Consider the following 230686-nt stretch of genomic DNA (forward strand, 5'->3'; position numbering starts at 1 on the left):
AGTTTCATTCCCCGACCAGACGCGATTAATCGCGTCTCTACTGGTAAGGTTCCCTATTCTTCCGACCCAAATTTCTTATCTTTGTTTTTGTGAATACACCGAAATCTGATACCCCAACGCCCGCGTTTCTGCTTCGGCAGAAGTTCCCTTTTCAGCCCACCAAAGGTCAGCTGGAGCTTTTTAATTTGATGGAAAAATTTCTATCCAATGACGATGCTCAGACCTTTCTGTTGAAAGGATATGCGGGTACGGGGAAAACCACGCTCATCAGCACGTTGGTGAAAAGTCTGCCTAAACTGGGTTTTCGAACGGTATTGCTAGCTCCTACTGGACGAGCAGCCAAGGTCATGGCGACGTACTCCCGAAAAAAAGCCACGACGATCCACAAAAAAATCTATCGTCAGGTTACGAATAAATACAGCGGCGGCCTGGAATTTCGTCGTCAGAATAACTACCATACCAATACGGTTTTCATCGTTGATGAGGCCTCCATGATTGCTGACGAAGCTGATTTTGGCGGCATGCAGGGTTTGTTAACTGACCTGGTGGAATACACGTTTGGTAATGAAGAAGGAGACCCTAACAAACTGGTTTTTGTGGGTGACCTGGCTCAGTTACCTCCCGTGGGTAAAGATGATAGTCCAGCTCTGGATGCTTCCTATTTACGAGACAACTTTCACATGTCCGTGATGGAAGTGGAAATGACGGAGGTTATGCGGCAGGATAACGATTCAGGAATTCTGGCCAATGCGACCCGATTACGGGAAATTCTCTGGGATAAAATTCCTGAAATTCGTCTCATCACTAAAGGTTTCCGGGACTGCTACCGCATGACGGGCGAGAAACTGGAAGACGGTTTGAATTATGCTTATCGGAAATACGGCGAGGAAAATACCATTGTCATTACCCGCTCCAACAAAACGGCGGTAGCTTATAACCGATACATTCGAGCCCGGATCAAGTATCAGGAAGATGAAATTTCAACGGGCGACCGGCTGATGGTGGTTCGGAATAATTATACCGTGCTGGACGAAGATTCTCCAGCGGGTTTTCTGGCCAATGGCGATTTTGTGGAAGTTCTGAAAATCAGAGGCTACGAAGAACAATACGGTCTACGTTTTGCCAATTGTCTGCTGCAACTTTCGGATTATCCCGATCAACCGCCGTTTGATGCCAAAATTACCCTTAATACCCTCGACAGTCCCTTACCTTCGTTGAGTAAAGAAGAAAATAAAATGCTTTACGATGGGGTATCTGCCGATTACGAACACATTGCTTCCAAACGCGAGCGGATGCAGGAGATTCGGAAAGATCCTTATCTGAATGCTTTGCAGGTGAAATTTGCCTATGCTCTTACCTGCCATAAATCGCAGGGCGGCCAGTGGAGTGCCGTTTTTGTTGATCAGGGTTACCTGACGCTGGAACAGGTAAATGCTGACTTTGTCCGATGGTTATATACCGCCATGACGCGGGCCAGCCTGGAAGTGTTTCTAGTGAATTTTCACAGTGATTTTTTTGAGTAACTTCTTACGAAAGCCGATTTTTATTAATCGGCTTTTTCTATTTTGCGATCGTCTTTATCTTTCAGCCACCTATCCTTTAACTAACTATCACTCAAACTATTGCCTTCTTTCAAGCCCTCACTGATTCTCTCTACCTGAACGACTTTTAATTTTCAGAAAGCCCGTTTGTAAGATTAGCTATTGCCTTTTATAACCTACACTAACAACCAATTCTTTACTTTATGAATACCGCCATACTTACGGTTGAGTAAGTGAAGTATATACAAAAGCGGCGTTTCCGTGCTGAAACGCCGCTTTCATAAGTTAATCTTCAAGATTTATTTTTTCTTGTCTCCCTTCGGCACCGATTGCAGGGGGTAGTTTACAGTTTTTTGCTGCAATATTTCCAGCCACTGCGTCCGGCGACCTTCAGAGGCTTCGGTTAGTTCTTCCTTGAGTTTGTTTTCGTGATAATCAGCCAAATCCACCAGAATATCCTTTAGTATCTCCAATCGTTCCGCTCCCAAAATTTCCTCGAACTTTCGATCAACCACCTTCGTGCATGACTGCCATTCCAGTGTAAAACGAGCTCCTTTATTGGTAATTTTTACTAATACTGAACGAGCATCGTCGGGGTGCTTTTCCGTTTCTACGTATCCCTGCTCCTGCAACTCCTTCACAATCTTGCTAACAGCCTGTTTGGTAATACCCAGGACGGCGGCTAGCTCATTAATAGTCGAACCGTCCAAATCAATATGTACCATTAATACCAAATGTCCCAGTCGATACGACTCATGGCCCGATTCCGCCAATTTCTGGCTTGAAACATCCACCACTATTCTGAAAGCCCTACTTAGTAACCGTCCCATGATCCGGTTCCGGTGAGCTTTAAATGCTTCGAGCCTTTCTTTTAATTCCTTGTCCATCACTTTATATGCTCAGAAAAGATTTCAAAATATTCGAAAATCTTTTCTTTTTCAGTTTAATGTAAATTTAATATTAATTAAAAAAGTACAAAATACAAATCATAGGTTTCAATTTATGTTTCCAGGAACATTTTCTATAAAATCAATCACCAAAACACAAATAATTGATTTACAATCATTTAATAATAATAATCGCCATTATATGCCGTAGTCTTTGAGGAACTTTGGTATTTAAGGCACAAATCCTATGCAAAAATAGTTATAAAAAAATAATAGTCAACCTACTTGACTTTTTTAGTCAACTAAGTTTACATTTGCATTGTCAATTTAGTTGACTATCTCATTAAAGTATACGGGTCTGCATCCCATTTTAAAACCACTTATAAATAGATGTAATTATGGCTACGCCAGAACAATCTTCACTTCGCAAAATGTTACCCCGCGTTATTCTGGTCGTTGTACTGGGTGTGGGTGCGTGGTTCGGATTTTCCGCTTACCAGCATGCTCAAACACACGAAGAAACCGACAACGCTCAGATTGAAAGTTACCTCGTTCCCGTGCTTCCCCGTATCTCTGGATACGTAAAGTCAGTAAACGTCAATGATTACGACAAAGTAGAAAAAGGACAGTTGTTATTAGAGATTGACTCTGATGAATATCAACTGCAACTGGCGGAAATGGAGGCTACGTATCGTCAGATGGAAACGGACGTAGAAAACGCTAAAGCCAGCCTACGCAACGCCGAGCTGACAATCAAGGCTCAGGAATCGAACCTGAAAGCAACGGCTTTACGTCGGGATAAATCAAAATCAGACGCCGAACGCGACGCTCGTCTATTAGCGGATAAAGCCATCACCCGTAAGCAGTCGGACGACAGCCGTAACGCTGCGGACGTTCTTGAACAACAGTATGTAGCCGGTCAGGCTGATATTCTGGCTTCCCGTTCGCGGCTGGACGTACTACGTTCAGCGTTACACAAAGCCGAAGCTGCTTTGGACGTTCAGAAAGCCCGGATTGACCAGCAAAAACTGAAACTGACGTATTCTAAAGTATATGCTACTTCGTCGGGCCGGATTGGCCGCAAGAGCGTAGAACCCGGCCAGTATATTCAGAATGGACAAACGGTAATGACCGTTGTGCAGGACAGTACGCTTTGGGTGGTTGCCAACTTCAAGGAAACGCAGGTAGAACATTTACGCATGGGTGCTGAGGCAATCATCACAGCAGATGCATTCCCTAACCAGCCGATGAAAGGCAAAATCGTTTCTTTCAGTGAAGCCACCGGTGCCAAATTCTCCCTGTTACCTCCCGATAACGCTTCGGGTAACTTCGTAAAAGTAACCCAGAAGATTCCCGTGAAAATTGAAATTGAAGACTTACCCAAATACCGTCAGCAACTCCGTGCCGGTATGAACGTGGAAGTTAGCGTGAAAACCAAATAGGTTTTGAGTTTAGTGTTTTGGGTTTAGCGTTCCAAATGACTAAAACCCAAAAACGCTAAACCCAAAATGCTAAACAGAACTAAACATGGCAATAACCTATCCAACCGGATTTAAGCGGGCTATTATTGTTGCTACGGCAATTTCCGCTGCCATCATGGAGTTGATTGACACGACGATTGTGAACGTGGCATTGAACCAGATGGCCGGATCGCTGGGAGCAACCATCGAGGACATCGCCTGGGTAGTGACCTCGTACGCCATCGCCAACGTAATTATCATTCCGATGACGGGCTTCTTGGCCGAGTACTTTGGCCGGAAAAACTATTACCTCACCTCCATTGTCATCTTTACCATTGCTTCCTATTTCTGCGGTCAGTCTACGGATTTATGGGAGTTAGTATTCTGGCGTTTCATTCAGGGTGTGGGAGGTGGAGCCTTGCTTTCTACCTCGCAGGCCATCATTTTTGATGCCTTCCCTCCCGAAAAACGCGGTATTGCTTCTGGTATCTTTGCCATGGGTATTATCATGGGCCCTACCTTTGGTCCTGTATTAGGGGGTATTATTGTGGAAGATTACCACTGGGCCAACATCTTCCTGGTGAACATTCCCGTCGGTATTCTGGCGGCAGTGTTAACCATGCTCTACATCGATAAGAAAGAAGGCGAAGGCCAAAAGAAAGATCAAATTAAAATTGATTACATCGGTATTCTTCTGTTGATGGTCGGTATTGGTTCCCTTCAGTTTATGCTGGAAAAAGGTGAATCAGAAGACTGGTTTGAGTCCCGACTTATTGTGATGATAGCGATTACCGCCACCATTGGCATGGTGGGATTCATCTGGCGGGAATTAACCACCGATCACCCCGTCGTTGACTTACGGGTAATGGCTAAAGGAACACTGGGGGTAACCACAATCTTCAGCTTCGTGGCGGGTATTGGTCTATTTACGGCCATGTTTGTGTACCCCGTAATGGTTCAACGGATTAACGGATATACCCCAACGATGACGGGTTTGTCATTACTCTGGCCGACGCTGATCGGGGTCTTCATGATGCCGATTGTAGGAAGACGGTTATCAGCGGGAGCTTCTCCCCTGCCCTTCATTATCACGGGTATTTTGTTCATGATTGCCTTCGGTTTTTACGCCGGAACTTTCGATGATAACACGAGTCAATGGCAGTTTTTCCCCGCTCACATGATGCGGGTAATCGGGATTTCTCTGCTTCAGTTGCCCCTGACTAACCAAGCAGTAGCCGGACTTACCCCAAAAGAATACCCCAATGCCATCGCGATTAATAACATGATTCGGCAGTTAGGGGGAGCCTTTGGTGTAGCCTTGGCCAACAACTTCGTAGCCATCCGTTATGCTCAGCACCGCTCGGATTTAGTAGCCAATTTATACGAGGGAAATCCTTTACTGACGCAACGTTTGCAGGCCATGGGTGGAGCTACCATGCGAGCTTACCGAATGCTTGAACTAGCCGTTGACAAGCAGGCCTATCTGCTTTCTTATCTGGACACGTTCCGGGTAGTTGGTCTGTTCTTCATCCTTATTCTGCCCTTAACGATAGTCTTACGTCAGAAAAAGAAAAAATCAGCCGAAGAAATCGCCGCAGCCGCAGCCGCCATGGCCGAAGCCCATTAATAGGTTTAGAGTTTCGAGTTGAAGGTTTTGAGTTATGTACTCCGAACCCTAAACTCAAAACTCAAAACCCCAAACTCTCAACTAATCATGAAATTCTTCCCAGTACTGGCCCTCGTAGCTTTGACGAGTACGGCGGCCTTTGCTCAACAAAATAATGACGAGGTTCTGAATGGACTCATTCGTCAGTCGATTGCCTATTACCCCCAACTGAAACAACAACGCCAGGCCGTTTCTCTGAGCCAGAGCCGCACGCAATTAGCTGAATCGGGTAATAAGCCCACTGTTAGCGGAGACGCGAGCTACACGTACATCTGGCCTTTGCAGAAAGTAGCTTTCGAAATTCCCGGCTTAGGTTCCAATGCCATTCAGTTTGCTCCCCGGAATAACTATAACGTAGGCGTTTCCGTGAGTCAAACCGTGTATGACTGGGGAAAAACGAATGCAGCCATTGATAAAGCTCGTATCGAAAGCATTTTATCCGAGCAGAACGTAGAACAGGCTACTCATCAGCTAGCCTATCAGGTTGCTCAGATTTACTTCAGTATTGTCTATCTGCAAAAAGCCATTACCGTTCAGCTAGCCCAGGAGTCACTGGTGAGCGAAACGGCAAAGGTTATTGAAAACCGGATCAAAAGCGGGGATGAAATTGACTATAACCTGGTGGCTACGAACGTTCGTTACAAAAACGTAAGAACCCGTATTGTTGATTTACGTAACCAACTGGACCGTCAATTCATTCTGCTGAGTTCTTTGGTGGGGAAAGATGTTCACGCTGACATTCCTACCACGGGCAGCTTTGATTTGGCTACTCTGACTTCACAAGATTCCGTTTCGCTAGCCAATAACTGGGACATTCGGGTTTCGAAAACGAAGGAAATGGTCGCTGAGAAGGACATCGAGGCCGCGAAGGCTGCCAAGTTACCCTCGCTCTCATTCGTAGGCAATACGGGCTTTAAAAACGGTTTCCAGCCTGAAATTGATAAGTTCCGTTTCAATGGTGGCCTGGGTTTCCATTTATCCGCTCCGATTTATTCCGGCAAGCGTCATATCATTCAGGAAGACATCGCCCGCAAAAATCTTCAAATGAGTCAGTACGGCACGGAAGCGGCTTCCGTGGCGGTTCAGTCCCAACTGGATCAGGCTCGATCAGAATTACGTTCAACCTCTGAGAAACTGCGACTTTCAGAAACCCAGCTAGAAGAAGCCAAATATGGTCTGAAACTGGCGGACGTTCGCTTCCAGAACGGAGTCATTACCCAACTGGAAATTCAGTCCGCACAAACGGCTCTGGAAGAAGCAGAATTTCAACGTATCCAGTACCAATATCAGCAGGCCCTGGCACGTTTAGAAGTAAACCGACTGCTAGGCACAAAAATCTGGTAGTAGAGTTTGGGGTTGCGGGTTTAGCGTTGGGAGTTATTTGATCATTTCTATTCATCGAAGCACACTATTTTTATAGTGAACTCTAAACACAAAACTCACAACCCAAAACTTAACAGTTATTAACGCTGGTATGAAATTTTGATGTAACGTATACAAACTATTTTCTTAGGAGATACGTTATATAACTGAGTCGCCCATAGAGCCATGAAAACCACAAATGCAATCGCTCAGGCGATCCGAAAAGTAGTTACGGAGCATTTTTTTATAAACCCTGAATATTTTCAGTTGAATCGAACTTTTAAAAATGATTTTGGGTTTAATAGTTTAGAAATGACCGAGTTAGTTGTAATGATTGAACAACAATTCGACATTAATATTCCCGATCATTCCTTGTCGACAGTACGAAACGTACATGATTTGATTACTGTCACTGAACAAAGTTTTAATCGGAAAAAAGCTTAAAAAAAAGAAAAGACAGATAGGTTGAAGGTTGAACGATGATTACCGGCCTGCTTTGCGGGCCGGTAATTTTGTTTATATACGTTTCGTCCGTCTGAGGCATAAAAAAACCGCTCAAAACGTTGAGCGGTTTCCAGTTTTCAGTTGTTGATATTTGTTATTATTCTTACCCAGAAGTGAGACTAAGCGACGATAACTTTCCCCAGTACATCTTCTACAGGAGTTAATGGTAAACTCCAGGCTTCCGCTACGCCAGCGTATACCGTCTTGCCATTCACTACGTTAAGACCTTTTTTCAGCTCTTCGTTTTCACGACAGGCTTTTTTCCAGCCTTTATTTGCCAGTTGAATTGCATAAGGTAAAGTCGCATTCGTTAAGGCTAAGGTAGAGGTATAAGGCACCGCACCGGGCATGTTTGCTACACAGTAATGTACGATTCCTTCTACAACAAACGTAGGATCCTGGTGAGTAGTCGCGTGAGACGTTTCAAAACATCCACCCTGGTCGATAGCTACGTCAACCATTACGGTTCCGGGACGCATCAGATTTAACATATCACGGGTGATCAGCGAAGGAGCTTTAGCTCCAGGAATCAACACACCACCAATGATCAAATCAGTGGTCTGGATTAACTGACGAATGTTATATTCATTGGAAATAACGGTATCTACGTTGGCGGGCATGATGTCTTCCAGGTAACGCAGACGAGGCAGGCTAATGTCTACAATCGTTACGTTTGCTCCTAAACCAGCGGCCATTTTCGCCGACTGCGTTCCTACGATACCTCCTCCTAAAACTAATACGTTGGCAGGTTTTACGCCCGCAACGCCACCCAGCAGAATACCACGACCACCCATTGGTTTTTCGAGGTATTTTGCACCTTCCTGAATCGCCATACGACCCGCTACTTCACTCATCGGAACGAGCAGGGGCAGACTACGATCGTTTTTCTCTACCGTTTCGTAAGCTAAACAAACCGCTCCGCTTTTCAGCATGGCGTAGGTTAACTCTTCCGAAGAAGCAAAGTGGAAATAGGTGAACAGTAATTGATTTGCTTTGATCAGCGGATATTCGGCAGCAATGGGTTCTTTCACCTTCACAATCATCTCGGCGATGTCATACACATCTTCGATAGTAGGAAGAATGGTTGCTCCAGCCTGAACGTATTCCTCGTCGCTGATACCACTACCAACACCAGCCGTAGCCTGCACGTAGACTTCGTGACCGTGTTTTTTGAATTCGGCTACTCCCGCAGGCGTTAGTGCGACGCGGTTTTCGTTGTTCTTGATTTCCTTTGGAACACCAATAATCATGATCGTAACAAGTTTAATTTGGAGGAAGTCTGCTAATGAAATGAATGCTGCAACGAGTACCCGTTGTGACTACAAAATTCATGCATTCAGAATAGATTTCGCTATTCATCAAATAAATAAGAAATTTGTTTTGATTTGTTATTATATTTTCGTTTATTTTACTGTTATCAAAGCTATTCCTTTTTAAAAACCGAAAAAATTTCTGTGCTTCAGTACCCCTTTTTTAAAAGCATCGATCAGCTATCCCTAAAGCGGCACGTTCATTTTTACCCTATTTGCTTCCTATTAATCATTTATTTCTCACTTTAAGATTGTAGATGCAGGTCATTTTTGTTATTTCATAACTTTTCAGTAGAGATTTACTTTAAAAATACAGTCATTTATTTCAACCTTCAAAATCTATAAAAGCCATGGAACTGGATGCAATTGACCGGCAGTTACTTAATCTTCTTCAGGACAATGCTCTTCTCACGGTTCGTGAATTAGCTGAACGTGTTCACTTAAGTATTACTCCCGTTCACGACCGGATTAAGAAGTTGGAAAACCAGAAGATCATTGAAAAATACGTGGCTCTGGTCGATCGGAAACGGATTGGTCGCGGGATGATGGTGTATTGCTTCGTTACCCTGGATAAACAGCGTCAGGAAAGTTTCCAGGAATTCAATGAAGCGATTCGAAAACTACCCGAGGTGCTGGAATGTAGCGTCGTGTCCGGTAATTTCGATTATTTACTGAAAGTAATCGTCGCTGATATGGAAGCGTATAACACCTTTTATCAAAGTAAACTGAGCGTCCTGAGCAGCGTCTCGCACATGAGTAGTTCGTTCGTGATGGAAGAGGTAAAAAGCACTACCCTGATTGGACTGTGAATGGCCCGGTAAGGGAAAGTTAAGTTCTTGTGCCATCAGCCTTTAGCTTCGTTTCTTCGTCGCGGCTTTTGCATGATTTATCTCAGATTATCTAAAGTGCCCTCATTGCCCGGTTACCTTCGTAAGAAGTAGTCGTATTTTATACGAGAATGTAAGACCAAAAACGGGAATAATTTACCTATTTTCCGTTCTGGAAACCCCCGAATCTATTAAAATTCCATGCGTCGAAGAATAGCCTATTTCCTCTGCTGTTTTGCTATTAATTTCTCTCTCTTTGCTCAGACCGTATCCGAAAATCTTACGCTGGAAGATGCTATTACCATCGCTTTAGATAAAAACTACGCGATTAAAGTAGCTAAAAACCAGGTTCGTCTGGCTGAAAATGACAATACCAGAGGTAATGCGGGTATGCTTCCGCTGGTCACAGCCGTGGTACAACCCAATGGTTTGATTAACTACACGAATCAGCGATTTTTCGATGCGGTACGCCCTCCACTTGTCCAACGGGGCGTCTTCAACCGTAACGTTCAGGGCAATCTTACGGCCACCTGGACCATCTTTGATGGCTTAAGTATGTACATTACGAAAGATCGGTTGGAGGAACTCGTTCGGGCGGGAGAATCTCAGGCTCAGGTAACCATCGAAAGTACGATTGCTCAGGTTACGAATGCGTATTATGCCGCCGTACAACAAGGACAGCAGACCCGTTTTTTAGAAGACGCACTGGTCATCTCTCGGGAGCGTCGTCGTCTGGCTAAAGACCGCTACGATATTGGTCAGGGGTCAAAAGTGGAATACCTGACCGCACAGGTTGACTTCAACGCCGACACAGCCACCCTGATTGCCCAGCAATTGTCCTTTACCAATACCAAAACCCAGCTTAATCAGCTACTGGCCCGATCGCTGGACATCAATTTTAACCCACAGGATACCTTACTGGTAAACCGGGACCTCATTTACGAAACTCTTAAAGAGCAAACCTTATCACAAAATCCTCAGTTGATGCTGGCTCGTCATAACAGCACCATTGCCAATCTGGACGTGAAGAACCAGAAGGCTCTGCTGTGGCCCAATGTGAATTTGCTGGGAGGATATACTTATAACCGACTTCGAAACGGCGGTTCTGGTTTCGGGGTAAGAAGTGGTACAGTCGGTAACATTACGGGAGGTGTACAAGTAACAGCCGTTATTTTTGATGGGCTGAATCAGCATCGACGCATTCAGGGAGCCCGAATCAACGAGGAGATTATTAAGCTTCAGGAAGAGGATCTGCGAGTACAGGTCGAGTCGGGTTTACGGCAGGCTTACGAAAACTACCGGAATAATCTTAATCTACTCGACCTCGAATCTATTAACACCAAAACGGCTCAGCAGAACGTAAACATTGCTCTGGAACGGTATAAAATTGGCGTAGCTGCCCCACTGGAATTACGGGAAGCTCAGCGAAATTTCGTAGCCGCCGAAATTCGACTTTTACAGGCTCAGTATAACGCCAAAGTGTCTGAAATTGAATTATACCGACTAAGCAGCCAGATTGTGAAATAGTGTTGTTAGCTGTTTATCAACTTCCCGAAAGTTTTGAAACTTTCGGGAAGTTCTGTATCGTAGAGACAAGAGCTTGTTATTTTCCGCTACCCCTGTGGCCAGCCTTTCTGCTAATAACACTCTGCTAGCAGCGGCCAAAACAGCAAGGACTTGGTAAAGAAATTTCTGTTTTTTAAAACGCTAACCCCTGCCGCTGCCATCGTGGCCCGGCCATGATGGTAGGGACTTAATTAGAGAAATTTCTGTTTTAAAAAGCTGAATCCCACTACTGCCAGCTTTTCCGCTGGCAGCATTTTGCCTTGGTCTTACCTAATATTTAGTGAATCAATAGGTTACAATTTCCCAAAGGACGTAACATAGTGCTGCCAGCGGAAAAGCTGGCAGCGACCATGCTGGCAGTCGCAGTAAGACTTCTCGAAAAGCATTAGTCTGATTACAATCCATCTTCTCTTCTAAGGCTTCAAACAAAACATCCCGGAAACCAGACAGTCTTCGGGATGCTCTGCTAATCATTAACTCCTAACTATCTACTAAAATCCAGGTACGTTCGACTTACGAATGGCTTCGTAAATCATTTCACCAAACTGCGTTCGGGTATTAAGTTTGCTGATTTTGGAGTTGTTACGAGTGGGATATACCCGGTTTGCCAGGAAAATGTATAACATCTTTTCTTTCGGCTCTACCCACACAAAGGTTCCGGTGAAACCTGAGTGACCAAAACTTTCAGCACTTGCGGAAGGAGGTCCAGAGAGGCCGGGTTTGTTACGATCAGGTTTATCAAAACCAATGCCGCGACGACTATTAATTTCAACCGGGAATGGATACGATGACCATTGTTTGATGGTCTTTTCGCTGATAAAACGCTGGTTACCGTATATACCTCCGTTCAGATACATCTGGTATAACTTCGCCAGATCATTGGCGTCTCCAAATAAGCCCGCGTGACCAGAAATACCTCCCATTAAGGTTGCTCCTTCATCATGTACGCGACCATGAATCAGTTCTTTCCGAAATAAAGAATCATATTCCGTTGGTACGATTCGATCCAATGCATATAGTTCACGGGGATTATAGGTTAAGGTCGTAGCCCCCATCGGACGATAGAAAGTATTCTTCAGATAATCCTCCCATTTTTCTCCGGTAATCTTCTCAACAATCTGCGGATAGAGGTAATACGAAAGATCGCTGTAGACGTACCCCTGTTTTGGATTTACGGGAGACTCTTCAATCTGACGCATTAACTCCCGACGATACCGACGGTGCAGAAACAAATGGTCGGCGATGGCGATGGGATAACGACGACTCTGCTCATTACTAAACGTCCGGGGTTTCCAGCCACTTTCACGCGTTGAGTCTCTAGCCGTCATCCAGAACGGAATCCAGGCTTTCAGTCCCGACTGGTGGGTCAGGATGTCAATCATTTTTAGCTTACCCTTATTTGAATTCTTCCATTTCGGAAAAAACTCGCCGAGCGTCATATCCAGCCGGAATTTACCCTCATCCTGCAAACGCATCAGAGCCAGAATAGACGTGCTGACTTTCGTTACCGAAGCCAGATCGTATAAATCCGTTTCCCGCACGGGTTGTTTGCTTTCATACGTCTGCGTTCCGTAGGCTTTTTTGAAAATCACCATTCCGTTTTTCGCTACCACCACCGAAGCTCCGGGATAGGCTTTCTCCTGTAACCCCTGATTGACAATGGAATCCAGTTTGGTATTCAGTATTTTTGAATCTATTCCAGCTAATTCCGGCACTCCATATTTGAAACGACCCAGTGGTTCAACCCGTAAGCCATTTCCAAACTTAAACTCCTGATTCACGGTAACTGGAAGTTGCCCATTGGCTCCAATACCCCCTCCTACTAACTGAGCAGCCAACTCTTGCATGACTGTCGTTTCCTGATAGGTAACTACCAAAGCTTTTGACTTTTCAATGCCGGGTAACTTATTCAACACGTAAGGATTTCCGAAGAACAGATAAGCGGCATTGGGTAAGCCTACAAACGACTGAGCCAGCTTCAGATTTGCCTCTGGCCAGGCATTGGCTGAGCGTAAAAACGGACTGTGCAGAGCTACCACTACCAGATCATATTCAGCCAGCTTGTCCTTAATGGCTTGCAATTGCTGAGCCGACGATTTTATATCTACCTGGAAGGTATCTACCGGCAGGTAATTCATCAACATGCTCTGAAAAGCCGTTGGTTTGACAGGTCCCTGGGCGGGCGTTCCTACACTAATGGCGGCAACTTTTGCCGTAGCCAGATTTTTGATGGGTAATGTCCCATTTTCGTTTTTCAATACCGTCAAACTAGCTTCCGACATTCGGCGTGATAAAGCTTCGGCGGTGGGCTTGTTGAGGTCTTGCAGTAAGTTAGTTAAAGGAGCCGCCTGATATTTATCCAGCCCTAACCAAGCCTTAGCCCGCAAGATGCGATGTACTTTATCGTCCAAATCGGCCTGGGAAATTTCTCCTGAAACCAGAGCTTTTTTAATAGCCTGAAACATGACGGGCACATCCGTGAAGGTTTCCAGCACGTCATTTCCGGCTAATAAGGCCTTTACGCCCGCTACGCCCGGAGGATAATGTTTGGCTACGCCCTGCATCTCCATCGCATCCGTAAAAATGAGTCCTTCAAAACCCATTTGCTTGCGTAATAAATCGGTTACGATGGGTCTGGAAAGCGTCGAAGCCTGATTAGGCGTAGGGTCAAGAGCAGGAATGCTCAAGTGAGCAATCATCACGCCATTCAGACCGTGCTTAATTAACTCCCGGAAGGGATATAATTCGAGCGAATCGAGTCGGGTCCGGGAATGGTTAATCACGGGTAAATCTGCGTGAGAATCTACATCCGTATCGCCGTGACCAGGAAAGTGCTTAGCCGAGGTGATTAATCCGGCATCCTGCATGCCCCGCATGTATGCTTTGGCTTTGCGAAGCACTTCTTCCCGATTTTCCCCGAACGAACGAAAACCGATGACGGGGTTATTCGGATTATTATTTACATCCGCCACGGGAGCGTAGTTAATGTGTATGCCTGCCCGGCGGCACTGCTCGCCAATCTGTTTCCCCATGCGGTAAAACCAGTCGTCATTTTGCCGGATGGCTCCGAGCGTCAGAGCGTACGGATACCGAACCGCACTGTCCAGTCGCATGGTAAGGCCCCATTCCAGATCCTCTCCCATCATCATCGGTACGGCTGAAATTGCCTGTAACTCGTTGATCATGGCCGTCTGTCGCGTGGGCTGATTGGCAAACCATACCAATCCACCGACCTTATAGTCACGAACCCAGCCTTTCAGCTTTTCCTGGTCGTAAGCCTGATTAGTAAAATTAGCACGGGGCATCATCAACTGCCCGATTTTCTCGTCGAGCGTCAGGCGGGCAAAAACCGAATCGGCCCAGTGTTGATTACCCGTCTGAAAAGGTTTTTGAGCGTAAGAGGTAAGTGAAGCCAGTACAGCCGCACACAGGGGAATGAAGCGTTTCATACATCAAAAATAAGGGTTCCCCTTGATTTTGGTGAAGAATACGCGGGTTTTAAGAATGGGTATTTTGGAATTCTTCAAGCCTCAAGCCGTGGCTGGTGTCCTCACCAGCCACTTGATGGCGGCTGGTGAGGACACCAGCCACGGCCTAGATTTTAGTAGTTCATACCATAAATAGCTTTGGCTAAAAATGGAACTTCCCGAAAGTTTGAAACTTTCGGGAAGTTATTTGACAGACGTAATGAATTGTACATCTACGGTTCGATAGCTCGTATTTTTTCGGCGTTTAATTCCGAGAAATGATTAATCACCTGGTCGGCCAGACTTAAATCCTGCATTTCGGAATGCTCACTGTTATAACCCACGCAGTAAATCCCCGCTGCTTTGGCGGCTTTTACACCGTTGGTCGAATCTTCAATGATGATGCATTGCGATTTAGGGGCTACCGAAAGCGAAGCCGCATACTCGAAGATGGCCGGATCGGGCTTTGATTTTGGGAAGTCTTCTCCACTGACGATATGCGTAAAGTAAGGAGACAAGCCAAAGCGTTTGAAGACACGGGCAATGGTTACTTTCGAAGCTGACGAAGCCAGAATTAACTGAAAATCATGCTGATGTAAATCTTCAATCAACGTACGTACGCCTTCGAGCAGGTCTAGGTCCTCTTTTTCGTCAAAAGCATCATTAAAAATAGACCGCTTCCGCTGAATCATCGCCTCTACCTCATCGGCCAGATTATATTTTGCTTTTAAACCCTGATATACATTCCGGGTGGATAAACCCGTAAACGTCGAATATTCTTCGTCAGTAATTTGAATGCCTAACTCGTTAAAATGTTTGAAAAAGGCGTAACGGTGCACGGGTTCGGTGTCAACGATCACCCCGTCCATATCAAAAATCACGGTTTTTATCATGGGAAAGGAAATAAGCTCGTTCAGTAAAGGTAGAGATTTTCCCAGCGTACACCATAGAAATGAGTTGAAGTTTGAGAGGTTTGAGTAGTGTTTAGAAAGGTTAGATTTTGTTAGAGTGTTTGAGCCAGATGCTTTAAAGAGGCGGCTTAGTTGCGTTTAGGTTATGGGATGGTGATTCAGTTACCGTAGATGATCGCAATTGTTCCTATTGTCTAAGGTGTAACACATCACCTGTTTACTTCTTATAATTGTTATCTTTCAGGCCGTTTCCTGATTAAATTCACCGTATGTCTTTTCATAAATTACTAGTATTCTTCCTGCTGCTTATAAGTTTGTTCGGATGTGATACGCCACCGAAACATCCTGAACGGGCCGGCGTTGCCTTATCTTTCGACGATCATTTTCTGAAGGAATGGGCCGCGTTAATACCGCTTTTCAGGAAGTACAATGCCCAGGTTACTTTCTTCATTAACTGCCCGGATTCGCTTTCTGCAGAAGACATCACTTTACTAAGGCAACTTCAGAACGAAGGGCATGAAATTGGTTACCACGGTACCATTCACGGCGTTTCTACGCAAATGATTCAGGACTTAGGCGTAGAAGGTTATCTTAATACTGAAATCCGTCCCGGACTTTCTTACCTGAATAAAGCCGGTTTTTACCCTACCTCTTATGCTCACCCCGGCGGCAATCATAACACCCGCGTCGATTCCGTCTTACTCACTTCAGGTTTTCAGATTTTACGTGATGTAGCCCTGGCGGAACGTCATTACAAAGGCTTTAAACTCTACCATATTCCGCCCCGATACTTACCTCAGATTTACTATGACTTCGATCAGGAACGCGTAGTGGATGCTCTGCTGATTGATTACAGTGCGAATCTTTCTCAGGAAGAAATGAAAGATGCTTTAGTGAAGGCAAAGGAGAAAGGGAAAGCCGTTTTGTTGTTCGGGCATGAGCCCTTATCAGCACCCCCAACGGCGAAGCAATATGGATTTGATATTAGTTTTCTGGAGAAAATTCTGGCGACGGCCCAGGAATTAAACCTGAAATTTTACCGTATGTCTGACTTACCTAACGTGAAAGATTAACGTCCGTACCGTTCATCCTTAAAACGGAGTAAGGGCTTCTCAAAATACTCGTAAGACAGGCCCGAGACCAGTACCGAAAATCCAATGACGCAGGGATATAAAATCAGGTTGTAAACCGTCATGGATAATTCGGGAGCATACATTCGTAACAGATTAATGAATACGATGGAAACCACGACGTGATAAAGGTATAAGCCGTAAGAAATTTTGCCCAGGTAACTAACAATAGGGTTTTCCAGAGAAATAATACTGTTGGGATTGGTGGCTACATTTAAGATAAAGAAGCAGAAAAACAGCGAATACACTTCCATAAAAGCCGGAATGTGAATGCCGGAAAAGAAACAGATCAGGAAGAGTATGTAGATGCCAATCTGTAAATCTTTTCGATACAATACATTGAGTATTCTGGTATTATTTTTATAAACTACATACGCCCCTGCTCCCCCTAAAGCCATGATTAACAGGCGAAACTGCCCAATGAAGGTCAGAACTCCATCTATCTTTCTAACTTCAGGGGCATCCAGAAAATAAATGCCTAACGCTAATAATCCAACGGTAGCCGTTAGAAAAATGGCAACGATACCTATCGTTTTTTTAGGGTATTTGATGATCCAGGGCCAGAGGTAATAAAACTGTTCTTCGACGCCAATAGACCAGGCCTGAGCAGCCCAGTATGGAATGCCATAAAGTACAAAGGCATAATTAGGTAAGACCAGCATCAACAGCGAAAGCCGTTCCGTGAAATTACGTTGTAATAACTCGGTTACACCCGGATAATAGAAGATTGAGAAGTTAGGAAATACGAAGACCGCCAGCAAGACCATGACGTAATAAATCGGCCAGATTCGGAAGACTCTTCGCAGGTAAAATTTTGGAGCGGAAATGTCCCCGAAATTGCCTTTTTCCTGCAATAGTAGATACGTAATCAGAAATCCGCTTAACACAAAAAACAAACCAACCCCCAGACGACCGGCGTGCTTCACTACCGTTATTTCGTAGATGTTAACTACTCCATACGTATGTTTAGCCTGCTCCAGATGGTGAATCAATACCGACATAGCTGCGATGCAGCGTACTCCATTCAGGTTAGGGAAATTCCGTTTCTGAATTGCTTTTCTCGCAGAGGACTGCTCCTCCGCAGGCCATTTGTTTGCGGTAGATTCCAACTACTGTTTTTTCTAGTTTCGGGATGTATAAATATAGCTTAGGCCACTACTAATTCCGGTTCGTTCTGAGCTACTTTTTTTTTTCGGGGAAACGATCCCCAAACAAAATAAAGTGTCACACAAACGATTCCTAATTGAATGAAATAATCTATCGTACGATCAGGAATGGCAAAAATATCGGTTGGACTCAGGTAAATCGGCATACCCTGCCGCCACCACATTGAAGGGTGAATAACGGCCAGCACATTAAATACAAAAAGCAAGAAGATTTGTTTTCGATTGTTCCAGTCGATGATTTCGAAAACCATGGGTAATAGGAATAGAAACAGATAATTACTGTAGGCACTTTGCTGGGCAATCATCATCAGTCCGTACATGGTTACCCATAAATGAGCCAGCATAACGGGGTATTCATGCTTGCGTAATCGCCAGGCTGTCAGACAGCCCGCACTAATAGTAATGACCAGCCCGATCCAGTTCCAGGCTTTGGCACCCAATCCTACCAAATTGAAAGCCCAAGGGTTAATAACCGACAGAATGTTGGGTGCTCGCAATACGTTAGCTTCATCGAGAGGCTGCATGAACTCCATCCCAACCGTCAGGTACAGAACCACAACCGAAATGGCCCCAACGATAGAAATAGGAATCAGGAAACGAATTTTTTCTTTTTCAATCAGAAACAAAGGAAACAGAGCCAGACCGAAAATGGCCTTTGTCATCAACACTCCCAGAGCCATGACCAGGCTAAAACCAACTACGCCATAGCGTTTGCGGGTTAAGTAAGCCCCTACGACAAAAAGCCACATCCAGATATCTTCCTGAGCACCCACAATGCAAAGCACCAGCGATCCTGGTAATAAAAGGTACACTAAAGATTTAAAGAGCAGATCCTCTTTTGTGGTCTTGTAGCGAAAAAGCTGATAGGTTAATGCCAGAGCCAGGCCGTCCATAGCGGCCATGGTGAGGATAATCATTTTCGGGCTATACCAGATTTTCAGCCAAAGGCCTAAGTAATAGGCATATAAAGGCGAATACGGGGACCAGAAATCCTTGTATACCAGCATGCCCTGCGAGGCCTTGCTACCCTCGTCCCAGAAGCCGTTCACATCGGAAGTAGGCTGATAGTCAGCCCACAGATAAATCAAGAGAAAAGGCAACACGCGGAGCAATACCCAGCTGGTGCCTAAGACGCCAACGACGCTTTTATTTTTTAATCCAAGGGTGATCTGGGGTCTGAAATAGAGCACAACGCTTACCAGCAAAATGCAAAGCAGACTAATGATCAACTTGGCTAGAACAACACTCATGCCGATCTTAAATAATTAGGAGTCACAATCTTAATAGCGGCTTTCGTAACAATCCAAAAGAAACAGGCCACGTTCATCACTTGTAACGCTAACTCACCCAAATACGCAGGATTTGCTAACATTGAGAAGCTAATGTAATCGGGCTGTTTAATCCATACATTGACAAAAGGCTGCACGACGGTCAACCAACTTAGTACTAACAAGATTAACAGATGTTTGTTATTTCTCAGGTCAACGATTTCAAACACTACTGCCAGTACATACGCAATCAGGTACGCTCCGGGTGCACTCGCCTGAAAAATCATCATACAGGCAAACGTAGCGATAAAAAGGGAAGGTAAGGTGTGACTCAGCGGGTTCACTCGCCCACGATACGCCAGATACGATACCAGCAGCATCGTAATGATTAACCCAATCCAGTTTACGGCAGTAGAATTCGTTTGATCGATGTGTACGAATAATTCTATAAATGGCCGGGTAATGGAGAACAGGTTCGGCGTCATTAACTGCTCGGTATGCTGAATGGGCATCAGGAACCTGTCACCAATTTGCCAGTACAAAAAGGCCAGAGCAGGCAGGCCAATAGCGGCCATAACCAGCAGCATTTTTATGGGTTTGCGAACGCTTACCAGGAGCGGTGGCAGAAAGAAAACGAAGGTAGCTTTCGTGGTTAATAAGGCAATAGCAAAGATTACGCCCAGACCTACTTCATAATCAACGGGATTTTTCTTTACGTGCCGCCACATTAATAAAGCCAGTCCCCAGAACCAGACTTCTTCCTGACCATCAATCAGAATGTACATGAACGAAGCTGGTATTAGCCAGTAAATGAACGTTGCCTGAAGAGCGTTGGATTTTTCCTTTTTATAGGTTCGATACGTTAGCCAGAGAATCAGCGTCTCCATCAGTACCATGAATAGCACAATGGAACGGGAATTATGCCAGATCCATAATGGCAAACTGATGATATAAGCGAATAAGGGAGCGTGGTAGGACCAGAAGTCGCGGTATACGAAACCGCCCGCTTTTGCGGCCTGAGCTTTATAATAGAAAAAGGGAACGTCTCCCCGAGGGTCATGATTGAAGAGAATGAAAATAACAATCCAGGGAATCAGACGCAGCAACAGGAAACCCAGACTAAAGGCCAACGTATCATTTTTCTGTTGCCACCCGGCGATTACAGTCGGTTTCCAGATGGTCAAAATCACACCTAAGGTCAGGAAAATACTCAGGATTACTTTAATGTAAAAGACGGTAAGAATTGGCATTGCACTAGTTAATCTATCAAGGGGTTGAAGATAATTTTTTCAGAGATGGGAAGTTTGCTTCGTTAGAACATTACCAATGGTTCCTTTGCCGGACGTCATTGTGTTTCTGGGCTGCAAAAGTATTTACTATTCCCGAGTCAACCAACGTAAAGTGATGAACTTCGATTGTCTCCGTTTTCTTTGTATGCCCAAAAGGGGTAAAAGTTATCCGAAATGGCTTTAAATCGCCCCTTCGGATTTATGATCCTAAAGTCGTCTACAACGGATTTATTATTCCAAACGGCGACGAATGACCACCTTAACAAATTATTAGGGTTAATCTTCCCAGCCAGACGCCATAAAGTCGCCTCTGGCTGGGAAATGGAAACCAGTACCCAATAGTAAAAACGCCTCTACCCCAGACGCGATGAAGTCGCGTCTCTACGTGTATGATCGCCTGTTCTTTGGGGTTATAAATCAGAAGTCCGTGGTTGGTGAGATACCAACCACGGCGTAGCAAAAGAAGACACGTGAAAACGTGTCTTCTTTTGCCTTTTAATCTTTTACTGACCCCCTAACGCTTTCCAGAGGGCTACGGCGTAAATCAGGCGTTGACCTTGTAACTGGGCTAGCTGTCGTTCTGCTTCGAGCGAAGTTCGCTGAGCATCCAGCACGTCCAGATACGTAGTTAACCCTTTTTTATAAACGTCTCTTACCAGTAACTCGGTTTTACCCGCCGTTTCTATCACATTTTGCTGATTGGCAATCTGCGTTTCCAGATCGCGAATGTTGTCCAGAGCTACTTCCGCTTCCCGCTGGGCATTTACTAATCGCTGATCTATCACCGTTCGGGCCGTTTGCACCTGTTGACGGGCGAGGTTAATATTCTCGCGGTTTCGGCGACCCTCATAAATCGGGAAGCTGGCCGTTGCTCCTACCGTATAGGTATAACTTGAAGGTAAAAACACATCTCCTACCCGACCGCTGATTAATCCACCGGAGCCCGCAGCAATAACCCGGGGTTTCAATGCCTTGCTAGCAATATCTGCGTTCACATCCGCGGCAGAAATCTGTAAATCCGTCTGTTGAATATCAGGACGATTTTTCAAAAGCTCGGGCGTAATTGTAGCGTAAACAGGCGTTGGATACATCGGTAAAACGGATCTAGCCAACGTAAAGCTTTCCGGACTTTGCCCAGTTAAAATCGCCAGACCATTTTCCAGCTCGTGGCGACTGCGTTGCAGGGCCGACTGCTGGGTTTTGAGATTACCAATCTCCGTTTCTGCCCGGCGTACGTCAATTTCGCTGGTTAATCCAATCCGAAAGCGTTCGCGGACGACGGCCAGTACCGAATCACGGGCGGTCAGGGTTCGATCAAAAACTGTTTGTTCGGCATCATTCGCACGCACCAGGGCATACAGCCGTGCAATTTCAGAAGCCACGGCCAGCCGAGTAATTTGCACATCGGCTTCGGTAATTTGCGTTTGTATTTCGCTTAACCGTACGCCCTGCCTGAGTCGGCGGAATAAATCCAGCTCAAAACTGGCATCAACCGGAATCTGAAACGTGGTCAGTTGCACCCGCTGGGCCCGCACGTTCACGAACTGCACCGGGCGATTGGGCGAAAGACTTTGCGTCTGAATACCGGGATTCCCCCGAACGGTAGGATGCAGATACGATTCGGCCACCCGAATTCGGATGCGAGCTTCTTCTACCCGGCTCAGGGCATTTTTTACATCGGGATTGAAGCTCAGTCCTGCCTCTATTAATTTATCTAATTCTGGATCAACGAAAGGTCGGCTCGCTGGTGTCTGTGCCCGCAACGTACTAACCGCCAGCAACACCAATCCACTGATTTTAACAATACAATTCATAACGTTCGGTAAAACATGCGTTAGCGTTGGGAGTTTGGGGTTCTGAGTTTAGAGTTCTTTTTCTGTCAACTCAAAACACTAAACTCTAAACTCACTTACTTCACTCGCACTATCTGGCCGTCTTTTAGGCCGTCGGAGGGGTTAGTTACCAGACGTTCGTCGCCCTGTAAGCCTTCCAGAATTTCCAGACTAGTACCAAAATCGCGACCGATGGTAATGGGCTGGTATTTTACCTGATGGTTAGCCGAAACCACGATAACCCTTGGCCCTTCCGGCGTAACTAATAACGTATTGGCCGGAATACGAACGGGAGGATTTTCGGCCCGAACGTCCAGCGTTACCTGGCCGTATAGACCCGCTACCAATTCACCCGAATGATTGGGGATGGCTACTTCGGTTAATAACGTCCGCGAAGAGGAACGCAGCGTTCCCGAGGTCCGAACGACTTTTCCTGTGAAGGTTTTACCTAACTCTGGAATCTTTACCGTTGCGGGTAAACCAATGGCAACCATGCGGTAATACGTTTGTGGGACGTCGATATACACCCGAAGCGTGTCGAGTTGCGAAACGGTAAACAGAGAGATATTACCGGTATTAATCAGGGCTCCTACATCGGCGTTACGAGCCGTTACGATGCCATTGAACGGTGCCCGAACCTGTTGTAAGCCTTTCAACGCCTGTAAACGCTGAAGCGTAGCCCGACCTACTTCGAAACCCGCCTGACGGTTATCAATATCCTGTTGTGAAACAGCTCCGGGAATACCCGCACTTTTCACGCGATCCAGATTAGACTGAGCCAGTTTCAGGTCGGCCTGAGCTTTCAGAATATCCTGATCCAATTCGGGAGCATCAATCGTGGCTAATAGGCTTCCGCGACGAACTTTACTGCCAATATCTACAAAGCGTTGACGCAGAAAACCCTGGGTCCGAGCGTATACCTGCGTTTCGCGATACGGCATAATCTGCCCAGGAAGGGTAAGGCCCGTCGTGTCAGCCGCTCGTTTCACTACTACGGTATTTACCAAGGTCGTGCGGTTTTTTTGGGAATCACTTTCCGCGTGTAACTCCTGCTGATTTTTAATTCGGGGTAATATGCCCACGAAGAAGAATAAAGCCAACAATCCTACTGGAATCAGCCATATCCAAAGTCTTTTCATGTTCTTACTAGTTTACAGTTATCAGTTTGCCGTTTTCAGTCTTTTTTGGTTTTCAGTTTTCGATTTACTGTTTTCAATGAATGTTCTTTTACAAAAACTGAAAACGGTAAACCGAAAACTAACAACTCAATTATACTTCCATTTCAGCTAGTTCTTTTTCTTCGGCTAATTCTGCTTCGGTTCGGTTTTTGGCTAGGTAACTGAATACGACGGGGACGAATAATAAGGTCGTAAACGTCGCCAGTAATAAACCGCCAATCACGGCCCGGCCCAGCGGAGCATTTTGCTCGCCTCCTTCACCCAAACCTAAAGACATGGGTAACATACCGATGATCATCGCCAAGGCCGTCATCAGGATCGGACGAAGACGGGTTCTTCCCGCTTCTACCGCCGCTTCGTAAGGCGTAAAGTGTAGATCGAATACCTGTTCCTGAGCAAAACTTACCAGCAGAATGGAGTTGGCCGTAGCTACCCCAACGCTCATAATCGCTCCCATCAGCGAAGGAATACTGAACGTGGTTTGCGTCAGGAATAATAACCAGACCACCCCGCACATCGCTCCGGGTAAGGCAGTAATGATAATGAAGGGATACAGGAAAGACTGGAAGTTCACGACCATCAGCATATACACCAGTACCGCCGCGAAAATCAGACCAATGCCCAGACGCACGAAGGCCGAATTCATACTTTCTACCTGACCGCGAACTTCAATTTTATTACCCGGCTTCAACTGGCTCTGGTATTCTTTTACAATCGATTCCAGCTTACTCGACACGCTTCCCAGATCCGTCCGTTCCACGGAGGCATAGACGTCGTACATCGGCTGCGTATTGAGACGGTTCACGACCATAGGCGTAACCCGACGTTCAATTTTAGCCACGTTTGCCAGCGACTGCGGAGTTAACTCGCCCGTTTGAGTTACCAGCGGCGTCTGCATGAGTTTATCAATCGAATTGAGTTTATACGGAGGCGTCTGAACGGCAATCAGGTAGGGGAAACCCGTAACCGGATCAGGCCAGAAGTTCGGGTTTACCTGCGTCGTTCCACTCATCGAAATCATCATGTTGCTGGCCACCTTACTTTCGTTCAAGCCCAACTGATTAGCCCGCTCGCGGTCGATATTCACGTATAATTCAGGGGAGTTCATGACCTGATGTAAATGCACATCAACCGTTCCCGGAATCTCGGCTACTTTCGCCTGAATTTCTTTGGCAATACGAAGGTTATTCTTGCGGTCAAAACCCATCACCTGAATATCGATGGGCGATGTCAGCCCGAAGTTCAGAATCTGGGTAACAATATCAGCGGGCTGAAAGAAGAAGGTAACTTCCGGCATGGCCTCCGCCAATTTGGCCCGAATGGCCCGGGTGTAATAATCCGTTGGATGTGACTTTTCTTTTTTCAAAGCCACCAGAATTTCACTATCCGCCGAGCCTAAGGACGAGTTATCCTGAAAAACCATGTTATAACTCTCGCTCGTCAGACCGATGTTACTAATGACGGTTTCGATTTCTTCCTTGGGAATAATACTGCGAATGACTTTCTCCACTTCGGATGCCGTACGTTCGGTAGCCTCCAGACGCGACCCCGCCGGAGCTCGCATGTGTAACTTAAATTGTCCGGCATCTACCGACGGGAAGAAGTCACGACCCACGAATGGAATCATCGCAGCGGTAACTCCGACCACCAATAAAAATACCACCAGCACGGACTTCCGGTGTTTCAGATTCCATTGCAGGACGTTGAGGTAACGGCCTTGGAAACGATCAAATCCCCGGTTGAAGCTCTGATACATCCGGGCAAAAAGATTCGGACGACGAGCCTGCCCGTTCTGCTGATAATCGGCAGCGTGATGGGGTTCGTGTTTGAGTAATAAATCAGCCAGGGTGGGCACCAGCGTACGGGAAAGAATGTACGAGGCAATCATGGCAAATACAACCGACAACGCCAACGGGCCAAACAGGAATCGAGCCGGGCCTTCGAGGAATAACACGGAAACGAATACGATACAAATCGTCAGCGTAGCGACCAGCGTGGGCGTAGCAATTTGCTGGGCTCCGACCATAATTGCCTTTCGCAACGGCAAGCCCAGTTCTTCATTTCGGTGAATGTTCTCGATGGTTACGGTTGCATCATCCACCAGAATCCCAATTGCCAGAGCTAATCCGCCAAGGGTATTAATGTTAAGCGTCTCTCCCATCAGGTATAACACCGAGAGCGAGCAGAGAATGGAAAGCGGAATTGAAATGGCTACAATCAGCGTACTCCGCCAGCTTCCGAGGAAGAGCAGAATCATCGCCGCCGTTAATAAAGCCGCAATCAGACCTTCCACCACTACCCCATGAATCGAGGCCCGTACGAATACCGATTGATCGAAAAGCTCCGTAATGCGTAAAGAAGCTGGAGCCGCTCCACGAACGGCAGGTAATACTTCATTTCTGATTTTATCGACTACTTCCGTGGTCGAGGCATTACCCGTTTTCACGATGTTTAATAATACCCCCCGAAGACCATCCTGCTTGACAATGTTCGTCTGCACAATCGAACCATCATGTACATTCGCCACATCCCGCAGGTGAATCACTACGCCACCGGGCAGCGTCTTCACGGGAATATCATTCAGGGCAATAATGGCATCGGGTTTGGTATTCAGACGAACGTTATACTCCCGATCTTCCAGACGTAATTGTCCAGAAGGCAAGGTAAGGTTTTGGCCAGAAACGGCATTTACCACATCTTCGGGAGATACGCCGCGAGCGGTTAATAGCTCAGGATCAAGATCTACCATTACCTGACGGGCCTTTCCCCCGAAGGGTTGCGAAAGGCGACTACCCGGCACGGTCGAAATCATCGGACGAATCCGGGTGGTAATGTAGTCGGTAATCTGTGATTCCGTTAAACTATCCGAAGAAATACTTAACTGAATAATGGGAACGTCGGTAGCATTATACCGAACGATAATCGGCGGCTGGGTTCCGGGTGGCATCCGCACCCGGATGGTCTGCGAAATCCCGGTAATAGCCGCCAGGGCTTCTTCAATTTTTACGGTCGGCTGGAAAAAAATTTTCAGCACCGCTACGCCGTTATAGGTCTGTGATTCTACCCGCTGAATATCCGAAGCGTTGTTAATAACTGACGTTTCAGAGAAGTTGGTAATCATCTTTTCCATCTCGTCGGTTGAAAGGCCGCGATAGGTCCAGATCACAGAAATAACGGGAATATTAATACGGGGGAAAATGTCGGTGGGCATCTGGCGAATCGACACCACCCCTAAAATCAGAATCAGCAGAGCTAGCACCGCAATGGTGTATTTCCGCTGTAAGGCTAATCGGACAATCCACATAACAAGAGAAAGTAGTGTCTAACACGGAATCAATAAATACCTGCGAAACAAGGGAATGTGGCCTGGAATAAGAAAACAAGAGAAAAGATCGGCGTAAAAGTTCAGTGACTTTCTCATTTCCAGTGGTTTTCGGGAAAAATTTAAATTAAAACCCAATTTATCTCAAAAACGGAAATCCCAGCCGTTTAAAAACTAATCACTCCTGTTGGAGCTTTTGGCTTGTAATCGATCATTCGGCGAGTAACATACATAATAGAGGCAAGTCATAACGCGATGTGTTAAGAAGAAAATGGAGAAAAACCTTTTTGAAGTACTATTAGAATCTGACACCCCCAAACGGATTGGGTTTAAATCAAAGCACTGAATCTAGACCCGATATATGTAAAATAGTCTGAGTAATCGACTAGGCATGAATTTTTAAAGACATAAGGTACTTTAGGGCTTTCGCTCGATTGAATGGGCCTAACCCTGATTCGTAGAATTATTCTATTTAAAAAGTAATCTTTATTTAAGAAATCCTTGCGACCTTGCACAGCGGGGATATTTTTGCCCCCTCAACTGCATGCTTCGCAGCATCTTTACCTTAGAAACCATTTATCAACCATGAACTTCAAAACTCTCCTTGTTGCCGGACTAATGGCCTCAGCCTTTCAGGTTTCAGCCCAGTTTACTCAGGCTCCCCTACCTTACGCTACGGATGCTCTGGAACCGAGTATTGATAAGCAAACGATGGAAATTCACTACGGCAAGCACCATAAGGCTTATGTAGATAACCTGAATAAAGCCGTTGAAGGCAAGCCTGAAGCTTCGATGACGATTTTTCAGGTGGTAAAGAAAATTGATAAAAACACGGCTCCTGCCATTCGTAACAATGGTGGAGGACACTGGAACCACACGTTTTTCTGGAATACCATTGGTCCCAAGCGTGGCGGTAAGCCCTCAGGAGCTTTAGCCGAAGCAATTAACAAGTCATTCGGTAGCTACGATAAGTTCGTGGAAGAATTCAACAAAGCCGCTTCAACCCGCTTTGGTTCAGGCTGGGCCTGGCTGATTGTTACCCCTGATAAAAAACTGGCGGTTGTATCTACGCCTAACCAGGATAACCCCTTAATGGCACTGGCTGAAACGCCCGGTACGCCCGTGATTGGTCTGGACGTATGGGAACACGCTTATTACCTGAAGTATCAAAACAAACGTCCTGATTACATCAAAGCTTACTGGGACGTAGTAAACTGGGAGGCCGCTGCGAAAAACTACGCCGAAGCTCTTAAGTAATCCAATATTATACCCTGCTTTAAAAGGATGATTTCGTTCAGGCGAAGTCATCCTTTTCTTTTATCATCCGGTTTTTCATGCGTCCTTCAGACCCTGAATCCGATGGTGGATTGTGGCTTTCAGTATTACTCAAAATGCTTTCTCTTTGGGTAAGTCATTCTCGTAAAAGCCCTTAAAACTATGCTTAATCTCCTCTCCATCTTCATCGGCATTGTAGCGTTCGTCATTGCTCTGGCCGGTTTGATTCCCTTCGTTGGAATCGTCAACTGGGTTGCTCTTCCCATTGCTTTCATCGGTATGGGGATCGGCCTTCTTTCGGAAAATAAGACGGGCCGAAATCTGAACATTCTGGTGTTGATCGTAGCCTTCGTGCGACTGATGCTGGGCGGAGGAATTTTGTAGTAGTGGTTAGTTGATGGATCTTCGTTAGTAGCAGAATAGGAAACATGAGTCATCCCGAAATTTGAGTCCATAGCAATTCGGATGTAATAAAGCGGTGCCGAGGCTTGTCGGCACCGCTTTCCGATTCGTGGGCAATCCAGTCGCCTGAGTAGTTATTGCCAGTGGTTAAGCTCAGAACGGAGTAGAGAAGGTAAAAGGCGTATAACAAAGCGACCATTACCTTCGAAAGGAATCAATCAGGCGTCCCAGTTTTTTCAGACTTTTATCAATTTCTGGTGTATACGGAGCCCCGAACGTAATTCGCAGGTAATTCGTAAAGCGGGCATCCGTACTGAAGATATGACCCGGAGCGATGCTGATCTTTTCGAGCCAGGCTTTTTCGTATACCTCGAAAGCATCGATTCCTGCTTCCAGTTCAATCCATAAAACGTACCCACCCTGCGGACGGCTGACTTTTGTACTTCTGGGAAAATAGTCGGCGATGGCCTGCAAGTACCGCAGACATTGCGTGTGCAGGGCTTTTCGCAGGTTTCGCATGTGTAAATCATACCGGCCCGTTTCAAAAAAGATAGCAATGGCCGCCTGCGTGGGCGTAGCGGATGAAACGGTATGCATGAGTTTGACATTCAGCACCTGTTCCAGAAAACGGCCCGGAATGCACCAGCCCACCCGATACCCCGGGGCCAGCGTTTTAGAAACCGACGAGCAGAGCATGACCAGCCCCTGCGTATCAAAACTCTTGCAGGTACGGGGCCGGGTTTTACCGAAGTACATTTCCCCGTAAATGTCGTCTTCAATCAACGGAATTTCCCGGGAAGCCAGCAGTTTAACCAGTTGTTTCTTGCGGTGATCGGGCATCAAAGCTCCCACCGGATTACAGAAATTAGGAACGAACAGGCAGGCAGCAATGGGCGTTTTCTCCAGAGCCTGTTCCAGTAAATCGATTCGAATACCCTCGGTAGGATCCGTAGGAATTTCGAGTACCCGTAGTCCCAGACTCTTCATGACGTTGAAAATGCCAAAGTACGTCGGGCTTTCGATGGCTACCGTATCGCCGGGTTTGGTAACGGCCTTCAGGCAAAAGACCAGAGCCTCCATACAACCCTGCGTAGTGACAACCTCGTGTTCGGTAAGGTTGCCATTCCAGTTAAAGGCATGTTTGGCAATCTGCTTGCGTAAGGTTAGGTTGCCTCGCAGTTCTTCGTAGGCGGTACAACTGCTGGGGTTTTGCCGGAGGGCTTCCAGCATGGCCTTGTTGAGTTTGGCTTCCGGTAAGAGTTCCAGAGCCGGGGTCGCTACGGATAATTTGACTACGTCCGTCTGCGAAAGATTTTCGTACACCCGGCGAATCATGGCGTCAACGCTGACCTTTTCCAGGGAACGATCAATAGGCGGCGAAGGCAGGAGCTGCGGTACCCGCGTGGATGTATAACGGACGAAATACCCGGATTTGGGTCGGGCTTCGATCAGGCCTTTGTTTTCCAGTTCGACGTACGCTTTATAAGCGGTACTCAAACTGATGCCCTGTTCCAGACTCAGGGCTCGCAGGGATAAAAGTTTATCGCCAGTCTTGAGTATCTGGCTTTCCATTTGCTTTTCCAGTCGCTCAGCTACCTGAACATATAGAAATTCTTCGGTCAGTGATGTGTTCGCCATGAAAAATGAATGACAGCGATGGTAATCGGTTAGGAGGGCAAAGGTAAAAGCTAGCCAATAAAAGTATACGCTTCATACTGAGAATAATACAACAGTCTTTCGAAGAAAATTATTAAATCTGTTATGCTTGTAATTTAAAAATCTGCATCTGTTTTTGTTAGCGAATAAAACCGAGTTTTACGGCGTACTTTCCTGACTACGACGATGCGAAACACTCAAAAAGCGTATGTAGCTCTGGCTACTGTCTGTTTCCTCTGGGGCACTACCTATCTGGCTGCCCGTATAGGGGTGGCAGGTTTTCCAGCTCTACTGTTCATGGCTCTTCGAAATACGACAGCCGGACTGTTGTTACTCGCCTTTGCCATGATTCGACACCGGGCCGTACCCGGCTGGCCCGCTATCAAACTGCAAATCATTCCCGGCTTGTGCATGATTACGTTCGGAACTGGTATTGTGGGCTGGGCCGTACGCTTTATTCCGAGTGGACTGGCCGCTCTCATTTGCTCGCTGATTCCTTTGTTTACAATCGTTATTCAACTCGTCATCCGACCTCAGGATAAGCTCAATGGCCGGATTGTTTTGGGAATGCTGATGGGTTTTCTGGGTGTAGTTCTGGTCTTCCGCGATCATATGAACTTCATGGCCGATCGAAACTCGCTGATGGGCATTGGCGTAACGCTTTTCTCGTGCCTGTCTTTCGCGAGTGGAGGCTTGTATACGCAAACGCATCGGGCTCAATCCCATGCCTTTTTCAACGCGGCTATTCAGATGTTGGTTGGCGGGACGGGCCTTTTGGTACTTAGTGCCCTGGCGGAAGACTGGCAACACTTGCCGTCACTGAGTCTAACTTCGGGTCTGGCTCTATTATACCTAATTGTCTTTGGATCAATTGTTGCGTTTGTGTCGTACCTGTATGCAATGTCCCAGTTACCCGCTGGCTTGGTTTCGGTGTATGCCTATATTAATCCTCTGGTAGCCATTATTTTAGGGTATTTGATTCTGCACGAACACGTCACCTGGATTACGGGACTGGCTTTTACGATTACCATGCTGGGCGTGTACCTGGTGAATCAGGGTTATCGGCTACAGCAAGCGAAAAAGAGAGCTTTGGTAGTAAAAGCAGCAGAGGCCTAATATCAGGCCGAATAGTATTCAATAAAATAGGCTTCCCAGAAAAGCGGTACTCTAAACCTTGGTACGAAAAACCATACGATTTGCCAAGGGCAAAAAAACAGGTTTTCACACCTACTGTTATTTTTTTATCTATGACTAAAGCTGACTATATCCGATTTTATGATCGCGAACTCGCCAAACTTGCCAGCGAACTTCAGACCTATCCGAATGAAGAAACGCTTTGGACGGTAGTACCCGGAACCATCAATTCTGCCGGACATCTGGGGCAACACCTGATCGGTAATCTGAAAACATACATTGGACTGACGCTGGGTAAGGTGCCGTACCAACGCAACCGCGAAGCCGAGTTTACGCAGCAAGTGTTTTCGCATCAAGCCTTATTGACAGAAATAGAGGCCTTACCCGCTCTTATCCGGCAATCCGTCGAGCAGGTGGAAGACCTCGAAGCCCCGTATCCAACGGAAATCCTGGAGATTTTTGCCGAGCAAAGCATTGCCGTGGTGCTGACGCATCTGCTGATGCATTTGGCCTATCATACTGGACAAATGAATTACCATCGCCGCTTTAGCCTTCAATCCTTCGTTTAGTAAAAGCCATGAATCCATCCTTACAAACGGACGTAGAGCAGTGGGATGACCTGCTCAGGGAAATCCAGCAGCAGGCCACTGCCTATCTTCAAAATATCGAATCCGTACCAACTAGTCCGCAGGTACAAGATTTCGTTTCAGCAGAATTGCCCGAAGCAGGTTGGGGAACCTTGCAAACGCTGGCCTTTTTCCGCCAACATTACCAGCCCTGGATGGTGGCCAGTGCCGGACCCCGCTACTGGGGTTTTGTCGTGGGAGGTACCACGCCAGCGGCCATGGCGGGCGACTGGCTCACGTCTGTATTTGATGCAAATCCACAGAATCTCCAGGGCACGGGTGATCGCTCGGCCCATCTGGAAGTCGAAACGATTCGAGGCATGCGGCAGTTGCTGGGCTTACCGGATACCTTCATGGGTGGTTTTGTAGCAGGAGCTACAATGTCGATTTTCACTGGTCTGGCCGTGGCTCGGCAGTGGGCGGGCGTGCAAATGGGTCAGGACATTGCTAGGGAAGGCTTGTCTACGCAACCTATCGTTCTGACAGCTACCCCGCATTCGGCTGTACGCAAAGCGATGGCCATGTTGGGCATAGGCAGTAATCGTCTGGTTAAACTGCGGACCCTGCCGGATCGCGAAGCGGTTGATTTGAAGCATCTGGAAGAAAAACTCCGCGAATATCAGGGGCAACCCATCATCATAAGTACAAGTGGTGGAACCGTAAATACCGTCGATTTTGATGATTTTCGCGGCATACAGCGACTCCGGCAGCAGTATACGTTCTGGTGGCATGTAGACGCGGCTTTTGGTGGTTTTGCGGCCTGCTCACCCCACTACGCCGACCGATTGCAGGGCTGGGAAGAGGCCGACAGTATTACCGTCGATTGCCATAAGTGGATGAATGTCCCTTACGACAGTGCCGTCATTTTTACGCAGCGGAAACACCAGCACCTACAGGTACAAACCTTCCAGAATTCCAATGCTCCATACCTGGGGGACCCGGATGACAATTTTTCATACCTGAACTTTCTGCCTGATAATTCACGGCGACTGCGGGCATTACCCGCCTGGTTTAGCCTCATGGCTTACGGAAAAGCGGGTTTTGCGGCGATGGTTGAGCAAAGTGTAACCTGTGCCCGACGGTTGGGTGAGGCTCTTGAAGCCAGTACGGATTTCCGGCTGGTGGCTCCGGTACGGCTCAACGTCGTTTGCTTTACACTTCGCCAAATGCCCGAGCGAGCCACCGAATTCCTGGACTTACTCAATCAGCGGGGAAAGGTGTTTATGACACCGACGTTACTAGGAGATACGCTTTGCCTGCGGGCGGCTTTCGTCAACTTCCGGACGAGCGAATCGCACGTCGACGAAGCATTGGAAGAATTAACCTTTGTTTTGCATTTGTTGAATGACTGAAATAACCCGGCAATAAGAAGGATCGCCTGCCTGAGAACAGTCAGGCGTCTTTGTTACGTTGGTAGTCAGAGGAATAGATAGTTCTGCTCTCGAGTCGCGATGATTTAGAAAAGTAGCCTGTACATAGTTTTTGAACTTAACTTGTGCACGTAAATGAATCTGAAACAGCTTAAGCTTGATCAGCAACTTTGTTTGCCTTTAGTGCGAGATTCCATCTTCTCTCTACCATAAGTGGCAGATTCCTTCCTGCCATGATACCCCGAGCCTGTCATTGATTTATAGTATGGGCCAACGATTATAAATTTTAGTCGATCCATAAGTTATTAGTTTAAATATAGCAAGGCATCAAAAAGGCCTCCCTGATTGGGGAGGCCTTCCGTTTTCATGGCTTATTATATTCTTCCGTTATTGATAATTAGGCACTGTTACCTAGTTAACGGCTTTTGCTTTAGTATTGGTGTCAGAATTACTCATTTCTTTATGAGTGGTTCGTAGACAGGATTACCGCTTTGTTTTTGGCTTTGGCCGGATCGTAGTTAACGAAAAGATTCAGCCAGGTACGGCGAGCCAGACGGAAAAACCAGGGCATTAATAAAACCAGCGTTGGAATAAGAAAGGGCAGGAAATAATCCAGATCCAGTTTCAGAACGTAATTGTAAACAACGAATGCCAACAAGCACCAGATCACGTATAAGGCGTAACTTACGTATAGTGCTCCCCAGTAAAAACCAGTTTCGGGCATAAGCGTTTCGTTACAATGTTCACAACGTTGGTGAATCTGATCAAACTTAGGTTGAAACGCCGTTTTAGTAATAAAGAAATCGCCCTGATGGCATTTAGGGCATTTGTTGAAGGCAACGCTATATACTTTTGAACCAAGTCCCATGATCGTTAAGGTTTTCAGAACGATGTTACTTTCTGAATTCCTGATACAAAGGTAGAAAGCGTTTACTGTTCAGATAAGGGATAAATACGGCTGGTCATGGTACAAATCAATGATTCTGTGATTCCCTGAATTCCAGCGGCGTATGCCCGGTATGCGTCCGAAAAAAGCGAACAAAATACGAAGGGTCTTCAAAGTGCAGCAGATACCCAATCTCCTTAACCGATAAATCGGTATGGGTTAGTAACCGCTGAGCTTCAATGCAAATCCGTTCATAGAGCAATTGGCTAGCTGTTTTTCCGAGTAAGCTTTTGCAAATGCTATTGAGGTGGTTAGGACTGATGTTTAATTGCTCGGCGTAGTTTTTCACCTCCCGCACGTCCAGAAATTGCTCTTCCAGTAACTCTTCATACTGCCGAATCCGGTTGTAATACTGCGTCGATTCACCGGGCCATTCCTGCTGATACGTTCGGTTTGCTTTTTCCAGAATGATGTGCAGATAGGATAAAAACACTTCCGAACGATTCACCGATTGAGCCGTATATTCTGCATACATCAGGTTATACAACGTCACAAAAGCAGTATCTTTCATCTCCAGCAAGGGTCGGTGCTGGTGCGAGTGAAAAAAGGGATATTGATACAGACGATTGGAAAAGCGAGCCCGGAAATACGTAGGTTCGAAGAACAGATTATAGCCTTTAATATCTGTCGATAACTCCCAGCTATGCACCTGCCCCGGCGTCAGGAAATACAGTTGCATGGGCTGTACGTCGTAAGTTCGGAAATCAATGGTGTGCTTGCCACTTCCCTGGGTAATCCACATCAGCAGGTAAAAGGTATGCGAATGGGACTTATCAATGCCCTTGAACTCCTTGACCAGCTTTTCCAGCGGAGTCATATAAAAAGGCGTATCCGGTTCGTGCCGCTGGAATGCTTTTATATCGTAGGTAGGAAACTCGGTGGACATTTACGTTTGGTGTTTTAGGTTCAGAGTTGTGAATTACTTTCCGTTAATCTGGTCCCAACTCATTTACCTGGTTGGTTAATTAGCCTACAAACCTAAAAACGGTATTCACTAAATACTAAACTATTGTATTTTTGCGGTACACTATTTAATACTTCACAACATGGAAGGTCTTCAGAACGACGCCCTTTTGGATGAAATTCCTTCGCTGGATCTGGCTGATTTTACCTCAAGCGATACCGAGCGTAAAGCTGCATTCGTAGCTAATCTGGGAAGAGCGTTTAATAATATCGGTTTCGTGGCCATCAAAAACCACGGACTCACGCCTGAATTACAGGAAAAACTGTATGCTTCGGTGAAAGCGTTTTTCTTCACCCCCGATGACTTCAAACGCAAATACGAAGTTCCCGGTATTGCGGGGCAGCGGGGATATGTAGGCAAGGGTAAAGAAACGGCGAAAGGCTTTAAGGTAGCCGATTTAAAAGAGTTTTATCACGTAGGCCAGCCCCACCCCACGACCGATGACGGTGATAGCGTTTGGGCGGATTACCCGCGTAACGTATTCCCTGCGGAACAACCTGATTTCGAAAAATATACAGTTCAGACGTATCAGACTTTTGAACAAACAGGTAAGACTTTATTACGGGCCATTGCCTTGTATCTGGAGTTACCAGAGGATTATTTTGAGGATAAAGTCAAACACGGCAACAGCATTCTGCGGGCTCTGCATTACTTCCCGCTTGATCCGAATGTGGTGGAAGAAGGAGCCGTGCGGGCAGCCGCTCACGGGGATATTAACCTGATTACGTTGCTAATGGGAGCCAGTGCCGAAGGGCTCGAAGTATTACGTCGCGACGGCAAATGGATTGGCATTACCGCCCTCCCCGATCAGATTATCGTGAACGTGGGTGATATGCTGGATCGATTAACGAACCACAAACTCAAATCGACCATTCACCGGGTGGTTAATCCTTCGCGGGAAAAAATGAACACATCACGGTTCTCGATTCCCTTCTTCATGCACCCCCGTGCCGAGATGAACCTGACCTCGCTCGAAAGCTGCGTAGATACCCAACACCCTAAACTTTACACAGATATGACCGCTGGAGAATTCCTGGACGAACGTCTGATGGAGTTGGGGTTGAAAAAGTAATGTTTTGTTTCAAGCTTCCCCGGATTTCATCCGGGGCTATTCGCGTTTAACCCCTCCGGGGTTATTTGCTGTAAAGCTATTGTAAAACAACCCCAGCGGGGTTCACCCCGGATAAAATCCGGGGACACAGTCTGTACTTCAGAGCCAATCCAAAAAAACTCCCCGCAGTCGCTCGGCTCTAGCCGAGTGACTACCTAACTCTAGGCCTCTGGCCGATAGACTGCGAACCCCTAGCGGGTCATAAAACAATTTTTCCCAAACAAAACAGGCTTGCGAACATCGGCCAGAGGCCTAACAGACTACCTTGTCACTCGGCTAGAGCCGAGCGACTGCCTAAGAAATCCGCCTGCTACCCACGGGTACGATATTCCCTCTCGTTCCTACCCTAAGGCACGATCCACCTGCCGTTCGCCCAAGCCTGTCAGCCCTAGCAAAGCAAAGGATCGAATTAGGTATTTGATTCTAAATTTTAGACAGCTTTTTGATTGAAACAAAATCAGTGATAGTAACTCCCCACCTATTCATCTCGACCGCAGGAAGACCTTACTGGTGAAGCAAGTGCTATACAAGTTTCTTCGCTCTAAATGACAGAAGGAGACCGTTGGTCGTTTAAAATCTTTTCAATAGGTTTCGGTCCATTCGTAATTAATTGCGTGCACGTCTGGATTAGCTGGAAATTTCAAGACCGGAGTCAATTCCTTTTACCCTATTCAAAACAGTCTTTTAAACACTTCATTCCCGTATGAAAAAAGTAGGTATTGTTGGAGGAATCAGTTGGACATCCACCCTGGATTACTACCGATTGATCAATGAAGGGGTCAATCAGAAACTTGGCGGTCTGAATTCGGCTGAACTGGTGCTTTACTCACTCAACTTTGCAGAAGTCCAGCAAAGATCCTGGGAAGGCGTATACGAACTTCTTTTAAATGCCTGTCAGGTTCTGAAAAATGCCAAGGTTGATGCCTTGGTATTGGGGGCTAATACCGCACATATGTACGCGGACCTACTTGAGCAGGAAGTCCAGCTTCCGCTTATTAATATCATCACCGAAACGGCCCAAGATATCCTCGCTACAGGGGTTAGAAAAGTGGGATTGCTCGGTACAAAATTTACCATGGAAATGGATTTTTACCGCGACAAGCTGGAATCGTACGGCCTTCAGGTACTCATACCCGATTCTGCGGATACGAGAGCGTACATTCAACACGTGGTGAAGGAAGAATTAGGACGTGGAGATATCCGGCCAGAATCGAAAGAAAAATTTATAGCCATTGCTCAGGAGCTGATTCTTCAGGGAGCCGAAGGCCTGATTCTGGGGTGCACTGAGATTCCATTACTAATTAGCCAATCAGACTTTTCTTTCCCAGTTTTTGATACGACCCAAATACACGCTGCGGCCATTGTCGACTATCTGCTTTCGTAAGCGAACTCAATTTGGTAAACCATTAACTCGCCTGAAGTAAAAGGCCTGCTACACCAGCAAGGTCTCTTCCCTTTGGCCGAGATGACAGGCGGGGCGGTTGTGCTTCCGCCGTTGTTCATGTTTAACGAAGCGTCACTGGTAATGGCTTAGTGAATATATTTTGTGCTGCCAGCGAAAAAGCTGGCAGCAGCATCTTATACCAACAAGGGAAGGGTTTCTTTTCCTCCCTATTTCAAGTCTTTAAGCTAACAAGGTGTTAAATCAAGCCAAATTCAGCCGCTTTCTCCTTCATAAAGGTCAGGCTTCCTTTCGCCAGCGTTTCGGCATCGTATTTGGAAGGCCGCCACAGGGAGACGGCTTCGGCCATGCCCGGAATGGAAGAAGAGAAATTCTCCAGAACTAATGCTCCCGCATAATTAACCTCTGCTAAGCCCTGAAACAGATCATGCCAATGTACATTCCCTTCACCGAGCATCCCCCGGTCGCTTTCCGTCATGTGGACGTGTTTGAGATGAGAAGCCGCCGTTACTACAGGATCATAAAAATTGGCTTCCTCAATGTTCATGTGGAAAGTATCCAGATGTAATCCCAGATTCGGAGATTTTACCCGATCAATTATTCGCAAGACATCCGAAGCAGATGTGCAGACGTAACTTTCGTAGCGATTAATCGGCTCAATGGCTACGGTAATACCCAGTTTTTGAGCGTAGTCCGTTCCTTCGGCCCACACTTCACAAAGCGTATCCTCTTCTGCTGCCGTTAGGGGCTTTCCTGAAAAAACACCAATGCCGCCATGTAATACGCCGGCCAGTAAAGTTGCCTCCAAAGCTGCCGTTTGATCCAGGGCTTTTTTGATTAAGCTTAGAGCTTCTTTCGGATGAAAAGGAATATGAGCAAAAGCGGGCAAATTCAGCGAACAAATCACGTCCAGGTTTGCCGCCTGTAACTGCCGCTTCACCGTCGGTGCATCGAAGTCCATCGAAGGAGGTAATAATATTTCAAGTACATCAAAACCATACACCGCTGATTGCTGAATGGCATAGGCACCCGTTTCAGCCGTCCAGGCGGGTAAGGTCCAGGTAAGTAAGGAAGCTCCGAATTTCATTTTTTTAGTTGTTCGTTATTGGTTGATGGTTGTTCGTCTATGTATTGCGGCCAGCGTGGCCCAACCAACGTGGTCGGGCCACGCTACCGCTGCCAGCTTTATCGCTGGCATCAACCAATTAAAGGTCGCCAAACGGGCAGGCAGCGAGTTAGCAGATTTATCTGGTTCTACTATCTTCATTAAAAGATCCACCATTCCGATCTTACCCCAAAATACGTTCCCCAGCGATGATTAACGGCCTGTTGCAGGTACGCTGAATAGGCATGGTCTGAGGCATACTGATTATAATGAGCAAAAGAACAAATTAACCGTATGTGCGGCCTCGCCCAGGGACTCCGCTCCGCCGTGGGAACCAACGTCGGGGCAATAATAAACTTCGTCATCCGAGCATACGGGTTATTTCCATCCTGCCGTTGGGCGTAGTGTAACTCCGTGATCAGATGAAACCAATTGGTAACATACGTAATCGCCCGCATTCCCACTACTAAATCCTTTTTTGAATTGTAAATACTGCGTTTGTAATAGTCCTGAGCAAAACCCCTTGCCTTGCCTCCCCCCTGACTCTGAATATAAACGCCGTAGCCATTCAGGCTACATTTCTTGAAATTCAGCAGAAAATGCTCCACCAACGTTGCTGAATAAGCTCCGTCATACCGCTGAGATTCAATGTTGGGAGCTCCGTAAGTTCGCCAGGTTTGGGTATTCCCGTTATCACCCCCGTTGGCAACGCCGTTTCCATAACGTACCGCCAGTTGATTAAACGACCCCTTTTCTTTGGTCTTAATATCTGCCGACCATTTCACGCCCCAAACCCAACCATTATCACTCGGAAAACGAATGGACGCCTGCTGGGAAGAACCCGCTACGTGATGAAACTCTCCCAGTAACTTAACCACATGCCCAGGCCAGCTTCGCAGGGTATGATCCAACACAAAAATCTCCCGCTGCCGATAGGTTAAATCATTTTTTCCCGAAATAATATTTACGTAAGAATACGGTAATACGCCCGTTGAAGAGGTATCGATGGCCGCCGGGAAATACATGGAAAAAGCCGTGTTTTTATGCTTTATCCCAAAGCCCTGCGTCGAATGATCGTCAAAATAGAAGTAATCGCAAATGTGAATGTCGTCGTAACGCATGTAACGAGCTCCAGCCCAGGCACTCCACTTGCTGCCTACAATATTCCGAACTTCTACAAAAGCTTCAGGTAAGCTCACCACCGTCCCCCCAATTGAACCCGTATTTACATTACCCAGAAAAGTCCCTTTACTCGAATAAAAAGCCAGTCGAGCCTGAAAATCAATGTGCGTACTATCGTTATTGGCATTTACGGCCTTGAAATGAAAAGCGGGTAAAAAATCCACATAATCGCCCTGTTCCAAACGACTTCCTAACGATCCCTGCCCGATCAGATTCAATTGCCGGCCCGTGTGTTCGGGTAAAGAAGGCGAAATGCCCGCTCCAATCCGGCCCGTAGTGCCCATCGAAAAATTTTTGTTGGTAATAACGATCTGAGCTTTCGCCATGGACCCTGCCATTAAAAAGCAGAAGATCCATAAACCATATTTTTTCATAAGATTAATAAGCTTTGGGGGAAAGTAAAGACAAAGCAAGGGCTACAGGATCGAATTAATCTCCTGTTAATGAACGATTTAATTATAAATAGAACGTTAGAGCTTATACCCTTTTAACCCATACCAGCCCACTACCACAAAGCCTGCCAGCGGAATCAGTAAGGCATTGGTAATACCGACCTCATCGGAAAGTTTACCCATGGCTGCCGTCAATATAGCTCCACCGATAATTGCCATTACCAGAATGGAAGAACCCAATTTGGCCCGCTCGCCCAAACCGCTAATACCTAATGAGAAAATGGTAGGATACATAATGGACATGAAGAAGCTGGTGATTACCAGAGCCCATAAGCCCATCGTTCCGGGAAAGAGGATCGCCACCGCAACCAGCAGAATTGTTGCTATCGCATAACTCACCAGTAATACGTGATCAGAAATTCTTTTCATTAGAGCAGTGCCCAGAAAACGGCCCGCCGTGAATAGTACCAGTGAGATAATCAGATAGTTAGCTGCTGTTTTTTCAGGGGTTCCGGGCAGGTTATACTGAATGTAACGAATCAGAAAACTCCAGATGCAGACCTGAGCACCTACGTAAAAGAATTGGGCAATCACGGCTCCCGAAAAGTGCTTTTTCTTCAGAATACTGCCAGATATGGACGGAGCTACTTCGCGGGATTCCTCATCCTTCACGATTGGGAAACGGGTAATTAGAAAAATAACCGCAAAAACGGCTACAACGATTCCAATCACCAGGTAAGGCATTTTTACCGCCGCCGATTCCGAGACATAATACGCCTTTAACGCCTCAGGACTTAGTTTGCTCAAGGTCTCGGCGGTGTGTTCCACACCCGAAAAGATAAACTGCTGCCCTACAATAATCCCCGTTACACAACCAATAGGATTAAACGCCTGCACCAGATTCAGACGAAAACTGGCCGTTTCGGGCGTGCCTAACACCGCTACATAAGGATTAGCAGCCGTTTCCAGAAAAGCCAGTCCACTCGCGATCACAAAAAGAGCAAACAGAAAAAACTGATAGGAATTTTGATCTGCCGCCGGAACGAACAAGAAAGCTCCCAAAGCATAGAGGACTAATCCAATCACAATACCGGTTTTGTAATTATACTTTCTCATGATGAGAGAGGCCGGTAAAGCCAGCACAAAATACCCCAGATAAAAGGCCGATTGTACCAATCCTGACTGAAAGTCAGACAGTTCGAATGCTTTTTTGAATTGCTGAATGAGAATATCATTCAGGTTATTTGCCATGCCCCAGAGAAAGAAAAGGCAGGTAATGAGAATAAGTGGAAAAAGATAACTTGCTTTAGGGTTATTGCCGGGGTGTATAATCCGGGTTGTTCCTGTAGGCATCTGGGCGGTTCCGGTGGCCATAATCTATAAGTAATGAATGAGCGTTTTGGTATATTTAGGCGGATAATCTGATTACTTAAATTGCAGGAGCCAGTAAGGCTTTTTGTTTGAAAGTTTCAAACTCCTCCAGGGTATATTCTGGGCAGGCTCCTTTTTTAGTGGTAATAAAAGCTCCCATGGCGGCAGCATTACCCATAGCGGCTTCCATCTTCCCACCCCGCACACGTTCGGCCAGGTAACCCGCCAGAAATGAATCCCCACTGCCAACGGTATCCTGAACAGTAACGGGCACGGCTGGACAGAAGTAATAATTCTGATGACCGTAATAAACCGCTCCTCGGCTGCCTTTGGTTAACAGCACTTCACTGACTTTGAATCGTTTTTCCAGAAATGCAATCGCTCCTTCTTCCGTGATGTATTCCTCTCCAAACATTTCCAGAATGGCCCGTAATTCGGCTTTATTGGTTTTTACCATGTCAGCCTTTCCCAGCAGGTATTCCAGTACTTCAGGCGTATAAAAGGGAGGCCGCAGGTTAATATCGAACACTTTGAAAGGAGCCACTTCCAGTAATCGATACAGGGTTTCCCGGGATGCTTCTTCCCGAATAGACAAACTGCCATAAACAAAAGCCGCCGAGTTCCGAATCAATTCTTCGTTGGCGGGCGTACAACCAATATGATCCCAGGCTACGTTCTGGATAATATCGTAATGAGCTTCGTTATCCTCGTCAATTCGGGCTAAAACAGTACCTGTAGGATGGATCTCATCCCGCTGAATATCTTCCGTTGGAACACCCCAGCTTTGAATCAGGTCGAGTAACTCATCGCCCAGAGCGTCTGTTCCTACCCGGCTTACCATTCTACTGGTAATTCCCTGTTTATGAAGATTATAACTTACATTAAAAGGAGCTCCCCCAGCTTTTTGTCCTTCAGGAAAGATGTCCCAGAGAATTTCTCCAAAGCACACAACGGTCGGTTTATTTGGCATTGCCTGATATGTTTAAACGTTTAAACAAAAGGTTAATAAAAAATAATTGGAGGTTATTGAGTAAAACTTGAATGAGAATGCACGAATGAGGTTTCAAGGATAATCGATTCTGGGGGAAGAGCCGAGTCGTTCATTTGCTGGAATAATAACTCTACTGCTTTTTTACCCATATCGGCCAGGGGTTGTCGAATAAAGGGCAAAGGGCTGGGATAAAAATCAAACACTTCTGTTTCATCAAAAAACAGAGTTGACACTTGGGTTGGCACCGCAATCTGATGGTTCATTAGGTAACGCATACCGGCAATGCCTAGCTTGTTACTGGTAAAATAGATGGCATCAACGCCCGTTTGTAACATGGAAGTGATCGCCGCGGAAACTTCCTGCTCAATGTGATTTTCGTGAATTACATGAGTGACGTAGCTTGCGGAATGGCTTTGCGTAATGCCATCCTGAGCTCCCAGCATCCGTTCTTTCAAGTGTTGTAAAGTAGTATCGTATACCAGAATGCCAATCTTTTTTCGACCCTGCGTAATAAACTCACTCATTGCATCGAACGAAGCCTGATAGTTATTAACACTAACACTACTTACCGACAAATCAGGGAAATAACGGTCAATCAACACCAGCGGTGTTTTTCGATCCTGTAAGGCTTTGATCAGCTCATCTGATCCTTCGGGAGCGGCCAGAATCAGGCCATCTACCTGACGATTCAGTAACTGATTAATCAACCGTTCGAACCGGGGCTTACTCTCATCCGAACTGCCAATAATGAGGGCATAACCCGCCTGGTCGGCTTCGTCACTAATGATACGGGCGAGTTGGGAAGAAAAGGTATTGGCAATATCCGCCGCAACGAAACCCAGACTAAAGGTTTTTTTCAGCTTTAAACTCTGAGCCAGAAAATTGGGGCGATAGTTAAGCTCTTCAACGACCTTGCGAATCCGTTGTGCGGTATCTTTATTGATCCGATCCGTTTTCTGGCCATTCAGGACATAGGAAACCATGGCGATTGAAACGCCTGCTTTTTCAGCCACATCGCGTAACAAGACTTTTTTCATGGAAACCCAGTTCTGTACTTTTTTGCGTAAAAGTAAGATTGTTTAAATGTTTAAACAAATCCTTTTCTAAAGAAAATCATATTTTTTTTAGAAAAGTAAAGAATAATGGTCATTCTGCCAATTGACCGTTCTGGCGAAGATGTACTCTGTCCACCTACGAAAAATGTTGAGTTTTTCTGGCAAGCCTCATTACCAGCATTCTCCTACTCAATCCCTAATGGCAGGGCTTCTCTAGGGATTGGAACTAAGTTCCCGGTTCTTGATACCTTGAATTTTGAAAAGGAAGAATTAAAAGATTACCTTTCCACATGACGTGTTCTTGCGGTGTATGACACGCCTTGACGAGAGGTCGTTGCTATTTTTTGTGAGTTGAAACTTCGAGTAAATGAAGTAAGATTCGTAAATGAGAGATTGAATGGCAGGATACTTTCTTCGTCTAAGGGTGCCGAAGAAAGAGAAGAGGTTATCTCTGAATTCCACGCCCAATATCGTCGACCTCCTACAATCGTTCTTTGGCATACTGTTATTTTCAGACTAATTGAATCATAATAGCTATAACCATCTGATTATGAACCGTCGTCGATCGATGGGGTTTTTCGTACCATTGGCGGTCGACGACTATGAAGTTGGATATACAGAACTAAAAAGGGCCCTAGAACCTAAAAAGGGCTATTTTTTCTCGCTAAATTCACGGGGTCTTAATCGTACCTTATTGGAATTGAAATATTTCCAACTTGCCGGGTTTTACAAGCTCTATTCGAGTCTTAATCGTACCTTATTGGAATTGAAATACAACCAGACCCGGCAAACCCCGCCCCGGCTAATACGTCTTAATCGTACCTTATTGGAATTGAAATATCATAGTCTTCCAAGCTCAAGTCCTTCCAGCTATTGTCTTAATCGTACCTTATTGGAATTGAAATGCGGGTAAATGGATGCTCAAACGCAATGCAGTCGGAGTCTTAATCGTACCTTATTGGAATTGAAATATGTTCCTGCTCCTAAAAGCTTCCCGGATTTTCGAGGTCTTAATCGTACCTTATTGGAATTGAAATCGGGTTAATGCAATAGGTTCAACATGAAAGTAAGTAGTCTTAATCGTACCTTATTGGAATTGAAATCGGTACTGAAGGCTCAATTCCTTATTGCCCTCACGAGTCTTAATCGTACCTTATTGGAATTGAAATAAATCTAAATCTTTGAATTCATCAATAGATCTGGAGTCTTAATCGTACCTTATTGGAATTGAAATATGTGCCTTCAGGGACGAAGATTTACACGACCCCTTGTCTTAATCGTACCTTATTGGAATTGAAATAATAGTAGGTATGCTGGCAAAGTCGATCAGCCTGAGTCTTAATCGTACCTTATTGGAATTGAAATTGGGTGAGGTTAGTAATTTAAGCGGCTAATGCAAAGGTCTTAATCGTACCTTATTGGAATTGAAATTAGGGTCAAGAATATAATTGAACTGTATCATTTCAGTCTTAATCGTACCTTATTGGAATTGAAATACAACTAAACCCGTAAGGCCATGCAGGTAGTAAGGTCTTAATCGTACCTTATTGGAATTGAAATATGAAGGTCAACAGAGCCAGGATCAGCACTCCGTACGTCTTAATCGTACCTTATTGGAATTGAAATTTCTAAAAGCGTCGCCGCCTTGGTTTTAAGTTGGGTCTTAATCGTACCTTATTGGAATTGAAATAAGGTTAATCGCTTGAAATCAATCGGTCTTTTAAGCCTTTCACCGGAACCAAAACTCCTCAGACCTATTCGTAGCAACCCAGCGTATATACGGAAAAGTCCTCTTTAGAGAGAGGACTAATACTGCTTTTAAGTGATTCAAGAAGCGGGCTTTAAAGGCTAGGGTTACGCCTCTTTACGCATCTGATTTTTTTGTTGGGAAAGTATGCCTTCCTCGATAGCCGTGAACATAGAATCCACATCCTCTTTTGCGAACACCTCAAGGACGCCACTTGATAACATCTGAGTGATTTTAGAGGGCTCTTGACAAGTTGTCCAGCCAAATAGCAGAAGCTTAGGAAATCGATGCGTGAGTCGCTGGGCTGTTTCAATCCCATTCAATTCAGGCATTTGTAGATCCAGAATACAAACGTCGGGAATTTCATTAGCCTTTTCCAGCTTTTCAATCAGTTCAAGCCCGTCGAAAGCAAAAATATCTAATCGAAACCGCGGATCTTTTCTTATTTTTATTTTCAGCAAAGCATGCTGAAAAATACTATCATCTGCGAAAGCAAGTGTGATCATTGTGTTGGCGGACATTATACTTGTTTATTTAAACTAAACCTGCTTATTAGACTACGCCTTCTTCCATTTTCTCTTTACCCTAAAGCGTTCTTTTAGATGCTCCATTAAAAGAGCTTATTGTAGTCCTACACAGACTAGATTCCCTTTTTTAGCTGATGAGTATCAGGTCATTACTACCCAAATGTTTCGTTTTACTAGCAAGAAAATGACTAGTTGTACCCCAATCTCCTCATTCCTCTATTGAGCTTATAATGAAGCATTCCCGAGATTCTTTTCTTTGATAAATAGCCTATTTTAGATACCTTTACCGAGCTACTAGTAGTCTGTGTAGGACTAAACAGAATAACTAATTTCGCTGGAAATAAACTGTTTGTCCTCCGATGAAATTAATTTCATTCTTACTAAACCCCCTTCATTCTCACTCGATTATTGTTGCTCAAGTCGAAGATTCGGCAGGTAAAAGGTATCTCGTCCGAACACCCCTGCGAATCGAAGCTGACGCATGGGATGCTGAGCGGCAACGCCCTCGGAATATTTATCTCAAAAAGTACAAAACGATCAATGCGAAGCTCAATCGTTTAAAGATTGCTCTCCACCAGCTTTTTCAGGTTAAAAAAACGACCAGATCCCTTTCTTTGAAGACTCTAGAGCGAAAAATCAATACACTTTGCCAATTAGAGCCCTCCTATGGAGAAGACAGTTTGCTTGCCGCCATGAGTCACTACATTCATTCCCGGTCGCATCTGCTTTGTACGTCTACCTATAAACGCTATTTGGTCTTCCTGCGACTGATCGAACGTTTTGAAGGCCATCGCCGACAAACGCTTGTCATTGAGCAGGTTAATGCAGATTTTGTTCGAGATTTTCTAGCTTTCGGAACCCTCGAAGCCTACAGCACCTCCACCGTTCACCGCACCATTCACTTCGTCCGGACCATTCTGAATTTTTTAGAGAAACGAGGCGTTCGCACGTTTGCCTATGAGCTGGAATTACCCAGAGAAAAACAAGAGACACCCTGCATTACCCTGTCAGAGGATGAAGTAATTCAGATTAACGATACCTCCGTGCCGACGGCTTTGCAGGCAGCCAAAGACTGGCTGATTATCAGTTGTTATACGGGTCAGCGTGTTTCTGACTTTATGCAATTTAATCAGCAAATGCTTCGTAGTCTGGGCGAAAAAATGTGTGTCTCTTTTGTACAGCAGAAGACTCAGAAACAAATTCTATTACCCTTACATCAAACCGTGTTAAAAGTCATGCGGCTGAATGGAGGTTCTTTTCCCGCAAAGCTTTCCGGCCAATTGTATAATCAGCAGATCAAAGCAGTGGCTCAGTTGGCAGGGATCAATTCGCTAACGACCGTACGCAAACGTCAAGGATTTCGGTCCATGACTCAGGTCTTACCGAAATGGAAGGCGATTACCAGCCACATTGGTCGCCGAAGCTTTGCCTCCAATTTTTACGGCAAAATCCCCACGCCTTTACTAATGGAAGCCACCGGGCATAGTTCGGAGCGAATGTTCCAACGCTATGTTAATCACGCAGATACCGAACGCACACTCTCGTTGAGCTTTTACTTGGATAAAGTCTACGAGCAAAAATATCAGGTAGGAATGTCTTAAAGGTATTCGGCTAACCTTTACCGTAATATTTACTAAAGAAGATAACCCATTATTCGAGATTTATTCTCGGTACTCATGAGGTTAGAGTCTTTGGCAGATACTCTATGTACCCATGGGTAAGCCCCGCCCTTTCAAGCAGACCTCATGTGAATTGAAATATAATAAGGATTTACTCTTTATTCAAATAAGAATGACTGTAAAAGGCAGGCCATCACCAAGCCTTACATGAGCGGTAAAATTAGGCAGAAAAGACGACTTTAGTAGTTTATTTTATCAAAATTAAGGATAAATATTTTTATAATACCATTTCACGATTTAAGTATTACAAAATCGGAAAATGTCTACGACATCTTACACAGAAAAGCCATTTAATAGGAAGAAAAAAAAGTAACGTTCGAATGAGCATTGGACGACGATGGCGTTCAATATCTGTAGACCGACAATAAGGGCATCGTCTTGCCACAATCTTTCGAGTCGCTGTTGCCATAATATAAAATTGTTACTTTTAAATCAAGAGAAGAATCTTGTAATTAGTAAAGAAAGATGTGGGTTAATTAAGGGCATTAAAAGTCAACCATTCAATAAACTCTATCTTTAGCAGAAAGGAATAACCACTACAGACGTTTCTTGCTTTCTTAACTGCCCATGCAATAGGGTCTTGTTTCATTAGTCAAGAACGTAAGTATTTGTAAGCCACAGGCCTTACGATAGATTTTCTCAACGTGCAGAAATACATTACAAAGGTTTATATAAAATAAAGGACATTACGTTAAATGTATGTGAAGTTAGATTATAACAGGGTAAACGGCTTAAATTAAGTAGTGTAAAACTCATGGCAACCCAAGTAAAGCAAACTCACAAAAACTAGTCACATTATTTATTAAATAAGTTATATTACTATCTTCATAACATGAGGTTGAAAACTCGCTATTTAGGAATAAATAGGCTACATGTATATACGTAGCATATATTCGCTAATTACATAAGGCATGCTTTTAAAGTAAAGGCGATCTATTAAGTAATCTACAGCGTTTGAATAGTCTTTAATGAAGTCAATTGAAAACTATTTTGTATTAGCTTAAGGTAAATACAATAATTCCTATCAGGCTGTAAGCGTTTTTAGCGTAAAACTTTGAATCTATTTTACTGCACTTATAAAACATATCCTACTTGTTTATTGCTTTCTAATTCTATTTTTATAATCCTGCTGATTTATGGATGCTCTTCATGAGGAGTGTTACCATTTCTCTTGCGAACATATCCGCAAGGAAATACTAACCATTGTAAAGATTGATTTTGGAAAGGCTTCTTATGAGGTTGTGTTGATTTCAAATACGCTTGGAATTGATGAAGGGTACTGCACTCATAGGTCAAGCCCACCGGAGTGGCCTTTTTATGCTCATCAGATGCGTTGGTGATATCTCCCCAAAGGATTTTCGATCTACTGTTATTAGAAGAACCAAGTGAATGTTCTGTCCTAATTGGCTTTCTTCCATAAGACAACTTTCAGCGAGGAGGCCATAAAAGTATTAACTTTGCAAGTGAATTATTTTTTATAAAGTGTGGTTACTCCGTACTCATTGAGTGTGTTGCTCTTAGATAGCTATCCTCATTGGGTACAATAATTCGTGATTTTCTCTGATTTTGAGTGATTTAATAATTTTATTAATCACTTGATAATCAAAAAAATCACTACACATCACACCATATTAAACCACTAATCGCAGGACTTTGAAATCTGCGATTATTACCCAAAAATAGTTCATAAACTACTGAATATCAAATAGTAATCAATATATATATTGTATTTGGTACAACATTTTTACCTCTTCGAATAATTCAATTTTTTGATTTGCTTCTCTAAGGCTTCATCGGGTTTTATAACTTTTCATTCCGGCCATTCAGTACCACTCCACTAATAATACATCCTTTGATTCAATCGAAAAAATCAAGCAATGAGTACAAGTACATTCATGAATAACTCGATGGCCTGCTTTAATATCGAAAAGCTAGGTATCGAGCCTTTTAATTGACGCTTACTTAGGCTTGCAATGTATTGATTATTAGAATCTTATGCATTATTAGCAAAAACAGGTATTACAATTTATCTTACATGTTTTAATTGCTTTTTGTGGATTAGCCAAAAACATCCTAATTTTTTAAATTGCAATAAAAAGGCAATGGAAGTTATCTGTCTACAGGATGAAGCATTTTATCGGCTAATCGAAAAAGTTGTTGAACGCCTACAGCCTAAGGTTGCCGCCAAAGAGGATAAATGGATTTCAGGCAGTGAAGCCATGCAACGGTTACGGATTCAGAGCAAAACGACATTACAAAAACTTCGCGACGAGGGAAGTATTCGTTTCTCTCAGCCAGAACGTAAAATCATCTTGTACGATGTTGATTCCATCAACGATTATTTAAACCGTCACGCTAAAGATACATTTTGATAATGGAGGACGAGCAACAACCATCACCGCACTATCTGAAGGGTTTCAATAATGGCTATCTATTGGCTCAGTATGAACCTGAGTTGCTGAATAATCTGCTGGCTTCTCCTAACCCTGAAAATGAATACATGCAAGCGATGGCTCATGGGAAAAATCAATTTGAACAGGAAAAGCTTGTAGCTGAAATGAAGCAAATCAGGGAGAAACAAAAACACAACCTACGTAGAAAACGATAGCTCGTTTTTACCTCTTTTGCCGTCTGTGCCAATAGGGTTGCTTTTGTTGCCTATTCTGTTTTTGCTCAGCGACCAGTTTATCAATCTCATCTTGTGTCGGGGAGGAAGACGTACTTTCAACGGGCTTTGCTTCTTGTTGCGTCTTATAATCTTTTATGAGTTTCAACGCTTTGTCCTGATGAAGCGAAATATCGGAGGCCGTTGATTTTTCTTTAAGTGAAGAGGGAGTAATGGGCTCATTGAGAAATTTCCGTTGTTCCTCTTTGAAGCGTTTCTCCATCTCCTTGACGGTTCGTTCATGAGCCTGTTGAAGTCTCGCAAGCTCGCCTTGATACCTGTTTTTATCGTAATGCTGGTCTTGTAGGGATACAAGATTCTGATGATCAACAAAATAACGTTGATTCAATTGCTCCAACTCTTTGTCTTGGCGAGAAAGTAAATCGCTGTAAAGCATTTTTATGCTGTATTGTAGTATTACAAAACAACTATATATTTAAAAGTAATTATATTATTTAGTTGCTTGGAATATAGATGAATGATTTAATACAAATTACAGGAAACGATATAGCATTGCTCTCAGATTCTGATTTGAGAAGTTTAGTCGGGCTGCTGTGTGAAGCTGAATGCAGATTAAATAATGTTTCACCTATCGGAGTAACTTGGGGTGGGCACCAAGATGCCAAAGATGGAGGGCTGGATGTAGTTGTTTTAAATACAGCTCTAATAACGAATGGTTTTATTCCTAGATCAAATACAGGGTTTCAAGTCAAGAAACCTAACATGACAGCCTCTAAGATACTTGAGGAGATGAAACCCAATGGTATTTTGAGAGAATCAATTAAGCAGCTTATAGTTAACTCGGGTAGTTATATAATTATCAATTCGTCAGGATCTACGGCAGCAACAGCTTTAGAAGATCGACGTAAAGCGATGAGAGATGCTGTTAAAGATGAACTCGAATCTGAAAACCTGCACGTTGATTTTTATGATCGAGATAGAATAGCAACTTGGGTAAGATGTCATCCCTCAATTGTACTATGGGTATTTGGTAAATTGGGTCGCAGTCTACGAGGCTGGCAGCCTTTTGACAATTGGACTAGACCTGGAGAAGTAAAAGAAGAATACTTAATAGATTCATCTACGCGACTTTATGACAGTACGGAGAATGAAGAAGAAAATATACTGACTATTGAAAAGGGTATATCGAAATTAAGGAATCTTTTATCGACACCTCGATCTTGTGTTCGATTAGTTGGACTCTCTGGAGTAGGTAAAACGAGATTTGTACAAACGCTTTTTGATGAAAGGATTGGTGAGAATGCTTTAAACCCTAGGCAAGTCTTTTATACGGATATATCTGATGACCCCAATCCAGACCCAAAAAGTTTTGCCGAGCAACTCATGGCTCAAAATACCCGAGCCATATTAGTAATAGATAATTGTACCCCTGAACTACATGGAAGACTAGCAAGACTATGTTCAAGTACTAAAAGTACTATTAGCTTAGTTACAATTGAATATGATGTTAAAGATCAGTTGATCGATGAGACAGAAACAAGTTTTTTCCGTTTAGAGCCTGCTAGTGATGATTTGATATGCGATTTAATTAAAAAAAGATTTAAGCATATTAATTCATTGGATGCTAGAACAATTACTGAAGCATCTGGTGGAAATGCACGTATTGCTATAATATTAGCAAGTACGATCAATAAAGGAGAAAAGATATCAAGTCTTCGGAATGGAGAGCTATTTGAAAGGATTTTTCAACAAAGAAATTCTCCCAACAACGATTTAATAAAGTCAGCTAAAGCTTTTTCTTTAGTTTATTCTTTTAATGGACTTGACACAGAAAGAGATTCTGAATTGTCCTTTCTTGCTTCTATTATTGGCAAGACCCCAGAATTACTTTATGAAGATATTTCGGAATTAAAAAAACGAGATTTGATACAATCACGAGGAGAGTGGAGGGCACTACTACCTCATGCGGTTGCTAATTATCTTGCAATAGAAGCATTGGATTTAATGCCTCCGAAAAAGATGATAGATATTTTTTTTACTAAAGGGTCAGAAAGACTAATTAAATCATTCTCCAAAAGATTATCTTTTCTTCATGATTCTTATAATGCAAACCAAATTGCTGTTGAGTTATTGAAAGCAGATGGATTGTTAGGTGATGTTAGTAATTTGAATGGCTTTGGTTTCGAAGTATTCAAGAACATTGCACCAGTTTATCCAGAAGTAACTCTTGAAGCGATTGAAAGGGCTGTAAGTAAAACAGATTTTATTATAAAATATAATTCCTATAACGATCATTATGTTCGTATCTTAAAAAGTATAGCTTTTGAAGACAAATACTTTATTAGAAGTGTAACGATAATCTGTCAATTTGTATTAAGTGAAAATAAAAAGAATTCATCTTATGTAAGACGCGTCTTACATTCTCTATTTGCTCTTTACCTTTCTGGAACTCATGCAAAACCAAAAACACGTCTTCTTATTATTCATGATTTGGTTACTTCACTCTCTGCCCGGAAAGTAGAGTTAGGTTTAGAACTTTTAGAGGCTTCACTCGAGTCATGGCATTTTAATGCGGTTGATAGTTTTCAATTTGGATCAAGATCTCGAGACTATGGATATAGACCAAAAACATATGAAGAAGTACAAGACTGGTTTAAGATTTTTATTAAAGAGATAGGTGATTTAATTATAGGTAATCAAGATCTATCAGAAAGATTAAAACAAATACTCGCAAAGAAATTCAGAGGCCTATGGACACGATCAGGGGCTATTAATGAGTTAGAAGAATTGATTTATAAAATTAAAAGCAGAAATGAATGGGTTGAGGGCTGGATAGAAGTGAAGAAAACTATATATCATGATTCTGAAGAGTTAGACACCAAGAGAAGAAATAAACTTTTTAATTTGGAAAATGCACTTCGTCCTAGTACGTTACAAGAAGAAATAAAAGCATATGTTTATTCTGTAAATTATTATGCTTTGCTTCATATAGATAGAAAAACAAGAAGCATTGAAGATCGTTTAAAAGATATGGATGACATGGTTATACAATTGGGTATTAGACTATCTAAAGATGAAAGTTTATTAGAGTTATTATTACCAACCTTACTAACAAAGAATTATAATAACTCTTTTTATCTAGGAAAAGGAATAGCTAAGGGAGCTGAAGACTTAATCAATAAGTGGCAAAAAATCACTTTTCCTCTAGGGTATTTAAACAAAGATATTGTATATGTGAATTTATTGGGAGGATACTTAAATGAAATAGCTATAAGTGATATGCAATTAGCTAATGATATATTAGACCAAATTATTGACGACTCTACATTAATGACTTGGTTTCCTTACTTTCAAACTCTTGTTCCTTTAGGGCCAATAGGCTTAGAACGTTTATATAAAGCTATAGATAATAATATTTCTCCTATAAACCTATATTCTAACATCGGCTATGGCAGATATCACGAAACAATTACAGATGAAGATTTCTCAAAATTAGTATTAAAAATATCTTCTAAAGACAATGGTGTTGAAGTAGCAATTGGTTTGTTGAATATGAGGTTTAGGGAAGACAAACAAAATCATCAAAACATATTAATTGAGGCAGCAAGGGAAATTTTGTTAAAATATAATTTTAAAAATCAAAACAATTATGGTGCTATAATGCACGACATTATAAAAATATTGAAAGTATGTATAGATGTAGACATAGAAGAAGGCGATGATTTTGCCAGTACGCTATGTACAAATCTAAATAATGCTTTTCAATTATATGATCTATATACACATGACTTTCTTGAATTGTTGAGTATAATTGCTAAGCGATATCCTTTTATTTTTCTAGAATTTTTTTTGGAAAATAGTAATGTAAACGAATACCGAAATCTGGATTTTTATGATATCAATACAGGTAATAATGTTCTAGATGTAGTTACTGATGATACTATTATTTCATGGTGTGAAGTTAATCCAGAAATAAGATACACTTGTTTATTTAATATCTTTAATCCTTTTGAATTAAATAAAGAAAGTAATGAGCTACAATGGAGACGATCTGTAACTCATGTTTTTAAAAAAACAACAGATATAGGTAATACATTAGATGCTCTTGAGGAGAATATTCTTTTTTCAGGTTCATTTGGATTGTATTCTGATAAATTAGAGAGCCTACTTGATTTCTTTGCCAAGCTTTTTAACCATAATAATATTCAAGTATCTTTATGGTCAAAAAAAGTATATCAGTCTATTCAAAATAGGATTTTTCAAAATAAACAATGGCAAGATAAAAGTTTAAAACAAAGTTCTCAAAGCTTTGAGTAGGGTCTTTGATTTTTACTATGCTTTAGGTAAGAATAAATTTGGGTATAAAAATAATATTTATAAAGTTCTATACTGTTTAGTATACTTTATGGGTCTAACTAAAAGCAGAATGTTAGTTATTCTTTTATCACTGATTGTATAAATGTATTAATTTGATTATTTTTGAAGTGGGAAGCATGTTTAGCAACATATTGGCCTGAAGAAATTTAAGACAAGTACAAGTAGAAATAAGAATAAAATATTTCCTCGAATGGAAATTATGTTATAATTATTTTACAAAAATTTATATTATCACGATTGATACTGTATTAACTGTTTAAACAAGGCTAATAAAAATTAAAATCTGTCTAGTTCATAAATGGCCGTCTTTGAAAATAGACGTACAATGTACGACTATCGGCGATGACCACCTCGGCGATGTTGCTTATCCTGGCGACGTTTTTTGACATTCTTCATCAATTTCTGGATCGCATCTTCATCAGTAGGAGTATCTGCTAATAGCAATTTATCCAAATCTTCTAATGATGCATGCAGCCCTGCATTTTCGATTTGTTGATAAATCCGTTTCCAATTTTCGGATGGTAGATCATCCGCTTCATTCAGTGCAGGGCCATTGGGGAACAAGCTATTCATTTCAGCGGGATCGATAGCGTCTGCTTTAAGGCTAGGTTTCTCTCTCCTACCTGCGTATCGGCCATCTTTTTGCGGATAAGAATCCATGGCCAAAAGAAGCACTTTGACGAATCCATTGGGCCACATTCGGGTCAAGGTTAGCGATCTCTTGTTCGATTTTGCCCAGGGTATTAAGTCGATAATCCCTTTTCTTTTCTTCTAGAAAAGTGACTAACCGGTCTTGCCGTTCTGAATGGGTCAAGCCCACTCTCCATAAATTGTATGCAGAGAAAGGCCCATTTTTCTCATCCAATACATGGTTCAGATATTCATCAATGTTTTTAATTTGCTCTTTAGCCTCTTGGACAATATCCCGCAAATGCTCGAACTCAGTGGGATAATCGCGATCAAATTTAAAGTCCATAGGTCTGCATATTATACAGGTGAAACGAGCTTTTTTAAGAGTTTTTTAGCTCCAAATTTGTTTATAAGTAAACGATCGTTTACTTATAAACAAAAGACATGTCTTTTTAGCGTTTCTCTTTCTCTGTAAGCAGCTGTAAATCAAGGCTTATCCCTTACCTCAATAACGCCTTTTTAATCAAATTCTGTTCAAATATAAACCATCGTTTATTCCTGAACAAAAGGGCAGCTAATCCGCTATGAAAGAGACTATTGCCTATTATCGCGTATCCACCCAGCGGCAGGGACGCAGTGGATTGGGACTGGAAGCCCAGCAAGCAGCCATTGCTCAGTATTGTCAGTTCCATGACTATGAGCTAGTTGACGAAGTCATGGAGGTCCAATCCACACGTAAACTGCAAAGTCGTCTGCTGGAGGCTCTCGAGCAGTGTAAGCTACTGAACGCTTCGCTAATGGTTGCTAGGCTGGACCGCCTCGGTCGCGACGTAGAAAAGATAGCCCAGCTTATTAAGTCAGATGTTGAGATCATTGTCACGGATAACCCGCATGCCACTCGGTTCACCATTCATATTCTGGCCGCTGTCGCTGAAGAGCAACGCCAACGCATCAGTGAGACGACAAAAGAAGCCTTGGAAGCGGCACGCAAGCGAGGTGTGATGCTGGGCCAGAATGGAAAGCGATTAGCCAAACAAAACAAACGGGCCGCTCAGGCCTTTGCACGGCAGATGTTTCCGCTGATTCAAAAACTCAGAAGTCAAGGCATTCGCACCCTTCGGGGGATCGCTGATGAACTCAATATTCAGGGCGTTCCTACTTTTCGTGGCAATGCTCACTGGCACGCCAGTACCGTTTTTGTTCTGTTACATCGATTACATAAATAATCTCAACTTTTGATCCCATCGCTTATGAATGCGAACATTGAAACCTCTGCTCTTTTTGATGATGTAGCCTGTCTGGAAAAGGCCATGGGCCCTAGTAAGGGGCCTGCGACGCTCGTGTACGCCAATTGTGATTGTTCGGGTTATTATCCATCGTATCCCCTAGAGGAGAATGAAGCATCTGATTCCCTTTCGCTGCCCCAACCTGCTGTTTAGACCGCTTGAAAAGGGCTATTTCTACGCCGTGAACTGCTCCTTTCCGCGTTCACTGCGTATTCTCTCTCCCATTCAAGCCGAGGTCTTATCTGCCATTGATGGTAAGACCTCGGTGGCTGGCATCGCCGAAAAAACGGGTCTTTCTTTAAAGACTTTGGAAGAACTACTTTTTCTGTTGGCCCAAACGGAAATCGTTCGAACGGATCAGGCTTTTTCGGAGCCTGTTAAACCACCCACGCCCGAGTCGCTGAATTTCTGGATTCATACCACCAACCGCTGTAATCTCGGTTGTAGTTATTGCTACATTCCAACCCTGCACAATCCAGACGGGATGGATGAAGCGACCCGAAAGCAGTTGCTTGAAAAAGTGGTAGAAACGGTCAAAGCTCGAAAACTTAGACAGGTGAGGTTTCGCCTGGCGGGCGGAGAACCCTTGACCCAGTTCAAAGCTTGGAAAGGCCTTATTGTTGACCTACGAGAACGGCTCACCCCGTATGGCTGCCAATTTGAGGTTTCTTTTTTGACCAACCTCACCATTTTAACTGACGAGGTCATCGATTTTGCCAAAGTTCACCGCGTCAGCTTTGGCGTGTCGCTTGATGGCGTAAAGGCGTATCAGGATGTCAGCCGCCCGTTCAAGCAAGGGGCAGGTTCTTTTGATCTAGTCAATCAAAATTTAAAACGAATGTTGGCTGAGCAGATTCCGGTATCGGTCAACACGGTGGTGAATAATCAGAATCTGGATGGCCTACCGGAATTGACGCAGTACCTGATTGATCTGGACATTTCCTTTCGTTACTCGGTTGTCAAAGGAGAAGCCATTGACGCGGATAAGCTGGAAGAGAAGCTACTGGCCTGCTATGCCATGATGAAGCAGTCCATCGGGCAGGGCTGGTCGTTTACTCGCCGTCACCAGTTTTGTGATCTAAAGACCACAGAGCTAGGATTTCAAACCTGTGCCTCCGGCTTTTCGGGTGGAGCCATCAACGTAGATGGGACGATGCATTACTGCCATGTGCACGTAGGCGACGCGTCTAAATCCTTATACTCCATTTTTAATCCAGAGCTGGATTTAGTCGAGATGATTGAGGCGGGCAGTCATGAAGAAGAAAAACGTTCGGCGGATTGCAAGGCCTGCCGCTATCGATCCGTGTGTACAAGTGGGTGCCCGGTGTACCGCATAAAAGATAAAGATCCGCAGTGCAGTCTCTATCACAAAGTCATTCCTATGATTTATGATCTCCAAGCCCAGGAGCGATTTAAACAGCTAAAAGACTTTAAGTTGCTTTAATAGCTGCACTCTACTATTCTCTTATACTTCTTAATGAGAAGAGGATAAAGAGAATATGTCATTTGATATAGCTGTCGTTATTTCGGTGTTGGCCCTGGCTGCGACGGTTTATCAACTTTACCTTCAACGCGTCCATAATGAAAAGTCAGTTAAACCACTTGGTCAGATTGATCTTATAGATTTTGACAGAAAAATTAGTATCTATATTGTCAATAATGGCTTAGGCCCATTGATTTTGGAAAGGATGATCTTTTCAAAGGATGGCCAAACTTATACTAGAATTGATGATTGTTTGGCTCTTGACTCTAAGTCCTATTCTCGAATTCATGTAAGTGAAAAGGTGAAGCGGGTCGTACTTCCTAATAAATATCTAACAGCCTTTGAAACGATTTTTTCAACAGACGAAAATGAAATGGAAGTCGAGAAAGTGCGTGCTCAGCTTAGTTCTATTAGCCTAAAAGTAGAAGGCCGTGATATTTACGATAATCTCATCACAATCGAACGTGATCTTGAATGGTTTTCAAGGCATATGCTCGATAAAAGCCAGCCTTCGTAACGCATCTTTCAAATACATTTATTTTGATTAGGTTAGCTTAGCTTAGAAGCATGACTATCTCAACCAAAATCGTTGTAAAGCCTTAGGATGTTTGCAACGAAAAGGGGTGATTAAAGAACTTTCCAAAGGTCGATTCTATAAATCTAAGCAAACCCATTTTGGCGAAAAAAAGCTGAATGAAGAACAACTGTTGAAACCTTATATCGAATGAACAGAGAACCGCTTATATCAGGCAGTTATCTTTATACTGAGCTAACTAACCCAACTTTCTTGCATCATCAAAATTGCCATTAGGGATCACAAAGTCCTTATCAATACGAGAGCCATTAGGGCTGTCAAAATATATGTGGACGTTGCCGAGTAAAATTACCAGCTCTTTGGTTTCTAAACACTCTAAAAGATCTCAGATATACTCCAGAACTTAATCTACCAGTGACCTTAAAGTGCTCATCTTATTTAAAATCTATGTAGAGAGATATACTGGGTCACATTGGCCCAGAGTAGTTCCATCGGCTGCGAAAACGTAGTTTACAATCCAACTTCGTTTGGATAGCACTTTGAAAGGAAGACAACGCCGGGCCCCATTCTTCCCGTCGATACGTTTCAATCCAACTTCGTTTGGATAGCACTTTGAAAGAAGTAGCCGCGACCATTGGAGGCCTTCAGAAACTCTTGTTTCAATCCAACTTCGTTTGGATAGCACTTTGAAAGTTTAATGTCCGCCACGTACAATCCAATTTCGTCCAGGGTTTCAATCCAACTTCGTTTGGATAGCACTTTGAAAGAGGAAGTGAGGTTTATTTTTCATCTGATTTTATTAAGGTTTCAATCCAACTTCGTTTGGATAGCACTTTGAAAGGCATATTAAACTTATTACTAAACGTATGTACGTAATGTTTCAATCCAACTTCGTTTGGATAGTACTTTGAAAGTGAATTCGGTGAGTTCAGCGAAGATCGTTATTATCTGTTTCAATCCAACTTCGTTTGGATAGCACTTTGAAAGCTTTTACGATAGGAGCCGGGTAAGATTTCGACGGAAGTTTCAATCCAACTTCGTTTGGATAGCACTTTGAAAGCGTTTGACTTTAATACGACACTTTGATATTGATTACTGTTTCAATCCAACTTCGTTTGGATAGCACTTTGAAAGGACGGTACGGGCTGGTACGCTCCCGGTGATCAATATGTTTCAATCCAACTTCGTTTGGATAGCACTTTGAAAGTTGCCAGGGGACGCCTAGAACGATTAGACCGAAATAGGTTTCAATCCAACTTCGTTTGGATAGCACTTTGAAAGTATTGCAACACGCAATTAATTAGCCTGAATAACGAAAGTTTCAATCCAACTTCGTTTGGATAGCACTTTGAAAGATACTAGATTACTTCGATCGTTAGGGGTTAACTCTAGTTTCAATCCAACTTCGTTTGGATAGCACTTTGAAAGGTTAATGGGCCAGCAAACCAATGAGAACCCCGACGGGTTTCAATCCAACTTCGTTTGGATAGCACTTTGAAAGTAGTCAGCAATCGGTTATAGAGAGTTGGTTTCAGGCGTTTCAATCCAACTTCGTTTGGATAGCACTTTGAAAGTAGAGTCTGTCCGTGCGAATTTGCGGCTAAGGCTATCGTTTCAATCCAACTTCGTTTGGATAGCACTTTGAAAGGCTAAGACCATACGTAGAGTAGGGCACCTGATTTAGTTTCAATCCAACTTCGTTTGGATAGCACTTTGAAAGTTTGATTGGGTGGGTTTTTACCCTCAGGCGTTGTGAAGTTTCAATCCAACTTCGTTTGGATAGCACTTTGAAAGGAAGCCAACGATGTGCCTATGTCATTTGAAACGGTAGTTTCAATCCAACTTCGTTTGGATAGCACTTTGAAAGGCTACGATTACGGCGGGTCGCTGAGTTATCTCAAGGTTTCAATCCAACTTCGTTTGGATAGCACTTTGAAAGGGTACAGAACATTAACGACACCCAGGCCCGAGTCTTGTTTCAATCCAACTTCGTTTGGATAGCACTTTGAAAGAGACCGAGGTACGGTCTTCAACGGCTTCTACCTTTGTGTTTCAATCCAACTTCGTTTGGATAGCACTTTGAAAGTTTCGCCTTGAAGGTGAAAGGGGTGCTTGAAAATCAAGTTTCAATCCAACTTCGTTTGGATAGCACTTTGAAAGTGAAGATAAGAAACTTAACCTCTTAGTAACTGAAATGTTTCAATCCAACTTCGTTTGGATAGCACTTTGAAAGCAGGGAATCGTAAGTAATTACTTCCGCTTCCAGGTGGTTTCAATCCAACTTCGTTTGGATAGCACTTTGAAAGACCCGCCGCGTCGATGGTTTTATACCGATCTAAGTAGTTTCAATCCAACTTCGTTTGGATAGCACTTTGAAAGACCCCTCCGTTCCAATAAGGAAGTAAATTGCATGCTGTTTCAATCCAACTTCGTTTGGATAGCACTTTGAAAGTGAAGACGGAGTTGGCGGCGGCGTGGTCGATATGATGTTTCAATCCAACTTCGTTTGGATAGCACTTTGAAAGTCGAATACATCGAAGCTCATGCCAGTGAAGCTAAGTACGAGTTTCAATCCAACTTCGTTTGGATAGCACTTTGAAAGAACTCGGGAAGCTGGAACACGAAATGGCAGATCTAACGTTTCAATCCAACTTCGTTTGGATAGCACTTTGAAAGACGCTCCGAGGCAATACTTCGGGAAGTGCTGCTCTTTGTTTCAATCCAACTTCGTTTGGATAGCACTTTGAAAGGTCATCACAAGGACGCGACCGCTGCTGGATTACTTGCGTTTCAATCCAACTTCGTTTGGATAGCACTTTGAAAGCCGGATCCGCGAGCCTGGACTTAAGTTTCCCAGCAGGTTTCAATCCAACTTCGTTTGGATAGCACTTTGAAAGAATTACTTAGGTCGAGATTCTGAGTAAGCGTACCTGGTTTCAATCCAACTTCGTTTGGATAGCACTTTGAAAGACGTAGATTTAATAATAATAACAATAATAGTAGTCAGTTTCAATCCAACTTCGTTTGGATAGCACTTTGAAAGTGTCTTGTGCTACTGGTGGAAAGACTGGTAAGGGTTAGTTTCAATCCAACTTCGTTTGGATAGCACTTTGAAAGTATCGGTCCAGACGTGAATCGTTGACCGAATGACTGGTTTCAATCCAACTTCGTTTGGATAGCACTTTGAAAGTAATGTAGTATTTATTTCATCTATAGCTGATGATTGTTTCAATCCAACTTCGTTTGGATAGCACTTTGAAAGTTCATGGCTTTTACGATTGCGAGTCGTTTGTGGATTGTTTCAATCCAACTTCGTTTGGATAGCACTTTGAAAGCCGTAGTCAGGCCCGTGTATACTGGCAGTGTCTTGAGTTTCAATCCAACTTCGTTTGGATAGCACTTTGAAAGGAAAAATGACTCGTCTGAAAGTATTCTATTTTACAAGTTTCAATCCAACTTCGTTTGGATAGCACTTTGAAAGTCGCTCAGGCATTCGGGGAGGGCTACAAAAACAAAAGTTTCAATCCAACTTCGTTTGGATAGCACTTTGAAAGTTTCGGCAATCTGGAAGTAATCCCGCAGGCTCAGGTAGTTTCAATCCAACTTCGTTTGGATAGCACTTTGAAAGTTTTGCGAAGCATTTGGGAATGACTGAAAAGGCTTTGTTTCAATCCAACTTCGTTTGGATAGCACTTTGAAAGTCTTTACGCTTGTGATCCTTGTATGAGTCGAGCACTTGTTTCAATCCAACTTCGTTTGGATAGCACTTTGAAAGCGAGTTTAGCTTTCAGCCAATCGCGTTTCGTGTCTAGTTTCAATCCAACTTCGTTTGGATAGCACTTTGAAAGTCAGAACGGGATTGAGTGGATATTTTGGAATCGAAAGTTTCAATCCAACTTCGTTTGGATAGCACTTTGAAAGTTCCTTTTCGGCTCGCATTTCAGCAAATCGGGCCAAGTTTCAATCCAACTTCGTTTGGATAGCACTTTGAAAGTATTCCTAGACGACCCTTATTTATTTATTAAGTAGTGTTTCAATCCAACTTCGTTTGGATAGCACTTTGAAAGTCGTCTCACTCCATAATTTACTATTAGACAGCATCTTGCCTGCCAAATACTCACGCTCTATTTTTGTTTCACAATACATCAAACAACGTTTTTTGGCCTGAATTTTTCTCTTTTCCCGGAAACACAATTCTCTCGCTTACAGCTACTTATGCTCCCTTTTTGCTATCTTTTAAATAAATTACCACCCGGAAAAGCCCTTAACGAATGCAAACATTACGGTAGGTACAAGTTACACACCTAGCCTTATACTTGGTTCCTTTGGGATAAAAGTTTTGATCAATGATGCGGTAAATGGCCTCGGCGGCAACTTGAATCTCACTTATCTCCGCTTCACCAATGGGCACCTCTACTACTTTGTTGCGACTACGGGTGTAAACCAGATAACCTCTAGTCACTGACCGGCTAAAATTCTCTTTAATCAGCCAGGCATAACAATATAATTGTGTGCGGTAGGTCTCATATACCCGGTCCTTATACTCGGCAAACTTATAGTCCAGGGGAGCCATTGTGCCATCGGCTAGCTCCAATACCTCATCAATGCGGCCCCGAATATGGTCATTGGTCAAGTATTGATCTAAGTATTTGTTCACTACACCTAGCCGTCGGCGTAAATAATCCTTATTTTGTTCTAATCGCTCATCGTGCAGATGCCGACCCCTCATGACTTTATAGTCTTTTTCCTCGTTTTGAGGAATCTGCAACACATACTCGAAATACGTGAAACGTGGACAAAATAGATATTCAATCAGGTGAGAAGGGGTTAAGGTCATGGCTAAAAGAATAAGGCTCGGATTTCATCAGTTACTAATTTCTTGTCAAAAGCCTGTCCGAGCAGGTCGGTCTGCTGCAACTCGTCCCTACTCATGGGAAAGATATACACTCGGTCTTTTTCTTCGTTGATGATCTCTTCCAGTTGAAGTCGTAAGGTGTCTTTAGCATTCGGAGTCAGCGTCCCCAGAAAACAGGAAAATTGAACCCGATACAACCCTGCTTGCAAGCAAAGTTTAGCCGCCTTGGTACGGGCTTTGTCTTTTTCAATATCGTAAAGTACCCAAATAATCATAATAGAATGAATCGATAAGAAGTGAACGTGGTAACTAACGAAGGGGGTAAAGCGTAAACAAAAATCAGGCTTTATTCTTTCGCCCGCTCATTCTTTTGAATCAGTTCATTCGCAAACTGATGGGCATCCGATTGAAGGATTTGACTTCGTTTCAAATTACGCCCCCGGTGCCGAACAGGATCACCGTCCATGAACTCGTTGAATGCTCCGACCAATAGGGCTTTCCCTTCCGCGTTCAAGGTAGCACCGGCTTCTCCATTACGATTTACCAGAGGACTGGTATGGGCCTTATTCACTTTCTTGGCCGAAAATAGTCGGAACACCACCTCATCAGCGTAAATGCGATAAGGCTCAATGAAATCATAAACCATACTCAACTGGTTATAATCGTCGCGGTGCAGAAAACCCACGTATGGATCAATACCCGCAATGATGAGGCTCTTCTCAGTTTTACTGTAGAGAATTCCGTACGCATAATTGAGAAAGGCGTTAAAGGCATCCCGAGCGGGGCGATTACTACGGCCACTGAACTGATACTCTTTGGGTAATACATAACTTAGCGTTTCGAAGTACAATCGTCCCGCCGTTCCTTCTAACCCACGTAACGTATCAGCAATTTCGGTGACCCGACTGGCTTCTAGGGTGTGGACCGACACGCACAGGGCTTCCATACGCGTTAGCTTATCGTTTAGAAAATCCGCATGTTGCGGGCGGTGTTTCTTGAGATCTTTTATAAACTGAAGCTGATTATCCATTTTGGTTAATAGCCAGCTTTTGACCCACCGAACCCCGACGGCTGATAAACTGGCCTCCAACTGTGCTTTCCGAATTTTGGTAGTGCTACCTAGCTTAGAATGCCATACCCGTCCGAGGGGTTCGCCATCCTGCTCTACGAAGACAATATCAACGTTGTTTTGCATGGCCAGTTTAATGGCGTCGGTACTAAGCATGGTACCTGTGGCCATGATAATATGCGTCACTTTTTGGGGTGAATACGGTTTTTTATCAATCTCACCACTTTCCAGCTTGCGACGGACCTCAAACATCTGATCCCGAACGTGGACATAAGTGCCATAGGTATTAATATGAAGTTGCATGGTTGTTCAAGGTTGAATGAATGATACGATAACTTTGGGCGATAGTAGATCATACATCCACTCGCTCATTCGTAATTCTTCTTACAGCTCCAAATCCTCTGGCTACCTGCTTGCCCAGCCCCAGCCCATCCGGCAAAAGAGCGTTGGTAGTAAAATGACCGGTAAACGCCAACATGGTCTGATTCTTGAACTGGGTGGTTCTTTCAGTAACGTCCAGATGCAATAGGATGCGGTCATTAGGTTCCAACCACAGACCAACATCCTTGAAAACCATCAGAATCTGGCTGGTTAGCACGCGTTTAAGCTGAGCTTGCTGTTCGCTGAGGTTGCGGGTACGATAGTCACGGTGGTTATCCTGATTGAGGGCCATCCAGAGTGTTTCGAATCGGTAGCGGTGCAGCTCGTCACTCAAACCAACCAAAACCTGTTGGTGATGAATATGTTTGCTTAGGACAGGAATCCGTTCGCCGTCGAGGTTCAGCTCCCGGATTTGGAGAAAGAGTTGAGCGAGCAGAGTAGCTCCTTCTTTGAGACCCAACAGTGTAGGTAATTTCCCAAGTACCTTATACTGCACCAGCGGATAGGCATACCGCAAAGTACCGTCTTCGTAGTGATTGTGGAGCAGGGTAGAATGTTCCCGGAACAACTCCCCGAAATAGCCCCTAAGTTTGTGCCCATCTCGCGTACGCAGGGCAATCTCGGGAAAAGTGATGGTAGTGAGGGAGAGGTGGGTTTGGATAGACATGTGAATATTTAATGGGATACAGTTAAAGGTTGATAGATTGCAGTGTAGCCTGTATTACTCCTGTAATCCTCACCTGCATATTGATAACATCGGGATGGATTTGTCAGATGCGAGATATAGAAGAAATGATCCTTCTCGCTATCGAAGACGATACTTTTCAGACCAAATGGGACCGGAACATTGACTACATAGTCGTAAAAGCGAGCTTTAATTAGGGAAAACTCCCGCTTACGTTCGTATGGTTTCAGGTCTTTGCGTTCACTTATAGCGACATATTGCTCCCAAAGTTGCTTAGCTTCCTCATTTAGCTGCACATATACGGATTCCGTATTACGCTCTTCTACAAATTCAAACGCTCCTACTTGTTCGAAGTCTAATGCCTGTAAGGCAGTTAACTCTGGGGAAATGAGTACATCGGCTTGCTTTCTAACTTCGTTGAAATAGGCTTCGATTAAAAATAAATAGCCATGTTCGTCAATTTCGGAAACGCCTTTCAACACATTACCTGTTTTAACAAGCAGATCACCACCGTAAACCATACCGCTAGCTCTACGATGCTCAGTAATAGCATATAAAAAGACTTCGCTGATTACTCCTTTTTCATTATACCGATTGGCTCGCCCGGCAGCCTGAATAATTGAGTCCAAAGGTGCCAACACCCGAAAGACAGTATGCACAGATACATCAACCCCTGCTTCGATCAATGCCGTAGAAATAATTACTTGTTGCTTTGAGCCTTTGTACGTTTTGATACGATCAATAATACGTTTCCGTTCGTAAGGAGTGATGAGTGTTGTAAGGTAATATACGTCTGCTGTCTCCTCGTCTAACGAGTTCGCTATAGCTTTGAAGCAATCTAAAGTGGCTTGTTTTGTATTTAGAATAACCAATACATTCTTGTTAGAATGATTTCTACAATACGTAATAACATCTTGCTGGAACTCGGCGAAGCTGACTTCTTTTTCAGTACGATTAATGAGTTTCGTACGATTAAAATGCGGACTCTTGAAGTATGCTCGGTAATTGGGTACTAATTCCTTAATTTCTTCTTCTGGCTTGAATATCAACGGTTGAGTTGCCGACATCAAAATAAAATAACAATTATACCGCTTACCTAGCGTCATAAAAGCTTGACGGATTAACGGCCATAATTCATACTTTACCTGTTGTACTTCGTCCAGAATAATAACTGAATTAGCCAGATTAGGCAGTTTAAGCAACTTGGTTTTATCGTTGGAAAATAGTGATTCTAATAACTGAACGAACGTAGTAACCACAATGCTCGATTGCCAAGTTTCAATCAGAAACTGACTTTTATCCTGATCAAACGTATCATTCTCAACCTTATATGCTGGTTCGGCTAAGTGGTGATGCTTCAGCAAGACATTGGACGGAGGGTTATCAAATACCTCCTGAAAGACAGCATAGTTCTGATCAATAATCGACGTAAAAGGAATCGTAATAATCAGCCGCCCCGCCAATAAGCCAAGCTTTTGCTGAATGGCGATACCCGTGGCTAATGACGTTAACGTTTTACCTAACCCTGTTGGCAAAGTAATCGAATAAAGATGCTGGTCCGTACGAAAAACAGTATCCAATTCTCTCAGTGTATCATGATATGCCTGATTCTTCAATTCATCAAGACTGGTTTTCGGCCTGTCAAAGCCGTGCTTCTGTCGAAAAGATGCTAGAGACTTAAGAGCTGGCTGAGTTGCCAGTGGAGCTTCAAGTCCTTTCAAAATAACGTCTGACTTATCTGACAGAAGCAGTGTTCCATAAAACAACTGATGCCAGTAGAAATAACGATTTTTCGTTTCTGTTGGCAAATCTTTATAATCACCGAGATCAAAAAAGTCAAAAGAAAAATTGGCGTATTCGTCCAGATACGTCTTCTCCTGCACGTACGTCTTGAACCTTGACCAGTCAAATTGAAAATCCACTACCTCCAACAACTTATTCAAAATGTCCTGAATTGCTGGCTCATCAAATACCTCAATTTGTTCGGACAGAATATCAGCTTTCTCTTCCAAGAAAAGTTCTTTTGTGAAATCCTTGAGGTTACCGTGATGCCGTTTAATGGCTGTGAAAACGAGGTACGGTAGTAACTGCCGATCAGTATCATCAAGGTCAAACCTAGTCAGATATTGCTCTACAACCATTTTTGTTAATAAAGAAGACAAAAGAGCGTGTTCTTTCGGACCAATAACCTCGTGATTTGGCGATAACAGGTAGTGCTGAAAGTAACGAGTGCCTTTTGCCACATCGTGAGTAACACCAGCTAGATAACCCAAGTCCGAAAGCAGCCCATCGGGAAGTCCAAAGCCGGTGATACGGTCCTTCAATAACTGACGACATGATACGGCTACTTTCCGCAGGTGGTCAATCAACGGAACACCAGGATGTGAATAGAGCATTACAAAAACAGGATATTGCCGAAGTCGGATGTTTCAAACCAGTGATTTGCATAAACTGGTGCTATATCACCATCTGCGTTTATAAGTATCTCGCCATACCGCGTCACTACCCGATCACGAGAGAGTTCAAGAGGCATTGTTTCCACGTAATAGTGTGCGTTCTGATCGAATTCAATGGGCGGATAAGCATTGATTTCTGATAGATTGACTGCGGACTTAATAGGGATAGTTGACCCACTACCCGAACGTTCTACCATGGTACACTGGGTTGCATTCGTCAGCGTTGCCGTAAACTGACTAAGACCTAAGTAAGGCGTAAAATGATGACTTGTGTTCGATAGTTTTTTCCATAAACTATCGAACACAGATGCCTCCTGATGATGTACAAACACACGAAATCTCGGGTCTTTAAGTAACTCAAACTCAATTTGAGTACGTCCGCTTTTCTTTATTTCAAAAAATGAATTACCCGTATCTAACAAGTTGAAACCAATGTTTACTTTTCTTACGGGAGCCAGCAACTGTACTGCCAGCCCACAGATTGAGCTGGCAAAGAGTTCGTTAACAGGTATTATACCATCTAGAAAGCGACCTGGAGCTATTTCGCGTTCAACACCCAATACAGCCCCTAACAACCCAGTCAACGCAGTTCGGGTTGGAATAGGATACGTCAAAGGAGACGTGGTGGTGTTAAACTTACGAAAGTGGCCGTATTCTCCTGATAACTCAAAGACGATTAGCCGATTGCTCATAAGATTAACGGTCCATTGTTCAGGGAAGTTGTCGTTTTTAAACGAGGGTCAATCCGCACATGTACAGCAGCGATTTTGCTCTTGTTACGGATCAACTCAGCTATTAGTTCACTCACGTCTAATATGTAGTCGTCTGTACTCCGAAGTTGCATCTCATTTTTGGATGAGGTGAGTTTTAGCCGCTGCCGCAGTCCACCAATGTAGAAAGGCTCGTTATAGTCCACCGTTAGCAACAGTAGAGGTGTTTGTCCAAACTTCGAGCGAGAAATTAGGTTTTTCGTACCCTCCCAAATTCCCTGGAGTAGCAATTCTTTGTCTGCAACGGTCATCTGGGAATAGGCAGCCGCTTTTTCGTTGATAATACCATTAAACCCGATAAGTGCATAAGGAATCTTGTACTCTGTGCGGAAAGTAGCCTGTCCTTTTTTATCACCCGAGGCAAAGGCACCCGTGCCTTGCTCCGTCACAATTTCAGTTTTGTTGAGCGACTTGCCCATTTGAAACTGGGTAGGACCGACCAGCGTAATCGAATCCTTATCTAGCGGCAAAACGCCACCAAACGTACGTACATCAATACATTGTTCAAGAACAGTTTCACGTTTCTCCTGGAAAGCTTTGGCCCGGCGTTTGCCATCTACAATGTATGTTTTATCGCCATCCTGATAAGTCGTTTCCCGAACAAAAATGTCTTTGCCATTAGTACCATTGTATCCTTTATATTCGTACCAATAATCACGAACGGTTCGTTTTAAACGTACATCTGATACGAGCACTCGATTTTCTTCTGAATCATAGCGAGGACGATTCTCATTGAGCGGATCTCCATTAGGGTTGGCATTTTCAATTTCATAGAGAAAAAGAATTTCCGTGCGATTGGTAAGTGGGTTTGCCATCGTTATTAGTTGTTAACTTTTGTTTCATTAGTCTGAGAATTTTCAATGCGGAAGCGGTAAGCCATTTCTAAACCTGCTACGAAATAAAAGGACAGTTCATTATTAGAAATAGTGTGTAATTGATGACTGTTTAATATGAAATACTCGCTAATAATACGACTTAATGATTCATAGCGTCGACCATAATCCCTATACTGTGCTAGCTTAGCTACGGTTTCCAGATAAACCGTTTTCAGTGTTGCGGGATCGAGCTTATACCCTTTTAGCTTTTTTTCAAAAGGTGTACCTCCTAGATCTCTTTGCTGAATATTAAGCAATAGGCGTACGAGTACACCGACGGCAAAAATGCCGACCTTATAATTGTCATCCAGAAAATTTGTATTGTTGGCTACGAATTGCTGAAATAGTACTTCGTCAAATGCCCGCCCGTACTTTTGCTCAACTTTGGCTTCCTCATCAATTAAATTTTCATTTTGAATCATAGTAATTGGGTTTACAGTAATTAGCGATAAATCAGCAAGGTAGTTAAGTAATAAGTGTGCTTTCAAAATCGTGAGCCCAGCAGGCTCAACGTAACTATCCGAGATTTGTGCTTTGTTATAGTTGGCCCGAATCTGAGCCATGAAGCGGCTATAAAGCGTCTGTTTGTTAATTGGTCTACCGACAAACACGTCGTTAACAATGCTATAAAAATCGTCCTCGTAAAATTGTTTAAACAGACCAAACGAAAACTTAAGATCATACGGTTCTTTTTTAATTCGATAAGCCGCTTTATATAAACTGTTCGGGTTGACTTTTGCGGGCGTATCCGAGAAAAGTTTCCGAAAACGTGAAGGTAAAATCTCTTCTAGCAGAAGTTTAATCTTAATTGCTTTGGTCGTCGGATTTTCATCAAAGAAAAGTAGATTTAGTGTAAAATAATTAGTTTCCTTACCAATTTCCTGCATTATCCTATCTTCAACACGTCTCTCCTTTTCAGCTTCATCTAATTGAAACTCTAATCCAGTAAGCAGATTTAATGCTTGATCGAGTCCTTTTTTATCGTTTCCAAGAACTGTTTTGGGGATGGCAAAATAGCTGCTACCGTAAAAATATTTTCTTAGCTTCTGAGATACATATTTTTGACCGTATTCGAACTCCAGCGAACAGTCAGAACAGATTGGATAATTCTTCCAGTTACCACGCTGATCAAAAAAACCGCTGACCATGCCAGGTTTATCGACGGTCGCATATTTAAAAGGTGAAGCAAAACCGTGGAGTAACGGTTTTTTCTGAAGGCATACCGAACAAAATTGATCTTTTCCCTGCGACGTAACGCCATACTTCTCTGATTTACCTGACGTACCGCTGAGCAAAACCTGATGTTGAAAAATTGAGAAGTCTGCCAAATACAACCGCTTTCCCTCATACTCGAAACAGATACTAAATCCCGACGATTGCTGGCGTTTCTTGTCTAATTGACCGTAAACATCTTGTAATTCAGACAGAACCTGAGTATAATCTTCCGTCAACCGTTGTTGCAAAGCCAATAATAATGCTAAATCGCTGGCTGATCCGGTAGATCGACAGAGAGTAATAACGTTTTTTAGCTGAACCGTCAGCAGCGTATTCAACTTTTTGGCTAAATCCCCGGATTTTGTTGTAAACGTGACATCTCCACCACGTGGAGAGCCGCCGCGGTAGAGATATTTAGAATAAGTCGTTTCACTTACCTTTTCTACGTCAACACCAGCGAACTCGCAGCTTAATTGATCTTCCCCCTTAAAAAGAGAAAACTTTGACAGAATCATGTCGTAGTTGACACTTGGAAACATATTCTGTACGTACAGCAAATACGGCTCAGACTGGCTTCCTTTTTGAAGAGCTAACCGCCCAATAGCAGCTATCGCTTTATCTTGCATATCACCGTCGTCATTTTAGTATCAGCAAAGTAAATTTTCGTCTGTGACAACTTCTGTCGCAGGAACTCTATGTCATTATAATTTATTTTGACTATGATGTGGTTATCTCTCTTTAAATGAGGGCTCAGTAATTCGAAGTTTCTTCTGTAAAAGCCTTTGCCGCTAGCTTGGATGGTTGGCTGACTTTATAGCTACTTTTTAGGTTCTGCTGATGAGTCAGCAACCATCTTAAGATTGATAAAAACGGATTTTATAGATCTTCTGCTGTTACTTGCATGCAACATAGGTCACACCATCCATCCTCAAGAGCTGTAGGAAAAATACACCAGCGGCATCTGTGAGATAATGGCTGGAAAAACAATAAATCCGGTTCTTTGCCGGAGCATCTAGGAGTTTGTATCTTTGTCATAAGATTGCTTGATTGTTTAACTCACAGTCAACTATTTAGAAGCCGTTGCTAACTTACCTGTGCCTAGGAAACTCAGTAAGTAGCACGGCTTCTTATGTTTTACACCAGCAAACATAAGAACTATAATTAGAAAAAATAACTAAAATACAAAAAATAATACCCCTCTTTAATTCACCCCACACTTCATTAAAATAATTTACTAATAATGAAACAGCATATTCAATCCATCTTCTTTTGGAGACATTATGCCATATTCACCCCACATTTCATGTTTCAATCCATCTTTGAATGGATCATGTATAGGGTTGGCAAAGATTGTACATAAGGCAGTATACTTCATAATAAATCGCTATTTAATTTACAAGTAACTAATTATCAACACACTATAGAACAAATTCCCGAATCCTCCCCCTCAAATATCCCCTCAATTCCTCCGGAGCTTCCACCCGTATTTCGCCAGGTAGGCCCAAAATGTACCGGCCCACCCCGCGAAAGTCACGAACTTCGGCTTTAAAGAAATAGGGAAAGTCAGCCTGATTATTCTTCCCCACATAGGCCTTTGCGGAGGGGTAATCTTCAAGCAACAGATGATAGGCTCGTTGAGTGAGTGCTAATTCGACCGCAATTTTTTCTGGCCCCGTCCAGTCGAACAAATCCACCGGCTCGCCATGGCTACGATAATGGCAGGGTTTATCCAACATTATTACATCTTCGATCCGTCGTGTTTTAAAGGTCTTCTCTTGCCCAGTCACTAATTCGTAGGCGTACAATACGCTGAAATCTTCGGTAAACGACAGCGGCTCGACGATTCGATTCGAGATGGTATTGGAGTTAGCCGATTGGTATTGAATCAATTGTACCTGCTGCCGTTCGCGAATGGCTTCTCCCAGTTTTTGGACAATCTTTCCCTGGTGCAGATCTACTACGCCATCCGTTAGGGGTTGTAATGTCGAAGCAAGAAAAAGCTTTTGCTGGATGCCCGCTAACAGTGGATGGGTTGGAATAATCCCGGCCATAGCCTGTCGAATTAACTGAGCTTCTTCCTCAGTGAAATGTGGTTGGCGGAGGCTTTCATCTTCAAAAATGAAATAGCGGGGTGGTTTTCCATCGTGATCTACTGCATAGCCGATAGACTCTAATAAGTTTAAATATCGATAGACCGATCTAGCAGTAGTTTCCAGAGCTTGAGCCAGTTGTCCAATGGTTCTACCTGGACGCTCTTTCAACAGCCTGATCAATTTAAAAACACGAAGAATTTTCTGCTGTTCAGTCATCTTAGGCGTGGGTAGTGAATAAAAATTAATGTAATAGACTATTTGGGTTTTTAACAGATCTGCCTAAAAACAGAGTATGTTTTAATAATTTATGCAAGGTATTTTAGTAAGCAGTGACTAACGAAAATGCAGTAACGCGATTAATTGTTGGAAAAATTTAGATCAATAAGAACCATTTCAATTAAGTATTATTCATCTCTCTTTAATACTATTAACGGAATGAATGTCTATGGAATAAAAATATTAATTTTTGATAATATTTTAAGGATTGATCATTAAGTGACTTTTTTTATTTTAAAAATAAATTATTAAAATAGGCAATTATAGGAATATTCTGTTTATAAAAAAGCTTTTAGTTTATTAAAATAAATATTTATATAAATGAGCATAAATATCAATTAATCCAAGAAATAAAACAGCCATTATTTGAAATACTTATTGCCACCTATAGTTCAATAGATGAATCATCAAATACAAAAGCAGATAGATATGTCTATAAAATACATTAGATATACAGTATACTGGGTTTCTTTAGCATATTTTAAATTATAATCCTAATTAAGTGAGAGTAGTAATAAAAATTACTACATGAATTACTTGATGCTATTTTGCTTGGGTAGTTTTGGGGATAAACTCAATGACTGTTAATATATATATCAATTCATATACTTAGGTTATCAATTCGGATTACTTACTCCTTTAAATTTTTAAAGATTTGATAAATAATCTACCTAGTAAGATCATGAAAAAGAAAGTCAACTCATTGCGAAACAGTCTAAATCTCTCATGGGTTTATCTTCCAGCAGAGTACCTCTTTTACAACGATGATCATTCGTAAAGCTCAAACTGAAATCGCTCAACTTCTGGAAGAGTTTCCAGCCGTTGCCGTTCTTGGCCCTCGTCAAGTGGGTAAAACGACATTAGCTGAAACCATTGCCACAGCTATTAGACCTAATCCCATCTATTTAGATCTAGAGACTCCTATGGATCTAGCCAAATTATAGGAACCCGAGACTTATTTCAAATGGCACAAAGGACAGCTCATTATTTTGGATGAAATCCAGGGTGTACCGGAGTTGTTTGCAACTTTCGGGGTGTCATCGAACGCCGTTGCAGAGAAGGAGTATAAAAGGGGTAATTAGAGATTACCTAGAACTAGACGCTTATTCTTATACCAGCATCAGCGTCGGTGGCTCCATTCAGAAAATCATCTTACCCAATGCTCAGCTTATTGTTTTTGAAACACGGGTAAAGGACGGACAAATTGCTGACGTAAGGAATCAGTTAGCATCCATTACGGTAGAAGCACACTTCAAAGACATTTTTGACAATCAATCTATAATTAGCCGGTCTTTGGAATGGTTTAATAGGACTACCCTTTCTTATATTTAATTCAATTCATGAAAGCTCCATGTCTTACTTCATTGGATATACTTACCCATAAACAGGTATTGAATGACTTTCGACTATTAATGTAATTGCTAACTAATCAAACCGTTGAAGACCAGGGAGCGGATTGGGGCATGGAATATAGATAATGGCTATTTATTCCGGGTTTGGCCTCTCACGTTCAAAAGGATAAAAATAGTCTGACAAGACTGATCTCAGAACACTAAGATTTTATCATTTATAAAAACGACTGGTCTGGTAATGATCGATACTTAGACTGTTGAACAAGTGTACTTAAACACCTCAAATGAAAAATTCGGTCTCATTCACCCTATCATTATCGCTCCTTTTCATTGTTGTTTTTGCCAAGGCACAAGTTGGTATAGGAACGACAACGCCTCATCCTAGTGCACAGCTTGATGTCACGTCTTCAAACAAGGGATTTCTCCCTCCCAGGATGATATCTAGCCAGAGGATAGCTATTCAAAATCCCAACGATGGTCTATTGGTTTATCAAACCGATAATCCAACGGGCCTTTATTTGCGACAAAATAACACTTGGGTTAGATTGTCTAGCATTGGTGAAATTCCGGCTAAATCGATGTCTATTGTGGCATTTACGTCAGGAGTCCCGATTAGAATGATTCCTGAGCGGTCTGGCGTGGAGCACTTTGGTAGTATAATAGGCTTTAGCAATTCTGTTGGCGAGATCGACGTTAGAAATCCGACGATTGATATTGTAAGTAGACAAGGTACCAATATCAATCATGCGGTGATTATGCCGATTAACGGTGTATTGAGAAATATTGCAACCTTCTTCAGCTTTACTGGAGCAATTCCTTCCGGCAATCTAAATATCTACGTTAGGGTATATTATTCAATTGACGGTATCTCCTTTGCAAGGCTACCAGGTGCAGAAATTGTTATGCAAAAACCTGCTAATACATATCCATCCTTCATGAAAGTGCTACGAAACGACTTCAATATACCGGTTTTAGGTGCCCACCGATTGATGATTGTCTTCTCGGCTTCGTCTGATAATGGACGCATCGACGTTGATGGATTCGCAAGTGCAAGTTTGGGTATCGAATGAAATCTGGTTCAGAAATCAATTTACAAAAGTTTACGCACGCCGACATTGAAAGAAATTACCATGGCCAGCTTTGGCATAAGTATGTATCCATATATCTGCTAAATATCCGCTAACAGGTCGAGAGGTTTCTTAGGGTATATACACTGCGATGAAAAGAGAACACTAGAGAACAAACATACTGATGGGATCTACGGATGGCAAAGCTGGTAAAAAAAGCAAAATGCAGTTTTGTCCAAAATTTTGAAAAGAGGTAGCTGAACTATAGAACAACTAAATCTTTTATCGTTGTGGATCATTGCCAATGGAATGGTCTTCATTTTACGTATAATCAACTATTGTTTGTCTAATGTGGTATGTTACATTTTAGGGTATAAATCAGGGTATAGGTTATCCGATAACTAAATAATTTATTATTAAACAATTGCTTATTTAATCCCTTCGAATCCCTCACCGCCCACCAATTTATCGTCTGACTAAGTCAGATGAAGTCTAAAAATCCTTGAAAAACCTCACTTTTTTCGATAAAGTTATCTCATCAGCTCTGATGAAGTCTAACCACATCTACTTCATTTCGGGGTATTTTCCGGGGTAAGAAGAAGGCCAAAAGTATTTTACCCCTGCTTGCAAGGGGGGAACATGGCTCTGTGTGATTTAGATTGCCGTCAGGCACGTCCGAAAGAAAAGGCTTACCGTTTATTTGATTCGGGTGGTTTATATCTGAACGTAATGCCTACGGGCAAACGGGTTTGGCGTCTGAGGTACTATTTTCTGGGAAAAGAGAAGCTACTAACCATTGGCCCTTACCCAGTCATTACTTTGTCAAAAGCCCGTGAGAAACGTGATTTAGCCAAGCAATCGGTCATTGAGGGCATAGACCCATCTCTGCAAAAACAGGAGCTCAAGAAACTGGCTCGCTTTAAACAGGAACAGACGTTTGAACTTGTCGCGACGGAATGGCATATGCGTCATTTGCACCTCTGGTCTCCTAATCATGCCAAACATCTGATTAGCCGCCTGAAGCATAATGCTTTCCCATTCATTGGTAAGTATCCAATCTCGTCTCTTTCCGTCCAGCATATCTTAGCGTGCATCCAAAAAGTGGAAGAGCGAGAAAGGTATGATCTGGCCCATCGCATGCTTCAAATTATCGGTCAGGTCATGCGTTATGCCGTAATCACTGGACGAGCCGAACGTGACAATACAGTTGACTTGAAGGGAGCATTAAAGAAGTATCGAAAAGGCCATTTTGCAGCCATTAGCTCCGATGAACTGCCGGATCTTCTCAGAGCCATTGACCGCAATGAGCCGCGTTTATTTGGGCAAACGATTTTGGCTATCAAGCTAATGCTTCTAACCTTTGTTCGAACCAGTGAACTAATTAATGCTACTTGGAACGAATTTGACCTTGAAAAAGAGGTTTGGAACATTCCTGCCGAACGTATGAAGATGCGTCTACCGCATCGAGTTCCATTATCTAAACAAGTGCTGTCAATTCTGAGAGAGCTACAAAGGCGTTACGGAGATCAGGGCTATATTCTTCCGAGTATCATTTCTAGCCGAAAGCCGATTAGCAATAATACGGTTTTAAAAGGTTTGGGGCGTCTAGGTTATGAAAAGACGATGACGGGCCATGGGTTTAGAGCGTTGGCCATGAGTACCATTAAAGAAAACCTTAATTACCGTCATGAAGTCATTGACCGACAGCTTGCCCATCAGCCCCGTAACAAAGTAGACAAGGCCTATGATCGGGCTCAGTTTTTACCAGAGCGGGCAAAGATGATGCAAGATTGGGCTGACTATATTGATTCGTTATCTATCCAATCATCGAGTAATGATTTGTAAATCGGAAGTCGGCTGGCATGTCTTCATATAAGTTTGAATATCGCTTGCTTTCCAAGCAGTAATCCGTGGAGCTAGTTTGTAAGGTTTAGGAAAACGACCTGTTTTACATCCATTCCACCACGTTGCTTTGCTGACAGGTATAAGCTTGAGTACCTGATCTAACCGCATAAATCCCATAATCTCATTACTCTGTTGCATAAGCTTTCCTTTCAATAAAAGCAAAATCCAACTGAAGCATAGAAAAGGTCGCATTCTGTTTATTTGGATCATTCATTAATCAAAACGACTCAGAAATAAAGAGGCTTCCTCATGATTTTAAGAAGCCTTCCATTTCGAATCGTTTTAATATGAGAAGACACATATTGCTACTAATCAGGACATAAAGTTTAAATATCACACGAGATTGAACTTTCATGTTTAACCGTCATTAATCAATCTTGCATTGAATTGACATTCTGTGATGAAATCCTGTACCTGCTTATTCTGTAACGGAACTGATTATTTCCAGTTACATTTTTCCCTTTGAGGAGGATACTTGATAAATGCCTACGACAAAAAAAGTGCCTGTTCCTGAGCCCTTGCTGGATCGAAGAGCGGCAGCAAAATATTTAAGGGTTTCACCTGGGACATTAGCGGTTTGGGATTGTACGAAACGCTATGATTTAAAGCCGATCCGAATTGGTCGAACCATTCGCTATCGACTTTCCGATCTTGATCAATTTGTACAAGATCGACTCTGTTCATAAAAAACGGGAAAGACAAGTTCTCAGAAAACCTGTGCTTTCCCTAATCCTCTATCCACCCTACGTCTTGCGGAGATCGTCATGGACAAAGAACATGCGAATACAATACCTATGTCTGTTATTTTAGACAAGCTAAACCTTTTTCCTAAAAGCACTACCCTACACGAAGCTATTTATCCATCGCCTTTTCACTCCAAGAGAGTACCAACTTTGAAAGTGGATTTAGAGCGGAATGAATGGTACGACCACACTATCGAAAAGGGAGGTCAGCTAATTGACTTCGTTTGCTTGTATCTAAAAATGCAAAACGAATCTTTTACTTTATCAGATGCATTGCGTTGGGTTGAAAATATGGCACAGACCCCGAAGCATAAAATCATATCCTTTCCCTTGGATTCAACGGTCGAACAAAAGGAGGATAATCAACTCATCTTAAAATCAAAGCGAAGCATCGAACACTTAGGACTCATCCACTATCTTGAAAAGCAAGGTATACCTTTAACAGTTGCCCAAACCTATTTAACACAACTCTACATACTTAATAAGAATAACCGTAAAAATTTCTTTGCCGTAGGATTTGTCAATGAAGACGGTGGGTATGAAGTTAGGAATCCGTTTTTTAAAGGGTGCTTACGTCCTAAATCACTTTCTTTCATACGCGGTAAGACTCCGAAACCTGTAAACATCCATGTGTTTAAAAGCTTTTGGGATTATCTCTCAGCAGTAACCCGAAATGGACAACCTTTTCAAGCTGACTGCATTGTAATAAATGCATACTCCTGTTTGAAACAGATATCTTCTTATTTAAATCACTACGAATATCAAACTTTATATTCATGGATGGATAATACGCCTGCTGGAAGAAACGCAACATCGTATCTTTCATCAACCATTCGTTCCATTACAAATCTTACGCATAAAACTATGAATGGTATCTATGTTCCGCACTTGGATGTACATCGGTGGCATCTTTCTAAATTAAGCCAGCAAGTCTGATTGCTCAAAGCGGCATATCAGCAGATAACGATCCTTTCATAAAACAGATGACATGGAGCTTTCCTGATGACTCATACGTCACCTTCCGTTTCTTCGCATCAAGCCAATGATTCATCCCCTCCAACCAATGATCTTTACGCCCGCATTACCAGTAAAATCATGACGGATTTAGAGCAAGGGCAGCTTACCTGGCGTAAGCCTTGGAATGCTGAGCACTTGAGCTGTCACATCAGGCGGCCTTTGCGTTGGAACCAAGAGCCCTACACGGGTATCAACACGTTGTTACTTTGGAGCACTGCCGCTGAAAAAGGATATGTATCTCCCTACTGGATGACGTTCAAACAAGCTTTGGAATTAAAAGCCAATGTTCGAAAAGGTGAGAAAGGATCACTCGTAGTGTATGCTAACACCATGACGCGGGAGGAAGAAGATGCCTCGGGAGACATCACGACCCGTTCCATTCCGTTTTTAAAATCATATACAGTTTTCAATGCCCAGCAAATAGAAGGGTTGGCAGAACACTTCTATGCCACACCACCGCTGAAAGAAACGTCTACAGTGGCTCGCAATAAAACCTTGGATCGCTTCTTCGCTGAAACCAAAGCGGATATTTATACGGGTACGCAGGCTTCGTACTCGATTACGACGGATCGGGTGCAAATGCCGCCCCTTGAAAGCTTTGAAAGCATCGAAAGCTACTACGCTGTACTGGCCCATGAAATCACTCACTGGACTCGTCACCCCAATCGCCTGAATCGGGATATGGGCCGTAAAAGCTATGGCGATGCGGGCTACGCCAAAGAAGAATTGGTTGCTGAACTTGGGGCCTGTTTTCTGGCGGCGGATTTAGGCTTTGAACCCATGCCGGAGAGCCAGCATGCGGCTTACATTCAATCTTGGTTAGAGGTACTAAAGCAGGATAAACGCTTTATAGTTCAAGCAGCCTCGCACGCACAGAAAGCTGCTGAATATCTTCACCATCTGCAACTGCTTACCTTAAGCTAGTGGAGGCAAGGAAAGTTGATCAATGAGGTATCCGCAGTCGTTGGATCTTTTATAATGTTACCTTAAATATTGATGACACTATAAGCTCCATTGTTGGACTACTGTTAATATCTCTCTTGTGACGACTTTATTGCAAGAGGCTCTTAGCATGCTAAAAAAATAGACAGAGCGTATTAATTTTTTCTCATCTATAAGTGGTGCTTTGGTTGCGTTCATCAACATTACACTATGAAAGGTGATAGATGATGATTACTGAAATGACAACCAAAGATAAGATTATCTAAAAATGCAATTAGAGTTACTTTAACTCATAACCACCAAGCTATAATAGCCACTAAGATGTACGTTATTTAGTAATAACTTGGAAATTAGATCTATCTGGAAAACTTATTTATATACCTAATCTTGTATTTTATTATTTTGAGATATGAATAATATTTTTCAGATAAAAACCTTTCTCTGCTTAAAATAAGAACTTATTATTCTTTTATAAGTTAAAGTATTAAATAGTTTGTTTATGAATACGGATAAATATATTACTTGATTAATGGATGAATTATTTTTTTATAAGTTGATTTGTATAAATAGCATAACTTAAAGAAAATTTACTTCCCGAATTAGTTCGATGAGGAGTATCTCCACCATATGCTATACCAAGCCATCCTTTTAGTACAGGTAAATGGTATTCAACTAAAATTGCTGTATGTCTCCAATTTTCATTTAGATGAGAACCTTGATAGTCTGACCAGATATTAGCAAATTCAATGGAAGCTGCTAAACGATTATTAGCTATACCAGGGAAAAATCTTGCCCTAGCTCCTACGACATATCGGCTTTGCTCTAATTCTGAATTGACTTGATTGAAGCTACGAGTGATTTTTCCACTAATAGTTATTTGTCCAAGTGAATGAAAAAGAGGACGACCATATGCGGCCCATAAGCCGTATTTATCACTTTTAATACTATCTGATGTAAGGATGCTGCTTTTTGCTCGTAACATATATGCAAGACCTACATCAAACTTCTCTGCATTCCACATTCTTTTAAAATAACTATTTCGTATAGAGTCTAGCCCTTTACTTAATGCTTTCACTATAAGTTCATTGTAATTTTTTCCGTCAATAGATCCAGGGATGCCTTCTAAAGGTATATTAATATTATTATAAAGATTTATTAGTTCTGAAAGGAAGCTACTATTTGCTCTCGGGTCGCTTTTATCTAAAATAGGAATTCGAATTCCACAGCTGAGCAATGCGTCATTTTTTATATCCTGGTCAGAAGCCGTGCCTAATGAAAATACACTCCTCCATAAAGCTCTTTTACCTTTATTTTCTTGATAATCTGTAAGAGAAAATGATTTTTTAGTAGGTATTAATGTAAATATACGAAGGTCAAAAGCTGTTCCGGTTTTTAATTTCTTTCCATCGTAAATACTCGGAATTTGAGTAGCAAAATCTTGCGGTGTGCTAAGGTTAACTACTTCAGATGTTTTTCCTGGTAAGAGCTCAAATGCAGGGGATGTAGGCACTCCATAGGATACAGTATTTACTATTTTTGAAACATCCTCTTTGGACGCTTGAGCTAAAAGTAATGTATTTGACAATGTAGTAGCCAATAATGATAACCAGATTGCGTATATATTTTTCATGATATAATCAATTGAAATTCAAACGTGTAAAAGATGTCGGTATCTTTGATCATTCCAGATCCTCCATCTTGAGGAGAAATTTGATAAATACTTTTTTGACCTTGAAAAATTTCAATAATTACTTGGAAACTAGATGGTGTACTATCTTGAAAATGAAATACTATCCCGTTTATAAAAAAGTAAGTCTTGTTAAGTTTATCAGGCATCCCCAAGAGAAGTTTCATATTGGAATTATTCGGGTGGTTATTAAATAACCCTATACTAAACCACCGTGAGTTATCTGGATTGAACTGAAATACTTTTCCAGCAGTTAATTGTGGGGTATTAGGAATATGAATTTTAATGCTAATTGGATCTTGGCTGAGCTTTATATTTATTGGATTAGAAGACATATTTTTAAAATTTTACAGGTTCAACTAACTAGGAATATGTGTAGGTGAATTGATTGCTATAATTTTTGAAAGTACTTCGTCAGATTTTATATCATTTTCTAGTGATATAATATTATTTTTTTCAATTGTACTAATTCTATTTTCAACGATATGTTGATTTTTAATTTCTTTATTTGCTTTTATAATACCTAAAATGCTGCTCCAAAAAGTTGAACCTCCGGTTGCAAGAATTCCAATAATAAAAGAAGGAATTTTTATGTTTTCAGATAAAAAATAAACATCACCAAAAAAATTTAGTTTATTTTCTTTATTTATAAAGCTAGCTAAAAACCATGCACCTATAAAAGCTATTAATTGTACGGAAATCCTTCGACGCTTATCTGCTACTTTATCCAGTTGACCACTAGGAGTTGTCTTTTCATTATCTAAAAATTCAGGCCAAATCGTTTTTGCTACTGTAACAATGCGTTCAGTAGATATACTAATAGATAGAATAATGGTAATGATTTCTATAAGAGTATTTGTTTTCATAGATATTTTTATTTTGGTTAAATTATCATTTAGTAGTCCTTAAAATGAAGTAAGGATAAAATATTTATGTATAATGAATGACATTTTTAATGAGGGAAATTTAAAATATATTATTTATGTTATTAATACTTATGTGTAAATATTTTGTATACCTATTAATGGGTATTTTAAAGGTATAATATTTTTTATAATTTGCTATTTATATCTTCTATAGAGCAACTATAAATTCCTATTATGTAAATTATTTCACAACTATATCAGTAACATGAGGTTGATTGTTAAATTCATACCGGGGAGATATTATATGGATATTCTTAGGTAAATGATCCATAAACAAATCAAAGAGTGCATTAAGTGGGTATCCTTTTAATTCAACTTGATACGAACTAAAATGTAACGTCATCATTTGATGATCATTGTGAGGGATAAGATCAACTCTAGCTAAATAAGCATAGTTGAAAAATGCTTTTCGGCCAGAGTTTAAACAAAAGCATACATTGCGAACCCGCTCATCGGGATGATGGAGTTCAATGGAAGGCCATGCATTCGTTTCCTCTTCAGTAACATCACTATCAAGGCATGATACCAAATTGGTTTTAAAGTCTGAGTTTGGCGACATGCACCAATCCTTTCAAAGACGATTGCTCTGACGGGTTTACTGGGCTTTGTTTTTGCAGTTTGCCTTGGTTCAATTGTTGTTGACGAACCACTTGCTCAACCTGTTCGTGGATAGGTCTAGCTAATAATTCTAATGCGGAGGTTCGGTCACCCGCTTGAGCGGATTGATTTATCAATCCGTCTATGTCATCCGTGTAGATATGAACACGATGACGTGCTCGTGACACTGATACGTAAAACTGATTGAGGTTCGTCGCTACGAAGCTGGCGGCTGGCTGAGCGATGAAGATCTCATCTACAGTTTTTCCCTGTGAAGCATGCGAGGTCAAACAATAGGCATGGCTGATATGGCCGAAATCACGAGGCAGGGTGTAAACAAGTTTACTAGTCCTGTTCTTGACCTGAATATCGCCTGTTTCAGAAATACCGATCACTTCTAGCATTTGGCCGTTGTAAAGTCGATGCGTTTTACTGTTACGTGTAATGCGGATTTGATCGCCAACACTCAGGGAAAGAGTAGCATTTTGATAAACCTCAAATTGCGAACTACTTTCCAGAGGGAGCAGGCTGATGTCACCGTTTTCCTGTGCAATCTCTACATTTAAATTACTGATCGTTTTTACGACGCAACGAGCACCCCGGCGAATATTGCCTACCGTTTGATTAAATTGAATAGTCTGGCCTCTTTGATAAGAGCGGCAATCTTTTTTTTCTGCTTCAGTCGAGGATTGGTTGATGAGTTGTGGTATTAAATATTCTTTCTCACTTATTCGTCCCACGTCCCGCAATCGTTGCCGGATCGCATCTGTTACGAAAACCCCTTGCTGATGGGTGGGACAAATAGCCAAGGCCGTCTTACCTGTTTGTATGACCTCCACATAGGCTTTCGCTAAAGGCTCAAAGCCTGTCAGTGGATCAATGACATTAAGAGCCTTGAGCTCCCCCAGCCGCTCGAACGCTTGTTTAATATGGCCTTCTGACAATTGCTGGACGGCTTCTCGATACAGAGGCTGTTTCTGCCGGAAAATCTGGCTGACTTGAGCTGACGGAATACCTGCAACTGTATTTAATATACGCAATGCATCTCCTCTAAGGACGGGGGCATGTTGACGAGTATCACCACTTAAAATCAACCGGGCATTCTGTTTGATGGTTAGTTCCAGCAAGGCGCTCATATCCTTTGTACCCAATAGACCTGCTTCATCCACCCATAGAACGTTATCCTTCAATTGAGCTTGCAGTTGAGAGTTGGATAGAAGTTTTGCAACGGTTTCGGCTTCAAAGCCTTCGCTTTGCAATACACCCCGTGAAGCCTGAGCTGTCGGGGCTGTGAGAATGACCTTTTTGCCTGATTGTTCAATGAAGCGAACAGCCTCTTTCATGAGTGTGGTCTTACCAGTTCCGGCTCGCCCCTGAATAATCGAAACGCGGTTACAGGTCGTCAACACATGCTTAACGGCCTGAGCCTGTTCACCCTTCAGCTCAAGGGCAGGCGGCTTTCGATAGAGCGGTATAAGTGCTCCTTGGCCTTGGCGGGCAAAATTGACCATCTGTTGCTCTTCAGATAACACCTGTCGAGTGGTACAAAGAGGCTTGCCGTGTTCCATAACCGTTATAATCCGGTCATCGCGTTTGAATACGTCTGTTATGATTTCAAGGGTGAGGTCAGGATGACCGAGACTATGTTGATAGGCCGTCGCCAAAATGCGGCGATCCTGTACGACTGAGGCCCGTTCCAGACGTAAGGCCAACGCATGATCCAGACACTGACTGGCCAATAATACAGGTTTGGGTTGAGGTGGGGCATAACGTAATGGGGCATTCCCTTCACTCGCATCACTCATGCCCAAAGCAAAGATCTGGTCTCGCCAGTCCTGCTTTAATTGAGAAAGGGATAAACTTTTCTGTTTTTTATTACGGATCTGTGCTCCCAGTTGATCAAGCTCCAAAGCGTTAGTGATGCCATGCTCTTTCGCGTATCGCTCAATTAAACTCGTCCGTTTGGAGAAAAGACGGATGACGTTTTGAGGAACGCCGACCACTTCAAAGGATTGCTTGGTGGGTCGAACCTGATAACCAAGTTGGATAAGCTGATCCGAAAGCCGTTTATAAAATCGGGCTTGGTAATAGGGCATATCCCGTTTGATGTCGCGGAACTGAGCCGCTTTCAATCGCTGTTCAACTAAATCCCACGTCACATTGAATGTAAAGCAGTGGGCATGCAAATGCATATCCGGCACAAAGCCTGATACGGGTCTGGCGGTTTGATGAATGAATTCTGTCCAAAGCAGTTCTTCGGTTTTCCGGTCTTCATCCTGCCCGTTACACCGAACGCGGGTTTGCATGTCCTTTTCAACGTCCAACATAGTTTCCTGAACGCTGGTCTGAAAAGCTTTTAGAATATGATCATCATGGGCTAAAACGTGCAAAACAGAAACGGACTTCGGAGGATGAAAGCTGATATCATAGCCAACAGTCCGATTTTCAGTGGTGCGTGGGGTGAGGGGTTTAGCCGTAAGAGGATGAAGATTATCGCATAGGGCTGCAAAAACCTGCCGGGTAGCCAAACTTGATATTCCCAAACGAGCGGCTAATCGTCCATAAAAATAGCCGGGAGATTCTTGATCATTAAGAAAATAATCAGTTTGACCAAAATAAGCTTTGGCTTGGAGTGGCGAGCAGCTTTGAATCATGCGGATCATGCATGATGGAGTAGCTCAAATAAGCAGAAGAATGGGAAAAAGAATTAATTGGTTAGTGAGCAACTAACAGCAATAACAATAAGAGGATTGTCAGTAATCGCATTAAGAATTACCTACAGACATCTTCCCTAACTTTAAATTATGATTAATTAGATTGTATGTATTACTATATTAACAACAGGGTTTGCTTATAGGCAAATATCTATTTATGTACTTATTTCTTTAAAAAGCGTGCAAACTTAGAAAATAGAATCCTTTTTTTAGATGTTTTATTTAGCTTGGCTTTGCACTGAGCATCTTCTATAAATTTAACAAATTTTTTTTCATGCCAATATTTTACTTCATTCCAAGTTTGGCTAGCAAGAGGATAATTTAAAAAGTTACCCATGTCCTTTATTTCTTCTTGGCTTAACCTTTTGACTTTTAGTATATGGGCTTGATAAGAAGTTTTTATATGTAGAATTACATATAAAATATATCTTTTTTCAGTCTTGGTAAGAGTTTTTGGATCCGCAGAAATATCTGTAATTCTTTCATTTAATTCTTTTTCAACTATACGGCTCCAAATTTCTCTATGATTCTGAGTAAGTTGGCTTATGAAATTTAGTTTTGATAGATTATTGGAAAATCTGAAGGTCTTAATTACATAATACAATCCTACAATAGCTACTATTTTATCCAGAGCTATAGAAGGAACTACAATATCTTTAATAATAGAAATATTATGCTGATGCAGATAATTTACTAAATGTTTAACTACATCATAAATTTGACCAAAGGCATCATTCAATGGAATATTTTTTTAGAAAAATAGAGAACTCAATTGAATAAGATCTAATTATAGAAAATAGTTGAACTAAATTCAGTATATGAGCTGTATCATTAACAATCCATCCACCTTTGAACTCTCCCATATTGTTGTAATCTAGAATGATAGCTTTGTCATGATCAAAAACAGCAAAATCATGTAAGGCAATATTGTTAAATATATCAAGCAGAATATTTTCCTCTAAAAAAAATATCCTTTCACAATGTTCAGAGTTGAATTTGTAATTCTCTATTTCCCATTTTAAGTAACTTGTAAGAGGTAAATGTACAGGGCGGCATCTTATAAAATCAACTTTTCTATTTTTTAAATCTTTGTACAAGTTATAATCGCTTTCTCGAACTGATGGTATAAGATCGATAGATTTTTTAAACTCTCCTTTAGCCATTAATTCATAGCTTAAATTACCTGTTTCAATATAAGTCTGTCTTGTCTCGAGTTTAAGAACTTGAGACAAGACAGACTTCCAGGCCGGACGGTAAAAATCTTTTACAACTGTCGTGTACTCAGATAAACTTATTATTTCACTCGTAGAAATTAGATTATTCATTTGGTATATCCTTTTTTGCTGCTAATAAAGTTACTCTAGGAATTACAACAATTTCTTCATCTGCTCCACAACTAGCTGATTTAGGAAGGTGTGATTTTAAATCAATCGTTCTTTTTTTTCCTATTATGGCAAAGGAGCCATCTTCTAGTTCCCATATATCTGGGCAATTTTCAGATGTTGCACTGCCCCCTCCCTCAGCATGAGGATCAATGCCAATTCTTCTTTTAAACATAGGTGTTATGAAGTTTATATTGTTGTTTTCAAATATAAATAATCTTAAAATATTTTCAAATATGTAATTTCATTTACTCTGTTTTTATTTACGTTAAGATTTATAATATTTTGAAATACGGATTTTCGCTTGCTCTATTTTGTAAGTCTATTATTTGATAATAAGGCCGTTTTGCAAACACTGTTGGCGGATTTCCGCCAAGAAACGCAAACATATAATCAGCCGATCCACGCCTGACTTCATCGGGCGTGACTAAGGGCCTTGGATTCGCATTGGCATCACTCACGCCAAACCAACTTTTCGATGTAATGACATGAGAGGTTTGCCCAATGGCGGCACTCACATAATCTGCTGTAAAATTGTCGTTCACTGAAAAAAACTGCCGGACCGCTGTGTTAGCCGTAAAGGTCTCCCAATTATCTCCGTATTGTCCTTTGAGCTGAATAAGCGATTGCAAGATCGGCCAGACCGTTACTTCAAACCCGGCATAGGTACTCAGAGCTGTCTCAATTTCTGGCAGGTAACCAAGGGCTGCAAACTCATCCAGAAGGAACGTTACCCTTTTGTTCGGTTTTCGAACGACCGACCGCAGAGTGGTGGTTACGATTAGCCTCAGCCACCGTGCATGGCTTTGCAGCTTATCAGCGGGGATAATGATATAAAGAGCCGTGTTGCCATCGGATAGACTGGAAGGGTCAAAACCGGATTGCAGGGCTTTTTGCAAAGCTGGACTTTTCAAAAAATCCGTGGCTTGCAAAACGGAAGAGAGAATACTGCCAAAGGTTTCTTCGCCAGCCTCCATGAGCTTGACAATCTCGTTACCTGCATTGCGGACAATCTCCCCATTGACCGGATCATTGTTAAGCCGCATGCGGGCAATCAGCTCATCCCACTGATCCCCTGCCAGCCGTGCCCATCGCCACAGCGTAGCCAGCGACCGATTTTCGCCTTCCTGCGTTGTCGCAATCTGCATAATTAGGCCCGTTACAATCGAGCGGGCTGTATCGGTAAAGAACTTGTTCTTGTCTGATTTCTCAATGGGGACAAGCATTTCAGCGATCATCTGGGCATCGTCGACGAGATGAATACTGCTAGTATCAGCCAGAATATCGAGCGGGTTATAGGATTCAGATTCCCCAATATGATCGGCCAATAAACCCCAGGGATTGAGAATGATCACTCTGCGGCCGGTACTGCGTTGATAACGAGCCGTGATGGCTGCGTTTTCCCCTTTGGGATCAATAACGGCCCATGAACCTTGATAGCTGGTCAGACCCAATAGATTGGGGATAATGAGGTTCGTTCCTTTGCCGCCGCGTGTACCCGCAACTGTTAAAATGTGCCCTTTGTCTTTAAATACAAAACCCCCGCCAATATAAATGCCGGGATCTTGCCGATAGGCATCCAGTTCACTGGCTTTTGCAAAACGGGCAGAGCCAAATCTATTGCCTTCTACAATCGCGTTATTGATACCGATTTGCCAGCGGCGAAAGACGGTAAACACCATCAGGGATAGAAGCAGATTGAAACTGGTATAGATTAAAAGGACGTAGCCGGTTGCCCGCGATAGGCCGAAGATTCGGAACAGTAGAATTGAGAAAAAAATCAAGGCTGCCCAAATCAGTAAAGCTCCCATGAGCATTGCAAATCGAACAATTGGCTTTAGCGGATAAAGTTCGGGATATTCATCAAGGGGTTTGACAAAACGATTATAGGATCGAACGTAGCCGAGCAGGGCTCCGGTCAGGGTAATGGGCGTTAAGAAAATGCCGATCAGATACAGGATCGCTTTATTGCGGGCGGCTGGGTTGGGGTGAAACCGGAAAAGCTCAGCAACTTCATCCGAGGTGACACCAAACCATACATTGAGCTTTGTTTGAGGGGGCTCAAACGCTGCGTCAGAATAGGTCTGATCCATAGAGGCAATGAAGTGTTTAAGGTGCGGTGATTGAACGAACTAAAAATAAGAAGAAAATCATTCAATCCAAACGTACACCCCTAAAAATCAAAAGATTATCGTAAAAAATATTGCTCAGAATTAGCTATTCAAACGGCTAAATTCTTATCTTGGTAAGTGCTGTTGCAAGACGTGGTTTGTAGCTACAAAAACATCGTTTTCGAGCTTTCCAAACCGTTCTTGTAAGGGCGAAAAAATCCTCCCTTAACCCTCCTTTGACTAACGCATGATGGCTCGCCCGCAAAAAATGGGTGACCAGAAACGTGACCTAACCATTCGGGTTCGTGTCACGTCCGCTGAAAAACAGCGGATCTGGAAACTAGCCGCAGAAGCGGCTGTAACCCCCAGTGATTTTTTACGGCTCAAGGCTATGGGTAGCGAGCCCTTGCGTCAGGTTCCGACCCCCGAACGGGAATCCCTTCTAAAGGGATTGGCGGAACTGGGAAAAGTGGGAAGCAATGTCAATCAGATTGCCCACACGCTCAACCGCTATCATAGCAATGGCTACCTGATGGGCATTCACGAAGAGGCCATGCAGACCACGCTTGAGGCGTTGGATGAGTTGACAGCCCAGCTTCTAACCCTCTTAAGTCATGGTCATTCGCGGTAATATTCGTGGCAACGGTCAGCAACTTGCTCACTATCTTACGTCCAAACAGGGCAATGAGCGTGTCCAGATTTTGGACGTGGCAGGGCGACAAAACGCCAATGAGACGTATCTGCATCAAACACTGCTGGGCATGTCGCTGTTAAGCGAGCTAACGCGATCCACCAAAGGCTTATACCATGCTCAGATCAATCCGGCTTATCAAGAAGATAAACGGATGACACCGGAAACCTGGCGACGGGCAACCGATATTCTGGCCAGGCATTTAGGACTGGAAAACCAGCGACGCATCATTGTTTTACATACGAAGAAAGATCGAACCCATGCTCACGTGGTCTTTGAACGTTACGATCATCAAACAGGCAAGATTATTCCGCATCGCTTTAGTCGTCTGGCTCAGGATCGGGCTCGAAAAGAAATGGAGCAGGTGTTTGATCAAAAGCCAACGCCGCATCGTAATCCACATCGCCCTGAACTAAGAGAAGCCCTGACTTTGCTTTGGCAGCAAAGCGAGACAGGAGCTGATTTTATTAAAGCTGTGCATGAAAAGGGTTATCTTATTGCCGAAGGTGTACCACGTCATCCCTTTATGGTGGTAGATGAGCAGGGACGTTCATTTGATCTGGTACGGCAGCTAAAGGGAGTTCGTATAAAAGAAGTCAGGCAACAATTACGACATGCTAAGCTCATATCTGAAAAAGACGCTATCGAACACATGCGGCAAAAGGCAGAGAGTGGATCAAAGGCCAGCCCGATGGATTATCAACAAACAGATGGAGCCTCTCTATCTGCCGCTGAAAAGAAACAGAGACAAGTTAAGACGGCTACTGCTTTTATGGAAGCCAGTCAGGATATATTTGATAAGGCTGATGAAAAGACGAAGGGAATAATAAATGAAAACACGCAAACTACGTTTGAAACTTTTGAGCAGACAAAAAATGAGATGACAGCTACTAAAAACGCTGAGCATAGCACTGAACGGCAACGCATGCTTGCTCTGCAATTCTTTGAAAATGATATTACTGCGAATTCAAATGCTGAGGATGAACTCAAAAAACTTATACAAGAGCAAAAAGATATTCGGCAAAAAAGCCTACAAAAGAAGCGACGCAGATCGCGATAAGGATAAAGTCAGAGAACTTATACAACATATACTTAAGCCGGATAGCTAAAATGACTATCCGGCTTTTTTATTATAAATCTAAAACAGCATCTAAAGCATCATCGGCATCTTTATTAATAAAATTCCCTTGATAGCCGATAGTCGTCGTTATAGAAGTATGCCGATATAGTTTTTGTAGCAGCTGAATTGGGATTTTTTCTCCTGAGAGATTTCCAAAAGTGTGACGGGCAATGTGCATTGTCAAATCTTTTTGAATGCCCGCCGTCTTGGCAAGAAGTTGCAAGTTTCGATCTAACCGCTTGACAGCCGTTGCTATTGCTCTTTGTACCAGATAAGGATCTTCCAAGCTTTCTAGTTTCTGTAATTCTGGAAACACCAAGTCATGATTACTTTCTTTAGGATACGTTTCAAGAATCCGCAACGCTTTTTCGGGCACTTTTAGTGAGCCTGCTTTTAGATTTTTTCCCATTGTGTAATACAGTCGAGCATTGTGAAAATCCATGTGCTTGAGACGCAGTACATCCGAAACACGCATGCCAGCGAAATAAAACGAAACCAACCAGACATTGCGAGCATGAGTCCAATATCGAGGAGCAGAGGAAAGGTCTAAATTTTCAAGCAATTTTAGCTCTTCCAGAGTAAGACCAACTTTTAAAGAGTCGGGTAATCGGATCGTTACTTTGTTTTTGCCAAAAGGATAATGCTTTGGCTCGACTAGGCCTGCGGCAATGGCTTGGTTGTAGATGGTACGGATGAGGATCAAGTGATTGACAATAGTTCGTTCTGTAATCCGCCGCGTTGATTTTAAATACGCTTTAAATCGATTTAGCAAAGGGATTGTAATATCGGTAAAGACAATGTCTTGGCTTTTAAGGAATTCCCGAAAATGTTTGATGCGAGGTTTTTCGGCACTAACTCGGTTGTATTTCCCATGTTTACGAAGGTTTTCAAGATGTTGTTCTGCTTGCTCAAAAAATGAAGTGCCGCTCGTGGATTTGACATGAGAACGTACTGAAACAGAAGAAACAGATTTATGCTGGGTTTCCATTTCCAACATCTTGCCATTAACCTCGGCTTTCTTTTGAAGAATCAAATTATTGAGACGAGTAGAGTTAGGATGTGACTTCTTGACTTTCTGTGCCTTTTCATCCCAGTCAGATTCTTTGACATGTTGTCCTAGATAGATAAACGAGGATTTTCGATTTACTGTAATGCGAAGTGCCAAGGGAAATGTTCCATCCTGATTGGCTTTCTTCCGTAAAACAACTTTCAGCGAGGAGGCCATAAAAATATTAACTTTGCAGGTGAATTAATTTTTATAAAATGTGGTTACTCCGTACCTACTGAGTTTGTGCCTCTGAGATATACATCGTCATTTGGTACAACATAGGTACAACAAATCGTGATTTTCCTTGATTTCATGTGATGTAATGCTTTTGCTAATCTACTGAAAATCAGGACATGACACTACACATCACACCATATTAAACCACTAATCGCAGGACTTTGAACCCTGGCCGATTCGCATGAGCAAACACGGACGTATTTTGGTCGCCATGAGTGGCGGCATTGATTCTTCACTGGCAGCAGTTCTGCTGCATGAACAAGGCTACGAAGTCATCGGAATGACGATGAAAACCTGGGATTATGCCAGTTCCGGGGGAACGAAGAAAGAGACCGGCTGCTGTAGCCTCGATAGTATTAATGATGCCCGCAATGTGGCCGTACAGCTAGGTTTTCCGCACTATATTCTGGATATCCGCAATGAGTTCGGAGATTACGTAATTGATCACTTTACGGGAGAATACCTGGAAGGCCGCACGCCAAACCCCTGTGTGCTCTGCAATACGCATATTAAATGGGACGCTCTGCTTCGCCGGGCCGATAAGCTGGATTGCGAATTCATCGCCACGGGCCATTATGCAAACCTGAGGCAAGAAAATGGCGGTCTGTCGCACGGTCGTCACGTCGTTTCGAAAGGTTTGGATACCTGGAAAGATCAGAGTTATGTTCTCTGGGGTGTATCGCAGGAGAGCCTTTCGCGGACGAAACTCCCACTGGGAAATTTCCGCAAGAGTGAAATCCGGGAAATGGCAAAAGAACGTGGCTTTTTTGAATTAGCAACCAAGGCCGAGAGTTACGAAATCTGCTTTGTCCCTGACAATGATTACCGTGGTTTCCTCAAACGCCGCATTCCTACGCTCGAAGCGGAAGTAGCCGGTGGTAACTTCGTCGATCAGGAGGGAAAAGTATTAGGTAAGCACGAAGGTTACCCCTTTTATACCATTGGACAGCGAAAAGGACTGGGCATTGCATTAGGCTACCCTGCTTTCGTTACGGAAATCAAAAAGGATACCAATGAAGTAGTATTGGGTTGCGATCGTGATCTGGAGCGTACAGGAATGATCGTAAGTCAGTTGAATCTTCAAAAGTATGCGGAGATTCCCCAACCGATGGAAACGATCACGAAAATCCGTTACAAGCACGAAGGAACGCCCGCCCTCATTACCCAAACGGGAAATCAGATGGAAGTAAGCTTCCATGAACCCGTAACGGGCCTGGCCCCCGGCCAAGCCGCCGTTTTCTACGAAGGCGACGACGTTATTGGCGGAGGCTGGATCATGAAAGCCCTCAAATAAGTTTTGAGTTGGGAGTTTTGAGTTAAATACCTAGCATTTTTGAAAAGAAGAAGGCCGTTAGATCATCTAACGGCCTATTTTTATGGAATACCCTAAACTCAAAACTTATAAACACTAAACTCAAAACGCTAATACCTTTCCACTTCCCATTCGGCGATTCCGCCGTTGAATTTGATGTTTATTTTTTTGGCAGCAGAGTTATAGTTTGAGGTTTCGTATTCATTTCCATCCCTAACAAAACCGTTGAATTTTTTATCGGTTAAGGCTCCGTTTGTGGTAATGCGGCACCCCACACCTTCGGGAACCATAATCTTTATACTTGCTAAGCCCGCGTTTACGTCTACATCGGCCAGGTCTGCTCTATCGCCCAGCTTCAGTTCCATTTCGGCGGCTCCAGTTTTGAGTCGTACTTTCTGAACGTTGAAAGGCGTCAGGTCAAAATCTACCTTCCCCGCCCCTACCTGCATATCCAGATCCCAAACGGGTTTAGGATTCAGGCGAATGGCTACGTCGTTGTGAGTATGCTCTTTCAATTTCCAGTTGCCTTTCCCTTTCATAGCAAGCACTACTTCGTTCGACCCACTACCGCTCATGCTCTTCAGCGAAAGATTTCCGAAATCAAGATTACCGTCCGCTTCCACGAGTTCTTTATCGGTGGTTCCCATTGTAAACTCTGCCGCCCCTCCTTCGAGTCTAAACGTCGCCGATTCAATGCTATCCGTCATCGGTTCCGCCAGGTATTGTTTACCCCCTCCGTACGATTCTACCGATTCTTCAATGTCCTCCTCTTCCTCGTGGTCATCGTCGCTCCAGGAGCTTTCAATAGTAACCTCATCTCTTACCTTATCCCGTACTTTTGTCGCAATAAAAATGGGAATACAAATACCCAGCAGCACTAATACGATGACCGTAACGGCTCTGTTTGATTTTCCCAGGATCATGTTCAGTCCAAGTACTACAAACAGTAAGGGCCAGAAACGAAATATTTCGCTAAAGTGAAAATCAAACCAGTCCATGTTTCTGCCCAGAAACAGAAAACCGACTAATATAAAGATGGCTCCGATTATTATACTTTGGGGTTTCATATCGTAGAAGCACAAGCCGTGCAGTTAAGGTATGTTTGATTGACTTAGAGAGGAGTATGAGGTGTTTGCGGCGTTTCAGGAGTCTGCGGGGGCTGTGGAGCCTGCGGATCTTCCGGGAAATGCGTATAGGAAGTAGGCGGATCCAGAGGGGGATCATAGGGCGGTTGCGTCTTATCCCGAACCAGTATCCAGACACCCCAGCTAATCAGCAAAATGGGCCAGTAACGCCAGATGGCAGACCAGTCAAAATCAAAAAACCCCAATTCTTCGCCCAATTTTATTAGGCCAAAAGCAATAAAGCAGGCACCTACAATGACACGCGAGGATTTCATATCCGTAGAGTTTTGGTTAATGAAAAATGAATAGGCTGAGGAGTCAAAATGGAAACAGGGTAACACTTCAATAGAGAGGAAGTTACCCTGTTTTCTAAAGATTAAAATGAGACTTACTCCGCTATTTTTTCACGAATCTGATCCTTGAAAAGGATGCACAATCCGATTACGATGAAGAGCACAGGCCAGAATTTGTGCCAGCTAAACCACCAGGTAAATTCATCAAGTAGGAAAATGCTACCCAATAGGATCGCTACAATCCCCCAGGCCCGGCTGTTATTGCTTCGCTGAGGTGGTGTGGAAGTAGTATACTCCGTAGCATAGGTGCCGTCCAGACGTTTGGGTAAAGCAATCCAGAGAATGATATAGGCAATGATAAAAGGAGCATGAGTAAAGATGGCTCCCAGAACAAACAGTACCCGAACCAGGGCTACATCAATGTTCAGGTAAGCAGCCAATCCGGCAGCTACTCCACCAATCATTTTTTGCGAGGGAATACGTTCTAAGCGGTTCATGGCTATAGGGTTTAAACAGTGGTTGTCGAATGATGAAGCACTTTTGCTTCGTTGTTGTTGATTCAAAATTCAGCAGAATTTCTCTTTCAGTGAAGCCAATTGGGGCAGGTGGTTAAAGCAAACGGATCAACGGACTATTTTATGGATAGAACTAGGCAATACATAGTACCTCCCCTTTTCATTTACTAACTTTTAGTGATTTATAGAAAGAAAAAATGCCAAATCAGGTATTTCTACGTAATCAAATCCAGAAAAATCGACCCAGCTTTGTATCATCAACCTTCATCCCTTCCCAAAAAATTGCTTGTGTAGCAAAGCCATGGAAACAAAAAGTGAATAAGTTTTGTCAAGATTGAAACACCAGTATCCGCATTTGTAATTATACTACTCCAACTCACGGTATCGAACCCACCTCCTACGGTGGGTTTATTATTTTAGGGCCATGGCTAATTTTTTTTACTAACCTTAACGTATCATTTTAGAGGTTATGTCAACTATTGCTCTTATTACCGGGGCGAACTCCGGTTTAGGCCTGGCGACGGCTCAGGCACTTGCTCACAAAGGATTTGATCTTATTTTTCTGGTGCGTTCACGCGAGAAAGGTGAACAGGCCCGAAAACAGATTCTGGAAAAAACGCCTCAGGCCCGCATTGATCTTTTTTTCGCCGATTTAACCAACATGGATTCCATCCGGCAGGTTTGCCAGCAAATCCATCAGAAATACGATCGGCTGGATTGCCTCATTAATAATGCAGGGTACGCTCCAGCTCAGCTAGAATTCACCCGCGATGGCTACGAAAAAAGCTTTGTTGCCAATCATCTAGGCCATTTCCTCCTTACGCTCGAACTTATTGATTTACTAAAAGCCAGCGGAAAAGGACGAATCATTAACTTGTCTTCCGCCGCTCATGCCATGGGAAAAAGCCGTCGTTTTTTCCTAAAGCATAATTCGAAAATGAACATCTGGTCAGCCTATGGTGACGGAAAACTGGCTAATCTGTTATTTACCGTAGCATTAGCGAATCGCTTAAAGGGACAAAATGTATCGGCCTACGCGGTGCATCCCGGCGTAGTGAACACTCAATTTGGTCGAAATTTTACGGATTGGTGGAAGTACGGTTTTGGCTTTTTACGTCCTTTCATGATTACCACCGAAGAAGGGGCTCAAACTTCTATTTACCTCGCCACAGCAGACTTGCCCGAATCGTATAATGGCGGTTATTTCTCCAAGTCAAAACCTGCCCGAATTTTAAATAAGGATGTAAATGATTACAATGCTCAATTGCTGTGGAAGCGAAGTGAAGAAGCTCTCGGCGAACGATGGATGCTATAAGTACAAGCTTATTTTTAAAAAGATAAGATTTTAGAACTAATGCATCCTCCTAAATTTTCTTTGGATAATAATTGAGTTTTATTCCGAACATCACCAGGATATACCTACGAATCAGGAAGCGATCAAGCCATTAGTATTCCATCAAAATAGAAATGTTTATACATTCTTTAATCAATCATTAATTAGAATTAATTATATAACAAATGAATATTTTATATGAGTTATACCCATATCAAATTATATATGTATTTTAAATTTTATTCTATTATTATAGTCATAAGTTACTATAAAATCAGTAAATGGTGTTTTAATCTCTGTTCAATAGTTTCTATAAGGGTAACGTAAATTATCGATGCGTATGCTCTGTAGTTACTTAAGATAAATTACCCTGCAAATGACGAAGAGCAATGGTGCGATAATGGTCCAGGTTAACGCAAACGGCCTGCATATTCAAGGTGCTCACATCCCATTCGTTTACTTTTAGGCTTAGGAAAAAATAAGGATTTTTCTCATATGCTTTAGCCTCCTTTTCGGACATTACCTCAGGGTAGGTGGGAGAACTAAAAGGAGATTCAAACTTTCTTTCGGGGAACTTCCAGGCCAGGTATCGCTGAGCTTCAGTCTGCATGATCACTACCTGAACTACTTTCTCGGAAAAACCATTGGCCCGCAAATAATCCGAGCCGATTTGTCCGTATGAGCGTCTGGAATTGGAAGAATGGTTGGGTAATAAGTAACCGATGTCATGGAAGAAAGCCGCCAGTATAACTTCATCATCATAGCCTTCTTCTTCGGCTAACTGAGCTACTTGAATGGAGTGTTCAAGGATATTGTGGGGCTCACCGGTGCTCTCTCCAAAGGATTCGTATAACCCCAGAATGGCATCAACGGTAGCCTGCATTTCAAAATTTTTCATCAGTGGAAGTAATTTAATAAACCATTGTTAATTAACACTTTCCGACTTCAGACTATATATAAAAAGCGGCAGGACAAGGTTCTGCCGCTTTTAGTATCGTTTCATTCACTTAACCATATTTAATGAGAAGCCGGGTCGGATAATGTAGCTTAATCACAGCAACAAAAGTAACCGGCATAGATTACCTCAATTTTAAGCGGTTGTGAACAAATTGATAGAAACCAGATTATAATCACGCCTATACCAAGAGATTTTTACTTTCCCAGCTTATGCTTTTTCTCCGAAGAAATACACTACGATTACCTGTGCTGCTTCGTTCCGAAGATTTCTGGATCGGTGCGGCACTCGCCCATCAAAGAATAAAGAATCCCCTTCTTTTAGCTGATGGGTTTCCTCCCCAACGATGTATTCTACTTCGCCCTTAATGATATATTTAAACTCGAAAGCTTCTGTTGTAGTCATGTTTTCCCGCTTGGCGTTGGGCAATAGATCTAACAGGACTAAATCGAGCGTTAGGCCGGAAATATTTTTTGTTAAAATTCTATTATAGACAAAAGAATTATTATCTTCTTTATAGAAGGATTGATACTCTTCTTTTCGACGAACGACTAATTTACCATTAGCTGAATTTTTCGCAATTTCATCAAAAAAAATATTCAGATCTAATCCTAATGAACGAATCAGATTAATCAATACGAGTAAGGAAGGAATCGTACGATTATTCTCGATCTGGGAAATTAAAGCTTTACTCACTTCGGCTCTATTAGCCAATTCCTGTAAAGTTATTCCCTGACCTTTTCTTTTATCTTTTAATTGGCTGCTAATCTGTATTAAGACGTCTTCATTCATAGATTTAAAAAAATAAATTGATTGGCGATTGTGGATGAAAAAGAAAAAGGATTAATGAATTTTACGAAAAAAATACACTGATAAAGTGCTTAACAAAAACATACAAACGAGAGGAATAAAGTAAGTAAATCCCACATAAAATTTTAACCATGACCAATCAGGATGACCAAAATTTTTAAATAAAAGAATACTTACACTTCCTATATAGCCAATAAAGTCAGCGGTATAAAACAGAAATCCAACGTTGGCTTTTTCTTCTCGCAGAGCAATTAAACGCTCAAACAAAATTCCATTAAATGGGACATAAATCAGGTATATTCCTAAACCGATCAGCAACATCCAGAGTACAGGAGAAAGCTGTCCGCTCTGAAAAAGCCAGGAGGCAATGGGGATCAGGAGGCTACCTATTGCAATTATGAAAAGATTCATTCCAAAGGCAGCCTTATTACTCTTAATTAGAAAAACCGATCCGATTAAAACCGTTACTACCAGGCCAATCCAAGTTTCGGTTGTAGCCAGAATTTGGGGGGTTAGTACCCCTAATTCCTGCCATATTTCAACCGCGAAATTGTCTCTTATATCCCGCAGCATGGAGATAAGTACGTAGATCAGAATGAGCAGGATTAATCCGGGGGCCAGAGAAATAAAAAAATTACGGCGATCCTGGGCAGTCATGGGCGTTCTCGGCTTCCGATCCCGTTCGTCTTCCTGGGTAGGCGGCGGAGACACGTGTAGCATCCAGACAAAAAGGATTAGCAAAGGAGTGAAGAATAAGCCTACCACCGCAGGCATCCAGGCGGAGGTAATCCCTAAGTCTAAGAACCAGAGACCAATGGATTTAACTACCCCGGAAGCAATAATGAAACTTAAGCAAATACCCGCTCCGAGTAAATCCGTAATTCGACGGCCTTCCAGAAATCCGAAGACCAGACCATAGACCAGGCCAAGAGCCAGACCGTTTATAAAAAGGAGAAAGCAGTTGTAAGGATATGGGACAATGCCAAACAAAAGAAGAGCCACTTCGGCTATTCCAATTACGATTAAAATGTATTTAGACCTATCCTTTGGCTGAGCTTCTGATATAAACTTAATACCGATTCCTTTTGCAGTGGCATAGCCTAAGATCTGCATTACAACCAGTACTATTTTATAATCAATACCCCATAATTGCAGACCGTTAAAAGTAGCTGCCGCAAATGGTTTTCTAAAAGCAAACATGCAGAAATAAGTACCGAATGCTGCCAGCGTTAACCAAAGAGTTAAAAAGATAGAATTATCAAATTGACGAGTTCTTAATATCGCCTTAACGCTCATACGTAGGTTCCGGAAACCACTGTACCGAAATTCATCAGGGAGGTGATTTTATAGTTTATGTTAACAAAGACTTGACTAAATAAATCAGGGCTGGATAATGAATTAAAAAACTAGACGCACTTTTCAAAAATAACATATATGACTAAAATTCATATATAAACCTCCGAAATTATCTCATTATTTATACCAAGATTACTAAAATCGTATTTTTGCGTTAACTTTTACTATGATTTTTAACCAAAATTCCTAATTGCTATTTTGAAAAGCGAATGGCGTTAACTGGTCGCATTCGGGCAATAATAAACGTAGGTAAGATAAGTACTAAAGTTACTAGTAATAGAATAACCATATTAAGTATTAAAACGATAGCCCAATTAACCTCAATAGGCACATAACTCATGTAATAATTTTCGGGATCGAGCGGAAACAAACGATATTTTTGTTGGATTAAACAGAGACCTATTCCAATCACATTACCGATTAATAAACCTTTCAAAATCATAGCAATACCCTGCCATAGAAAGATCTTTCTAATCTGCCAATTCGAGCTTCCCAGGGCCTTCAGTAAACCAATCATGGGAATACGCTCCATGATAAGCACCAACAGTACGGAAACCATATTGAAACTGGCTACAAAGAGAATGAGGGTCAGAAACACACTGAGATTACGATCAAGCAGGCTCAGCCAGTCGAATAAGGGTAAATACTCATCAATGACCGTGCGTAAGTCCTGTTCAGGCTCAAGCACCTTAACAATTTGAGCTTCTGCTTCCTTGATTCGATTGAAGTCTTTTACAAAAATCTCATAACTTCCTACGGTGTCTGGCCCCCAGCCGTTGAGTTTTTGAACCAGTCTTAAATCGCCCAGAATCAATTGCTTATCCAGTTCTTCCAGGCCAGTTTCGTAAATGCCCGTTACTTTCAATTTCCGGGGCCGGGGCGGGTTCTGGATGAAATAGATTACTACTCCGTCGCCGATGTTAAGCTGTAATTGATTGGCAATATTCCGGCTAATGATCACTTCCTTAGAATCAGTGGTATCGCTCTTAAAGTCTGGCAACTTCCCTTCGACCATGTTCTGCCGAAAAACATTCCAGTCAAAATCATTCCCTACCCCTTTAAAGACAACGCCCTGCAAATTTTCGGGGGTCTTGAGTATACCCGCCTTATGAGCCACCATTTGTAAATGACGCACCAGGGGAAGGGTCTGGTAACTTTCGCTTAGTTTGGATTTTTTCGGCAGGGCCGTTTCTTCGTAGGATTGATTGAGGGTATAACGCGTTACTTTCAGGTGAGCGGACAGACTGAAAAGTTTTTCCTGAATGGTGCCTTTAAACCCTAGCAAAACTGCAAAAGCCAGAATCATAACCGCCAGGCCAATCGCAATACTGGCTACTCCGATGCGGGTAACGGTGGAGGAAAACAGGCGTTGCTCCGTGCGACGACGTAAACGGGCCGCGATAAAACGAGGAAAATTCAAGGGGACTTTTTAGTTTTCAGTGATCAGTTTGCTGTTTTCAGTCGTTTGCTCGTTGTCATGTTTTCGTTTCCTATAGCAGAAAACGAGAAACAGTCCCCTGAAAACGCTTACCTGAGCCTCTTTTTAGTACATACTGAAACCGCAAAAGTAGCAGTTTCAGTGCTTTTACAAATTTAGCGTTGGTTTTTCGGTTCTTTCACCCGAAATTTGCACATGGTTTCGCTTCGCACGTCTTGCCTGCTGGCTGTTTTTTCGCTCTTTACCATCGTTGTGCCTTCTCTCGCACAACATTCTTCCAGGCCTACGCTCGGTATTGAGCGTACTGCCGAATACCTGCCCCTGCTTCAGGGAAAAAACGTTGGACTTGTGGTTAATCACACCTCCACGTTTCCCAATCAAACGCATTTAGCGGATTCTTTGTTGGCACTGGGCATCAAGATCAAAACGATTTTTGGCCCCGAACATGGTTTTAGAGGCAAAGCCGACGCGGGCGAGAAAGTCTCCAGCTCGGTAGATGCGAAAACCGGCATTCCCGTGGTTTCCCTCTATGGGGCTAATCATAAACCATCCGCTGAGCAGGTTAAGGATTTAGACATTTTACTTTTTGATATTCAGGACGTTGGAGCCCGTTTTTATACCTACACTTCCACGATGCATTACATCATGGAAGCAGCGGCTGAGCAAGGAAAAACGGTATTAATTCTGGATCGACCCAACCCAACGGGCCATGTCGTAGATGGGCCGATACTGGATCGGAAGTTTGCTTCCTTTGTGGGGTTAAATCCCGTTCCCATTGTACATGGCTGCACCGTTGCAGAACTCGCCCGCATGATTAATGAAGAAGGCTGGCTGAAAAATGGCGTTAAGTGTTCGCTCATAACCGTTCAGTGCCTGAACTATACGCATCGAACGCCTTATACCTTACCAATTCCACCGTCGCCGAATCTCCCTAATCAGCAAAGCATTCTTTTATACCCTTCCATTTGTTTATTTGAAGGTACAGAAATTAGCGTCGGTCGTGGAACGGATACCCAATTTCAGGTCATTGGGGGGACTTCTCCTTCGTACGGAACGTATGAATTTACGCCCGTCGATAAGCCCGGGGCCATGAATCCACCCAACGAAGGCAAGGTTTGTTACGGTCTTGATTTACGGAAGGTAAATGCCTATAAAGAAGGTTTTACACTAAAATATGTTCTGGATTTTTATTCGAAGGCTCCTGATAAAAGTAAGTTCATCAATCGCACGAAAGCTTTTGATCAGCTAGCGGGAACGGATCAGCTTCGGAAGCAGATTCAGGAAGGAAAAACGGAAGCCCAAATCCGGAAAAGTTGGGAACCAGCTTTACGGAATTACAAAGCTTTGCGGAAGAAGTACTTACTCTACCCTTTATAAATGTTTGATTACGTTAGATAAGTTTGATCCATTTCAACTTCCAGGCATATCTAACCTTTCAAACTTGAAACTTTTTTATCCAGATTACTTACTGACCCCTTGTCGGTACTCACATGACTGAAAAAATTCTCATTCTTGATTTTGGTTCGCAGTATACGCAGCTCATTGCCCGTCGCGTTCGCGAACTTAACGTGTATTGCGAGATCCATCCGTATAATCATTTTCCTGAGCTGGATTCTACGGTGAAGGGTGTGATTCTTTCCGGTAGCCCCTGCTCGGTTCGGGATGAAGATTCTCCCAAACCCGATCTGACGCAATTCCGTGGACAGTTACCATTATTAGGCGTTTGCTACGGTGCTCAGTTACTAGCTCAGAGTTTGGGTGGTGAGGTAGCTCCTTCCAAAATCCGGGAATACGGTCGGGCCATGTTGCATTCGGACGATCAGAACCGTTCGATTCTGTTGCAAAACCTGACACCCGAATCGCAGGTTTGGATGTCCCACGGCGATACCATCGTTACCATTCCTGACAACTTCAAAATCATTGGCTCTACCGAATCAGTTCGGGTAGCTGCGTTCCAGATTGATGGCGAAGAAACCTATGGCATTCAGTTCCACCCCGAAGTAACGCACTCCCTGGAGGGTAAAGAAGTTCTGAAAAACTTCCTCGTGGATATTTGCGGCTGTAAGCAGGAATGGACGCCCGCCAACTTCGTGGAAGAAGCAGTGGAGCAATTGAAGGAAAAATTAGGTAACGATAAAGTAGTTATGGCTTTATCAGGTGGTGTGGACTCTACGGTAGCGGCCATGCTGGTGCACCGGGCCATCGGACCTAACCTGTACTGTATTTTCGTAGATAACGGTCTTCTCCGTAAAAACGAATTTGAACAGGTTCTTCACTCGTACGAAGACATGGGACTGAACATCAAAGGCGTACAGGCTAAAGATCAGTTCTATAACGCTCTTGAAGGATTAAGCGATCCTGAAGCGAAACGCAAAGCCATTGGTCGGACGTTCATTGAAGTATTCGATCAGGAAGCTCATTTACTGACGGACGTAAGCTGGCTGGGCCAGGGCACCATTTATCCCGACGTTATTGAATCCGTTTCGGTGAAAGGTCCATCGGCTACGATCAAGTCTCACCACAACGTGGGCGGTCTGCCGGACTTTATGAAGTTACAAATCGTGGAACCACTGCGTACCTTATTTAAAGATGAAGTACGCCGCGTGGGCCGCGAGTTAGGTATTACGGAATCAATCCTGGGCCGTCACCCCTTCCCCGGTCCTGGTTTAGCCATTCGGATTCTGGGCGACATCACTGAAGAAAAAGTATCGATTATTCAGGAAGTAGATGCCATTTTCATTAATAAACTGAGAGAAAAAGGCTTATACGATCAGGTTTGGCAGGCAGGAGCTATTCTCCTTCCCGTTCAGTCGGTTGGCGTCATGGGCGATGAACGTACTTACGAGCGTGTGGTAGCGTTACGGGCGGTAGCGTCGGTAGACGGGATGACGGCTGACTGGGTACACTTACCTTACGAATTCCTGGCGGAAGTTTCCAACGATATTATTAACCGTGTCAAAGGAGTAAACCGCGTGGTTTACGATATTTCGTCGAAGCCCCCCGCTACGATTGAGTGGGAATAATTCGATTCATTACTGAACGGTAATTATTTATCGAAATCATTCTCCTATATTTATTCATGAAAAGTTTGAAAGAGGTAGTGTTTCTACTTCTTTCAAACTTTTTAGCGTTACATCCCTTAGTAACCGCTTTATCTAACCCATCAACCCCTATAAACAGACTCATCATCTGTTGAGAAGTACCTTTCTTTTGGTATGAAAAAATTACTTGCGTTTCTGTTCGTAGGCTTGAGTTTCTGGGCCTGCAATCCTTCCAAAAATGATCCGCAGTCTGCGGGGTATGAGTATTTCCCGCTGGAAAAAGGCAACTACATTGTTTATGACGTGACGGCTACTCAATACGCCATTGCTCAGGATTCAACCACCAGCCGTTATCAAATCAAGGAAGTAGTAGCCGATTCATTCCCATCCCTCGATGGCCTGGCTTCGTTTCGCATTGAACGCTTTCGTAGGAATACCTCGGATCAGGCCTGGAGTATCGATTCAGTCTGGACGGCCCGTCGCACCATCGATAAAGCCATTCGCACCGAAAACAATATTCCTTATGTGAAGCTTACTTTCCCAACCTACCTCGATCAGCGTTGGAATGGGAATCAGCTCAACGGTCTGGATGAGAAAGAATATAAAGTGAGCAGAATCCATGAATCGATGGGCATTGGAGAGAACAATTTTCCAGAGACGCTAACCGTTTTGCAGGAGTCGAAATCCACGGAAATTGATTTGGTGAACCGTCAGGAAACCTACGCCAAAGGAATTGGCCTCATTCGTCGGGAACGAACAGAGCTTTATTATTGTCAAAGTGCCAGTTGCTTTGGTCAGAAAAAAATAGAATTTGGTACTCGCTACATTCAGCAAATTTCAAGTTATGGTAAAGAATAGTTTTCGTCGGTTTCGGGCTTCACTCACCGCTTTTGTACTTCTGGCGGGTGCCTGTCTTTCTGCAGAAGCCCAGACTACGGCTAAATACCTTATTCTTTTCAAGGATAAAACCAATTCTCCTTATGACGTGAATCGTCCGCAGGAGTTTTTATCGAAGCGTTCCATCGAGCGACGCTTCAGACAAAACATTGTTGTTTCCCAGCAGGATTTACCTCCCAACCCGGCGTACATTCAGGCTGTTCGTGAAAAAGGGGCTAAAGTCTGGTATAAAAGTCGCTGGGCCAATGGCGTGCTGGTTGAATGCACCCCCCAACAACTCGACGACATTAAAACGCTGACTTTTGTAACTGGTAACGATGGTAACGTTCCTTTGAGTGCGGTACCCGTCGGAACTTCGAGTAAAAGTGGTAGCAAAGCCTTTCATGAAATCAAACCGCTGGATCTTCCTCCCTTATCACCCAAAGCTGAGCCTCTAAACTACGGGTATTCGCAAACCCAGATCGGGCAAATGCGGGTAGACTCCATGCACGCTAGTGGCTTTCACGGCGAAGGTATGCAGGTCGCCGTCATTGATAACGGCTTTCTGAGCGTGAATACACAAGCGGCTTTTAAGCACTTATTCGACGAAAACCGCATCATCGGTACTTACGATTTCGTAGCGAATAACACCAATGTCTACGATCAGGGAACGCATGGCAATAACGTGCTTTCGCTAATGGCAGCCTATTTGCCCGGGCAGTTGATTGGTACCGCTTACAAAGCATCCTATTTATTATTGCACACCGAAGATAACTCCGGCGAAAAACGTCAGGAAGAAGCATTCTGGCTGGCCGCCGCCGAATACGCTGACAGCGTAGGCGTGGATGTGATTAACTCTTCACTGGGTTACTCCACCTTCGATAACGCCGCCACGAACTATACCTATGAAGATTTAAACGGCAAAAAAGCCCTCTCCAGCCGAGCTGCCAAATGGGCTGCCCAGCGGGGAATTCTGGTAGTAGTGGCGGCGGGTAACGAGGGTAACGACTCTTGGCGTTACATTACCGTACCGGCCGATGCCGACTCCATCATCTCCGTAGGTGCGGTAGATTCTCATATGGCTCGAGCCAGTTTCAGTTCCGTTGGGCCTACTTCTGATGGTCGGATTAAACCAGATTTATCAGCTTTAGGAGCAGGCAATGTGATTAACAACGCTCTAAACGGCCAACTTGCGTCGGGCAGTGGTACTTCGTTTGCTTCTCCGCTGCTGGCGGGTATGGCTACCAGTTTCTGGCAGGCTTATCCTTACCTGACTAATATGGAAGTGATTAGCATGCTGAAGCGTTCAGCCAGTCAGAATGAAAACCCGGATAGTTTCCTGGGTTTTGGAGTTCCTAACTACTTGAAAGCCGCTCAAGCTGTTCAGACCTATCGACAGGGACCGGGTGTACGGATTCTTCCTAATCCAAGCACAGGTTCTAATAATCCGATTGTCGAGTTACCTTTCAACGAACAGAACAATACCTACGTTGTCACCTTACTCGACGCCGCCGGCCGTATCTTCTGGGAAGGTCAGGCTTCGGGCCGCCGGGCCGAACTGGCCATTGGTTCCCTCCCCGTTCCGTCTGGCCTGTATCTGCTCCGCTTTACCAGAGAATCTGAAAATTACACCGCACGTTGGATGAAGTGGTAATACCAAATACTTTAGAAGCAAAGCACTCCGAGGAATTAAACCCGGAGTGCTTTTTTGTTAATAGCCAAATCTAATTCGGATTATCCTTGCTTTTTCAAGGATTAAGTTGAATTCATTCAAGTAGCCCGCTCTTTGGTCGTAACATTTTCGGAGCCAGTCGAGTACTTCAGCGTACTTGCTTCGCTTCCACCTATATTCAATGCTTCGAAATCGCTTCATTCATCACTATGAGAAATCTTTTACTCTTGCCACTGCTGGTTTTGACCACGCTGGCGTACGGTCAAAAGAAAGGTAAGAAAATACCTGCCCCCCCTACTCCCCAAAAAGCCCTAACCCATAATGTCTATGATGGCTGGAAATCCATTACCTATCGGAACCTGACTAACAATAGCGAATGGGCCGTGTATACCGCTAACCCGCAGGAAGGCGATGGAGCCGCTGTTTTTTACGGTCTCAAAAAGAGTAAAATTGATTCCGTTCATCGGGCTGCGGACATTCAGTTAGGTTTTGATTCGGACATTGCCGTTTTCAAAATCAAACCTCAACTGGCTGCCGTTCGCGACGCGAAGAAGAAAAAGAAGAAACGCGAAGATATGCCCAAGGATTCGCTGGGTATTTACACCTTTGCCACGGGTCAGGTAACTAAAATTCCGAAGGTAAATTCCTTCCAGTTACCCGAAAAAGCGGGTGGTTTTTTAGCCTATCAACTCGAAAGCCCCGCCGCCAAGCGTGATACCACCGCTCGTAAGGGTCGTAAGCCAGCGAAAAAGGAATCCGAAGAAAATGGGTATCAGGTTGTTCTGAAAAACCTGAAAACGGGTTCACAAACGTCTTATGGTTTTGTAACGGCTTACGAATTCAGTAAAAATGGCAAACGTTTTGCGTACATCACTACGGGTAACGACAGCACGGTAAAGACTCCGGCGGTTTACGTCGTTGATCTGGCCAATGGTTCATCGCAGAAAGTATACGAAGGCAAGGGTAAAACCAAGAAGTTAACCTTTGACGAAACAGGTGACCAGTTGGCTTTTGTGACTGATCCTGATACCAATGCCAAATCGCTGGTTCATTACTATAAACTCTATTACTGGAAATCCGGCGAATCACTGGCTCGCAAAGTAGCCGACGAAAGCAACCAACCCGGTAAAAAGGGCTGGCTGGTCAGCGGTGATGCTCCTTTGGCTTTCGCTAAAAATGGTTCGAAGTTATTCTTCGGAACAGCTCCCAAACCCGCTATTGCCGACACCACTTTGTTACCCGATGAAGTCGTAAGCGTAGAAGTCTGGGGACCCAAAGATCCTGCCCTTCAGCCGCAGCAAAAAGTAACGGCTGAACGTGACAAGCGACGTTCGTATACAGCCGTTTTCACGCCTGCTGACGGAAAACTGGTTCAGTTAGCTACGCTGGAGATGGATCAAATCATGCCCGTTGCGGATGGTAACCCAGATTATACCGTTGGTCTTTCCGACAATAAATTCTCACATGAACACTGGGACTGGAACAGCCGGAACGATGCTTATGTCGTATCTCTAAAAGACGGTTCTAAAAAACTGATTGGTGAAGGTATTCGTGGGAACATCCGCATCTCACCCGAAGGTAAATACGCGTACTGGTTCTCGCTGTCAGATACCGCCTGGTATGCGTATTCATTTGCCAACGCAAAAACGGTTCAGTTAACCAAAGACCGCAAGTTTGCCGACGAAGACGATGACCATCCTGATTTTCCTCGTGGGTACGGATCAACGGGCTGGACGAAGGGTGACGAAGTATTCTACCTCTACGATAAGTACGACGTCTGGACGGTTAATCCAACTAATTCTTCCAGCCTGACTCGCATTACGAAAGGTCGTGAAGAAAAGAAAACCTATCGTTTCATTAATCTGGATCGTGAAGATCGTGGCGTTGTTGACTTAAGCAAACCCCAACTGGTTCATCTGTTTAACCACACCACTAAAGGTAGCGGGTATGCTCAGTGGAGTAACAACACGATGACGGTGCTACATCAAGGTGATTTTGCGGCTTCTCCGATGGTAACGAAAGCCAAAAATACCGACGAGATTCTGTTTACGAAAACGACATTCCGGGATTATCCTGATCTACTGGCGACGGATCTGACGTTCAAAACCATTCGCAAAATCTCGAATCTGGGTGAACAAACGAAGCCTTACCGCTGGGGAACGGTTGAAATGGTTTCCTGGGTTAATGGCGATGGTGTTCCTTTACAGGGTCTGCTTTACAAACCTGATGATTTCGACACAACGAAGAAGTATCCGATGATTACCTATTTCTACGAAAAAGAATCGGATAAACATTCACAACTTCGTTACCCCTGCTCCAACGGCCAGTGCCCGTAATAATTACGCCTACTCGGTATCCAACGGTTATATCGTTTTTGTTCCAGATATTATCTATCAAGACGGTTATCCCGGGAAGAGTGCCTATCGCTGTATTATTCCCGGCGTGCTGAAATTGCTGGAAAACACCTGGATTGATCGCAGCCGTTTAGGCATTGTGGGTCACAGTTGGGGTGGTTACCAGACGGCTTACCTCATTACGCAGACGGATCTTTTCAAAACGGCTGTTCCGGGTGCTCCCGTGGCTAACATGACCAGTGCTTACGGTGGTATTCGCTGGGGCACGGGTCTGAGTCGTCAGGCTCAGTACGAGCATACGCAAAGCCGCATTGGAGCTACTATTTGGGAAAAACCCATTCAGTATATTGAGAACTCTCCGCTGTTCTATTTACCGAATGTGAAAACGCCCGCTCTGATCATGCACAACGACGAAGATGATGCTGTCCCCTGGTATCAGGGCATTGAGTTATACCTGGGTCTCAAGCGTTTAGGTAAACCCGCCTGGATGGTGAACTACAATACGGAGAAACACGGTCTTCGCGTTCGTAAAAACCAAAAGGACTGGACGATTCGTATGTGGCAATACATTGACCATTACCTCAAGGATGCCCCAGCTCCCCAATGGATGGAAGAAGGATTACCCATGATTGAAAAGGGTATCAACCAACGATTACTGCCCGCAATGCCAGCGGATAACTAAACAGAAAAGGCCGAATTGCTCGTAGCAGTTCGGCCTTTTCTTTCAGATCGCCAAGTTACTTATGCTTCTTCGCGAATAATTTTAATTGACTGGATAACGTCACCCTGACGGATATCATCCACAATATCCAGCCCTTCAATAACCTGACCAAATGCCGTGTGCACGCCATCCAGGTGAGCGGTGTTCGAACGGTTGTGGCAGATAAAGAACTGGCTACCACCCGTGTTAGGTCCGCGGTGAGCCATAGACAGGACACCACGATCGTGACGCTGACGCTCGGCTTTCGTTTCGCAGGGAATTGAGTAGCCAGGGCCACCTGCACCCGTTCCGGTTGGATCACCACCCTGAATCATGAAATTAGGAATCACCCGGTGGAACTTCACTCCATTATAAAATCCCTTTTCTGATAAATCAATAAAGTTTTTAACCGTAATAGGCGTCTCTTTTTCGAAGAGCTCAATCACCATTGTGCCCTTGTCGGTTAGCATTTCAGCTTTTACCATTGCGTGTATACTTAGTTAGTTAAGAATGCGAAGTTAATTATTTCAGCCGACAGGACTGAAAATAGTCCGGGCTTCCTGGAAATTAACCTAAAGTAAGCTCATAAAATTCCCTCTGAGCATATTTAGAAACAGCCTTGTGGAAGACATTGCAAACCTGAAACTTAAAAACGAGGTTAAAATTTTTCAAAAAATAAAAATGACCATTTTTAAACTTGTTTTTATTAAAAAAATAACATTTCAGACAAAAAAGGTCCAAAATTAAACGTGTACTATAGCATTAAAACAAAATTTTATAGAAGTTTCTTCATTTCAAAACCTTATTATTCTACGTATAATACAATGTTTTATCAGAATTAATCTAATTATTCCAAATTATTTATATATATTTGTATAAAGACTTTCAGTCAGTCAGGGAATAGTCTTTTTTTAGTTCAGTATACATTACTAGATATATAAAGTCATGAAACGCTATATGATTACCGCGATTCTGGCCGCGTTGGTTGGAGTTGCCGGAGCACAGGACAAACCTAAATTAGATCACGGATATTCCACAGGTAACTATAAACACGCGAATAAAGCAGCAGTAGCTCGCCAACAGGAACAGACTTCTGCCACTCTGCAAAGAGATGGCTCCGTTAGAGAAACCCTTGGCTTACAGTCTACTGGTAATTACAAAGCTCAACGGCCTTATTCAACGTTAGGAAAGCTGAATACTCCAGCACCACCTGTTACCGGATATGCCACGACGGATCGCAGCCAATCGCCCCGAAATTACAAGACGGGCGTACCGATGACTTCTTCCGCAGAGGCTCAACAAGCCAAGCGAACGAAAGACAGTCTCCGTACTACTAATGCGGATGAATAACCACGAAAGCCGGGTCAATTACCCGGCTTTTTGTTTTGTCTGTATATTATTACCTCTCTCCTACAGTTCTATGTAAGGTATTGAATTGAGTAAGCTTTCTTTCCTTTATGATCTTCTCCCTAAGACGGCCAGAGGCCTACAGCTATGTGGTCACTCGGCAGAGCCGAGCGACTGCATGCGAGTAATCGTGAGTGAAATTCTTTCCGATCGTCACTAGGTAACTAATCCAGCTTTTTCTTTTGTCTATATCTAGGTAGTATTACCTCACTAGAGGTCAATTCTCTACATTATTCCCAACTTGCCAGAATCTCGGCATCTCTATATAAGTAACTGTTTATCAATAGTTTAATTCATATACTTATAAAATGGCACGCTGATTTTACCTACTATAAGCATAACTAAATAGAACTAGATATTATGGATAAGTTAGCAAAGTTTGAGTTAATGGAAAAAATAGTTCGTGAATTAGGCGATCTGCAAAACAGCCAAACTGCTGTCCTCAAAAAAATTGGTCAGATCGAAGTGGAGAACATTGAGTTGAACGATAAACAACTGGAAAACGGTGTATCGGATTTGTTCACCAAGTTGTCAGACTGCCTGGACTCAGTAACGGCCATTCATACGGAATTTGAGCAACGAACTGCTCAGTTCCAGAAAGATAATAATCTGGTGCCGGAAGAATCTGCTAGTTAGATATTTCCTTTCCCCGATTAACCGGAAGAGGAGCTCAATAGAGCTTCTCTTTTTTTATGTCTGAATGATTGGTTTCTTATCCATTTGCTGCCGAATGTGAGTTTTCATCCCAAACAGTAAACGAGTCAGTGGAAAACGCCGGATGATTAATTCATACAATAGCCAGCATCCTCCAAAAGTGATTCCGACCAGTAGTAGAAATTTCAAAGGCCAGGCCATAAGTAAAGGAGCCAGATAGTATCCTGCGGAAACCGTAATCGTTTGGTGAAGGATATAAAATGGATAAACCGCCTCATTAGTGTAAGCTAAAAATCGATTATTGAAACGAAGGTAACGATATCCGTTACCGAAGATGGCCAACAAACAAGCCTAGGCGTTGAAAGTTCTAAAGAATTCATAACCCGCCCAGGCAGCTCCTTCCTTAGGTATCGAATCAATCCAGAAAAATGTATAAAGAATAGTGGTGCAAACGCATACTAAGCCGAGCGTTAAAAAGCGGTAACGAGCCAACGTATCCCAGAATTGCTGTTGGGTACAAAAGACATAACCCGTTAGAAAAAGGCTGAAGTAATGCCAGTGTTGTCGCCAGTCGCGAACCAGGTTATTGGTGGTTGGAAAGCGTTCATCCCACCAAAAATCAGCAAGCCAGTGCCAAACAGTGGGTATTAGCAACAACCACAAAGGATTCGAGAAAACCTGAGCTAATCGAGCCGTGAGTTGTTGCCCTCCAGGCTTTCGCAATAGTAATAAAATGGGTAATCCGATTACCGAATAACAGAACAGATAGGCCAGATACCAGAGGTGATGCCAACTGAAATTACCCTAAGGGTACGGCAGGAATTCGAAGGTTGACGGATAAAATTCCAGAAAGGAATACGTGGCCCCATTACTGATTCTTTCGAAGAAAATTTGAGGCGGAATAATGAAGAACATACCAAAAACCAGTGGAATGAAAATGCGTTTGGTACGTTCGCCCAGAAAAGATCCCGCCGAGCGTTGCCCTAATGCCCAGTATACGCCCATTCCAGAAATCATGAAGAGCAAAGCCATTCGCCAGGCACTGGTAAACATCATCGGGTACTCAACCCAATGGGTTTGAACATTGTTTTTTACGTGCCATCCCCAATAGTTGAAGAACATGCCCGTATGGAAAAAGATGAGTAAAAGAAAGGCAAGGACGCGGAGCCAGTCGAGATCGTAACGACGAATAGATTTCATGGGTATTTTGATTTGAATACCCAAAAGTCTTGTGAATCAGGGCCGTCAGGCGAATGTACAGATCAGGAAGACGTACCCGCCGATAGGGACGAACTCCGAAAAACGGCGGGAGTCTGCCCCGTTTCCCGCTTAAATGCTCCGTTAAATGCTGACTTTGAGTTATACCCTACGCTCTCGGCAATTTCTTCAATTTTCAGATGGTTATATTGCGACGAACGTAACAACTCCTTAGCTTCCTGAATTCGATGCTTTGCTAACCATTCGAAGAAACTCAATCCCATGGCGTCGTTGAGTACTTGAGAAAGGTGATGCGTAGAAACGCCGAGCTGCTGAGCCAGTTTGGGTAAAGAACAGGCTGAGTCCAGATAAGGCTTTTCAGTACTAATCAACGTTTGTAACTTTTCAAGCGTTCGTCGCTGCAACTCGGGCGTTAAAGAAGACCGTTCGTATTTAGGAGGTTCAGGTCTTTCTACTTTGAAAAATCCCGACTGTCGGATAATGGTAAAACTGGTGGCATAAATTACGAAGGCCATGTGAGCCACTACCAAATGATCGCCCAAGTCACTTTCAAAGGTGGCCCGGGTTACCAAGTAAATGATTACAATCAGCGTCAGGTGAACCATCAGATTTCTATACCAGAGTAGTTCCGACTGCTGACTAGACCAGAGCGAAAGCTGACTTCGTTTAAAAGCCTGACTTATTTCTTTCCAACCCAGAAAAAGATAAATCACCATGCTGATTCCGGTAAAATCATTGATATGCCACTTGGGCCAGAACATCCAGCGTTCGCCGTAGCATTCGAAGGGTGGTTGTGGTACTTCCGGGTGAAAAGCGTCTAGAAAAGCTTCATATTTGAGACTCAAAGGCTGTGGATACCACATCGCTACCATGTAAACCAGGTATAAAGCGGCGGGTAAAAAATGCCAAGCTTCTTTCCAGTGCCAGGTTTTACGTAAGCTCGTCCGAAAGTACAAATACAAACAGGGAAAAATGACCAGATTAACAGGTTCGGTGGAATCCACCAGACCTAATACCTGAACCATGTAATTGGTATACCCTAGCCATACATCACTCATTAATACAATCATGGAAAGCAACGCAATGCCCAGAAAACGATTCGGAAACTGCTTGCCTTTGCTATGAGTGAGGAAAAAATACACTAGAAAACCACCCTGTATAATGCCAAGCAGAATCAGGATCGCGAAAAGATCAATATGTGGCTTTAAATCGGGCATGTACAAAACAAAAAAGCCTACCTCGCGGTAGGCTACGAAGCTACAAAAGGTTTGCTTACTTAAGCAAGTTGAGCAAATACTTGCCATAGCCACTTTTAACCAGGGGCTTGGCAATTTCTTCCAGCTTGGCTTTGTCAATGAAGCCCATGCGGTAAGCCACCTCTTCGATACACCCGATCTTGAGGCCCTGCCGCTCTTCAATCACCTCCACAAACTGCCCCGCCTGCATCAGCGAAGCAAACGTACCCGTATCCAGCCAGGCCGTGCCCCGGTCCAGTACGCCTACTTTCAGCTTGCCTTTCTCCAGATACACCCGGTTGATGTCAGTAATCTCCAGCTCGCCCCGAGGACTTGGCTTTATGGCTTTGGCAATCTCCACGACTTCATTGTCGTAGAAGTATAAGCCCGGAACGGCATAATTGGACTTAGGCTGTTCGGGTTTCTCTTCGATGCTGAGCACATTGAAAGCTTCATCAAACTCCACCACCCCGTACCGCTCAGGATCGTGCACCTGATAGGCATACACCACCCCTCCCTCGGGATCGTTATTGGCCTGCAAGAGTTTCGACAGGCCCGAGCCGTAGAAAATGTTATCGCCCAAGATCAGAGCTACTTTATCCTGACCGATAAACTCCTCCCCAATGATGAAGGCCTGAGCCAGTCCATCCGGGCTAGGCTGTACGGCGTAGGTGAACTGGCAACCCAGACGGCTTCCATCGCCCAGCAGCTTCTCAAAGTGCGGCAGATCGTGAGGCGTCGAGATAATCAAAATCTCTTTAATGCCCGCCAGCATCAAAATCGACAGCGGATAATAAATCATCGGCTTGTCGTAGACGGGCATCAATTGCTTGGATACGGCCAGCGTCAAGGGATGCAAGCGGGTACCGGACCCCCCGGCTAGTATAATTCCTTTCATGTGTTCAGTTTTGAATGTCTGCATGAGAGAAGGAGTGAATGGTTGAAGCAAGAGGCCCTTCTTTCCTGGGAAACGAAGTAATCAACTCAGCGAACGTACTATTAAGTTCACCGCATAGATTCACTCATTCATTCCTTCTCTTCTTCAAAATTAACGTTGTGCGTACATGCTTTCGTAGTAGTTCTGATAGCTACCCGAAGTCACTTCTTCCAGCCACTGGGTGTTCTCCAGATACCATTCTACGGTCTGAGTCAGTCCCTGTTCGAAGGTAACCGAGGGCTCCCAACCCAGTTCGTTCATGATCTTGTGAGCATCAATAGCATAACGCAGATCGTGCCCCGCCCGGTCGGTAACGTAAGTAATGAGGCCTTTGGAAGTACCCGCCTGACGGCCCAGTTTATCATCCATGATTTCGCACAGCAGGTGCACTAGATCAATGTTTTTCCACTCGTTAAAGCCGCCAATGTTGTAGGTTTCCCCTTGCTTGCCCTGGTGGAAAACCACATCAATGGCTCGAGCGTGATCTTTCACAAACAGCCAGTCCCGCACGTTTTCCCCTTTGCCGTAGACGGGCAGGGGCTTGTGGTTAAGGATATTATGAATCATTAGCGGAATCAGCTTCTCGGGGAAGTGATTGGGTCCGTAGTTATTCGAGCAATTGGTCAGCACAAAAGGAATGCCGTAGGTATTGCCATAGGCCCGAACGAAGTGATCCGAAGAAGCTTTCGAAGCTGAATAAGGGGAACGGGGATCGTAAGGGGTGGTTTCTAAAAAGAACTCATCGGGATTGTGCAGTTCACCGTAGACTTCATCCGTCGAGACGTGGTAGAAGAGGTGACGGGAGTAGTCGTCTTTCCAGGCCTTTTTAGCCGCGTTCAACAGATTAACTGTGCCCACCACGTTGGTAAGCACGAAAGCCATAGGATCCGAAATCGAGCGGTCGACGTGACTTTCAGCGGCCAGGTGAATCACGCCGTAGAAGTCATGCTCAGCAAACAGAGCCTCCAACACATCCGCCTCGCGAAGGTCAGCCTTGACGAAATGATAGTTGGGCTCGTTTTCGATGTCTTTTAAGTTAGCCAGGTTACCGGCGTAGGTTAAGGCATCCAGGTTATACACCTGATACACGTCTTTGTACTCGGTCACAAACCGGCGGACCACATGCGAACCAATGAAGCCCGCTCCGCCCGTGATTAATAGCTTTTTCATAAATTAATAAGGAAATATTTTAGAACAGGCTGACCCTTGAACGACTCTATTTTGCTAACTGTTCCTGCCAACGCCAGGCATCCGCCAGAGCTTCCGCCAGCGTTTTCTCGGCCTGCCATCCTAATACGTCTCTTGACTTGCTTACTTCAGCATAAATCTCCATAATGTCACCTGCCCGACGAGGAGCAAATTCATAATTTACTTTCACGCCCGTTACCTCTTCAAACGTATCAATCAACTCCTTCACGCTGGTTCCTTTACCCGTTCCGATGTTGAAGTATTCGTAATAGTTCGCGTCTTCTTGTTTCACTAGCAATTCCAGGGCCTTCACGTGAGCTTTCGCTAAATCAACTACGTGGATGAAATCGCGGATGCAGGTTCCGTCGGGCGTGCCATAATCATTACCGAAGACCATCAGTTTTGAACGGATACCAATCGCCGTCTGAGTTACGAAAGGAACCAGGTTTGCAGGAACTCCAATGGGTAATTCTCCGATCAGGGCTGACTCGTGAGCTCCAACAGGATTAAAGTAACGCAGGGCTAATGCTTTTAAACCGGGCTTGGCAGCTACCGTATCCCGAATGATCTCCTCACCCACCTGTTTGGTATTGCCATAGGGCGAAGCTGCGGGTAGTACGGGCGTTTCTTCAGTTACGGGAATGGAGTCGGGCTGGCCGTATACGGTGCAGGAAGAAGAGAAAACGAGATTAGACACGCCATTGGCGGTCATCGCTTCCAATAAAGTTACCAGAGCTGAAATGTTGTTTCGGTAATAGAGCAACGGTTTTTCAACGGATTCACCTACAGCCTTGCTGGCCGCAAAATGAATCACCCCCTGAATGTTTTCTTCTTTGAAAATCTTAGTTAACAGAGCCGAATCATTGCAGTTGGCTGAGTAACTCTTTACTTTTCGACCTAAGATGGTTTCTAATCGATCCAGAACTTTGGGTTCTGAGTTGGAGAAATCATCCAAAATGATGGGTTCAAAACCAGCTGCTATTAATTCTACGACAGTGTGTGAACCAATAAATCCGGCTCCGCCGGTAACTAGAATGTTCATAAGAAAAGGCTTGAACGCTTTTTATATTGACTCCAAAAATAGGCAAAATACCTATGACCAAACTAATGATTTAGATGATGATTTCGTAAAAGATGACCTATTAAACACTATTTTTTTTCTTCTTTTCTTATCGACATACTTTTCTTGTCTTAAGCTAAGCCTAGAATGCCGGGAATGCTTTTGCGAAAAACTATGTTAAAGCCTTTGGCATTTGGCCTAATAAATTGTAAGTTGAATATGTAATCATCAATTTCGCTATGGATAATCGCGAACTAAAAGCTTTGGTTTCTTTACTAGAGGACGATGATCGGGAAGTTTCTTCATTAGTCGAACAGAAAATTCGGTCCCTGGGGGATTCAATCATTCCTTTTCTGGAAGACCATTGGGAAAACTCCGGTTTTAACCCTAATGTTCAGAAACGTATCGAGGATTTAATTCACGATCTGCAATTTCGCACCCTTACAGAACGGCTGCGAGTCTGGAGAAATAATGGTGGCACCGACTTACTCGAAGGCCTCTGGCTCATTGCTACCTATCAATACCCGGACTTATCGCTGACGAAATTACAGCAGGAGGTAGATCAGATTTATTACGACGCCTGGCTGGAATTTCGGCAGGGCATGCACTCCGCAGCCCAGATTGATACGCTGAATTATGTCTTCTTCAAAAAGCTGAAGTTTGGAGCTAATACCAAGAATTTTCATTCGGCGGCCAATTCCATGCTGAATATCGTGCTGGAAACGCACAAAGGTAACCCCATCAGTCTCTGCGTTTTGTATATGCTGGTAGGTCGCCGACTCGGAATGCCTTTACACGGGGTTAACCTTCCGAATTTGTTCGTACTCACCTATAAGGTTGACGACGATACTCAGTTTTACATCAATGTTTTTAACAAAGGACTGATTTTTCGGCGAAAAGATATTGACAATTACCTGGCCCAGCTTAACCTGGCTCCTAACCCCATTTTTTACGATCCCTGCACCAATACAGACATCGTAAAACGGGTATTACGGAACCTGACGCTGGCTTTTGAAAAAACCGGCGATGACGAACGAGCCCAGGAAATGAATCAGCTCATTAAAATGCTTTCTGAAAACGATGATACGTATGATCTGAATTAGTGGTTCGTTACGCATCCAAAGCAAAGGCCAGACTTAGACAGTCTGGCCTTTGCTTTGAATCTTGCTTATACTATTTATTGTTTGTCTGAACGACAACTATTCTGCCACAACGGTCAGAATGCAGTCTTCAACAGCTATTACTTCCAGTTGATAGGACTTAGAATCTGTTTCCGTGCGAATCCAGCCTGTAATATGCTGACCCTCTTCGCTAAATGGCTCGATGAGTATATTTCCTTTAAAACTCAGTTTTTTCTCTCCGTATAACTTATACAAAGCTTCCTTGGCCGTCCAGTAAATGCCCAATTTACGAAGATTTTTCTGGGCATGTTCCTGTTCCATTTCACTCAGGTATTTATGGGAAACGACTGCTAACTTTTCACTAATAGGCTCAATATCAATTCCTACTCTCTCGACAGGATGCCAAATCACTGCCGCAAATCGCAGTGAGTGAGATAATGAAAAATGGCTGTTGGTATTATGCAGGAAAGGCTTATCATAAATGTCCTTCCGAATCCCATGATACGTTTCGCCAACGGATTCGACCAGGGTTTGAATAAGAATCCGGCTGGCCAGAAATTCACGTTGCTTCTGAGGGTGATTAATTTCCTGAAACGCAGCTATATCTGCCGGGCTTCCCCGAAATAAGCGTTGTAGTTCCTCTAATTCTTCCGTAATTTCCCAAAGAGCAACCTGCCCTTGCCCATCAAAAGGCCGCATCCAAACCAATGGCATCCGATTCTGCTTAAATTTGGACAAAAATATGGATTCATCGAACGCTGTAGGACATTTCAGGTTAGAAGTTTTAGGAAAAGAGCCGCTCAGGTTTCTAATTTTCAGTAAAAAATCTTCCCTTTCAGGCCTAAGTTTTCCTCCGTTCAGGAGTGACCAGACCCTTGGTAACTCCTTCATCCAGATGAATCATACAACGAGTTATGGCTTTACAAATTGAAAAGATAGATACATTCGCCGGGCACCGGGACGCTATTTATGCCCTTAGTCCGGCCAAAGAACCGCAGCAGTTCTATTCCTCCGGTAGTGATGGCTTAGTCATTCGCTGGGATCTGACTAAACCCGACCTTGGCGAACTCATCGCCCGCATTCCGGCTTCGGTTTATGCCCTTGCTTATGACGAATCGACGGATTTACTTTGGGTAGGTCAGAATTTTGATGGCATTCATCGCATTAACCCTATAACACTACAGCAGCAAGATTCCATTCAACTGACGTCTTCTCAAATTTTTGATATAAAGCTTTTTGAAGACCTCGCTCTTGTAGCTCAGGGCGACGGAACCGTTACCGTTCTTGATCGGGCTAGTTTCCAGATTCGCAAGCACTTAAAAGCCAGTGAGGCCTCGGCCCGAAGCCTGGACGTAAACCCACACAGCCGGGAATTCGCCGTCGGTTACAGCGATTGTACCATCAAAATTTTTGATCTCGATACCCTAACTTTAAAATTTATTATCGCGGCTCATACACATTCTGTATTTTCCGTTCGTTATTCACCCAATGGCCGCTTTTTAGTTTCCGGTGGCCGTGATGCCCACCTGAAAAGCTGGAAGGTGGGTGATCCTTACCAAATACAACAGGACGTAGTGGCCCACATGTTCGCAATTAACCACATTACATTTAGTCCTGACTATCAGAAAATTATAACCGCCAGCATGGACAAAACGCTCAAGATCTGGGATGCTCAGACGCTGCGTTTACTAAAAGTGCTGGACTGGGCCCGTTTTGCGGGTCATCGCACATCTATTAACAAGGTGCTATGGTTACCGCTGGAATCGGGATTGATTTCCGTTTCTGACGACCGACTGATTTCGATCTGGAAGGTTACCGAGCAGGTTTAAATTTCGGTTTTTTGGAAATAAGCTGGTCTTTCCCGTTGAAATGTAATTCTATTGGATAATTTTGAATACTAGAAACCTTCACAAACGAGATCGAGACCGAGGAGCTAATTTTTGGTTTGAATCAAGTTTCAGCCCAATACGACAATGAAAATTACACCACTTGATATTCGTAAGCAGTCTTTTGAACGCGTTTTCCGGGGTTATGATAAGGATGCCGTCGATGCTTTTTTATCCACCATTTCGCAGGAATGGGAGCGATTATTAGATGAAAACCGTCTGCTTCATGAACGTATTGAACGTACAGAAAATGATTTCAGCAAATTAAAAGCTCTGGAAAATACCCTCTATAAAACCCTGCAAACTGCTCAGATGACAAGTCAGGAGATGGCAGTCAAGGCTCAGGAGGAATCCAGTAAAAAAGTAGTAGAAGCGAATCAACAGGCGGAGGACGTTCTTTCGAAAGCTCGCAAAGAAGCCAACATGCTGCGAATGAATGTGGAGAATAAGGCCCGTTACATCATTGAAGAAGCAGAAAACGAACTCAAAGGCCTCGAACGGGACATCAAGGCCATGGATAAATACCGCGATACACTCATTTCTCAGTTAAAAGGATACGCCACAGAAACGTTGGAACGGCTTCAGCGATACGAAGAAAAATCGCAACCCATTCCTTTTGAGCAAAAAGCAGCTGAGCTTCAGGAAGTATTAGCTGGCATCTCAACCACTGCGGCTCTACCCGAAAACGTAGGAACGGATGAGCCCGAACCTCCGGTTGAGATACAGGAAGAAGTAACCCCACCCACGCCAGTAGCCGAGGTAATAGCTGCGGAGCAGGCTCAGGTAGAAGAACCCGAACAACCCGTTCAGACGGAACCTGTCAATAAAGAAGAAGGTTCTTTCTTCGATAAGATCTAAATCATCGGGAGCTTTCAGGCTCCTCTTTTTTTCATGGGAACAATTGCCTTAGAAGGTCTGGAATTTTTTTCCTACCACGGTTTTTACGAGGAAGAACAAAAAATTGGAAATCGCTACTCTATCGACGTAATCATTACTGTTGACTTTGAGCAAGCTGCCATTACGGATAAACTCAGCGAAACAGTTAATTATTCAGACGTTTATCAGATTGTGGCAGAATTGATGCGAAAATCACATAAGTTACTGGAACACATCGCTTATCAGATTATTCAGGGAATCCGTGATCATTATCCTCGCGTGGAAAAAATTAAGGTTTCCGTGTCTAAATATAATCCACCCGTAGGAGGCGTTTGTGAACGTTCCCGCATTACACTGGAGGGTTAAGCTGGCATGAATTTAGTGTGATGGACTGCCTGTCACACTAAATTTTTTAAGCCATGGATTATCAACTGGTAGACCCCAAAGAAGAAGCTTTTCACAACGAGTATTTCGAAATTTCTTTCCCTGATCAGACGCATCCAAGTCTGTATTTTACCTCTAACGCCGAAATTCTGGAGGATGTAGCGGCTGAAATTGTACACCGCCACGCCGATAATACGCCCGGCTGGCGAATCATTCCTCATGCTAAAAAGCACTAGGAAATTCCTTAACAATCTCTTTCCAAATCTTTCATGTAAGTATTACTTCGGTTCAATAGCTTTGGATTTTTAATGCAATTCATACAACCATGAAATTTGTTATTATCTTATTTCTTCTGATCTGTGGAATGCAGGCTTATGCCATCACTCCCTCAAATCCAGCAGCTATTGCTCAGGCGGACAGCCTTATTTGGAAAGACTACGTGGGTAAATACAAAGGCATTGAGGGCGTTTTTGAAAACCTGATTGTTAGTGTCGAAGACAATAAACTGATGGGCGAAGCTACCGGACAGGGAAAAGGCCAGTTAGTAGCCGACACGAAAGCTGATACGTTTAATGTACCGGGTTATCATGCGATCATTATTTTCATTCGAGACGCTGACCATAAAGTCATTAAATACCGAATGCAGGTACAAGGCCAGGAGTTTGAAGGAGAAAAGATTGAATAAGGCTGCTGATAGGAAGTTCTTACTGCCGGTGGATAGCTGGCAGTTTTTGTTTTATGTCCATTAACCCGAAATGAGTAAAGACAGATTCCTGGAAATCTTCTAGTTTTGTCAAAAAAATGGAGTTTCTATAAGGGCTTCTTTCTTTCTATGACTTTACGTACGCTCGTTAAAATTTCAAATATTACTAACCTTTCCGACGCTCGTTACTGTGCCGGTATGGGCGTTGAGTGGCTGGGTTTTTCGATGGATACCATCGCATTGGATCGCTTCAACGAAATCAGAGGCTGGCTGGCCGGGGTTTCTATTGTGGGAGAAACCGATGCTCCCCATCTGGATCAGATTAAGGCTTTGGTTGCGGAGTATAAACCCGATGTGCTACAAATCAGCCACGTAGAATTAGTGGAAGAAGTAAAAGAATTAGGCTTACCCATTATTCTGAAACTGGATTTGGCCGAAGGATTGCCCACCGAATTAAGCGGAGCCGATTATTACCTCATTGACCACTCCGATCCCTTCGCCCACATTGACCCGCCTACGCTGGGTTACCTGGATCAGTTTGCCTATAAATACCCAACGCTACTAGCTTTCGGTATTAACGAAATGAATGTACTGGAGGTAATTGATCAGATTCCGGTAAAAGGTATTGCCCTCGCAGGTGGTGAAGAAACCCGCCCCGGCTTTAAGGAATTTGGCGAAATGATGGACATTCTCGAACGCCTGGACGAAGAAGGAGACTTTTAGTTATTTAAGGGTTATTGCTTCAAGAACAAGCATAGCCGCGGGATAATCTCGCGGCTATGCTTGTTCTTGGCGTCTAAGTATGCCGATTTGTATCCATTGTTTCAGTAGAGACGCGATGAAATCGTATCTCTACCTGAATGCTTGATTATTATACCTTTTCGGATTAGGAATCATCTGCCCTGGTTGGTTTCCTCACCAACCAGGGCGGGAATAATTGAATAGTAAAACCGCCTCTTACCCAGACGCGATGAAGTCGCGTCTCTACTTGAAATGCTTGATTGCTATGATTTTTCGGATGGGCAATTATCCGCCTTGGTTGGTGTCCTCACCAACCTCTATGCTTTTAGTAATGGCTGTTGAAATGCCCGTTAGAGTCCCCGGATTAACATCCGGGGCTACCCATATTCAACCCCTCCGGGGTTATTACTTTCATTTTAAAACCTCTTCCCTACCTTTATCGGTTTTTCCTTCCCAAACTCCAAACTCCAAACCGCAGCGGCGGCCGCTCCAAACTCTTATGCAAAGAACAAGTATCCTACTGCAATAGCTGCAACAATTCCGGCGAAGTCGGCTAATAAACCTGCCCATAACGTATAACGCGTTTGCTTGACGTTTACAGAGCCAAAATACAGAGCGATTACATAAAGAATAGTATCGGCTGAACCCTGAAAAATACAGGCTAACCGCCCTACAAAAGAATCGGCCCCGAAGGTTTTCATCGTATCAATCATCATGGCCCGTGAGCCACTTCCGCTTAAAGGGTGCATCAGGGCGGTGGGCAATGCATCCACCCATTCCGTTCGGATGGGTAAGTAACTAAAAGCCCAGCGAAACCCTTCTACCACATACCCCAAAGCTCCTGAGTTTCGCAGTACGCTAATGGCAACCAGCATTCCAACCAGATAGGGAATCACTCGAACAGACGTTTCAAAACCACCCTTGGCTCCCTCGATAAAACTAGAAAATACATCTATCTTTTTTCGAAAAGCAGCGATCAAAAAAGAGAGTACAAAACCAAAAAGAATGAGATTACTGAATACTTTAGAGAAAGTTTCAATCCCTTCTTTTGAAAGAGTATTCAGGTAAGCTAACAAGGCTACAATAGCGAGCGTCAAGCCACCCAACCAAGTCAATATTACCCGATCTAAAAGGTTAATTTTCTGACGAAAAGCGACAAAGAGTAACCCTACGAGCGTGGCTACGTAAGTGGCAATCAGGCAGGGAATAAATACGTCGGAAGGATCTGTAGCTCCGTACACCGCCCGCTGAGCCATTACTCCCAAAGGAATTAATACCGGCCCCGCCGAGTGCAGGGTCATGAACATAATCTGGGCGTTGGTAGCTACTTCTTTGTTCGGGTTCAGTTCCTGCAAGCTCTGCATGGCTTTCAGCCCAAAAGGTGTCGCTGCGTTATCCAAACCCAGCATATTCGCCGAAAAATTCATAATCATCTGCCCATGAGCCGGATGGTCTTTCGGTACTTCGGGAAAAAGTCGATTGAAGAAAGGACCAATCCGCCGAGCCAGAAAACCAATGGCTCCTGCATCCTCTCCAACTTTCAAAATGCCCAGAAAAAAGGTCATTACACCCGCCAGAGGCAAGGCAATTTTCATTACCGCGACCTCGGCTGAATCGAACATGCCATCAACGAGGAGTTTGAAAATTTCAGTGTCTCCAAAGAGAATGAGCTTAAAAAGGGCCACGACAAACGCAACAATGAAGAAGCCAATCCAGAGGTAATTAAGAGCCATGGGGAAACACTAATAAAAGTCGATATGCTTTCGGAAGCCTGAATTTCGCTGAAAAGCCTTAAAAACCAGTTTTCCAGGAAAAGAAAAACAAAAGCTCCTCCTGGCCGTATTATGTGTATCATTCTGATTTAATTCAAATTTCCATGAAGTTTCTTCTGTTTTCGCTGACTTTATTATTCACGAATCCTGCAAAGCTCACCACCGCTCTCTGCCCGGACGAGGCAAATCTGGAAAAAGCCGGATTGGTTGATATTCAAAAAGTTGACCCTAGTTTATTGGTCGATTTAAAATATTCGACCACAGACAACTTTGTCAAGAAAGATGTGTACGGCTGCATTACTCGCTGTTACCTACAACCCGACGTGGCCCAGAAACTAAAAAAAGCTCAGGAGCACCTTCGAAAAAATCATCCGAATTATCGTTTGCTGGTGTACGACGGCGTTCGTTCGCGGAAAGTACAGTGGAAGCTTTGGGAAGCTTTACCACAATATGCTCCCAAATACCGTACGAATTACGTGGCTCACCCTACTCGCGGTTCTATTCATAACTACGGCTGTGCCGTTGACTTAACCGTGGCCACTGCCGACGGTAAAGCCTTGGACATGGGTACTCCTTTTGATTTTTTTGGTAATGAAGCTTACCCCCGTAAGGAGGATGAAATGCTTCGGCAGGGAAAAATCACAAAAGAGCATGTTAAAAACCGACAGATCTTACGGGATGCCATGCAGGCGGGTGGCTTCATGGGTATCACCAGCGAATGGTGGCACTTCAACGCCATGAGCCTGGCCCAGGCAAAGTTGAAATATACCATCGTGGAAGAGTAGTCTTGTTGACGTGATTTTATCGCTTCTGGCTACGAAGAGGACTAAAAAGAAGGTAACAGATTGATTCCTACCCAGATGTAATAAATAGTCGTCTCTGCAGAAACAAATCCATTAATTTTTACTGCCGTAACTTTTTAAAAAATTAAATACTGATTATCAGATCAATAAAAATTATTTTAAACTTTTTTCAGCGAATACTTGCGAAAGGCTCATTTCATTACGTAAGTTTGCAACCCCAAACGACGGGAAAACAGAAATAAAAATAAGGGTGATTAGCTCAGCTGGTTCAGAGCATCTGCCTTACAAGCAGAGGGTCGGGGGTTCGAATCCCTCATCACCCACTTCATTTTTATTTCAAATCTAGCCTTCGGGTGATTAGCTCAGCTGGTTCAGAGCATCTGCCTTACAAGCAGAGGGTCGGGGGTTCGAATCCCTCATCACCCACCCTTCTAAAGCCTCACTTTTCAGTGAGGCTTTTTTTTTTCGCCTTAATACCTCGCCAACAAGGATTGGAATCCGTCAAGGTGACCATCCTCAATACGCCCGTTTTTTCCCGGCCTCATTCAATCTACAATCTGGCCCTCGCGAACCTTTCTGTCTTCTGATACAAAGGGTTTTCATTTATTCTCAGCAATCGTCTTTACCACGGCGGTGGGAATCCGACTCGTAACTCCGCATTCAACAACGAAGGATACGTCCAACTGATCATTACTGGTTCAGTATTTTAATCAACAGCTGATGGCAACTATCAAAATATTGAGTCATGGAAACTATTCAGATTGGAGATCAGGTAATCCATAAACCCAAAAATCAGGATTCCATTCTTAATGGAGGAGAACCGATGGTGGTGGCAGGAATTGAAGAAGAAATGGCCATGTGCCAGACTTTGGATGTAACCTTACGGATTCCTCTGGACGAATTGATTAAAACTACCGATGCCATTCCTGGTTTTGTAGGTTAATCAATGGAGCAGGCTATTCCTAATCTCCTCCATCGCCAGCAAATTTATACTTCTACCGAATCATCCTTCAAAGTATCCTGAATGTATAACATTTTTACCATGACCATAACCATGGCCATTAAAGGTGTGGCCAAAATCAGACCCAACACGCCTGTGAAAAGGCCAATGATTAATTGAGAAATCAGCACCAGAGCGGGAGGAATATCAATCATACGTTTCTGCACGATTGGGGTCAGCACATTACTTTCAATCGCCTGAATCCCTACGTAAATCAGGATCACATATAATGCCTTTTCGGGCCCGTCCATTAAAGCGAAAAGCACCGCTGGAATCAAGGCAAAAATGGGACCGATGTTAGGAATAAAGGTTACCAAAGCCGCAAAAAGAGCCAAGGCTCCCGCCAGAGGAATGCCTAAAGCCCATAGACCTATAAAGCTTAGGACTCCCACTACGGCCATAGAGAACAGTTGCCCCATCAGCCATTTTACCAGCGTCTCTCCTACTTTATCCAGCACTTCACCCGCTCGGTTTCTGGATTTTTTGGGAATGAGCAGAATAATACCTTCACGATAAAGTCGGGGCTGGGCGGCGATGAAAATAGCCAGGAAAAAGATAACGTATAAATCTGCTATCGTACCAAAGGTAGAAGACAACACACCCGTAGCTCGATTCATCCATTTAGAACCTCCTTGCATAAGCTCGCTTTCGGAAGGAATCATTTCGAGTACTTTACTGCCCATCTCATTCTGCGAAAGCTTTTGCTGAAAATTGTCAACGGCCTTGGGAATGCCTTCTTTTAAATCGCTGAACTGATGCCCAATCGTCGTTGAAAAAATCCAGATCATTCCCACAAAAAGTCCCAGCGTTACTAATGCGACCATAACCAGACTGATGCCTTCTTTCCAGCCCGTCTTTTTACTTAGCCAGCGAGCAGCAGCCCGCAGCGGCAAAGCAATTAATAAGGAAGCGGTGATGAGTAATAAAATGTCAAAGCTAAAGCCTAGTAATAAGGTAAGCAGAATTAGGAAAATGGTAATACCGACCGTTATGCCTACTCGCTGAGTAAAGGTATAAGGCCGTTCCTCGGATGTGTTTTGTTCAGAAGTAATCGTTTGCATGAAGAAGGGAAGGTTACGTATATGAACTTGTACATTATACTTAAAAAAAATGTACCCCTTCTTCGACCTCCTGCTCTCTTTCCTTTGAATCAAACCCTTCTTTCTCCTCAACAGGCAGGATTTTTTACTTTACTTTTCTGCTAAAACTAAGGCCTCAACTTTATTCTAAACAACCTTCTACCCATACTTTATGCAAAAGCTTTTATCCATTCTTTGCGTCGGTCTGTTCTTTTCCGGTGTCACTACTGCTCAGGAATTCCCAACCCTGGGAAAAATCGTTCGGCTAGACCCAGCATTTGATCAGATTATTCCGCTTCAGGCTACTATTGAGGTAGTCGCCTCTGGTTTTAAATGGGCAGAAGGCCCCGCATGGTCGAAAAACGAAGGTTGCCTTTTCTTTTCTGATACAAAACAGAATAAAATTTACCGCTGGCACCCGCAGGATGGCCTGAGCATTTTTTTATCTCCATCCGGCTATACCGGACGAGGTGAGTACAGCGATGAACCCGGCTCTAATGGTTTACTGATTAATGCGAAAGGAGAACTCGTTGCCTGTGAACACGGCGACCGACGATTAACCCGAATGCCCATGAAGACAGGCGGAAAATATACGCTCGCCGACCGCTGGGAAGGAAAGCGATTCAACTCCCCAAACGATGTGTGCGAACACTCCTCGGGAGCTTATTACTTCACCGATCCACCGTACGGATTAGCTCAGAAAGAAAAGGACCCCAGTCGGGAAATGGATGCCTTCGGAGTCTATCGGGTAGATAGCAGCGGAAAAGTTACCCAGATTATTAACAACCTGAAAAGACCAAATGGTGTCGCTCTCTCGCCGGACGAAAAAACTTTGTACGTTGCTCAGTCCGACGATAGCGAACCTTATATCATGGCCTATCCTTTGCAGAACGATGGTTCGGTAGGAAAAGGTCGCATTTTTTACGATTTCACTCCTTTGATCAAACAGGGATTGAAACGAGCCCCTGACGGAATTCGTACCGATGCTTCTGGTAACCTTTATGCAGCCGGTGGCGGTGGATTCCTTATTCTGAATGCTCAGGGGAAACTGTTAGGAAGACTAGAATTCAAAACGGCTACTTCGAATTGCAGCTTTGGTTCAGACGGTTATATGTATCTGACGGCTGAAAACTACATCTGTCGAGTTAGAGTATCTGTTACAGCAAGATGATTAAATTACCTAGTAGGATGTTAGGTAATAACTGAGTTATACTAAACGTAATTAAAGTATAATTATAAATTAATATCTAATCTTTAAAAATAGCAATGTTTACGGCTTTCGATTTCTAATGTCTTTTTAAGCACCTGCGACTAATCCCCTTATTTCTTCGGTGTTAGACGGCTAAATTTCGATGAATTTATTTTTCCATCTAGGTAAATATTTAAGAAACTAGTTCGTTGGAATTCAAGCATATAAAACATTTTTTTAATCTTAAACTAAGGTTTATGTTTTGATTACAAATTATATCACTCAATTTTAGGAGACGATTCCTCTCCACCACCATGCATCTATCTTAATAAACTTTAAGACTTTAGTACTTATTCATGGCAACTCTCCTGGAGTTGAATACCTTCGGAACCGATAAAGTGGGTTACTTAAGCGTATTTGAGAAAATTTTGCCTGGCGATATTAAACGTGCTTTTTTCGTATATGGGGTACCGCCAGATTCCCAGCGAGCTAAGCACGGACATTTACAGTCTCATCAGGCATTGGTTTGCCTGAATGGTAGTTGCCGTATTGAAATTTCAAACGTCAACGGAACGGCTTCTTTTCATTTAAGCACCCCACAGAAATGTCTGGTCGTTGAACCTGCCGACTGGCTCCTGATGGACCAATTCTCGAAAGGGTCTGTCTTGCTGGTCCTCTCTAATTATTATTACGACTTAGACGATTATTTTTATCAAAAACCATGATTTCCCACCTCGACATGGGACGGGTGAACCGACCCTACGAAGTTCAACTAAGCGAAGCCGCCCAACGCGTGCTTACCTCTGGCTGGTATATTCTCGGAAAAGAACTAACTGCCTTTGAAGCCGACTGGGCTCAATATTGCGGCACTAGCCATTGCCTGGGTGTAGGCAACGGTCTGGAAGCAATTACGCTTATTTTTAAAGCTTTACAATTGCCCGCTGATAGCGAAGTACTGGTTCCCGCTCATACCTATATTGCCTCCATTCTGGGAATTACCAATGCTGGTTTAACGCCCGTACTGGTGGAACCCGACCTGGCTACCTATAACATTGACCCGCAGCAAATTGAGCAGCATATTACCGAACGAACGAAGGCCATTTTACTGGTTCATTTGTACGGAAAAACCTGCGACATGGAACCCATTCGGAAGATAGCTGAAACGTATAATCTACGAATTGTTGAAGACGCCGCTCAAGCTCACGGGGCTACGTACCAGGGAAAAAAAGTAGGTAACCTTGGCGACGCGGCGGCTTTTAGTTTTTACCCCACCAAAAATCTTGGTGCTTTGGGCGATGCCGGAGCCATTACCACCAGTGATCCCGATTTGGCCCGCCGGATTTTTTTGCTTCGTAACTACGGCTCAGAAGTAAAGTATTACAATGAAATGCAAGGAGTAAACAGCCGGCTCGACGAATTACAGGCGGCTTTATTACGGGTAAAAATTCCTTATCTGGATGATGATAATCAGCGTCGGCAAGCCATCGCTCAACGTTTTCTATCAGAAATAACGAATCCTGACGTTCAATTGCCTCCAGCCGAAACCTGTCATCAGGATGCCTGGCATTTGTTTGTGGTAAGGCACCCCCGTCGGGACGTTTTCATGAAAGAATTACAGGCCTTGGGCATTCAGACCATGATTCATTACCCCGTGCCTCCCCATCAACAAAAGGCGTATCAGGAATTCAGTCACCTTTCTTTACCCCTTACCGAACAACTTCACCGCGAGGTTGTTAGTTTACCCTTATATCCAACCCTTACCGACGAAGAAGTTAGCCAGATCATTGCGGCAGTAAATGCCTGCCAAGGTTAAGGTTCGTCCTTTTTGATACATGGACATTAGCGTTATTATTCCCGTTTATAAAAGTGAGAAAACCATCGCTCCGCTCGTCGAACGTATTCTGACGACCTTGCGGGAATATGCTATTGAAATTGTATTAGTCAACGACGGTAGCCCCGATACTTCTGAAGCCGTCTGTACAAAACTGGCTCAGGATTTTGAAACGGTGAAATTCATTTCTCTGCGTCGAAATTTCGGAGAATTCAATGCCGTGATGTGCGGACTGAATTTTGCTACGGGAAAATACTGCGTCATGGTGGATGATGATTTTCAGAATCCACCTTCAGAAATCATTAAGCTCGTGGAAGAGGCCGAACGCGGTGATTACGACGTAGTTTATTCCTATTACGAAAGTAAACAGCATTCCCTTTTTCGGAACACAGGCAGCTCGCTAGTGAACCAGTTGACCACTTGGTTGCTGGACAAACCCCGCGATTTATACCTGTCGAGCTTTAAGTTAATCCGACAGGAAGTCGTTCAGGAAATGATTCAGTATAAAGGCCCTTACCCTTACCTCGATGGGTTGATTTTCAGAGTTACCCGAAATGTGGGTAAAGTAGAAGTTCAACACTCCAAGCGTCAGGAAGGTCGGTCTAGTTATACGTTGCGTAAATTAATTTCCCTGTTTCTGAACATTCTGTTTTGTTATTCTCCCCGCCCCATTCGACTCATTACCAATACCGGATTATTGCTCATTGTGGTTTCTTTCCTATTAGGATTTTTTGAAGTAACTAGTTCTTTAATTGGCAAACATTTACCCGAAACTGACCAGTTGGTTTGGGTAACCGTACTGTTTTTAGGGGGCATTCAGTTAGTAGCGATGGGCCTGGTGGGTGAATACGTCGGAAAGCTTTTCATGACCCAGAACGGGTTACCTCAATACGTGATTAAGAAAACGCTTCTGTAACCCGCATGATTGGCAAACGACAGGAATACGAACGTATGCACGCCACTGAACAGTCCCTGTGGTGGTATCAAAGCTTACACAGACGCGTAGGGCGAGCCATTGAAAAACGCTTTGGTGAGCAGAAAAATATTCGAGTTCTGGATGCAGGCTGCGGTACGGGGGGCTTACTGGAATCGCTACGAAAACGCGGATACACCCAGCTTCAGGGACTGGATGCTTCAGAAGATGCCGTAGCCTTTACCCGGCAACGCGGCTTTCAGGTACAGCATCATAACCTGCTTCATATTGCTTCCTTCCAGCCTGGCGAAACTTTCGACGTCATCGTCTGCGATGATGTGCTATGTTATCTGAGCGAAGAACAGATCGTTAAAGTGTTGACCGAGTTTCGCCGCAAACTTCGTCCGGGTGGTATTTTTATTTCGAATAACAATGCTTTTAACTGGCTAGGTGGAACGCACGCCGCCGCCCTGAACATTCACAGACGGTTTGTTTTATCAGATCTGAAAACCTATGCTCAGCAGGTTGGTTTGCGGATTCGTCAGGGTGGTTACTGGAGTTTAGTATTATTTCCACCGATTGCACTAGTGCGTAGCTGGCAGAATTTTCAACTCAGCCGTGGCTGGGTTAAAACTGAAAACCTAAACTCAGATGTAGCCTTACCCGCCGCCCCCATCAATCACACCCTCAATGGCTTAATGAAGCTGGAAGAATTGATCCTTCCGCTGGCCCCTTTGGGAAGCTCGGTATTTACCGTAATGGATTCTCCCCATGACTGATCTGATTAAATTCCTGTTGATTTTCAACTGGATCGTTCTGTTTTATACCGCCTGGCAATATCAGGGCCGAAACCGAAACATTTATTTCTCCCTACTAGCTCTGTTCGGGGCCATCTTTATTACCCGTTCGGCTAACCTTCTCCATAACGAACCTAACGTCGATACCAGCACCTGGCTTAACAGCACCTTAACCATCGGAAAAGCCAGCGAGACCCTCTGGACCTGGCTAAATTATACCGATGGTCGTCCTTTTACGGTGGCTCCGCTCTGGCTAGGCAGTCTGTTGGGCATGCCCATTAGTTACATGAGTGCGGAGTTGATAGGTATTTTTTTGTGGTGCATTACCCTATACTTCCTCGCCCAAACTTTACAGGTATTAGGCTGGCGATCCGAGCGAGTGTATGTTCTCATTCTGGCTCTGGCAGGCTTTATCGGGACGACGAGTTATGGCGATCATGTAGGTTATAACTCCGAAGTTGCCAGCATGTGGATGCTGGCCCTGGCAGTCTGGATGTGTCTTCGCTGGCTTAATCAGCCTACTCCCTGGATTGCTCTGTTTTTAGGGACTACCCTCGGCCTTTTGCCCTACGCCAAATTCCAGAATGCTCCGATGGGAATCGTTATTGCCGCCTTTGCGGGGATTAGCTGGATTCAGCGGAAGAACTGGCAAGTGGTGCTGTTGCTGCTTCTGGGCGGTCTATTACCCAGTCTGGGTTTTGTTCTCTATTACAGCAGCTTAGGACAACTGGAAACTTTCTGGAATCATTACTTCCTTTATTATTTTTATTACAGTTATACCGACGAATTCTCGAAACTCACGACCGCTCAGCGTTTCAGCCCCATCCGTTTTCTACAGCTGAGTCTCACGCATTATTCCATGCGATGGCTTGCGGCGGGATTATTTACAGCCGTTGGCCTTCTGCTCCTGCATTTTTTCCGTAAAACCAAAACTGCCCTCGATTGGCTGGCTCTGGCTTTGTTGCTAACCACTTATTACGCCATTCTTCAGTCGGGTAACAACTTCCATCATTACGCCTTATACGTTCCTTATTTTTTCACGCTGGTCATTGGCATCTGGGGGCGGGATTTAGAGAAATCCTTACTTCAGAAATTAACTCTTTTACTAATCCTTTTCGGAGGCGTGCAGGCTGTCTGGAATCTCTGGTATCGGACACCCCTTCCCCCACCCGACCACGACGAGCTGGCTCACGAAGTTGCTCAAATCATCAAACAGAACAGCGATCCCGACGACCGAATGGTTCTCTGGGGCTGGGCTGATCGGGTCTATGTATACGCCGAGCGTCCGATGGGCCATCGCTATCCATATACGATTGGCATCTTTTATCCCAGTCCTCTACACGACGCCCGTGTGGTTGACTTTTTAAAGGATATGGAAGAAAACAAACCCCGGATTTTTGTCGATGTCTGCGGCACTTCTCTCACCTATTTCGGCTCTGAAAAAGAACGACACGAGGCTACTCCTGAGATTGGCACATACATTCAGCAACATTACGAACTCCTGAAGCAAACCGAAAACGTGCGGATTTACAAGCGGATGCGATAAGACTCGAAGGTAACGAGACTGATTCCATTTTATTCGGTTAACAAGGTCGGTCGCTTTTCAGGCACCGGCCTTTGTCATTAGAATTTCATAATGGTAAAGGATTTTGAAAATCTTGATGCAGATGGTTTCTTTGTGAGTATTGGCGATTATTCGGAGTAAATCCCTTCAGTTGTTAACGCGTAACGCCCACGTCAATTATTACCCAATTTATCGATCTTCTTTATATTATGTCCTTTTTTTACTCCGTATTGAAGTCCCGCCACGCCTGGGAAATCTTAAGCTGGCTCAGTCTGGTCATCATGGGAATTCTGTGGGCTGGAGCTGGTTTTTCGAAGAATTTGTCAAAAAAGCAACATACCTTATTACTCTTCTTTTTGATTGGTTTTCTGATTATTAACCGAATCCTGATTCTGTTTTTTAATCATGAAATGAACGCCGATGAAAGTCAGCTCCTTTCGCAATCCATCACCCTAGCCAAACACCAGGTCTATTGGAAATCAGTAGATGGAGCTACGATGGGGCCTTTGTCTTCGTACTATGCATCCATTCCCGCCTATTTTGGTTTCGCTCTGGATTTCATGTCACTCCGCTGGACGGGCTTTTTATGTCTTATCGTTACCGTCTTAAGCACGTATGGGGCTATTGTTAATTTCTTTTCCGCCCAAACCGCCCGAATTGCCACGTTTCCTATGGTCGCTTTTCTGGCTTTTGCTTTACACTATGACTTCCTTCACGCCACCAACGAGCAGTTGTCCCTGGCATTATTAGGCCTGAGTTACTGGCAATATTCCCGCATCTGGAAGCTGCAACGATTTACCTCTCCGGGAGATTTGATTCTCCTGGCTTTCCTATGTAGCCTTATTCCCTTTGCGAAACTTCAGGGAACGCCTTCAGCCTTAGTCATTATTCTAGCTACCCTGATCGGACTTTTTCAAAACCGCTTTGCTTTATCGGCGGCAGCGTTCCGAAAAACCTTACTTCTCTTTATTCTAGGCGGGATCAGTTTTCCTGCTTTAGTCATTGCCTTGACGTTCGCTTTTGGCGTTTTTGATGATTTTGTTTACTTCTATTTCTTAGGTAACCTCACGTATTCGGCTGGCGGCTCATTTGCTCATTACGTTTCCTTATTCCCTGCCTATGTGCATCGGGCTACGGACTTTGAATATTACCTGGCCATTATTCTGCTAGCGGTTATTGGCGGACTTTTCGTTCCCACAACCCGCTACTCGAACCGATCCCTGTTACTCTTTTTTATCGGAGCCGTTTTAGCTAGCTTATACGCTATTATTAAGCCCGGTAACGAATTTATTCACTACCTGCTTTACCTATTGACGCCGTGTAGCTTACTGGCTGCCTGGGTGATAGACCGCTGGCCTTCGCCCGTTTACGCTGCCGTGTTCACGAGTTTGGTAGTGCTTTCCATTATTTATAAAAATACCCATGCTCCAGCTTCGCTGAGCCGAATGAATCAGGCCTTTAATCAGGTTCCGTTTGGTCATATTAAGATGGATATTTCGGAGCCTTCACAGGTAGCTTTAACCTACGCCAGAGCAGGAGAATACCTCGTGGTTTGGGGCTGGGCTCCGAGATTTAACGTTGAAACGCAAATGCCCATGGGGGTTTGCGATAATCACACCATCCGCTGCGTACTGGGTGATGCGGCCCATCAGGCCAAACACCGGGAACGTTACATCCGTAACATTACCCGCACCGTCCCCCCGGTTTTCTTTGATGCCGTTGGAAAGAATTCTACCTGGTTAACCGATTCCAAACGTTACGGATACCACGTTTTTCCCGAGTTAAAAGCTTTCATTGATAAGTATTATACACTAGCCAAAACAGTGGATGACGTTCGCATTTTCGTTCGCACCGATCGTTATCTGGACGTTACGCCTCCCGCTCCACCAGCCGAAGATAGTATTCCTTAATTTACCCTACATTCCCCTTTTTCAGGGCCGGGTTCAGCCCCGGCCTTCAACGGAATAATCGACATTCCTATCCTGCTTTTTTGTAAACATTCACAGAATGGCAGTGAACCCTTTTAAAATCCCTATTTTTGCGGCACGAAATGGGATGTCATTCTATCCTGTCATGTTATGCTACGTACACAAACTTGCGGCGAAGGCCGCCTTACCCAGGCTGGACAGGAAGTAACCCTGTGCGGTTGGGTGCAACGCATCCGCGATAAAGGAGGCATGATCTGGATCGATCTGCGGGATCGATACGGCATTACACAGTTAATTTTTGAAGAAGGGTCAACGGCTGCTTCTGTTCTCGAAACGGCCCGTTCTCTGGGTCGCGAATACGTCGTTTCTGCTACAGGAACGATTGTAGAGCGGATAGCGAAAAACCCTAATCTACCTACGGGTGATATCGAGGTAAAGGTGGCAAAACTGGAAGTACTGAACCCCGCCAAGTTACCTCCCTTTCTGATTGAAGATGAAACCGACGGTGGCGATGATATTCGCATGAAATATCGTTACCTGGATCTTCGTCGGGGCATCGTTCGCAAGAACCTGGAACTTCGCCATCAGGTAGCCCGCCGGACGCGTCAGTATCTCGACGAGCTAAACTTCATCGAAGTAGAAACGCCCGTTCTGATTAAATCGACGCCCGAAGGGGCCCGCGATTTCGTCGTGCCCAGCCGTATGAATCCCGGTGAATTCTACGCTTTGCCCCAGTCACCCCAAACGTTCAAGCAATTATTGATGGTATCGGGTTTTGACCGTTATTATCAGATTGTGAAGTGTTTTCGGGATGAAGATCTACGGGCCGACCGTCAGCCTGAGTTTACGCAAATCGACTGCGAAATGTCGTTTGTTACGCAGGAAGACGTGCTGAACACGTTTGAAGGACTGGTACGTCATTTATTCCGCACGGTCAAAAATATAGAGTTACCCGAAACGCTCGTTCGCATGCCTTATTCAGAAGCCATGCGTCGCTTTGGTTCTGATAAACCAGACATTCGTTTCGGTATGGAATTCGTAGAATTGAAAGGTGAAGACGCTGACCTGACTTCAGGTAAAGATTTCGTCGTTTTTGATTCTGCTGAACTCGTTGTAGGTATTGCCGCTCCCGGTTGTGCGGAATACACACGTAAGCAAATCGACGAATTAACGGAATGGGTAAAACGCCCCCAAGTTGGAGCGAAAGGCCTGGTCTACGCCCGCGTAAATGCCGATGGTTCCGTTAAATCTTCAGTTGATAAATTCTATTCGGAGACCGGACTGAAAGCCTGGGCCGAGAAGTTCGGTGCCAAGCCCGGCGATCTGTTATTAATTCTGGCTGGCGGAGCAGATAAGACTCGGAAGCAACTCAACGAATTACGTCTGGAGCTGGGTAACCGCCTGGGTCTGCGTAACCCTGATGAATATTCCGTTCACTGGGTCGTTGATTTCCCCTTATTGGAGTGGAGTGAAGAAGAAAATCGTTACTTCGCCATGCACCACCCCTTCACCAGTCCCAAGCCAGAGGACATGGCTCTGATCGCTACCGATCCCGGTAAAGTTCGGGCTAATGCCTATGATATGGTGATTAATGGAGTGGAAGTGGGCGGCGGTTCGGTTCGTATTTTCCAGAAAGACATTCAGTCACGTATGTTTGATCTGTTAGGATTTACGCCCGAAGAAGCTCAGAATCAGTTTGGTTTCTTATTGAATGCCTTTGAATTTGGAGCCCCTCCACACGCGGGTATCGCTTTCGGTTTCGACCGTCTTTGCTCGCTTTTCGGAGGTGCCGATACCATTCGTGACTTCATCGCTTTCCCGAAAAACAACGCGGGTCGCGATGTCATGATTGACAGTCCTTCGCTCATCGCAGCTAAGCAAATGGACGAGCTGAAAATCAAGACCGTTTTGTAAGCTAGTAATTTTCGTATTTGGGGTTTAGAGTTACTTATGCTTTGAATCTTATTCTATTATTATATCAAACCCATTTCAGTTGTTCGGCTGGAATGGGTTTTCTTCGTTTTAGCCTTATTGCTCTTCAGAATCTTCGGTTAGGTATTCTCTCCTTATTAATTTATTAGTAAATCCTTATTTTTGGTCAGAGCAAAAAGACATAACCTCTCCTCCTTATGATTTTCAGATACTTAACGATTGCTTCAGTCCTGACTGTTACGGGCCTAAGTTTTTCTAATTTATCTCAACCTACCCCACCCGAATCACCCGAAACGACCTTTAAAACGCTCTGTTCCAGTTGCCACGGTGATGTGCAGGCCTTTGTAGACCGCAAGTGGAAACATGGCACCAGCAAGGACGAACTCATCGCCAGTATCAGCAAAGGCTACGCCGATTTTGGCATGCCAGCCTGGGAAGGTACCCTAAAACCCGCTCAGATTGAAGGCATTGCTCAGTTGATTCAAACGAGTATTGAAAAAGGGAATCGCTACAGCTTTAACAACAAACCCAAATCAAACATTTTTAAAACTGAAGCGTTTACGGCCCGACTCGATACCGTAGCTTCTGGGCTGGATAATCCCTGGGGCATGGGTTTTCTGCCCGATGGAAACCTGCTGGTAACCGACCGAAACGGGAAGATTTATCTGGTCGATTCCAAACAGCATAAGACGGAAGTAAGCGGCGGACCCGAAGTATTGGCTCAGGGTCAGGGCGGATTACTGGATGTTACTTTACACCCGAATTTTGCTAAAAATCATTGGGTGTATTTTTCTTATTCGGCGTTCAAAGATGCTCCCGAGGGAAAATTATCCACAACAGCAGTTATGCGAGCTAAATTGGAAGGTAACCAGTTGAGCGATCAGAAGATTATTTTCGAAGCATTACCTTACTCCAAAACCCGTCACCACTACGGTTCACGAATGGCTTTTGATAAAAATGGCTATCTCTTTGTAACCGTTGGAGAACGCGGGAGCGAAAAAACAAATCCGCAAAATCTGGATAGTGATTTAGGGAAAATTCACCGGATGAAAGACGACGGTAGTCCAATAAATGACAACCCATTTAAGGATAAAACGAAGGGTACCATTTACTCTTGGGGTCACCGCAACCCACAAGGTTTATTAATCGACCCAGCCACGGGAACGATCTGGGAAACCGAGCACGGTCCCCGTGGCGGTGATGAGTTGAATATGGTTCGGAAAGGAGCTAACTACGGCTGGCCCGTTATTTCATATGGGATTAACTATGACGGAAAGGTTATTACCGACCTGAAAGCCAAAGACGGCATGGAGCAGGCTCAGCATTACTGGGTTCCGTCTATTGCTCCAAGCGGATTGGCTCTGGTCACGGGTAATCGATATCCAGCCTGGAAGGGTAACTTATTAATTGGTTCGCTGCGTTTTAAATACCTGAATCGCTGCGTAATTAAGAATAATAAAGTAGTGAAGGAAGAAATTCTATTCCCCAATATTGGCCGCGTTCGGAACGTTAGCATAGGACCGGACGGTTATGCCTACATTGCCGTCGAAGACCCCGGATATATTTACCGAATTGCTGTTCAGTAGTTTTCAGTATCAATAGTTTTCAGTCTGCGGTTTTCAGTTTTCAATGCTATAAGTAACATTGGCGAAGGGTTAAATGATTTCTTGCGTTTCAGGATTATTATTTGGAGTTGTTCCGGGTCCCGATAGACCGAAGCTATTTACAAAACCTGTAGAGTAGAGGTTGTAATAATCGATTACAAACCCCGGATTGTCATCCGGGGCTATCCATGTTGAACCCCTCTGGGGTTAGACCTCCCATTTCCAAACAACTCCCTACCTTTACGGGTTTTCACTTTCCAAACTGAAAACTGAAAACTGAAAACTGAAAACTGAAAACTGAAAACTGAAAACTGAAAACTGAAAACTGAAAACTGAAAACTGAAAACTGAAAACTGAAAACTCAAAACTGAAAACTCAAAACTGAAAACTGAAAACTCAAAACTCAAAACTGAACAACTCAAAACTCAAAACTGAAAACTCAAAACTCAAAACTGAAAACTCAAAACCGTAGCGACGGTCGCTCAAAACTCAAAACTCAAAACTCAAAACTCACGTCCCGGGAATGTATTTTTTAGGGCTGCTCATCTTTTTACATTTTACCCTCAGTTGTGTGTATGCTTTCTTCCGCTGAAAAACAGAGATATCAAAAACACCTGCTTTTACCCGAAATGGGTCCCGAAGGACAGGAACGCCTTAAGAGTGCCCGCGTGTTGGTGGTAGGTGCTGGAGGACTGGGTTGCCCGGTGCTTTTGTATCTATCTGCAGCGGGTGTAGGTACCATTGGCATTGTCGACGGAGATACCGTTGATGAAACGAATCTGCAACGTCAGGTACTTTATGAGTCAGCCGACGTAGCTCGTCCCAAAGCCACCGTAGCAGCCAATCGTCTTCGCCGACTGAATGATCTGATTGAATACGAATACTTCCCAACTAATCTGGTTTCGGAAAACGCCGCTTCCATCATTGATGGGTTCGATCTCGTGGTGGATTGCACGGATAACTTCTCCGTTCGCTATCTGATTAATGACATCTGCGTTTTGCAGGGAAAACCATTTGTCTACGGAGCCATTCACCGCTTCGAGGGCCAGGTTTCGGCATTCAACTATGTCAAAGAAGGTATTTTAGGTCCTACCTACCGTTGCCTCTTTCCTACTCCACCCAGCGGTCTGGAAATTCCTAATTGTGCGGAAGTAGGCGTAGTGGGCATTCTCCCGGGTATGATCGGTATGTTTCAGGCCAATGAGGTAATCAAGATTATTACGGGTATTGGAAATGTGCTGTCGGGAGAGTTGTTACTGGTAGATTTACTGGAAAATTCGCAGCGGAAAATGAAATTCAAACGCCGCTCTGACGCAGAAACATTGGCTGAAGAAGGATTAAAAACGAACCGAAAAATAGCAGCAAATGAATTATTACCTACGGAATTATCAGCAGTAGAGTTAGTTCGTCAGCTCAAACGCGAGCCGGATACATTTTTGCTGGATGTCAGAAACCCGGAAGAATATGATGTTTGTCACTTACCCGGAGCTGTGTTAATTCCTATGGCAACCATTCCGGCCAATTTTGATCAGGTTCCTCGTGACCGTCCGGTAGTGGTATATTGTCATCACGGCATGCGATCAGCCAGCGTGATTCAATATTTGGCTCATGAGCACGGTTACGATAATTTATCTAATCTCTCAGGCGGCATCCACTCCTGGGCCGAAGATGTAGATATGCGAATGGCTAAGTATTAGGTTTGATGCAGATTGATAGGGTTAACGGATGGATTCAGTTGCTCCAGTAATAAAACTTTCCGAAAGTTTAAGGCTTTCGGAAAGTTCAAAAAATTAGGATAGCCATGAAGAGACTCCAATGGATCAAACTTTCTCTAACGCTGTATCCAACCTCCTCAAACTCGCCTCCTCTACCAGCCAAAGTACCCTTCTGGCGTAATTCCTTTTAGGCGTAAATAAACGATGCTCTGACCTCGGTGGTGGATGATGTGATTTTCCAGAGCATAACATAGCTGTCTTCCAGTGATAGCTTCGCCGACAAACTCCTGCATCTTGCTCAGTTGCTCGGGCTTTAAAGCTGAAACCGTTTGCTGTACCCAATCGTAAAAACGATTTAACTCTGCTGCTACCTCTGCTTTCGATCGCTGATTCCAGCCCTGAGCAGTTTCATAAGGATCTTTCACTCCTACCCGATTGGCCAGTTGAGCCGTAGTATAGATCATGCCATGCACAAACTGCATTCGAAACGAGAACATTTCAGGCATGGGCTTAAAATTCAGATGTTCTTCCGGCATCTGATTAAAGATCGTCAGTGTATACTCACGCGAGCGTTTCCAGGCCTGGCTAAATTCTTTCTGAAAGGCTTCTTCTTTAGCGGAAGCCTGAGCCGTCAATGCCGAACTTGCCAATAAGCCGCTTACTAAAGTTTGAATCGCTTGTTTCCTTTTCATTTTCAATCCTTTAATCGATAACTAAAGCTAGCGAAAAATCAGGTTATAAAACAAAGAATCCGCTCGGATTGACCAAGCGGATTCTTTGTTTTATAGCTCCCTGGGTTACTTTTCCCGCTCGATTAGATTTTTGAAAAAGTCGCTGAGCAGTTTCTTCTTTTCTTCGGAAACATTCAGAGCGTTCAGGTATTCGAATCCTTGTTCAAAGCAGCGATTCATCTCTGCTTCCGCTGCTTCCCGAACCCCCAACTGATTATAAATCTCCGTCACTGCCTGTATTTTTTCGATATTATTGTGATCCGCTGAGGATAACCAAAATTGTAAGGCCTCCTGCGTTTCACCCTCAGCTTTGTCCAGAGCATCTATTAATAGATACGTTTTTTTATTTGCCAGAATATCACCGCCGACCAGCTTCCCAAACTTGCCAGGATCGCCGTATACGTCCAGTAAGTCATCCTTCAGTTGAAACCCAAGACCGATGGCATCACCCAGTTTCTTGAGTAATAAGCCGGTTTCTTCATCGGCTCCACCAATAATTCCGCCTAGTTCCAGAGCAAAGCCTAACAATACAGCCGTTTTCAGGCGAATCATTTCCAGATACTGAGCCTTGGTAACATCCGAACGCTTCTCAAAATTCATGTCTAGTTGCTGCCCTTCGCACACTTCAGCCGCCGCCCGATTGAACTTTTTCAAAACGGCCTTCAGATGAGCCGTTTCTACCTCCGTCATGAATTCATACGCCGAAACCAGCATCACATCTCCTGAAAGAATAGCCACGTTTTCGTTCCACTTTTCGTGCACCGAAGGTTGCCCACGACGAATCGGAGCTTTGTCCATAATATCATCGTGCATGAGCGTGAAGTTGTGAAAAACTTCCACTCCAATCGCAGGCCGAACGGCTTTCTGCCAGCTTTCCGTAAACAGAGCCGCTGACATAACGGTCAATAAAGGACGAATCCGCTTACCGCCCAGACTCATGATGTACTGAATGGGTTCGTATAATTCGATGGGAGATTGGCCGTATTCGGTAGTTGCAATGGTTTGCTCGATAGCAGCAGTATAGTCGTTGAGTAGCATAAGGATCCGTAACAGAAGCAATTCATCCCATATTTTAGGATGGTTGAATTGGGTTTTCAAAATTAACTCGCTCAGGCAACTTTCTGTTATCAACTTCCGTTTTCAGCGTAATAAATCTTAAGATTATCAGAGATTCTACCCAAATTTGATCCTAAATTAAACGATACATGCGTTCCATCCTTACTTTTTGCTGTATGCTGGCCCTTTCGGTGGCAGGCTGGTCTTTGGCTCCTATTCAAGAGAAACCGCAGTCCCCTAAAGCGGCAAAAATTGAGTGGCTTACCATAGAGGAAGCCTACGCCCGCAACCAAAAAGAGCCCCGCAAATTCATGATTGATGTCTACACCGACTGGTGTGGCTGGTGCAAGGTAATGGATCGGGAGACCTTCACGAATCCTAAAGTCGTAGAATACGTGAACCAAAAATATTACGCTGTAAAGCTTGATGCAGAGGGTAAAAACCCCATCAAACTGGGCTCTCACACCTTTAACTACATCGCTCAGGGGAATCGAGGGTATCAGGAGCTGGCGGCCTTATTAATGAACGGCAAAATGAGCTTCCCCACCGTGGTCTTCATGGACGAAACATTCGTCCAAAACAATGAACTACAAGTAATCCAGGCAGTACCCGGTTTTCACAAAGCCCCTGATTTTCATCAGATTATTACATTTTTTGGCGATAATTATCATAAAAAGCAAACGCCCTGGGAGAAGTATAAAAGCGAGATTTATCCGAAGGCGTTTACCCGTTGATCTAGTAGTTACAACTGAAGAAGCCTACACAAATCCCAACTTTGTGTAGGCTTTTTTATTGATCAGGAGAGCTGAGAATCAGGCTTGTTTTAAACTTTTCCAAGATGAATTTTACTTTTGCCCTCCTTTGGGCTCCATACATACTTATCCGGTAGTAGATTGATTTTATCTGCTTTCTACTAATAATCATATAAAGCAAGTCTTAGATTATATTGCTGAGTTTCACTTAGATAAAATAAAATTTTAAAAAATTATCCCTATTTATTTAAAATTTTAAATAATACAGAATAGATTTGTATGAAATAAAATTATTGTTCGCTCCCTCTGAACAGAATAAAATAACATTTTTAATATAGAATACAGAATATTCACTTACAAATATTATCAATAAGGATTAATTAAAGTTTTTATAGATAAAGTATCAGAATATCAATAATGACCAACCTTTGTGTACCCGTCATTATAACTATTTAAAGTAATCAGTATAATTATTTCTCGACCTCTATACTCTGCTTAATTTATAAAAATACAACCCGCAAGCTGTATACACACGTACGAATTAAACTTAAACTTCATTTTCCATTCTTCTTATGAAAAGAAGCTTATCTAAGACCTCATTGTTGGTTCTTACTTGTCTGGGAATGTGGCTTTCAGGTGCAGAAACTCCTACTTATGGTAGAGAAAATTCTGCTACCATGAGCATCGATCGCCAGATTACGGGTAAGGTGACAGATGAAAAAGGAGAGCCTTTAGCAGGGGCTACCGTATCTATTAAAGGTACCACTCAGGGTTCTATTACAGGGGCCGATGGTAACTTTACGCTTTCTATCCCTAATGACCAGGCGGTTATTATCGTTTCTTACGTTGGCTATAATAAGAAAGAAATTACCGTTGGAACCCAGACCGTACTCAATGTAAGTCTGGCTCCTAATGATGGTAATCTTCAGGAAGTAGTAGTAACGGCTTTGGGCGTATCGAAAGAAGCCCGTACCGTAGGGTATGCCGTGTCAACGATCAATGCAGAAGTAATGACTAAAGCCCGTGAAACCAACCTTGGTAACTCGCTGGCTGGTCGGGTAGCAGGTCTGAGTGTTCGCGGAACCAACGGTGGTCCTGGCGGCACTTCTAAGCTTTTACTTCGCGGTATGCCTAGTATGAACTCTGGTGGTGCTCCTCTGATCATCATCAATGGTGTTCCAATGGATAATACTCAACGCGGAAGTGCTGGTGAGTGGGGTGGTGCCGATGGTGGCGATGGTTTAGGTAACTTAAACCCCGACGACATTGAGAACATGACCGTTCTGAAAGGCCAGTCTGCTTCGGCTCTTTACGGTGCCCGTGCTTCTAATGGGGTTATTTTAGTTACCACGAAAAAAGGTAGAAAAGGTGAGTTCTCAGTTGATTATAACCTGAACTACGCCATGGATACCCCAATGAACTTGACGGACTTCCAATATGAATATGGTCAAGGTCAATATGGTAGCAAACCTACGTCAATTGCTGATGCTCAGCAGTCAACTCGTTTGAGCTGGGGTGCAAAACTGGACGGTTCCATGATGACTCAGTTCGATGGAAACCAATATGCTTATTCTGCTCAGAAGAATAACATTAAGAATTTCTACCGTACAGGAGCTAGCACTACAAATACCGTATCTATTGGGCAGGGTGGTGAAAACGGTTCTTTCCGTTTATCCCTTTCTAATCTGGATAACAAGTCTATACTGCCTAACAGTGGCTTGAATCGTAAAACGATCAACTTAACGGCTGATCAGAACATCACGAAGAAGTTCAGCGTAAGTGTAATGGCTAATTACATCAACGAGCGGGTCCATAACAAGCCTCAGTTGAGTGACGGTCCATTGAACGCTAACAATGGTATGTTCCTGGCAACAAACGTAGATGAGCGTATTCTGGCTCCGGGCTATAACCCAACGACGGGCGAAGAGATTGTATTCAGCGATGATTCTTACGTAACAAACCCTTACTTCGTTACCAGCAAATACGTTAACAACGTAACTCGTCAGCGTCTGATTTCGATGCTGTCAACGAAATACCAGTTTGCTGATTGGATTTATGCTCAGGCTCGGATTGGTTATGACAATGCCAATGATCAGATTTTCAAAGTAACTCCCTGGGGAACGGCTTATTCTATCAAATCGGATCCAGTAGGGCAAGGAGCTCTAGATGAACAATCAGTAGCCCGCACAACAGAAATGAACGTCGACGGTTTGATCGGTATCAATAAAAATATTACCGAAGACTTGTCATTCAATGCCTTGCTTGGTGCTAACCTTCGTAAAAGTAATTACGACAAGCAATCCATTAGTGGTAGCCCTTTCGTTCTTCGTGATTTATACAGTTGGAGAAACGTTGTAAACTACAATCGTGATTATAATTACACTGCTTCAGAGGTTGTTTCTTATTACTACAGCTTTGATTTGGGTTACAAAAACTTCCTGAGTTTAACTACTACAGGACGTTATGACGGCTTTTCTAAATTAGCACCGAACAATTTTAGTGTATTCACTCCTTCGGTTTCTGGTTCTTTCGTTTTCTCTGACCTGGTTAAAGTAAACAAGCTTAGCTTTGGTAAGCTTCGTGCTTCTTACGCAGTGACCAGTGGTGAGCCCTTAGAAGCTTATAAAACTAGAGTTTACTACTCCGTTGGTAACTCTCTTAATGGTATTGCTACGGGTAATTTCGGTACTGGGCTACCCAACTTAGGTCTGAAACCATTCACGAAAAGTGAGATTGAGATTGGTTTAGAGTTGAAATTCTTCTCGGGTCGTTTAGGTCTGGATGCTTCTTACTATACGCAGAAGACCAATAACGAGATCATGAATGCAAACTATAGCTTTGCAGCAGGTTATACATCAGGCTTAGTAGCAACGGGGTCGACTCAAAACCAGGGTCTGGAATTACAATTGAATGGTACGCCAGTGAAAACTTCAAACTTCACCTGGAATACGTCCATTAACATGACTTCTGTTAAGAATAAAATCTTAAGTACCGACGAGAACAATAATCCTGTTGTTTTAGGTAAAAACCGGGCCACGCTTGACAATGCAACCACTGCTTTCATTCCTGGTTATTCAGGTCCTCAAATCAGAGCTTACGATTACAAGTATGATGCGAATGGTCAGATCGTAGTAGACGCCGCTGGTATTCCTGTTCGTGGTGATCTGAAAACCTGGGGCACTGTATTACCTACCCTGTTTGGTGGCTGGAATAACGATTTCTCATTCCATAACTTCAATCTGGCCTTCCTAATTGATTACAACTATGGTAACAAGATTCTCTCTGCAACAGAATACGCTACGTACTTCAGAGGTCTGAACAAAGCTACGCTTGTAGGTCGTGAAACTGGTGTTATTACTACTGGTGTAACAGCAGATGGTGCGGCAAGCACTACTAAAACGCCCGTTCAGGATTACTACCGTGGCTTAGCAAATAACATCACCAGAACCAGCGTTATTGACGGAGACTTCATCAAACTGCGTCAGGTCACTTTAGGATATAACCTACCTGCCAAATTATTGCAAGGACTGCCTCTAATCAAGGCTGTTAACGTTTCTCTGGTAGGGCGGAACTTGTTATACCTGATGAAAAAAGCGAAGAACATCGATCCTGAATCTTCTTTCGGAGCAAACCTGAACTACTACGGTATTGAAGGTACTGGTCTTCCTTCCGCTCGTACCTATGGCGTTAACTTAAACATTAAGTTTAAATAAGATATTAGAGATGAAAAAGAGACTTATTCTCCTTTCTATACTTGCTGGGTCATTACAATTCTCTTGTACGGATAAATTCGATGAGCTGAATACTGACCCGAATCAGGCATCAGAAGCAATTTTCAATCCAAACCTTCTGTTACCTAGTGCTCAGTGGAAATACGTTGAATCTATTTCTGGTTATAACCCTATGTTATTTCAGAGTATGTGGATTCAGGCGTATGCTTCGACTTCAACAGGTGGTGCTAACTACTATACCAACGGTGATAAGTACGTGTTGTCTAACAATACTTATTCATACCTGGATCGCGTTTGGAATAATGCTTACAACGCGGCAAGTTTCGCGTATGAAATGGGGCAATTAGCCAAAAGAAAGGGTTCCATGTCCAATCTGGAAAACATTGGAACTATCATGCAAATTCAAAGTCTGGCAACGGCGGCGGATGTATTCGGAGATATTCCTTATAAAGAAGCTCTTCAGGGTAAAACTACCGGTATTACGCGTCCTGCCTATGATACCCAGCAGAGTGTTTACCAGGATCTGTTAACTCGTTTAGAAGCAGCTACGGTTGCCCTGAATACTTCTCAGACAGGCCCTACCAATGATGCTTTCTACGGAGGAGATGTAGCTAAATGGAAACGTTATGGTTACTCGCTAATGTTGAAGCTTGCCATGCGTTTAACAAAAGTAGATCCAACTACGGCTAAGACTTACGCAGAGAAAGCAGCAGCTGGTGGTACATTCACCAGCGTATCTGATGATGCTTACCTGAAGGCAGATTTAACCAATGGTTACACCAATGCCAATGCTTCAGCTTTAGCTACAGCTGCTGACCTTTATCAGCTTCGCTGGAGCAAAACGATGATCGACTATCTCAAAGCAAATAGCGATCCTCGTCTGACTAAAATTGCTGAAGTTCCAGCCGCTGGTCTGCAAGCCAATCAAGCAGCTACTGCAGGAGATAGCACTTTTGCCAATCAATTAGGTCTGCCTAACGGTTACGACTTAACAGGTGGTGCTACGGATATTACTAAATCTCCCAACTACCCTGGCGGTACCGGAAGTGGAGCAGATGCTACTCCTATCGGTAAATATTCTCGTCCAACAAGTGTATTCCGTAACCAGAGCGGTCCTCTTTTTGTACTGACTTACGCGGAAACGGAATTGTTACTGGCTGAGGCAGCAACGCGTGGCTATTCAGTAACGGGCTCAGCAGCAACGCACTACAAAAATGCAGTTTCTGCCGGTTTGCAGTCATTAGCTAAATTCGGAACGGCTACTACCATTAGTGCCGCAACGGCGGATGCTTACGCCACTGCTCACCCTCTGGTAACGTCTACGGCTCTGAAGCAAATCAACGAGCAATACTGGGCAACCACCAGCATTCTTCAAAACTTCATCGAAGCCTGGAGTAACTGGAGACGTTCTGGTTACCCTCAATTAACTCCTGTAAATTATACGGGTAATTTCTCAGGCGGCAATATTCCTCGCCGTGAGGTTTATCCAACGGGAGAAGGTAGCTTAAATGCTGAAAACTACAAAGCAGCCGTAGGTCGTCTGTCCGGCGGCGATACCTGGACTTCCCGGGTATGGTGGGACAAATAATAATTAATTTCGGATAAAGGGGGGAAACCCCCTTTATTTTTGTATTCTGGTATTAACTTCAACTAATCGTTGAAGTTTTTTCGTTTCTACTTGCCCCCTTACTTAAAACACAGTTCTACTCATGATCCAAAAAGGTATTTTGTATCTTTTGGTTGCTGCTATCATTCCTTCGGTTGCAAGGGCTCAAAAGCCCCTTTTTCAATTACTTCCCTCCGACCGAACGGGTATTACCTTTAAAAACGAAATCATAGAAACGGAAACCCGTAACATTATGGAGTATGAATACTTCTATAGTGGTGGTGGAGTGGCCGTTGGGGACATTAATAATGATGGCCTGGATGATTTGTTTTTTACCTCCAATCTTCAGGAGAACAAACTTTATCTGAATCTTGGTAACCTGAAGTTTAAGGACATCACCCTTTCGGCGGGTATGACGGGCCGAGCCGATGCCTGGAAAAGTGGGGTTAGCATGGCCGATGTTAACAACGATGGCTTTCTGGACATTTTCGTGTGTTACATGGGCAAAGGCGACGCCGAGAAACGTCGTAAACAGCTTTTCATTAATCAGGGTGATCTTACCTTTAAAGAGATGGCCAAAGAATACGGCCTGGACGATCCCTCCTACAGTTTTCAGTCGGCCTTTTTTGATTATGATAATGATGGTGACCTTGATTTACTCTTGTTGAATCACAGCGTAGGTAAGTATGACAACATCGAGCTATATAAGTACCGCAACGACGTTGATGCTCTGGCGGGTAATAAGCTTTTCGAAAATCAGAATAATCATTTCGTAGAAGTTACTAAAAAGACGGGTATTCACCAGCACACGCTAACGTACGGGCTGGGCGTGGTTGTGACCGACCTTAACAAAGATGGTTGGCAGGACCTCTACGTTACCAATGATTATAACGAGCCGGATTACATCTACCTGAATAACAAAAACGGCACTTTCACGGAAGTAAGCAAAAAAGCCTTGCGTCACATGTCGCAGTTTTCCATGGGGCTGGACATTGCGGATTATAACAATGACGGCTGGTCAGACATTGTTTCGCTGGATATGTTACCCGAAGAAAACCGTCGTCAGAAAACCTTGCAGCTTCAGGAAAATTACGAGTCGTATGAATTAATGCTGAAGCAGGATTTGCACAAGCAGTTCATGCGAAACATGCTTCAGCTTAATAATGGCGACGGCACCTTCAGCGAAATTGCCCAGACCGCAGGCATTTCTAATACGGACTGGAGCTGGAGTCCGCTCATGGCCGATTATGATAATGATGGGTACAAAGATCTTTTCGTGTCGAACGGGTATCTGCGGGATTTTACCAATAAAGACTTTTTAAAATATTGGGGTGATTACAAGATTCGCAAAGCGATGGATCGCGAGCCGATGCAGTTAATGGACTTAATTAAAGCCATTCCTTCGAGCCGTTTACCCAACTACGTTTTTAAAAACAACCACGACCTCACGTTTACCAACAAACAAATGGAATGGGGGTTAACCAATCCCTGCGTATCAAACGGAGCCGTCTACGCCGACCTGGATAATGATGGTGATCTGGAATTAGTCGTTAACAATATCAATGAGCCTGCTTCTATTTATCAAAATCTGAGCCGGGAAAATAACGCCAGTAATTACCTGCAATTCAGACTTCGTTCACCCAAAGGCAATAAAAATGCCCTCGGTGCCAAGGTAACGATTTATACGAAAGGAAGTCTGCAATATCAGGAGCTGATGCCTGTGCGGGGTTATCTCTCCTCTCAACCGCTTACCTTACATTTTGGCTTAGGTACCTATACCAACGTAGACTCCGTTCAGATCATCTGGCCAGATTTATCGTTTGAAGTACTTAGAAACATAAAAGCCAATCAGCGTCTGGTGGTTGAACAAAAAAATACGAAACCCTGGGTAGCGTCGGCGATAAAGAAGCCCGTTTTATTCGAAAAAGTAAAACCGCTCATTACGCATACCCACCAGGGTTACTCGGAAAATGATTTTAAACGCCAGCCCTTGATGCTGTCTATGTATTCTCAATCGGGGCCTGTCTTGGCCAAAGGTGATGTGAACAAAGACGGCCTTGAGGATCTATTCATCAGTGGAGATCAGAGTAATACTGGGAAAATTCTGATTCAGCAAAAAGACGGAACCTTTAAAGGCATTGATAAGCTGGTTATTGGGGATGAAACTACTTCCGCCGCCTCCGCCGCAGTATTCTTTGATGCGAACGGTGATGGCTACGACGATTTATACGTGGCAATGGGGGGTTATTCGCTGTTCGAGCCGAACACCGCTTCGTTACAGGATCTTTTGTACCTGAATGATGGGAAGGGCAACCTAACGCTTTCTACCCTACCCAGTGTCAATGCCAGCAGTAAATCATGCGTTCGTGTCGCTGATTATGATTTGGACGGCGACCTTGATCTTTTTGTAGGCGGTAGAGTTATTCCCGGAAAATATCCGCTGAGCCCTTCTTCCTATTTACTGGAGAACAAGGGGAAGGGCGAATTTATCGCTCATCGGTTTCCGATTAACGGAATGGTAACGGATGCTCAGTGGGAAGATCTGGATCAGGACGGGCGAAAAGATCTGATTATTTGCGGAGAATTCATGCCCATTAAGGTTTTCAAAAATACGCCTGAAGGTTTCACCGATCAGAGCAGTCAGTATTTTTCACAGGAGGAAAATGGTTTCTGGTCTTCGATTCTGGTTACTGATTTGGATAATGATGGCGTAAAAGAAATCATTGCCGGGAATCTGGGTACTAATTCTCAAATCAAAGTATCACCCGAACAACCCGGCGAACTTTACTACGCCGACTTTGACAAAAACGGATCGATTGACCCCATCTTCTGTTTCTACATGCAGAACAAGTCTTATCCGTTCGTAAGTCGGGATGAATTGAACGATCAGATTTTTCCGATGCGTAGGAAGTTTATTTCCTATAAAGATTATTCAGAAGCCACGATTGACCGTATTCTCACGCCCGAACAACTTAGTTCAGCCCTTAAATGGACCGTTACTGAAGCTCGTAGCGTACTGTTCCGTCGGGATCAGGGCAAGTTCAAAAAAGAGATTTTACCGATTCAATCGCAGTTTGCCCCCATTACTCAGATTCTTGTGGGAGACTTCAGTCAGCACCATCAAACGGACCTATTACTGCTGGGTAACAAGTCATTTAATCGCCTCAAGCTCGGTACGATGGATGCCAACTATGGCTGTCTGCTCAAAGCTAAGGGATTAGGATTTGAATATGTTAATCAGGGAGAATCTGGCTTATCCGTCGACGGCGACGTGAAATCTGCTTTACAGCTACGGGTTAATAATCATAATTATTTAGTCATTGGGGCTTTTGACCAGCCTTTACAATTCTACCATTTGAAATGAAACGTTTTCTGTTACTTTTCTTTAGTAGCCTTTCCATTACCTGGGCTCAGAAACCTAACCCTACCCAGCATTTACAGCCTTCCGTTTTTGCGGTAACGATGGTAATGATTCACGATGTGGTGAATCCTCCGGCAGCAGCCCGTTTTTACTCCTATTGCCTGATGGGTGCTCAGGAATTTGTTTCGGGTCAGGATAAGAAAATCCCCTCGCCTACGCTGCTTGCTAAGAATTTCAAAAAGCCGGACTTGAGTTCGTTGAAATCGTACGATTATGCCATGGCAGCAACCTATTGCATTCTGGAAACAGGTCGGCTCATTCTGCCTTCGGGTTATATGCTGGAAGAAGACGAAAAGAAATTGGTGGACGCGTGGAAGCAGGAAGGCAAAAGTCAACAACTCATTGACGAGGCCATTGCGGCGGCTCAGTTAATGGCCAAACACGTCATTGCCTATTCTACAACTGATCAATACGGCAAGCTCAGCACACGCCTGCGTTACCGTCCCATCAAAGGCGATGGCTACTGGTACCCAACGCCTCCGGGGTATATGGAAGCCGTGGAGCCTCACTGGAAAACCATCCGGCCCTTTATGCTGGATACTTGCAATCAATTTGCCCCTAAGCGTCCGGTGACCTTCAGTCGAGACACTACCAGTGACTTTTATAAAATTGCTTATGAGGTCTATAAAGAGGGTAAGGATCTAAGCCAGGAACACCGAGCCATTGCTTCTTACTGGGACTGTAATCCCTTTGCCATTAATACTTCCGGCCACATGATGATTGGCTTCAAGAAAATCAGTCCGGGCGGCCACTGGATGAACATTACCAGCATCGCTACTACTCAGGCCAAGCTTAGCTTTAATCGTTCGGTTCTGGTTTTAGCCACTACGGCAATGACGCTACACGACTCCTTCATTAGTTGCTGGGATGAAAAATACCGCAGCAACCGGATTCGCCCGGAAACCTACATTCAGCAAAGTATTGACAAAACCTGGCAACCACTGCTACAGACCCCTCCTTTCCCTGAATATACGAGTGGCCACAGTGTGGTTTCAACCGCTGTAGCGGAAGTGTTAACTTTTTTTATAGGGGACCATTTTGCCTTTACGGATAACACAGAAGTCATTTTTGATCTGCCTACCCGGCAATTCAAGTCTTTCCGGCAGGCAGCAGCCGAGGCCGCTGTTTCACGTTTATACGGAGGCATTCATTACCGGGACTCTATTGAATATGGGCAGGAACAAGGCCGAAATATTGGCAATTATGTTATTGCCCGGGTAAAGAAGGCTGGCTACAGATAGAGTTCTTAACCAGATAAACGTAGATAATCTATAGAATCATGAGGCATTACCATAAGCAACCTATTACTTTGCTCTGACGTTATTCGTTAGACAATCATTTGTTTGTTATGGCTCTACTTCTCGATTTTATAGGCAATACTCCGCTGGTTGAGATTACTCGCCTGCATGCTAACCCTGAGGTTAGAATTTTTGGTAAGCTGGAAGGGCATAACCCCGGCGGCAGCGTAAAAGACCGTCCGGCTCTGAATATGATCCGCAGTGCTCTGGAACGAGGTGAGATCAAGGCAAATACAGCTCTCATTGAAGCCACCAGCGGGAATACGGGCATTGCCCTCGCCATGATTGCCCGACTCTATAATTTGGACATTGAGCTGGTTATGCCCCAGAATTCAACCCGGGAGCGGGTATTAACCATGGAGGCTTTCGGAGCGAAAGTTACCTTACTGGAAAGCATCGAAGCCTGCCGGGATTATGCCCAGGAAAAAGCAGATAACGGTACGCACTTTCAGCTCAATCAGTTTGCGAACCCCGATAATTACCTGGCTCATTACAAATCAACAGGGCCAGAAATCTGGAGAGATACCAATGGCACCATTACCCATTTCGTGAGTTCGATGGGTACAACTGGAACCATTATGGGAAACTCACTTTATTTGAAGGAAAAGAATCCTGACATTCAGATTGTGGGCTGCCAACCTACAGAAGGATCTTCCATTCCGGGTATTCGTCGCTGGCCCCAAGAATATTTACCGAAGATTTTTGACCCCAGCCGGGTAGATCGGATCATGGACGTAGCAGAAGCTGATGCCATTGCCATGACCCGTACATTAGCTCAGGTAGAAGGGATTTTTGGTGGGATGAGCTCGGGCGGATGCGTTTCGGCGGCCCTTCAACTTGCTGAAGAACTCGAAGAAGGAGTCATTGTTTGCATCATTTGTGATAAAGGTGATCGTTATTTATCAAGTAATCTTTTTGGTGAGTAATGACAGAAAAAGCCCCGAAATCGAAATTTCGGGGCTTTTTCATCCAGTTAGGTTACCCTTAAGCTGCGGTTTCTTCTTCTGTAGAGTTTTCTTCCGTAGCCGTTTCGAAAGCCTCTGGCAGGTATTGAGACAACAGGTTATACCAGGAGATCATTTTGCGGATATCCGAAGCATATACTTTCTCACGATCAAATTCAGGGAAAACCTCGCCTAAAAATTCACGTAAATCGGCATCACTGGCGTTTTTCGTGTCCACGTCTACTTTCTCGCCGTGTTTTTCACGAATCGCTAGAAAAATATCAGGAAGAGGTTTTGACCCTTCTTCATTATCCGAATAAACCGAGATTTCTTTCAATACAGAAACGCGAGCATTCGCTCCCACTACCGTACGACCTTTTTTCTCATCAATAGTCTCCACAATCACTCCCGTACGGGTTGGCTTCAGGATTCGGTACAGACCGGGTTTTCCGGAAATGTGGGCAATTTCTTTTAACAATTCCATGTAATCAAAGTTGTTGTGGCAAATAAGCGTTTTTAAGCTTAGGTTTGACCTTTTACCTATCTGTCTAATTGTCAACAGATTAGCTTAGTCAAATCAAGTTCTTTTCTATCAAAATAGAATGGTTTTCGGTAACCGAACCACAAAAGTAGCCAATCATCAGTCTATTACCGCTGGGCACCCCGAAAATCCGCATTCAATTCTCCAATGGCTTCGGCAATTTCATCGCGACCTAAACCGTCAACGGATGAGGTTACAAAGTATTTCGGCATGGCGGTAAAAAATTGGAGAAAGCCTTCCTTATACTTTTTTACCTTTTGCTCCAACTGACTTTTTGATAGTTTATCGGCTTTGGTAAAGACGATGTAAAATGGAACTTCAGCCTCTGTTAACTGTGACATAAATTCCAGATCAATCGACATGGGGTCATGGCGAACATCCACCAGCACGAACGTACACACTAGGTTGGGGCGATTTTGGAGGTACCCAAAAATCATAGGTTCAAATTTATCCCGCTCGCTCTTACTGATTTTTGCATACCCATAGCCCGGTAAATCGACCAGATACCAGGTATTGTCCACTGAAAAGTGGTTGATTAACTGGGTTTTACCCGGGGTCTGCGAAGTTTTAGCCAGATCTTTCCGACGTACCAGTGAGTTAATCAGGGAAGATTTACCCACGTTCGACCGACCAATAAAGGCATACTCGGGCCGATCAGGTTTGGGGCATTTCTCCCAATCTGTGTTACTCACCACAAAAGCGGCTTCTTTAATCTTCATGCTTTTAATATTTACAGCAAAGGTAAGGCTCAGTTTTCAGTTTTCCGTTTTATTAGGTAGAGACACGACTTCATCGCGTCTAGCCGGGCCATGCGAATCATTTGAATCGTAACAAGAACCGCCTCTTACCCAGACGCAATGTGAAGTCGCATCTCTACTTGAAATGCTTGATTGCTATGATTTTTCGGATGGGCAATCATCCGCCTTGGTTGGTGTCCTCACCAACCACTAGGCTCTTTGTAATAGCTGGTGAAGACACCAGCCAGGGGCGGGAGCATGCAATTATATACGCCCCCGGATTGTCATCCGGGGCTACCCATATTCAACCCCTCTGGGGTTATACCTCCCATTTCCAAACAACTCGCATCCACCATGGTTGGTGTCCTCACCAACCATTATGCTTTTCCACCGTAGTTGGTGTCCTTACCAACCACTAGGCTCTTTGTAATAGCTAGTGAAGACACCAGCCAGGGGCGGGAGCATGTAATTATATATGCCCCCCGGATTGTCATCCGGGGCTATCCATATTCAACCCCTCTGGAGTTATACCTCCCATTTCCAAACAACTCGCATCCACCATGGTTGGTGTCCTCACCAACCATTATGCTTTTAGTAAGGGCTGGTGAGGACACCAGCCAGGGCGGGAGTACCTATATACGAAAACACGGGATTGTCATCCAGGTTGATCCTGACCGGGGCTATTACTTTCATTTTAAAACCTCTTCCCTACCTTTACTGGTTTTTCCTTCCCAAACCCCAAACCCCAAACCCCAAACCCCAAACCCCAAACCCCAAACCCCAAACCCCAAACCCCAAACCCCAAACCCCAAACCCCAAACCGCAGCGGCGGCCGCTCTAAACTCTAAACCAACTGAAAACTCTAAACTGAAAACTGAAAACTCTAAACTGAACCTTACCTTTGCGGCATGGAAATTCTTCAGAACGATTTGTTTTTACGAGCGGCTCGCGGCGAACAGGTAGAACGCGTACCCGTTTGGATGATGCGACAGGCAGGACGTATCCTGGCTGAATACCGCGAAGTTCGGGCCAAGGCCGGTAGCTTCATTAACCTTTGCACAACGCCTGAACTGGCAGCCGAAGTAACCATTCAGCCCGTAGATTTGCTGGGCGTAGATGCCGCCATTATCTTTTCCGATATTCTGGTAGTGCCCGAAGCAATGGGCTTACCTTATGAAATGATTGAAGCCCGTGGCCCCGTTTTTCCGACTACGGTTCAGACCTTGCAGGACGTTGAGAAGCTAAAAGAAGTCGATCCTGAGGTAGAGTTGAAGTATGTGCTGGATGCCATCCGCATCACCAAAAAAGAATTAAACGGTCGGGTTCCGCTCATTGGTTTTGCCGGAGCTCCCTTCACCATTCTTTGTTACATGATTGAAGGGAAAGGTTCGAAAACATTCTCAGTAGCCAAGAAATACCTTTACGCCGAGCCCGAGCTTTCGCACAAGCTTCTGCAAAAAATTACGGATACCACGATTGCCTACTTAAAAGCTCAGGTAGCGGCTGGGGCCAATTTGGTGCAGTTGTTTGACTCCTGGGCGGGCATTCTTTCGCCTCAACAATACCGGGAATTTTCATTGCCTTATATCTCTCAGATTTGTGACGCATTGCAGGCGTTGGTCCCCGTTACGGTATTTGCCAAAGGAGCTTTCTTTGCTCGGCGGGAAATGAATGCGTTGAATTGTTCGGTAGTAGGCCTCGACTGGAATATGGACATTGCCGAAAGTCGCGAAATGATCCCTTCGAAAGTATTACAGGGTAACCTGGACCCTTGTGTGCTTTACGGCAGTTTCTCGGAAATTAAGAAGCAAACACTAGAGATGCTCCGGCAGTTTGGCGGCCAAAAGCACATTGCTAATCTCGGCCACGGGGTATATCCCGACACCAATCCTGATAAAGTGCGTTGCTTTATTGATACCGTAAAGGAATATCAATTTTAAAAGGAATAAATAACAGAAGGGTTGAATGATAGTACCAATTCTATCATTCAACCCTTCTGTTATTCATAACGCTACAAATTAGCTACTAAAGCTTCGGCTAGTAAGAGCGATTTGTTAATAGGTACTACGCCCACTTCTTCACACACCAGCCCACCACCTAAATTAGACAGACCAGCGATGCGTTGGGGACTTAAGCCTAAGGCCACACAACAGGCGGCAATACTAATTACCGTATCTCCCGCCCCGGAAACATCCGAAATTTGACGAATGTGGGCCGGTAAGTGGCATTTTTCTTCCTTGAAGTCAATATAAACGCCGCGTTCGGAGAGGGTAATAAGCGTTCCATCAAGCGACAGAGCGTCTTTTAATTTCTGAGCAGCCGCTTCCAGTTCTAAAGGAATCCGAACATCAAAACTGATATTGAGTCCTTCGCGTAATTCTTTCAGATTGGGCTTGAAAAGCGTAGTGCCGTGGTAATGTAGGAAATTCCGCTTTTTGGGATCTACAACCGTTGGAATACCGTGCTCTTTTGCAAAACTGACTACCTGCTGAATCAGATCAGCCGAAATAACGCCTTTATCGTAATCTTCGAAGATAATAACCTGACACTGAAGAGCCAGCTCCTTAATTTTCTGCAGGAGACTTGCTTTTTCTTCCGTTGAAATAGGAGCTTCCGTCTCGGTATCAACCCGCACCACCTGCTGGCTTCCAGCAATAATTCGTTCCTTCACCGTTGTAATACGATCCCGGCTGCGAACAATGCCCCGGGTAACTAATCCTTTGCTTTCCAGAAGATTGCATAACTCATCTCCGTACGAATCCGTACCAATCACGGAACAGGCGATGGCCTGGGCTCCCAGAGCTTGAACGTTCAGTAACACGTTTCCAGCCCCACCTAAACGGTATTCCCGCCGCTGGGCTACCACTACGGGTACGGGGGCTTCGGGAGAAATCCGGTCTACCCGACCAAAGACGTAACTGTCAATCATTACGTCTCCAATCACCAATACTTTTAATTCATTGAATGCTTCAAAGACAGCAGGTAATAACATAATATCTAATAAAATAGCTCAGAAACCTTCGCTGAATGATTCTATTCTTGCAATGGGGAAATACGTTCGAGTGACCGCTCAACTTAAAATATATTGTCAAACAAGTAACTGATACTCAGACCAAAGGTTTGGTTCTTCGCATTTTGTGACATTTCTGACACATTCGCCAGTCCTTGCTGATAGAAAGCCGAAAGCTGGAAAAAATCAAACTGCACGCCTATGCCGCCCTGCACGCCATAATCGAATCGCTGTAGATCGTAATTGAAACGAACACTATACTCCGTTTGAGGCTTCCCGCTCTCCCGTTCGATGGTTTTCCCTCCCAATCCACAGGCTACATAACCACCTCCAAACAGCAGAAATTTGGTATTCCTTTCTTCATTACCCAGTTTCAGTGTTACGTTGACGGGTAAATCCAGGTAGTTGAGCGTGGTGCTAGCCCGACGAGTATCCTGCTTAAAATCAGCAATATAACCGCGTTGAACAAAGAGTAAGGTCGGTTGAATAGTCAGATTACCACTGCTGATAAGCGGAATATCAGAACCTAGTCCCGCGTGAAAACCGGCTTTGGAAATTGGGGCATCCAGCTCAGAGCTTAACGCCTGACTCATGCTTGATACATTTCCGCCTGCCTTAAAAACTAACTTGCTCTGAGCCATTGCTCCCAGTGGAGCTAACAGGAATAAGAGCCAGGTAAAGAATTTCATACTAATGAGTTTTGAATGTGGGGTTTAGATTTATCTCAGGTATTAATAGCCAGAATGAGAGATTTGTTTTGAAAAACTCTACTTGTTCTTCTTACCTACTGGCTCATTCCTTAAACCTAAACTATTTCAAAACGCAGTCCTTAAAAAAGTGATGCTAGAAAAGCTAGAAAGCATCATCAAAAAAGTAATTGATAAACAGACCGAACGAACGGTTAGTAATCGAACCACCTGAACCCAGGTTGGAGAGATTGGCTAATCCCTGGCTATAAGTAAGTCCAAAAACGGTATAATTGCGTCGAATACCTACGGCTAAGTTAATGCCGTAATCCAGGCGTTTGAGGTCACTTTTAAAGGGATCTACTTTCCGGGTTAAGTCTCGCTGGTCTGGAATAATTCCGAGATTAGACGAAGTAGAGTCGTGAACAAACTCTACGGTACGGTATCGAATCGTGTTTTTGCCGTACACCCCTAAGCCTACGTAACCTCCCGCAGAAGCATAGAACTTGGTTCTTTCTCCGCCTACTTGCAAGACCAGATCAATGGGAACATCCACATAATGCAGGGAATTCCAGCTTCGATTTCGGGGAACGATGGTAGAGGCCCGGCGAGTATTATCAACTTTACGGTATACCACCTGCTCATCAAATTTCTGCTGCGACCAATAGCCTCGGGGGCTGTAACGCAGGCCGACATTCAGACTTAATAACTTAGGAACAAATTCAATATTGCGGGCAAAGCCAAACGTGAAAGCGGGTTTCAGAACAGGATCTCCGGTATTTTCAACCAGATTACGATTCATATCCGTGCCATTCAGCCCCATTTTAAAGACCCACTTCGGATCGGACTCACGCTGAGCAAATAGTGAAGTGGAAAGTAATGCTAATGAGATACTGAGAAAGCAGATTTTTTTCATGTGAAGGGAATACGACTACGTGTTGGAAACGCAAAGAAACGAAAGGATTTGAGAATGGCGTGCAAATACCCGTCAGATCAATCGCATTTAACTATTTCTAAGAGCGAAAAAACGAGAAGACCGGATCAAGATCCGGCCTTCTCTGACTTATTACTGCTTTATTTCTTTTTTAGGGTCATGAGGTATTCTACCAGATCCGCCAACTCCTGTTTGCTCATATTTTCGTGCAAACCAGCAGGCATCATAGAATCCTGCTGCTGTTTCATGCTCTTCACCTGCGTCATTTTTAAACGCTGGGCAGTTCCTCCGGGGTATTTCAGGTCCAGATCCGATTCGGTTTTACTAGCCACAATACCGACCAGATTGGTTCCGTCTTTCAGTTGAACATTCCAGCCTTCAAATCCAAAACTGATTCCGGCAGAAGGATAAAGAATCGCCATGTACTGGCCTTCCTTGGGTAACTTCGATCCGATCTCGGAAAGTTTAGGTCCAAAATCTGCTCCCTGCCCATTAATCTGATGGCAAACCGCACAGTTTTGAGCGAAGACTTTTACGCCACGTTGCACATCTCCCGATAAGCTTACCATTTCCTCGATTTTAGGAATCGGTTTTCCTACACTGGTTTCGCCACCCAGGTATGTTGCCGCTTCCTTCGGAATAGCTTTACGCCAGGCCGTTGCCACGCCCTGCACTGCATACAGAATATAAGGTTTTTCGATTTTCCCTTCCCGTAGCAAAATCAGAATTCGATCTTCACCCAGCATAGACCCGCCCAAATTCCGAGTTGCTAACTGCCGCAACCATTGAGGCTGGCTCTTGGATAAAGCCAGTTGCTCCATAATTTCAATAGATTCTTTTTTTCCTACTCTACGTAAAGCCGCCAGCGTTTTTCGAGTTTTATCCTCGTCTTTTCCCGCCAAAATCGCTCTCACTGTTTTGCCTCCCCCCTGCTGTAACAATAAATTCATGGCGGTTGAACCGATATGCTCATTGTCAGGATTTAAGGCAATTGCTAATAACTTCCCATTTTCTTCGGGTAAAGCATAGCGAGCTTCATATTCCAGGTACTCCTGCTGACTAAGCGTGGCCATCAACTTCTTCAGCACCGATTTCGCCGCAGGTGTAGCTTTCACAAACTCAGGATCAAGATGACGCAAGGCTAATCTGGTTAACTCCGCCTGACGAGGATTATTCCCGATCAATAGCTTCATCAGAGCATCACTCTTGGCCTTTCCTGTATTGAAATCAAACGCCCGGAAATACCGTAAGCGTTCTTTGGAAAGCGACAAGCGATCATCCGCTGCCAGCTTAGCCAGAAAGGGACTGGCTTTTTCGGTACGGGCCCGCCAAACCAGATCCCGCTCGGCTTTGGTTTCAACGGGGTTTGGGTGACGTTTTAGGTAAGCCGCAAAATAGGAATCCCACTGCTCGTCGGCTCCTACCCCTAAAGCTTCCAGATACCAGCGATCTTGCCCATCATACTTCTCTGCCAGATTGGCCCATAATTCCGCTGCTTCTGGTGACGTCTGATGACGTAGAGCAATAGCACACTCCCGACGAACCTGGGCGGAAGTATCAGCCGATAATTTTTTAATGAAAGGAATAATATCCGCTTTCTGCTGACGAGCCGCCCGTAAACCCGCTATCCGAAGATTCGGATTAGCATCATTCAGGGCTTCTTCAATGACTGCATTGCCTTTCATCTTCGATAAAATCCAGAAAGCACGGGCCCGCATCCGGGGGTTTCCATCCGAATGCCAAAGTTTGGTTAAGGCAGGCACAGCTTCATCTCCCATATGCATCAGGGCATTCCAGGCTTTGTACCGAATTGACATATTCGGGCTTTGCAGGGCGGCTAATGCACTGTTGGGATCTTCGTAGTTATAGGAAGGAGCCGTATAAGGCCGCCCCTGGGGAGCTACGCGATACACACGACCACGCGTCTGGTCACCCGCCTGGTGCCCGCCTACGCCAGGATCGTACCAATCGGCAATGAGGATAGACCCGTCAGGAGCTATACACACATCCGCCGGACGAAACCAGCTATCCCCTTCGTTTTTAAGAATATTCTCAATGGAAGCCGAATAACCTGCCCCATCAGCCTTGACGGGATAACTCCGAACTACGTTATGCCCCGGTTCAGCATGAATCATCTGATTGCGATACACTTCCGGTAAAAGGTTACCTTCGTAGATGACCATTCCGGTGGGTGAACCACTACCCGTTTGTAATAAATTGGGGACCACGCCGGGATCGTTTAAATGCCAGTGACGATACGGAATTTCTTCTTCCATATTGGTGCGATAGGCTGGCCAGTTTGCTCCTGTCACTTCATCGGTATAGCCATAATTTCCCCCTTCGAGGACGTAATTGATCCGAACGCCTTTATTGCCATCGTCATCATTATCCGACTGCCAGACGGTGCCGTAACTATCCACCGCTAACTCAAAGGGATTACGGAAGTTGTGAGCCAATACCTCTACATTCTTGAAATCGGCATCACAGCGGAAGGCTACGCCCTGTTTGAGCTTACTCTTATTGCCCGTTTGAATAGGGTTACCAAACGGATCTTTAATAAGGTTACCCTGAGCGTCTTTGAGCTGTTTGCCTTCATTTCCGAAATTGAAATAAAACTTCCCGTCGGGGCCAAACACAAATGTGTGCATGCCGTGATCGTGTTGCTCGCCTTCAATACCCTGAAAAATGATGGTCTTTTTATCGGCTTTATCGTCGCCATCGGTGTCCTCAAATAACCATACGTAAGGGCTTTGCGATACAATGGCTTTATTGCCCAGCACCAGAATTCCCAGCGGGGCATTTAATTCAGGTCCCTGATACCAGACTTTCTGAACATCAGCCTTTCCATCTCCATTGGTGTCTTCTAGAATGATTATTCGGTCACCCTTGTCTGTGGTAGGATTCCCGTTAATAGCTGGGCGGTAATTATACGCTTCCGTAATCCAGACTCTTCCCCTTTCATCAATATCCATATTGGTAGGATTTTGAAGCATGGGTTCCGTCGCGAACGTTCTGACTTCCAGCTCATGCGAAGCTTTCAGCGTTTTTAACGCATTTTCGGGTAACCGTTTCTGTGCATCCGTCAGAACAGAATCCATCAATGCATTGATCGTTCGGGCAATCGGATGTTGCTGAGCTGCCGTCAGCGAAAGCATTAATCCGCCCACCGACAGCACCAGCCCCCAGCGAAGGGGATGAGAACTATTTCCTTTCATAGTATCAATAAGTGTTTAGAAGTCACCTAAGCTTTTACATATAATTCGAGGAATTATACCCTTTACTTACTGAAAATAATTCTGAATTATTAAATCCAGTGTTTACGCCGGAACCAGCCCAAAACGGCCACCGAAGAAAAGAGCATCATTGCCAATGACAACCAGAAACCAAACGCATGACCAGTGGTCGGAATGGTATCAAAGTTCATCCCGAAAATACCCGCGATGAGCGTGGGCGGCATAAACACGATGGTTACTACCGTAAAGATTTTAATGATCTGGTTTTGTTCCAGATTGACTAGACCCATAAAGGTATTTTGCAGATATTCCAGTCGCTCAAAATTGAACGTCGAATATTCCAACAGGGAGCTAATATCCTTAAGAATCAGCCGTAAACGCTCACGATGTGAATCAGGGAAGAGAGAGCTTCGGTGAATGTTGGAAAGTACCCGCTGCTTATCAATAATAGTTTCCCGCAGCAACATCGTATTTTCCTGCAGCGTATTGATCCGAATCAGTAACTCCTGGCGGGGCTTCTGATCAGCAGTTAGTGATTTTGACAATAAAGACACATCCCGGGAGATTGATTCCAGCAAATCTGCATCCGTCTCAATCCGGGTTTCGAGTAAAAGGATCATGATGTCGGCCCCCGTCTGAAAGGTTTCATCACCCGTTACCTTCATCCGTTTCACAGTATCAGCGAAGGTCTTGGAATCCCCCCGACGGTACGTAAAAAGAACGCCGTTTCTTAAAATCATAGAAACAGGATAGGTGCGAAATCCTTCCGAGTCCAGACTCAGAAAGTTCGAGTTGGCATTCAGAGAATCGTTTTGCTCAAAAAATCGGGCAGAACTCTCAATTTCAACAATTTCCTGGGGGGTTTGAAAACTTACCATGTACTTGTTTTCTACCCACTCTTCTTCTTCCTGATTAGCCGACTGCAAGTCGATCCAGATCACATTTTGCAGGTGACCTAGTTCCTTTACATCGTTTTCTTTCCGAATCTGCTTCCCGTCTTTATAGTAAATTCTAACCACGTTGCTGCCTGTTATACTCGTTTGTTCTTCAAAACAAACAACTTGTCACGACAGAAACAACCCCCTACTGAGGCTTTACTATTTTCAAATGGTAATCGACTCCGTTCTGAGGGCTCAGTTGAAGCTCAAAAAGTCGGTGAAATAGACCAGCTCAATGTCAAAAAGAAGATTACTGCCCTGACAAATGGCATCCGTAGAAATGGCAATACACGGATAATGATGAGGTTTAGGTAAGGGAAGCCATTCAGGAACCTGATGACCCGGCCAGGCTTTTTCGTAGGTCCCACTTAAAGCTAAAAGGTGTTTTAGATACTCTTCTTTGGTTTTGACGAGTTTTTTTTTCATACTAATTTAATATAGGCGGATACCAGGATTAATAAAAAAGCCCAGCCCTTATGGGGCTGGGCCTTAGTTGCAAGAGTAGGTTAATTCAGCGAATTTTGTAATGTAACTGCTGGCATCTTTCGCGTCGAAACCAACAATGGGGGACATGATTAAAACTTTACCAAATAAATTCTACTTATAAATCCAATAATTACTATACTATTAAATTAAAGAATGTTTATAAGTAAAACTCGTTTGATGAATCAATCTAAATACTTTATTAAAACTGACGGTTATTTAACTTTTACAAATTAATTAAACATTTTTTACAAAAACCAAGTTTAACTAATTATTCTATTTATCTAGGTGAGTTGTCATATCAAATATTCCACCCTCTCCCTATAACTATCACTAATAGACACCCTAAGAATTTCTACTTGCTAAAGTGACACAAAAAACGGCATTACAAACCCACAATTACAATTTTCAGCTATAGACTATGTATAGACAGGGTTATAATTCTGTATTACCTCTATCAATTCTGTAACCTATTACCTGTTACATTATGCCCGCACTTCTAAAAAAAATATTCAAACAAGTTCCAAAAGCTTATTTAAACGATTTTGAAAAACATCGTCAGTATTTAATTCGAAATAGAATTTATTTATTAACGTGGGCTGCTGCTGCTTATTTCATAGAACTAATTATTCTTAATTTTTTAGCTTATCGTAACGGTTCAACTTATGATGATGGAATAAACGGCTATCTTATTTATTCTCAGTTTCTAATTTTATTATGTATTATTTCTGCTATTTATACCTTATCTAACTGGCCTAAAGATGGTCAATTATTAGCAGGTAAAACACGATATGTTTATTACTTTAATCTAATCATTACCTGTTCTTACTTGTTTATTCGATCCTTGCTGGTTTATCAAGCCCGGCAAAGTATTGTCTTTTACATTGTATCGCTCATCACCTGTCAGGTTATCTTCTTTACTGACTGGAAGCCCCGCCTGATCATTTCACTGATAGGTGTTACTTCTATGGTGCTGATGGTTCACTCCATTCCGCTGGATAATTCCCGGGAACAGATCATTCGGATGTTCGAATGCACAGGGATGACGGTTATGCTTTTCATTGCCTCCACGCATTTTTATAACATCGAAGTGCAATCTTTTTTGCACTTGCATGTCATTAATCAGCAGAATTCAAAACTGAGTACTTATACCAAGTTACTGGAAAAGGAGAAAGAACAGCGGGAAGAAGAACTGGAACAACGCAGTCGAGAGTTGACGAGTTATACCCTTCAGGAAGTAAAGTCCAGCCGTTTTCTGGAGGAAATCCGACAAACGATTTTACAGGAGAAAGCGGGTGACATTCGAAAAATACCTCAACTGATTACGAATCATCTGCACGGTGAAGCCAAATGGAGTTACTTCAGGGATGTATTTGAAAACGTACATCCCGATTTTTTTAATCGAATTACTGCTCAGTTTCCATCGTTAAATCCGAATGATATTCGTCTGATGGCTTTACTGAAAATGAATCTTAGTACCAAAGAAATTGCGGATATTCTGGGCATTTCTCCACAAAGTGCCAATACAGCCCGGTATCGACTCCGAAAAAGGTTAAACCTGAAACCTGAAGATGAGCTGGAGACACTGATCAGAAATCTATAACTGAAAAAGACGTTGCTGCCACAACGTCTTCCATTCCCTAGCGACTTAGCTCCCAACGCCACATGATTCCATCCTGGGCGTGTTCCACTTCTCCTATTTTCTTAAAGCCCACTTTCGTGAGCACTTTCGTCGAAGAGTTTTCTTCGGTCAGGGTGTGGGCTACGATGAGATGAACTTCAGGAAAAGTAAAGGCATAGTCCACCAGGGCATTGGCTGTTTCGGTAGCTAAACCTTTCTCACGGTGGCTTGCTTTAATTTCATACCCAATTTCCACTTCTCCTTTTTCGTTGGGCTGGCCTTTATAGCCGCAGCTACCAATGAGCAGGTTATCCGGGCGATAAACAATGAGATGGCCTCCCCACTTTTCCAGCGAAGGGTCTTTTTTAACCTGTTGATAAAACTGAGCAAACGCCGAAGCATTTTCCGTCCAGCGGCGGGGCACGTTGGCTCCTATGACTTGACTTAATACGTTATTTCCAGCCAGAACGGCCTCCCAAAGATTTAGATCACAGGGCAATAGTCGAAGACGGGAAGTTTCTATCATGCAGAATTTTCAGTACGAGTGGGGTGAATATAAAAAAAAAGCGGGAAAGAGCTCTTTCCCGCTTCCGAATGACTCTAAATAACTCAATCCGTAAAAGGTACGAAATCACGGAAAGTACGTTGCAAACTCCGGTCCTGCTGTTCAGCATTCTTAGGCTTGTTACGATCCTGCCAGCCTGCGTCAAGCTCCAGAGCAATCAAATCGTTTACTTTCATGGATGCTTCGAAATCATCCAGATCTTTTGCAAACGCTTGTCCACTAAGATTACGGCGAGCCGATTTAAGGTTGTATTTCCGGGCAAAAATGTCACCCTTGGTTTGAAGTTCGTTTCGCTTTACAATAATCTTGTTTAATTGATCCACTAAGGGGCTGATCGAACGGCCAATTACTTCAGTAGCTTCCAACGTGCCTACAGTCGCAGTTGCGGTTCCACCAATGGTCGGAATTAGGCTTTTCGCTTTGGTATTACTTGGATCAATCGCCAAAGGAGTAATAGCAGTTCCAGCCCCGATACCAGCATTCATTACCGAGCGATTTTTCTTACCTGATTTTGCCCGACGATACAAGCGACTCAATTCATCTTGTTTCTCACTCAACTGAGCAATCAACTCCCAAGCCCGAATTAGGGAGGTACGATACTGCGTATAAAGCTGAATATCCTTTTCCCGTTCATTCACCGCGTTTTCTACAGTCACGTGAACGCGTTTCTCATCTCGCTTCTGACTTTTATCGATCACGAAAAAAGTAACGTTAAAGCCCAGCGTGTCCAGCGGATCTTTTACGAAATCGTAATCGGGCCGCCAGATAAATTCGTACTGTGTATTGGTATTTTTCTTTAAGGCTTCTTTGGGGATCGAGCGGTTATCTGACACAAAGGAAAACTCCTGAATATCCTGGTCACCATTAGGATCGGTCAGATACAAGGCCAGATTCAGCGTAGTGTTTTCCCGTAGCCTAATGTTCTGTGAATTGGGAACGACGGACACCACTGGCGGTAAGTCCATCTGCGTGACGTCTATCTTTAAACGTCCTTTAGTCCGGGCTTTCGTAGGCTGATCTTCCACGTAAAACTCAACGTACAAAGGTGACGTTTTTAGTTTGTTAAACTGGGTTTGAGAAGGTTTCCAGCTAAACTCACCCTGAGCAGATAAACGGGCTCCTTCGGGTAACTGATCCGTGATAGGAATAAAAACCAAGGGATCGTGATCCGGGTCGCGAACTTCGTTAGGGTCAATCTGATACGTATTCTGAACGTTGAATTGTACGTAGAAAGGCTTCAATTCTCCCACCAGTGGGGGACGGTTCACGTGTAATACTCTAAACTCTACGCTTCGGCGAGCTTCTTCTCCTCTATCGTTACTAACTTCAAAAAGCACCGAAAAACCTTTATTCCCCTGAATCCGGTCTACCAGATCGTAACCTGGGGTCCAGTTAAAATAGCCCAGCGAATCGAGCGTCATTCCTTCCAGTTGACCTTCGGGAATATTGAAATGCACCCGCGTGCTGTCCTGGTTAGGTTTGACCTGAATTTTGAATGTAAATGGCTTCCCTTCTTCCAGTACATTCCAGTTTGGAGTGCTGGGAAATATGATTTTCATTCCTGTTTGTCCGGGTACTGATGATTGAGCCTGGCTTACAGCAGACCAGCAAACTGCTACCACAAATAGGACGAAAGAAAGTCTTGTCTTGAAATGCCTTTTCATTGCGGTTATATCATGGCTAAGGTTTATTCCCTCTTGGTACGAACAAAAATGCCATTTATTGCTAATAGAGCGTATTTAGTACTAAAAAGAGGAAACGAGCGTGGCAAAAATAGGAAATTCTGAGTTAGAATAATCGGAAGCCGAAATTGGATTTTTTAAAAATTACGTTCTTAGCAGCTAAATGGTTTACCAGCGACAAAAAAGAATGAGTGATTTTCCAGCAACTGGAGTCCCACTCATTCTTTCAGTTATTCTGTATCAGGCTAGTAGATTTGGTAATTAGATTGCTTTTACAATCTCCACAAAATCACGTGATTTCAGTGAAGCTCCTCCTACCAGACCACCGTCTACGTCAGGGCTGGCAAAGATCTCAGCGGCATTGGCAGCATTCACACTTCCACCGTACTGAATGGTAGTGTTATCAGCTACTTCCTGACCATATTTTCCAGCGATGTGGCTACGAAGAGCCGCATGCATATCCTGAGCCTGCTGAGCAGAAGCCGTCAGTCCCGTTCCAATCGCCCAGATAGGTTCGTAAGCGATAACAATCTGGCCAAACTGTTCCGCTGAAAGGTGAAATAAAGCGTTCGTTAACTGAGTCTGAACGATAGCGATGTAATCTTCATTCTGACGTTGTTCGAGCGATTCGCCGCAACAGAAGATGGGCTTTAGACCATTTTCCAGGGAAATATTTACTTTTTCAGCAAGGATTTCATCCGTTTCTCCAAAGTACTGACGACGCTCACTGTGACCCAGAATGACGTAAGGGATACCCACAGACTTCAGCATAGACGCCGAAATTTCGCCCGTATAAGCTCCAGAAGCTTTCTGATGGCAGTTCTGAGCTCCAATGGAAACACGGCCCGTGGCGTACTGCTGCAAGGTAGATAAATACAGTGAAGGCACGCAAAGAACTACTTCTACGTCACTGGTTACTTCATCGGCAATCATATTAACCACTTCCGAAGTCAGAGCTACTGCTTCGTCAGCTGTTTTGTTCATTTTCCAGTTACCTGCAACAATTTTTTTTCTCATGCTTGAAAAAATATAAAAATCAGAAGAATATTTTTAATTAATCAAATAGTGCCTTTCTGATTCAGGAAAAGCCTTTTTTGGTTATTTATTCAGGCGACGAAAGTAAGGAAAATCCCTGAAAGTGCCGAAATGATCCTCATCATCAAAGCATACCCTCTTGATTATGAGCAAAAAAGCTTCTAAATTAAAGGCAGTTCTGTACTAAATCACGAAGCAATGAAATATGCTCTACCACTCGCACTTTGGTTCGGGCTGGTAATCGGTCTGTCAGAGCTCTGCCAAGCTCAGGAACGATTTGGCCTGCATCTTCAGGGACGTCACAAAACAACCCGAATTCCCTTCGAACTTCACTCTAATCTCATCATTGTCCCCATGAAGGTCAATGATTCTGATACGCTACGCTTTATCCTCGATTCCGGCGTTTCTACCATCCTGATCACTGATCCCAAAGTTCCCGCCGTCCGGCATATGAAACCCGTGCGGCGAGTGCACATTTCCGGGGCCGGTGAAGGGTCCGACCTATCGGCTACAGTCATGGTAGGCAACCGCATTCAAATGGGTTACATGAAAGGCTTCAACCAGAATATTGTAGTGCTGGATCATGATATTCTTCAAATTTCGGAATACGTAGGCATACCCGTTCACGGCATCTTTGGCTACGAGCTATTCAATCAATTTGTGGTTACCATTGATTTTTCCCGCAAGGAGTTAATCCTTGAAGAACCCAGCCATTACCGCTATAAAGCGAAAAAAGGCGATCAGTTTCCTATTACCATCGAAGATGCCAAGCCTTACCTCAACGCCGTCGCTCTGGTCGATAAGAAGCGAACCGTTCCCATCAAAGTCGTGATTGATACCGGAGCGGGCCACGCCCTTTCGCTGGATGTCAATTCCCGCAATCAGATTCCTTTACCTAACAAGGTCATTCGCACGCAGTTGGGCCGAGGACTGAATGGCATTATTAACGGCAGCCTCGGCCGAGTAGAGAAAATTCAGATTGGTCATCTGGAATTGAATAACATCATCGCCTCCTTTCCCGATAGCCTGGCCTACGGCATGAAACTCTCCAAGACCATTGATCGTCAGGGAAATATCGGTTGCGAATTACTCCGGCGATTTAAAGTAACTTTCAATTACCCGCAACGATACATCGTTCTGAAACCCGTGCGGCGAAGAATTCGGGAAGCTTTTGAGCATAACATGAGCGGCATAGACATCGTAGCCAGAGGTTCGCATTTTGATGAATTCATGATTGAACGCGTTGAGCTGAATTCTCCTGCTTCACTGGCGGGGCTTCAGGCTGGAGATCAGCTCATTAGCGTCGATGGCGAGTTCTGCCGATCCATTACCATGTCTGATTTATATAAAATTTTCCAGCGGGGTGAAGGCAAAGAAATCATTATGGCTATCCGTAGGAAAGGCGAACTCCTGGTTACTACTTTAACCTTAAAACGAATTATCTGAGCATTTCTCCTTAATTAACGTATACACTAAAGGGTTCAAACATAGGTTAACCTTCTTGTATAAATCGCTTTATGGTTTAACAAATTAATAATTTCATTAGCCCCTTTTCGTAAATTTCTTAACCTGGAAAAAGGCTAGGCATTAATTTTTATGCCTATTTTTGGTTTAACACAAGTCAACCAAACGCCGCCACGTTTATGAAACTACGTTATCTTCTTCCCTCGATCATCTTCTTGCTGTTAAGTTCTCAGGTTCAGGCCTCTATCGATCCTCCTGGTAAATTCTCTTTTGGCGTACTCGGTGGTACACTGGGATACGGCGGAGAGTTTGGTTACCGCTACAGCGATGACTCACACTGGCAATTTCGCCTGGGTTATACGCACATCGGTTACAAGAAGCCCTTTAACGTTGAGATCAACAAAGATACCAAGGCTCAGTTTTCGCCTTTGGTACGCATGAACCTGGCTCAAATCAAGGCCGATTACCACCCTTCCCTGCACAGTTCTTTCCGCATAACGGGCGGTATCGCTTACCAGATTAATCCCAGATACAGCGTTTTAGGGAGCTCCGAAACGGGTTTAGTTATTGATGATGTCAATATTAACCCGGAAGACTTAGGTCAGGTAGAAATTCGCTTGAAGTGGTGGAAGTTAACCCCTCACCTCGGCATTGGGGTAGGCCGGGCCGTTCCCCGCAAACGCGTAGGTGCTGGTTTTGAATTGGGCTGTTATTACCTCGGAAGTCCTAAAATTGATTTCTGGACGAATGGCTTACTTGACGAAACAACCATCCCCGATCAGATTCCCAAAATTGAGCATAACATGCGTAATTACAGTTTCTTACCCTATTTGCTCGTTTCATTACGCGTTCGTTTAGGCGATTAGATTTTATATACTTTAAAAAAATGGCCGATGATGAATCGGCCATTTTTGTTAGTACTGCTGGGGCCATTCAAGTTATTACCTAAAGTTTTCCGACAAAATCGGGGCTTTGCTTTAGTTTTGCCTTTCAAATTTACCTTAGCTATTCATTATGTCATTTCGAATTGGTCACGGTTACGACGTTCATCAACTGGAAGAAAACCGACCTTTCTGGTTAGGTGGAATTCTGATTCCTCACACGCACGGAGCTAAAGGACATTCAGACGCTGACGTGGTTTGTCATGTCATTTGCGATGCCCTGCTCGGAGCCGCCAACCTGCGTAACATTGGTTACCACTTTTCGGATAAAGATCCGCAGTGGAAAGGCGTTGATTCCAAAGTGCTGTTAAGCCGGGTGCTGGAAATGATCCGTGAAAAGGGATATGAGGTGGGTAACATTGACGTTACTGTCGTGCTTCAGGAGCCTAAACTTAATCCTCACATCCCAACCATGAAGGAGGTATTAGCGAAGGTGATGAACATCTCAGAAGAAGATTTATCCATCAAAGCGACTACTTCCGAGCATTTGGGTTTTGTGGGCAAGAAAGAAGGAATTGCCGCTCACGCCGTTGCCTTAATTGAGCGAAAATAATAAACAATTGAGATGAAATTACGTAGCGACGCAATGCATCTCGTCGAGGCTCTACGTGTACCTCTAAAGAAAGACCCTACCTTCGCCTATGCATTTTTCAGGAGACACAAGCCGTGATTGTGCCTCCTGAAAAATGCTAACAAAAAAATGCCCCAAAGCAGTTACACACTACTTTGAGGCACTCGATTTTCGTCAGCCGTTTTCCTATTCGTAACTCACACGACCAATAATACTTCGGCCCAGTGTAATTTCATCGGCATATTCCAAATCACCGCCAATAGGAATACCCCGGGCGATGGTGGTAATCTTCACGGCATATTGACGCAAGCGTTTCGTTAAATAAAACGACGTAGTATCGCCCTGCATCGTGGGGCTTAAAGCCAGAATTACTTCCCGAATTTCATTTTTCGGGTCAGCCACTCGCTCCATTAAAGATTCAATCTGCAATTCAGCGGGTCCAACGCCCTCGAGTGGGTTAATCAAACCACCCAGTACGTGATATACCCCGCGAAACTGAGCTGTATTTTCAATGGCCAGTACATCGCGGGTATCTTCCACCACGCAAATCAACTGGGCATCCCGACGGGGGTTGGCACAAATCTGGCACAAATCTTCATCAGCAATGGTATGACACTGTCGGCAATAACGCGTCTGCGTACGCATACTAACCAGAGCATCTGCTAGTTGAGATGTTTGCTGTTCTTCGCGTTTGAGCAAATGTAAAGCCAGACGGAGAGCTGTTTTTTTTCCGATTCCCGGAAGTTTACTAATCTCTTCGACGGCGTCTTCAATAAGTTTGGATGGATAATTCAAGAGAAATGCTGGCTAGTTGAATGGCCTGAACTAGTCAAATTCCCGTGGGGAAATACCCCGAAATTTGCTTCCTGACCGGCCCATTCTTACTGTTGATTTTGTTAAACCACTTCGGCACTAATGCCCCGGTTACAAATGGCATTACGCATGGGAGCCAATTCCTCAAAGGCTCCTTTTTTCACTGAACATTTTCCTTTGAAATGAATCAGTATCGTACATTGTTCGGCTTGCTCGGGCGAATGACCGCAGACATCAATGAGGGTATCAATCACCCAGTCAAACGTGTTGACATCGTCATTGAAGACCATCAGATCATGTTCCTGAGTATCTTCCACTTCTTCCAGAACATCTACGCCTTCTTCTTCCCAAGGTTTCGGTAAGGTGTTCATCCACATGGCTATTTCCAGTAAATCAGTTACTTAATGAGAACAAATTTAACCTTTATAACCCGCATCCCCAACCGAAGGTTCATAGAAGTTTTAGATTCTTAGTTAAATAAAAACAATTGATGAAAAACGAAATTCGTGAGCTTGACAACCGCTTCTTTACTCGACTCTACCTAAGCCTTTTACACGGCCTAATTGCCGTTCTTGAGCCTTTCCCAAAACTTCAATTTTGCCGTTCTCCTATCGCTTTTGCAAATATTTGGTCATATTTAAGGCTTATTTACGTTAGGTACCTCTATTACTCGTCCCTGTTTCATTCATGAATGCTTACCTGGCTCTTGCTATTCTCCTGGGTTATTTTGCAGTGCTGGTGGCCGTTTCGTTCTATACTTCCCGCGGAGCCGACACACACACGTTTTTTACCGCCAACAAACAATCGCCCTGGTATCTGGTGGCGTTTGGAATGATTGGCACTTCGCTTTCCGGGGTTACCTTCATTTCCGTTCCGGGGAATGTGAGTACCTCCCAATTCACGTATTTTCAGGTAATCCTGGGTTATTTAGTGGGTTACTTCGTCATCGCCACGGTACTCATGCCCATGTATTACCGGCTGAACCTGATCTCGATTTATACCTATCTGGACAAAAGGTTTGGGTTCTGGTCGTATAAAACCGGGGCGGGCTTTTTCCTGCTTTCCCGAACGGTGGGTTCGGCGGGACGGATGTTTATTGCCGTGCAGGTATTGCAACTGGCCATTTTTGATCGTTTCGGTATTCCTTTTGAGGGAACGGTCGTTTTCGCCATTCTCCTCATCTGGATTTATACCTTCAAAGGCGGTGTTAAAACCATCATCATTACGGATACGCTCCAGACCTTTTTTCTGGTCACTGCTGTTTTCCTCACCGTTTTCCTGATTGCCAAACAGTTAAATCTGGATTTTGGCTCGCTCTGGACGACCGTTCAATCCAAGAGTTACTCTAAAGTTTTTGTGTGGGACTGGGCTCCCAAGAATAACTTCTTCAAAGATTTCGTTTCTGGAGCTTTCATTGCCATCGTAATGACGGGATTGGATCAGGATTTGATGCAGAAAAACCTCACGTGCAAGAATATCGGAGAAGCTCAGAAAAACATCCTCTGGTTTTGCGTCGTGCTGGTAATCGTGAACTTTGCGTTCCTGAATCTGGGAGCATTATTACTGGTCTATTCTGAACAAATGGGTATTGCCATTCCGGCCAAATCAGATGATTTATATCCGATGCTGGCATTGGGTAATCACTTCGGACCTATTGCAGCCATTACATTCCTGTTGGGCATTACCGCTGCTACCTACGCCAGCTCCGACTCCGCTCTGACGGCCCTTACTACTTCGTTCTGCATTGATTTTCTGAATATTGAGAATTACCCCGAAAAACAACGCCAACGCATCAAGACCTGGGTTCACCTGATGTTTTCGTTTCTATTCCTGCTGGTGATTATCCTCTTCAAACAGCTCAACAGCCAGTCTATGATTCGGACGATTTTTGACCTGGCTGGTTATACGTACGGGCCTTTGCTGGGTTTGTATACGTTCGGGCTTTACACCAAATGGTCCGTGAAAGATCGTTATGTGCCTTTTGTCTGTCTAATCTCTCCCCTCGTCACGTACATTTTGGTGGATCATTCGCAGGAGTGGTTTCACTATATCTTCGGTTTCGAAAAGCTATTGTTGAACGGACTGCTTACTTTCGGCGGATTATTACTACTTAAAAAGCCCCAACGCGAATTATCTTTCTAAACATTACTCTGCTAAATCTGAGTAAAAACGCTATTTCTCTATCATTTGAAGGGGAATAGCGTTTTTTTTTGAAATATACCTTGCTTAAAATTTGTTTTTCAAAGACTTACGCCCCTTCGTTATATTCAAACTGTATAGTATCTTTAAACCCAAATTTTAAGTATTCACTCCCCCAAAATCATACTATATGCCTTTTTTTACTCATCTAAGATCACTTAGATTAGGGATATGGGCTACTCTCCTGTGGGCTAGTAGCCTTTACGCACAAACTCCCACCGACGGAATCATGATGGGTAAAACCCTGATTTGTAACGTTGCCAGTTATTCCAACAGTCAATGGGATCAGTATTGGGAAGGCACGCTTAAACGCCGCAACGCCAACCTTGGCACCTTTACTAGTCAGAACGTCATGTTGATGAGTGCGTACGGGCTCACCAAAAATCTCAACATTATGGCCGGATTACCCTACATCTGGAATAAGTCCGACGGAGGGCACTTTTCTCGTCAGGAAGGTATTCAGGATCTTTCGCTGTGGTTAAAATACCGGCCTTTAAAAGCAGAAACTTCCATCGGCACTTTTGGCTTAATGGCCACGGGCGGCGTCTCTATTCCGATGAACACCTATATCCCTGACATGTTGCCTTACTCGATTGGTCTTCGTTCGAAAACGGCGTCAATCAAAGGTATTTTTCATTACAAAATCAAAGGCATTTACCTGACCGCTCACGGAGGGTACATTCGCCGCAGTAATATCCAAATTGACCGCGATTCTTATCAGGCGGGTGGCAAAGTGTATGATACCCATGAAGTGGCCGTGCCGGATGTAGTAGATGCTTCGGCTCGTTTAGGTTACATAAACAAATACGTTCAGGTAGAAGGCTTTATCGAGAACATGACTAGTCAGAGCGGCGATGATATTCGTCGGCAGGACATGCCCTTTCCTACCAACCGCATGAATCAGACTTCGCTGGGTGGTATGGCCAAGGTTCATTTATACCTGAAAAACGGGACGTTCTTTTCGCTCTTCGGTCAGTATGGTCAGGTAACGGCAGGACGAAACGTAGGTCAGGCCCGAATGTATACCGTGGGTATTCAGCATACGTTTAGTGTGACAGGTCAAAAAATCATTATGTAAGCCCTTATGACTCTCCTAACCATGCCTTATAAATTTCTACGATTGTTAACCCTGGCCGGGTCAGTACTTTTTCTGGCTAGTTGCGATAAAAGCGTTGAACAGCCTACGCTGGAAGTGTATGAGCCTGCCGGGCTCGACGAAAATGGGGGCCAGTGGAAAACCATTGTGCTGAGCTCTACCGACGAGGTAACCGTTTCTGCTCCACAAGCCCTCGAATCCTCCAGCTATAAAGCTGAACTTCAGTCCTTAAAAGATTTAAAAATTACACCAGAACAACAAAAAACGGTTGATTTCTGGGCTGTTGGTGGCGTTTATCGCTGGAACGAAATAGCCCGGACGCTGGCGGCTAATTATAACCTCCCACCGGTATACGACGAAATTCAGAAGAAATATCCCGTCCCCGATCCCGCGAACCCAAAGGCCGAACCTAAATTTCCCTTTTGCAACCCTCCGTATGCTTCCCGGATGTTTGCCTATCTGGGCGTAGCCCAGTACGATGCTTTGGTAGCGGCCTGGAAGTATAAATACCAATACAGTCGCCTGGCTCCTTCGAAAGTAGATGCCAGTATTACTGCTACTTTACCCGTCAGCAGTTTACCTTCCTACCCTTCCGAAGATGCGGTGGTGGCGGGCGGCTTCGCTGGAAATTTTGAAGGTGATGTTCCCCGGTGAAGTGGATAAACTCAATGCTTATTACGAAGCCCACCGTAACAGCCGGATCTGGGGCAAAGCCAATGTTCAGAGCGACCTGGATGCGGGTGAAGCTTTAGGAAAAGCCATAGCTGCCAAGGTAATCGCCCGAGCCAAAACCGATGGTATGGGAGCAGCCAATAATCAGTCGGCAGTTCCGGCTATGATCTCTGCTGCCAAAGCTCGTGGACTGAAAACGGAATGGGTAAGTCTGGATGCACCAGCCCGGCCACCGATGTTGCCCACCTTTGGTAATGTGAAAACCTGGAATTTCAACGAAACTCAAAAAGTAGCCATGCGGCCCAGCCCGCCGCCAGCTTTGGGATCGGCAGGTTTTGAAAAAGACCTTCAGGAGCTACGTGGGATGGGCAAAACCCTGACCCGCGAGCAACACCGCATCGCTTCCTACTGGTCGGACGGCGTGGGCAGTTTCACCCCTCCCGGACACTGGAATCGCGAAGCCGCTAACCTGACTCGCAAGTATAAAGAAAATGAGTTACGGGCTGCCCGTACCATGGCTTTGGTAGGCACTTCGTTAATGGATGCCGGTATTGCCTGCTGGGATACGAAGTTTTATTATTATACCCCACGGCCCTTTCAGGTTGACCATGCGGTACGCTCAACGATTGGCACACCAAACTTCCCCAGCTTCACTTCTGGTCATTCAACGTTCTCGGGAGCAGCATCTACCGTTTTAGCCTACCTGTTTCCGAACGAAGCTGATGCCATGATGGTTCTAGCCAATGAAGCCTCTATATCCCGGATTTATGGCTGTATTCACTACCGCTCGGATTCGGAAGTAGGATTAACACATGGAAATGCCGTCGGTCAGTACGCCATTAAGCGAGCTCAAAGTGACGGAGCCGGGCGTTAAGTCACTGATTAATTTTCATTACCCTTGCTCACTATGAAGATTTTATTTTATGCTGGATTAGTCGGTCTGGTATTATTTGAGTTAATGCACATTTATTTCATTATGCCGCTGCCCGGCAGTCAGGAAATGCCCCACTTGGAAGTGGCTTATTTTCTTAACCGCTGGCAGTGGTCCTTTCGCGTTGGGGCTGCATTATTAATTTTAATCGGTGTTATCCCAACGTTTACGGCTTACGGTAAAAAATGGATCCCCATCCTTTCTATGCTTCTTACTGCCGTACTCGTTTCATTGATTCACTATAAATTGGACGCGGCAGAACTCTTTCATGAGCCGGATATGGTTCAGTTAGCCCCCGCCTCTGGTAATCACGTCGATCCTAAACATTTGGTTCTTGGTGTGGTGATGGGTAAGGAAGCCCGGGCTTATCCTATTCCGTTTCTCGCCTATCACCATCAGGTTCGCGATACCGTTGCCGGAACGCCCATCCTGGTTACCTATTGCTCCGTTTGTCGGACAGGACGTGTGTTTAGTTCGCTCGTGGACGGTCAGCCTGAAACGTTCCGGCTGGTGGGTATGGATCATTACAATGCTCTTTTTGAAGATACCCATACGCATAGCTGGTGGCGACAAGCTAACGGGGAAGCCGTGATTGGTTCATTAACCGGAACGCATTTACCCGAAGTGTTAAGCCAGCAGGCAACCCTGGGCGAATGGTTAACGCTGCATCCCAACAGTCTGATTTTCCAAGGTGATCCTGCGTATGCAGCTCAGTATGAAACGGATTTCAAGTATGAAGAAGGCACAAAGACGGATGAGTTAACAGGAACCGATCATCAATCCTGGCACGATAAATCCTGGGTAGTGGGGATTGACGCAGGTCAGGCATCGAAAGCTTACGACTGGAAACGTCTAAAAAATCAGCATGTGATTAATGATGTCGTGGGTAACGTTCCCGTCTTGCTCGTGCTGGCTAAAGATAATGCCAGCTTTTTCGCCTATCAGCGACCCGACGTGAATACCACCTATCACCTCGAAAAAGATTCACTCATTACTACTGGCCATGCCTATGATCTGGCGGGACGTTCGTCTTCGGGACGTTTGCGACCTCTGCTGGCTTCTCAGGAATTCTGGCATAGCTGGCGAACGTTTCATCCCAAAACCGAGAGGTATTAACTTTTCTAACGGCTGAAAAATTAGAAACTTCAGCCGTTTTTTTCATCTTATTCCCCAGAACACCCTTGAAAAATTTTACTTCATTTTTCCTCATCCTATGGTTTTTCCCCTGCTTTGCTTTTACCCAAACCCTTATTCAGGGACGGGTTCAGCAAACGAATGGAGAGGCCTTGCCCGGTACGGTTATTCGGGTCAGCGGAAAAACGCTGGAAAGTGATGCGGCGGGAAATTTCCAAATTGAGTTACCCGCCGGACGGCATACTTTTCGGGCTTCTCATATTGGTTTTCAGACCTTTCGGCAGCTCATCACCGTTCAGAAAAGTCCTTCGCAAAAACTGATCATTACCCTGAATGAATTCATTGAAAATCTACAGGAAGTATCCGTACGGGAAGGGGCCGACCGTTCTGTAAAACCCATGGCGGATGTGCAGGGCACGTATCTGCTTTCAGGCAAACGCTCGGAGGTCATTTCGTTGAATCAGGTGGATGCCAATATTCCCGAAAAAAATATCCGCCAGGTCTTTGCCAAAATTCCGGGTGCCTTTGCGTATGATATGGATGGTTCGGGAAACCAGATTAACCTGGCCACCCGGGGTCTTGATCCGCACCGGGGATGGGAATATAACATTCGCACCAACGGCGTTCTGACCAATTCGGATTTATACGGCTATCCAGCCAGTCACTTTTCATTACCCCTCGAAGCTGTTGAACGGATTGAATTGGTGCGTGGAAACGCTTCCCTGCAATACGGGGCTCAGTTTGGCGGCATGTTGAACTACGTGCTGAAAGGGCCCGATTCAAGCCGGGCGGTTGCTTACGAAACCATCAACAGCATCGGTTCTTTCGGTTTACAAAGCACCTTCCATCGCCTCAGCGGAACCGTAGGAAAGCTGAGTTACAACGCCTATTACCACCGCCGGACTTCGGATGGGTATCGTAAAAATGGAAATTCTATTGCTGAAGGACAGTTTGTAAGTCTGAATTATGCCTTCCGTTCTAACCTCGTTCTACGGGCTGAGTTAGGCCGGTCCTATTACCAGTATCACATTCCTGGTCCGCTGACGGATGCTCAGTTTGCTCAGGACCCGCGTCAATCCACTCGTTCCCGCAACTACTTTAGTCCTGATATTTATTTACCTTCCTTACGGCTCGACTGGACTATTTCTCCCCGAACAACTCTCCAGGCTACGGCTTCGGCTGTATTGGGTCAGAGAAACAGTGTTACCTTCGAAGGTTTTGCTACTAGGCTAGATACCATCAGTCGCGTAACGGGTCAATATGCTAATCGTCAGGTAGACCGCGATCAGTTTCATAGTTATACCTTCGAAACACGAATGCTGCATCGGTATCAAATTAAGCGTGTTTCCGCTACTTTCATTGGCGGCGTGCAGTTAATTAATAACGATCTGCATCGTCGTCAGTTAGGCCGTGGTACCACGGGCACTGATTACGACCTGAGCATTACTGGTGATTATGGACGCGACATGCACTACAAAACGCAGAACATAGCATTTTTTGCGGAAAACCTTTTTCAGATAACCCCTCAATTCAGTCTTACGCCCGGCATTCGAGTAGAAACTGGGGTTACGAATCTTTCTGGACGACTGGCTTATACAGATGCTTCAGCCATTCCGCCCAAATTGATTCATCGTTTTCCTCTGTTAAGTATAAATGGCCAGTACCGCCTGAGCAAAAGTGTAAATCTGTATGGTGGCTGGGCCCAGGCGTATCGTCCAGCGGTTTTCAAGGACATTATTCCCGGTTCCATTCTTGAAAGAGCCAACCCTAATACTTCCGACGCTCGTGGTTCTAATGCTGAGATGGGTATTCGGGGAAAAGAATTCGATGATCGCCTCACTTTTGATATTACCGCTTTTGATCTACTCTATCGGAACCGTCTGGGCAGTCAGATTATTACCGAAGGAACGAAGTCCTTTATCTATAAAACCAACATTGGAGATAGCCGCACTCGCGGGATTGAAGCCTACGCAGAATACGCGTTCATCCAGCGTCCCCGCACCCGCGTTTCAGTATTTACTTCTACATCCTACATGGATGGCCGTTATAGCAAGGGTTTCGTTTCGAACGGAGCTGAGAATATTAATATCAGCGGCAATCGTATTGAGTCCGTTCCTCGATGGATCAGTCGGAATGGCCTGCAAGTGAGTCATCAGGGCTTTTCAACCACCCTGCAATACAGCTACGTATCCAAAACCTATGCCGATCCTTTAAATACGGTAAAACCATCGGCAACGGGTGGCGTAGGCCTGGTTCCTGCGTATGGATTGATCGACTGGTATGCTACCTATCGCCTTAATAGAAGCCTGACGATTCGGGGTGGAATTAGTAACCTCACTAATAAAAGTTACTTTACCAAACGTCCAACCATGTACCCCGGACCGGGCATCTGGTCATCAGATGGTCGTAGTGTACAGCTAACGGTTGGATTAAAAATCTAAAATTAACCAGCCTTCTTAATAAGGTGGCACGGAAATTCTTCACTTTTTTAGCAAAAGAATTTCCGTGCCATCTTTTCATTTTCGGCTAGTTACTATGCATTCCTTAGAGCATTGGGCAGGTCAGCAACGGGTATTAATTACCCGGGTAAGTCCTGAAGTAGACGGCGGACGTTTTGCCGTCAAAGCGATTGTAAATGATCCTGTTTCTGTTCAGGTGGATTTATTAGTAGACGGTTTTGATCTGCCTTCGGGTTACCTGCTCTTCCGACACGAATCCGAAACGGAATGGCAGCGTGTTTCTTTACAGTCGCTGGGAAATGATCGGTACGAAGCCACGTTTTACCCCCAGCAAATCGGACTCTATACGTATACTTTCGAGGCCTGGGTAAATCATTCTCTAACCTGGCAACGAAACATTACCCGACACGCACGCGAATTTTCAGCCCGTCGAAGATGAATTGAAAATAGGAATTCATTACCTGAAACGCATTTTAGCTCAGGCTTCCCCCGAAGATCACTACCTCATTCAGGAAGCCATTGAATTATTCCAAAACCCCGATCGGCATCAGGAAGCAGTTACCAAAGCTCTGAGTCAGCAAATGACGCAGTGGATTGAGAATTATCCCCTTATCGATCACGTCAGCACATATGCTCAACCCTTCCCTTTATCTGTAAGTCGGGAAAAAGCCGTTTTTTCTACCTGGTACTCACTTTTTCCCCGCTCCACTGCTACCGACCCTTTAAAATCAGGGACCTTCCAAACCACCATTGAGGTGTTACCCAAAATTGCTTCAATGGGATTTGACGTGTTACATCTGCCACCGATTCATCCCATTGGTCGTCATTTTCGGAGAGGAAAAAATGATACAGCTCCTGCCCAAAGTACGGACCCGGGTGTTCCTTATGCCGTAGGAAACGAGCAGGGAGGCCACGACAGCATTGCCCCTGAACTAGGCACGCTGGCTGATTTTAAGACCTTAATCAGAGCAGCCCAGCAGCAGGGTATTGAAATTGCTATGGACTTAGCCATTCAATGCTCGCCCGATCATCCCTGGGTTAAGCAACATCCCGACTGGTTTATTGCTTTGGATAACGGTACTTTTCAAACTGCCGAAAATCCACCGCATAAATACGAAGACAGCTATTGTCTGAATTTTGAAACCGATGATTGGCAGAATCTATGGAAAGCTATTCGCGACCTGGTTTTCCAATGGGCCGAATGGGGCGTTCGAATTATTCGGGCCGATCAGCCCCACGGTAAACCTTTTGCTTTCTGGGAATGGCTGATTACAGAAACGAAACAAACCCATCCTGACCTGATTTACCTGGCCGAAGCCTTTACCAGTCCGGCCAAAATGCAGGAATTATCAAAACTGGGCTTTGATCAGAGTTATACCTATTTCATCTGGAGAAATCATAAATCAGAGTTAACCGATTATCTGAAAGAGTTGACCGAAACCAACGTCAGGCATTATTTACGCCCCAATTTCTGGCCTAATACGCATGATATTAACCCATATAGCTTGCAAACAGGTCTGGAGCCCATTTTCCTGACTCGTTATTTTCTGGCTGCCACTTTGTCTTCCAACTGCGGCATTTTCGGGCCCAGTTTTGAGCATATGGTTCACGAAGCCTATCCGGGTCGGGAAGAATACCTGAATTCTGAAAAATATGCAATCAGACATTGGGACTGGACGCTCGAAAACAAACTAACGCTTTTCATCCGACTCCTGAACCGTATTCGCCGGGAAAATTCAGCTTTGCAACGAACGAACAATCTAAGCTTCGTTCCCATTACCAACGATGCGTTACTAGCTTATCTGAAAACTCATCCGAATGGGAATCGCATCTTATGCGTTGTAAATCTGGACCCGCACCATCGGCAATCGGCGGGAATCCAGGTTCCGCTCTCCTTAATCGGAAAACAGGCAGATCAACCCTTCACCGTTCATGACTTATTAACGGATAACCGCTGGCAATGGCAGGGTGAATGGAATTACATTGAGCTGGACCCCACTATTTTACCCATGCACCTCTTTCGGATTGAAGATTAGTTCTGAAGAGACGTATAGCGTAGTAACGGATGCCGCTTGTTCTTGCAATGCATTTTGCTTTTAACCTGAGCTCTACATTCAGCTTCTGCGGCCTTCAGCTGTAGAGCCATGCATTTGTCTCGAAGTAGCTCATAGCTAAACAATCCTGAGCCGGAAGCGGATGAGCAAAGAAGCGATAAAAAACAGCCCTAAGTAAAAGATTACTTAAGGAGTATTTCTTAGAAAAGTACAATCAATAACTTAAGAAAACAGGGTTGGATAGAAAGATCAAAAAATCTTTTCTGAAAAAATTTTATATTTTTTTTATTATCACAAATCATTAATAGTCAGATGTTTATAAAATTATTAAACGATAAGTAAAAAAAAATTTCGTTTCCCTAGGTTACATTTTGCCTTCCCGATTGATATAGGTGTGAATTCGGGACATAAAACTTAATAAAATGAAAAAAATTGCACGCCTTTCTGTATACAGCTTGTTGCTGTCAGTTAGTCTTTTCTCGTTTACTTCATGCCAGCGTGAAGAAGAAATCACTCCTACAAAGCCCAAGTCAGGAGTCGTGCAAGATGCCTCTGAAAGCGATTTCCCTCCTACTCCGATTATTCGTCGATAGGTAGAATAAAAATATAAGGACACACGGAATTTCCACCTGCCCTAAAAATATAGTACTGCGTCTTTGTATCCAACGCATCCGCATTTAAGCAGTACTGCATTAGCCAAAATATCACCTTCGGAACGCACCGCCAGGCTTCCGAAGGTTTTGGCGTTTTTAAGGGTTTATTTGTATTTTGCTTTATTTTGCTGAAGCAAAAAATTGCGAATAATTATATGTTTTTATTCGGAAGGAATAGAATCAATCTTAGCTATGTTATAGGGGTGTTGATGTTCATTCTAACGAATGCGTCCGCACAGAAAAAATCTTTGTCTTATCAGCAACAAATTCAGCTTTTACAGGCCGGTGCAGAAGATGCTTATCAGAAAGGATACAATGATAAAGCTGTAGCGTTATATAATCAGGCTATATCGTTAGCCGCTCAGGCAAAAGATATTTCTTCAGAAGCCAATTTATTAGTGGAGTCCAGTAATCTCAATTTTTCCAATGGTAACTCTTCCGAGGCTATTTATTATTGCTCAAAAGCCTTAAAAATCATTCCTAAATCTTCCTTAGATTCTACTCGATTCAAAGCTTTCTCAAACCTAAGCTACTTTTATTCAACACTTTACAAAAACGACTCTGCCCAATATTACTATTCACTAGCCGATCGACTTCTGGAACAAAAGCCGGTTTTAGTTAATCAGACCCCCATGTACGTGGCTGCTTATTACAATCAGCACGGCATGGATTATAACAATATTGGTGACTTCAGTCAGGCTGAAATCAATTTTCAAAAAGCCCTTCATGTAGCCTATCAATACAAGCTTGAGGCATTATACACCTACCTTGAAAATAATTTGAGCGGACTTTATGTCAATCTGGGTAAGTATGATCAGGCTTTAGCCATTGCATTGCCCAGCCTCAAGAACAGTAAGGAAAAGGTCACAACTATTTCTTACCTAATCAATATTAGCCATATCTATTTTCTGTTAAACAAATTCCCCCAGGTAAAACTCTATTTAACTAAGGCTCAGAACCTTATTAATTTATATAAGAAGGAAGACGTTAAAGAAGCATTTGACTCAGAACCTATGCTCTGGAGGAATTGGGGACAATATTATGCCGCAATTGACGAAAACTTGAAAGCTCTATCGGCTTATAATAGATCGCTTGAACTGGGCCTGAGAAGGTGGGGAAAACACCATACGTATCTATCCCTCATCTACAGAGATAAAGCTAAGCTTCTGCAAAAGCAAAATGATTTAACCGGAGCATTGAATAACTATCGTTATGCGATGAATGCCGTATATATAGGCTCGACACTCCAGTCGTTTCAGGATTTGCCCGACCTGAATAATGGCATAATTTCAGAGCCTGATTTGCTTGAATCGCTCATTGGCCAAGCTGCTGTTCTCCGGCAATTACCTAACCAGAATCTTTACTTAAAACCCAGCTTTCAATCCTACCAGTTAGCCTTAGAACTGGCCGAACGTATTCGTCTGAATTACGATGTAGCTGATACTAAACTTTTGTTCGGCCAGCAGATAGCTGCCGTCAGTGAAGAAGCTCTGTCGGCAGCCTTTGACTTATATCAAAAAACAAAGCAGCCTTATTACTTAAAGCAGGCGTTTCATTTTACTGAAAGTAACAGAGGTTCAACGCTTTCAGACGCCAGAAGAGAACAAGCTTTGAAGAAAACGTTTGTTCCGGAACCGCTGCGGATCGAAGAAAGTCAGCTTAAATCTTCGATTTCGGCATTAAAGGTTCAATTAATGCAGCCCCTGTCGGAACAGGAAAAAAAACCGATTAAGTATAAAATGCTCGAAGAAGAGCTAAAACTGGATAAGCTCCGACAAAAGCTTCGGAAATTCATTCCCTTGCAACAGCTTCGGGCTAGTCAGCCGGTTCAGATTGCTACCCTTCAGAAAGACCTTCTCGATCCTACTACAGCCTTGCTTTCGTACGTCATGACGGCTCGTAATTTGTACGCATTCGTTATTACTTCGCAACAGGTTAAATGGGTGGAAATTCCTTTCGGAACTAACGAAAGAAACGTCATTGCCCATCTTCAGCAATGTCTTTATGATAACCCCGGACTAGACCCTTATAAGGGCCATAAATGGGCCAATCTTGCCTATAATAGTCTTTTCCAACCCATTAAAGCATTCTTGTCCAAAATTGATCGTCTCATTATCATTCGGGATAAGGAGTTAAATTATCTGCCTTTTGAAGTGCTGGAGCAAAGTACCAGTGGTCGGGATTACCTGTTGAAAAATTACTCTATTCGTTATGCCTACGGAGCCTCTATGGCTCAGATCCAACAGATCAACGGATTGGCCAGGGGGACTAAACAGGCTCTGGCGATGGCTCCTTTTTCGGATTCTTCCGTCCAGAAAAATCCCATGCGGGACAAATCCCTAAATCCGTTACCTGCTTCGCTGGAAGAAATTCAGGCCGTTGGCGGAACGCAGTTTGTGAATAAAGGGGCTACTAAAGCTGAATTTTTAGAACATTATAAAGCAGCAGAAGTCATTCACCTCGCCACTCATGCCCGAACGGATGATAAAGAGGCTGAGCGTTCGTTTATTGCGTTCTATCCTAACAATCACAACTATAAACTTTACACCGACGAGCTTTACAACCTTTCCTTCAGCCATACACAAATGGTAGTGCTGAGTGCCTGCGAAACGGGTCGTGGACGTTTGCATCGCGGAGAAGGACTGATGAGTTTGGCCCGGGGGTTTTTATACGGCGGCTGTCCCAGTGTAGTAACGACGCTCTGGAATGCCCACGATCAATCTTCGGCTTTTTTGTCCGAACGACTTTATTTTCATCTGCACCAGGGATTACCCATCGATCAGGCTCTACAAAAAGCTAAGCTGGATTTTTTTATTTCCCCACTCGGAGCCTCCTACGATCACCCTTATTTCTGGGCTAATCTGGTGCTGATTGGCGATGCCTCGGTCGTCTATGAATCGCACTGGACAAACATAGGCCGCATTGCTTTAGGCTTTACGTTGCTTGGCGGAATTTTCCTCCTTATTTTTCTGGCCCGCCATCGATTAACCTCTAAAAAATAGAAACCCTTCCCCGGGACGAAGGAAGGGTTTTGGGGTTGGATGTTGCTTGTACTCTTTAATTTTTTAACAGATGGTTATAGGTTGAACAGGAATCCTATCCTATTGTTTTTTCTTCACTTTTACCGAACCATTTAGCGATTCTGATCTGCCAGCTAATTTTCTGCCGGTCTAACCAGCTAATGTCATAGCTAAATTCGGGGTTGCTGATGATTTGCTGATACATGCTTTCTGCTTCTTCAGGCTGGTTATCCTGTAAATAGGCAACGGTCAGATACCATCTGGAAGCATCCTTGAAGTAAGGACGAACCTCACAATCAATCACTTGCTGAAGTCTTGGAATAGCATGAGTCGGTTGTTGAGTCATAACGAACGATCGACCGGCATAGAAATTCTCAAAGCAAATACGACTGGGTTGCTCCGAAATTCTGGCCTCGCCGCCCCGTAAAGCCTGATTCAGCGTATCACCTACACGAATTGGACTGAGGGTAATATACGTCGTGAAAGCTATCGTTACCGCAGCAGCTGTACCAGCGGACCATTTCCACCAAGGCACAGCGGCCCGATTGGGGGTATGTAAAGGAATAACAGGGGTTTCTTCTTCAGTCTCCTCGGTTTCTGTATTCCATTCCTCTACTTTTTCCGCATGAATTTCTGCGACCAGATCAGCCAGCAAAAAATCATCGATTACCGAATCGGCCTGTTGCATAAATTCAACTTCGCGGGCAAATTCAGCATTGGTATTCAACTCCTTTTCGAACTCTTCACGTTCGGAGGGAGAGAGAGCATTCTGGAGATAGGATTCAATCCATTCCATTTGCTCCTGGCCTGATTTAGGTCTCATAGCGAAAGAGGGCTTTGAGTTTTTGTAAACACTTGTACTTTTCATTAATGGCAACGCGTTCGTTTTCGAACCCCATCTTCTGGGCAATTTCTTTCATAGAAAGCCCGTCTCGGCGATAGGCTGTCAGTATCGTCTGACACCTCTCCCCAAGGAGCTTAAATAACTGTATATAACGTTCCTGTTCTTCCCGTTCTTCCATGATCCGCTGGGCAGAAGCATCCCAGGAATCCTGTCCTTTACCTGTTGCTTCCATCTCCTGAACGTACTCACGCATCAACCCACGCTGTTTTAATGTATTCCGCCAACGGTTCTTGGCCAATACAAATAAAAACGCTTCAATCGTTGTTCCCTCCTGCAGTTCAAAGCTGCCTTTTCGAACAGCCTGTACGAAGTTGAGAACCGTAGTCTGTACTAAGTCGTCAGCATCGTGGGAATCTCCCCCATTTTGCATAACGAAGTATCGAACAGGGCTGATATGATGATTATATACATCCCGAATAGCCTCATTTAATTCGCGACGATCATTCGAACGGAGCCGAGCGACTAACTGTTCCTGGCTCTGAGTTCCTGTCAATACCTTGAAATTTTGCATATATCAATCGAGCGAGCAAAATGTAACCTTAACTTTCTAAAAAAAATTTAACTATACTTACAAATAACTGATTTTCAGATACTTAATTTTTAATTAAAATAACAGACTTGAACTACTCCGAGTTTCTGATTCCAGTCAATTCAAGCCATCTGTTTTTGCCGTTAGGCGTAAAAAAAGGCCATTCTTGGTAGAATGGCCTTCCTGTTATTTTAAGAAAATCTTATGAAATTCGCTGACGGATGGCTTCGTACAGAATAATTCCATTCGCTACCGATACGTTCAGCGAAGCCACTCGCCCCGCCATTGGAATACTTACCAATTCATCAGCGGTGCGTAGTAACTGATCTGAGATGCCGTCTTCCTCCGACCCCAGGATAATTGCCGTGGGTACCGAAAAATCGGCTTCGTACAAAGTCTTGGAAACCTTCTCTGTACAGGCGACTACCTGAATACCCGAATTTTGCAGGAAACGAACCGTTTCCAGTAAATCGTTTTCCCGGCAGACGGGTAAGAAGTTCAGAGCTCCTGACGACGTTTTCATCGCATCAGAGTTAATTTGAGCTCCCCCTTTAGCGGGAATGACTAAAGCCTGAACTCCGGCACATTCAGCCGTACGGGCAATAGCTCCGAAATTTCGAACGTCCGTGACCCGATCCAGCACCAGTAGTAAGGGCGTTTTACCCTGCTCAAAAATATCAGCAACGACATTTTCCAGCTTGGCGTAATGAATCGCTGAGATAAAGGCAATAACCCCCTGGTGGTTCTTACGGGTAATCTGATCCAGCTTTTGCTTGGGAACTTTCTGCGTAGGAATGTTTCTCAAACGAGCAAACTCCAGCACTTCTACGTTACCCAGCTCTCGCTGAACTAAAAGCTTATCAATTTCCTTTCCCGCCCGGATTGCCTCCAGTACGGGCTGAATACCAAATATAAACTCTGACTTTGCCTCGCCCTGTGGCCTTGGTCTGGGCCGGGCATAAAAAGGCTTTTTCTCGCGATGTTCGCCACCCTCTACCCTTGCTCTGGGCTCATCACCCTCTACTCGATTTCCCCGTTTCTCCATGCTTCGACGGCCGGATACCAGATCGGCTGGAATTCTACGAATCTTGAAAGTTCATAGTGGTCTTCCACAAACTGGTTGTTCCGTTTATTGAACGTAAAATTTATTTCTGAAAATTGTGAATTTCTTTTGGTGTACACCCACACTTCGCGGTCTTTACTGCGATTAACACGATTGGGTGTCCCCATGATAATATAGACCATTCCCCGGTCGGTTTTCCAACCTTCCTTGTAAGACGTAAACAGAGCATTGGCCCGTTCTACACGTCGGTAAAATGAGGCGATGGTCCGTTTAGCTGTTTGCTGATTTCCGTTGGAAACCGCCAGCCAATACCGATCCAGCGAACGTTTAGCCTCAGGTCCATTCCGTAAGTCATTGATTTCCTGATTGGTACTCATGTAAACCAACGGACGGGCCAGTTGCTGAGGATAGGTATACCGAGGATATCGATCGGCCACGCCAATAATGCCAATTCCATAGGTATCCGTCGTGTCCCGAACGATGTAATGCAACCCTTCCTGATTGATGCGGAAGGTTTTATTCGTGGCAATCCGAGCGGAAGAATCTACAAAAAGTCGCTTAGGCTGAGGCCTCAGTGTAGCCATGGGCGGCAGGGCGACGTCAAAATCGAAGTTGTAATGAAAGATATAAAAACTTGTATCGATTTTATTCAAACTGGCGAGCTGAACCGTATCGCCCTGGCGAACGAAATTTTCCAGTAAGGGCGTTTTTCCTTGAGCGTCAAAAAGGGCATAATAATCGCCTACTTTTCCCGAACGGAACCGAACGAAGGTATCGTGCGTGGACATGCCTCCCTTGGCATCGGTAATTTCCGTCATTACAACACCCGTATAAACCTGCCCTTCCGGCTTGGGAACATCAAACCAGACGGTGAAGTAAGATCCTTCAGCATTTTTCTTTCGGGTGAAGTTCTGACCTTCGGCTAGGGTAAGTTGCTTGTTGGACTGTAATTCCTGACGACTGTTATAATCGGGCAATACTTTAAAACGAACCCGAAATTCCTGAGCGAATTCAGCCGCTGATAACTCGCGATCCGGCTGAATGTGAACGTACGTACGAATCTGAGAACCATTATCCAGGAAACGGCTTCGTACTGAAAACAAAAATGCATCAGACGAACGGTTTACGGAGCTTCCCCCGGGCACTGCCGTACGCGATTGGGTCTTGACGGACGACGACTTGCAGCCAGCCAATACGATCAAGATGGAGCTTAGGTAAATCAGGTGTTTCATGAATTCATGGACGAATGGTACAAAGATGCGTTATTTTCTTAAGATCACCCCGAAAATGAGGGGCTTGTCTGAAAGCTATAACGAAAAAATGGCTACTTCTCACTTTCAATCGCTCAGAAATTTTCCGGTTTTGACGGGAAGGTGGTATTTTTGAATCCTGAATCACGAAATTTTAAGCGGAATTCGTTTCTATCCAGATACGTTACTCGTCCGTTTTACTGATACCATGTACAAAACCACTGAGATTGCGTCTTCTGAAATTGCCTCAGATAACCCCATTCACCAACGTTTGTTATTCCCCTACATTGAAGCCGCCGGGCTGGTGAGTGGAAATCTTTTGGAAATCGGTTGCGGTACGGGCCGCGGCGTGGCAGTACTGGCTCCTTCGGTTCAGCATTACACGGGCGTGGATAAAAACGAGCCTTTGATGAACAAGTTAAGTCAGCAATATCCGGCTTTTCAGTTCATTGATATGTTTCTGCCACCACTGAAGAATCTTCCCGATAATCATTTCGATTACATCGTTACTTTTCAGGTAATCGAACACATCGAAGATGACGACTTTTTTATCCGTGAAGCCTATCGGGTTCTGAAGCCCGGAGGAAAACTGATTCTGACCACGGTTAACCGGAAATATTCCCTGTCAGTGAACCCCTGGCACGTTCGTGAATACTCGGCTACGGAGTTAAAAAATCTAATCCTGAAGTACTTCCCCACCATTGATACCAAGGGTATTCATGGCAATGAAAAAGTCTGGAGTTACTACGAGCAGAATAAAAAGTCCGTTCAGAAGATTACGCGTTTCGATATTTTCGATCTTCAGCATCGCCTGCCCCGTCGCTGGTTACAGGTTCCTTACGACATTGCCAATCGACTAAGCCGAAATCTCATTCAGAAGTCTGATAATACCCTCGTTTCTGACATTACCTACAAAGATTACTTCCTAAACAACGACGCCGAGAATTGTTTCGACTTTTTTTACGTTGCAACCAAGTGAGTTTTGAGTTTGTAAGTTTTGGGTTTTGAGTTTCTATCATTTGCCTAACTCAAAACCCAAAACTCAAAACCCAAAACTCTCATGCATTTATACCTCCACATTCCCTTTTGCCGGCAGGCTTGTTATTATTGTGACTTTCATTTCAGTACGTCTCTGAACGGACGAACTGACATGGTGGAAGCCATTAGCCGGGAAATTGTTTTGCGGAGGAATTACCTACCCAGCCCTCAACTCGACACCATTTACTTTGGCGGCGGTACTCCATCACTTCTGGAAGAAGCTGATTTTCAGCAAATCTTTCGCACCATCCACGAGCAGTTTTCGGTTAACCCAGCCGCTGAAATTACCTTGGAAGCCAATCCTGATGATCTTTCACTGGAAAAGCTAAGGATATTCAAACGGGTGGGGATTAATCGATTAAGCATTGGCATTCAATCTTTTCACGAACCCCATTTGAAGCATCTGCATCGCATTCATTCGGCAGAAGAGGCTCAGCACTGCGTGCGTATGGCCCAGGACGTGGGGTTTGAAAACATTACTATCGACTTAATTTACGCCATTCCATCCAGCGAAGCCGATCCGCACGCCATCTGGCGAAGTGATCTGGCCAAGGCTATGGACTTAAACGTGCCCCATATTTCGGCGTATTGCTTGACCATCGAACCGCAAACCGTTTTTGGTAAATGGCTAAAAAGCAAACGTATTGCCCCCATTGACGATTCGTTCGCGGCGGAGCAGTTTCAAATTTTGCTGGAAACCTTACGCAAACACGGCTATGAGCAATATGAAATTTCCAACTTTGCCCGTCCTGGCCGTCATAGCCAGCATAATAGCAGTTACTGGCTTCAGCACCCTTACTTAGGCATTGGGCCGTCGGCTCATAGTTACGATGGACAGCAGAGCCGACAGTACAATCTTTCGCACAACACGCAGTACGTCTCTGCTATTCAACAGGAACAGATTCCCGCTGAGATCGAAGAGCTTAGTGAACAGGATTTGATTAACGAATACGTGTTAACCAGCCTCCGCACCCACTGGGGAACGAGTCTGAAACGGATGCGTGAACTTTCTTCAGCAGGTTTTAGCTTCATGGAAACCGTATTACCTGAGTTAAAAGCCAAAGGCTGGATTCGGGAAGAAGAATCCATGATTTACTTAACCGAAGCGGGCAAATTATTTGCCGATCGCGTAGCCGAGGAGTTATTCTGGGTTTAGGGTTTTTTAGGGGTACGTTCGTCAAAATTGCCGCCAGCGTGTATTTTTGCTGTACTCTCGTCCCGGCTGACTGCCGAAGAAACCCTATTCAGACGCAGAGCTGACCACTACTCAACGTTCTCTATGCCCGCTCCCAAACCAACGAATACCTACCGTTCCTGGCCTCAGCAGGTTCTTCGTTTTTTTGGCAAAATCCTTTTCTATTTTCTGCTGATTTCCATCGGTGGGACACTGATTTTCCGGTTTGTACCCATCCCCTTTACCTGGACGATGCTTGATCGGAAAATCAGTAATGGCGGCACCATCCATTACGACTGGACTTCCTACGATGAGATTTCGCCCGAAATGGCCCTGGCCGTCATTGCCTCAGAAGACCAGCGTTTTCCCCAGCATTTTGGCTTTGATTTTGAAATGATGGGGAATGCCTTCAAGGGTAATTTGAAAGGCCGACGTATCAAAGGAGCCAGTACCATCAGCCAGCAGGTAGCTAAAAACGTGTTTCTCTGGCAGGGCCGCAGTTACTTCCGAAAAATCATGGAAGCCTGGTTTACTTTGTTAATCGAAGTCATCTGGGGAAAACAGCGAATTCTGGAAGTCTACCTCAACGTAGCCGAAACGGGTCCCATGACTTTTGGCGTAGAAGCTGCTGCCCAGCGGTTTTATGGAAAAACGGCCGCTCAGCTCAGCCGCAGTGAAGCCGCCCGCATTGCCGCCGTATTACCCAGCCCCAACCGCTTTTCAGTTACCAACCCTTCCGGTTATGTAATCCGCCGCACCAATGCTATTACCCGCCAGATGCGAGCGTTGGGCGGCAAAACTTACCTGGTTTTTTAACGTCTGATTTTAGCACTCAAAGCTTCATAAACCCGGTGGATGGGTAAGCCCATCACGGTAAAATAAGATCCCTCCAGCCAATCAATACCGACCATACCGATAAAATCCTGCACGCCATAGGCTCCGGCTTTATCGAAAGGGCGGCAGGCTTCGAGGTAATAATCAATCTCCCAATCCGTTAATTCCCGAAAATGGACGCGGGCTGTGTCGGCAAAGCTTAAGGTCTGTTCCGCACTCATCAGGCATACACCCGTAGTTACTTCGTGAGTATGACCCGAAAGCAGCTTTAACATTCGCCGGGCATCGGCTGGATCAGTAGGTTTATTTAATATTTTTTCGTTGATTCGAACAACTGTATCTGCTGTTAACACCAGGTTATTTTCTAACACAGGCCGAAATGCTTCTGCTTTTTTTCGGGCTAAAAACACAGGCACTTCCTGACTAGGCATATCTTCGGGGAAATCTTCTTCCGTAGGTAATACCTGTACCTGAAAAGAAAAACCTGCATCCCGCAGAATTTGCTGCCGACGCGGAGAGTTAGAACCCAGAATTAAGGGTTGAGTGAGCAAAAGCATAGTTTAGAATTTCATTGACCGGGGTTGTTGGATCAGCTATACCCAAAGGTTTTCACTGAATTTAAAACAACCCCCTGATCAGATCGGTTGATACGATCTAACTTTTTTTGATATGAGCGACACCGCAAAAGTACCGGTTCAGGTTCGTCCGGGCACCAAAGAAGATGCAAAGATTATCGCAAAACTTGCCACGGAAACCTTGAGAGAAGCTTTCGCCGAGCACGAAAATTCAGCCGATACGGAAGCATATATCACCCAATATTTTCATAAATTAAGCGTACAATCGGAGTTGGCAGACACTAAAAACCATCCCTTCTGGATTGCTCTGGACGGGGAAAAGGCCGTAGGGTATGCCAAGCTGAATCGTAAAACCGAAAAGCCCCGTAACCTCAAAGGATTCAGGGCCGTTGAGCTTCAGCGACTCTACGTCTACGAAAAAAACAAAGGGGCCGATCTTGAAAAGCAGTTACTGGAACTGGCTTTACAGCAAGCTCGAGAGGATAAATTTCAGGCGGTTTTTGTAAGCGTTTGGGAGAAAAACGAACAGGCCCTGAATTTTTACGCAGAAATGGGCTTTGAACGTTTTGGCTGGCACTATTTTCTCTTTGGATTTGGTCGCCAACGTGACTTTTGGATGGTTAAATATTTGTGACAGTTGATCGCTTCGGGACGCATCTTTTCTTTCTTTCTATTCCTGATCGGATGTATGGCATTGCCATATACGTGTCTGGCTCAGGAACCTAAGAAAACCGTTGCAGATTCCATCAAAATATTAACCCCAGCCGAACGAGACAGTATTCGTTACACCAACCTTCGCCAATCCATGCGAAAACGGAAGTGGACCAGCGGCATTTATGATTTACTGTTTCGATACCCTTACAATACAAATGCCCAGAGCCAGAGTGTATCTAAAATTGAAGACAATCCCTTTAAGGTTCACGATGGTAAACACATCCGTAATATCTCTATCAAACGGCTGGAAGTGTTCGGCCCTACCGTTTACGATACTACTCGTGTTGCTCAGGGCTGGATAGAAAAACTGGGCAACCGACTTCACCACGATACTCGCGAAAGCACCATTGCCAAATCGCTACTCTTTTTTAAATCGGGCGACGAAGTGAACCCCGATGTACTAAAGGATAACGAACGGATCATGCGGCAAACGCCGATCTTTCACGATGCTCGTATTTTCCTGATTCCGGTACCGGGTAGTCGCGACCTGGTGGATGTGCTGGTAATTACACAAGATGTCTGGTCGCTGATTCCTGATGGCAGTGCGGGTGGCTTTAATAACTTTAGTTTTGCAGTCGAACAAAAAAACGTGCAAGGCATGGCTCACGCCTGGAAAACGGGCATTAGCTATAATGCCACTGCTCCTTACCAGCCCTTTGAATTTTTCTCCCGTTATACCCTGCCCTACATTGGTCGCTCGCTGACGACAACACAGTTTTATGCCGAAGATTTTCGGGATCGTAAGCGGTTTGGCGGACGTATTGAGAAGGACTTCATTCGTCCCGAAATTCAGTACGCCGGAGCCTTTGAAGCCACCTATCTGGTAGAAAATAAATTTGTTTTCATTGACCCGAATTCTGATACTACGGTTCGTTCTACTCTGCGTTACTGGTATCAGGATGCCTGGCTGGGGCGAGCATTCCGGCTGGGGTTCCGGGATCGTAAACTGGATCGTCGTTCACGTTTAATTGTGGCTCTTCGCACCAGCGGTTATAGTTACATCAATCGGGATAACCTTCCCGAAGAGGCGGCTCCTCTCTTTCCAACGTCCCGACAATACCTGGGCAGTGTAGGTTACTCTAACCGAAATTACCAAAGGGACGTATTGATCTACGGTTTCGGTCGCACCGAAGACGTTCCCATCGGATTTCTGGCTTCCTGGACCTGGGGTAAGGAGAAGTCAGACCTTGGGCTGCGAACGTACTCGGCCCTACGACTGGCTCATGGCACCTACATCAATGACAAAAAGGGTGGCTACGTGTATGGGTTAGGGTCTATCGGTGGTTACATGCAAGATGGAGAACCTCAGCAAGGCACTTTTCACATTGAAGGCAATTACTTTAGCCCGCTTATGGCGGTTAAGCGGTCGCATTTTAGACATTTCATCACCGTTAAATACACCGGTGGTGTTAACCGCTTTGCCTATGAATACCTGACGCTCAATAACGAAGAGGGCTTACGGGGCATTCGCAGTAACTTCTTACGGGGCAATAAACGACTGGTGATTAACCTCCAGAGTGTATTTTTCTCTCCCTTGCAGATTATGGGCTTCCGAACCGCAATCTACACGTACGCCGATCTGGGTTTTCTTTCTTTTTCGAACAAAAACCTGTTTCAGCACATGTATCAGGGGTATGGGGTGGGCATTCGTTTCAGAAACGAAAACCTGAACTTCAATACCTTTCAGATTCGACTGGGTTATTATCCCAATATTCCCGGGAATACCATGCCTTTCCGTACGCAGGGCAGCGGAGAAGCCACCCTACAAATGCCCGATTTTAGAATCGAAGCCCCCGACCGAACCGATTACTTCCGAACCGCCAGGTAGATTGAACAACATTAGTCTATAGTTTGAAGGGTTTGATTCGGTTTGAAGTTTGATCAATAAAAAACTTCCCGAAAACTTAAAAAGCTGTCTAACATTTAGAATCGAAGACCTGAATGCGTTCCTTCGCTTTCCTAGAACTAACAGGCTTGGGATAACAGCAGGTGGAACCTGCCTTTTCATCGCGTCTGGTTACGCGGCAGTTATCGTTGCTGATTGGGATTACAAATCCCTGACAGAAGGCTTTCGGATTGCAAATCCGAAAGAGCGGTGCCGTGGTTAGTGTCTCACCAACCACGGTGGGGCTCTTTTCTATTTCCCGGCCAGACGCGATGAAGTCGCGTCTCTACAATTCAAAATCAAAATTTAGGGTTAAATTACGTTCACTACATCATAGGTTCCCTCGCAGCCGCTTGGCTCTGGCCCAGGTTAGCAAGCTTGTTTTGGGTCGGTAAACGTGTTTTGCAACTTGATACGGGCTTGAATCATACCAGCAGAGGCCTAGAGCCAGGTAGTTACTCGGCCAGAGCCGAGCGACTGCGGGAGATTAACTTGCAGCCAGAAAGGGTTACTCAATCCTACGCTTCGCTCTGAATGACAGGAGGAGAGGCCACCCCCAAATACTTCAGCTCAACCGATGCCAGCTTTTTCGCTGGCATCATTCGTCTAACGCTTCATATCCACCCCCGCAGTCACTCGGCCAGAGCCGAGCGACTGTGGGAGAACCATCAAACCTCTTCCAACGTAATCAAACGCTAGTCAAACTATTTCACCGCTTTAACCTTATACCCTTGCTTTTTCAGCAAAGCAATTACTCCTTTGTCGCCCCCCAAATGCCCTGCTCCGACGGCGAAAAAGCTGGGCTTTTCCTGAATAGCTTTAGTAATGATGGGAACCCAGTTGGCATTCCGGTTCCAGAGCAAATCTTCCATCTGATCTTTAAATTGCTCGTCTTTTTGAGTCGCCAGGTATAGAGCCTCAACATCCTGACTTCTATACAAAGCCAGTAATTCATTAAACTCTTTCTTTGACTTCTGGAAATCTTTCACGAATTCAACCAGTTGCTCAGCGGCTTTTTTATCACCGGGCTTGGTAAGAATCGAAAACTGGTAGTCAGCCGTTTCAAGTCCTAAAACGGGCTTTTTTGCAGTTGTAGCCTGTTGAACAAACAATAGCTCTGGCGAACCGGGTGTACAGCCCAGCATTTTGGGATACATCATCGACATTATGACAAAAGGCTTCATTTTCTGCATCGATTCCAGATTCATTTTCAGCGAATCTTTATAAGAAGCCATTCAGATATTCATAGTCCGAAGTAGAAACCAGATCCTTCAGTCCCTGATCTTTCATGTACATTTTGTTCATCATGGACATCATTTCCTTCGGATCGTCCATATCCAGTTCCAGATAAACCTGATCGCTATTTTTTACTTTTTCCAGTGTAACAGGACTCAATTTCAAATCCTGCTGACACAGTAAATGAAAAGTACCGTAGATGTATGAAGGATGCGTTAGCCCTTTGCCGGAAATTTCGTACAACAAGGACTTTTCACCAGATTGACCAAAACTCTGAAAAGAACAAATCAGGCAGATAAGGAGGAAGAAGTTTCGCATAATGGGTTGGGGGTTTAGGGTTTGGTGTTTAGGGTTAAAATTATCTGATAATTTGTATGCTCGGAAGCAAGATGTGTAATTAGATAACTCAAAACCCTAAACACCAAACTCTAAACAAATTAGTTACAAGCCAATTCGGTTTATGATGAATGCGTATTGGAAGGCTACTTCTTTCAAGTAATCAAAGCGGCCCGTCGCCCCGCCGTGACCTGAGCCCATGTTGGTTTTTAGTAAGGTAATATTATCGTCCGCTTTCAGGGTCCGTAGTTTGGCTACAAATTTGGCGGGTTCGTGGAAACCTACCTGAGAGTCGTTCAGACCACCCGTCGCCAGAATATTGGGATACTTTTGAGCCTTTAGATTATCATAAGGCGAATACTTACGGATGTAGTCATAATCAGCCTTTACTGTAGGATTGCCCCACTGCTCGTATTCCTGCGTGGTTAAAGGCAAGCTCGTGTCCAGCATGGTATTAATCACATCTACAAAAGGTACTTCGGCAATGACGACCTTAAACAACTCAGGTCGCATATTGACAACCGCTCCCATTAACAAACCACCGGCACTGCCCCCCTGAATGGCAAAGCGATCCGCAGCAGTATATTTCTCCTGAATCAGGTATTCAGCACAGGCGATGAAGTCTGTGAATGAATTCATCTTCTTCTGTAACTTTCCGTCTTCGTACCACTGCTCCCCTAAATCACTACCGCCCCGAATCTGGGCAATGACGTAGACAAAACCCCGATCAACCAGACTAAATACATCACTATCGAAATACGCATCGGAAGACATGCCGTACGAACCATAACCCGTCATCAGAGCCGGATTTTTACCGTCCAGTTCGAGGCCTTTCTTATAGACTACTGCCATTGGAATTTTCACCCCATCTTTTGCTTTCGCCCAAAGACGCTTTACTTCGTAGGCATCGGGGTTAAAGCCGCCAGGAACTTCTTTTTCCTTGAGCTTAGTGCTTTTTCCGCTTTCCATGTCATATTCAAAAATACTCATGGGCCGATTCAGCGAAGTATATCCATATCGGAATTTCGTTGATTTGAAATCGGGTAAGCCAGAGGCATACGCTGAATACACCGGTTCAGGAAAGTTAATAGCCTTGGTTGCTCCTGAGGCCAGGTCACGCACCCGCATTTCCAGCAAGCCGTTATTACGCACCTCAATGACCAGGTATTTCTCGTAAACGTCAGTATCCTCAATCTTTACTTTCGGATCATGGGGAACAATTTCCTTCCAGCTTTTCCGATCCTGATAACCCGTTCGGGGCAGCTCGTAGATTTTCTGGTTCAGGTTCTGTTTGTCCTTATAGGTCAGGTAAAAATGCTGCGGGTGAACGTCCACTCCATACATCACATCCTGCTGACGAGGCAGAAACACCTCAAACGTCCCGTTCGGATCTGAGGTAGGTAATAGCTGAACCTCCGAAGTCGTGAAGCTGCCGGAATAGAGTATAATAAACTCTTTAGATTTCGACCGACTGATACTCAGCGTGAATAAAGGGTTTTTCTCTTCGTATACTAAAACATCTTTCGTTTTCGAACCCAGCGTATGGCGATACAATCGATACGGACGCAGAGCCTCGTCATAAGTAATGTAATAAAGCGTCTGGTTATCCGTTCCCCAGACAAATCCGCTGATGTCTTCAATTTCGTCGGGTAATACCTGGCCCGTCTGTAAGTCCTTTACTTTCAACGTAAACTCAGCGTAAGAACCCGTAGTATTACTTTGATAAGCCAATAAGTTCTGATTTTCGCTCACCTGCATACCAGACAGGATAAAAGCTTCGTGACCTTCGGCAAGCTGGTTACCATCCAGAATCACTTCTTCTGGATTCGATAAGCTTTCTTTTTTACGGCACTGAATACCGTATTGCTTCCCCGTTTCGGTACGGGAATAGTAATAATATCCATTCGAAAACACGGGAACCGACTGATCATCTTCTTTAATACGGCTCCGCATTTCTTTGTAGAGCTCTTCCTGAAGAGGCTTCGTAGTCGCCATTACCGCATCAGCATACGCATTTTCAGCTTTCAGATACTGAAGAACTTCTGGATTTTTCTTGTCTTTCAGCCAAAAGAAATCATCTACCCGGGTATATCCGTGTTCGGTAAAGGTTTCAGGCTTTTTAAGGGCTATGGGCGGTTTAGGAAAGTCGTTTTGAGTAGGCACGTTACTTAATTCTTTGGTTGACTGAGAGGTGCAGGAATATAGACCTGCCATGGCTACTAAATACGTAAGTGAATAGAAAAGTTTCATACATTTTTACAGAAAGGGCTTACAAAGGGGCTCAACAGTAGCCGTTTAAATATACATAGTTTACTGAAAAAGGATTTTTTGCTACCCCGATTTCTTCTTAACGGGTAGCTTAAATTAAAATCCATTTATTTTCTCCCTAATCTCGAACAAAAATCCACCTGATCGAGTACTTACCTCAAATCAACACCCCATGAAAACTACCCAATTGCCTTTCATCCAGAAATTAGCCTTCGTGCTGGTAGTACTCATCAGTTTAGGATACCTGGCTATTCTGGGGCATTCGCTGCTGGCACCTCTGCTCTTTTCATTTTTAATGGCCTTGGTGCTCTTGCCAGCCGCCAATTTTCTCGAACATCGACTGAGGTTGAAACGCAGCATGAGTACCATTATCTGCGTGGTGCTCATGATTATCGTAGTATCGGGAATTATGTATTTCATTGGTAATCAACTCAGTGCTTTGTGGGCGGACTGGCCCTTGCTGGAAAAGCAGGTAGCCCTTTCCATTCATAACTTACAGGACTGGATTACCACCACGTTTAATGTTGACTCTAAGAAACAATTAACATACTTAAATGAAAGTGCAGAAAAGGCTTTATCTACCAGTGCGGTAGTCGTCGCTACAACGTTGGCTACGCTTTCTTCTACTTTACTTTTTCTGGGTTTTACGCTGCTTTTCACTTTCTTTTTACTCAATTACCGTCGCATCCTGTTCACGTTCTTAACCTCAGTTTTTGACGAAAAACACGAAGCGAAAGTCATTGACATTTCTTCTCAGGTTCAGTCGATTATCAAAAAATACATCTCCGGGCTTTTCATTCAAATGGTGATTGTCACGGCCCTTTTCATTACTGTTTTATCGCTTCTCGGCGTTAAATATGCGGTACTCCTGGGCGTGATTACGGGCGTCTTCAATGTGGTTCCTTACCTGGGTATTTTCACCGCTTTGTTATTAAGTACGCTCATTACCTTCGCCACTGCTGGTTTGGGGAAAGTAGTACTCGTGCTGATTGTTTACATCGCCGTGCATGCCGTGGATGGAAATATCATTATGCCGCTGGTGGTAGGTTCCAAAGTAAAAATCAATCCGCTCATTGCCTTTTTAGGCATCATCATCGGCGAAATGCTTTGGGGGATTTCCGGTATGTTCCTCTGCATTCCGTATCTGGCGATTATGAAAATCATCTTCGACCGGGTGGAAGAGCTTAAACCCTGGGGCCGGCTGATGGGTGAAGAAGAAACCCCTTACCGAAAAAGACGAGTCTATAAAATTACCAAAAATATTACCCTGGAAGAGCAGGAATGAAAAAGAGGAAGCGAACGATTTCGCTTCCTCTTTTTCGTTAATGACCTTCGTATGAACAAGCCTTTACTTAACTACTTTCAGTTTACCCTGCATAACCGTGTGGTGACCGGGATAGGTACACACGAAGGTGTAATCGCCGGGCTGTGACGGGGCCGTAAAGTAAATCGTTTCCGTGGATTCGGGTTGTAGTAAGTTTGTGTGAAACAACACTTTGGGTGAAGCGGGCACATACTGTAAATCAGGCCCTTTCAAGCCCAGGTTGATAGCCTTCATTCCTACTTCATCCACCGCTCCGGGAGCTACGATTACGCAGTTATGCGTCATGTCATCGTTGTTATTGAAGATAAACTTGATCTTCGCTCCGGCCTGTACCTGTACTTCAGAAACATCAAATTTCAATCCGGGTTTGGTTCCCACCGTAATGACCTGATCGGGAGCGGACCAACTGGCAGGCATTTCTGTTACCCGCTTGGCTGAACTGGCTTTCGTTGCCGTTTTTCCAGGTTTCGTAGTTTCAGCTTTTGCTTCAGCCATTTCGTGATGATGCACCGCAGCCGTAGCCTTGAAAGGCGTAAATTGAGAAGCCGTTACCAAATCCCCCTTAGCTACTGCATTCAGCGTATAATAGCCTACCGGATGCAGAACCGACTCCTGATCGGCTGACTTGACGCCTTCGGGTTTGATTTCGTAGATATAATGTTTACGGAAAGCTCCTTCCAGCACCACTCGGGCCGAAAGCCCATCGGCTGCTACCTTAATGCCTTTGATTTTGCTTTCTTCCGCATTGATAATGGGGCTTCCGTAGAGGTGATGGTACTTGTACGTAAAGCTCGAAATTTTGTAGTTCGCCGGATTAGCCGCCGTTTCAGGATCAACGGGTTTGGTAAACACAATCTCAAAACCATCGGGTTTGGAATGGATCTCCTGCATTTCAAAAGGCGTTTTTCCCGACCAGATTAACCGCTGGATTGCGTACGGAGCTTTACCCGTTGAAGACCAGCCGCGACTGGTCATGCCGCCAATTAACGAACCATCTAATCCCCATTGCAAACGCAGTAACCCTGAGGCCCAGCCTTCACGGAAAGGGAAACAGGCTCCCTGATACTCCCCGTCTACTTTTTCCAGGTACATCCGCATCACTTTGGAATGTCCCTGATCGCCGACGAAGTATTGGCCTTTGAAATGAGGGCCGAGGTTACCCTTTGTGTCTTCAATAATATCGGAAGTGGAAATGCCCATCAACACGTGCGGAAACCAGCAGGCCGGATACTGGTAATGCGGAATCTTCTCCCCCGCCGTCGCCACGGGTTCGCCCGTATCGGGTAACTGCTCCTTGGTTAGTTTCAGTGGTGAAGCCGGGTCACTCGTCCATTTCAGACTTTCGCCGTGACCGTTAAAACTGCCTTTTTTCAGTTGGGAAACTTTGCCTGAAGCGACCCAGTCACCCTGGTTTTCGGAATAAAACAGATCTCCTGACGAATTATACATGTAACTCGACGGGGAGCGTAACCCGGCTGAAATGGGTTCAATTTTTCCATCAGGAGACACTTTCACCAACCAGCCCCGCCATTTGGTAAGGCTGGCTCCGTAACCCACCCAACCCACGTTCAGCGTCACGAGCATGTCGCCGTTAGGATCAAACAGCGGGCCATAACTGTATTCGTGGTAATTACCGACGATGGGTAACTGCGTCACGGCTTCGTAATGATCCGCCCGACCGTCGCCGTCTTCGTCCGTAATCTTGGTTAACTCCCCCCGGTTGGAGGTATAAAACGAACCATTGCGGAAGGTTAGTCCCAGAGGTTCGTGCAAACCCTGAGCGAAACGTTTGAAGTACGGAGCCGTTCCCTGCTGCTGATACGGGTTCTCAATCAACCAGATTTCACCCCGACGCGTACAAACCGCCAGACGGCCATCGGGTAATACGGTCATTCCCCCTACTTCCAGAATGGCATCCTGCGGAATGGGTAGCGTTCGTAACTGGTAATAATCATTTTCGGTCGCTGGCGTTTGAGCCCATAGGCCCGTTGCCGCCAGCGAAAAAGCTATCGTTAAGGATCGAAAAATTTTCTTCATCGTATTGTTTGATAGAGGTAAACCTGCGGGATCTTTTGCTCTGACCTGGAAGCATTTACCAAATGACATCGTAGCTAACTGAAGGGCTGTTTGATACTCGCAGTTCTTGCCCGCCGTTATTAGTTACTACCTGAGCTTTAGCCGGAGTTTGCACATAATACTGTCCGTCCACGAGGTATAACCCTTTCTGTAACAAGGTAATAGACTTACCCTTAGCCAGTCGGTATTCGAGGTTGTTTCCATTTTTCAGCGAAACTGTCCGGCTTAAGCCGCGACCATTTTCATAGGGTAGAATGGAATCCATAAACTCACTACCTGATAGTTGATACTGGAAGGTAGGATGTCCCAAATTGTCCAGCAAGTAACCTTTATAGGTCAATCCAGCGGTAGAATCAGGTGTGGTTGAGCCGGTGGTACCCACAGGAGCTGTCCCCCAGAGGGATAATAGGGCGGCTCCTAAAGCTTCGCTCGTTTGGGCTTCGCCGCGTTCGTGCCAAGCGTCGCTCATGTTTATGAAATCACCCCGCCAGCTTGTTAATACCGTAGCCTGATCCAAATCATAGCTGTAATGAATGCCCTGTGGATCACCGATGTGTAATACCCGTAGTTTTTTATGACCATCGCCTTCGTTATAACCCGGCTCATAGACAAAGGAGCGAATCTGCTCCACCTGATCTTTGGGTGTAACGGCGATAACCGGTACCGGATCAGTATCGGGCACGGAGCCAAAGCCATGTAACTCCTGACGATGAGCCCCTTTGCGTTGTACGTAGATACCAATTACCTTGGGTAACCAGGACATCGTTTTAGAATGCAGCAGTGTAAATTTATGTTCGCCAGCGGTTAAGGGGACAGAAATTGTACGGGGCTTATCAAAGGAAAGCATTCCATCGAAAATCGTTTTTCCGTCAATTATCAACTGACCCATTTCCATCCATTGTAGGATGAATTCGTACTGATCGGTTTCGGGAACTTGTAACGTCCCATTGAAGACGATTAGAAAATCTGACCTCCCATCGGCCAGCGTACTGCTGAGTTTCTCGACCGTTCCCGTCCGAACAGGCTTTGCTTTTAGGGTATCCAGTTTAGGAATGGTATTAAACCTACCCGTATAAAAAGCATACTGCACGGGCCCCAGTTTCACCGGAGCTTTATCAAGTGTTTCAATGGAAATATTACGAAAAGCTACTGCTCCATGATCGCCCTGAAAAACCAGCGGACCTCGGGCTTTTTCTTCAGCCAAAAGAGGACCACGCGTAGGGCCCGATAACTGAATATTTTCGTGAATAGTAGTTCCGTTCAGTACTACTTTCACAAAACGGGCATTGGCCGTTTTCTTACCCGAAGCATCAAATTTCGGAGCTTCAAATTCAATGTCCAGATGTTGCCAGAGGCCGGGGGCTTTCGCTGCATTCTGTCGGGGAGCATGGCCTTCGTATCCTTGTGGCTTGCGATTTTCATCCCAACGTTCGTAGATACCTCCACAGTCGGAAGGCTTGGGTCTTTGCACGCCCCAGCTATCGAATAACTGGATTTCATAACGTCCCATCAGGTAAATACCCGAATTAGAACCTTGAGGAAGCATAAAATCGAGCGATACTTTTACATCGCCGTGTTCCAGTTGAGTAACCAGTTGATCGGCGGCTCCAGCCTGTTTTCCGGGCATGGCCACCAATACGCCCGTGCCTTTTTGGGTTTTCAGAGAAGTCTCTTTGGGGGAACCACTTACATTCCCAACGATAGCCCAGGTTTTGGAAGGATTTTTAAAAGCCGACACGTCGGTTAAGGGCAAAGTCGTTTGTGCGGATAAACTCGTCCAGCCCAAACTTAACCCCAACAACCATTGCAGTGTCGTCTTAGGTTTTATTAGAGGTGTCATTGTACTTTGGTTTGTCTATTTTTATAACAAGATGCTAAAATAATCCTCACATACTCATCCAACCCACAAATTAATTGTCAATTAAACACAAAACACCCCAGCCCTTGCAGACCGGGGTGTTTTTGAATTCATAAAGAGCATTATTAATGTTTTATCAGAAGGAATACGCTTTCATTTTCTACCAGAAAATAGTGTAAAGAATCACTACTAAAACCAGGATAGCACCGGCTCCAACCGCGAAAGTTGGATTTACCTTAAACATGGCTGCGTCTACTTCCAAACCTTTATTACTTGGTTTTTGTAAGCCTAATACAATCATAACCGCCACGCAAATCAGGAAGACGAAGCCCATGGTATCGAGGAACGGAATCACATAGAGGCCTTCTGCATTTTGTACCGCAAATCCCGTGGGAGCCAGGAATTCGAGATTCACCAACTCAGGTAACTGATACTTGAAGAACAGAGACAGCAGGAAGCCCCCTACGATGGCAAATAAGGCTCCGGCTGAGTTTGTTTTTTTCCAGAAGAAACCTAGGATAAAGGCGGCAAACACCCCCGGAGATACCAGACCCGTCATTTCCTGAATAAACTGGAATCCCCCTTTTTTATCGATCCCCATATAAGGAGAAATGAAGATGGCCATAATCATCGCCACCACGATGGTGATCCGACCAATGTTTACCAATTTTTGCTCGGAAGCTTCGGGAGCGATGTATTTACGATAAATATCAAGGGTAAAAATCGTTGAAATGGAGTTGGCTTTACCCGCCAGCGAGGCTACTACCGCCGCCGTTAACGCAGCAAAAGATAAGCCCTTCAGACCCGTCGGTAAGAGGTTCAATAACACCGGATACGCATGGTCTTTATTCACCTCGCCCGTTGCGTCGAGCATTTCCTGCTGGAATAAACCCTGCTGATACAGCGTGTACGCCGCAATACCGGGCAATACCACGATCAAAGGCATGAGGAGTTTCAGAAACGCCGCGAAAAGAATTCCTTCACGAGCGGTTTTTAAATCAGCCCCTAACGCTCGTTGTGTAATGTATTGGTTACAACCCCAGTAGTTCAGGTTTACAATCCACATGCCTCCGAATAATACGGTCAGGCCGGGTAAGGAAGCATAATGCGGGTGATTTTTCGGGAAAATCATGTGGAAGTGATCCGCCGATTTGGTTAACATCAAATCGAAGCCTTCCACTAACCCCTGCGTTCCATTTTCAGTAGATACCAGATTAATTGCCAGATACGTCGTTGCTAAACCACCCATAATCAGGAAGAAAACCTGAATTACGTCGGTAAAACCAATAACCTTCATTCCACCGATGGTAATGATAATGGCGAAAATGGCCAGCCCAAACATACAGGCCGTGAAGTTCAGCCCCGATATGGTAGAAACCGCTAATGCACCCAAAAAGAGAATAGAAGTCAGGTTAACCAACACGTAGAGAAACAGCCAGAAAATGGCCATAATCATGGAAACGGTGTTGTTATACCGCTGTGTCAAAAACTGGGGCATCGTGAAGATGCGGTTTTTTAGGTAAATCGGCATAAAAAAGACCGCTACGACAATTAGCGTAGCCGCAGCCATCCATTCGTACGTCGCAATGGCAAGCCCCATGGCAAAACCATCACCGGAAGCTCCAATGAACTGCTCGGCAGAGATGTTGGAGGCAATTAAAGAAGACCCGATGGCCCACCAGGTTAATGAACCTTCCGCTAAAAAGAAGTCGGTTGTCGACATGGTAGCCGACTGTTTCTTTTTGTAGATGTAATACCCATAACCGGCAACAATGAGAAAATAGACCAGGAAGACTATGTAATCAAGCGTATCTAGCTGTTTAGCTGGCATTAGTTGTAAGTTTATATGAATTCCTAACACAAAAATTCTTCGAAAAATAAGGGTTTTCCGCTTATATCCGATAATAGTAATATAGTTTTCGCGGAATAATCAAATTAATAGGTAGAATTAGCGGTATTTACCAATGTTTTGTACTAAAACCAGTAGCGGAAGGCTACTCAATCATTAAACAAAAGAATCCCTTTCAGGGTATCATCAGCGAAACCAGCATTACGACCAGTTTACAGGCAGTTACCCTAACGATTCTATTGTATTTTTACTTCAACCATCAACCCCTGTCTTTATGGATTTTCTATCGCTTTTCTGGATCGGTTTGTTAGGAGCCGTTGCGGGTTTTGGAATTGCTTTTGTGTTTGGAAAGTCCCGCCGGAATCAGGATAAGATGCTTCGTTCGGAATCGGCTGTATTACTCGAACGGATTGAGAAAGTTTTCAAGGTTGTGCTGGCAGAAGGGCATTTCTCGGAAATTCACGATTACAACGACCGCCGGGATTTATTCATGGGTTTGAAGGCGGGGTCTAAAAAGGCATTAATCGTAACCCGAGCGAAGGTGTTGGTGGGATATGATTTCATGAAGGTGCGGATGCATTGGGTAGAAGGCCAACGCCACATTCGCGTGGAGTCATTACCCGAACCTGAAATTCTGAGCATTGACTCGGATTATACCATTTATGACATCGATCAGGGCATGTTCAACCGCTTTAATAAAGACGAATACACCAAGCTTTTCTCGGATGCCAAGCAGGTGATTCATAATAAAGCGGTAGCATCAGAGTTGCCTGCTGTAGCTGAAAAGCAGGTGAAGTTATTACTGAGCCAGTTGGCGATTACTTCCGGCTGGACCATTGAGTTTTCGGGTCAGGATCAGATTAGTACTGAAGTAGCCCTAGCGTTAAAAAAGCCGCTCTGAAACAGAACGGCTTTTCTATTAATCCACTTGTTACGCAATGATTCAGATGAGTCAAAGGGTCTTTCGACGGCCTACTTCACTCCTGACAGTTGGTAGATAGAAACCCGGGGCGTGTTTCTACAACTGCTTCATCTGTCCATGTTTACTACAAAATTGGGTTATCCTTTCCTTGAAGAAAATGACTTTTATCAGTCTTCATAAATGGCTGACTCATTACGGTAGATACGCGATGAAAAGTATGGTTAATACTTCAGGTTCATACACGTTTCTAACCCAGACAAACAGACATTTAGATTCTATTTTTATCGTAGAGACGCGACTGCATCGCGTCTGGCCGGGAGATGAAAGTAACGTAGGGGTGTTAAAAACCACCCCTTACTCAGAAGCATCCGCCCTGGTTAGTGTCCTCACCAACTACTGTTAATGGCTGGTGAAGACACCAGCCAGGGTGGAAGTAACCAAAACCGCCTCTACCCAGACGCGATAAAGTCGCGTCTCTACCTGAAATGATTGATTGCTATACTTATGCGGATTGACAATCATCTGCTATGGTTGGTGTCCTCACCAACCACTGTTAATGGCTGGTGAAGACACCAGCCAGGGTGGGAGTAACCAAAACCGCCTCTACCCAGACGCGATAAAGTCGCGTCTCTACCTGAAATGATTGATTGCTATGCTTTTGCGAATTGACAATCATCCGCCCTGGTTAGTGTCCTCACCAACCACTGTTAATGGCTGGTGAAGACACCAGCCAGGGCAGGAGTAACCAAAACCGCTTCTAACTAGACGCAATAAAGTCGCGTCTCTACCCCAACATCAATCCCTGAAAGCAAAAACATTCAAACATTCAAACATTCAAACATTCAAACATTCAAACATTCAAACATTCAAACATTCAAACATTCAAACATTCAAACATTCAAACATTCAAACATTCAAACATTCAAACATTCAAACATTCATAAAAAACGCCAGCCTGAGACAGACTGGCGTTTTTGTTTACTTGTATCGTTAATAAAACGAGTTGCCCGGTTGAGAGACACGGCACATTCAGCTTTGAGACCCTAAGTCGAATGTTCCAGCACAACCTTAAGAAATGCTCTGCAAAGGTCGACGGAAAGCGTCTTTAAAGGAATGCTTATTACCAGATCGAAGACTGACTTTTGTCATTGATTAACTGCGTCAGAAATTCCGTTAACAGACGAACTCCATAAGCCGTACCGGCCCGCTGGGGTGCCAGATCCATATCGCCATAAGCCGTACCGGCAATATCTAAATGAGCCCAGGCGGTATGGTTTTCAACGAATAACTCTAAAAATTTAGCAGCCGCTATGGCCTGAGAATGCGGCACGCCCGAAAAATTCCGAACATCGGCAATTGTCTGACTTCAGGTGATCGGCGTAGTCTTCCCACATGGGTAATCGCCAAAGCCGCTCACCCGTGCGTTCTCCCGCCCGCTTGAGTTTTTTACCCAAGAGATCGCTCGTGGTAAATAATCCGGCGGCGTGATACCCCAGCGTTCGAATGATACTTCCCGTTAAAGTTGCCAGATCAATCAATACGTCAGGCTTGAAGTTTCTAACGGCATAAGTTAAGCCATCGGCAAGAATCAGGCGGCCTTCCGCATCAGTGTCAGTTACTTCAATGGTTTTCCCAGCGTAGGACTGGATCACATCGCCGGGCTTCATGCTTTCGCCATCCACGCTGTTTTCGGTAGTCGGGACGATCCCGATCAGGTGAATGGGTAACTTCAGTTTGGCCGCTACTTCCACCGCTCCTAATACCGCCGCCGCTCCGCCCATGTCGGATTTCATAAGGTGCATGTTTTCGGAGGGCTTGATGGAAATGCCGCCCGTGTCGAAGGTTACTCCTTTACCCACCAGTCCCACCTTTTGGGTTGCTCCTTCGCCTTTGTACTCCATGACGATAAACTCAGGTTCGCTTTTGCTTCCTTGCCCTACGGCCAGCAGGGCAAACAGGCCCAGGGAATGACATTCACCGGAATCAAAAACCCGAACTTTATACCCATATTTCTCGCCCGAATGCATGGCCCAGCTTGCCAGCGTTTGTGGCGTTTTGAAATTGGAGGGGGCATTCAACAGCGTGAATAATTGCAACTGCGTTTCGGCGATGCTCTTGCCTTTTTCAATCAGTTCGGGGTTGACCTCGGCACTTAACAGCTCAACCGTTCCTTGTTCGAATAAGGCAACTGGCGTTTTAGGATCAGACTTGTAGAGGCCAAAATCGTAAGTCCCCAGGATGATTCCGTTAACAACGAATTCCGTCCAGTCGGCGGGCCGGTTCTGCAACGAAATACCGATTTGCGAACCTACTTTTGTTTTATGCTTGAAAATCAGCGTTCGGAAGGCTTTGATGAGGTGATGGGAGTTAGCCTCCGAGCCCAAACCCAGAACATAGATTCGCTTTTCGCCCGAAAAAAAAGTGGTAATCTCCGCTTTTTCAGCTTTTACCTCTGTTTCAAGCACTGCCAGGGGTAAGGCCGTCTGTTCGGCAATAACCGCTAATTGAGAAGCCAGTTCTTCTTTTAGTACCGGATAAATAATGGTTTGCGTATCCGCAGAGAATTGGGAAACCGCCAGAAAATTCATTTTCAAAATCGTTTACAGTTTCATTAGTTTTGACTGCTATTTAAATCTAAGGTATGCATATTTTGTGAAGCTCATTTGAAGTCTGACCGACAAAATCAGTTTCGCTAGTGCCCATGACTTATTAAAAATCAACCATGACTTACGAAGCTTTTCAGCAAAGTCTTTCGCTCGACACACCCCCTGCTGGCCTATCCCCTTTACTAACAGCTTTATGGCATGACGGTAAAGACGACTGGGAATCGGCCCATGAGATTGCCCAGTCTGCCGAAGGAACCCCCGCCTACGACCGCATCCACGCCTATCTACATCGGAAAGAAGGCGATCAGTGGAACGCGGGTTACTGGTATCGTCGGGCAGGAGCATCGATGCCTTCTGGCAGTCTTGATAAAGAATGGGAAAGTCTGGTTCGTCACCATTTATCCCTCCTCTCCTGAGGAGTCTACCTGCACGAACCATTGAAATTTTCAGATTTTACTTTAGCATCCGCCCGTGAATTCCCGAAGTGCATTAACTTTGTTTACAAATTAACTCCCACCGTATCCGGTTAAGACAGTCTTTGAAATTTGTAGATTTATTGATTGGCATACACATCGTTTACCGTGCATGCCTTGTGTTGGGTAAAGTAACATGTCTGATACGATTACGGCTTCCAGTTTCGATGCACTGCGAGTAGCCTTTGAAGGGGAACTGTATTATACGAATTCGACAGAGCACGAAGCTCAGCGAATTCTATATGCTACCGATGCTTCCGTTTACCGCGAAAAACCACTTGGCCGTTGCCATTCCAAAGTCGATTACGGATGTAAAGAATCTACTGACCTTTGCCCGTAATCATCGGGTTACCCTAATTCCGCGAACCGCTGGCACTTCGCTGGCCGGGCAGGTGGTTGGCTCGGGAATTGTGGTTGATTTATCCAAATACTTCACGGAAATTCTGGAAATCAATGCCGAAGCTCGCTGGGTACGTGTACAACCCGGCGTTATTCGTGATGATTTAAATAAAGCCCTCGCTCCTTACGGGCTCATGTTCGGGCCTGAAACGTCTACGGCCAACCGGGCCATGATTGGCGGCATGGTGGGTAATAACTCCTGCGGTCTGCATAGCATGGTTTGGGGCAGCACCCGCGACCATCTGCTTTCCGCGAAAGTATTCCTGGCCGATGGTTCGGAAGCAGAATTCAAGGCCCTTTCTCCCTGGCGTTATGACTTGAAGCGGGAAGCTGAGGAGCATTCGCTGGAAACCTCGATTTATCGGGGGCTTCATACGCTCCTGTCCGACCCCACGAATCAACAGCAGATCAGAGATCGTTTTCCTAAAAAATCGCTTACCCGTCGTAATACGGGCTACGCACTCGATTCTTTACTTCAGAACGAGCCCTTTACCGCCGGGGGAGCTGACTTTAACTTATGCCATTTACTCGCCGGTTCTGAAGGAACACTGGCCCTGGCCACGGAGTTAAAGCTTAACCTCATCCCCTTACCTCCCAGCGAAGTAGCCGTAGTTTGCGTGCATTGCCGATCCATTCAGGAATCGCTTCAGGCCAATTTGGTTGCTTTGAAGTACCAACCGATGTCTTCGGAACTGGTGGATAAGTACATTCTGGATTTTACGAAGGATAACCCCGAGCAGAGTAAAAATCGCTTTTTTATTGAAGGCGATCCGGCGGCTATTCTGATGGTTGAATTCATGGCCGAAACGCCACAGGATCTTCAGCAACAGGTAGATCAGTTGGTGACGAGCCTGAGAAATCAGCAAATTGGCTTTGCCGCTCCGGTTATTTTTGGTGAAAAAACCAAACAGGTCTGGGAAGTACGAAAAGGAGGATTGGGCCTGATTCGTAACCTGCCCGGCGACACGCAACCAGTCAACCTGATTGAAGATTGTGCCGTAGCTCCCGAGGAGTTACCCCATTATATTGCCGAGCTCGAAGAGATGCTTCGTCGGCATAACATCCACGCCAGTTATTACGCCCACGCGGGAGCCGGAGAACTGCATGTGGAGCCCATGATTAACCTGAAAACCTCCCAGGGGCAGCAGTTATTTCGTCAGGTTTTAGCGGAAACCGTTGAACTGGTGAAGAAATATCGAGGCTCGCTTTCGGGGGAACACGGGGACGGACGATTACGCGGCGAGTTTATTCCGCAAATGATGGGTCAGGAAGTGTATGCCCTCTTCCGCGAAGTCAAGCAACTCTTTGACCCTCATGGTGTTTTCAACGCTGGTAAGATTGTCGATACCCCACCAATGAACCAGTTTCTTCGGTATGAAGCCGACAAACCCGTTCGAAAAATCAATACTTATTTTGATTTCAGCAAGCAGGAAAACATCCTTCGCTTAACTGAAAAATGTTCGGGTTCAGGCGATTGCCGTAAAACGGAATTAAGCGGCGGAACCATGTGTCCCAGCTTCATGGCTACCCGCAGCGAACACGATACTACCCGAGCCCGGGCGAATATTCTTCGGGAATTTCTGACGAATTCAACCCAAAAGAATCCATTCGATCATCCTGAAATTAAGGATGTAATGGATTTATGTCTGAGTTGTAAAGGCTGTAAGTCCGAATGCCCCAGTAGCGTTGATGTTGCCAAGCTAAAGGCTGAATTTCAGCAGCATTATTACGATGCTCACGGCGTTCCGTTCCGGTCTAAAATGATCGGTAACTTTACCCGCTTGTCCCGCATGGGTAGTCGTATGCCGCGTCTGTATAACTGGGCTATGACGAGCAAATTCCCGTCTTCGATACTCAAAAAAGTGATGGGTTTCGCTCCTGAACGCTCCATGCCGCTCATTGCCCAGCAAACCCTACGGCAGTGGTTTGCCCAGCACGAATTCCGTCTGAATTCGACGGGACGGGTTAAATTCAAACGGATTCTTTTCTTCTGTGATGAATTTACCAACTATAATGACGTTGAAGTCGGCAAGAAAGCCATTCTGTTACTAAGTGGCTTGGGCTATAAGGTCGAGATTCCTTACCACGTTGAGTCTGGCCGCACTTACCTGTCTAAAGGTATGGTGAAAGAAGCTCGTAAAATTGCCATTAAAAATGTTGAATTATTAACCGAAGCGATCAAAGACGGCCCCCCCATCGTTGGACTGGAGCCTTCGGCCATTTTGACACTTCGCGATGAGTATTTAGAACTAGTGCCTGCGGAATTAAAAGAACAGGCGAAGCTAATTGCCGAACGGGCTTTCATTTTCGATGAGTTTCTGGCTCAGGAAGTAGACAAAAAGAACATTAAATCCGATCAGTTTACGTACGAAAAACGACTCATCAAACTGCACGGGCATTGCCATCAGAAGGCCTTGTCCAGCTTAACGCACACGAAGAAGATTCTCTCATTACCAAGCCAATACGAAGTTCATCTGATTCCTTCGGGTTGCTGCGGCATGGCCGGGAGTTTTGGATATGAAGCCAAACATTATGAAGTTTCCATGCAGATTGGTGAACTGGTCTTATTCCCTACCGTTCGGAAACAGCCCGATGACGTAACCATTGCCGCTCCCGGCACTAGCTGTCGGCATCAGATTAAAGATGGCACGGGTAGAATAGCTCAGCACCCCGCCGAAATTCTTTGGGAAGCTTTTATTAGTAATGAATATAAATAATCACTTTATCTAATTACAATCACCTGAATTACAAACACTTAAAAATAACTTCATTTATTATTTAAGCAAATAATAACATTATTAATTCCCTAGGGTTTTATCTTCATTGAGATAAGTACTTCACATCATTCCGATACTGTTTGCCCTCCTTTACCGCCAAAAGGGAGTCCTTAAGAATGTCTGCCAGCAAATTGCTGGCAGCATTAAGGTATTTGCACCGATCTCCGGGTATCTCCCCTTTTACCTAGTTATTTGACAAACTGTCCTATCAGGAAGTCGTTCATGAAAATAATTGCTGTTGGCAATGTTTTTTAGCGGATATTTGGTCTGAACTTCCCGGCTCGTCCATGACCGAACTACTTATCTTATTACTCCTGATTGTTGTTAACGGTATTTTTTCAATGGCTGAAATTGCTTTGGTTTCGGCCCGAAAAATACGTCTTAAAAATGACGCCGAACGAGGCGATACCCGAGCCCGTCAGGCCCTCCAACTCGCCGAAGCACCCGATACTTTTCTTTCAACTGTACAGATTGGGATTACCCTTATCGGTATTCTGACGGGTATTTATTCCGGGGAAAAACTGGAAGGTAACCTCACCGAATGGCTTCGTCAGTTTACGATTATTGCCCCTTATGCAAATACCATTTCCCGGGTTTTATTACTGGTTTTCATCACGTACATCACTTTAGTAATCGGTGAGCTGGTTCCGAAACGCATTGGCCTGACCCGAGCTGAAAGTATATCCAAGACCCTGGCTCTGCCCATGTCGCTGCTTTCCCGCGTGACGTACCCTTTCATCTGGTTACTTTCTATTTCTACCAATCTGATTGTTAAAGTTTTAGGCATTCGCCGGGGCGATGACAGCATGGTTACAGAAGAAGAAATCAAAGCCATCGTCAATGAAGGACTGGAACAGGGCACGATTGACGTAATTGAGCAGGAAATCGTTGAAAACGTTTTTAATGTTAGTGATCGGCACATTGTTTCGCTCATGACGCACCGCAGTGATCTGGCCTGGATTGATATCAACGATACGGTAGAACAGGTACAGCAGAAAATCAAGCTGGAACGTCATTCGGTGTACCCCGTCGGTGATAAGTCTCTCGACAAAATGATAGGTGTTATCACCGTTAAAGATCTATATTTGGCCTCACCCGGCACGCCGCTTAAAAGCCTGATTCACAGTCCTGTCTTCCTTCCCGAAAACATTTCGGCGTATCAGGTACTGGATGAATTCAGAAAATCTAAAGTTCATCACGGGTTTATTGTGGATGAATACGGGGTGTTGCAGGGCATGGTCACAGTTAATGATATTTTTGAAGCCATTGTAGGCCACATGCCCGATGCGGAGGTGATTGATTTTACCTTCGTCAAACGGGAAGACGGCTCTTTCCTGGTGGAAGCTCAAATGCCCTTTATTGACTTTCTAACCCGCATGGGTCGCCGGGACATCCGTGATTTTCTGGAAGAAGACTATTCTACCGTAGCTGGCTTTATTCTGCACCATCTCCGTCGAATTCCAGTGGAAGGCGAAAACTTCCGATGGAGTAACCTCATGTTTGAGGTAATCGACATGGACGGGCAACGCATTGATAAAGTCCTGGTTTCGGAGTTAACCGATCTTGATGAGTAATAAAAAAAGAGGCCGTTCCAGTGTGAAACGGCCTCTTTTTTGGCAATCAACCTTATTTACCCAATAGCCATTTCCTGTTGGGTAAGAAACACTTCCAGAGAAATACCGTCTCCATTAAAGCCAAAACAAGGATACGCATCGCCTCCATTCGTAAATAAACGAGCCTGTAAATATTTCTTTGTAGGATAGTATGATTGTAATTCTACTAAACGCTCTTGTGAATCCACAAGTCCAAACCATAAATTTCCGTCAAAAAAGAAGGCATTGGCAGGCTTAGCAGAAGGGTTTAATGAACTTGACATTTTCATAACTGTTAGGGCTGTAGATTGGAAATAAATCATCACTAATAAGTGTCTGCACACTACTTTCTGGATATCATCGGGAAGAAATATCTGCAAATCACTAACTTTTAAAAAAGCCAGCGGAGCATTTTACACGAATTTCAAATTTTGCCCGATGAGGTGTAGTAAATAGCCGATGTTTAGTATGCTTGCAGCCTAACAGTTAAGTAGTCTTTAACTATCAATGAGTAGGTTTATCCCGGAGGGGTGCCGAAGCGTGTAACTCATGGTATATTTTCAACGTATATTCTTCTAAAATAGCCAGGACTTTCTCCCGGCTTAGGTCATTCACTATTAATCCAATATGGTACTCTTCATCCATTTTCCAATAGACTTCGGGTCGGTCGTAGCTGCTTAAATCCGGGCGAGCCTGATTGATGAGGGAGATCACTATACCCGAATAGTTAGGTTGGACTTCAGGTAAAGTATAGGTTAACTTTCCAGCTACTGCTGTTTCCATCCGGGCCCATTCCCGCCAGAGATTAATGCCGCTGGCCGCCTCTACCATCTCTGCCAAATGAGCCCCACCCACCCGCGAAGCCGTCTCCAGAAAGTAATACTGCCCGTCTTCGTGGCAGTGAATAAACTCGCTGTGACTGGCGGAATATTCCAGCCCAAATGCCTGTAACAATTCTTCATTAAAAGCCAGCAAAGCCTTAGACTCCGGCGAATCGAAAGGAACCGTTACCGAGCGAAAAATGCCCCCGCCGTGAGCTACCTCCATAGGCGTGTCGAGGTATTGACTCGCCCAGTTAAAAATCACTTTTCCCTGATACGTTAAAGCATCCACATGATACACATGACCGGGTTTAAATTGCTCAGCCAGATATTCATGCCGCCGCTCGCCTAAAGCATGGACGGCCTCCCAGAGTTCGTGCCGATTATACACTTTTTTGATCCCCGAAGTCGATGCTTCGCCCCGAGGTTTTATGACGACGGGATACGTTACTGAATCAGCAAAAGCGGTTACTTCTACGTCATTAAATAAAGCCGTAAACGCTGGAATTCGCAGGCCCGCTTCGGCGGCTTTCATCCGCATGGCCAGTTTATCACGGAAGTAACGAGCGGTGGTTTGGCCCATGCCCGGAATCCTGAATGTTTCTCTTAGAAAAGCTCCTTTCTCTACATCAAAATCATCCAGAGCTACAATGCGGTCGATCTTCCTGCTTCGCATGGTATGAGCCAGACCTTTCACTAATTCTTCCAGATTTAAGACTCCATTTTCGGGTGTTTCTACGAAAAAAATTTCATCGATGAATTCTCGAACCCAAGGCTTATGTTCCAGTTTTTTTTCGGTTAATAAATACACTTGATTTCCCGCTTCTTTGCAGGATTTCAGAAATTCATTTCCCTTGAAGTAAGTAGCAATGCACAAAAAAGAGAGCGACATAGAGAGCTGGTTTTGGTCTAACGGTTTCTGAAGATAGAACTTCCCGGGCGGATTCGCGGCCAAATCAAAAACAATTCTTCCGGGCCATTGGCAATCTATTACTTTTGCGGGATGGATTCCAGCCGCAGTATTTATAGTTTTCAATTCTGGCTTCTCTGTGCCAGTAATTTCCTCTTCACGGCCAGCTTTAACATGATGATTCCCGAACTGCCGGGGTACTTGTCTGCCCTCGGAGGTCGGGAATACGTTGGTCTGGTTATTAGTCTCTTCACGCTGACAGCCGGCATCTCCAGACCCTTTTCAGGAAAACTTACGGATACCATTGGCCGCGTGCCTATCATGGCTTTTGGCTCGCTGGTTTGTTTTGTTTGCGGACTGCTGTATCCCTTCATGAGCAGTGTTTATGCTTTTTTATTACTGCGGTTATTTCATGGTTTTTCAACAGGATTTAAGCCTACCGCTACTTCCGCTTACGTTGCCGACGTTATGCCCGAAGACCGCCGCGGCGAAGCTCTGAGTATGCTGGGAATCTCGGCCAGTATTGGCATGTCTTCCGGTCCTCCACTGGGCAGTTGGCTAACGGCTGCCTTTTCCATCGATACCATGTTTTACGTTTCGTCGCTTTTTGCCTTTTTATCGATTGGTATTCTGGCTAATCTGAAGGAAACGCTTCAACACCGGCATCGGTTTTCTCCGCGATTATTACTCATTAAAAAACACGAAATTTTTGATCCCAAGGTATTGGCTCCGGCGTTGGTAACGCTTCTAGTTAGTTATGCTACGGGACTGATTTTAACCATTGGCCCGGATTTGTCTTTATCCGTGGGAATTTACAACAAGGGGCTGTTTTTCATGACCTACACCGTTTCATCCTTACTGATCCGATTGGTAGCGGGCAAAGCTTCCGACCGCTACGGACGGGTAGCCGTGTTACGGATTTCAGTGTTGATTCAGGTAGCAGCGATGGCTGGGCTGGCTTTTGCCTCTACTATTTACATGGTATTAGCGATGGCGATTCTGTTTGGTATTCCCTGGGGACTTAACATTCCCGCCCTGCAAGCCTGGACGGTCGATCTTTCCAATCCACTTCATCGGGGCAGAGCCGTGGCTACGACGTACATTGCTTTGGAAGTAGGCATCGGCATTGGGGCCTTAACCTCAGGCTGGTTACATAATAACTTACGAAACAGCTACTTTGTCAATTTCCTGATAGCGGCAATTATTACCTTCGGAGCCTGGATTTACATGGCCTTCCGAAAATCCCCAGCCTTGCAACGTTGAGAAAAAGAATAGAAGCTACTACATAAAACGCTAGACTCGCAACTTTAAACGCTAAACGCCAATGACTTTTGAAGCCTACCTTACCCAGAAAAAAATAAACGCTCAGGCCTTCCAGCAAGCAGAACCTGAGCGTTTTGAAGAATGGAAACAGTTATTCGAACAAATGCATCCAGACAGTTTTACGGCTCAAAAGAAATTTCTGATTAATCCCCTTCGCCGAAAATATAGCCTCACTGCGGCTTAAGCGGTTCTTCGCGATCTTCAAACGGCATGCGGTCGGAATTGAGTTTCACCATTTCCGTATTCTTCCGCATTCGCATGTTAATCAGTTCGACAATTAGCGAGAAGGCCATTGCTACGTAGAGATAGGCCTTATTCACTTCCTGGTGGAAGGATTCAGCGACGAGCATAATTCCAATGGCAATCAGGAAAGACAGAGCCAGGATCTGAAGCGTTGGGTTCCGGTTGATAAAATCGGCAATAACACCCGAGAAGGCCAGCATAATTGCCATGGAAACGACAACGGCCATAACCATAATCCAGACGTTCTCAACCAGTCCGACGGCGGTCAGGATACTGTCGATGGAGAAGACCGCATCCACGAGTACGATCTGTACGATAATCGCACTGAGTTTAGAATATTTGGGCTTTGTACCACTAGCTTCGTCAGAAGACGCTTCTAACTTGTGGTGAATTTCCAGCGTACTCTTCGCCACCAGAAATAACCCTCCTGCCAGCAAAATCAAATCTTTCCAGCTAATACCAACCAGCTTCTCAGAGTTGTGTTCGTGTAAAAAGGGTATTTCGAACAAAGGCGTCGTCAGCCGTAACAGCGAGGTAATCCCGAAAAGCAAAACAATCCGAAACACCATGGCCAGTAGTAAACCAATGGTTCGGGCCTGTTTCTGCTGGGCCTTTTCGAGCTTCCCAACGATAATGGAGATGAAGATGATGTTATCCACCCCCAAGACAATTTCCAGAAACGAAAGCGTTAATAAGCTTATGAGTACTGCGGGATCGGCCAAATTGGGAAAGTCCATGATCTCTTGTGGATAAATTGATAATAATGAAAGCTTAAATCTGGGTTAAAACTGCCGTTCCACCACCCGGAATAGGATCGAAGGTGAATAAGCGGTTTGGAATGGATTTTTGATTAAATGTAAAACAAACCAATCTTGAAAATACTATGGCACGCAGCTCTCGTTTTATTTCTCTCGCTATCGGAGTAAGCGTCGTTTGGGCCATTCGACAAATGGTTCGTTCCAGCCGTCGCTTCGAAGTTCAGAATAAAGTTTTCGTCATTACGGGAGGTTCACGGGGTCTGGGATTAGTTTTAGCCCGCCAACTGGCACGTCAAAAAGCGAAGCTCGTACTGGTCGCTCGCGATTTGGATGAGCTCCGTCGAGCCGAAGAATACATTGCCGATCTGGGGGCCGAGGTAATTACCCTGGCCTGTGATATGACAAACCCGGAAGAGGTAGAGGAAATGATCGAGCAAACGCTCGATTACTACGGTCGAATTGATGCATTGATTAATAACGCTGGCGTTATTCAGGTAGGCCCCATCGATAATATGTCGCTTCAGGAATACGATGAAGCGATGGAAACTCACTTTTTCGGTCCACTACACGCCATTCGGGCGGTCTTACCTCATATGCAAGGTCGTGGAGAAGGACGCATCGTTAACATTTCTTCGATTGGCGGAAAAGTAGCCATTCCTCATCTGTTGCCTTATTCAGCCAGTAAATTCGCCTTAAGCGGCCTTTCCAAAGGGCTTCGGGCCGAGTTACTGAGTCAGGGTATTCACGTTACCACCGTTTACCCCGGACTGATGCGAACGGGAAGTCCTCGAAACGCCATCATTAAGGGCAAACACCACAAAGAATACGCCTGGTTTAAAATTGCTGATTCGCTCCCAGTATTAAGTGTTAGTGCTGAATATGCGGCGGAGCAAATTATTGAAGGCCTAAAACAGGGCCGAGCCGAAGTTACCATTAGCTGGCCTGCAAAAGTGCTGTCATTCCTGGACCATCGATTCCCGGAATTATCGACAGATCTGTTCAGCCTGCTGAATCGTCTGTTACCCGATGCCGTCCCTGAAGCCATGAATCCCCGGAAAAAAGGCTACGAAGTCGAATCAAAGCTTACGTACAACGGCTTCTCAAAACCAACCAACGAAGCGGCGATTCAGAATAACGAAATCTAGTTCGTTTACTGTTTTGAATTACCTTCGTAGAGACGCCGATTTATCGCGTCTGGGTAGTTAGCTTACTATAGTTCAGTTATTATCCGATTCATTTTCGGAAAGCTCTTCAATAAAAAAGGGTCGCTAGAACTTAAATCTGGCGACCCTTTTTCAAGTATAGAAAAATTTAACCAATCACCACCGGACCATTTTGGTTGATGCTGGATACGTAAATTTCACTGGCAATGTCTACACTGGCAAAGGCCCGTTGCATGGCCTCTCCCACTTTCTTAGCCGAATCCCGATCTTTACTTAAAGCAAACATCGAAGGACCCGCTCCTGAAATACTGCACCCTAAAGCACCCGCTTCGATAGCTGCGGCTTTCACTTCATTAAATCCGGGAATCAAAATGGAGCGAACGGGCTCAATGATAACATCTACCAAGCTGCGGGAAATCAGACCGTAGTCTCCTTTCATTAAGCCAGCCACTAAGCCAGCCACATTACCCATTTGAGTAATCGTATTTTTAAGCGAAGTTTCCTTGCGAAGAATGTTACGGGCATCCCGGGTATTCACCTCAATTTGTGGGTGGACAATCGTCGCAAAAAGTTCGGCTGGGGTATCTACTTTAATCACATCCAGTTTAGGCTCGTAACTACGAATGGCAATAAAACCACCTAACAAACTCGGAGCTACGTTATCGGCGTGGGGAGTACCACTGGCAAAACGCTCGCCTTCCATCGCAAAAGGCAACAAGTCAATTTGCTCCATAGGGCGACCCATCAGTTCGTTCAAAGCAAAAACACCGGCCACCGAACTCGCCGCCGAAGAGCCCAGACCGCTACCCAAGGGCATTTTTTTCCGCAACTCAATACTAACCCCCTGATTGGCATTGAGGTGTTTCATGTAAGCCAGCATCGAAATACAGGCCGTATTTTTTTCAGGATTAAGCGACAAACGCCCTTGATCGCCTTCAATTTTCACTATCTCCAAACCAGGAGTAGCTTTTTTACGAAGAATAATTTCGTCGCCGGGATTATCGACGGCAAAACCAAATATGTCAAATCCGCAAGCTACATTGGCTACGGTCGCCGGAGCGAAAACTTTGATGGATTCCATGAAAAGAATAGAACTAAAGGCCTTTCTCTGCGAAAGTCGCCTCAATACGTGAGGGTGAGAACTTCCGACAAATGTACAAAATGAGTTTGATGGATACCGTCTAAAAAACGCTTATCCTGAATTTTAAACCATCCCTAGAAGGTATTCAAAAGTTGCTTTTCGTCCGAAGTAACCGGAATGACATCCACTCCAACTTTAATGGTATGCTTGCCGCCGCTAAAAAGAATACCTTTAAGCGGGGAAACATCCCCAAAGTCCCGCCCCCAGGCCGTGGTAATGTGCCGTTCCTGCGGAACCAGATCATTGGTCGGATCAAAGTCACACCAGCCAATACCCGGAGCATACACCGAAACCCAGGCATGAGTAGCATCGGACCCCTGCAACTTAACTTTACCCGGTGGCGGTTTGGTTTCCAGATACCCACTTACGTAACGAGCCGCAAAGCCCAGGCTCCGAAAACAGGCAATAGCCAGGTGAGAAAAATCCTGGCAAACGCCTTTGCGTTCGTGAAAAGCAGTCTTCAAAGGCGTATGAATCGTCGTGAAGCCCGAAACGTATTTAAAATCCGTGTAAATTTTATGACACAGCTCCCGGGCACTTTGATAAAATGACTGATCCTCACGAAAACATTCCGAAGCATAATCCCTGATTTCGGCATCCCATTGCACGTAGGGACTTGGCAGGGTGTATTCCAGCACTTCATTCTTCACCACCAGATTCCGCTGAATTTGCTCCCGAACCTGGCGATTCGTCATGAATAAATCCGTAATAATTGTAGAGCGGGTTTCCACTAAACTGGTGGCTAATACGCTCAGTTGCTGGTGTGGTTTATGAATTGAAAAGTGATGTAATGTATTACCAAAATAATCCATTCGCTGGTTAATTTCATCCGGCATCGGACTAATAATCAGCGAAAAATTAGTAACCTTCTGCTTAGGAAACGTCTTGGGCATAACGCAGGCGATACCGTGATAACTATTGACATCACCCGTATAATTATACTGCGTTTTATGAATAAGCTTATAAATCATTATCTACATCCATTAAAGTATCTGTAATTGAATGCTGCGTGAACGTATGTTTAAAATATAGATTCGCAATGAAGTTGGAAACGGTGCTTACATGGCCATAAATATCCAAAAGCATCTGATCTAATTTTAAATACGGTTTATCCGCTTCTATAACCTTATTCAGTTCATTAACATCCACTAATTGTAACTGTGTAGAAGCCTGTAAAATTGCTTTTTGAGCTTCATTCAATCGTTCTGAATTTTGAGGTAATTTGCTAAGAGCTTCGTTTAGAGCTTTTAATAAATAAGATAAAGAAGTCGGTACCTGCTGATCTAATAATAGCATATCCAGTACGTATTCCATCTCAAAATTTGACTTATACGCTAAGCGATAATTCACTAAGGCAAAGTGACTCATTAAAGCCGCCTCCATCAATTCCGTCTCTACAAACTGTTCCGTCTTCGTACTGAAAATAGAACGAAGAATGGTTACTTTCGAAAGAATACGTTCGACCAGTTTTCCTACTTCAAATAGGTAATAACCGTGATTTCGAGGCAGCGTTTCATTGACAAGTCCGTAGAAGGTAAACAGGTTATTCTGCAACGTATTCAACGCGTTCTGAATATCGTTTGGATTTTGATGAGTATGAATGTTTTTTAATCGCTGATTGATATTTTCAATGTTATCAACGGTTCGCCACGTTACCTGATTCCAGCGATCACGAACGGCTATAATGGCTTTCATATAAGACTGTATGCTCGACGTTATCGTACCCCGTTGATTATCGTTTGCAATACTTTCATAAATCAGAGGATATGGATTTTCAAACGCTTCTTTATTTTCATCCGTAAATCCATTTTCCATTCGAATCAACCGCGAAACGGTTTTCAAAAGAATTTCGATATGCTCGGTCTTATTTGTACTGCCAAAATTTCGCTGAAAATTCAGAGCATTAAGGGTAATAATTAAAAAGCTACTGGCTACCATAGTTCGCTCGGCGTAACGAGCCGTCCAATAAAGGTTTTCGGCACTTCGGCTAGGCAGCGAAGACTGAGCTTTCTGAGATAGTAAACCCGGTAACTTGATACGCTCGCGAATCACCTCTGCTTCATCCGAAATGATCCAGGTATCTTTTGATAAGCCTCCGTATTGATTGGAAAAGGTGAATTTATCCTTGATAGGTGAACTTCGGGTCAGCCCTCCCTGCATAACCTGATACCCCGTGGGCGTGGCCGTGAGAAAGGCCCGAATAGCGGCATAACGAGGTTCAATATGATCCTCAACGAAGGCCGGAGTCGTTGAAAAACTTGTTTCCTGCTGAGCTACGTATTCCGTTGGGTTTTGCAGGATTTGTTGTTTCAATTCCTGCAATTGCTGGTGCGTTAACTGCCTTCCGTATACCGATCTAAATACTTGTTTCCGATTCGCTTTTTTAATGATTAATTCATGCAAATGCTCCAGTACATACGCCCGTTCTTTTTCCTGACCACACCACCAGGTAGCTACCGAAGGCAGGATTAATTCCTCCCCTAAAAAGTGCCGGGAAATGGATGGTAAAAAAGCATTTAAAGCGGAGTTCTCCAGCATACTGGTCCCCGGAGGGTTAATCACCAGTACGTTTCCATTCCGCATGACCTGCAATAATCCGGCTACTCCCAAACGCGAACCTGAACGCAATTCCAGTGGGTCGCACCACTCATCATCAATCCGGCGAATAATGACATCCACCCGTTGTAAGCCTTCAATGGATTTCAACCAGACATAGCCATTCTTGACAATTAAATCATCTCCCTGAACCAGCGTATAGCCTAGGTAAGAGGCAAGATACGCCTGCTCGAAATACGTTTCATTATTGGGACCTGCCGTCAGATAAACGATGTTTAAATGTTCTGATTTTTCTCTGAACACTTTAAACATGGACTGCTGAGCCTGCGTGAAAAAAGGTGATAATCGGCTGATGTAAACATCCTCCGCCAACTCAGGCATGATCTTACTGATGATTACCCGATTTTCGAGTGTATAACCCGACCCCGAAGGAGCCTGCGTACGATTATCCAGCACCCACATCCGGCCATCCGGCCCCCGAGCCATGTCGGCAGCGTAAGTCATTAACTGATTTTCGGTGGGAAGCTTTACGTCCAAACAAGGGCGAAAAAAGCCAGTATTTTCAAACACCAGTTCGGGAGGAAGAATCCCTTCTTTCAGGAGTCTTTTTTCTCCGTACGCATCACGGTAAATTAAATCCAGCAATACGGCCCGTTGCTGCAATCCTTTCGAAATAGATTCCCATTCTTTTTGTTCAATTAAAAAAGGGATGGGATCTAATTTCCAGGGAGAATTTAAGCCTTTAGGTTCCTGATACACATTATAAGTAACCCCGTTTTCACGGATTTTATTCTTGATTTCCTGTAACCTATTTTTTAACTCTAAATTTCCTATTTTCTCCAGTCCTGTAAATAAATTTTTCCAGTAAGGTTTTATACTTCCATCGGAAGCTAAAATCTCGTCATACGAACTAATCTGGCTTTTGTAAGAATCTAATAAAGAATGAATCGTTTCTGTTACCATGCGTTCTGCTTGTGCGAGTAAGGTCGAAACCTCTCCTCCAGTTTTACCCACATTTTACCAAATACAATAGTTCATTTCTACTATGTCCGTGAGTTTGCTTAGTCAAAAATAGGACTAAAAAAATAGATTAGCCTGCTGATGAAAAACTTTAAACAGAGCTATAAGCCAAATTTTAACCAATACAATAGCTACTTATTCAAAATAATAACTACGAAACAAGCTAGAAACCCTAATAAATATATATTTTAAGCTCTTAGTGAATTTTAAACGTGCCTTGATTTTAAGAGAAACGGTATTAAAAGCATACCAGAAACCAACCTGTTAGCCCTGAATCCGTTAACTTTCGAAAGTTACCTGATCGAGTTCTTCAAAGTATTAAACTATTACAGGGTTAATTATGCTTATTCCCACATTCCCCCCGGGATTCAAAAGCTATTCTTACTTTTGCAACTAGATGAATCACCTGACGTTATCTTCTTTTCTGCATCTAGCCCTTACTCCACCCTGAGTTTGGTCTTTTCCTGCTTCCCTTTTCCAATGATTAATCTTTCTGGCCATCCCAAGCCGCGGAATTACTGCGTTCCGTTCGGTGTAACTATACTGTTTTATGAACTCACGATTGAATCTGTTCGATTTAAGTCAAAAAGTAAATTACAAAACTGAAGTACTTTCGGGTCTTACGGTTGCCCTGGCCCTCATTCCCGAGGCCATTGCTTTTGCCCTGATTGCAGGTCTTTCGCCTTTGACTGGCTTATACGCTGCCTTTACCATGGGTTTCGTAACCTCTATTTTGGGAGGCCGCCCCGGCATGATCTCAGGAGCAACGGGAGCCGTCGCCGTGGTTATTGTTAGTCTGGCTCAATCGCATGGTGTTGAATATATTTTCGCTACTTTAGTTCTGGCGGGACTACTTCAAATTCTGGCGGGAACTTTAAAACTTGGCAAATTCATCCGGCTGGTACCTCATCCCGTTATGTTCGGATTTGTGAATGGCCTGGCCATTGTCATTTTTATCGCCCAGCTTAATCAGTTCAAGTATACTGATGCCTCAGGCACTTTGCGGTGGTTACAGGGTACGCCTTTATGGATCATGCTTGGCATTGCAGGTATTACCATGCTCATTATCTGGGGTCTTCCTAAGCTTACCAAGGTAATTCCGGCCTCATTAACCGCTATTGTGGTTGTTTCGGCGGCTGTGATTGGGTTTAACATCGACACTAAAACCGTTGGAGACATCGCTTCTGTTCAAGGTAGTTTTCCACCTTTTCACATCCCATCGGTTCCGTTTACCCTTGAAACCCTGCAAATTATTTTTCCCTACGCCTGTATCGTGGCTGGTGTTGGCCTGATTGAAAGTCTGTTAACCCTCAACCTTATTGATGAAATAACTGAAACCAAAGGCCGAAGCAATAAAGAATGCATGGCTCAGGGAACGGCCAATATCGTTTCCGGGCTTTTCTCAGGCATGGGTGGTTGTGCGATGATTGGCCAGAGTCTGATTAATATTTCGTCTGGTGCCAGAGCCCGGTTATCGGGAATAGTAGCTTCCGTGATGCTGCTCGTATTCATCATGTTTGGAGCAGGTCTGATTGAAAAACTGCCTATGGCCGCCCTAACTGGCGTGATGATTATGGTTTGCATCGGAACTTTCGAGTGGGCGAGCCTGAAAACGATTGGACGGATGCCCGTAATCGATGTGATCGTCATTATACTGGTCACATTGGTAACGGTATTTTTACATAACCTGGCTCTGGCGGTGCTCGTCGGCGTTATCATTTCTGCCCTTGTCTTTGCCTGGCAGAATGCCCAACGCATTAGGGCCAGAAAATACACGGACGAAAGCGGTATCAAACATTACGAGCTTTTTGGTCCGCTGTTTTTTGGTTCGATTCAAACCTTTAACGAAAAATTTGACATCACGAACGATCCAAGTGAAGTAGTTATTGATTTTGCCGAAAGCCGGGTTGCTGATATGTCTGCGATTGAAGCTCTGCATAAACTAACCCAACGATATGCATTAGCGGGTA

Annotated in this window: 190 protein-coding genes, 2 tRNA genes, 1 pseudogene and 2 CRISPR repeat arrays (1 of these 195 only partly in view); of the genes and pseudogenes, 99 read left to right on the forward strand and 94 right to left on the reverse strand. The window is 44.2% G+C overall.

What is annotated here, in order from left to right:
- The first annotated feature begins 89 nt into the window (after positions 1-89).
- Positions 90-1523, forward strand: coding sequence for an ATP-dependent RecD-like DNA helicase (locus QE390_RS03130; protein WP_106637910.1), 1434 nt, complete (start codon positions 90-92; stop codon positions 1521-1523).
- Positions 1524-1840: 317 nt separating this feature from the next.
- On the opposite strand, the gene QE390_RS03135 is transcribed toward QE390_RS03130, so the two are convergent.
- Positions 1841-2428: a MarR family winged helix-turn-helix transcriptional regulator gene (locus QE390_RS03135; protein WP_307141058.1), complete on the reverse strand. Its 588-nt coding sequence runs from the start codon at positions 2426-2428 to the stop codon at positions 1841-1843.
- 398 nt (positions 2429-2826) lie between these two features.
- On the opposite strand from QE390_RS03135, the gene QE390_RS03140 reads away from it, so the two are divergent.
- The 4 genes from QE390_RS03140 to QE390_RS03155 all read left to right on the forward strand — a co-directional run bounded on the left by QE390_RS03140 (position 2827) and on the right by QE390_RS03155 (position 7360).
- Entirely contained in the window at positions 2827-3870 is a 1044-nt protein-coding gene (locus QE390_RS03140) for an HlyD family secretion protein (protein WP_106637907.1), read from the forward strand.
- 85 nt (positions 3871-3955) lie between these two features.
- Positions 3956-5515, forward strand: a complete 1560-nt coding sequence (locus tag QE390_RS03145; protein ID WP_307141059.1) for a DHA2 family efflux MFS transporter permease subunit — start codon at positions 3956-3958, stop codon at positions 5513-5515.
- Positions 5516-5602: 87 nt separating this feature from the next.
- Complete coding sequence (locus QE390_RS03150; RefSeq protein WP_307141060.1) at positions 5603-6898, forward strand: TolC family protein; 1296 nt, start codon at positions 5603-5605, stop codon at positions 6896-6898.
- A 204-nt stretch (positions 6899-7102) separates the two neighbouring features.
- Positions 7103-7360, forward strand: coding sequence for an acyl carrier protein (locus QE390_RS03155; protein ID WP_106637904.1), 258 nt, complete (start codon positions 7103-7105; stop codon positions 7358-7360).
- Between the two features lie 179 nt (positions 7361-7539).
- Here the strand turns inward: QE390_RS03155 and ald are convergent, their stop codons facing one another.
- Positions 7540-8670 carry an alanine dehydrogenase gene (gene ald, locus QE390_RS03160; protein ID WP_307141061.1) on the reverse strand — a complete coding sequence of 377 codons (1131 nt, stop codon included), beginning with the start codon at positions 8668-8670 and terminating at the stop codon, positions 7540-7542.
- Between the two features lie 410 nt (positions 8671-9080).
- Between ald and QE390_RS03165 the strand changes: the two genes are divergently transcribed.
- Together QE390_RS03165 and QE390_RS03170 are read left to right on the forward strand one after the other, a co-directional pair.
- Positions 9081-9539 (forward strand): Lrp/AsnC family transcriptional regulator, encoded by a 459-nt coding sequence (locus QE390_RS03165; RefSeq protein ID WP_106637901.1) that lies wholly within the window; start codon positions 9081-9083, stop codon positions 9537-9539.
- Between the two features lie 219 nt (positions 9540-9758).
- On the forward strand, positions 9759-11084 hold the full coding sequence (locus QE390_RS03170) for a TolC family protein (RefSeq protein WP_106637900.1): 1326 nt from the start codon (positions 9759-9761) through the stop codon (positions 11082-11084).
- A gap of 530 nt (positions 11085-11614) precedes the next feature.
- On the opposite strand, the gene QE390_RS03175 is transcribed toward QE390_RS03170, so the two are convergent.
- Both QE390_RS03175 and QE390_RS03180 read right to left on the reverse strand, forming a co-directional pair.
- The gene (locus tag QE390_RS03175; RefSeq protein WP_307141062.1) at positions 11615-14572 is read right to left on the reverse strand and encodes a glycoside hydrolase family 3 N-terminal domain-containing protein; all 2958 of its coding nucleotides are present in this window, start codon (positions 14570-14572) and stop codon (positions 11615-11617) included.
- A 251-nt stretch (positions 14573-14823) separates the two neighbouring features.
- Positions 14824-15483, reverse strand: a complete 660-nt coding sequence (locus QE390_RS03180; RefSeq protein WP_307141063.1) for an HAD family phosphatase — start codon at positions 15481-15483, stop codon at positions 14824-14826.
- Positions 15484-15770: 287 nt separating this feature from the next.
- Between QE390_RS03180 and QE390_RS03185 the strand changes: the two genes are divergently transcribed.
- Positions 15771-16574, forward strand: a complete 804-nt coding sequence (locus QE390_RS03185; RefSeq protein WP_307141064.1) for a polysaccharide deacetylase family protein — start codon at positions 15771-15773, stop codon at positions 16572-16574.
- Here QE390_RS03185 and QE390_RS03190 read toward each other — a convergent pair.
- The 6 genes from QE390_RS03190 to QE390_RS03215 all read right to left on the reverse strand — a co-directional run bounded on the left by QE390_RS03190 (position 16571) and on the right by QE390_RS03215 (position 26668).
- Complete coding sequence (locus tag QE390_RS03190) at positions 16571-17740, reverse strand: acyltransferase (protein WP_307141065.1); 1170 nt, start codon at positions 17738-17740, stop codon at positions 16571-16573. The genes QE390_RS03185 and QE390_RS03190 overlap by 4 nt on opposite strands.
- A gap of 38 nt (positions 17741-17778) precedes the next feature.
- Positions 17779-19047, reverse strand: a complete 1269-nt coding sequence (locus QE390_RS03195; protein ID WP_307141066.1) for a hypothetical protein — start codon at positions 19045-19047, stop codon at positions 17779-17781.
- Positions 19044-20315, reverse strand: a complete 1272-nt coding sequence (locus QE390_RS03200) for a hypothetical protein (RefSeq protein WP_307141067.1) — start codon at positions 20313-20315, stop codon at positions 19044-19046. Before QE390_RS03200 ends, QE390_RS03195 begins: the two co-directional genes overlap by 4 nt.
- 542 nt (positions 20316-20857) lie before the next feature.
- Positions 20858-22168, reverse strand: a complete 1311-nt coding sequence (locus tag QE390_RS03205; RefSeq protein ID WP_307141068.1) for an efflux transporter outer membrane subunit — start codon at positions 22166-22168, stop codon at positions 20858-20860.
- A gap of 95 nt (positions 22169-22263) precedes the next feature.
- On the reverse strand, positions 22264-23325 hold the full coding sequence (locus QE390_RS03210; RefSeq protein ID WP_106637890.1) for an efflux RND transporter periplasmic adaptor subunit: 1062 nt from the start codon (positions 23323-23325) through the stop codon (positions 22264-22266).
- Positions 23326-23455: 130 nt separating this feature from the next.
- Positions 23456-26668, reverse strand: a complete 3213-nt coding sequence (locus tag QE390_RS03215) for an efflux RND transporter permease subunit (protein WP_106637889.1) — start codon at positions 26666-26668, stop codon at positions 23456-23458.
- Between the two features lie 603 nt (positions 26669-27271).
- On the opposite strand from QE390_RS03215, the gene QE390_RS03220 reads away from it, so the two are divergent.
- Together QE390_RS03220 and QE390_RS03225 are read left to right on the forward strand one after the other, a co-directional pair.
- On the forward strand, positions 27272-27943 hold the full coding sequence (locus QE390_RS03220; protein WP_106637888.1) for a superoxide dismutase: 672 nt from the start codon (positions 27272-27274) through the stop codon (positions 27941-27943).
- 180 nt (positions 27944-28123) lie between these two features.
- Positions 28124-28345, forward strand: coding sequence for a hypothetical protein (locus QE390_RS03225; RefSeq protein ID WP_106637887.1), 222 nt, complete (start codon positions 28124-28126; stop codon positions 28343-28345).
- Between the two features lie 216 nt (positions 28346-28561).
- Here the strand turns inward: QE390_RS03225 and QE390_RS03230 are convergent, their stop codons facing one another.
- Complete coding sequence (locus QE390_RS03230; protein WP_307141069.1) at positions 28562-30001, reverse strand: PLP-dependent aminotransferase family protein; 1440 nt, start codon at positions 29999-30001, stop codon at positions 28562-28564.
- Positions 30002-30205: 204 nt separating this feature from the next.
- Between QE390_RS03230 and QE390_RS03235 the strand changes: the two genes are divergently transcribed.
- From QE390_RS03235 to QE390_RS03245, 3 genes are all read left to right on the forward strand, one after another.
- Positions 30206-31135, forward strand: a complete 930-nt coding sequence (locus tag QE390_RS03235; protein WP_307141070.1) for an EamA family transporter — start codon at positions 30206-30208, stop codon at positions 31133-31135.
- 131 nt (positions 31136-31266) lie between these two features.
- Entirely contained in the window at positions 31267-31722 is a 456-nt protein-coding gene (locus QE390_RS03240) for a DUF1572 family protein (RefSeq protein ID WP_307141071.1), read from the forward strand.
- 8 nt (positions 31723-31730) lie between these two features.
- Positions 31731-33131: a pyridoxal-dependent decarboxylase gene (locus QE390_RS03245; protein WP_307141072.1), complete on the forward strand. Its 1401-nt coding sequence runs from the start codon at positions 31731-31733 to the stop codon at positions 33129-33131.
- A 478-nt stretch (positions 33132-33609) separates the two neighbouring features.
- Here QE390_RS03245 and QE390_RS03250 read toward each other — a convergent pair whose 3' ends face one another.
- Together QE390_RS03250 and QE390_RS03255 are read right to left on the reverse strand one after the other, a co-directional pair.
- On the reverse strand, positions 33610-34017 hold the full coding sequence (locus QE390_RS03250; protein ID WP_307141073.1) for a DUF983 domain-containing protein: 408 nt from the start codon (positions 34015-34017) through the stop codon (positions 33610-33612).
- Between the two features lie 106 nt (positions 34018-34123).
- Entirely contained in the window at positions 34124-34981 is an 858-nt protein-coding gene (locus QE390_RS03255) for a helix-turn-helix domain-containing protein (RefSeq protein WP_307141074.1), read from the reverse strand.
- 160 nt (positions 34982-35141) lie between these two features.
- Here QE390_RS03255 and QE390_RS03260 point away from each other — a divergent pair, with 160 nt between their 5' ends.
- Together QE390_RS03260 and QE390_RS03265 are read left to right on the forward strand one after the other, a co-directional pair.
- On the forward strand, positions 35142-36131 hold the full coding sequence (locus QE390_RS03260; RefSeq protein ID WP_307141075.1) for an isopenicillin N synthase family oxygenase: 990 nt from the start codon (positions 35142-35144) through the stop codon (positions 36129-36131).
- 742 nt (positions 36132-36873) lie between these two features.
- The gene (locus QE390_RS03265; protein ID WP_106635398.1) at positions 36874-37554 is read left to right on the forward strand and encodes an aspartate/glutamate racemase family protein; all 681 of its coding nucleotides are present in this window, start codon (positions 36874-36876) and stop codon (positions 37552-37554) included.
- A 256-nt stretch (positions 37555-37810) separates the two neighbouring features.
- Here QE390_RS03265 and QE390_RS03270 read toward each other — a convergent pair whose 3' ends face one another.
- The 6 genes from QE390_RS03270 to QE390_RS03295 all read right to left on the reverse strand — a co-directional run bounded on the left by QE390_RS03270 (position 37811) and on the right by QE390_RS03295 (position 45921).
- Entirely contained in the window at positions 37811-38659 is an 849-nt protein-coding gene (locus QE390_RS03270; protein ID WP_307141076.1) for a sugar phosphate isomerase/epimerase, read from the reverse strand.
- Between the two features lie 179 nt (positions 38660-38838).
- Complete coding sequence (locus QE390_RS03275) at positions 38839-40233, reverse strand: carbohydrate porin (protein WP_307141077.1); 1395 nt, start codon at positions 40231-40233, stop codon at positions 38839-38841.
- 96 nt (positions 40234-40329) lie between these two features.
- The gene (fucP, locus tag QE390_RS03280) at positions 40330-41625 is read right to left on the reverse strand and encodes an L-fucose:H+ symporter permease (protein WP_307141078.1); all 1296 of its coding nucleotides are present in this window, start codon (positions 41623-41625) and stop codon (positions 40330-40332) included.
- Between the two features lie 55 nt (positions 41626-41680).
- Entirely contained in the window at positions 41681-42592 is a 912-nt protein-coding gene (locus QE390_RS03285; protein WP_106635396.1) for a carbohydrate kinase, read from the reverse strand.
- Positions 42593-42645: 53 nt separating this feature from the next.
- Positions 42646-43650 carry a LacI family DNA-binding transcriptional regulator gene (locus QE390_RS03290; protein ID WP_307141079.1) on the reverse strand — a complete coding sequence of 335 codons (1005 nt, stop codon included), beginning with the start codon at positions 43648-43650 and terminating at the stop codon, positions 42646-42648.
- A 695-nt stretch (positions 43651-44345) separates the two neighbouring features.
- A CRISPR array of direct repeats spans positions 44346-45358; the repeat unit is 30 nt; unit sequence GTCTTAATCGTACCTTATTGGAATTGAAAT.
- Positions 45359-45522: 164 nt separating this feature from the next.
- Positions 45523-45921, reverse strand: coding sequence for a response regulator (locus QE390_RS03295; RefSeq protein ID WP_307141080.1), 399 nt, complete (start codon positions 45919-45921; stop codon positions 45523-45525).
- A gap of 380 nt (positions 45922-46301) precedes the next feature.
- On the opposite strand from QE390_RS03295, the gene QE390_RS03300 reads away from it, so the two are divergent.
- The 3 genes from QE390_RS03300 (at position 46302) to QE390_RS03310 (ending at position 50229) form a co-directional block, all read left to right on the forward strand.
- The gene (locus QE390_RS03300; protein WP_307141081.1) at positions 46302-47543 is read left to right on the forward strand and encodes a tyrosine-type recombinase/integrase; all 1242 of its coding nucleotides are present in this window, start codon (positions 46302-46304) and stop codon (positions 47541-47543) included.
- A 2180-nt stretch (positions 47544-49723) separates the two neighbouring features.
- Entirely contained in the window at positions 49724-49993 is a 270-nt protein-coding gene (locus tag QE390_RS03305) for a helix-turn-helix domain-containing protein (protein ID WP_307141082.1), read from the forward strand.
- A gap of 2 nt (positions 49994-49995) precedes the next feature.
- On the forward strand, positions 49996-50229 hold the full coding sequence (locus tag QE390_RS03310; protein ID WP_307141083.1) for a hypothetical protein: 234 nt from the start codon (positions 49996-49998) through the stop codon (positions 50227-50229).
- Between the two features lie 7 nt (positions 50230-50236).
- Here the strand turns inward: QE390_RS03310 and QE390_RS03315 are convergent, their stop codons facing one another.
- Entirely contained in the window at positions 50237-50683 is a 447-nt protein-coding gene (locus tag QE390_RS03315) for a hypothetical protein (protein WP_307141084.1), read from the reverse strand.
- Positions 50684-50760: 77 nt separating this feature from the next.
- On the opposite strand from QE390_RS03315, the gene QE390_RS03320 reads away from it, so the two are divergent.
- A complete protein-coding gene (locus tag QE390_RS03320; RefSeq protein WP_307141085.1) occupies positions 50761-54564 on the forward strand; it encodes a hypothetical protein in 3804 nt (1267 codons plus the stop codon).
- Between the two features lie 393 nt (positions 54565-54957).
- Here QE390_RS03320 and QE390_RS03325 read toward each other — a convergent pair whose 3' ends face one another.
- A complete protein-coding gene (locus QE390_RS03325) occupies positions 54958-55284 on the reverse strand; it encodes a hypothetical protein (protein ID WP_307141086.1) in 327 nt (108 codons plus the stop codon).
- Positions 55244-55600, reverse strand: a complete 357-nt coding sequence (locus QE390_RS03330; protein WP_307141087.1) for a hypothetical protein — start codon at positions 55598-55600, stop codon at positions 55244-55246. Before QE390_RS03330 ends, QE390_RS03325 begins: the two co-directional genes overlap by 41 nt.
- 238 nt (positions 55601-55838) lie before the next feature.
- Between QE390_RS03330 and QE390_RS03335 the strand changes: the two genes are divergently transcribed.
- The 4 genes from QE390_RS03335 to QE390_RS03350 are packed head-to-tail and all read left to right on the forward strand — an operon-like array spanning position 55839 to position 58540.
- Positions 55839-56480: a recombinase family protein gene (locus QE390_RS03335; protein ID WP_307141088.1), complete on the forward strand. Its 642-nt coding sequence runs from the start codon at positions 55839-55841 to the stop codon at positions 56478-56480.
- 24 nt (positions 56481-56504) lie between these two features.
- The gene (locus QE390_RS03340) at positions 56505-56693 is read left to right on the forward strand and encodes a hypothetical protein (RefSeq protein ID WP_307141089.1); all 189 of its coding nucleotides are present in this window, start codon (positions 56505-56507) and stop codon (positions 56691-56693) included.
- The gene (locus tag QE390_RS03345) at positions 56650-57984 is read left to right on the forward strand and encodes a radical SAM/SPASM domain-containing protein (RefSeq protein WP_307141090.1); all 1335 of its coding nucleotides are present in this window, start codon (positions 56650-56652) and stop codon (positions 57982-57984) included. The genes QE390_RS03340 and QE390_RS03345 overlap by 44 nt, the downstream gene beginning before the upstream one ends.
- Before the next feature lie 55 nt (positions 57985-58039).
- A complete protein-coding gene (locus tag QE390_RS03350; RefSeq protein WP_307141091.1) occupies positions 58040-58540 on the forward strand; it encodes a hypothetical protein in 501 nt (166 codons plus the stop codon).
- Between the two features lie 527 nt (positions 58541-59067).
- A CRISPR array of direct repeats spans positions 59068-62625; the repeat unit is 37 nt; unit sequence GTTTCAATCCAACTTCGTTTGGATAGCACTTTGAAAG.
- A gap of 197 nt (positions 62626-62822) precedes the next feature.
- Here the strand turns inward: QE390_RS03350 and cas4 are convergent.
- The 9 genes from cas4 to QE390_RS03395 all read right to left on the reverse strand — a co-directional run bounded on the left by cas4 (position 62823) and on the right by QE390_RS03395 (position 73173).
- Entirely contained in the window at positions 62823-63395 is a 573-nt protein-coding gene (gene cas4, locus QE390_RS03355) for a CRISPR-associated protein Cas4 (protein WP_307141092.1), read from the reverse strand.
- A 2-nt stretch (positions 63396-63397) separates the two neighbouring features.
- A complete protein-coding gene (gene cas2 / locus QE390_RS03360) occupies positions 63398-63688 on the reverse strand; it encodes a CRISPR-associated endonuclease Cas2 (RefSeq protein ID WP_307141093.1) in 291 nt (96 codons plus the stop codon).
- A gap of 71 nt (positions 63689-63759) precedes the next feature.
- Entirely contained in the window at positions 63760-64785 is a 1026-nt protein-coding gene (gene cas1 / locus QE390_RS03365; protein ID WP_307141094.1) for a CRISPR-associated endonuclease Cas1, read from the reverse strand.
- A gap of 49 nt (positions 64786-64834) precedes the next feature.
- Positions 64835-65530 (reverse strand): CRISPR-associated endonuclease Cas6, encoded by a 696-nt coding sequence (locus tag QE390_RS03370; RefSeq protein WP_307141095.1) that lies wholly within the window; start codon positions 65528-65530, stop codon positions 64835-64837.
- Between the two features lie 8 nt (positions 65531-65538).
- Positions 65539-67944 (reverse strand): CRISPR-associated helicase Cas3', encoded by a 2406-nt coding sequence (cas3, locus tag QE390_RS03375; protein ID WP_307141096.1) that lies wholly within the window; start codon positions 67942-67944, stop codon positions 65539-65541.
- Positions 67944-68696 (reverse strand): type I-B CRISPR-associated protein Cas5b, encoded by a 753-nt coding sequence (gene cas5b / locus QE390_RS03380; RefSeq protein WP_307141097.1) that lies wholly within the window; start codon positions 68694-68696, stop codon positions 67944-67946. The genes cas3 and cas5b overlap by 1 nt, the downstream gene beginning before the upstream one ends.
- Positions 68693-69589 (reverse strand): type I-B CRISPR-associated protein Cas7/Csh2, encoded by an 897-nt coding sequence (gene cas7b, locus QE390_RS03385; protein WP_307141098.1) that lies wholly within the window; start codon positions 69587-69589, stop codon positions 68693-68695. Before cas7b ends, cas5b begins: the two co-directional genes overlap by 4 nt.
- 5 nt (positions 69590-69594) lie before the next feature.
- Positions 69595-71490 carry a TIGR02556 family CRISPR-associated protein gene (locus tag QE390_RS03390; protein ID WP_307141099.1) on the reverse strand — a complete coding sequence of 632 codons (1896 nt, stop codon included), beginning with the start codon at positions 71488-71490 and terminating at the stop codon, positions 69595-69597.
- Between the two features lie 792 nt (positions 71491-72282).
- Complete coding sequence (locus tag QE390_RS03395; protein WP_307141100.1) at positions 72283-73173, reverse strand: YafY family protein; 891 nt, start codon at positions 73171-73173, stop codon at positions 72283-72285.
- Between the two features lie 824 nt (positions 73174-73997).
- On the opposite strand from QE390_RS03395, the gene QE390_RS03400 reads away from it, so the two are divergent.
- The 3 genes from QE390_RS03400 (at position 73998) to QE390_RS03410 (ending at position 77497) form a co-directional block, all read left to right on the forward strand.
- Entirely contained in the window at positions 73998-74177 is a 180-nt protein-coding gene (locus QE390_RS03400; protein WP_307141101.1) for an AAA family ATPase, read from the forward strand.
- Positions 74178-74869: 692 nt separating this feature from the next.
- Positions 74870-75655: a hypothetical protein gene (locus QE390_RS03405; protein WP_307141102.1), complete on the forward strand. Its 786-nt coding sequence runs from the start codon at positions 74870-74872 to the stop codon at positions 75653-75655.
- Between the two features lie 636 nt (positions 75656-76291).
- A complete protein-coding gene (locus tag QE390_RS03410; RefSeq protein ID WP_307141103.1) occupies positions 76292-77497 on the forward strand; it encodes an integrase arm-type DNA-binding domain-containing protein in 1206 nt (401 codons plus the stop codon).
- Here the strand turns inward: QE390_RS03410 and QE390_RS03415 are convergent.
- Positions 77477-77767 carry an AlpA family transcriptional regulator gene (locus QE390_RS03415; RefSeq protein ID WP_307141104.1) on the reverse strand — a complete coding sequence of 97 codons (291 nt, stop codon included), beginning with the start codon at positions 77765-77767 and terminating at the stop codon, positions 77477-77479. The genes QE390_RS03410 and QE390_RS03415 overlap by 21 nt on opposite strands.
- 272 nt (positions 77768-78039) lie before the next feature.
- Between QE390_RS03415 and QE390_RS03420 the strand changes: the two genes are divergently transcribed.
- The 3 genes from QE390_RS03420 (at position 78040) to QE390_RS03430 (ending at position 80241) form a co-directional block, all read left to right on the forward strand.
- On the forward strand, positions 78040-78243 hold the full coding sequence (locus QE390_RS03420; RefSeq protein WP_307141105.1) for a helix-turn-helix domain-containing protein: 204 nt from the start codon (positions 78040-78042) through the stop codon (positions 78241-78243).
- Positions 78244-78351: 108 nt separating this feature from the next.
- A complete protein-coding gene (locus QE390_RS03425; protein ID WP_307141106.1) occupies positions 78352-79236 on the forward strand; it encodes a hypothetical protein in 885 nt (294 codons plus the stop codon).
- Positions 79237-79302: 66 nt separating this feature from the next.
- Complete coding sequence (locus QE390_RS03430) at positions 79303-80241, forward strand: ArdC family protein (protein ID WP_307141107.1); 939 nt, start codon at positions 79303-79305, stop codon at positions 80239-80241.
- Between the two features lie 556 nt (positions 80242-80797).
- Here the strand turns inward: QE390_RS03430 and QE390_RS03435 are convergent.
- The 9 genes from QE390_RS03435 to QE390_RS03475 form a co-directional block, all read right to left on the reverse strand.
- Positions 80798-81889: a hypothetical protein gene (locus QE390_RS03435; protein WP_307141108.1), complete on the reverse strand. Its 1092-nt coding sequence runs from the start codon at positions 81887-81889 to the stop codon at positions 80798-80800.
- The gene (locus QE390_RS03440; protein WP_307141109.1) at positions 81886-82281 is read right to left on the reverse strand and encodes a hypothetical protein; all 396 of its coding nucleotides are present in this window, start codon (positions 82279-82281) and stop codon (positions 81886-81888) included. The genes QE390_RS03435 and QE390_RS03440 overlap by 4 nt, the downstream gene beginning before the upstream one ends.
- A 24-nt stretch (positions 82282-82305) precedes the next feature.
- Entirely contained in the window at positions 82306-82812 is a 507-nt protein-coding gene (locus tag QE390_RS03445) for a hypothetical protein (protein WP_307141110.1), read from the reverse strand.
- Between the two features lie 241 nt (positions 82813-83053).
- Positions 83054-83431 (reverse strand): hypothetical protein, encoded by a 378-nt coding sequence (locus tag QE390_RS03450; protein WP_307141111.1) that lies wholly within the window; start codon positions 83429-83431, stop codon positions 83054-83056.
- Positions 83409-86132 (reverse strand): MobF family relaxase, encoded by a 2724-nt coding sequence (mobF, locus tag QE390_RS03455; RefSeq protein ID WP_307141112.1) that lies wholly within the window; start codon positions 86130-86132, stop codon positions 83409-83411. The genes QE390_RS03450 and mobF overlap by 23 nt, the downstream gene beginning before the upstream one ends.
- A 214-nt stretch (positions 86133-86346) precedes the next feature.
- Positions 86347-86922, reverse strand: a complete 576-nt coding sequence (locus tag QE390_RS03460; protein WP_307141113.1) for a hypothetical protein — start codon at positions 86920-86922, stop codon at positions 86347-86349.
- Positions 86915-87508: a DUF6879 family protein gene (locus QE390_RS03465; RefSeq protein ID WP_307141114.1), complete on the reverse strand. Its 594-nt coding sequence runs from the start codon at positions 87506-87508 to the stop codon at positions 86915-86917. Before QE390_RS03465 ends, QE390_RS03460 begins: the two co-directional genes overlap by 8 nt.
- Positions 87501-87740 carry a hypothetical protein gene (locus QE390_RS03470; RefSeq protein ID WP_307141115.1) on the reverse strand — a complete coding sequence of 80 codons (240 nt, stop codon included), beginning with the start codon at positions 87738-87740 and terminating at the stop codon, positions 87501-87503. Before QE390_RS03470 ends, QE390_RS03465 begins: the two co-directional genes overlap by 8 nt.
- 100 nt (positions 87741-87840) lie before the next feature.
- Positions 87841-89658 (reverse strand): type IV secretory system conjugative DNA transfer family protein, encoded by a 1818-nt coding sequence (locus QE390_RS03475; protein WP_307141116.1) that lies wholly within the window; start codon positions 89656-89658, stop codon positions 87841-87843.
- A 265-nt stretch (positions 89659-89923) separates the two neighbouring features.
- On the opposite strand from QE390_RS03475, the gene mobC reads away from it, so the two are divergent.
- Complete coding sequence (mobC, locus tag QE390_RS03480; RefSeq protein ID WP_307141117.1) at positions 89924-90307, forward strand: plasmid mobilization relaxosome protein MobC; 384 nt, start codon at positions 89924-89926, stop codon at positions 90305-90307.
- Positions 90291-91427 (forward strand): relaxase/mobilization nuclease domain-containing protein, encoded by a 1137-nt coding sequence (locus tag QE390_RS03485; RefSeq protein WP_307141118.1) that lies wholly within the window; start codon positions 90291-90293, stop codon positions 91425-91427. Before mobC ends, QE390_RS03485 begins: the two co-directional genes overlap by 17 nt.
- A gap of 70 nt (positions 91428-91497) precedes the next feature.
- Here the strand turns inward: QE390_RS03485 and QE390_RS03490 are convergent, their stop codons facing one another.
- Positions 91498-92712 carry a site-specific integrase gene (locus QE390_RS03490; protein ID WP_307141119.1) on the reverse strand — a complete coding sequence of 405 codons (1215 nt, stop codon included), beginning with the start codon at positions 92710-92712 and terminating at the stop codon, positions 91498-91500.
- A 241-nt stretch (positions 92713-92953) separates the two neighbouring features.
- On the opposite strand from QE390_RS03490, the gene mnmA reads away from it, so the two are divergent.
- The gene (gene mnmA / locus QE390_RS03495; protein ID WP_307141120.1) at positions 92954-94066 is read left to right on the forward strand and encodes a tRNA 2-thiouridine(34) synthase MnmA; all 1113 of its coding nucleotides are present in this window, start codon (positions 92954-92956) and stop codon (positions 94064-94066) included.
- A gap of 128 nt (positions 94067-94194) precedes the next feature.
- On the opposite strand, the gene QE390_RS03500 is transcribed toward mnmA, so the two are convergent.
- The 3 genes from QE390_RS03500 to QE390_RS03510 all read right to left on the reverse strand — a co-directional run bounded on the left by QE390_RS03500 (position 94195) and on the right by QE390_RS03510 (position 95998).
- Positions 94195-95151: a LiaI-LiaF-like domain-containing protein gene (locus QE390_RS03500; RefSeq protein ID WP_307141121.1), complete on the reverse strand. Its 957-nt coding sequence runs from the start codon at positions 95149-95151 to the stop codon at positions 94195-94197.
- Positions 95152-95195: 44 nt separating this feature from the next.
- The gene (locus QE390_RS03505; protein ID WP_106635389.1) at positions 95196-95483 is read right to left on the reverse strand and encodes a LiaI-LiaF-like domain-containing protein; all 288 of its coding nucleotides are present in this window, start codon (positions 95481-95483) and stop codon (positions 95196-95198) included.
- 113 nt (positions 95484-95596) lie between these two features.
- Positions 95597-95998, reverse strand: coding sequence for a PspC domain-containing protein (locus QE390_RS03510; protein ID WP_307141122.1), 402 nt, complete (start codon positions 95996-95998; stop codon positions 95597-95599).
- Between the two features lie 487 nt (positions 95999-96485).
- On the opposite strand from QE390_RS03510, the gene QE390_RS03515 reads away from it, so the two are divergent.
- Positions 96486-97331, forward strand: coding sequence for an SDR family NAD(P)-dependent oxidoreductase (locus QE390_RS03515; protein ID WP_307141123.1), 846 nt, complete (start codon positions 96486-96488; stop codon positions 97329-97331).
- Positions 97332-97704: 373 nt separating this feature from the next.
- Here QE390_RS03515 and QE390_RS03520 read toward each other — a convergent pair whose 3' ends face one another.
- The 4 genes from QE390_RS03520 to QE390_RS03535 form a co-directional block, all read right to left on the reverse strand.
- A complete protein-coding gene (locus tag QE390_RS03520; protein ID WP_307141124.1) occupies positions 97705-98247 on the reverse strand; it encodes an HD domain-containing protein in 543 nt (180 codons plus the stop codon).
- A gap of 267 nt (positions 98248-98514) precedes the next feature.
- Positions 98515-99096, reverse strand: coding sequence for a helix-turn-helix domain-containing protein (locus tag QE390_RS03525; protein ID WP_307141125.1), 582 nt, complete (start codon positions 99094-99096; stop codon positions 98515-98517).
- A 51-nt stretch (positions 99097-99147) separates the two neighbouring features.
- Positions 99148-100314, reverse strand: a complete 1167-nt coding sequence (locus QE390_RS03530; protein ID WP_307141126.1) for a DUF5690 family protein — start codon at positions 100312-100314, stop codon at positions 99148-99150.
- Between the two features lie 349 nt (positions 100315-100663).
- A complete protein-coding gene (locus tag QE390_RS03535; protein WP_307141127.1) occupies positions 100664-101890 on the reverse strand; it encodes an FtsX-like permease family protein in 1227 nt (408 codons plus the stop codon).
- 213 nt (positions 101891-102103) lie between these two features.
- Between QE390_RS03535 and QE390_RS03540 the strand changes: the two genes are divergently transcribed.
- From QE390_RS03540 to QE390_RS03565, 6 genes are all read left to right on the forward strand, one after another.
- Positions 102104-103285 carry an exo-beta-N-acetylmuramidase NamZ domain-containing protein gene (locus QE390_RS03540; protein WP_106635382.1) on the forward strand — a complete coding sequence of 394 codons (1182 nt, stop codon included), beginning with the start codon at positions 102104-102106 and terminating at the stop codon, positions 103283-103285.
- 113 nt (positions 103286-103398) lie between these two features.
- Positions 103399-104931 (forward strand): glutamine-hydrolyzing GMP synthase, encoded by a 1533-nt coding sequence (gene guaA, locus QE390_RS03545; protein WP_307141128.1) that lies wholly within the window; start codon positions 103399-103401, stop codon positions 104929-104931.
- A gap of 192 nt (positions 104932-105123) precedes the next feature.
- The gene (locus QE390_RS03550; RefSeq protein ID WP_307141129.1) at positions 105124-105807 is read left to right on the forward strand and encodes a hypothetical protein; all 684 of its coding nucleotides are present in this window, start codon (positions 105124-105126) and stop codon (positions 105805-105807) included.
- Positions 105794-107479: a S8 family serine peptidase gene (locus QE390_RS03555; protein WP_307141130.1), complete on the forward strand. Its 1686-nt coding sequence runs from the start codon at positions 105794-105796 to the stop codon at positions 107477-107479. The genes QE390_RS03550 and QE390_RS03555 overlap by 14 nt, the downstream gene beginning before the upstream one ends.
- 227 nt (positions 107480-107706) lie before the next feature.
- Positions 107707-109833: a S9 family peptidase gene (locus tag QE390_RS03560; protein ID WP_307141131.1), complete on the forward strand. Its 2127-nt coding sequence runs from the start codon at positions 107707-107709 to the stop codon at positions 109831-109833.
- Positions 109834-109939: 106 nt separating this feature from the next.
- Positions 109940-110533 carry a S9 family peptidase gene (locus QE390_RS03565; RefSeq protein WP_307141132.1) on the forward strand — a complete coding sequence of 198 codons (594 nt, stop codon included), beginning with the start codon at positions 109940-109942 and terminating at the stop codon, positions 110531-110533.
- 59 nt (positions 110534-110592) lie between these two features.
- Here the strand turns inward: QE390_RS03565 and QE390_RS03570 are convergent, their stop codons facing one another.
- Positions 110593-111036, reverse strand: coding sequence for a peptidylprolyl isomerase (locus tag QE390_RS03570; protein ID WP_106635378.1), 444 nt, complete (start codon positions 111034-111036; stop codon positions 110593-110595).
- A 460-nt stretch (positions 111037-111496) separates the two neighbouring features.
- On the opposite strand from QE390_RS03570, the gene QE390_RS03575 reads away from it, so the two are divergent.
- Together QE390_RS03575 and QE390_RS03580 are read left to right on the forward strand one after the other, a co-directional pair.
- The gene (locus tag QE390_RS03575) at positions 111497-111901 is read left to right on the forward strand and encodes a hypothetical protein (RefSeq protein WP_157830207.1); all 405 of its coding nucleotides are present in this window, start codon (positions 111497-111499) and stop codon (positions 111899-111901) included.
- Between the two features lie 417 nt (positions 111902-112318).
- Positions 112319-112594 carry a hypothetical protein gene (locus tag QE390_RS03580; RefSeq protein ID WP_106635376.1) on the forward strand — a complete coding sequence of 92 codons (276 nt, stop codon included), beginning with the start codon at positions 112319-112321 and terminating at the stop codon, positions 112592-112594.
- A gap of 54 nt (positions 112595-112648) precedes the next feature.
- Here QE390_RS03580 and QE390_RS03585 read toward each other — a convergent pair whose 3' ends face one another.
- From QE390_RS03585 to galE, 7 genes are all read right to left on the reverse strand, one after another.
- Entirely contained in the window at positions 112649-112957 is a 309-nt protein-coding gene (locus QE390_RS03585; RefSeq protein WP_307141133.1) for a hypothetical protein, read from the reverse strand.
- 6 nt (positions 112958-112963) lie between these two features.
- Positions 112964-113335: a hypothetical protein gene (locus QE390_RS03590; RefSeq protein ID WP_307141134.1), complete on the reverse strand. Its 372-nt coding sequence runs from the start codon at positions 113333-113335 to the stop codon at positions 112964-112966.
- 81 nt (positions 113336-113416) lie between these two features.
- Positions 113417-113812: an acyltransferase family protein gene (locus QE390_RS03595; protein ID WP_307141136.1), complete on the reverse strand. Its 396-nt coding sequence runs from the start codon at positions 113810-113812 to the stop codon at positions 113417-113419.
- Between the two features lie 62 nt (positions 113813-113874).
- A complete protein-coding gene (locus QE390_RS03600) occupies positions 113875-115134 on the reverse strand; it encodes an AraC family transcriptional regulator (RefSeq protein ID WP_307141137.1) in 1260 nt (419 codons plus the stop codon).
- On the reverse strand, positions 115103-115963 hold the full coding sequence (rfbA, locus tag QE390_RS03605; RefSeq protein WP_307143530.1) for a glucose-1-phosphate thymidylyltransferase RfbA: 861 nt from the start codon (positions 115961-115963) through the stop codon (positions 115103-115105). The genes QE390_RS03600 and rfbA overlap by 32 nt, the downstream gene beginning before the upstream one ends.
- A gap of 150 nt (positions 115964-116113) precedes the next feature.
- Positions 116114-117172: a dTDP-glucose 4,6-dehydratase gene (rfbB, locus tag QE390_RS03610; RefSeq protein WP_307141138.1), complete on the reverse strand. Its 1059-nt coding sequence runs from the start codon at positions 117170-117172 to the stop codon at positions 116114-116116.
- Between the two features lie 46 nt (positions 117173-117218).
- Positions 117219-118232 carry a UDP-glucose 4-epimerase GalE gene (gene galE, locus QE390_RS03615; protein WP_106635371.1) on the reverse strand — a complete coding sequence of 338 codons (1014 nt, stop codon included), beginning with the start codon at positions 118230-118232 and terminating at the stop codon, positions 117219-117221.
- A gap of 257 nt (positions 118233-118489) precedes the next feature.
- Between galE and QE390_RS03620 the strand changes: the two genes are divergently transcribed.
- On the forward strand, positions 118490-119353 hold the full coding sequence (locus QE390_RS03620) for a transglutaminase-like domain-containing protein (RefSeq protein WP_307141139.1): 864 nt from the start codon (positions 118490-118492) through the stop codon (positions 119351-119353).
- A 96-nt stretch (positions 119354-119449) separates the two neighbouring features.
- On the opposite strand, the gene QE390_RS03625 is transcribed toward QE390_RS03620, so the two are convergent.
- On the reverse strand, positions 119450-120085 hold the full coding sequence (locus tag QE390_RS03625; protein WP_307141140.1) for a 4'-phosphopantetheinyl transferase superfamily protein: 636 nt from the start codon (positions 120083-120085) through the stop codon (positions 119450-119452).
- A 200-nt stretch (positions 120086-120285) separates the two neighbouring features.
- Between QE390_RS03625 and QE390_RS03630 the strand changes: the two genes are divergently transcribed.
- From QE390_RS03630 to QE390_RS03655, 6 genes are all read left to right on the forward strand, one after another.
- Positions 120286-121200 carry a WD40 repeat domain-containing protein gene (locus QE390_RS03630; protein WP_307141141.1) on the forward strand — a complete coding sequence of 305 codons (915 nt, stop codon included), beginning with the start codon at positions 120286-120288 and terminating at the stop codon, positions 121198-121200.
- Between the two features lie 144 nt (positions 121201-121344).
- Positions 121345-122115, forward strand: a complete 771-nt coding sequence (locus QE390_RS03635) for a DivIVA domain-containing protein (protein ID WP_307141142.1) — start codon at positions 121345-121347, stop codon at positions 122113-122115.
- Positions 122116-122148: 33 nt separating this feature from the next.
- Complete coding sequence (folB, locus tag QE390_RS03640) at positions 122149-122499, forward strand: dihydroneopterin aldolase (RefSeq protein ID WP_106635367.1); 351 nt, start codon at positions 122149-122151, stop codon at positions 122497-122499.
- Positions 122500-122552: 53 nt separating this feature from the next.
- Positions 122553-122753, forward strand: coding sequence for a hypothetical protein (locus QE390_RS03645; protein ID WP_307141143.1), 201 nt, complete (start codon positions 122553-122555; stop codon positions 122751-122753).
- 89 nt (positions 122754-122842) lie between these two features.
- Complete coding sequence (locus QE390_RS03650) at positions 122843-123202, forward strand: hypothetical protein (RefSeq protein ID WP_307141144.1); 360 nt, start codon at positions 122843-122845, stop codon at positions 123200-123202.
- 147 nt (positions 123203-123349) lie between these two features.
- Positions 123350-123943, forward strand: coding sequence for an N-(5'-phosphoribosyl)anthranilate isomerase (locus QE390_RS03655; RefSeq protein WP_106635364.1), 594 nt, complete (start codon positions 123350-123352; stop codon positions 123941-123943).
- A gap of 515 nt (positions 123944-124458) precedes the next feature.
- Here QE390_RS03655 and QE390_RS03660 read toward each other — a convergent pair.
- Positions 124459-125694, reverse strand: coding sequence for a nucleoside recognition domain-containing protein (locus tag QE390_RS03660; protein ID WP_106635363.1), 1236 nt, complete (start codon positions 125692-125694; stop codon positions 124459-124461).
- A gap of 143 nt (positions 125695-125837) precedes the next feature.
- On the opposite strand from QE390_RS03660, the gene QE390_RS03665 reads away from it, so the two are divergent.
- The 4 genes from QE390_RS03665 to QE390_RS03680 all read left to right on the forward strand — a co-directional run bounded on the left by QE390_RS03665 (position 125838) and on the right by QE390_RS03680 (position 127479).
- Entirely contained in the window at positions 125838-126518 is a 681-nt protein-coding gene (locus QE390_RS03665) for a M15 family metallopeptidase (RefSeq protein ID WP_307141145.1), read from the forward strand.
- A 266-nt stretch (positions 126519-126784) separates the two neighbouring features.
- Positions 126785-126859: transfer RNA gene (locus tag QE390_RS03670), tRNA-Val, on the forward strand.
- Between the two features lie 28 nt (positions 126860-126887).
- Positions 126888-126962: transfer RNA gene (locus tag QE390_RS03675), tRNA-Val, on the forward strand.
- 319 nt (positions 126963-127281) lie between these two features.
- Positions 127282-127479, forward strand: coding sequence for a hypothetical protein (locus QE390_RS03680; RefSeq protein ID WP_307141146.1), 198 nt, complete (start codon positions 127282-127284; stop codon positions 127477-127479).
- A gap of 44 nt (positions 127480-127523) precedes the next feature.
- Here the strand turns inward: QE390_RS03680 and QE390_RS03685 are convergent, their stop codons facing one another.
- A complete protein-coding gene (locus QE390_RS03685) occupies positions 127524-128597 on the reverse strand; it encodes an AI-2E family transporter (RefSeq protein ID WP_307141147.1) in 1074 nt (357 codons plus the stop codon).
- Positions 128598-128787: 190 nt separating this feature from the next.
- On the opposite strand from QE390_RS03685, the gene QE390_RS03690 reads away from it, so the two are divergent.
- The 10 genes from QE390_RS03690 to moeB all read left to right on the forward strand — a co-directional run bounded on the left by QE390_RS03690 (position 128788) and on the right by moeB (position 142070).
- A complete protein-coding gene (locus QE390_RS03690) occupies positions 128788-129786 on the forward strand; it encodes an SMP-30/gluconolactonase/LRE family protein (protein ID WP_307141148.1) in 999 nt (332 codons plus the stop codon).
- A gap of 374 nt (positions 129787-130160) precedes the next feature.
- The gene (locus QE390_RS03695) at positions 130161-130529 is read left to right on the forward strand and encodes an FdtA/QdtA family cupin domain-containing protein (RefSeq protein WP_307141149.1); all 369 of its coding nucleotides are present in this window, start codon (positions 130161-130163) and stop codon (positions 130527-130529) included.
- Entirely contained in the window at positions 130526-131617 is a 1092-nt protein-coding gene (locus tag QE390_RS03700) for a DegT/DnrJ/EryC1/StrS aminotransferase family protein (protein WP_307141150.1), read from the forward strand. The genes QE390_RS03695 and QE390_RS03700 overlap by 4 nt, the downstream gene beginning before the upstream one ends.
- A gap of 19 nt (positions 131618-131636) precedes the next feature.
- Positions 131637-132551 (forward strand): glycosyltransferase family 2 protein, encoded by a 915-nt coding sequence (locus QE390_RS03705; RefSeq protein WP_106637401.1) that lies wholly within the window; start codon positions 131637-131639, stop codon positions 132549-132551.
- 5 nt (positions 132552-132556) lie between these two features.
- Entirely contained in the window at positions 132557-133327 is a 771-nt protein-coding gene (locus QE390_RS03710) for a bifunctional 2-polyprenyl-6-hydroxyphenol methylase/3-demethylubiquinol 3-O-methyltransferase UbiG (RefSeq protein WP_307141151.1), read from the forward strand.
- Positions 133320-134891, forward strand: coding sequence for a hypothetical protein (locus QE390_RS03715; protein ID WP_307141152.1), 1572 nt, complete (start codon positions 133320-133322; stop codon positions 134889-134891). Before QE390_RS03710 ends, QE390_RS03715 begins: the two co-directional genes overlap by 8 nt.
- Before the next feature lie 227 nt (positions 134892-135118).
- Positions 135119-136819, forward strand: a complete 1701-nt coding sequence (locus QE390_RS03720) for a hypothetical protein (RefSeq protein WP_307141154.1) — start codon at positions 135119-135121, stop codon at positions 136817-136819.
- 168 nt (positions 136820-136987) lie between these two features.
- On the forward strand, positions 136988-138751 hold the full coding sequence (aspS, locus tag QE390_RS03725) for an aspartate--tRNA ligase (RefSeq protein ID WP_307141155.1): 1764 nt from the start codon (positions 136988-136990) through the stop codon (positions 138749-138751).
- A gap of 215 nt (positions 138752-138966) precedes the next feature.
- A complete protein-coding gene (locus QE390_RS03730; RefSeq protein ID WP_307141156.1) occupies positions 138967-140355 on the forward strand; it encodes a PQQ-dependent sugar dehydrogenase in 1389 nt (462 codons plus the stop codon).
- A gap of 593 nt (positions 140356-140948) precedes the next feature.
- Positions 140949-142070 carry a molybdopterin-synthase adenylyltransferase MoeB gene (moeB, locus tag QE390_RS03735; RefSeq protein ID WP_307141157.1) on the forward strand — a complete coding sequence of 374 codons (1122 nt, stop codon included), beginning with the start codon at positions 140949-140951 and terminating at the stop codon, positions 142068-142070.
- Between the two features lie 170 nt (positions 142071-142240).
- Here the strand turns inward: moeB and QE390_RS03740 are convergent, their stop codons facing one another.
- Together QE390_RS03740 and QE390_RS03745 are read right to left on the reverse strand one after the other, a co-directional pair.
- Positions 142241-142780, reverse strand: a complete 540-nt coding sequence (locus QE390_RS03740; RefSeq protein WP_307141158.1) for a DinB family protein — start codon at positions 142778-142780, stop codon at positions 142241-142243.
- Between the two features lie 105 nt (positions 142781-142885).
- Positions 142886-143857, reverse strand: coding sequence for a polyprenyl synthetase family protein (locus tag QE390_RS03745; RefSeq protein ID WP_106637409.1), 972 nt, complete (start codon positions 143855-143857; stop codon positions 142886-142888).
- A gap of 167 nt (positions 143858-144024) precedes the next feature.
- Between QE390_RS03745 and QE390_RS03750 the strand changes: the two genes are divergently transcribed.
- From QE390_RS03750 to cysM, 6 genes are all read left to right on the forward strand, one after another.
- Positions 144025-144609 (forward strand): DUF255 domain-containing protein, encoded by a 585-nt coding sequence (locus tag QE390_RS03750; RefSeq protein WP_307141159.1) that lies wholly within the window; start codon positions 144025-144027, stop codon positions 144607-144609.
- 590 nt (positions 144610-145199) lie between these two features.
- A complete protein-coding gene (locus QE390_RS03755; RefSeq protein WP_373424526.1) occupies positions 145200-148340 on the forward strand; it encodes a SusC/RagA family TonB-linked outer membrane protein in 3141 nt (1046 codons plus the stop codon).
- A gap of 10 nt (positions 148341-148350) precedes the next feature.
- Positions 148351-149946 carry a SusD/RagB family nutrient-binding outer membrane lipoprotein gene (locus tag QE390_RS03760; RefSeq protein ID WP_307141161.1) on the forward strand — a complete coding sequence of 532 codons (1596 nt, stop codon included), beginning with the start codon at positions 148351-148353 and terminating at the stop codon, positions 149944-149946.
- A 121-nt stretch (positions 149947-150067) separates the two neighbouring features.
- A complete protein-coding gene (locus tag QE390_RS03765) occupies positions 150068-153328 on the forward strand; it encodes a VCBS repeat-containing protein (RefSeq protein WP_307141162.1) in 3261 nt (1086 codons plus the stop codon).
- A complete protein-coding gene (locus QE390_RS03770) occupies positions 153325-154626 on the forward strand; it encodes a vanadium-dependent haloperoxidase (RefSeq protein ID WP_307141163.1) in 1302 nt (433 codons plus the stop codon). Before QE390_RS03765 ends, QE390_RS03770 begins: the two co-directional genes overlap by 4 nt.
- A 107-nt stretch (positions 154627-154733) precedes the next feature.
- The gene (gene cysM / locus QE390_RS03775; RefSeq protein WP_307141164.1) at positions 154734-155609 is read left to right on the forward strand and encodes a cysteine synthase CysM; all 876 of its coding nucleotides are present in this window, start codon (positions 154734-154736) and stop codon (positions 155607-155609) included.
- Positions 155610-155667: 58 nt separating this feature from the next.
- On the opposite strand, the gene QE390_RS03780 is transcribed toward cysM, so the two are convergent.
- Positions 155668-156111: a DUF5606 domain-containing protein gene (locus QE390_RS03780; protein WP_106637389.1), complete on the reverse strand. Its 444-nt coding sequence runs from the start codon at positions 156109-156111 to the stop codon at positions 155668-155670.
- A 164-nt stretch (positions 156112-156275) separates the two neighbouring features.
- Positions 156276-156887: a ribosome biogenesis GTP-binding protein YihA/YsxC gene (gene yihA, locus QE390_RS03785; RefSeq protein ID WP_106637388.1), complete on the reverse strand. Its 612-nt coding sequence runs from the start codon at positions 156885-156887 to the stop codon at positions 156276-156278.
- Between the two features lie 603 nt (positions 156888-157490).
- Here yihA and QE390_RS03790 point away from each other — a divergent pair.
- Positions 157491-157868, forward strand: coding sequence for a hypothetical protein (locus QE390_RS03790; RefSeq protein WP_307141165.1), 378 nt, complete (start codon positions 157491-157493; stop codon positions 157866-157868).
- On the forward strand, positions 157814-158845 hold the full coding sequence (gene hemE, locus QE390_RS03795; protein ID WP_307141166.1) for a uroporphyrinogen decarboxylase: 1032 nt from the start codon (positions 157814-157816) through the stop codon (positions 158843-158845). The genes QE390_RS03790 and hemE overlap by 55 nt, the downstream gene beginning before the upstream one ends.
- 71 nt (positions 158846-158916) lie before the next feature.
- On the opposite strand, the gene QE390_RS03800 is transcribed toward hemE, so the two are convergent.
- The 6 genes from QE390_RS03800 to QE390_RS03825 form a co-directional block, all read right to left on the reverse strand.
- Positions 158917-159897 carry a bifunctional heptose 7-phosphate kinase/heptose 1-phosphate adenyltransferase gene (locus tag QE390_RS03800; protein WP_198555268.1) on the reverse strand — a complete coding sequence of 327 codons (981 nt, stop codon included), beginning with the start codon at positions 159895-159897 and terminating at the stop codon, positions 158917-158919.
- An 83-nt stretch (positions 159898-159980) separates the two neighbouring features.
- A complete protein-coding gene (locus tag QE390_RS03805; RefSeq protein ID WP_307141167.1) occupies positions 159981-160604 on the reverse strand; it encodes a porin family protein in 624 nt (207 codons plus the stop codon).
- 163 nt (positions 160605-160767) lie between these two features.
- Complete coding sequence (locus QE390_RS03810) at positions 160768-161517, reverse strand: outer membrane beta-barrel protein (RefSeq protein WP_106637384.1); 750 nt, start codon at positions 161515-161517, stop codon at positions 160768-160770.
- Positions 161518-161675: 158 nt separating this feature from the next.
- A complete protein-coding gene (locus QE390_RS03815) occupies positions 161676-164750 on the reverse strand; it encodes a PVC-type heme-binding CxxCH protein (protein WP_307141168.1) in 3075 nt (1024 codons plus the stop codon).
- Between the two features lie 89 nt (positions 164751-164839).
- On the reverse strand, positions 164840-165787 hold the full coding sequence (gene corA, locus QE390_RS03820; protein ID WP_106637383.1) for a magnesium/cobalt transporter CorA: 948 nt from the start codon (positions 165785-165787) through the stop codon (positions 164840-164842).
- Between the two features lie 114 nt (positions 165788-165901).
- Positions 165902-166132, reverse strand: coding sequence for a hypothetical protein (locus QE390_RS03825; protein WP_307141169.1), 231 nt, complete (start codon positions 166130-166132; stop codon positions 165902-165904).
- 886 nt (positions 166133-167018) lie between these two features.
- Between QE390_RS03825 and QE390_RS03830 the strand changes: the two genes are divergently transcribed.
- A complete protein-coding gene (locus tag QE390_RS03830) occupies positions 167019-167792 on the forward strand; it encodes a hypothetical protein (protein WP_307141170.1) in 774 nt (257 codons plus the stop codon).
- Positions 167793-167829: 37 nt separating this feature from the next.
- Here the strand turns inward: QE390_RS03830 and QE390_RS03835 are convergent, their stop codons facing one another.
- The 3 genes from QE390_RS03835 to tpiA all read right to left on the reverse strand — a co-directional run bounded on the left by QE390_RS03835 (position 167830) and on the right by tpiA (position 171074).
- Positions 167830-168336, reverse strand: a complete 507-nt coding sequence (locus QE390_RS03835) for a GNAT family N-acetyltransferase (RefSeq protein WP_106637380.1) — start codon at positions 168334-168336, stop codon at positions 167830-167832.
- Between the two features lie 83 nt (positions 168337-168419).
- Complete coding sequence (locus QE390_RS03840; protein ID WP_307141171.1) at positions 168420-169934, reverse strand: hypothetical protein; 1515 nt, start codon at positions 169932-169934, stop codon at positions 168420-168422.
- A 384-nt stretch (positions 169935-170318) separates the two neighbouring features.
- Positions 170319-171074: a triose-phosphate isomerase gene (tpiA, locus tag QE390_RS03845; protein WP_307141172.1), complete on the reverse strand. Its 756-nt coding sequence runs from the start codon at positions 171072-171074 to the stop codon at positions 170319-170321.
- A gap of 216 nt (positions 171075-171290) precedes the next feature.
- Between tpiA and QE390_RS03850 the strand changes: the two genes are divergently transcribed.
- The 3 genes from QE390_RS03850 to ispF all read left to right on the forward strand — a co-directional run bounded on the left by QE390_RS03850 (position 171291) and on the right by ispF (position 174050).
- Positions 171291-172538 (forward strand): aspartyl protease family protein, encoded by a 1248-nt coding sequence (locus tag QE390_RS03850; protein WP_307141173.1) that lies wholly within the window; start codon positions 171291-171293, stop codon positions 172536-172538.
- 197 nt (positions 172539-172735) lie between these two features.
- The gene (locus QE390_RS03855; RefSeq protein WP_106637377.1) at positions 172736-173422 is read left to right on the forward strand and encodes a hypothetical protein; all 687 of its coding nucleotides are present in this window, start codon (positions 172736-172738) and stop codon (positions 173420-173422) included.
- A 148-nt stretch (positions 173423-173570) separates the two neighbouring features.
- Positions 173571-174050 (forward strand): 2-C-methyl-D-erythritol 2,4-cyclodiphosphate synthase, encoded by a 480-nt coding sequence (gene ispF, locus QE390_RS03860; RefSeq protein ID WP_106637376.1) that lies wholly within the window; start codon positions 173571-173573, stop codon positions 174048-174050.
- Positions 174051-174254: 204 nt separating this feature from the next.
- On the opposite strand, the gene recR is transcribed toward ispF, so the two are convergent.
- Both recR and QE390_RS03870 read right to left on the reverse strand, forming a co-directional pair.
- The gene (recR, locus tag QE390_RS03865) at positions 174255-174863 is read right to left on the reverse strand and encodes a recombination mediator RecR (protein ID WP_307141174.1); all 609 of its coding nucleotides are present in this window, start codon (positions 174861-174863) and stop codon (positions 174255-174257) included.
- 101 nt (positions 174864-174964) lie between these two features.
- Entirely contained in the window at positions 174965-175258 is a 294-nt protein-coding gene (locus QE390_RS03870; RefSeq protein ID WP_369804180.1) for an ATP-dependent Clp protease adaptor ClpS, read from the reverse strand.
- A 310-nt stretch (positions 175259-175568) separates the two neighbouring features.
- Between QE390_RS03870 and QE390_RS03875 the strand changes: the two genes are divergently transcribed.
- From QE390_RS03875 to QE390_RS03920, 10 genes are all read left to right on the forward strand, one after another.
- Positions 175569-177023 carry a sodium:solute symporter gene (locus QE390_RS03875; protein ID WP_307141175.1) on the forward strand — a complete coding sequence of 485 codons (1455 nt, stop codon included), beginning with the start codon at positions 175569-175571 and terminating at the stop codon, positions 177021-177023.
- A gap of 286 nt (positions 177024-177309) precedes the next feature.
- Complete coding sequence (locus QE390_RS03880; protein WP_307141176.1) at positions 177310-178158, forward strand: hypothetical protein; 849 nt, start codon at positions 177310-177312, stop codon at positions 178156-178158.
- Positions 178159-178179: 21 nt separating this feature from the next.
- Complete coding sequence (locus tag QE390_RS03885) at positions 178180-178830, forward strand: hypothetical protein (protein ID WP_307141177.1); 651 nt, start codon at positions 178180-178182, stop codon at positions 178828-178830.
- Positions 178775-179722, forward strand: a complete 948-nt coding sequence (locus tag QE390_RS03890) for a vanadium-dependent haloperoxidase (protein ID WP_307141178.1) — start codon at positions 178775-178777, stop codon at positions 179720-179722. Before QE390_RS03885 ends, QE390_RS03890 begins: the two co-directional genes overlap by 56 nt.
- A gap of 33 nt (positions 179723-179755) precedes the next feature.
- Positions 179756-180895: a DUF3179 domain-containing (seleno)protein gene (locus QE390_RS03895; RefSeq protein ID WP_307141179.1), complete on the forward strand. Its 1140-nt coding sequence runs from the start codon at positions 179756-179758 to the stop codon at positions 180893-180895.
- Between the two features lie 65 nt (positions 180896-180960).
- Positions 180961-183354, forward strand: a complete 2394-nt coding sequence (locus QE390_RS03900; RefSeq protein WP_307141180.1) for a TonB-dependent receptor — start codon at positions 180961-180963, stop codon at positions 183352-183354.
- Positions 183355-183448: 94 nt separating this feature from the next.
- Positions 183449-183811: a maltotransferase domain-containing protein gene (locus QE390_RS03905; protein WP_307141181.1), complete on the forward strand. Its 363-nt coding sequence runs from the start codon at positions 183449-183451 to the stop codon at positions 183809-183811.
- A 1-nt stretch (position 183812) separates the two neighbouring features.
- Positions 183813-185408: an alpha-amylase family glycosyl hydrolase gene (locus QE390_RS03910; protein ID WP_307141182.1), complete on the forward strand. Its 1596-nt coding sequence runs from the start codon at positions 183813-183815 to the stop codon at positions 185406-185408.
- Positions 185409-185848: 440 nt separating this feature from the next.
- Entirely contained in the window at positions 185849-186019 is a 171-nt protein-coding gene (locus QE390_RS03915; protein ID WP_198555267.1) for a hypothetical protein, read from the forward strand.
- 308 nt (positions 186020-186327) lie between these two features.
- On the forward strand, positions 186328-189081 hold the full coding sequence (locus tag QE390_RS03920) for a CHAT domain-containing protein (RefSeq protein ID WP_307141183.1): 2754 nt from the start codon (positions 186328-186330) through the stop codon (positions 189079-189081).
- 94 nt (positions 189082-189175) lie between these two features.
- Here the strand turns inward: QE390_RS03920 and QE390_RS03925 are convergent, their stop codons facing one another.
- The 4 genes from QE390_RS03925 to QE390_RS03940 form a co-directional block, all read right to left on the reverse strand.
- On the reverse strand, positions 189176-189922 hold the full coding sequence (locus tag QE390_RS03925; protein WP_106637367.1) for a hypothetical protein: 747 nt from the start codon (positions 189920-189922) through the stop codon (positions 189176-189178).
- Positions 189912-190514, reverse strand: a complete 603-nt coding sequence (locus QE390_RS03930; RefSeq protein ID WP_106637366.1) for an RNA polymerase sigma factor — start codon at positions 190512-190514, stop codon at positions 189912-189914. Before QE390_RS03930 ends, QE390_RS03925 begins: the two co-directional genes overlap by 11 nt.
- 220 nt (positions 190515-190734) lie before the next feature.
- Positions 190735-191577, reverse strand: a complete 843-nt coding sequence (gene rlmB, locus QE390_RS03935) for a 23S rRNA (guanosine(2251)-2'-O)-methyltransferase RlmB (protein WP_106637365.1) — start codon at positions 191575-191577, stop codon at positions 190735-190737.
- Complete coding sequence (locus QE390_RS03940) at positions 191553-192827, reverse strand: GWxTD domain-containing protein (protein ID WP_106637364.1); 1275 nt, start codon at positions 192825-192827, stop codon at positions 191553-191555. The genes rlmB and QE390_RS03940 overlap by 25 nt, the downstream gene beginning before the upstream one ends.
- 226 nt (positions 192828-193053) lie before the next feature.
- On the opposite strand from QE390_RS03940, the gene QE390_RS03945 reads away from it, so the two are divergent.
- The 3 genes from QE390_RS03945 (at position 193054) to mtgA (ending at position 195873) form a co-directional block, all read left to right on the forward strand.
- Entirely contained in the window at positions 193054-193824 is a 771-nt protein-coding gene (locus tag QE390_RS03945; protein WP_106637363.1) for a class I SAM-dependent methyltransferase, read from the forward strand.
- An 81-nt stretch (positions 193825-193905) separates the two neighbouring features.
- Complete coding sequence (gene hemW, locus QE390_RS03950) at positions 193906-195039, forward strand: radical SAM family heme chaperone HemW (protein ID WP_307141184.1); 1134 nt, start codon at positions 193906-193908, stop codon at positions 195037-195039.
- Positions 195040-195162: 123 nt separating this feature from the next.
- Positions 195163-195873, forward strand: a complete 711-nt coding sequence (gene mtgA, locus QE390_RS03955) for a monofunctional biosynthetic peptidoglycan transglycosylase (RefSeq protein ID WP_307141185.1) — start codon at positions 195163-195165, stop codon at positions 195871-195873.
- Here the strand turns inward: mtgA and QE390_RS03960 are convergent.
- Positions 195870-196448: a Maf family nucleotide pyrophosphatase gene (locus QE390_RS03960; protein ID WP_106637360.1), complete on the reverse strand. Its 579-nt coding sequence runs from the start codon at positions 196446-196448 to the stop codon at positions 195870-195872. The two genes, mtgA and QE390_RS03960, sit on opposite strands and share 4 nt — an antisense overlap.
- Positions 196449-196560: 112 nt before the next feature.
- On the opposite strand from QE390_RS03960, the gene QE390_RS03965 reads away from it, so the two are divergent.
- From QE390_RS03965 to QE390_RS03975, 3 genes are all read left to right on the forward strand, one after another.
- Positions 196561-197100, forward strand: coding sequence for a GNAT family N-acetyltransferase (locus tag QE390_RS03965; RefSeq protein ID WP_307141186.1), 540 nt, complete (start codon positions 196561-196563; stop codon positions 197098-197100).
- A 54-nt stretch (positions 197101-197154) separates the two neighbouring features.
- Positions 197155-199008, forward strand: coding sequence for a hypothetical protein (locus QE390_RS03970; RefSeq protein ID WP_307141187.1), 1854 nt, complete (start codon positions 197155-197157; stop codon positions 199006-199008).
- 591 nt (positions 199009-199599) lie between these two features.
- On the forward strand, positions 199600-199764 hold the full coding sequence (locus QE390_RS03975; protein ID WP_307141188.1) for a hypothetical protein: 165 nt from the start codon (positions 199600-199602) through the stop codon (positions 199762-199764).
- Positions 199765-199769: 5 nt separating this feature from the next.
- Here QE390_RS03975 and QE390_RS03980 read toward each other — a convergent pair whose 3' ends face one another.
- The 3 genes from QE390_RS03980 to QE390_RS03990 form a co-directional block, all read right to left on the reverse strand.
- Positions 199770-200300 carry a TraB/GumN family protein gene (locus tag QE390_RS03980; RefSeq protein ID WP_307141189.1) on the reverse strand — a complete coding sequence of 177 codons (531 nt, stop codon included), beginning with the start codon at positions 200298-200300 and terminating at the stop codon, positions 199770-199772.
- Positions 200287-200619 (reverse strand): TraB/GumN family protein, encoded by a 333-nt coding sequence (locus tag QE390_RS03985; RefSeq protein ID WP_307141190.1) that lies wholly within the window; start codon positions 200617-200619, stop codon positions 200287-200289. The genes QE390_RS03980 and QE390_RS03985 overlap by 14 nt, the downstream gene beginning before the upstream one ends.
- Positions 200620-200742: 123 nt before the next feature.
- Complete coding sequence (locus tag QE390_RS03990; protein ID WP_307141191.1) at positions 200743-202887, reverse strand: S9 family peptidase; 2145 nt, start codon at positions 202885-202887, stop codon at positions 200743-200745.
- Between the two features lie 190 nt (positions 202888-203077).
- Here QE390_RS03990 and QE390_RS03995 point away from each other — a divergent pair, with 190 nt between their 5' ends.
- Positions 203078-204190: an AI-2E family transporter gene (locus tag QE390_RS03995; protein ID WP_106637356.1), complete on the forward strand. Its 1113-nt coding sequence runs from the start codon at positions 203078-203080 to the stop codon at positions 204188-204190.
- 63 nt (positions 204191-204253) lie between these two features.
- Here QE390_RS03995 and QE390_RS04000 read toward each other — a convergent pair whose 3' ends face one another.
- The 3 genes from QE390_RS04000 to QE390_RS04010 all read right to left on the reverse strand — a co-directional run bounded on the left by QE390_RS04000 (position 204254) and on the right by QE390_RS04010 (position 209994).
- A complete protein-coding gene (locus QE390_RS04000; RefSeq protein ID WP_307141192.1) occupies positions 204254-206266 on the reverse strand; it encodes a plastocyanin/azurin family copper-binding protein in 2013 nt (670 codons plus the stop codon).
- A 55-nt stretch (positions 206267-206321) separates the two neighbouring features.
- A complete protein-coding gene (locus QE390_RS04005; RefSeq protein ID WP_307141193.1) occupies positions 206322-208145 on the reverse strand; it encodes a family 16 glycoside hydrolase in 1824 nt (607 codons plus the stop codon).
- A 178-nt stretch (positions 208146-208323) separates the two neighbouring features.
- On the reverse strand, positions 208324-209994 hold the full coding sequence (locus QE390_RS04010) for a sodium/solute symporter (RefSeq protein WP_106637353.1): 1671 nt from the start codon (positions 209992-209994) through the stop codon (positions 208324-208326).
- 292 nt (positions 209995-210286) lie between these two features.
- Here QE390_RS04010 and QE390_RS04015 point away from each other — a divergent pair, with 292 nt between their 5' ends.
- Positions 210287-210913, forward strand: a complete 627-nt coding sequence (locus QE390_RS04015; RefSeq protein ID WP_106637352.1) for a DUF4230 domain-containing protein — start codon at positions 210287-210289, stop codon at positions 210911-210913.
- A gap of 1141 nt (positions 210914-212054) precedes the next feature.
- Here QE390_RS04015 and QE390_RS04020 read toward each other — a convergent pair.
- Positions 212055-212264, reverse strand: a complete 210-nt coding sequence (locus tag QE390_RS04020; RefSeq protein WP_307141194.1) for a hypothetical protein — start codon at positions 212262-212264, stop codon at positions 212055-212057.
- Positions 212233-213522: a M17 family metallopeptidase gene (locus QE390_RS04025; protein ID WP_307141195.1), complete on the reverse strand. Its 1290-nt coding sequence runs from the start codon at positions 213520-213522 to the stop codon at positions 212233-212235. Before QE390_RS04025 ends, QE390_RS04020 begins: the two co-directional genes overlap by 32 nt.
- Before the next feature lie 134 nt (positions 213523-213656).
- On the opposite strand from QE390_RS04025, the gene QE390_RS04030 reads away from it, so the two are divergent.
- The 3 genes and pseudogenes from QE390_RS04030 (at position 213657) to QE390_RS04045 (ending at position 218763) form a co-directional block, all read left to right on the forward strand.
- Complete coding sequence (locus QE390_RS04030) at positions 213657-213956, forward strand: hypothetical protein (RefSeq protein WP_307141196.1); 300 nt, start codon at positions 213657-213659, stop codon at positions 213954-213956.
- A 193-nt stretch (positions 213957-214149) separates the two neighbouring features.
- Positions 214150-217129: pseudogene (locus tag QE390_RS04040) on the forward strand (FAD-binding and (Fe-S)-binding domain-containing protein).
- Between the two features lie 347 nt (positions 217130-217476).
- Positions 217477-218763, forward strand: coding sequence for a hemolysin family protein (locus QE390_RS04045; RefSeq protein WP_307141199.1), 1287 nt, complete (start codon positions 217477-217479; stop codon positions 218761-218763).
- 56 nt (positions 218764-218819) lie between these two features.
- On the opposite strand, the gene QE390_RS04050 is transcribed toward QE390_RS04045, so the two are convergent.
- Positions 218820-219065, reverse strand: coding sequence for a hypothetical protein (locus tag QE390_RS04050; RefSeq protein ID WP_307141200.1), 246 nt, complete (start codon positions 219063-219065; stop codon positions 218820-218822).
- A gap of 220 nt (positions 219066-219285) precedes the next feature.
- A complete protein-coding gene (locus tag QE390_RS04055) occupies positions 219286-220494 on the reverse strand; it encodes an acetyl-CoA carboxylase biotin carboxylase subunit family protein (RefSeq protein ID WP_307141201.1) in 1209 nt (402 codons plus the stop codon).
- Positions 220495-220605: 111 nt separating this feature from the next.
- Here QE390_RS04055 and QE390_RS04060 point away from each other — a divergent pair, with 111 nt between their 5' ends.
- Both QE390_RS04060 and QE390_RS04065 read left to right on the forward strand, forming a co-directional pair.
- Entirely contained in the window at positions 220606-221775 is a 1170-nt protein-coding gene (locus QE390_RS04060; RefSeq protein WP_307141202.1) for an MFS transporter, read from the forward strand.
- A gap of 61 nt (positions 221776-221836) precedes the next feature.
- Complete coding sequence (locus QE390_RS04065; protein WP_307141203.1) at positions 221837-222019, forward strand: hypothetical protein; 183 nt, start codon at positions 221837-221839, stop codon at positions 222017-222019.
- Here the strand turns inward: QE390_RS04065 and QE390_RS04070 are convergent.
- Complete coding sequence (locus QE390_RS04070; protein WP_307141204.1) at positions 222006-222815, reverse strand: TerC family protein; 810 nt, start codon at positions 222813-222815, stop codon at positions 222006-222008. The genes QE390_RS04065 and QE390_RS04070 overlap by 14 nt on opposite strands.
- A gap of 146 nt (positions 222816-222961) precedes the next feature.
- Here QE390_RS04070 and QE390_RS04075 point away from each other — a divergent pair, with 146 nt between their 5' ends.
- The gene (locus tag QE390_RS04075; RefSeq protein ID WP_106637343.1) at positions 222962-223981 is read left to right on the forward strand and encodes an SDR family oxidoreductase; all 1020 of its coding nucleotides are present in this window, start codon (positions 222962-222964) and stop codon (positions 223979-223981) included.
- A 166-nt stretch (positions 223982-224147) separates the two neighbouring features.
- Here QE390_RS04075 and QE390_RS04080 read toward each other — a convergent pair whose 3' ends face one another.
- The 3 genes from QE390_RS04080 to QE390_RS04090 form a co-directional block, all read right to left on the reverse strand.
- Positions 224148-225080, reverse strand: a complete 933-nt coding sequence (locus QE390_RS04080) for a homoserine kinase (RefSeq protein WP_106637342.1) — start codon at positions 225078-225080, stop codon at positions 224148-224150.
- Positions 225081-225214: 134 nt separating this feature from the next.
- Positions 225215-226111: a transglutaminase family protein gene (locus QE390_RS04085; protein ID WP_106637341.1), complete on the reverse strand. Its 897-nt coding sequence runs from the start codon at positions 226109-226111 to the stop codon at positions 225215-225217.
- The gene (locus QE390_RS04090) at positions 226101-228710 is read right to left on the reverse strand and encodes a circularly permuted type 2 ATP-grasp protein (RefSeq protein WP_307141205.1); all 2610 of its coding nucleotides are present in this window, start codon (positions 228708-228710) and stop codon (positions 226101-226103) included. Before QE390_RS04090 ends, QE390_RS04085 begins: the two co-directional genes overlap by 11 nt.
- Before the next feature lie 556 nt (positions 228711-229266).
- On the opposite strand from QE390_RS04090, the gene QE390_RS04095 reads away from it, so the two are divergent.
- Positions 229267-230686 carry the 5' portion of a SulP family inorganic anion transporter gene (locus QE390_RS04095; protein WP_307141206.1) on the forward strand. The gene runs 122 nt beyond the window's last position, so only the first 1420 of its 1542 coding nucleotides appear in the window; its start codon is at positions 229267-229269; the stop codon falls past the right edge of the window.

The organism is Siphonobacter sp. SORGH_AS_1065, assembly GCF_030818595.1.
Lineage (GTDB): Bacteria > Bacteroidota > Bacteroidia > Cytophagales > Spirosomataceae > Siphonobacter.

What these genes read in the sequence shown, in the direction of transcription:
- QE390_RS03135 (WP_307141058.1), bottom strand. Translation starts at nt 2,428, where the DNA reads ATGGACAAGGAATTAAAAGAAAGGCTCGAAGCATTTAAAGCTCACCGG.
- QE390_RS03140 (WP_106637907.1), top strand. Translation starts at nt 2,827, where the DNA reads ATGGCTACGCCAGAACAATCTTCACTTCGCAAAATGTTACCCCGCGTT.
- QE390_RS03145 (WP_307141059.1), top strand. Translation starts at nt 3,956, where the DNA reads ATGGCAATAACCTATCCAACCGGATTTAAGCGGGCTATTATTGTTGCT.
- QE390_RS03150 (WP_307141060.1), top strand. Translation starts at nt 5,603, where the DNA reads ATGAAATTCTTCCCAGTACTGGCCCTCGTAGCTTTGACGAGTACGGCG.
- QE390_RS03155 (WP_106637904.1), top strand. Translation starts at nt 7,103, where the DNA reads ATGAAAACCACAAATGCAATCGCTCAGGCGATCCGAAAAGTAGTTACG.
- ald (WP_307141061.1), bottom strand. Translation starts at nt 8,670, where the DNA reads ATGATTATTGGTGTTCCAAAGGAAATCAAGAACAACGAAAACCGCGTC.
- QE390_RS03165 (WP_106637901.1), top strand. Translation starts at nt 9,081, where the DNA reads ATGGAACTGGATGCAATTGACCGGCAGTTACTTAATCTTCTTCAGGAC.
- QE390_RS03170 (WP_106637900.1), top strand. Translation starts at nt 9,759, where the DNA reads ATGCGTCGAAGAATAGCCTATTTCCTCTGCTGTTTTGCTATTAATTTC.
- QE390_RS03175 (WP_307141062.1), bottom strand. Translation starts at nt 14,572, where the DNA reads ATGAAACGCTTCATTCCCCTGTGTGCGGCTGTACTGGCTTCACTTACC.
- QE390_RS03180 (WP_307141063.1), bottom strand. Translation starts at nt 15,483, where the DNA reads ATGATAAAAACCGTGATTTTTGATATGGACGGGGTGATCGTTGACACC.
- QE390_RS03185 (WP_307141064.1), top strand. Translation starts at nt 15,771, where the DNA reads ATGTCTTTTCATAAATTACTAGTATTCTTCCTGCTGCTTATAAGTTTG.
- QE390_RS03195 (WP_307141066.1), bottom strand. Translation starts at nt 19,047, where the DNA reads ATGAGTGTTGTTCTAGCCAAGTTGATCATTAGTCTGCTTTGCATTTTG.
- QE390_RS03200 (WP_307141067.1), bottom strand. Translation starts at nt 20,315, where the DNA reads ATGCCAATTCTTACCGTCTTTTACATTAAAGTAATCCTGAGTATTTTC.
- QE390_RS03205 (WP_307141068.1), bottom strand. Translation starts at nt 22,168, where the DNA reads ATGAATTGTATTGTTAAAATCAGTGGATTGGTGTTGCTGGCGGTTAGT.
- QE390_RS03210 (WP_106637890.1), bottom strand. Translation starts at nt 23,325, where the DNA reads ATGAAAAGACTTTGGATATGGCTGATTCCAGTAGGATTGTTGGCTTTA.
- QE390_RS03215 (WP_106637889.1), bottom strand. Translation starts at nt 26,668, where the DNA reads ATGTGGATTGTCCGATTAGCCTTACAGCGGAAATACACCATTGCGGTG.
- QE390_RS03220 (WP_106637888.1), top strand. Translation starts at nt 27,272, where the DNA reads ATGAACTTCAAAACTCTCCTTGTTGCCGGACTAATGGCCTCAGCCTTT.
- QE390_RS03225 (WP_106637887.1), top strand. Translation starts at nt 28,124, where the DNA reads ATGCTTAATCTCCTCTCCATCTTCATCGGCATTGTAGCGTTCGTCATT.
- QE390_RS03230 (WP_307141069.1), bottom strand. Translation starts at nt 30,001, where the DNA reads ATGGCGAACACATCACTGACCGAAGAATTTCTATATGTTCAGGTAGCT.
- QE390_RS03235 (WP_307141070.1), top strand. Translation starts at nt 30,206, where the DNA reads ATGCGAAACACTCAAAAAGCGTATGTAGCTCTGGCTACTGTCTGTTTC.
- QE390_RS03240 (WP_307141071.1), top strand. Translation starts at nt 31,267, where the DNA reads ATGACTAAAGCTGACTATATCCGATTTTATGATCGCGAACTCGCCAAA.
- QE390_RS03245 (WP_307141072.1), top strand. Translation starts at nt 31,731, where the DNA reads ATGAATCCATCCTTACAAACGGACGTAGAGCAGTGGGATGACCTGCTC.
- QE390_RS03250 (WP_307141073.1), bottom strand. Translation starts at nt 34,017, where the DNA reads ATGGGACTTGGTTCAAAAGTATATAGCGTTGCCTTCAACAAATGCCCT.
- QE390_RS03255 (WP_307141074.1), bottom strand. Translation starts at nt 34,981, where the DNA reads ATGTCCACCGAGTTTCCTACCTACGATATAAAAGCATTCCAGCGGCAC.
- QE390_RS03260 (WP_307141075.1), top strand. Translation starts at nt 35,142, where the DNA reads ATGGAAGGTCTTCAGAACGACGCCCTTTTGGATGAAATTCCTTCGCTG.
- QE390_RS03265 (WP_106635398.1), top strand. Translation starts at nt 36,874, where the DNA reads ATGAAAAAAGTAGGTATTGTTGGAGGAATCAGTTGGACATCCACCCTG.
- QE390_RS03270 (WP_307141076.1), bottom strand. Translation starts at nt 38,659, where the DNA reads ATGAAATTCGGAGCTTCCTTACTTACCTGGACCTTACCCGCCTGGACG.
- QE390_RS03275 (WP_307141077.1), bottom strand. Translation starts at nt 40,233, where the DNA reads ATGAAAAAATATGGTTTATGGATCTTCTGCTTTTTAATGGCAGGGTCC.
- fucP (WP_307141078.1), bottom strand. Translation starts at nt 41,625, where the DNA reads ATGGCCACCGGAACCGCCCAGATGCCTACAGGAACAACCCGGATTATA.
- QE390_RS03285 (WP_106635396.1), bottom strand. Translation starts at nt 42,592, where the DNA reads ATGCCAAATAAACCGACCGTTGTGTGCTTTGGAGAAATTCTCTGGGAC.
- QE390_RS03290 (WP_307141079.1), bottom strand. Translation starts at nt 43,650, where the DNA reads ATGAAAAAAGTCTTGTTACGCGATGTGGCTGAAAAAGCAGGCGTTTCA.
- QE390_RS03295 (WP_307141080.1), bottom strand. Translation starts at nt 45,921, where the DNA reads ATGATCACACTTGCTTTCGCAGATGATAGTATTTTTCAGCATGCTTTG.
- QE390_RS03300 (WP_307141081.1), top strand. Translation starts at nt 46,302, where the DNA reads ATGAAATTAATTTCATTCTTACTAAACCCCCTTCATTCTCACTCGATT.
- QE390_RS03305 (WP_307141082.1), top strand. Translation starts at nt 49,724, where the DNA reads ATGGAAGTTATCTGTCTACAGGATGAAGCATTTTATCGGCTAATCGAA.
- QE390_RS03310 (WP_307141083.1), top strand. Translation starts at nt 49,996, where the DNA reads ATGGAGGACGAGCAACAACCATCACCGCACTATCTGAAGGGTTTCAAT.
- QE390_RS03315 (WP_307141084.1), bottom strand. Translation starts at nt 50,683, where the DNA reads ATGCTTTACAGCGATTTACTTTCTCGCCAAGACAAAGAGTTGGAGCAA.
- QE390_RS03320 (WP_307141085.1), top strand. Translation starts at nt 50,761, where the DNA reads ATGAATGATTTAATACAAATTACAGGAAACGATATAGCATTGCTCTCA.
- QE390_RS03325 (WP_307141086.1), bottom strand. Translation starts at nt 55,284, where the DNA reads ATGGATTCTTATCCGCAAAAAGATGGCCGATACGCAGGTAGGAGAGAG.
- QE390_RS03330 (WP_307141087.1), bottom strand. Translation starts at nt 55,600, where the DNA reads ATGGACTTTAAATTTGATCGCGATTATCCCACTGAGTTCGAGCATTTG.
- QE390_RS03335 (WP_307141088.1), top strand. Translation starts at nt 55,839, where the DNA reads ATGAAAGAGACTATTGCCTATTATCGCGTATCCACCCAGCGGCAGGGA.
- QE390_RS03340 (WP_307141089.1), top strand. Translation starts at nt 56,505, where the DNA reads ATGAATGCGAACATTGAAACCTCTGCTCTTTTTGATGATGTAGCCTGT.
- QE390_RS03345 (WP_307141090.1), top strand. Translation starts at nt 56,650, where the DNA reads ATGAAGCATCTGATTCCCTTTCGCTGCCCCAACCTGCTGTTTAGACCG.
- QE390_RS03350 (WP_307141091.1), top strand. Translation starts at nt 58,040, where the DNA reads ATGTCATTTGATATAGCTGTCGTTATTTCGGTGTTGGCCCTGGCTGCG.
- cas4 (WP_307141092.1), bottom strand. Translation starts at nt 63,395, where the DNA reads ATGACCTTAACCCCTTCTCACCTGATTGAATATCTATTTTGTCCACGT.
- cas2 (WP_307141093.1), bottom strand. Translation starts at nt 63,688, where the DNA reads ATGATTATTTGGGTACTTTACGATATTGAAAAAGACAAAGCCCGTACC.
- cas1 (WP_307141094.1), bottom strand. Translation starts at nt 64,785, where the DNA reads ATGCAACTTCATATTAATACCTATGGCACTTATGTCCACGTTCGGGAT.
- QE390_RS03370 (WP_307141095.1), bottom strand. Translation starts at nt 65,530, where the DNA reads ATGTCTATCCAAACCCACCTCTCCCTCACTACCATCACTTTTCCCGAG.
- cas3 (WP_307141096.1), bottom strand. Translation starts at nt 67,944, where the DNA reads ATGCTCTATTCACATCCTGGTGTTCCGTTGATTGACCACCTGCGGAAA.
- cas5b (WP_307141097.1), bottom strand. Translation starts at nt 68,696, where the DNA reads ATGAGCAATCGGCTAATCGTCTTTGAGTTATCAGGAGAATACGGCCAC.
- cas7b (WP_307141098.1), bottom strand. Translation starts at nt 69,589, where the DNA reads ATGGCAAACCCACTTACCAATCGCACGGAAATTCTTTTTCTCTATGAA.
- QE390_RS03390 (WP_307141099.1), bottom strand. Translation starts at nt 71,490, where the DNA reads ATGCAAGATAAAGCGATAGCTGCTATTGGGCGGTTAGCTCTTCAAAAA.
- QE390_RS03395 (WP_307141100.1), bottom strand. Translation starts at nt 73,173, where the DNA reads ATGACTGAACAGCAGAAAATTCTTCGTGTTTTTAAATTGATCAGGCTG.
- QE390_RS03400 (WP_307141101.1), top strand. Translation starts at nt 73,998, where the DNA reads ATGATCATTCGTAAAGCTCAAACTGAAATCGCTCAACTTCTGGAAGAG.
- QE390_RS03405 (WP_307141102.1), top strand. Translation starts at nt 74,870, where the DNA reads ATGAAAAATTCGGTCTCATTCACCCTATCATTATCGCTCCTTTTCATT.
- QE390_RS03410 (WP_307141103.1), top strand. Translation starts at nt 76,292, where the DNA reads ATGGCTCTGTGTGATTTAGATTGCCGTCAGGCACGTCCGAAAGAAAAG.
- QE390_RS03415 (WP_307141104.1), bottom strand. Translation starts at nt 77,767, where the DNA reads ATGATCCAAATAAACAGAATGCGACCTTTTCTATGCTTCAGTTGGATT.
- QE390_RS03420 (WP_307141105.1), top strand. Translation starts at nt 78,040, where the DNA reads ATGCCTACGACAAAAAAAGTGCCTGTTCCTGAGCCCTTGCTGGATCGA.
- QE390_RS03425 (WP_307141106.1), top strand. Translation starts at nt 78,352, where the DNA reads ATGTCTGTTATTTTAGACAAGCTAAACCTTTTTCCTAAAAGCACTACC.
- QE390_RS03430 (WP_307141107.1), top strand. Translation starts at nt 79,303, where the DNA reads ATGACTCATACGTCACCTTCCGTTTCTTCGCATCAAGCCAATGATTCA.
- QE390_RS03435 (WP_307141108.1), bottom strand. Translation starts at nt 81,889, where the DNA reads ATGAAAAATATATACGCAATCTGGTTATCATTATTGGCTACTACATTG.
- QE390_RS03440 (WP_307141109.1), bottom strand. Translation starts at nt 82,281, where the DNA reads ATGTCTTCTAATCCAATAAATATAAAGCTCAGCCAAGATCCAATTAGC.
- QE390_RS03445 (WP_307141110.1), bottom strand. Translation starts at nt 82,812, where the DNA reads ATGAAAACAAATACTCTTATAGAAATCATTACCATTATTCTATCTATT.
- QE390_RS03450 (WP_307141111.1), bottom strand. Translation starts at nt 83,431, where the DNA reads ATGTCGCCAAACTCAGACTTTAAAACCAATTTGGTATCATGCCTTGAT.
- mobF (WP_307141112.1), bottom strand. Translation starts at nt 86,132, where the DNA reads ATGATCCGCATGATTCAAAGCTGCTCGCCACTCCAAGCCAAAGCTTAT.
- QE390_RS03465 (WP_307141114.1), bottom strand. Translation starts at nt 87,508, where the DNA reads ATGAATAATCTAATTTCTACGAGTGAAATAATAAGTTTATCTGAGTAC.
- QE390_RS03470 (WP_307141115.1), bottom strand. Translation starts at nt 87,740, where the DNA reads ATGTTTAAAAGAAGAATTGGCATTGATCCTCATGCTGAGGGAGGGGGC.
- QE390_RS03475 (WP_307141116.1), bottom strand. Translation starts at nt 89,658, where the DNA reads ATGGATCAGACCTATTCTGACGCAGCGTTTGAGCCCCCTCAAACAAAG.
- mobC (WP_307141117.1), top strand. Translation starts at nt 89,924, where the DNA reads ATGATGGCTCGCCCGCAAAAAATGGGTGACCAGAAACGTGACCTAACC.
- QE390_RS03485 (WP_307141118.1), top strand. Translation starts at nt 90,291, where the DNA reads ATGGTCATTCGCGGTAATATTCGTGGCAACGGTCAGCAACTTGCTCAC.
- QE390_RS03490 (WP_307141119.1), bottom strand. Translation starts at nt 92,712, where the DNA reads ATGGCCTCCTCGCTGAAAGTTGTTTTACGGAAGAAAGCCAATCAGGAT.
- mnmA (WP_307141120.1), top strand. Translation starts at nt 92,954, where the DNA reads ATGAGCAAACACGGACGTATTTTGGTCGCCATGAGTGGCGGCATTGAT.
- QE390_RS03500 (WP_307141121.1), bottom strand. Translation starts at nt 95,151, where the DNA reads ATGAAACCCCAAAGTATAATAATCGGAGCCATCTTTATATTAGTCGGT.
- QE390_RS03505 (WP_106635389.1), bottom strand. Translation starts at nt 95,483, where the DNA reads ATGAAATCCTCGCGTGTCATTGTAGGTGCCTGCTTTATTGCTTTTGGC.
- QE390_RS03510 (WP_307141122.1), bottom strand. Translation starts at nt 95,998, where the DNA reads ATGAACCGCTTAGAACGTATTCCCTCGCAAAAAATGATTGGTGGAGTA.
- QE390_RS03515 (WP_307141123.1), top strand. Translation starts at nt 96,486, where the DNA reads ATGTCAACTATTGCTCTTATTACCGGGGCGAACTCCGGTTTAGGCCTG.
- QE390_RS03520 (WP_307141124.1), bottom strand. Translation starts at nt 98,247, where the DNA reads ATGAAAAATTTTGAAATGCAGGCTACCGTTGATGCCATTCTGGGGTTA.
- QE390_RS03525 (WP_307141125.1), bottom strand. Translation starts at nt 99,096, where the DNA reads ATGAATGAAGACGTCTTAATACAGATTAGCAGCCAATTAAAAGATAAA.
- QE390_RS03530 (WP_307141126.1), bottom strand. Translation starts at nt 100,314, where the DNA reads ATGTTTGCTTTTAGAAAACCATTTGCGGCAGCTACTTTTAACGGTCTG.
- QE390_RS03540 (WP_106635382.1), top strand. Translation starts at nt 102,104, where the DNA reads ATGGTTTCGCTTCGCACGTCTTGCCTGCTGGCTGTTTTTTCGCTCTTT.
- guaA (WP_307141128.1), top strand. Translation starts at nt 103,399, where the DNA reads ATGACTGAAAAAATTCTCATTCTTGATTTTGGTTCGCAGTATACGCAG.
- QE390_RS03550 (WP_307141129.1), top strand. Translation starts at nt 105,124, where the DNA reads ATGAAAAAATTACTTGCGTTTCTGTTCGTAGGCTTGAGTTTCTGGGCC.
- QE390_RS03555 (WP_307141130.1), top strand. Translation starts at nt 105,794, where the DNA reads ATGGTAAAGAATAGTTTTCGTCGGTTTCGGGCTTCACTCACCGCTTTT.
- QE390_RS03560 (WP_307141131.1), top strand. Translation starts at nt 107,707, where the DNA reads ATGAGAAATCTTTTACTCTTGCCACTGCTGGTTTTGACCACGCTGGCG.
- QE390_RS03570 (WP_106635378.1), bottom strand. Translation starts at nt 111,036, where the DNA reads ATGGTAAAAGCTGAAATGCTAACCGACAAGGGCACAATGGTGATTGAG.
- QE390_RS03575 (WP_157830207.1), top strand. Translation starts at nt 111,497, where the DNA reads ATGAAACGCTATATGATTACCGCGATTCTGGCCGCGTTGGTTGGAGTT.
- QE390_RS03580 (WP_106635376.1), top strand. Translation starts at nt 112,319, where the DNA reads ATGGATAAGTTAGCAAAGTTTGAGTTAATGGAAAAAATAGTTCGTGAA.
- QE390_RS03595 (WP_307141136.1), bottom strand. Translation starts at nt 113,812, where the DNA reads ATGAAATCTATTCGTCGTTACGATCTCGACTGGCTCCGCGTCCTTGCC.
- QE390_RS03600 (WP_307141137.1), bottom strand. Translation starts at nt 115,134, where the DNA reads ATGGCAAGTATTTGCTCAACTTGCTTAAGTAAGCAAACCTTTTGTAGC.
- rfbA (WP_307143530.1), bottom strand. Translation starts at nt 115,963, where the DNA reads ATGAAAGGAATTATACTAGCCGGGGGGTCCGGTACCCGCTTGCATCCC.
- rfbB (WP_307141138.1), bottom strand. Translation starts at nt 117,172, where the DNA reads ATGAAAAAGCTATTAATCACGGGCGGAGCGGGCTTCATTGGTTCGCAT.
- galE (WP_106635371.1), bottom strand. Translation starts at nt 118,232, where the DNA reads ATGAACATTCTAGTTACCGGCGGAGCCGGATTTATTGGTTCACACACT.
- QE390_RS03620 (WP_307141139.1), top strand. Translation starts at nt 118,490, where the DNA reads ATGGATAATCGCGAACTAAAAGCTTTGGTTTCTTTACTAGAGGACGAT.
- QE390_RS03625 (WP_307141140.1), bottom strand. Translation starts at nt 120,085, where the DNA reads ATGCCATTGGTTTGGATGCGGCCTTTTGATGGGCAAGGGCAGGTTGCT.
- QE390_RS03630 (WP_307141141.1), top strand. Translation starts at nt 120,286, where the DNA reads ATGGCTTTACAAATTGAAAAGATAGATACATTCGCCGGGCACCGGGAC.
- QE390_RS03635 (WP_307141142.1), top strand. Translation starts at nt 121,345, where the DNA reads ATGAAAATTACACCACTTGATATTCGTAAGCAGTCTTTTGAACGCGTT.
- folB (WP_106635367.1), top strand. Translation starts at nt 122,149, where the DNA reads ATGGGAACAATTGCCTTAGAAGGTCTGGAATTTTTTTCCTACCACGGT.
- QE390_RS03645 (WP_307141143.1), top strand. Translation starts at nt 122,553, where the DNA reads ATGGATTATCAACTGGTAGACCCCAAAGAAGAAGCTTTTCACAACGAG.
- QE390_RS03650 (WP_307141144.1), top strand. Translation starts at nt 122,843, where the DNA reads ATGAAATTTGTTATTATCTTATTTCTTCTGATCTGTGGAATGCAGGCT.
- QE390_RS03655 (WP_106635364.1), top strand. Translation starts at nt 123,350, where the DNA reads ATGACTTTACGTACGCTCGTTAAAATTTCAAATATTACTAACCTTTCC.
- QE390_RS03660 (WP_106635363.1), bottom strand. Translation starts at nt 125,694, where the DNA reads ATGGCTCTTAATTACCTCTGGATTGGCTTCTTCATTGTTGCGTTTGTC.
- QE390_RS03665 (WP_307141145.1), top strand. Translation starts at nt 125,838, where the DNA reads ATGAAGTTTCTTCTGTTTTCGCTGACTTTATTATTCACGAATCCTGCA.
- QE390_RS03680 (WP_307141146.1), top strand. Translation starts at nt 127,282, where the DNA reads ATGGAAACTATTCAGATTGGAGATCAGGTAATCCATAAACCCAAAAAT.
- QE390_RS03685 (WP_307141147.1), bottom strand. Translation starts at nt 128,597, where the DNA reads ATGCAAACGATTACTTCTGAACAAAACACATCCGAGGAACGGCCTTAT.
- QE390_RS03690 (WP_307141148.1), top strand. Translation starts at nt 128,788, where the DNA reads ATGCAAAAGCTTTTATCCATTCTTTGCGTCGGTCTGTTCTTTTCCGGT.
- QE390_RS03695 (WP_307141149.1), top strand. Translation starts at nt 130,161, where the DNA reads ATGGCAACTCTCCTGGAGTTGAATACCTTCGGAACCGATAAAGTGGGT.
- QE390_RS03700 (WP_307141150.1), top strand. Translation starts at nt 130,526, where the DNA reads ATGATTTCCCACCTCGACATGGGACGGGTGAACCGACCCTACGAAGTT.
- QE390_RS03705 (WP_106637401.1), top strand. Translation starts at nt 131,637, where the DNA reads ATGGACATTAGCGTTATTATTCCCGTTTATAAAAGTGAGAAAACCATC.
- QE390_RS03710 (WP_307141151.1), top strand. Translation starts at nt 132,557, where the DNA reads ATGATTGGCAAACGACAGGAATACGAACGTATGCACGCCACTGAACAG.
- QE390_RS03715 (WP_307141152.1), top strand. Translation starts at nt 133,320, where the DNA reads ATGACTGATCTGATTAAATTCCTGTTGATTTTCAACTGGATCGTTCTG.
- QE390_RS03720 (WP_307141154.1), top strand. Translation starts at nt 135,119, where the DNA reads ATGTCCTTTTTTTACTCCGTATTGAAGTCCCGCCACGCCTGGGAAATC.
- aspS (WP_307141155.1), top strand. Translation starts at nt 136,988, where the DNA reads ATGCTACGTACACAAACTTGCGGCGAAGGCCGCCTTACCCAGGCTGGA.
- QE390_RS03730 (WP_307141156.1), top strand. Translation starts at nt 138,967, where the DNA reads ATGATTTTCAGATACTTAACGATTGCTTCAGTCCTGACTGTTACGGGC.
- moeB (WP_307141157.1), top strand. Translation starts at nt 140,949, where the DNA reads ATGCTTTCTTCCGCTGAAAAACAGAGATATCAAAAACACCTGCTTTTA.
- QE390_RS03740 (WP_307141158.1), bottom strand. Translation starts at nt 142,780, where the DNA reads ATGAAAAGGAAACAAGCGATTCAAACTTTAGTAAGCGGCTTATTGGCA.
- QE390_RS03745 (WP_106637409.1), bottom strand. Translation starts at nt 143,857, where the DNA reads ATGCTACTCAACGACTATACTGCTGCTATCGAGCAAACCATTGCAACT.
- QE390_RS03750 (WP_307141159.1), top strand. Translation starts at nt 144,025, where the DNA reads ATGCGTTCCATCCTTACTTTTTGCTGTATGCTGGCCCTTTCGGTGGCA.
- QE390_RS03755 (WP_373424526.1), top strand. Translation starts at nt 145,200, where the DNA reads ATGAAAAGAAGCTTATCTAAGACCTCATTGTTGGTTCTTACTTGTCTG.
- QE390_RS03760 (WP_307141161.1), top strand. Translation starts at nt 148,351, where the DNA reads ATGAAAAAGAGACTTATTCTCCTTTCTATACTTGCTGGGTCATTACAA.
- QE390_RS03765 (WP_307141162.1), top strand. Translation starts at nt 150,068, where the DNA reads ATGATCCAAAAAGGTATTTTGTATCTTTTGGTTGCTGCTATCATTCCT.
- QE390_RS03770 (WP_307141163.1), top strand. Translation starts at nt 153,325, where the DNA reads ATGAAACGTTTTCTGTTACTTTTCTTTAGTAGCCTTTCCATTACCTGG.
- cysM (WP_307141164.1), top strand. Translation starts at nt 154,734, where the DNA reads ATGGCTCTACTTCTCGATTTTATAGGCAATACTCCGCTGGTTGAGATT.
- QE390_RS03780 (WP_106637389.1), bottom strand. Translation starts at nt 156,111, where the DNA reads ATGGAATTGTTAAAAGAAATTGCCCACATTTCCGGAAAACCCGGTCTG.
- yihA (WP_106637388.1), bottom strand. Translation starts at nt 156,887, where the DNA reads ATGAAGATTAAAGAAGCCGCTTTTGTGGTGAGTAACACAGATTGGGAG.
- QE390_RS03790 (WP_307141165.1), top strand. Translation starts at nt 157,491, where the DNA reads ATGCTTTTAGTAAGGGCTGGTGAGGACACCAGCCAGGGCGGGAGTACC.
- hemE (WP_307141166.1), top strand. Translation starts at nt 157,814, where the DNA reads ATGGAAATTCTTCAGAACGATTTGTTTTTACGAGCGGCTCGCGGCGAA.
- QE390_RS03800 (WP_198555268.1), bottom strand. Translation starts at nt 159,897, where the DNA reads ATGTTATTACCTGCTGTCTTTGAAGCATTCAATGAATTAAAAGTATTG.
- QE390_RS03805 (WP_307141167.1), bottom strand. Translation starts at nt 160,604, where the DNA reads ATGAAATTCTTTACCTGGCTCTTATTCCTGTTAGCTCCACTGGGAGCA.
- QE390_RS03810 (WP_106637384.1), bottom strand. Translation starts at nt 161,517, where the DNA reads ATGAAAAAAATCTGCTTTCTCAGTATCTCATTAGCATTACTTTCCACT.
- QE390_RS03815 (WP_307141168.1), bottom strand. Translation starts at nt 164,750, where the DNA reads ATGAAAGGAAATAGTTCTCATCCCCTTCGCTGGGGGCTGGTGCTGTCG.
- QE390_RS03825 (WP_307141169.1), bottom strand. Translation starts at nt 166,132, where the DNA reads ATGAAAAAAAAACTCGTCAAAACCAAAGAAGAGTATCTAAAACACCTT.
- QE390_RS03835 (WP_106637380.1), bottom strand. Translation starts at nt 168,336, where the DNA reads ATGATAGAAACTTCCCGTCTTCGACTATTGCCCTGTGATCTAAATCTT.
- QE390_RS03840 (WP_307141171.1), bottom strand. Translation starts at nt 169,934, where the DNA reads ATGAAAATCATATTTCCCAGCACTCCAAACTGGAATGTACTGGAAGAA.
- tpiA (WP_307141172.1), bottom strand. Translation starts at nt 171,074, where the DNA reads ATGAGAAAAAAAATTGTTGCAGGTAACTGGAAAATGAACAAAACAGCT.
- QE390_RS03850 (WP_307141173.1), top strand. Translation starts at nt 171,291, where the DNA reads ATGAAATATGCTCTACCACTCGCACTTTGGTTCGGGCTGGTAATCGGT.
- QE390_RS03855 (WP_106637377.1), top strand. Translation starts at nt 172,736, where the DNA reads ATGAAACTACGTTATCTTCTTCCCTCGATCATCTTCTTGCTGTTAAGT.
- ispF (WP_106637376.1), top strand. Translation starts at nt 173,571, where the DNA reads ATGTCATTTCGAATTGGTCACGGTTACGACGTTCATCAACTGGAAGAA.
- QE390_RS03870 (WP_369804180.1), bottom strand. Translation starts at nt 175,258, where the DNA reads ATGTGGATGAACACCTTACCGAAACCTTGGGAAGAAGAAGGCGTAGAT.
- QE390_RS03875 (WP_307141175.1), top strand. Translation starts at nt 175,569, where the DNA reads ATGAATGCTTACCTGGCTCTTGCTATTCTCCTGGGTTATTTTGCAGTG.
- QE390_RS03880 (WP_307141176.1), top strand. Translation starts at nt 177,310, where the DNA reads ATGATGGGTAAAACCCTGATTTGTAACGTTGCCAGTTATTCCAACAGT.
- QE390_RS03885 (WP_307141177.1), top strand. Translation starts at nt 178,180, where the DNA reads ATGCCTTATAAATTTCTACGATTGTTAACCCTGGCCGGGTCAGTACTT.
- QE390_RS03890 (WP_307141178.1), top strand. Translation starts at nt 178,775, where the DNA reads ATGCGGTGGTGGCGGGCGGCTTCGCTGGAAATTTTGAAGGTGATGTTC.
- QE390_RS03895 (WP_307141179.1), top strand. Translation starts at nt 179,756, where the DNA reads ATGAAGATTTTATTTTATGCTGGATTAGTCGGTCTGGTATTATTTGAG.
- QE390_RS03905 (WP_307141181.1), top strand. Translation starts at nt 183,449, where the DNA reads ATGCATTCCTTAGAGCATTGGGCAGGTCAGCAACGGGTATTAATTACC.
- QE390_RS03915 (WP_198555267.1), top strand. Translation starts at nt 185,849, where the DNA reads ATGAAAAAAATTGCACGCCTTTCTGTATACAGCTTGTTGCTGTCAGTT.
- QE390_RS03925 (WP_106637367.1), bottom strand. Translation starts at nt 189,922, where the DNA reads ATGAGACCTAAATCAGGCCAGGAGCAAATGGAATGGATTGAATCCTAT.
- QE390_RS03930 (WP_106637366.1), bottom strand. Translation starts at nt 190,514, where the DNA reads ATGCAAAATTTCAAGGTATTGACAGGAACTCAGAGCCAGGAACAGTTA.
- rlmB (WP_106637365.1), bottom strand. Translation starts at nt 191,577, where the DNA reads ATGGAGAAACGGGGAAATCGAGTAGAGGGTGATGAGCCCAGAGCAAGG.
- QE390_RS03940 (WP_106637364.1), bottom strand. Translation starts at nt 192,827, where the DNA reads ATGAAACACCTGATTTACCTAAGCTCCATCTTGATCGTATTGGCTGGC.
- QE390_RS03945 (WP_106637363.1), top strand. Translation starts at nt 193,054, where the DNA reads ATGTACAAAACCACTGAGATTGCGTCTTCTGAAATTGCCTCAGATAAC.
- hemW (WP_307141184.1), top strand. Translation starts at nt 193,906, where the DNA reads ATGCATTTATACCTCCACATTCCCTTTTGCCGGCAGGCTTGTTATTAT.
- mtgA (WP_307141185.1), top strand. Translation starts at nt 195,163, where the DNA reads ATGCCCGCTCCCAAACCAACGAATACCTACCGTTCCTGGCCTCAGCAG.
- QE390_RS03960 (WP_106637360.1), bottom strand. Translation starts at nt 196,448, where the DNA reads ATGCTTTTGCTCACTCAACCCTTAATTCTGGGTTCTAACTCTCCGCGT.
- QE390_RS03965 (WP_307141186.1), top strand. Translation starts at nt 196,561, where the DNA reads ATGAGCGACACCGCAAAAGTACCGGTTCAGGTTCGTCCGGGCACCAAA.
- QE390_RS03970 (WP_307141187.1), top strand. Translation starts at nt 197,155, where the DNA reads ATGGCATTGCCATATACGTGTCTGGCTCAGGAACCTAAGAAAACCGTT.
- QE390_RS03975 (WP_307141188.1), top strand. Translation starts at nt 199,600, where the DNA reads ATGACAGGAGGAGAGGCCACCCCCAAATACTTCAGCTCAACCGATGCC.
- QE390_RS03980 (WP_307141189.1), bottom strand. Translation starts at nt 200,300, where the DNA reads ATGGCTTCTTATAAAGATTCGCTGAAAATGAATCTGGAATCGATGCAG.
- QE390_RS03985 (WP_307141190.1), bottom strand. Translation starts at nt 200,619, where the DNA reads ATGCGAAACTTCTTCCTCCTTATCTGCCTGATTTGTTCTTTTCAGAGT.
- QE390_RS03990 (WP_307141191.1), bottom strand. Translation starts at nt 202,887, where the DNA reads ATGAAACTTTTCTATTCACTTACGTATTTAGTAGCCATGGCAGGTCTA.
- QE390_RS03995 (WP_106637356.1), top strand. Translation starts at nt 203,078, where the DNA reads ATGAAAACTACCCAATTGCCTTTCATCCAGAAATTAGCCTTCGTGCTG.
- QE390_RS04000 (WP_307141192.1), bottom strand. Translation starts at nt 206,266, where the DNA reads ATGAAGAAAATTTTTCGATCCTTAACGATAGCTTTTTCGCTGGCGGCA.
- QE390_RS04005 (WP_307141193.1), bottom strand. Translation starts at nt 208,145, where the DNA reads ATGACACCTCTAATAAAACCTAAGACGACACTGCAATGGTTGTTGGGG.
- QE390_RS04010 (WP_106637353.1), bottom strand. Translation starts at nt 209,994, where the DNA reads ATGCCAGCTAAACAGCTAGATACGCTTGATTACATAGTCTTCCTGGTC.
- QE390_RS04015 (WP_106637352.1), top strand. Translation starts at nt 210,287, where the DNA reads ATGGATTTTCTATCGCTTTTCTGGATCGGTTTGTTAGGAGCCGTTGCG.
- QE390_RS04025 (WP_307141195.1), bottom strand. Translation starts at nt 213,522, where the DNA reads ATGAATTTTCTGGCGGTTTCCCAATTCTCTGCGGATACGCAAACCATT.
- QE390_RS04030 (WP_307141196.1), top strand. Translation starts at nt 213,657, where the DNA reads ATGACTTACGAAGCTTTTCAGCAAAGTCTTTCGCTCGACACACCCCCT.
- QE390_RS04045 (WP_307141199.1), top strand. Translation starts at nt 217,477, where the DNA reads ATGACCGAACTACTTATCTTATTACTCCTGATTGTTGTTAACGGTATT.
- QE390_RS04050 (WP_307141200.1), bottom strand. Translation starts at nt 219,065, where the DNA reads ATGTCAAGTTCATTAAACCCTTCTGCTAAGCCTGCCAATGCCTTCTTT.
- QE390_RS04055 (WP_307141201.1), bottom strand. Translation starts at nt 220,494, where the DNA reads ATGTCGCTCTCTTTTTTGTGCATTGCTACTTACTTCAAGGGAAATGAA.
- QE390_RS04060 (WP_307141202.1), top strand. Translation starts at nt 220,606, where the DNA reads ATGGATTCCAGCCGCAGTATTTATAGTTTTCAATTCTGGCTTCTCTGT.
- QE390_RS04065 (WP_307141203.1), top strand. Translation starts at nt 221,837, where the DNA reads ATGACTTTTGAAGCCTACCTTACCCAGAAAAAAATAAACGCTCAGGCC.
- QE390_RS04070 (WP_307141204.1), bottom strand. Translation starts at nt 222,815, where the DNA reads ATGGACTTTCCCAATTTGGCCGATCCCGCAGTACTCATAAGCTTATTA.
- QE390_RS04075 (WP_106637343.1), top strand. Translation starts at nt 222,962, where the DNA reads ATGGCACGCAGCTCTCGTTTTATTTCTCTCGCTATCGGAGTAAGCGTC.
- QE390_RS04080 (WP_106637342.1), bottom strand. Translation starts at nt 225,080, where the DNA reads ATGGAATCCATCAAAGTTTTCGCTCCGGCGACCGTAGCCAATGTAGCT.
- QE390_RS04085 (WP_106637341.1), bottom strand. Translation starts at nt 226,111, where the DNA reads ATGATTTATAAGCTTATTCATAAAACGCAGTATAATTATACGGGTGAT.